The sequence below is a fragment of the Sinorhizobium sp. NFACC03 genome, assembly GCF_900103435.1.
Classification (GTDB): domain Bacteria; phylum Pseudomonadota; class Alphaproteobacteria; order Rhizobiales; family Rhizobiaceae; genus Ensifer.
The window spans coordinates 1-195,827 of sequence record NZ_FMXF01000007.1 but is presented as its reverse complement, the minus strand read 5'-3'; the positions used below and the strand labels follow the sequence as shown (position 1 = coordinate 195,827).

Here is a 195,827-nt window from a genome sequence, read left to right as displayed (position 1 = left end):
GACGGAGATCGTCTGGCTGTCGCTGGTCGTGTCCCCGTCGGCGTCGGTGGCCGACAGCGCGAAGGTGACGTTGACGCCACCGGCGTTGTTGAGGTTGCTGGCCGCAGCAAACGACCAGGTCTTGTCGGCGTTGACCGTCAGTGTGCCTTCGGCAAGCGCGAACACCACCGACTGACCTGCCGTCAGCGCCAGCGTCTGCGTGGTGTTGCCGACCGTCACGTCCACGGTGCTGACACCGTCAGCGCCGGCCGAAAGCGTCCAGTTGCCGGCAAGTGCCTGGCCCTCGACCACATTGGACGAGGCCGGATCGGTGATGCCGATCGAGGGAACGTCGTCGACGATATCCACGCGCAGCGTCGCCGTACCGGTCGCGCCGTCAACGTCGGTGACCGTCAGATTGAAGGTATCCCGGTCCTGCTCGACATTTGCGCCCGGGCCGGAGCCAGTAACGGGGCTCGTCAGTGCATAGGTATACTGCGCCGCGCCAGTGGCGGGGTTGTACGCGGTGATGGTCAGAACGCCGAACAGGCCCGCGACCGATTGGCCGACGAGTCCGCCGATTGCGAAAGTCTGGCCGTTGATCGTCAGGCTGGCGACATCGTCCAGGCCGTCCGGATCGGAGATCGTGAAGATGCCGTTGACCGAAGCGCTGCCATCGCCGGCGCGCGATCCGCTGGCGAGGCCAGCTTCGTCGACCTGCCGGTCGCTCACCAGGATGCCGCTGGGATCGCTGATGCCGCCATCGGGGATGATCGACGGGTTGTCATTGGGGTCAAGCGTAAACGGAAGAAGCTCGGTCGCCTCGAGGGTCGGAAATTCCAGAGCGGTCGGCGGCAACAGACCGATGACCGGTCCGGCCTGGCCAATGTCCGCGTTGGCGTCACCAAAACCGCCGCCGCTGCTCTGGTTCGAGACGACGCTGATGCTGCCGTCCGGACCCGCTGCTACGTTAATGCCGTTTTCGCCGAGCACGGCCACCAGGGTTTCGCGCGGGATTTCAGCGTCGCCGATGACGAAGGTCGGAACCTTCAATGCGGCGTTGTGAATGGTGATCGTCGACCCGTCCGGCTGTTCCAAAACGATATCGGTACCGACGACCTTGATTTTCTCGATCGACGCACCTGCGGGCAGGTGCACCACGTTCGAAGCATCGGCGGTGACCGTCGCGGGCATGGGCTGCGTCTGTGGCGCTGTCTCGGCGCCTTTCACCGGCGCTCCGGTTGCCGGGTCGACGAGCTGGGGTTCTCCCTCTGCTCCCGTCGCCGCCTGCGCCACCAGTCGGTCAGCCTTGCCATCCGGCGCGTTGCGGAACTCGATTGCCTCTGCCTGCGTAGCGGCGGCTTCGTTCGAAATTGTGGTGCCTTCGGTTGCCATAAAAATACCCCTCGACCTTTGCGAGCAAGAAAACACCAAGCTTTTTGGAGCGCAATCGGGGGCTGAGGGATTAGCGGAAAACAGCATAATATATTATGCTAATACCCAAAATTGGTGAGCTTAGTACAAATTTAGTATTTCTGGTCATTGGTCCGAAACCATTTTCCGCGCGGGCGCACGGCGACTCGAAAAAGTGGCCCCGAAATCGTGCTCGACGACACCTGAGCCCTTCCATTGAATCGATCTGCGGGCTTATCGCTTAGGGAACTTCAGGAGGATCTGCGAAACAAACGGTCGCGATTTGCAATCCACGCGACATGCCGCCAATGACAATGTTACTGGTGTGTCTATAAGCTGGGTCGGCGACCTGGTCCGAAAGAATACATAAGTATAAAATTTGAATAAAATTTTACATAAAACGTATTGTTCCGGAGCACACTAAATAATACATACCGCTTTACCGGCATTTTTCTTTTCATTCGTACAGTGTCCTCACGAAACCGAGAGACACGGCAATGAACAAGAACAGCTGGAAGCACTGCGGAAAATACCTGAAGACTTCGGTGTTCGCGATCGGCCTGGTGTCGCTATCTGCGACATCATCCGTTCAGGCGGGCCATTCCGGTATGCTCCACGCTGGTCTCTTCCAGCAAATGCTGAGCATGGCAAGCCCGCTGGCAGCCGTCGCCACGGATACGATCAACACCCTGTCGAAGCAGGCTTCCGAGGCTCTGAAGAGCCGGCAGGTGCAGAAGGTGGCGGTGACTGCGCGCCCGAGCCTCGGCGGCCAGGCAGCGGCAGAGTCGGAACCCTCCGCCGTGTTCCATTCGGTCGCCTTCCGCGTCTCTTCAATCCCAGTGGCGCGCAAATGGAAAACCGTCTATCCGGCAGTCGTGGCGGCGGACTTCAACCGCTGCGCACAGGAGAACGGTTGTGCCGCCCGCGGCATTCTCGGCAAGGCGATCGAAAACGCCAACGGTCTTGCATTCCGCCAGAAAATCAGCGGCATCAACCGCACGGTGAACCGGATCGTGCGCTACCAGCCGGACGCGGAGAACTACGGCTCCAAGGACTACTGGGCAACGCCGGATGAAATTCTTACCCGCGGCAAGGGTGACTGCGAAGACTATGCCATCCTGAAGATGGCTGCCCTGAAGGCGGCCGGTCTTCCGTCAGAGGCCATGTCGATCGTTGTACTTCGTGATGTCCGGCGCAACCTCTATCACGCGGTGCTCGCAATCACGACGAGCCAGGGGCACTTCATTCTCGACAACCTGAGTGACGAGGTGAAGCTTGACCGCGCGCTTCCGAGCTATCAGGCGCTCTTTTCGGTCAGCGCTGATCGCTCCTGGATCCATGGCATCAAGACCACCGGCGATAAGGTCGCGTCTGCCGCACCTTTCGCGGATGTCATGCCCGGCGAAGGCGTTGCGGTTCGCTGAACCTCGGCTCCAACGTCGACGTCTTCACTGATCAGACCTATTCATGAACGCCGCCTAAATTTAGCCGTCCTCGCGGCAGGCGGCACCTCCGAGCTCTCAGGCCAGAATGAAGCCGATGATCACATCCTGGTCGGCAAGCGGGGCCAGAGCGGCGTTAAGTTTGCCGCGCGTCACCTGCCCCTGTACGCCGATGGTGAAGCCCGCCGGCTGCGGCTCGCCTGGAGCTGCCTTCAAACGGCGGACAAGATCGACGAACTGAACATCGAAGGCGAGCCTCAAGCCGCGCGCCGGCTGCGGCTGCTGCGACCGCAGAACCCGCGACTGGACAAAGGAGAGGAACGCGGGGTTGAAGGCGACGATGTTCTTGTTTCCCGTGAGCGCAAAGGCAGGCGTTGGGCTGGCGCGCACCTGACCGGCGACGATCGCCAGATTGCTGCGTTGCCTGGCACCGATAAGCTCGTCGCGCATGTAGCGCGTGGCGACATAGCGCAGTCGCGCCGTCAAATTCCCCTCGCCTTCAAGCTCTCTTTCACAAGCTGCAACGATATCCGCAAGTCTTCGTCCCTGCCGCGCGGCAAGCTCGCCAAGACACTGCCAATAGATTTCCTCGAGCTTGATCCCGCGCCGCTGACCGCCGACAGTGACGACGCGGAACCGCAGCGCGCTCAGGTCCTCATCGGACGGTGGAGGCTGCGTTTCGTTCATTCATCAGCGCTCCCGCAGGGCTTCCTCACGCGCCTTGTTGATCGGCTTCATCAGATAGGCAAGGATCGTCTTCTTGCCCGTCATGATATCGACCGAAGCGATCATGCCCGGCATGATGGCATATTCCCGCCCGTCCTTCACCAGCGCAGCCGTGTCGGTTTTAACGCGCACGAGATAATAGGTCTCGCCATTGTTCTGGTCGACGAGACTGTCGGCGCTGACGGTTTCGACGATGCCGCCGAGGCCGCCATAAATCGAGAAGTCATAGGCGGAGACCTTGATCAAGGCCGGTTGGCCCGGACGCACGAAGGCGACGTCGCGCGGCGAAAGCCGCGCCTCGACGAGCAACGTCTCCGATGTCGGCACGACGCCGCCGATCACTGCGCCCGGCGTCACATAGGCGCCGACCGTGTTGACATCCAACGTATTGATGATGCCGTCGACCGGAGAACGGATATCGGTGTTGGCGACCCGGCTGGTCGCCCCGCGGATCGTTTCGTCGATCACCGAAAGCTGCGAGAGGGCCTCCGTTTTTTCGGCCAGGGCCTCCTGCTTCAGTTGCAGGGAGAGTTCGGTGACCTGCAGCGACGCCTCCTCGAGCGCCGCCTCCAGCTTGCCGACCGATTGCTTCCACAGGGCGAGCTGTCCCCGGGTGTCGGTCAATTCCTTTTCGACCCGCAGTAGCTCTGTTTGAGCGATGAGCTTGCGTTTGGCCATCGGCTCGATGAGCCCCTGTTCCCGTTCCGTGACCTGCAGGCTCTCGGTCAGCCGGGTGATGTTGGCTTGCGCCTCCGCCAGTTCCTTCTGACGCTGACCCTCGCGCGCCTGCATGACCGACAGCTTGTTGTTGAAGTTTCCAGCCTTCGCCTGGAGCAGTTGCTCCTCGTTGGCACAGATAGCCGGTGCGACCTTGGCGATATTCTCGGGGCAATTGTACTTGGCGTCGTAGGCCCCACTCTCTTCGAGTTCCAGGCGCGCTATCTGCGCGCGCAGCGACCGTGCCTTGGCTTCGAGCTCGCCAAGCGAGGAGCCGCTTGCCGTATCGTCGAGCCGCAGAATCAGGTCGCCGCGGCGGACGACCTGCCCAAGCTGCACGGCGATCTCGCGCACGATGCCGGGCTCGCTCGACTGGATGATCTGCGTCTTCGAGACGGGAATGACCTTGCCTTCGCCACGTGCGATTTCGTCCACTTCGGCAATCGCCGCCCAGGTAACGAAACAGCTGATCAGCAGGCCGATGACCAGCAGCCCAGCGCGCGCGGCAAGCGGCGGTTTCTCAGTCATGCTGCCCCCTCCCGCCACTTGCGGACCGGCATTGATTCGTCGAGAGCGTGGATCATAGCCCCGCCCCCTCGGCCGGTCCGGCAGGACCGGAGCGTCGTTGCAACTGTTCGATGACCGCGGCCTTCGGGCCATCGGCGACAAGGCGACCGCGGTCGAGTACAAGCAGGCGATCGACAAGGCTCAGCATGCTGTGACGGTGCGTGGAGATTAGAAGGGTGACATCGCTGCTGAAGACATTGGAGAGCTTGTTGATCAGCTCGCGCTCGCTGGCGAGGTCCATGGCCCCGGAAGGCTCATCCAGGAACACCACCTTCGGCTTGCGCAACAACAGCCGGGCAATGGCGACCGCCTGGCGCTGCCCGCCCGAAAGCTGGGAACCGCGCTCACCGACCGGCATGTCATAGCCACGCGGATGATGGGAGACGAAGTCGTCGACGCCGGCAAGCCGGGCTGCCGCGACCACTTCTTCATCGCTGGCGGTGGGGTTCGCCATCAGCAGGTTTTCCTTGATGGTGCCGGAAAACAGGTCGGAATTCTGCGACACGAAGGAGACGGCCGAGCGGACGACGGAGGGATGCAACTGCCGGATATCGACGCCATCGAGCAGAATACGGCCGGCGCTGGGCGCGTAGAGACCTGCGAGAAGCCTGCCGAGCGTGGTCTTGCCCGAACCGATGCGGCCTATGATGCCAACACGCTCGCCCGCCTTTATCGTAACGTTCATGCCGCTGACCACTTTGTAATCGGTCCCCGGATAGGCGAAATCGAGATTGGTGAAAGTGATGCTGCCGTTGCGGATCTCACGGTTGACGAAACCGATCGTGTCCGGCCGATCCTCCGGCTGCTCCATCACCGCATTCAGGATGCGCAGCGACAAAATCGCCTGACGCAGCCGTGCCAGCGTCATCGCGATCTGCCCCAGCGGTGCGACGGCACGGCCGGAAAGCATGCTGGCAGCTATGATCGCGCCCGAGGAGATGTTGCCTTCAGTGAATTCGTAGGCGCCTGCGACAACAATGCAGACCGTCACCAATTGCTGCACGAACTGTGTCGCGTGCGAGGCCCAGGAGGAGATCTCCTTGATCTGCTCGGCCGTGTTCGAAGAGTGCTTAGCCAGTTCGTTCCAGCGGCGCAAAAGCTGCTTTTCCGAATGCAGCGTCTTCACCGTCTCGATGGCGCTGATCGTCTCTACCAACAGCGCCTGACGCTGGGCAGATTCGTTCGAGGCGGCGGCGACGCGGTTGCCGATCTTGTACTGCGCGACATAGCCGATCAAGACGCTCAAGAGGAACGCGACCGCCGGGATGAGCGCGATCCAGCCTGCGACCGCGTAGACCGCTGCGACGAAAACGAAGACGAAAAGGCTGTCGATGAGGGTGCTGAGCGTATTCGAGGTGAAGAACTCGCGAACGAATTCATACTGCATCGCTCGGTTGGCGTATTCGCCCGTCGAAGATGGGCGCGATGCCATCGTCGCATGCAGTATCTTCTCGAACAGCATGTAGGAGAGCTTCAGGTCGGCCTTCCGTCCGGCAAAGTCGATCAGCGCGGCACGAACCGTCTTGAGCAGGAAGTCGAACAGAATGGCGGTGCTGATGCCAAGTGCCAGCACCCAAAGCGTCGCCATCGCCTTGTTCGGCAGAATCCGATCATAGACGTTCATCGTAAAGAGCGGCGCGGCCAGCGCCAGCACGTTGATGAAAAAGGCCGCGATCGCCACCTGCACATAGGCTTGCCAGAATGGCTTGACCGTGGCCGTCAGCCAATGCCGGCGGTCGATGTTACGGGCCTCACCGACGCCGCGGCCGGACGCCGTATTGAGATAGGTGGCTGAGAAGGACAAGGCATAGGCGAGACCGCCGAGCTGCAACTCAGACAGTTTCACCGCCGCTTCGCCGGGGGCAACAGCTCTGTTCGAAAGGTTCAACGTGCCGTCAGGCGCCTCTTCCAAAAGCGCCATGGCGCTGCCGTCACGAAAGACGAGCAGCAGCGGGTACACGAAATCACGATTGCCGATCGCGCGCCCGGAAACGATTTCCGTTTCCAGGCCGACCCGCTCCGCAATACGTGAGACGTCCTCGGCGCTCGGCAACCGCGCGTCAAAAGGAACGTCGGAATAAAGCACGCTGTCGGACGAGGGGCGGTTCAAGAAGATACAGATCTCCTTGAACGCCTCGGAAAAGCCAGTCAAAGACGGGCCGATCTGCACATGCCTGTCAATGCTTTGCACTACCACCGATTGTGTCCACCTTGACGAGGACTATCATTTCTGCCGGATCGGCGCCAACAAATCGAGCGGCAAGTCGTTCGTCTGGCGCGAAGGAACACGGCGATAGGTTTCCGTGGGCGGCGTATCCGGAACATTGAACTCGTTGCGGGCATAGGCTTCGGCCTGGGCCGGCGCCTTGATCTGCATCGTCGACAGGAGCTGGCCGGTCGCCGCAAGCAGGCGGTACTCGGCAAACAGAGCGGCGTACTGCGAGGTTTTCGCGAGAACGCTGACATTGAAACGCGAATTCTGCGCGCCGAGCACGTCAAGCAGCGAACGCTGCCCGACCTTGAGCTGTTCGCGATAGGACTCGACGAGCTGTACGTTCATCTGAGCCTGCGCGCTCAGCGTGCGGGAGATCTCGTACTGGCTGTTGCGGCGTTCCCAGGAAATGCGAACGGCTTCCTCGACCTCGCGATGTGCCTGGTGGAAGACCAGCCGCTGTTCGCTTGCGCGGCGCATCTGCTCCTGCTCGTTGGCGATATCAATGCCGCCACGATAGAGGTTCCACTTCGCCACGATCCGCGCCTGGGCATCCCAAGTGTTGCCGGTCGCGCCGTCGATATCGTTGCCGGTGCGCACACGCCCTTCGGCGAAGACTTCCGGAAGCATGTTCGAGCGTGCCGCTTTGACCTGCGAATCCGCAGCGCTGATGTCGGAATCGGCGGCCTTGATGCGCGGATTGCTGCCGCGGGCGATACCGATTGCCGTCTCCAACGTCTTTGGCAGAACGCCGGCCACCGACTTCGGCATGGACGGCTTCGTGAGCGGCTGGCCAACCAGGCGGTTGAAGCTGATCTTGACGGTTTCGAGCGATTCCTCTGCTTCCTGCAGACGGGCCTTGGCCGACAACAGGCGTTCACTCGCCTGCTGGCGATCCGCATCGGTCAGGGCGCCACCTGAAATCAGCGAGCTGATATCCGACAGGATCGACTGGTGCACGCCGACGTTCTTGCGCGCTTCGGCAACGATCTGCTGCTGGAGAATATACTCGAAGTATTCGCGGACGATCTGCAGCCCGATCGTCTCGGACCGTTCGAGGACGCGGAAGGAGGCGCTGTCGACGCGCGCCGCCTGACGCTCCAGTTCGGCGCGACGACCACCGCCATCGAAGAGCTTCTGCGTAATGGTCAGCCCGACGTCGGAAGGATAGAGCGGATCGTTCTCAATAGAACCAAGGCGACGGGCTTCGTCCTCAAGATGTTGAACGCCCGTCGAAGCTTCCATGTCGACACTCGGCAGATAGAGACCGCGCGCCTGCCGCAGTTCGAACTCGATTGCCTCGCGGTTCTCAATCGACTGCCCGATTTCCGGGTTCGATTCCATCGCGATCTGAAGCGCTTCCCTCAGCGTCATCGCTTCGGCTGCGCCACCTGCAAATACGGTTGACGCGAGCAGAATGGAAAAAAGCCCGCCCTTAAAAGTTTTCCCCACTTTCAATATTATCCCCCTCGCAATCAGTACGTCATGCTGGCGAATCCGAGCGTGCGTTACAACTGCCGAAATTTACCGATAGATAATACAGAGGTAATATAACGCGGCCACCAATTTTGGGGTGGTTCTATGGCGCCCCAAGCTTTCGCACGGCTATGTTGCAAAAATGGAACATTCGTGTGGCGACGAGAGTAACCGTTAACCTATTGAAATAAAATAAATCAGCCGCGGTTGCCCAAAGTGGCAAGGCGCTTCGGCCCACTGCAACGTCGCCGTCAACGCAACGGCAGCGCGAATTCCTTACCAGGGCCTCAGCCGCTGCGAGCGGTGGTTACCTGTTTTCCCGGCACTGGCGCCGGCACCCAGTAAATCACGCTGAAGGCAGCCGGACGAAATCGACGGTTTGCGTTCCCTCGCTGGCCACCAATACCGTTTCGGATGCTGCCGCACGGCGCAACCGTTCGAGATCTACGCTGCCGTCGAACAATGCGCCGCCGACGCTGAGTGCCAGATCGACCTTGCTGCCGTCTGCCGAGAAGTGTGCCGAAGCCAATGCCCTCGTCAGGCGGACGGAAACCTGCTCGGCATCAGATTCGCTCGCGCCGACCAAAAGAACGTCGAAGCTTGCCGGGCCGGTTCGAGCGACGATGTCATCGCGCCGCACCGAGGTGCTGATCGTGGAGGCGACGAACTGGAGCAGTTCTTCGCTCCAGGCCGGACCGAAAGCGGCACCAACATCGTCGAGGTTGTTGATCCTGAGATGAATGAGTGCTCCGTGAAGTTCTTCGCCGGCGCGTTGCCGGCGACGCTCTAGGCCGTTGACTTGTTGGACCAGCCCGCGGCCGGTCACGCAGCCCGTCGTGGCATCGTGGGCGACGACATGGTTGATCTGGTTGCGAAGGCGCTGGGCCCGCCGAAACTGCGTCGCCGCGAGAACGATCAGCGGCACGCCCATCAACAGGGAGATCAACGCGGCGCCAACCACGGCGGCCGCATAGGGCCGATCGACGAGAGCGACCAGGCTGAGATAGACCAAAACCTGGGCGAGTACGGCGAAACCAATAATGCCACCGATGACATATCGCGCGATTCGCCAGTCCCTCTGCCCGTTGAACTGTACTTCTCTTCGCATCCACCGCTCCCGATTCACCAATGTCGATCGGTTTAGCGCGAGTTTATGGATATTCCATTTCCAGGGTACCTACAACTTTATGCAGTACGCAGGCTTTCCAAGAAAAATGCTCCAAAACGGGATATCCGGTTCGCCGAAAGCAGCTTCCCGGTCCCTCCCGCGGGCTTGAACGCTACGTCAAACGCTAGCGGCGTAGAGAAGCGATTCGATGCCGGATGCCACCTTACCGACCGGGCTCACACACAGCAACGCTGCCCAAAGCAGTCGCTGGCTGTCGTCGATCGCTTTGTTCTCAGTACGCGAGTGCACCGCCGAAAGCCGACGAACCGCGCCTTGTCTTCAGCGCTTGATAGGGCCCATGCGGCCGTTCAACTGCGGCAGGGTCGGGAACCCTCCCCGTCTTTCGGCGTTCCTATTCCGCCGGGCGCCCTCGCCCGATGCTGAAGCGCCACGAAAGGAACCGATGATGTACGACAGGGAGCGTTGGCCAGAACAAAGGGCATCAACCGGATTGCCGGTCGGGATCATGCTCCTTTCAGCCCTCGCCATTACCGCCTATCTCGCCGTCGGCGGCGCATTTTCGGACGGTGGTGATCGGGCTGTCGTCTACATCCCGCAGACAATTGGAAAGTAACCCACGCGGCGCGGCAGTGCGCGGCGGCTTTGACCGAAGCTGGCGGGCATTCGACATGTCGCATGCGTGAGACGGGGCGGCTCCTCCTCCGTCCCGTAATTCACGACAGGCCCAAAAATGTCTCTACAAACAATGCCGTGAGTGACCGGCAATAAATCCGGCGAGCAACACGGGACCGCCCGTCCGGTGGCCATTCACGAGCTACAACTTGACAGCGACGGCCTTTAAAGGCAACGAATCAAACGGGTGGCGAACTCCTCAATTTGGGCTAGGCGGTGCTGACCTCAGCGTCGTATTTTGCCTGTTGCTCAACTGCGCGCGAGCGCCCGCTCGCCGTCCTTGAGACGATGGAGTGCCGACTGTCCGGGGCCCTTTCTCATCCGAAACGATCAGATCTAGCCGAGACGCATGTGGAACTTTCGAACGCGCCCCAGCGCGCGCCACTCGCCCAAACCAATCAGGAGAAATCATGGAAACCGTCGAGATCAGCGACCGCAGCGACTTTGCACTTTGGGCAATCCAGCGCGCCCAGGAAATCGTCACGGCCGAGGGCGCCGCCTTCGCTTTGGCCGCTCGCGACATGAATGAGGAAGCGCTGGGCGAAACTGCAGCCGCGCTCGGCAAAGCCATCAGCGATGCCATGCTCGAAGTTTTTGACGGTCTGACCGCGGAGTGACCTGAGCCGTCGGGGTGCACGCCGGTCTCACGACAAGGGCGAGCGCCGGATATCCAAATGGAGGGTGGCGGGTAGCGATCAGCCGCACATCTGGCTTGTGGTTCGCGGTCGGAGGGCTCGCCGTTCGTCTGTAACCAGCCTGAATGCAATGGCGCGCGCCTGTCCTTCATCAACGCATCCAGTTCTTGGGAGGGTTCACTTCCGCCGTACGTCGAGGCCCAATGCCTCGGCTATGGTGATGGTTTGGTCGATCGTGATGACCGCGTCCTTAAGGTGCACGTTTTCCGGTTCGATCGCACTGAGGTCGCTGCCCCTGAGATCACAGGCTGTGAAATCGATGCCGTGCAGCCACGCGCCGGAGAGATCGACGTCTCTCAGCGAGCCACCCTTGCAGGAGGCACCGGTAAGGTCTGCCTCCCGCAAGCGGGTTTCCTTAAAGGATGCGCGGCCGAGACCGGCGCCGGGCAAGCCGACGAAGGACCAGTCCCCGCCTGAGACCTGCATCTGGTCGAAGTCGCATGTATCGAACATGCTGCCGACGAACTTGCACTCTGTGAACCGGCTGTCGAAGAATTTGCAGGAAACGAAAGTGCAGTTCATGAAGGCACCCGCCTGATGCGACGAGGCATTGAAGCGCGCACGCCGGAAGGTGCATTCTTGGAAGACGATACCAACTGTCTGTGCCTCAGTCAGGTCGAGATCGACGAACAGAGTGTTCTGATGACGCTCGCGATCGATCTGCCGGCCATACCAGTCCGCACCGGCAATCGTGATATCTACCTTCGGCGGCGCTTCGCCATATCGTCGTTCAGCCATCGTCATCCATCCATTGCGCGCGGTTAGACGGCGAACGCCTGCCGTTCCGTCATCCTTTTCGACCGGGCAACAATTGAGTGCACCGGCAACGACCTCGCTTCACGCGAGCGTCTACAGGCTGTTTAAGCTGACTAGCAGAGTCGACAGAATCAAGTAACCGGCAAGTGCCGGAGACCAGCCCGGCCGCGCGTCAGTCGTCGATCCGAAAACCGACCTTCATGACCACCTGGTAGTGCGCCACTTCGCCATCCTTGATGTGGCCCCGGATCTGATCGACCTCGAACCACTCGAGATTTCTCATAGTTTTCGACGCCCGCGCGATCGCCGTTTCGATCGCCTCCGTAACGGAAGACTTCGAACTGCCGACAAGTTCTACCTTCTTGTAGACATGGTCACTCATGACACCCTCCCGGTTGCCTCTAGAAGCGACAACAAGCCTACAGGCAAATCACGAATACAGCACCTGCCCCACGCATCGAGCGCGACGCGTTGCGTGAAGGCATCGCACGGCTTGCTTCGTCTGTCCGCCAGCCAGGAAGGAAAGCGGATCATGCCCCTGCCATCGCAAGCGCGTGATTTGCACAAGGAACGTGCAGTTTGCCTGGCACTGGCCAGTTTTTCCCGCAAATCGGGCGCGCGGTCGAGCAAATCCAACACCGTTTCAGGTGGCCCAACTCTTGCTTCACTCTGTCTGAACATCCAACCAAGGGATTGTCGGATGATGTGGAGTGGGTTGCTGCTGTCGCTGCTGCTGAGCGTTTCAATGGCCTTCAGCCTGACGGAGTTGAGTTTCGTGCGCAATGGCCGCGGCCAGCAATCGCGCGGCGATGCGGTGCGAACAACGCTCGCGATGTCCGCTGGATTGACCGCTTTGGGATTGGCTTTCAGTCATCAGGGGCCATCATTGGGGGTAATGGCAGTCATCGCGGGAATAGCGCTCTCATGGCTGGCGGCGCGGTTCGCCTCACGAACCGTTGCGCTCGCCGTCGCTATCCTGTCGCTCGGCTTCTATCTGCAGTTCGCGGAACTCGCACCCTTGCGCCCTTGACCGACGGTGCATGAAAGCGTTCGCCCTTCGGTCACGATCGCATCCATCGCGATGTCGTGCCATTGTGGCCTGATGCTCTCCATTCTCTGCTGTTCGAAGCCAATGCCGATCACGAATGGGTTCGGTTGAAGCACGGCGAGTGTACGATCGTAATAGCCCCCACCATAGCCCAAGCGATAACCGCTCTCGTCGAAACCGACGACCGGTGCGATGACGATGGTCGGCTGAACATCCCGCCCCTCGGTCGGAATTGGGATCCCCCAAACACCCCTCTCGAGCGCCTCGCCAGCGCGCCAGGATCGAAAGCCGAGAGGTTTTGCCTTGGCGAGCACCACCGGTAATGCGCAGTTGGCGCCGCGGGCAATGAGCGTGTTCATCCAAGAGCGCAGATCCGGTTCACCACGGAACGGCCAATACAGCGAAATCGTTTCGCCTCGAACGTTGGGCAGAAGTTGGTCGAGCGCAGAAACGATCGCGTCTGTCCGTGCGGTCCGTTCTGCAATCGGAATGCCCTGTCGCGCGGATATCAGCCTTTTTCTCTCCTGCTCCCGCCATTGCACAATCGAGATCGCCTCTGGAGACTCCATGCCCATATAGGCCGGATCCACCTCGTGCATCAGGCAAGGCGGTGATGAAAAGCGCGGCGGAAGATCGTCCTCATCAGGCGTGCACATGGTCGATGCCCTTTCTCCGTTTCCGGGAATGTTTCGAACGCAGTTTCACGAGATCACCTTGATTATCATTTCCCATTCGAGAACAATAAAGCAGCTTCATTCCCTTCGTAGATAAAATGGACTTCACGACCCTTAAGATTTTCCTGCTGGTAGCCGAGCGCACCAGCGTGAGCCGTGCCGCCACCGAGATTGGCCGTGCGCCATCCAACGTCACCAACCGTATTCGCGCACTCGAGGAAGAATTGGGCGTCGGCCTGTTTAGCCGCGACGGCAAGAAGATGACGCTGACGCGGGAGGGGCGTCTTTTTCGCTCCTACGCCACACGGCTGGTGGCGCTCGGTGACGAGGCGCGCAACGCGCTGAAGCCGACGATGATGCCGGACGTCTTGCGGCTGGGCAGCATGGAGAGTACCGCTGCCAGCCGCCTGCCGCCGGTTCTGCAGTCGATCAACCGAACGCACCCGGATTTGGCGCTGAGGCTCACCATGGGCTCGACGGAGGAACTGACCCGAGCCGTGCTCGCTGAAGAAATCGACTGTGCGCTGATCGCACGTTTGCCAAGCGATATCGCGATGCCGAGACCTGACTTGCTCGAGGACCTCGATGGCGATCCGATCTACCGCGAAGACGTATTGATCGTCTTGCCCGCGTCGCATCCTCCGATCAAAACCGCCCTGGACGTGCGCGTGAACTGGTTGGCGGCGCTCGAACCCGGATGCACGTACCGCCGTGTCGCGGAACAATGGGCGCGTCCGTCGCCGACGATTGCGACCAAGGAGGTTTCCTCCTATCACGCCATCCTGGCGAGCGTTGCAGCCGGTGACGCGATCGGTGTAGTGCCACGATCCGTATTCGAACTGATGGACTGGCCAGGCGAGGCTCGAACCCATTCATTGCGTGAAATTCAGACACTGCTCATCTATCGTAGGGAGGCCAGCTCCCCTGCGATCGAAATCCTGCGCCGCGCATTGCATACAGACGCTGGCTCCCACTGAAATATTCAACCTACGCGCTGCTATTTACAGGTGACTGCATGACCAATTCGCCCAACCAGACGCCCTCGCAACCGCTGGGCCGTCGTTTCTTCGCGCCGATCCTGGCGGGAGCGACGTTGAGGGAGCGCCTGATTGCGTGTCTCGGAGCGCTGGTTGGTATCCTCCTGACCGGAATGATCAGCGGCAGTATCTTTGGTGGCGGTGCCAGCCTTCCGTTGATCGTGGCGCCGATGGGCGCATCCGCAGTTCTGCTGTTTGCTGTTCCCGCAAGCCCGCTTGCCCAGCCGTGGTCAATCGTCGGCGGCAACACGATCTCCGCCTTCGTGGGTGTTCTGTCAGCGATGTTCGTGCCGGATCCGCTGATCGCAACAGGTATTGCCGTGGGGATCGCGATCGCGGCGATGTCGTTTACGCGCTGCCTGCATCCGCCCGGCGGCGCCGCTGCGTTGACGGCAGTGCTTGGCGGCCCTGTCGTGGCGAGCTGGGGTCTCCTGTTCCCGCTGGTGCCCGTCGCGCTCAACTCGTGTCTGCTGGTGGCTCTCGGGATCCTGTTTCACAAGCTGGCCAGACGCAACTACCCGCACGTCGTCGCTCCGCCCGCAAATACGCACGCGACCATTGATCCGCCCGCCAGTCGCCGGGTCGGCTTTACCGGCGCCGATGTCGATGCCGCGCTCGAGGCGCTGGATGAAACGTTTGACATCAGCCGGGAAGATCTTGATCGGGTGCTGCGCCAGGTGGAATTACAGGCGGCAATTCGGGCGACACCCCACATCCTGTGCCGGGATATCATGTCGAGGGACGTCATCTGCGTTCATCAAGACGACAGCAGCGAGGCGGCGCGCTCGTTGCTTCTCAAACACAATATCCGGACCATACCCGTAAAGGATGGAAACGAGCGACTTGTCGGTACAGTCGGACTGAGGGAACTGACCGAGCCCGGCGCCACCGTCGGCAGCAACGTTGCAACGCCAGTGGTCGCGCGCCAGGACGACCGGGCGATGAGCTTGCTTCCGGCGCTCACCAGCGGAACAATTCACGCGGTCATCATCGTGGATGACGACCATCATGTGCTGGGACTGATTTCACAAACGGATCTGCTGGCGGCAGCAGCGCGGACGTTATTCGACCACAACTCAGGTCGCGAACAGGCTGCATAGGATTTGCCTTCGGTTGTCCACCCGGATCAATCCACTGTGCCCGTCGTCAGATTGGCGAGATCAGCAGGCTCAGTGCAGCGAAATCTGTCGCGTCGGTTGCCTCACGTGATGCACGAGCGGTGTTTCGCTCGATATCAGTCGCGCAACCAGACGCCCTGACGCCGTAACCACATCGATGACTGCGTCGCAATAGTCGTCGTCCTTGGTCAATTCATCGACAATCCTTTGACCATAGGCAACTGCGGGTCCATCCGATGGGTATTTCCGGCCAACTTCGTCGCGGCTGACGACGCCTGCTGCATAGATATTGAACAGATAGCGGCGCATGATATTCCACTCCATACGGGATGCCGCTTCGGCGTTGGCCATGCTGAAGGAACCGAAAGCGCTATGAGCGGCATTGCAGGGTTTGAAATGACCCTGCAACCTATCGCGACATCGTGTCCTTGTCGCGTGACCCGAGCGTGACATTTACTCTACGTTAAGCATCGTCAGCTTCACCGTGCTCGACGGACAAGCTGGGATCGGCGTGTCGACCTCGCGGATGCGTGTGACGCTTTCCTGACTCGGGACATATTACCGGTCAAAAAACGGCTCGCTGTCGAAGTCGATTCCTGGGCGGACGACGCCCCGTACCTAAGAGGAACGGGTAGGTCAACGACGAGACGTACGCGCGTTTCTGGCGTTTGCGCAGGCACAAAGACGAAGATCCTCACCTCGCGTAGCCAAGGATGCTCTCTGCGCCGCACGGCAGCCCGGAAGTCCCCGGCGCCGGAGGGGCCGATACACATTGCCTCAACCCCAGACGGCTTCGATGCGTCCGATACGTCCAAGCGTTGCTCCGAATCCGTCTGCAAGCATCCAACAAGGAACAGATGATGACCGATCTCAGCCTCGAAAGCACAATCGCAACCATCGCAGCCGAATTGCCGGGGGCCGCGGAACTCTTTCGCCGTTACGGCATCAGCTTCTGTTGCGGCGGCAAGATGTTGTTGTCGGAAGCTGCGCTCAAGGCCGGTATCGCCCCTTCGGTATTGCTTACAGAACTGGAAACGCTCAAGCGTTCCTCAAGTCGAGATGCCCCGGAGGAGACCGCCGATCTCATCGCTCACCTCCTCCACAGGTACCACCAAACGCACCGTGCTGAGCTCGCATGGTTGATTCCGCTTGCTCAGAAGGTGGAACGGGTACACGGCGGCCATCCGTCGGCGCCTGTCGGGCTTTCCCAAGCCCTGGAGGCGCTGCGCGACGAGCTCGAAAGCCACATGATGAAGGAAGAGCTCGTGCTGTTTCCGATGATGCAGCGCGGTGATGGCGCGACGATTTCCTATCCGATCGCGCAGATGCGGCGCGAGCACGACGACGAGGTGGAGCATCTGCGAACGATCGAGCATGTCACCCACGGGCTTACCTTGCCGGACGGCGCCTGCGGTTCGTGGACAGCACTCTATACCGGGTTGCGTAAGCTCACCGACGACCTCGTCACGCACATGCATCTCGAAAATGCCGTGCTGTTTCCGCGCTTCGAGGCCGGCCTCCAGACGATTTGATGATCGCGGCGCCAAAGGCGTGGACATCGATCTGGCAGGCGCCGCACCGACCCCTGTTCTTTCTGGCGGGTCTATGGGCGTTTGTCGCGCCTGCGGTCTGGCTTCTGCCCGAGGGTCTTGGACCGGACAAAGCCGCCTGGCATAGCCATGAGCTTCTCTTCGGCATGGCCGGTGCGGCGGCAGGGGGCTACCTGCTGACCGCCCTGCCCGCCTGGACAAAGAAGGGTTCGGTCTCGCGTAACGTCACCGTGTTCGCGACCATTCTCTGGTGCGTGGCCCGCCTGACGATGGCTTTTTCGGCGCACCTCCCGGTCGTTGCTGCCGCAGGCGGGATGTTAGCCTACTTCGTCTTTCTTGCGGTCGTTCTCGCCCAGCGGGTTGTATCGAGCAGAGCGGGACGCCGCTTCTGGGCACCGTTCGCCATGGCGCTGATTGGCATGCTCAGCTCGGTATGGCTTGACGGAGAGGCAAGCTATCTCGTCGCAGAGGCAGTGCCGCGGATCTTCCTCGCTCTGGTCACCCTGATCGGCGGGCGTGCCGTGCCCGCTTTCACACGCTCCTGGCTCGGACGAACTGGTGAGGCAGGTCTCCTTCGGGACCGGCCCGGGCTTTCCTACCTGGCGATCGGCGGCATAGTTGCGGCCGCCTGGCTCAACGCTTCCGAACAATCGAATGCAGCGGGTCTCGCCCTCGTACTGTCCGGCTTGGCGCTCGTACTCCAAATGAGCGGTTGGCAATGCCACAGGGCCTGGCGCTACCCGGCGCTCTTCATTCTGCATCTTGCTTTTTCCTGGACGCCGGCGGCTCTCCTGCTCATCGGCTTCGCCACCATGTTTCCCGACCAGATGTCACCCGCGACCGCCGTGCATGCAGCGACCATGGGGGCAATGGGAACAATGATGGCGGCTCTTATGATGCGCGCGGCGATGGCCCGCGACGGAGGCGTGCTCGTGCTCAACGGGAAGATGGCATGCGCTTTCGCTCTTATCTGCCTCGCAACAATGATCCGCATTCTGGCCGAATGCGTCGGCAGCGCGTATTGCGATCCCATCGTCGCCGCGGCCGCATGCTGGATGTTGGCATGGGGGCTGTTCCTTCTTGCCTATCTACCGGCGCTAAGAGGACCTGTTCCGAGACCCGTCCTGAGCGCTGACAGGGCGCTAGCACCGCTGACCGAACCCGAATGATGGGCTTTGCGCGGTCCTTTCGGACCCGCCATGTGCACCGCCGCGAGAGCGAGTTCTGTTGCCGGAAACACCTGTCGGCCGTCCAATTGCACATTGCATCATGAACATTGTCACGTCACAAGGTCGCGCTATCTTCGGGAAGATCCTTTTAGCGGTAGCCGATGCCACGCCCTCCCCAGACCTCGACCCAGATTGCCAACACCTCCAGCAAGGGTGCCGATCGCCCGGAAAGCTCGGAATCGACTGTCGAGCATGTCGTGCTCCAGACGGGCGCTTCAAACCCATCCGACGGGCCGGATCAATCCACGCAAGCACCCCCCTCCCCGACACTCTTCGGCCAAAGCGGACAGGCAGCTCGCCATCTGTTGGTTGCGCTCTGCCACGATTTGAAGGTGGGTGCAATCTTGGTCCGCGCGAAGACCAAGCATGCGGCTTCCTACCTGAAAACGAAATTCAGCCCTTCGAATGCAGACGAAGCCGCATCAACTGCCGACGATCCCCGTGGGTGGTTCGTGGCTGCTCTGGCGAAGGTCGGGAACCGGCTGGGTGCGCTGCGTAAGAAGCCCTCCGAAGATCGCGCGCGCACCTTCGTCAGGCCAAGCTGGTGGAAGGTTGCCATCGGCTTGACCCTCCTCGCCTGCCTCCTTCTTCCCGGTACTGTACTCGTGTGGGCGCTGAAGGATGTTCCCTGGAGCGAGATCAGGGACGGAACTTTGAAGCCTGTCGTGGTGCTGGAAACGGCGGACGGAGGACCGCTGGTCAGACAAGGCCCTTATCAGGGACCCTACGCACAGTACGACCAATTCCCGCCGCAGCTGATCGATGCCGTGCTGTCAATCGAGGACCGCCGGTTCATGGACCATTTCGGCATCGATCTCAGAGGGATCGGACGGGCACTCGTGCGGAACTTCGAAGCTGGCTCGGTGGTCGAGGGCGGCAGCACCATCACCCAACAGCTCATCAAGCTGCAATATCTCGACAGCGACCGAACAATGAAACGAAAGATCCAGGAGTTCGTGATCGCCCTGTGGCTGGAGTGGAAGCTCGGCAAACAGGAAATTCTGACGCGTTACCTCAACAGCGCCTATCTCGGCGCCGGCGCGACCGGCATGCCCGCAGCGGCGCGGATCTATTTCAACAAGGACATCGGCGCACTCAACTTGCCGGAATCGGCGATGCTGGCTGGATTGTTGCGGGCGCCGAGCCAGAGGAACCCGATCGACAATTTTGACGGTGCGCGGCAACGCACATCGGTCGTCCTCGACACGATGGTGGCCAATGGCAAGATCACCGCACCCGAAGCTGCACACGTCAAGGCGAGCTTCGCCACGCTCCACCCGACGACGCCGACGCCACGCTCCGGAAGCTGGTTCGCCGACTGGATCTCGCCGCAGGCGAGCGAAATCGCCGGCGCATCGCCGGGTTCGACCACGGTGCGCACGACACTGTCCCCACAGCTGCAACGGATCGCCGAAAGGGTTCTGGCAAACGCGCTAGATACGGAAGGAAAGGCGGCCGGAGTATCCCAGGCCGCGTTGGTTGCGATGACGCCCGACGGAGCGGTCGTCGCCATGGTCGGCGGTCGCGACTATAAGCAAAGCCAATTCAATCGCGCCGTGACCGCCATGCGGCAACCGGGTTCCACCTTCAAGCTGTTCGTCTACTATGCGGCCCTGAAAGCCGGGTTCACTCTCTCCGACCAGGTCCTGGATGCGCCGATCGACATCAACGGCTGGTCGCCCGAGAATTCCGGTGGCCGCTATCGCGGCTGGGTCACGCTTGCCGAGGCCTTTGCCCGCTCGCTGAATGCGCCAACGGTGGCGCTTGCCCAGGAGGTCGGGCTCGACAATGTGATCGCCGCTGCGCGCGAGCTCGGCATAAACGCGCCGCTGGCCAATACTCCTTCCTTGGCCCTCGGCACTTCCGAGGTCAGCTTGCTTGACCTGACCAGCGCCTATGCCTCCGTCCATCTCGGAAAGGCGCCCGTAGAACCCTGGGGCATCATCGCCTTTCAGGCGGCCGGGCAGCCGGAGGCCTTCCGTGTCGGCTCACAGGTCGCGCCGACCATTGATCTCTCGGCGTACCAGCCGGATCTCGTTGGCCTTTTGCAGTTGGTGGTCGAGCGCGGAACCGGACGCGGGGCCGCTCCCGGCGCGTTCGCGGCCGGCAAGACCGGCACCAGCCAAAACAATCGCGATGCCTGGTTCGTCGGCTTCACGGAGCCACTCGTCGCCGGCGTATGGGTTGGCAATGACGACGATACGCCGATGAAGGGGGTCACGGGTGGCGCCTTGCCAGCGCATATTTGGCGCGACTTCATGCGGGAAGTGATGGCGGCGCCTGCGGCAGGAGCGCTTGTCGAAAGCCCGGCCGCGCCGCAGTCCTGCAACATCACGGCCTGCTCCCGCAGCTATCGTTCCTTCAGGCCGTCGGACTGCACCTATCAGCCCTATTATGGCGGACGGCGGCTCTGTGAAAAATGAGCCTCGCTTGGGCACGATGCCAACTGACTGGAGCACGGCCTTTGACGTTGGACGGCGGCGATCAATCCAGTTCTTCAGGAATAAAGCCGCCGGTCTGTCGCTTCCAAAGACGGGCATAGAGCCCGTCTCGCTCCAAGAGCACATCCGGTGTGCCTTCCTCGATGATCCGGCCGCGATCCAGAACGATGATCCTGTCCATCCTCGCAATCGTCGAAAGGCGGTGGGCAATGGCAATCACTGTCTTGCCGTCCATCAGCAGGTTGAGCTTTTCCTGGATCGCCGCCTCGGCCTCGCTGTCCAGTGCGGACGTCGCTTCGTCGAGGATCAGGATTGGCGCATTCTTCAGCAGCACCCGCGCGATCGAAACACGCTGTCGCTGACCTCCCGATAGCTTGATGCCGCGATCGCCGACAAAAGCTTCGTAACCCCTTCGGCCATCGCCGTCTGCCAATTCGGCGATAAAGGCATCGGCTTGCGCGGCCCTTGCGGCCTGCTCAACCTCCGCCCGGCTTGCTTCAGGGCGACCATACCGGATGTTGTCGCCGACCGACCGGTGCAAGAGCGCAACATCCTGGGCGATGACACCAATGTTTCGCCGCAGGCTCGTCTGGTTCACGGCTCGAATGTCCTGTCCGTCTACGTGGATGGTGCCCCCCTGGATGTCGTAAAAACGCAGTAGCAGGCTGACCAGCGTCGTCTTGCCCGCACCGGACAGGCCGACCAAACCCACCTTCTCGCCCGGGCGAACCGTCAGCGACAGATCATCGATGACCGGGCGATCCGCCTTGTAGGCGAAGCGAACGTTCTCAAAACGAATTTCGCCACGCGGAACGGTGAGCTTCGTTGCGCCAGGTCGATCGGTCACAGTCGGCGGCGTGGTCATGACCGGCATGGCATCCTTAATTGTGCCCAGCGCCTTGAAGATCTGCTGCCCCATCTGCAGGAAGGTGAAGGAGCTCGCCGAAAGCCGTTGGAGGATATAGACGGTCGCAACGAAATCGCCGACCGTCAGAAAGCTGTCGAACAGCCCCCAAAAGCCGATGCCCAGCATGACGAGCCAGAGCAGCATGTTGAGGCTGATGACGACGAGTTCCGTCGTCCGGTAGATGCGCTGCTCGTGGTGCAGCGTACCGACCGCCTTTGACATGATCTTCCGCAGCGCACCCGCCTCGCTGTCTTCGGCAGCGAACTGCTTGACCATCTGGATGTTGCCGTAGATGTCGGTCATCGCACCGGAAACCAGGCTATTCTGCTTTGCCGAGCGCCGTGCGCGCTCCGTGAAGTCCGGCACGACCTTGATGGTGAAGAGCACATTGACGACCACCCAGATGACGACGGGCAACGCCAACTGCCAGGAGAGCGCGAACAGGAGCAGAACCGAGCCGACGATCTGAAGCAGGAAGCGCGGCGCCGTCTGAAAGGCAATCAGGATCTGTTGCTGAACGGCATTGGCGACCTGGCCGAGACGCGATGCCACCTGCCCGGCAAAAAGGTCATGGAAGAAGGCGAGATCCTGCCCTTCGATGGCCTTGTGCCCCTGCCACTGTATGGCGATCGGCAGACTGATGCCGATCGTATGCGAGTTCAGAATGTTGGTGATGTAGAAGAAGATCGGCATCACCGGAAAGATTAGAAAGGCCAGGAACGCCAACAGCCAGGACCGGTTCTCGACGAAGAGCGCGACGCCCTGTGTCGCCACGCCATCGACGATCACCGATAGCCCCCAGATGATCGTCAGGTTGATGGCTTCCACGGCCATAGACGTCAGCGCCATAGCAATGACGACGCCACGAAACATCCGGATGAAGTGCAGGAGGACCGCGACGGGTCCGCTTGTGGGAAGTGGTTGGTATGGGATGTCGAGCGGTCGGATCAGCGTTTCGAAGGGGCGGTAGATCGCATCTGAAATCGACATAAGCCGCTCGGTTTGATCGTCGGGAGAGGAGGACCTGGCTACACGCGACGCATTGCACCATCATCGCGCCGCAATCTCAACTAGAAAAACTGCCTGGCTACGTGGATGGCGGTGATCTGGCTCGCGACGCGGGCGCCCACCTCCACGGTATCGGGAGCCTGGACATTGCCCAAGGCATGGACAATGACGGGCACGTCCTGAAGCGCGGACGGTCGTCCTAAGCGAGGCAAAGCCCGCAAATGGTGATGCGGCCAACTCCAGACATGGTGGCACCGTGTCCGTCGAAACGGCCACTGTCACCTGAGCCCGACGGCGGCCACACAGAGAAAACCCACGGCGAGGATCGCGATACTTGATCGACTGGCCATCAGCGCCTCCGCGATCCTTGATAAGCTCCGGAGGTCTGCCTCAAGGGGGGCTGTGACGTTGGAGCCAGAGGACGGTAGCCGCACAGCCAGCGTGGTCCGTTTGCGGGTTAACGCACATGCAGCGGATCCCTGCTGATCTGCTCGGCCAATTGGGGCGACGGCAGCTCATTCTGGAAAAGAGCGCGTGTCGTGCCAACGCTTCCGAGATTGGGCCCGAACCTGGCCGCTTCAATGGCGCAACACGCTGAAAAACAATTAAAAATTGTTCATGTTTAGAGATCTACACGCGGTCGCGCTTGGCGGCAGCTCCAGCCGCACGAGACGAGTGATGGTCGGGTTTTAGAAAACCTGGCCAAGTGCTTGATCCATTCACTGTTTTGGCGGTGGAACTGTAGTGCCAACTGGTTGCAAGGAATGCAGCAATCGAGCAGAGCACGTCGGCGATGTGGCGCACCACGCCCGAGCTTGCGTGGGTTGGTAGGAGCGCATCATCCTCGTCGCGCCTGGATCGGCCCTTCCTGCCAGCCAAACTTCTTCGTCCAAATTGCACTCCAGTCCTGCGGCGATTGCAGAGCCCTTTGATAACTGCGTTCCGCCGCTTTCTGCGCCAGGATGGCGTCGGCTAGCGTATCGTCCTTGGCGCCCATCACTCAATCATCGACCAGGACGATGGGCGGTGCTGCCGGTACGGCCGCCCCAAGGATGGAAATCAGGCCGGGATTTCTACCGCAAGCCAAGCCACGCATTATCAGTCTCCTTCGATCACTACAGGCGGAGAGCGTGGCGGCGCTGTGTTGCGGGGACATTGCGGCCCGGGATCGGATTGGGCTCGGACGGCTCTGGTAGCGGACGGGTAGAGGTCGGTGTGGGGCAGCGACACCCGCGCGGGTGCGTCGATCGAGACGGCGCACTGCGTGGATTCGCAGTCGGCGCGAAGCTTGCTGTTGCATCGATGCCTGGGCAATGCTTGCAGCTCGATGGATTGACAGCGCGCATTTCACCGGCGAGATGATCGAGGCGAATACGATCGCGCCGAACCTGCGATCGCTCTCTGCTGAAGGCAGCGCATAACAACAAGACCGCCGAACCGATGATGCACAGCAATCGCTCGATCTTCGAACGCCCCTTCTATCTGGTCGTCCTTTGGTGTCTGCTCCTGCTTGTCGGTGGAGGCATGCTGGCGGTCTGGGAACGCCAGGCGCTGGTTGCCGAACTTGAGCAAGAGAGCACGCTTCTCCATAGCCTGGCCTCCCAGCGGGCCGATCAGCACGATGCGCACCTGACCGCGCTGTCAGCCGTTGCCGTCGCCTCCGAAGGGCGTAGGCACGACCTGTTCCTGGAGGTCGCCCGCACGATTGCGCGCTTTTATCCGCGGATCGACGAGGTTCAGCTCGTTCCCCTGGATCCAACCGCGGAGACCGTCGGGACCGATCCATTCGACGCCAAGGCCACAGAGGTCATCCGGTCAGCTGCCAGAGCTTCGGACGGGCGCATTGCTCTCCTGCCCCATCCGCAACGCTCAGGCCACTACATCATGGTAAAGCGGAGCCCAAACAGCGACGAGGCGCGCTATGGATTGATGCTCGGTATCGACGCAGCGAAGTTGATCGGAGACGGCGGGCCATTCTGGTCACGCCCGGGGGTCGCGGTGCGGTTATCTTTGCCGGACGGAAACCTCCTGCTCCAGCCGGCCGCCCTGCCCGAGGCAATCCGCTTTTCGAAGGCGCTGAGCAGCGTATCGCAGCCGTTGGTGCTGGAAACAGGCATGGAGATCGGGTTCGCGGACATGTTCCCGCCCGTACAGACCGGCTTGACGTTTCTGGTAGTGAGCCTTGCCTACCTCGCAGGATTGGCTGCATTGCGCCAGCGTGCGCGCACGCGCGCCGCAGAACAGCAGGCAACACTCAGCGCGCTCGAATCGCGCCTCACGCACGCCTCACGCGTCAACGCGCTTGGCGAAATGGCGAGCGGCATGGCGCATGAACTGACCCAGCCCCTGACTGCAATCCTTGCGCAGGCGCAGGCCGGGCGCCGGCTGCTCAGCCAAGGACAGGACGCAGCGCTTGCTCCGGTAATGGAGGATACAGTGAGCCAAGCGCGCCGGGCATCCGCCATATTGGAACGGTTCCGCAACTGGTCGCAGCCCCATGCGGTGCCGGTTGCTGCCTTCGATCTGCGTCAGGCGCTCGCAAATGTTGAAGCGCTACTTGAACCGGACGCGCTACCACGCGGAATTCAGCTTGATTTTCAGGTGCCAGAAATATCGGTTTCGGTCGTTGCCGATCCGGTCGAGATCGAGCAGGTCGCATTCAATCTGGTCCGCAACGCCTTTGAGGCATTGGCTCAACAGCCGCACGATACAGGACGCGTGACCGTTACCTTGAGCGCGGACGATACCACGGTGGTCTTCGAGGTCGCCGACAACGGCCCCGGCGTTCCGGAAACACTTCGCCCGCGGCTGTTCACGCCGTTCGTGACGACCCGCGCCGGCGGCACCGGGCTTGGGCTGGCGCTGAGCCAGCGGCTGGTGGAACGCGCCGGCGGCGAAATCGCCCTGGTCGAGAGTGACCACGGTGCCACCTTCAGGGTGACGCTGCCCCGTGCGCGCCGAACCGAGGAGCCGATGCGATGACCCTCCCCGTCTATCTCGTTGACGATGACGATGCGGTGCGTCGCGCGCTCAGCCTGTTGCTCTCGACGGTCGGCATCAAGGTCACGGGTTTTTCTGATCCGCAAGCCTTTCTGACGCAGGTTTCGCGCCTCGAGCCCGGCTGCCTGGTACTCGATATCCGCATGCCCGCCATCTCCGGGCTGAAGCTGCAGGAGAGACTGGTGGAACACGGGATAGACTGGCCGACAATCGTTATTTCCGGTCACGGCGATATCGAAGCCTGCCGCCGTGCCTTCCACAATGGCGCGATCGATTTTCTCTCGAAGCCGGTGGACGAGCAGGACTTGATCGATGCGATCCACAAAGGCCACGAGCTGCTGGAGCGTACATTGCGCGTGCATGCCGAGAAGGCAGAGACGCTCGCTTTGCTGGCGATGCTCACGCAACGTGAGCGCGAAGTTCTTGACCGTATCGCTGCGGGTTTCACCACCCGCCAAATCGCCGAAGGTCTCGGCCTTTCGCCGCGTACCGTCGAAAGCCATCGGGCCGCAATCGGTGCCAAGCTCGGCAGCACGTCGCAGGCGGAGATGACGCGCATCTGGCTCGACGGAACGAAAACTCCGTAGAACTACGGATGCTCGCGCAAGGTCTACGAATACCGGCGACAGCCGAGGCGGGATAACCTTTCCACATCAACAGGAAAGGAACCTATGATGATCCGCAATATCGTGCTCGCAGCTGCGCTTCTCGCTCCCGTCGCCGCCACGGCGCAGGAACTCCCGACCGCGGCCTACCTGCCGCTCGACATGGCCGTCAAGGCTGCCGAAGCCGCAGTGAAGGCTTGCGCCGCGGAAGGCCACAATGTCAGCGTTGCCGTGGTTGGTCGCGATGGCGCAACCAAGGTAGTGCTGAAGGCCGACAATTCCGGTCCGCACACTGGTAACAGCGCGCAGGGCAAGGCCTTTACGTCCGCTGCCATGGGCCGCGACACGGCTGGCCTCGGCGAGTTCATCGCCTCCAAGCCGGCGAATGAAGGTCTTCGCGACATGGACGCCCGGATGGTGATCCAGGCTGGCGGCGTGCCGATTAAGTTCGGCAAGGCCCTGGTTGGCGGCATCGGCGTAGGCGGTGCGCCGTCGGGCGATATCGACGCGAACTGCGCCACGGCCGGCCTTCAGGCAATCGGCGCCAAGTAATCCGCTGGACATCAGAAGTGGCCCTCCCAAGAGGGCCACTTTCCGTTGGAGGTTCTGCGTTTCGGAACCGATCCAAAGGAAACCTTCGCAGGGGTCGAAACGCCTGCATGCACTGGCCGTCAGTCCTGCGTGGGCTTTATGTTGCCGACGGATGTCGTGCCGGATCTCACGCCTCGGGCAAGGTCTTTGCGGACCCTCGGTCCCAAATGCTCCGCTGCGCCGGCCATCATCTGAACCCCACTCGAAACCGGCCCCGCACTGGTCCCTTGAAATTGCGGCCGCCCACTCCATTTAAGGGGCATCACCCGTTTCGAGAGCCTATCATCAGCGATGCTATCAGCATTCAATGACGGCACTCCGGGTCCGAACAGGGCGCTCCCCGGAACACGGGTCGAGCGCCCTGTTTCGTTGAACTCGGGCGAGCGGAATACTGTCGTAGATGAGCGGCATCGGCCGTCCCAGCCGGAACCGAGCATTCCCGGTGCGCTCAGTCTGCTTTGATCCGCTGGCGATAGACGAGATACGCACCTGCGGCGCTCATCGTCGCGAGTGCGAACCACGTCAGCGCATAGACCAGATGGCTGTTGCGAAAGCGGACAATCGTGAGGCCGCCGATCGGCAATCCATCGGGATTGGGTGTTGCATCCGCATCGATAAAGTAAGGCGCGACATTGTGCAGGCCCTTCGCCGCGGCGATCGCGGCGACGTCTCGCGAAAACCACCGATCGCTTGCCGGTTCATTGGACCGCAGGAAGGCGCCGCCGGGTTCGGTGATGCGCAGAAGCCCGGTTACCGCAGCGGTTCCGTCGATCTCACCCTCACCGCGTGCGGCAGCATCGCGGCGATCTGCCGGCACGAAGCCACGGTTGATCAGCACGCTTGAGCCATCCTCAAGCCGCATCGGCGTCAAGACCCAAAATCCAGCGCCAAGCTCCGTCACAGCCTGTACCAGCGCAGTTTGGTCGTGACTGAAGGTACCGGTCGCGCGGACGCGGCGGTATTCGTCCTTTTCCCGGTTGACGGCGCCCCAATCGGAGTGTGCTGGCGCCGACACCGAGGGCGCCCCGACACGCGCCTCGACACGGGCAATGAGATCAAGCTTCCAGAAGAGCCGCTGGACCTGCCAGGTACCGAGCGCCAGGAACACCGCAACGAGGAAGAGCAAGGCACCCGTCATCATCAGGCGGGCGCGGGAGGATAGACGGACCCTCCCCGTCGCCTTGTCGTCGGTGATCATCGTCTTATCCGCCTGCCCCGTCCCGCGCTCAGGGCATGTTCTTCATCATCTCGTGGGTCATCGGCATCATGTTGGTGTTGAGATGATGCATGACCCAGAGCGAACCTGCGAGCGCGATGCCGACGATGACGATCGTGAAGATCAGCGCCATCAGCGTCCAGCCCCCTTCGGAACGGGCGTTCATGTGCAGGAAGTAGATGACGTGCACGACGATCTGGACGACGCCGATGCCCATGACGATGACGGCGGTCAAAAGCTTGCTGTCCAGCACGCCGCCCATGACCAGCCAGAACGGGATAGCCGTCAGGATCACCGACAGGATGAAGCCCGTCATGTAGCTCTTGAACGAACCGTGACCGGCGGCATCGCCGTGATGGCTGTGCGCGTGGTGAGGTTCGAACGCGCTTTCGTGGTCGGAATGTGCGCTCATCCGAGAGCTCCCAGGAGATAGACGAAGGAGAATACGCCGATCCAGATGACGTCGAGGAAGTGCCAGAACATCGACAGGCACATCAAACGGCGACGGTTTTCCGGGATCAGCCCATGTTTGCTGACCTGCACCATCAGCGTGATCAGCCAGATGATGCCGAAGGTGACGTGCAGGCCGTGCGTGCCGACCAGCGTGAAGAACGACGACAGGAAGGCCGAACGTGTCGGGCCGGCGCCCTCATGAAGCAGGTGATAGAACTCATAGAGCTCCACAGCCAGGAAGGTTGCGCCGAACACGCCGGTGACGGCGAGCCAGAAGAGCGTTTCCATCTTGGCGTTGCGCTCCATCTGGAGCATGGCAAAGCCATAGGTGATCGACGACAGAAGCAGCATCGCTGTGTTGAAGGCAACGAGGCTAAGGTCGAACAGGTCGGCCGGTGACGGTCCCGCCGCGTAGTTGCGGCCGACGACGCCGTGCGTGGCAAACAGTACGGCGAAGATCAGGCAGTCGCTCATCAGGTAGAGCCAGAAGCCCAGCATGGTGCTGTGTTCCGGGTGATGTTCTTCCGTGATGTAGAACTGCGGCTTCTCGTTTTCTTGGACTTGGGTTTCGCTCATCGTCTCAGGTCCGTTCCGCGAGCAGCTTGGAGCGTGCATCTTCAGTCGCCGCTACAGTCTCTGCGGGGATGAAGAAATCTCGCTGATAGTTGAAGGTATGGCCGATTGCGACGGCGAGCAGGGCAATGAAGGACACGGCCACCAGCCACCAGATGTACCAGATCAGCGCCAAACCAAGCACGACGCTGATGCAGGCGAGAATGACGCCCGTTCCGGTGTTCTTCGGCATATGGATCGGTTTGAAACCGGTGAGCGGACGCTCATAGCCGCGGTTCTTCATATCGTACCAGCTGTCGTGATCATGCACGACCGGGGTGAAGGCGAAGTTGTAGTCCGGCGGCGGCGACGAGGTCGACCATTCAAGCGTTCTGGCATCCCAGGCGTCACCGGACGTCTCGCGCAGTTGCTCGCGGCGGAGAAAGCTGACGATCAGCTGCATGATGAAGGAAGCGATGCCGATCGCGATCAGGACGGCGCCGAAAGCAGCGATGATGAACCAGATCTGCAGCGACGGATCTTCGAACTGGCTGACACGGCGGGTCACCCCCATCAGGCCAAGCACATAGAGCGGCATGAAGGCGAAGAAGAAGCCGATCTGCCAGAACCAGAAGCTCATCTTGCCCCAGAACGGATCGAGCTTGTAGCCGAAGGCCTTCGGCCACCAGTAGACGAGCCCGGCCATCAGCCCAAACAGCACGCCGCCGATGATGACGTTGTGGAAGTGGGCGATGAGGAACAGCGAGTTGTGCAGCACGAAGTCGGCTGGCGGGATCGCCAGCATGACGCCGGTCATGCCGCCGATGACGAAAGTGACCATGAAACCGATGGTCCACAGCATCGGCAGTTCGTAGCGGATGCGGCCGCGATACATGGTGAAGAGCCAATTGAACATCTTGGCACCCGTCGGGATCGAGATGATCATCGTGGTGATGCCGAAGAAGGCGTTGACCGACGCGCCAGACCCCATCGTGAAGAAGTGGTGCAGCCACACCAGGTACGACAGGATCATGATCACGCAGGTGGCGTAGACCATCGAGGTGTAGCCGAAGAGACGCTTGCCGCTGAAGGTCGCAACAACCTCGGAGAAGATCCCGAAGGCCGGCAGGACGAGGATGTAGACCTCCGGGTGGCCCCAGATCCAGATGAGGTTGATGTACATCATCGGATTGCCACCAAGGTCATTGGTGAAGAAGTTCATGCCGAGGTAGCGGTCGAGCGACAGGAGGGCCAGCGTCGCCGTCAGGATCGGGAAGGTCGCGACGATCAGGATGTTGGTGCAGAGCGAGGTCCAGGTGAAGACCGGCATCTTCATGAAGGTCATGCCCGGGGCGCGCATCTTCACGATGGTCGCAATCAGGTTGATGCCCGATAACGTCGTGCCGACGCCCGCCACCTGTAGCCCCCAGATGTAATAGTCGACCCCGACGCCGGGACTGTAGTCGGCGCCCGAGAGTGGCGGATAGGCAAGCCAGCCGGTGCGCGCGAACTCGCCGACGAACAGCGACATCATGATGATGACGGCGCCGCCGGCGGTCATCCAGAACGAGAAATTGTTGAGGAACGGGAACGAGACGTCGCGTGCGCCGATCTGCAGCGGCACGACATAGTTCATGAAGCCGGTGACGAAGGGCATCGCCACGAAGAAGATCATGATCACGCCGTGGGCGGTGAAGATCTGGTCGTAGTGATGCGGGTTGAGGTAGCCCTCATTGCCGTTGAAGGCGATCGCCTGCTGCAGGCGCATCATCAGCGCATCGGCAAAGCCGCGCAAAAGCATGATGATCGCCAGGATAATATACATGATGCCGATCTTCTTGTGATCGACGCTCGTGAACCACTCGTGCCAGAGATAGCCCCAGAGCTTGTATTTCGTGATCAGGCCGAGGATCGCAAGGCCCACCACCGCCACGACCGCGAAGGTCACGACGAGGATGGGTTCATGATAGGGAATTGCTTCCCAGGTAAGCCGCCCGAAGATGAATTGCGTGAGGCTGGTGTCACCAAACATGGGTCGTCCAATTTATCTCTGTATACGGCCCGAGGGCCTGGGCGCTCGCCGGATGGCTGGCGAACGCGCGAAAATCCTACTGCGTCTTGTGCATATCGTGGTTCATTGGTGCAGGCTGCTCTTCCTTGACGCCCTCGGCCGGTTCCTCGCTTCTGGCGGGATTGCCGGTTTCAGGGAAGGTCGCGGCAGGCGCGGAGGCTTCCGCCGCGGAGCCGGCATGACGGTTGTCATGCTCGAGCTTGGCGCGGTTCTCATGGCTTTCGACGCCGGCGCCGCCCATCATGTCGATGTGCATCATGTCCTTCATGCACATTTGCCCTTCCCGCACGCACATGTTGAGCACTGCCTCATAGAGGCCGTCGTCAACGGAGGCGTAGTAGCGCACCGGCTCCTTGATGCTCGGCTTTTCGAGCTTCAGGTAGGCGTCGCGGTTGAGCATCGTGCCATTCTGCTTCGCCCGGGCGACCCATTGGTCAAAGCCCGCCTTGTCCACACCGTGGAACTTGAAGCGCATATGCGAGAAGCCGTCACCGCTATAGTTGGATGAGAGCCCTTCGTATTCGCCCGCCTTGTTGATGACGGCGTGCAACTTGGTCTCCATGCCGGGCATGGCATAGATCATGCCGGCGAGCGCCGGAACATAAAAGGAGTTCATCACCGAGGAGGCTGTGATCTTGAAGTTGATCGGCACGTCCACGGGTGCTGCCATTTCGTTGACTGTCGCGATGCCATAGTCCGGATAGAAGAACAGCCATTTCCAGTCGAGAGCTACGACCTCGACCGTGATCGGCTTCATCTCTTCCGTCACCGGGCGTGCCGCATCGATGCGGTCGAGCGGCCGGTAGGGATCGAGCTTGTGTGTGCTCACCCAGGTGATCGCACCGAGCGCGATGATGATCGCCAGCGGCGCCGACCAGATGATGACTTCGAGACCGGTGGAATGGTGCCATTCCGGATCATATTTGGCGGCCGTGTTCGACTGGCGATAGCGCCAGGCGAAGAAAAGCGTCAGGAAAATGACGGGTACGATGATCAGCAGCATCAGGACCGTCGAAATGACGATCAGATCCCTCTGCTGTGCGGCAATATCGCCGGATGGCGACATCACAACCATGTTGCATCCCGTGAGTGTCGAGAGCAACAGGACGGATATCATCGATCGTCCGGCTAAACTGAATGGCTTCGGCATTGCGGCCTCAACTTGCGTTTTGTCTAGTCGGCATTACTCGGGCATGATCGCGCATGGAAGTGAGGTCCATCGTCGCAGCGCAGCATTTTGCCGCAGTGCAGTGACAGCCTTATCGCTCTATGCGCGTTTGTACGGGCGCAAAGTCTCATTGTCGGTCCGATGCCAGCTGTTCCAGCGAACGTTAGGCACGAACTCAAATGAGACATGTGCGCATGTACGTGCGCGGCATTCTTGATATCAGACGCCAATTGGTCAACACTCTAACGACAAGACGTTCGTTCGTCGGAGAAATTCATGGTTTCGGTCTCTCACCCCACATCGTCTGGTCTCGAGCGGGATGCACGTCGCATTCATGAAGACGACAAGCCTCTGTCGCCGGGTAGCATCGCCATTGGGGTGGTCATCGGGCGAACCTCCGAATTCTTCGATTTCTTCGTCTACGGGCTCGGCTCGATCCTTGTCTTCCCGAAGTTGATCTTTCCGTTCGCGTCCAATGCGGTGACCGCGACGCTGATGTCCTTCGCGCTGTTCCCCCTCGCCTTCCTCGCGCGCCCCGTCGGTTCCTTCGTCTTCATGTGGGTCGACCGGAACTACGGACGCGGCACGAAACTCACCATCGCGCTCGTCATCCTCGGCGGCTCAACGGCATCGATCGCCTTCCTGCCCGGCTACGATACGATCGGCTACTGGGCTGTGGCCCTCTTGGCGTTGTTCCGCCTTGGACAGGGTTTTGCCCTTGGCGGCGCCTGGGACGGTCTCGCCTCACTGTTGAACCTCAACGCGCCGCAGAATCACCGCGGCTGGTACGCGATGATCCCGCAGCTCGGCGCGCCGATCGGCTTTGCGCTGGCGAGCATTCTTTTCGGCTATTTCGTCAGCAACCTTTCCGAGGCGGACTTCCTCGCCTGGGGTTGGCGCTATCCTTTCTTTGTCGCCTTCGCGATCAACGTTGTGGCGCTCTTTGCGCGTCTGCGCATCGTTGCCAGCAAAGAGTTCGGCGCGGCGATGGAGGCCAAGGAGCTTGAGGCCAGGCCGATCTTTGAGATGCTGAGCAAGCACAGCATCGATGTCGTGCTCGGCGCCTTCGTGCCGCTTGCGAGCTTCGCGATGTTCCACCTCGTGACAATCTTCCCCTTGAGCTGGATAACGCTCAATGGCGGTCAGTCGGCAGCCGAATTCCTGTGGGTCCAGGTTGCAGGTGCCGCTCTCGGCGCCATCGGCATCGTGCTGTCGGGGGTGATCGCCGACCGGGTCGGCCGGCGAAACCAGCTGATGATCGGCGCAATCCTGATCGCGATTTTCAGCTTCTCCGCGCCGTTCCTGCTCGATGCCGGCGGCAAGGGCCAGGACGCGTATATCCTGATCGGCTTCGCCATCCTCGGCCTTTCTTTCGGCCAGTCGTCCGGAGCCGTTTCGTCGCGTTTCACGCAGTACTATCGCTACACCGGTGCGGCGCTGACATCCGACCTCGCCTGGCTCGTTGGCGCGGCCTTTGCGCCGCTCGTCGCGCTCGGCCTTGCCAGCAGCTTCGGCATCATCTTCATCGGCGGATATCTGATTTCAGGTGCGATCTGCACGATCGCCGCGCTCAGCCTGACCCGCGCGCTCGATCAGCAGTAAGGGCATCTCGGGGCGGCGACGCCCAGCTTGACAATCGTCAGAGACGAACTTCGACATGAAAGCCCCGGTCCATCCCCGGGGCCGGCGAAGCGATCAGCAGTCGTCCGTGCATTTGTTCCACCAGTCGCTGCACGATCGCAAGGCCGAGGCCGGAGCCGGAAGCTTCCGTCGGCCCGCGATTGAAACGCTTGGTCAGGCCATTCAAGGTATCCGCGTCGATGACGACACTGTCGTTGGTGACGCGCACGCCTTGCGCATCGACGTCGATCCTGACCGGGCTGCCGGAAGGACTATGGATAAGCGCATTCTCCAGGAGATTGCGCAGGACGATCGCAAAGGCATCGGGGGGAATCGGACGCATGAGTTCGGCGCCTTCGACGACATGAACCTTGAGGCGGCTTGCGCCGAGCGCCGACCGCTCCATGTCCTCGAGGACAACAGCCAGCACCGGCAACAGGTCCGTGCCTTCATCCGAGATGGCGATCCCGGCTTCGGCCCGCGACATCTGCAACAGCTTTTCCGCCAGTCGACCGAGGTGAAGCAACGCGCGTTCGATCTGGCTGGTTCGTTGCCGAAAAGCCGGAGGCACTTCGCTCGCAAGCCGCTGTGTCTGCGCGAGTGCACCGGCGATCGGGGTCCTCAGTTCATGGGCGCTGTTCGAGGTGAACTCCCGCTCTGCGTCGAGCGCGGCCTTGAGTCTCGTCAGCAGAAGGTTCACCGAACGGGCAATTGCCCGCAGTTCTTTCGGCAGCGCCGCTTCGTCGAGCGGGGCCATGTTGCCGCTGTCCTTGGTAAGGATTTCTTCGCGCAACCGTTCGACCGGCGCAAGCGCGCGTCGCGCGACAAGGATGATGGCGATGATGCTGGTCGGAATCAGGGCCAGCACCGGCAAGAGAAGCGCCGTGCCGCCTTCGAAGAGGGCTTCGGTGCGATGCTCGAAGGCGTCAGCCACCTGGACGAAGAGGGAGCCGTCGGCTGTTCCGGCGGTGTAGATCCGCTGCGTTGCCGTTTCCGAGAAACCGACCTCAAGCGGAACGGCGAAGGGCTCCGGCGCGCCGTCGTCAAACAACACCCTGCCGCTGCGATCGCGGACTTGATAGGCTAGATATTGTGAATTCGGCGCTGGCGCGATCAGGCCTGCGGCGGGTGTGCCGTCGGCACGGTCGCGGGCGATGTCGTCGACTACGATTTGCAGCAGCCGTTCGGCCGTCTCCTGAACACCACTGTCGAAAATCTCGGTGAATTCGTCCTGCATGACATAAACGCCAAGGCCGAGCGCGACGAACCAGAAGATGGCGACGACGCTCGTCAGCGCGATGGTCAGCCTGCGGGTCATGCTTGCAACGCGCGACATCCGGTCACCTGATGCTGTAGCCGAGGCCCCGCACAGTCTCGATCCGGTCGGAGCCGATCTTCTTGCGCAGGCGGCTGATATAGACCTCGACCGTATTGCTTTCGATTTCAGCGCCAAAGGCATAGAGCGCGTCGTGGAGTTGCTCTTTCGACACCAGCGCGCCGGGGTGGGCGACGAGTTTGTCGAGCACGGCCCATTCCCTTGCACTGAGGCTCTGGCTTTCACCTTCGACCAGCACCTTGCGATGGACCTGATCGATCTCGATGCCGGGAAGCCGGACCGTTGGCGCCGCCTTGCCGACATACCGCCTGGAAACGGCCAGCATGCGGGCACTCAACTCACCGAGGTCGAACGGCTTGACCAAATAGTCGTCGGCCCCGCTGTTCAATCCTTCGATGCGATCGGAGATCTGGTCGTGTGCCGTCAGGATGATAACGGGCGTGCCGTCGCCCCGCATCCGCAGCGAGCGCAGGAGCGATAGCCCCGAACCGTCAGGCAATCGAAGGTCGAGCAGTATCAGACCATAGAGAACCGTCTCCGTCGCTGCCGTGGCATCGGCAGTGCGCGTAAACCAATCGACGGCGTGGCCGGCCGCCGCGACATGGTCGCGCAGCGCCTCCCCCAGAACCTGATCGTCTTCGACTAGTAGGACTCTCAAGATATCACCGAACACTTGTTCGTCCTTGCCTATGTTCGATGGGGGATGGGCGTCAAGCCCCTGAAGCATTGCGCATCACTTTGCGGCAGCGGCGCCGCCGAGGTAGGGGTGGTCGCGATCGTGGAGCAATGGGCTCTGGCGGATCGCTAGGATGCGGCCCGTTCGCGAAACGCGCCCCGTCGCTTCAAATAGCTGATGATCGCCGTGCCGATGGCAACAAGCGCCATCAGAACGCCAAGCGCCGTGAGTGCACCGGTATTGTGTTCAACGGGCGCATTGCTCGCGAACTTGTACATCTCGCTCGCGAGGATTGCGATCATCGCGGCCGAGACGGTCGAGTAGTCCTTGCCGATAACGCGCTTGACGTTGAACGACATTCCTTCGGTAGACTGCGCAAAGTTCCTCATTCGCAATGCCCATCGCGGCACGTCGCGGCAATAGGCCTGGTAGGCTTCGCCGAACGTTTTGTCGAGGAAGGCTTCTTCGGCATAAACGATGCACTGGTACATGAAGGCAAAGAGCCCGATGCCGAAGACAACGAGAAGCGGATTGCCGTGCAGTAGGAAGACGCCTGAATAAAGCAGCATGTTTCCAACGTAGAGCGGGTTGCGACAGACGCCGAACATGCCTTCCGTAACGAGATCCTTGGCGTAGACCTTTTTCTTCAGGCCGCCGCGCTGAATGTATTTGTACCCGACCACGGTCGCACGCAGGATGAGGCCGGCCAGTATGATCAGTACGGCAGCGAGGTCCTTGGCAAGCGTTAGCGCTGGGCTATCCAGCACCAGGGCCGGCGGCGGCGCCAGCAGAAACAGAACAATGATGATGGCCGGAAACAGTTGGTTCCGGAAACGGAAGAGAAAATTGCCGATAGCGATCATTGCCGATCTTTCTTACTTGATGGCGATGATGCCGCAGAAATTGTACCAGCGGAAAAAGACCTCGACGCTGCGGAAGCCCACTTCCTTCAGGAGTTGGAGATTTTCATCCAATCGATAGGGAATGAGCACGTTCTCGAGCGCTTCGCGCTTCTTGGTGATCTCGATGTCGGAGTAACCGTTGCGGCGCTTGAAATCGTAATAGTGCTCGATGAACAGGCGGTTGAACGTCGAGTTCTCGCTGGTGAGCTTTTCGACGAGAATAAGCGCACCGCGTTCATTCAGCCCGTTGTAGATCGTGTGCATTACCCGCTCGCGATAGAGCGGGCGCACGAATTGCAGCGTCAGGAGCATCATGACGACGCTCGCATTGTGAATGTCCGCCCCGTAATGCAGGTCGCTGACCCTCAGGTCGATCGCCCGACTGGTGTTGGCCTGGACGATCTTCTCCCGCGCCTTCTCGATCATGTCGGGAGCGTTGTCGATGCCGACGAAGCGCACCGCCGGATCGACCAGGGCATCGAGGCCGAGGAGCGTCGTGGCCGTCGAACAACCGATGTCATAGAGGTTGGTATCGGCCTCGGCGAAATCTCCGGCGAGTTCACAGACCATCCGCTGAATCTCGCCATAGTAGGGAACCGATCGGCTGACCATGTCGTCGAAGACGGCCGCTACCGTCGCATTGAACGCAAAATCGCCAACCGCCGTGTCCGCTGCGGCAAAAACCTCGTCTCTCCGGTTGTTGTTCTCGTGCACGTGAAGGTGCGGTGCCTTGCCAACCATTCGCACAGTCCTTTGTCCTTCCGACGCACTTCGAACATCCAGGCACCTCGCCCGTGTTTCTGAAATGGTCGATCCGCCGGCAGAAGGCCATCCAAACCTGACATGAACCTGAAAGGTGTTCTGCAAAAACGCCTGCGCTCAAGCAAGATCCGCGTCACTCTTTGTTTCGATGGATTCGCGAGGTAAGCGCGTTGAGCGGCTCGGTGTCACCTGTCGGCCGCAACCGCCGGCGGTGCGGAGCGCTGGTCCTGCGCGGCAGAAGCATCAGCAAATCGGCAAGCAGTGTTTCCCGGCAAGCAGGGCCACAAAAAGCGGTCTCGTCCGGGTTGGCGGCACGCCATTTTTCATGGACGCCTTGATCGCGCCGATGATCGCAGAGTTCCAGGCACAAAACCCCGACGTCAGGATCGACCAGAGCTACGGCTACATGGCCGACCTGCGCGCCGCCCTGAAGGGTGATCAGATCGATCTTGCTATCTGCCCGCTCGATATTCTTGAGGAGGGATCAGGGCTTGCGTTCCAGAAGGTGCTACCCGGCCGCAACGTCGGCGCCTGCCGGGTCACCCATCCGCTCCTGATGAAGAGGCGGCCGCAGCCGTCGCAACTTCTCGAATATCCCTGGGTGGCGCCGCCGCCGGGAAGCCCGCTGCTCGCGGACCTTCATAGCCTGCTGCTCTCCTTCGGGGCGACCGAGATTAAGATACGCTACACAGGCGGCTCGCTGATGAGCCTCGTCAACTATCTGAAGGGTATCGATGCGCTGACGGTGCTGCCGCACAGCGTCGTCTTCGCGCTGCGCAACGATAAATCGATCACGGCGCTGCCCGTTTCAGTCCCGCACCCGGAATGGGCGCTCGGGCTTCTCCGGCGCACGACCGCGGCGCAAACACCGGCCATCGAGAATTTCTCACAGCACATCCGCCAAAGCTTCGAGCGGCTGCAACTTCTGATCCACCGGCACGAGCAACCCGTGGTGTGGGGCGTCTAGCGAGGAAGGCAGCATCGCTCATTTCGGCTCAGTGATCGCGGATGCTCTTCGTCAGCGACCGCGTTAACGGGTTGATCATGTATTGCAGGAACGTTTGCTGGCGGTTGAGGATCATGACCTCTACCGGCATGCCGGGCATGAGCCGCGCATCTTCGAGCTCGTCAAGAGCCGCGAGGATCGACCTCCACCTAAGTGTAAATTTGTCGCGCTAAGTTGGTGAATCATCAAACCATAATCATAATGCTAAACAGTTAGTTCTTTGTACGTAGCACGGAAGGGTAGCTTGAATAAAACCCCGAATTGTAGCTTCGTAAAGATGCCGCCGCTATCTTCCCCAGCGTACCGCAAGTGTTGTGGGGGGCTGGGTGTTCTCCTAACCGAGACAGATCGCTGATTACCGAGAGAGATGGCTGACGACCTAATCTGAGAGAGGGTGCCTTACGCGGACACGCGTGAAGGTAATTCAGCGATGTTCATCACGAGATGGTCACTAGCAGATTGTTTCAATCGCCGCAGTGACTTGTTCTCTGGTCTGCAGATCGTTCTGCGACCGGGAGCCATCTGCGTGCGCGATTCTAGCCGGCGGCCTGCCGTAAGAAGTTCCCCTCGACAAACACGACAGCAGGCGCGCCAAGGCCACTCCGGCAATCCAGCAGGAGGGCTGAAACGCCACCGACCGATTAGGCCGGTTCCGTGAGGGAGAAAAACAATGGCAATCACGATCACACCGACTGGCGCATTTGTCGTTCTCGATGAAACCGACGGTTTGCAGAACGAGGCTGCCACACCGACACCTGCGGGCGACGCCGACGATAATGATATTTCGAGCGGCAGCCTACCGACGGCATTTTCGGGCCGGCTAAGCTTCTACACCCTGGCAGTGGATGAGGCGGCGCTGAGCGGTTATAACGGCACCACCAGCAGTAACATCATCACCGTCACCGGCGCCACCGCGTCCAGCGACTTCGCGCTCACCGGCGAGAATGGAGTCGCCTTCACGGCTTACGTGTCAGGCGCGACGTCCACCTTCAACAGCGGTTTGTCCGCGGTTGCTGACGACGGGACGATCACGGAAATCTTTCTTTTCACCGATCCGACCAACAACAACATCGTCTACGGCGTGGCTGGGGACAGCGGCGACGATCCCATCGCGTTCGCGATCTATCTTGAGGAGGTCAAGACATCCGGCATCACCACCGGCGCAAAGATGTGGACCGTGATCGCGGACGGCTACACAATCGCACACGACGTGGACGGCAGCACGGTTGCTGATCATGACGACTTCCTCGACCTGACGGACAAGCTGTTCGTCTCCGCCATCGGCGAGAACAACTTCTCCTTCGCAAACGCGCCTTCGGGCCAGAACCTCTTCATGATGTTCGGAGACACATCGCTGGCGATCCTTATCACCGGCGAGGATCCGGCCAACCAGTCGGCCGGCCAGCACGTGTCAAATGACGGCGACACCGTCAGTTCAAGCCAGGGGGGCGGTCCCACCACACTCGGCACCGAAGGTCAACATATCAAGGCCCAAAAGGCGTTGGTGGTCACCTTTGTGACGGGGGCCAACGCGGATTATATCGCCGGGCCCAACCCCGGCAATAACCCGGGGCAACCTCTCAGCCCAACCGAGGCAAACGTCGAGGCTAACATTGCATTTAGCGGCTATGCCCAAGACGTTCTGGGTGCCGGACTCACGATCTCGCAGATGAATCCGGGCAGTTCTAACACGACCGCAACCGTGGAGCTCGAGGCCTATCTCACGGCAGACGGAACGGGGACCAACTATATCAACAACAATGACCCGCTCGTGACCGGCGACACCCAGATCAATATCGCGTCGGTGCAAGTTATCCGCGGAGGGATCGACGTCACCAACACCTTGACCATCACGCTCTCGGGCCTCGGCGCCACAATCACCGGCGTGAGGGACAACGATGTCATCCTGTACACCACGGATAGCGCCCACAACCGCGTGCTTATCCGGAATGACCAGCCGTCAGGCAGCAACGTGTCCTTCGATCTTGGCGGCTTCAAAATTACTCAAGTTGCGAGCGACGTTGAGGAAATCGGCTCGAAGGTCAGGTTCGAGGATGACGGGCCGGCGATCGACCTGACCTCGCTGGCGCCGACGATTGCCGTCGACGAGTCGGTCGGCACTGGCGGCTCGGCGAAGGACGAGCCTGGCAATGCAGCGCCCAATGACGAGACCACCGCCGGGGCGCCGGCGGGCGCGATCGGCTACAAGGTCACGGCCGCGGCGGCGCTGTTCTCCGAGACCGTTGATGCGGGCGAGGATGGCCAGGACGACAAGGTCTATTCGCTCGTGCTCACTGCCGGCCCGACGGGTCTTACCGACACCGCCAGCGGCCAGGCCGTGGTGCTCTCGCTCGTTAGCGGGGTCGTACAGGGCCGCACTGCAACCGGCGACGACCTGGTGTTCACCATTGAGGTCGCCAGCGCAACCGGCAACGTCACGACGACGCTCTTCCGGGCGCTCGACCACGGCGCGGACGCGAACAATCATGACAGCGCCGTGAGCATGGCTTCCGGTTTGGTCGAATTGCAGGCAACGCTGACCGACGGCGATGGTGACACCGCCTCGGACAAGATCGAGCTCGGCAGCCTGATCGACTTCGAGGACGACGGGCCGGCGATCGACCTGACCTCGCTGGCGCCGACGATCGCGGTTGACGAGTCGGTCGGCACTGGCGGCTCGGCGAAGGACGAGCCCGGCAATGCAGCGCCCAACGACGAGACCACCGCCGGGGCGCCGGCGGGCGCGATCGGCTACAAGGTCACGGCCGCGGCAACGCTGTTCTCCGAAACCGCCGATGCGGGCTCCGACGGCCAAGACAGCAAGGTCTATTCGCTGGTGCTCACTGCCGGCCCGACGGGTCTTACCGACACCGCCAGCGGCCAGGCCGTGGTGCTCTCGCTCGTTAGCGGGGTCGTACAGGGCCGCACCGCAACCGGCGGCGACCTGGTGTTCACCATTGAGGTCGCCAGCGCAACCGGCAACGTTACGACGACGCTCTTCCGGGCGCTCGACCACGGCGCGGACGCGAACAACCATGACAGCGCCGTGAGCATGGCTTCCGGTCTGGTCGAACTGCAGGCAATGCTGACCGATGGCGATACCGATACCGGCTCGGACAAGATCGAGCTCGGCAGCCTGATCGACTTCGAAGACGACGGGCCGGCGATCGACCTGACCTCGCTCGTGCCGACCATCGCGGTTGACGAGTCGGTCGGCACTGGCGGCTCGGCGAAGGACGAGCCCGGCAATGCAGCGCCCAACGACGAGACCACCGCTGGGGCGCCGGCGGGCGCGATCGGTTACGCGGTCACGACCGCGGCGACGCTGTTCTCCGAAACCGTCGATGCGGGCTCTGACGGCCAGGACGGCAAGGCCTATTCGCTGGTGCTCACTGCCGGCGCGACGGGTCTTACCGACACCGCCACAGGCTCGGCCGTGGTGCTCTCGCTCGTCGGCGGGGTCGTACAGGGCCGCACTGCAACCGGCAACCATCTAGTGTTCACGATCGCGGTCGCCAGCGCCACCGGCGACGTCACGACGACGCTCTTCCGGGCGCTCGACCACGGCGCGGACTTGAACGACCATGACAGCGCGGTAAACATGGCCTCCGGTCTGGTCGAACTGCAGGCAACGCTGACCGATGGCGATACCGATACCGGCTCGGACAAGATCGAGCTCGGCAGCCTGATCGACTTCGAGGACGACGGGCCGGTCGTCACGGTCAATAACACCAGCGGGACATACGCCGCGGGTGCCCAAGGGACCTGGTCCGACGACGATCCCGGCAGCGACGGGTTCGCGTCGCTGAGCGTGACCTTTGACGGCTACGAGATCGACGCCAACGGTGCCCAACCCGGCAGCGCTCTCACGCAGACGGGCCTGGCCTTCGACGGATCCATCACGGACGACTTCAACGGCGACGGGATCGACGAGACCGTGGAGTTCACGCTGACCTTCAATCGGGCGGCCAACACCTACGACCTCGCGGTGACGACTCCGCCTACGACCATTATCACCTTCGACACCTCGCAGGGGTCGCTGAAGGCCGGCGGTCCCGACGCAGTGCAGACTCTGTTGTTCGGCGGCAGCGAGGCGGGAGCGGACGACATCGTGTTCTTCGGCGTGGTCGCAACCGCGCCGTTCGAAAACGGGACCCCACCCCCCGCCACTAACGACATCGAGGATCTCGTTGTTGTTGGAGCCACCGACCTGACGGAGGGGCAGATCGAGGCGCTGCTCCCGCTCCCAGGCCTGATCACCCCAGGGACGCAGATGAACGTGTCGACCTCGGGCATCGGCGTCAACAACAACAATCTCAACGGCGCGGATCAGGGCGCCGGGACTGGAGCGTTTGCAGGCACCACGATCACCTCGGGCGACGAGAGCTTCGTCGTCAACCCGGAGAAGGTGGTGGACAAGGTGACGGTGTTCATCGACAACTCCGTCGGCAGCTATAATCCGGCCACCGAGGATCTGTATTTCACCGTCTATTTTACCGACGGGTCCGTCCAGGCGCCGGTGAAGGTCACGGCCGGCATGCTGACCCCGGTCACCTCAGGCGTGGCGTCGGGCGGCTTTTCCTTCGAGATCGATGGGGGGGCCAAGCAAATCGACGCGGTCCAACTTACCATGGGGAAGGGAACCATCAAGGTCCCAGTGATCGCGTTCTCCGTCGAGCAGGCATTCGAACCGGAACCGCTGAGCATGGACTTCACCGCGACGTTGTTCGACGGTGATGGCGACAGCAGTTCGGACTCGTTCACGATCGATCTTGCCGAGACGGTCGTCTGACACGGTGGCGAGCCCGCCCGGAGGGCGGGCTCGCACCCTTCCCAGCAGAGTATTCAGTCACGGAAGGTCATTGAATGCTACCTCATACAAGCACCACCCGTCTCGCGGAGGTCATGGCCGCTGTACGCCGGGAGGTACCCCTACTGGTTGTGCTGAGCTTCCTTCTCAATCTTCTGCTCCTCGTCGCCAGCATTTACATGCTGCAGGTCTATGACCGGGTGCTGTCAAGCGGATCTCTGGACACGCTCCTGTGGCTGACGCTGATCGCGATCTTTGCCATCGTGATCTACGGTGCGCTCGAGCAGGCAAGGCGCGTGGTCCTCAGCCGCGCCGCCGCCTGGCTCGACTGCGAACTCAACGTGCCGATGCTGAGGCGCGCCATGGAAGTGCGGCTCGCCGGAAAAGAGGGTCGCGCCGGCACCCGCGACGTGGCAGATCTGCGGAACTTCTATGCGGGCGATGCTGTCCTCGCCTTTCTCGACATGCCCTGGAGCGTAATCTTCCTCGCTTTCATCTGGGCTCTGCACCCGGCACTGGGCGTCGTCGCCACGGCCGGGGCGGTCGTCCTGATGGGGCTCGCCTTGGCAAACGACGCGTTGACGCGGGACCGGCAGAAGCGCGTCGCAGCCGTCACCAAAAGTCACCAGGAAAACGCCATGCGCTATGTCGATGCCGGCGAGACGATCGCGCCTCTCGGAATGGCACAGGCAGTCTTCGACCGCTGGCGCCGCCGTCAGGCCGAAGTGGTGGCCGAGCAGCAGGTCTTGGCTGATCGGACGACCACGATCCTTTCGATTTCGCGGAGCCTCCGACTGATCCTGCAAATTGCCATCCTGGCTGTCGGCGCCTATTTCGTCCTTCTCGGCGAGATAACCGCAGGCGCCATGATTGCAGGCTCAATCGTCATGGGCCGGGCGCTCGCCCCGATCGAACGGGCGACCGGCGCCTGGCGTGCCTTCGTCGCAGCGAGGGGCGCGCATGCAAACCTGAAGGAACTCTTCGCCGGCAGGTCAGGCGATCCGGGCGACCGCGTATCCCTCCCTCGCCCCAAGGGCTGGCTCGCTTTCGAGAACGTGGTCTATCTCCCTCCTGGTAGTCAGGAGCCGATCCTCAATGCCGTCAGCTTCGCGATTCAGCCAGGCGAGAACTGTGCCGTGGTCGGACCATCCGGCGCTGGCAAATCCACCCTCTGCCGCCTCGCTGTCGGCGCCTGGAAGCCGATAAAGGGGCACGTCCGGCTCGACGCGGCGGACGTTTTCGACTGGGATCCGGAGGATCTCGGTCCGCATATCGGCTATTTGCCGCAGCAGGTCGAACTCCTGCCGGGCACCGTGGCGCAGAACATCGCACGGTTCGGTGAAGTGGACAGCAGCGCGCTGATCCGGGCGGCGCAGATCGCCGGCGTGCATGAACTGATCCTCTCATTGCCGGACGGCTACGAAACCGAGATCACGCTGCACTCGCAGCGGATCTCATTGGGCCAACGGCAGCGTCTCGGCCTTGCGCGTGCCTTGTATGGCGATCCGGCCTTCGTCGTCCTGGATGAGCCGAATGCGAACATGGACGAGGCCGGAGACCGAGCTCTGATCGAAGTGTTGACGACACTCAAACAGGGCCGAACGACCGTCCTGATCGTCACCCACCGGGCTTCGGTGCTGAAGTGCGCGGATAAGGTCCTGGCACTTCACAACGGCATTGTTGCAGGCTTCGGCCCACGCGAGCAGATGGTGCGGCAGGTACAGCCGGCCGGATCGACGGCAGCGAGGCCCTTGCAGGCTCTTCGTCCCGAGGAGCCATCGCAGGTCCTTGGCGGTGAGAACCGTCTTTCTGCGGGGGAATGAAGCATGTCTGATAAGCTGGATCTATTCAGCGTTGTTGTTAGCAACGTCCAAATGCAACTCTCCCACGCCAGTGACCAGATTCTTGCCGGTTATGCCGCGATGATCGCCGCAATCCGTGACCAGTTGTCGCTTGCTGGCATCGCATTGAGCGAAACAGCCATTGGCCTCATCGTTTTAGCTATTGCAGCAATCACTGTTTTCGCCCTCGCGTGGATGCTGCGCTTTGGCATGCGCCGCAGCGCCGCAAAGTCGTCAGACGCGCTCGCGGCTGCCACCAGGATGCCGCGACGTCTGGCGCTCCTGACGATAACGCTGTTCCTTCTGGTGTTGGGTGGATGGTCGGTGCTCGCCCCTCTGGCGAGCTCGGCCCTCGCCCCGGGCGTCGTCAGCCCCGACGGCTACCGCAAGACCATTCAGCATCTCGAAGGCGGGATCATTCGCTCGATCCACGTCCGCGAGGGTGACGTGGTCAGGGCTGGAGATCCGCTGATTACGCTCGATGGCACGAAGGCGAGGTCCCTCGAGGCGGAAGTCCGGGAGCGACTTGTGCACGTTCTTGCGACCGAGGCCCGACTTGAGGCCGAGCGAACCAACGCCGCCGAAATCAGCTTCCCCGACCTTCTCATCAGCAACAGTTCCACAGGCCTGCAGCGATTGATCGAGGGGCAGCGGCAATTGTTCGTCAGCCGGCGTGCAGCGCATCAGGGACGCATCCAGATCTTGGAGGCGCGCATTCGCCAACTCGAGGAGCAGAACGCTGGCCTGCGGGAGGTGATCGCCGCTGAAGCCGAGCAGATCACATTGGTTAACGAAGAAATATCGGCCTCGCAGAAACTTCTCGAACAGAACCTGGAGCGCAAACCGCGACTACTGGCTCTCAAGCGTCATCGTGCCGATATCGTGGCCGCGAAGGCAGCCAACCGCGCCAAGATCGCCGAGAATGCACAAGCTGTTGGAGAAACCAAGCTACAGCTGCTTACCATAACCGAAGAGCGCCAGGAAAAGATCGGAGCGGAGCTCGCCGAGATGCGCCGGATCCTGGCGGAGCTCAAGAGCCAGCTGCCGTCGCGCGAGGACATACTCAGGCGCACTGTTATTCGCGCTCCGCTTGCCGGCACGGTGATGAACCTCCACGTCACGACGGAGAGCGGCGTCATAGAGCCAGGACAGCGGCTGCTCGACCTCGTTCCGAATGACAGTGGAATGGTGATAGACGCCCGGGTTCGACCGACCGACATCGAGCGCGTCAGACCCGGCATGTCCGCCCGCGTCATCCTCACGGCTTATCGGCAGCGGAGCCTGCCGCTCATTCATGGCAAGCTGCGCTCGATCTCAGCGGATGCGATAGCGGATGAGCGAACGGGCGTGACCTATTTCCTGGCGAAAGTGGCGGTCGCTCCGGCAGACCTCGCAAAGCTCAAGGACGTGCACCTTATTCCCGGCATGCCGGCCGAGGTCATGCTTATGGACGGTGAACAGAGCCTTTTCGCATACCTTCTTGCCCCGATACTCGACAGCAGCCGGCGAAGTCTTCGCGAGAACTGAAACTGGGCTGTTGGTCCTTGATGAAAACACCGTGAATGCGGAAATTCACCCGAGATGCTCATGGGAGGTAATTCGAAATCTAAAGAATTTTCTGCAAGAGATTGTAAATAAAGTAGAATATCAACATTCTTAGGCGTTTCCCCAACCCGGCCACAATACTGTCGATGCACGAGCAGAGCAAAAGAATCGATCGAATGTTCGCCGTCATTCGAGATTTGCGGCGTCGCCTTCGAAGCTCACCGTGCAGCGATGCCCGGCCGGTATGTGGTTGTTGGGGTTGGGAAGCTCTATTCGCAAGCCGAATGTACCGCTCGCTGCATCGAAGACCTGATCAACCACCTTGATCTTACCGGTAAAGCGGCCCTGGATCGGAGCATTCGGGACGACCTGCGCATCCATTCCCACATGTAACTTGCCGAACTCGCTGACCGGGATGAAGGCCTCGACAAAGAGCGGGTCAAGCTTGGCAATTGTCGCCAGCTTGCCGTCCTGATCCAGGTATTCTCCGTTGAAGAGTGAACGCTCGAGCACGACGCCGCTGATCGGACTGCGGATCGTCCTTTGCTCAAGCACCGTCTGCGCCCTTTGCAGTTCCAGCTCAGCGCTGCGCTTGCGGGTTTCGGCGGTCGCAAGCTCCTTCTGGATGACCTCCATTTCGGCAACGGCCTCTTCGAGCTTGTCGGTCGAGGTGACATTGCGCGCAAGCAGCGCCTCCGCCCGTTTCATGCGGTTGCGAGCAAGATCGAGCCGCGCCTTCTGCGCCTCGATCTCGGAGGTACTCGCGGCCTGCTCGGACATCAGCTCCACGGTCGCCTGCTCCGCATCGGAATGGAGCCTGGCGATAATCTGGTTTTCGTTCACCTGATCACCGCGAGCGATCAGAACCTGTTTCAAAAGGCCGGGAACCGGACTGCCGATGCGTACGACGACAGAAGGGTCGATGACGCAATCGAAAGCTTGTGCCGAAGCCGGCGCGATGGAGCAAAGCGGAAAGAGAACGGCGAGCATCTGCCGCGCCTTCGCGCGCCTGTCCGCCAGGGGTTTTACCATTCCGTCTTCTGACATTGCGTCACTTGTCATCGGGTCACTCCGGCAAGCCTGAAAAGGCCAGCAATGTGCCCAGGCGTCGATCCTGGGCCAGAAGGTTCTTTCGGTCCTTGGCATGCGTTCGTTCCGCCCGCTGCTGGGCCAGATCGAAAAGCAATAACCGGGCACGCTTTCCGCATCGACCGAGCAGACGCAGCGGCTGCCAGGGAATGAGATCAAGCAGCGGGTCTTCCAGAGACAGGATCGCTTCCGTGCTTCCCGGGTCTCCCTTGCGGGCGGTTCGTCCCTCCATCTGCCTGTCGATGCGCCCCGCGTCATGTCGTTCGCTAAGCAAAACGTGAAGGCCACCCAGCGCGAGAGCCTGCGCGACCACGGCGATGTCGACGCCGCGTCCCGCCATGTTCGTGGCGACCGTCACCCGACCGACGCCGCCGGCCTGCGCAATGATGTCGGCCTCCTCCGAACTCTGTTCCGCATTGAGCACCCGGTGCTCGATCCCTTGCCCCTGCAGTACGACACTCACTGCCTCGGAGGCAGAGACCGAGCGCGTCGCAATCAGGACCGGGCGGCCGGCGGCTTGCAGTTCCTGGACCCGTCGCACGATCGTAAGCCATTTGTCGTCAAGCGTGGGGCAAATCGTCGTCGGCAGTTTCGTGCGCCGCGAGGGCGCGTTCGGGGGAATGCGCATCACCTGTAACCCGTAGACATGCCGGAGTTCTTCGGTAATTTCGCGTGCGGTTCCCGTCATTCCCGCCAGGTGGAGGTAGCGGCGGAAAAACCGCTGATAGGTCATCCTCGCCATTGTCAGCTTGCGGCTGGTGATCACGCAGCCTTCCTTTCCTTCGACCAGTTGGTGCAGGCCGTCGCTCCAGGAGCGATCGGGCATCACACGGCCGGTATACTCGTCGATGATCTGCACCTTGCCGTCGCTGATAAGATAGTGCTCGCCCTTCCTGAAGAGCTGCAGCGCGACAAGCGCCTGGCTGGCAGCCTCCTCACGCCGTATGCGATTGCGCCAGATGCCGCCGATCGCCTCGGCACGTTCTGCAAGCTTGGCCTTTCCGGCTTCAGTCAATTCCAGCCTGCGCTCGTCGAGCAGCAGCAAATAATGGATCGGCTCCTTGAAGCCGTCGATCAGCGCGAAGGTCTGTTCCACCCATTGCCGCTCGCCGTCCGCGTCCGTTTCCTGGGAAATGATGAGCGGCGTTCTCGCCTCGTCCACCAGTACGCTGTCGGCTTCGTCGACGATGGCGAAATGCAGTCCACGCATGACAAAAGGTGGCTCTTTGCCCCGCCGCTCGTCCAGCATGCGGTTCACCTTCGCGTGAACGGGCCGTGGCTGGCCGCCGAAAGTGATGCGGTCGCGCAGATAGTCGAAGGCGATTTCCTTGTTGCTGGCATAGACGATATCGCACGCGTAGGCGGCCGGCCGATCCGGTCTTGGCACAGTACTGTTGACGAGACCAGTCGTCAGCCCAAGAAAATCGTAGATTGGGCGAAGTATATCGCGATCGCGCGCCGCCAAGTAATCATTGACGGTGATGACGTGGACTGGAAGCCCGGCAAGCGCCGCGATCGACGCCGGCAGGCCGGCGGTCAAGGTCTTGCCCTCGCCCGTGTCCATCTCCGCCACGCGCCCCTTCAGCATGGCAAGGCCGGCAAGTATCTGCACGTCGAGGTGGCGCAATCCGATGGTACGCTGAGACACTTCGCGCACGATCGCAAAGCCGAGACAAATATTGGCATCGGTGAGGCCATGGCACCGCAGGGCCGCACGGACTTCGCTGATGCGCGCAGCGAGCCCCTGCCCGGTTTCGTCGCCCAGGGCTGCTCCCGCCGCATTGATCTTCTGGACAAGTTCCCTCAGATGGCGCCGGTGCAAACGACCGGCAACCATCTGCGGAACGCTGGTTACCATCTTCTCGATGCCGTCAAGCCAGTGCTCGGGTCGGTCTTGGCGTTCGGGATAGACGACCAGTGGAGGCGGCGACCAGCTCGGGACGAGAATGTTCATGGTCGCTTGCCCAATCCGCCTTAGGCGCTCGCTTCCTCGACGGGCGCATCATGGCCATTCCGGTGGCTCTTCGGCTGCTTCGGTATGGCGGGCGGAGCGTCGCCCTTACCGGCAGCATCCACGGCTTCGGGCATGCGCTCCAACATGCTCGCGAAATGCCTGAGCGAGTGAAGATGCAGGTACGTGCATTCCAGCTCGTCATTGGTGAACATGGCCTGCAGGTCTTCGCTTGCCAACGCTTTCAGCTTTTCGCGGTTGACCGTCATGAATCCGGAAAGCGATCGGCGTTCGCCGCTGTTGAGGTTGAACTGGGCCTGCATCGGCTGCAGCAGCCCCAGTGATTTCAACCGCTCACAATACTGGCGGGTACGCTGGTGTCTTGCCTGATAGTCCTGCAGGAAGCCGAGCACGCTCTTCAGGTATTGGGTTTGCTGTCCCTCGCTGTCGAACAGGCGCTCGCCGCGGCCTTCGCGATTGAAGCCGTCGAAACTTTCGTCGATGTGAAGGATGAACGTCTTGCCGCTGCGGTCCGTTGAGAACACGAACGGATAGCGGCGCACGAACGCCGGCACATATTTGCCGAGCCAGGCACCGTCGTCGCCGACGAAGAGGTTTTGCGTCTGCTGGGCGCCGAGAACCACCGCAGGTGTCACCGTGTCGTCCGTGCCGGCAAAGACGATCGGATATTCGGCGGCGGCCTGAGCAAATTCGATAGCCGTCACCGGAACCGAGTTCACTTCTTTTGCGAACTTGTATGAAGTTCCGCTTTTAATTGACACATCCTTATGGCGATCGGCCGAGACAGGATGCACGTCTTGATAGAAAAGAAGTTGCGCTGTCATGGTGGTTTCCCTCTAGTATCTTGTAAGTGCCACTCAGGTATTCTAAAAGACAATCGCCAGATTTTTACTCAGGCTAATTTGATCGAACACTTTATTAGACTTCATGTCCAGTCAAACTTTAAATAAACGCAGGAATATCTGCCGCGTTGAACGATAAATTCTACTGGCGACGGGGGAAGACCCGTGAGAGAACCTCACAAAGACACGTCCACCTATTCGAGGTACGGTCGGGCTCTCGGTCAGCATCAGGTCGAGATGCAAAAGATTGGCAAGCACCCGCCGCTGTGACGTGTCGCGGGGGTCGAGCGCAATGGCGCCGCCGCCGGCGGTGCTGAGCGCCGCATTGGGCAATGTGTCGGTTAGCGCCGGAACCTCGCGGACAACAACCGCCCTGTAGATCTTCGAAAAATCCTCGACGAAGCGCAGACTTACGTCCCGTGTTTGCGAACGGACAAGGTCGGCGTCCTCCTCCGGGACGATGACCCGAATGGTTGGCTTGTCGAAGTGCGCAACGTAGGCGATCACCTTGCCACGTTGCACGAACTTGCCGGGCAGGTCGCGATCGTCGGGCAGGATCAGCGTGCCGCTTGATGGTGCTCGGACGAGCAAATTCTCCTGCCTTTGCCGTGCCAAGTCGAGATCGGCACGCGCAAGCCGCAGTTCCTCTTTGACCATGCTCGCATGGGCAAGATCCGACAGATCCTGCTTGGTAAGACGCCGTTGGAGCTCGGAGACACGCAGTTGCAGCAGATCGACGCGCGCCGCCAGCAGCGGATCCTCCTGCCGGATCAGTGGATCGCCAGCCTTGACCTTGGCGGCGGGTGCGGCGGCGATTTCATCGACCGTACCATCGGTCTGAACATGGACGATCGCATCGCCTGGCAACCATACGATCCCCTGCACGACAGTCGCGTGCGGAATGGGCAGCACGAAGACTACCAGCGCGACTGCGGCGAGGACAGAGCCGACCACCGCGAATGCGCGGCCCCGGCTTCGCCGCAGGAGCGGGCTCGTCAGCAGGAACCAGAAAGCCTTTGCCAGCGGCACTGCAAACATCAGAATGAGCGCCCAGATGGCGAGCAAGGTACCGACGATGAAAAACTTCTGACTGACGAGCGCGATGATCGCACCAGTGACCACAAGACGGTAGAAGAACGCCGAGACGCCGTAGAGAACGAACCAGAACTCCTCCCCAGGCGCCGTCGCCGGCGAGTTGACCGAGCCGATCTTGAAGGCGTAGCGCTGAACGAGATAGGCGAGATATTTATTGGCCCGGCTCGCGAGGTTGGGTATCTCCAGAAGATCGCTCAGGACGTAGTAACCGTCGAAGCGCAGAAGCGGGTTGCCGTTGAAGAGCACGGTTGACACGCCGCCGATCAGCATGACGTTGAAGGCGAAGGCCCGCACGAGCCCCTCCTCCGCATTGACCCACACGATGAGGGCGACCGCGGCAAGCGTCATTTCCACGAAAATGCCGGCGGCACCGACGAGGGCGCGTTGCCACTTGCTGGCAAAAGCCAGGCTGTCGGATGCATCGACATATGGGACCGGCATGAAGACCAGCATCATCGCACCGACCTCGTGGACGTCGCCGCCCCATCGCTTGACTGCGTAGGCGTGCCCTAGCTCATGCAGGGTCTTGATGAGCGGATAGGCGATCAGCATCAGGAAGAGGTTCGACGTTGACAGAACGCGGTCGGTCACATTGGCGGTCAGCGCGTTCCAATTCATGCCGGCAAGAACGGCTGCATAGGCGACAAGACAGATGAAGACGAGCGCGCCGAACCATGAGAACAGCACCCGGCCGACAATGGCGGTGGCGTTCAGAAACTCGTTCGGATCGAGAAGGCCGAAGCGAATGGCGAGGGGATTGCCGAAACTCATCAAGAGCTTGCGATTGCGCGCCTTCTTGCCTCGCTCGGCGATTTCATTGATGTCGGGCGGGACATTGCCGAACAGGACGTCCGCCGCGTGCAACTGCCCGAGAAGCTGGATGACTTCATCCTGGGTCACGACCTTGTCGGTGAGCTTGTCGCAGGCGATGTCCCAGATCGCCTGCATCGTCCGGTGGCCATCCATCAGGCTGATGATGAGATAGGTCTCGGGCGTGAAGCGGTGGAAACGCCCGGATGTCCGGTCCTGCAGCACGTACCAGAGCTGATCACGAAAGACCGTGCGATGGATGCGTACATGGCCGCGCAGCTTCAGCTTCAGTTGCGCGACGCGGTACCAGGATGAGCTGAAGTAGGACCGTTCCATGTCCGCGCCCTCACGGCATCCAGCGCCACGCGGCGAGATAGGCCCATTGCACCATCTTGTCGGTGTAAACGCGGATCAGGAGCCGTTCGTCGACGGCGGTCTTGGCAATGCCCTCCATGCCAGGCCGAAGCCGATCGCTCAGATGATCCAGAGCTGCTTCGACCTTGAAGAAATTGTGCCCCTCCTTCTGGGTGGAAATCGCGGTGATCTGCTCGATCCGATAGGTGAGCGGCTCCTGCGGAAGCGCGGAAACTCGCAGGACTCCCTGGCGGCCGATCTCGACATCGTCAATGTCGCTTTCATCGACTTCGAGGATGACGCGATAGGACTTGAGCGGTGCGACCGTAAAGAGCTCCTGCCCGCGCTCGACCGCAGCGCCGATCGACTGGCTGAGGTCGCCGTTGACGACATAGCCGTCAAAGGGAGCGAGCAGCCGGGTGCGCTTGAGCTGTTCGTCGATCAAAGCGAGTTGGGCGTCGGCCTGATCGATCTGCGACTTGACGATGAGCGCCTCGGCCCGTTCGTGCTGCATCAGCGCACGGTCATATTCGGTTGTCTTCTGCTGTCGGGTGGTCGTCAGCCGAAGCCGTTCCAGTGTCAGATCCTGGTCGTCGAGCTGCGCCAGGATCTGCCCCTGTTTGACCACTTCGCCGGCCCTTGCCGACTGGCTGGATACATAGCCGTTGAATGGCGCCACGACGGTTCGCTGGATTGTACCGCGAACGACGGCCGAAGACGTGACGGAGTATTCCGTCGTGGCCACGCTGAAATAGGCGGCCAGGATGACGGCAATCAGCGTCGCGAGCTTGCGGCCGAAATAGCCTGGGCCCAGCAGGCGCCGCAACTGGTTGCCGGCGGCCTCCCAAAGCTTCACCAAGACGTTCCTGTCGTTGCGGCGTTTTTCCTCAAGTACCGGTCCGATGACCGCTGCCACTGCATCGCACAGGTCGACGGTCGTCTCGTCGAAGGCACTGCCGCGTGGGCGCTGCAGCGTCAGGGCGCCCACGATCTGATGCCCAGATTGCAGGGGGATCGTCAGCACGCCTCCGCACTTGTGCGTCTCGACCAGCTCTTCGTGCGCCCGGAGGACACGATACTCCCAGTGCTCCTGCGGCGGGTAGAGAACGATGGCGCGCTGATCGACAGCCTCGTCCATCGCCGCGCCGATGTCGCGAATGATGTTTACCTTGTTGCCGAAGCCTGCCGCATGCGAGACCGTCGCGACACGACATCGCCGTCCGCGGACGAAACCGACGCTGACGGGGTCGCAGGCAAGCCGCATGGCGAGTTCCGTCACGAGCGCGGTGGCGGCTTCGGTGAAACCTTTTGCCTCGATCACCGCGGCAAGCATGTCGAAGGCCAGCCTGTTGCGTTCGCTGACTTCTTCGTTTTCGACTTGGAGCTGGCGCCTGAGCAGGACCTCGACCCAGCCGGAGGCCCATTGCACCTTGCGCATCACCGCGTTGATGGCAGCAGGCTCGACGGAAAGCGAAAGAGCGCAGGCGCCATACAAGCGCTCGTTGACGATCAAGGGTGAAGCGATCAGTTGCACCATACGGCTACCGGTCGTTCCGGTGGAGATGCCCTGGCGTTGGCTCAGCGCCCTCTCTGCGGCGGCCGTCAATCCCTCGTCGGCGGCCCTTTCCGGCCAGAAGGCGATCGGCGTGTAGGGACCGGTGTCCGGTTCCCCGAGCATGACCATGCCGCTGGCCACGCCAGAGATCTGCCGGCACAGTATGGCCAGCCACGTCTCCATGAATTCGTCTGGCTGGGTCGCATTGCGGAATTTTTGCCAGAGTGCTTGATCCAAAATAGCATACTTCACCGCCCCCGGGCCTTCGACCGGGGGCGGTGGTGCATATTCCCTGGCAATGTGATCAGTCATGCCGGCACGCGGTGGCCAGACATTTTACTCGCACGCTAGCGCCCTCCAAAGAGACTGACCAGTCGAGAAAGCAGTCCCTTTCGGGCCTCCCACTCGATTATGCCGTTCAACACTTCTTGCTCACTCGCATCCGCATCATTCTCACCGGCGCCTGACGTCTTGGCGGCATGATCTTGGACCTGTGTCCAAGCCGTTGGGTCGACAAACGTGCCGGTTGCCTCGTCGAAGACCCATGACTTCTCGTCGCTACTGCCGAAGCGCGCTATGCCATCGCCCCCGCCCGTTGCCGGTTGCCACGCGGCCGCCAGAGCGCTTCTGCCGCTTCCGGCCCAGCCGGATGCCGCGGCTGTCTCGTTCGCCTCGCTAACCCCTGGGATATGGAGATCCGAGGCGCTGATGCCGGCAAGTTTCATCAGCCGTCGCTCAGTCGGGGTTACGAACAGACCCAGCTCCTCATCGAACACCTGGGCGTCGTTTCGCGTTTCGGACTGGGATGCCGACAGCGGCAACCGGCGCTCGCCGACCTCAAGCGTTTCGGCCATGACGCCGCCGACAGCATCGTCGGAAGAGTGGACCAATCCGGCCTCGTGACCCATTTCATGGAGCAGGACCGAGAGCAGATCGAAGCGTCCCGCGGCTGGGCCGCCACCGATCGCCTGCCACTTACCGTCGACAAGGCTGTACTCCTCGTTATCCTGCGGCGTGAGATCGACGAACCAGCCCCGTCCCGCGGCGTTGCGGTCGATCCTGATTGCGCCGAACACGGCCTCGGCCAGTCGGTCGCCTTCGAGATCGACGATCTGCAGATCGATCGTGCCGAGGCGCGCCAAGGTTGATGCATCGAGCAGTCCCGATTTCGCCCAGAGGGCGACGGCATCGTCGAGCACCGAGAGTGCCTGTCCCCTCGTGATCTCACCACCGGCAACGGTCGTGCCGCCGGTCGCCGCCAGCAGATTGGTCGACGTGTTGAAGGCGGAATCGTTGGTACGGATCAGGAAGCGATCGAACGAGCTTGATCCGACATGTGACATCGTGCCGAAGCCGCCATCGACCAGTGCAGCATTGAAGCCATAGGTGCCGAGGAGGCCGCCGTTCACCTGAATGCTGACCGCCGCCCCCTTGAAGATCAACTTCAAAGTATAGTCGACGCCGACATCAAGGACGCGACTGAAGGACTGATCGATCTTGTAGCCGCCCTTGGCACTGACGTGGCCGACAAGGACCTTGTCGTTGACCGCATCGAGGGCGACGAACTTGTAGTCGTTCGGACCATAGCTGTCGAAGACGATACCGCCCGTGCCTGCCGTCAGTAGCTTGGCCTCGAGTTCGAGGTAGGAGTCCGCCCGGAGCTTGGTGCCAAGGTTGAACGTGCTGATGGAAGCGCCGGCAGCGCCAACGAAGCGACCACCTGCGACGGTCCAGCCCGTGGCCGCCGTACCGCTCATCGGGAACCGGCTGGTTGCGTCGAAGTTGTCGGTATAATCAAGCGACAGGTTTGGCGGCAGGATCTGAACCGAGAAGTTGTCCACCTTCGACTTGGAGCCATCGTTGCCGGCGCCGACCAGGCCGCGGTTGAGGCCCACGGGCACGCCTTCCTCGATCCTCGGCGCGAAGGTGTAGCCGAACCAGTTCACACCCGCGACCGTCACCGTAACGTTCGTGCCGTTGACAGCGACAAGCACGTCATAGGCTATGCCAGCCTTCAACTGGACGGGCTTGTTTGACTGGGCGACCTGGTGCCAGCCGCTGGCGTCGCGGTAGCCCATTTCGATCTTGTCATTCGAGATGTTGATACCAGCCCATTTGAAGTCGGTCGGCGAGTGGTAATCGAAGATGACATAGGAGTTGGCCTTCCAGCCCGCCAAAGGCTTCTGAGCGGTGATCTTGGCCGAGATCTCGAAATAGACCGGCAGGTACTGGTCGGCATAGAAGACCGCCGCTGCCTGCCCCCACGATGTCTCGGATTCGACCGACATCATGCCGCTCGAGACTGAGAACTTGCCCTGGTCGGCGGCGAACACGTCGAGCGTGCCGTCGTTGAAATCGGCCGTGCGCAGAACGTCGCGTCGACCACCAGGGATATTGCCTGGTTGCGGATCGGTCGGCCCGCCGGTCTGATCCTGCCAGATGCCGTGATCCTTCTGCGTCACCAGTCCGATTTCGCCTTCAACCCCGCCCTGGAACTGCGACACATGGCTGTACTGGTCACTGCCATTGACGCTTCCGGTATCGGCAGTGCGGGTGATGTCGACACCATCGCTGAAGGCTTGCGCGTAAAGGAAGTCGAAGAGCTGCGGCGGCACCTGACGGCTGACCGTCGCGATGCCGAACGGAGCGAAAGGCACGAGATAGCTGTTGAACTCGCCGACCCAATCGATCAGGCGGTCACCGCCGGTGTTGCCGATCAGGATGTCGAGCCCGGCGCCACCAAAGACGCGGTCCTCGTAAACCGGGTGCGTTTCCGGCTGATCGTTGAGCCAACCGTTAGTGCTGAGCACGTCGTCGGCATTCATGAGGTCGTTGCCCCAACCGCCATAGATGTGGTCTCGGCCCGTCCCGCCGACGATCCAGTCGTTGCCAAGGTCGCCGAAGATGGCGTCGCTGCCGTCCGTATTGCGGTCGGCGAAGGTGATCGGCGTGCCGTTGGGCGAGAACGCGATCGCGCCGTTGACCAACGGTCCTTCGTTGTCGACCAGGTTGAGGAAATACTGGAACTGGGTCGGCGCAGCACCCGACTTCCAGACGGTTCCGTCAGCATTGAACAGAATCGTCCGACGCGGATCGTATTCGTCATAGAGGAAGAATTCGCCGAGCTTACTCTGAACCGGCTTCGGTGCGTTCCACGGATCGGTATCGGCACCAAAGCGCAGGATGTCTCCCGGGTTCCAGGGCCGTGTGAAATCGGTGCGCACCAGCCCGACCACGACGCCGTTTTCGAAGCGCTGGGTGTAGCTGAGCGGCAGGGCTTCGCCGCCGCCGACGGCATCGTCGCCGGCGCCGCCATGGATGAAGTCGTCGCCGAGACCACCGAAGATGATGTCGTCGACGACATTGCCGTCGAACAGCGGATCATCCGCGCCCTGGGCATTCGGCTTCAGGTTATAGGGCGTGAGGTCGACGGATTTCTTCATCTGGCCGCCGATATTGATCGTCTCGGTCTGCACCTGCCCGGGCGTGTAGATGAATTCGTTGAGCACATCGCCCTGGCTGGTGCGGGTATCCGGGTCGGTGGCAAGGAGGGCCAGGACGCCGTAAAGCGGCTCGGCATAGGTGGCGCTGTTGCGGCTCGTGAAGATCCGTCCGTCATCGCCGAGGATGCCGTCCTGGCCGGTACCGCCAGAGATCCAGTCATTGCCCCAACCGCCGATCAGATCGTCATTCTCGGCATCGCCGAACATGCGGTCGTGGCCGCCGCCGCCGTAGGCGATGTCGTCGCCGGTTTCGCCGTGGAATTCGTCATGGCCGCCGATGTCATTCTTCGCCCACAGACCGAATTCGTTGCGATAGGCCGCGTCGTTCGGGTTCGTCTTCGAGAACAGGTCAGGACGGAAATCCGGGCCGCCCGGTGTGTAGTCGAGAAGGTGCACGCCGCGGACGACGATGCGTTCGGCGCCGGCGCGGGCCGGATCGTTCACATCGTAATTGTACCGGACGTAGAGCTGTTGGTTTGCCAGCCCGTTCGGGTTGATATCGACGCCATTGATCCCGACAATACGGACGATATTACCGTTGTCGCCGACCATGGTGTCGGCATCGCGGGCATAACGCGCAGCCGCAAGGGTGCCGTCGCCCGGAAGGTCGAGGTCGTTCCGGTCGATTTCGGCGCCGGTACCGCCGAAGATGTAGTCGTCGCCGTCAGGCCGTGCATTTGCATCGGTCAGGCTGAAGAACGAGGACGAGCCGCCGACCAGATCGTCCTGGCCGAGGCCGCCGAACAATTGGTCATCACCACCACCGCCTTCGATGTAGTCCTGGCCGTCGCTCGCAGCAGCAAAGGATGCGATCACCGTCAACGGGCCGATCGGATCGGCAACACCACCCGACGTCCGGGATGCACCGACATGCGACGTGCCGGCGAAGGCAAGTTCGATACCGCCGTCGCCCTGGATGACGTCATTACCCAGTTGGCCGAAGATTTCGTCATGACCTTCGCTGCCGGCAATGTAGTCGTTGCCGAAACTGCCAACGCCGGCAGCGCCCTGGTCGAAGGCGAAGGTGTGAAGCGTCGCATAGTCGACATCATACTCGCTCCACCACGGCGCGCCGTCCGGGTCGCGGTAACGGCGTGCGATACCGTCGACCAAGAGGAGACCGCTGTTGTCGCCAGTGACGGTGCCGAAGCCAGCCGGGATAGGCCGATCCGTACGGCTGTAGAGCAGCGCGCCGGCCAAGGTCTGGAAGCGCTTGCTGAATGTGTCGTCCAGCAAGTTGCCGTCCGCGCCGCCCTGGCGGGTGAGGTAGACGTTGTCGCCGAAGATGCGATCGTCCTGCTGGTCGCCGTCCAGCATGTCATGGCCGGCACCGCCGACGATCACGTCGCGGTCAAGCCCGCCGAACACGATATCGTCGGCGCCGTTCTGCAGCTCGGCCGACTTGATCGCCGTCACGAGCACGAGCTCGGTCGTCTGGATTCGCTGTTTGAGACCGGACGGCAGGTTCGGATCGTCCACGAACATCTCGATGATGCCATGGTCGGCGAAGATGATGTCGTCGAAGTCGCCGAGCACACCGGCTGCGGCAACGGCACTCGGGCCGTAGCCGAGATGGGATGCTCCATCACCGAAGATCAGGTCACGGCCGGCCTGCATGAGGTCGCGGACCGACGATTTTACCGGCTTGATCGTGGTGCCGTTGGTGTCGGTGTTTGGGTTGGCGGAAGGCAGCGGGCTGTTGTCGACCGTGTCGATGAAGAGCTGACGGGTGAAGATGTTCACGTTCACGCCGCTGTCGCCATAGATGTGGTCGACGCCGCGGTTGCCGATGATCAGGTCGTCGCCGGAACCACCGGCCAGATGATCGCCGGCCTGGCTGCCATAGATCGTGTCGTTGCCCGCGCCGCCATAGATCGTCAGGCCGACGCTGGGCAGACTCCCTCCTGCAACGCCCGCAAACAGTGCGCTGGCGTCGATGACGTCGTTGCCAGCGAGCTTGTAGGGATTGGCGAGCGGGAAGACCCATTCATCGTCTTCGTTCTCGCCATCCTGCAGTTGCGGGAAGGGATCGAACGGCTTTTCACCGAATTCCATGCCGAGCACGTTGTGCGGCTGGCCGGAATACCAGATTCCATCCTGGCTGGTGTCGCCATAGATGACGAGCGGCGAGTTCGGACCTGCGCCGCCATTGACCTTGATGTAGTCGCCACCGACGCGCTTGCCGCCATCGAGCGTGGTGTCATAGCCGAAGACGGTCAGTTGGACGCCCGTTGCCGGTGTCAACGCCACGTTCTGCAACGTCATCACCGCGGCGGTCAGCGCCTGGATCGTGAACGGTCCGGCATAGCCGCTGACATAGACCTTCTGGCCGACATAGAAGCCGTCTGCTTGCCAGCTCCCGGCGCTGCGCGTCAGGCTGTTGGTGGCAACGTTCATCGCGCCGGAAGCGGTGATCGTGCGTGCTTCGGCGACATGCAGAGAGCGTTCGGCGTAGCTGTTGAACGCATCGGCCGCCAGCGAGACGCCGGCCCCCTGTCCGATGTGGGTGTTCGGCGCGCTCAATACCAGGGCGCTGAGATCGCCCCAGGTCAGGGCCGAGTTCGGCGGCGGCGGAAGGGTCGCGTCGACGATGGCAAGGATCGTCCGGGTGTAGGTCTCGCCCTCAAGCTGGATGACCTGGCCGACCTGGTACCGGTCTTCGGACCAGTCGCGCCCATCGAGGCGGGTCACGACGATCGAGCCACCGCCGGCACTGGCAATGTTCATCTTGCCGGCGCTTTCGAGGTACATGTTGCCGCCACCGTGGACGAGCGTCAGGCCGCCATGCGCACCCTGCACATAGAAGCTCTTGACCGCATCGTTCTGCGTGGCGAGCAGCGCGCCTTCTAGCTTCAGCGAGAAACCGTCATCGGAGATCTCGATAATGCGGAAGTCGCGCTTGCCGTTTTCATCGACCATGGTGATGAGGTGACCGGCAAGATAACCCTCGTCCGCCCACTTGATGCCGTCCTGACGGGTGACGATGCCACCGGTATAGATCGGATCGATACTGACATCGGTGACCACAGTTTGCAGAATCGCGTTGGTGACCGGGTTGATGCGGTTGATGGTCCGGGGCGCGTCGCTGACGAGCGCGAGTTGACCGCCGGTGACGCGCATCGTCGAGCCGACAATCGAGACGATCTGGTATTCACCCTTCGCGAAGTCCTCGTCGATAGTGATGAAATCGCCGACCGCAAAGCCGGTCCATGAGCCTCCATCGGTACGCACGATGATCCCGCCGGCAATCGTCTGGGCGACGTCGACGGACTTGTTGACGGTGATCACGTCCTTGTCGATCGCGGTGATGGTCAGTGCGCCGCTGGCAACGCCAGCGAGCGATGGGCCGCTGAGAACCAGGATCGAATTGTCGTTCGGGTCGGCGCCTTCTTCCGGATGCAGCGGATCGATGAGGGCGTCGTTGATCGCGACGACGGTCCAGGTGCCCACCTGCCCCGCAATCTTCACGGTCTGGCCGATGAGGAAGCCCATGGCCTTCCAATCGAAGCCCGCGCGCACGATCGTGCCGCCGTTGCTGCCGTTCGGCGTCACCGTGAAATTATTGGTGACCTGAACGGAGGGCGCCGGATCGAGCGTGCCCTGGATGACGAGGCCGTCATTGCCCTCGCCGAGCATCAGATTGACGACCTCGATGGTGCTTTGCGTCGCATTGGTGCCGAACTGGCCGTCAGAACCGACGCTGATCTTGCCGAAGCTGATGCCGCCCGGGAAGAAGCCCGATTCGCCGAAGGTCGGATCGCCGGTGACCCCGAGGCCGAGGCTCAGATCATCGGCCATGTTGAAGCCGGTGAGCGTCGTCTGCGTCATGACGCCGTCGACATCTTCCTTGCTGGTGTCGTTGAAGATGTTGAGGACATCGATCTGTTGCGATTCCGGCGGCTGGGCGCCGATGGCGATCAGGAAGTCGTCCGCTTCACCCGGCAGTTTCAGGCCGTTTTCCAGCGAACGGTCAGCGCCCGTCGGGCCGCCTTCAACAGCCAGCGGTCCGCGCAGCTTCGAGAGATAATGTCCCGAAGCCGGGAAGACCTTCACGCCTTCGCGCGTGACGGGGATGTCGTAGTTGTCGTCCGCCTGCAGGACGACCGTCTGCTGGATATAGTAGTTCCCCGGATTGAACGTCGCGACCGCCGCGGTGCGCAGCACCTTGACGCCCGCAAGCGTGCTGCCGACCGGCAGCAGTCCAGCGTTCTCCGAGGTGATCTGGATCGTGGCATCCTTGGTGTCGTTCTCGCCGCGAATGATCGCGATCTTGAAGTTGCCGATAACGTTGTCGGCGGCGTCGAAGACACGGATCCACTGGCCTTCCAGGAATCCATAGGCGAGCCAGCCGTCCGCATCGTCGGCAAGGCCGGCGATCGTCATCCGATAGGTGGGCATGCCGTCCTCGATGACCGTATGGAACTGGATATTGCCCGTGAAGGCGCCATCGCTGGCGAGGTCCGAGAGGATGACATCGGCAAGCTGGCCGCCGGTACCGAACGTCCGGTCGACCTTGATGAACTTGCCGTCGACCGTGTCGATCGCGGTGATGTAGTAGTCACCGCTGTTGCCGCCGGCGTTGCCGACGCGGATCTGCTGGCCGACGAAGAAGCCTTCATCGACGAAGCTGCCGAGATCGGCGCCTGTGCCGCGGGTAATCTTGCCGTTGAGGCCGTCATTGCTGAAGATAAGGTTGCCGTCGAAAATCTGCGTCGGCCGGAGCCCGCCGATGACCGTATAGCCCGAACCGGGTGTGACGGCGACGCCGTTGACGCTGACGACATCCGCCAGTCCATCGGTGACGATCGCGACCTGTACGGTGGTGCTGGGCGCCTTCGTCAGCCGGATCGTGTAGTCGTCCGTGTCGCTGCCATCGGCATTGAGCAGCGTCGTGCCGCCGCTTTCGAGCACGACGGCGCCGGCCGTGTCGTTGTCAATGACTTCGATGTCGACATAGCCGGGGCCGGAGCGCAGATTCGGGAAGACATAGTCGTGGTCGGCGTCAGTCGTCAGAACGTCGTCGCGCTGGAAGTAGATGACCGCCGTATGCGGATCTTCGCGCGGGATATCGTCACGCGCCTGAACGCCGATGCGAACCGGGTCATCCCAGTTGGTATGGTCGAAGGTTAGCCGCCAGTAGCCGTCGGCATGTTTGTACATGCGGTCGCCGACCGAGTTGAAGATGTTCGTCGGATCGTCGACATCGAAGATCTGGACATCCTCGTCGCTCGCCTCGTTGAGGAAGAGCTCGACGACGATGATGTCGCCTACCTCCGGCGCCGTCTGAAGCTGAACGAGGATCTCGTCCGTCAACTGGGACGTCGGGCTGCCTTCGATGACCAGCGACCGGCCGTCTTCGATGTTCGTGCCAGGCGCCACCTCGGTGACATAGATCCCGGGTGTGTCGTTGTCCCTGACCAGCACTTCGACGTTGCGGACGTCAGCCGCGTCAAAGGGGTCTCCATCGGGATATTCGGCATCGATGTCGATGACATTGGTGTCGACGCCGCTCAGATCGGAAATCACGCTGTGCTGGATAACGACCACGCGGTCGCCTTCTGCCCGCGGGTCGTCCGGCGCATAGACGTAGACCATCTGCGGATTCATCCAGTTGCTGCTGTCGAACCGCAGCACGACCGCGCGATCCTTGATGATCTGCGGTACGCCGTTGACCATGACAACATGCTGGAAGTCGCTGTCGGTGACGGTTCCGCCGGGGTTGACGGTGGACAGCCAGATCGTGTCGCCGAGGCCGTTCGGCAAGGGCGCTGGGTTCAACAGTGTGCCGTCTTCCTCCTCTTGCGGCGAGCGTGCCGCAGACACGGTGACATAGACCACCTGGCCGGCGAGCGGAGCGATTGCCAGCTTCACCGTGTAGCTGTCCACATTGACCGGGCCGCCTTCGCGCACGGCAGTAAAGCCGCCGGTTTCGTCGATGCGGATGATGCCCTCTTCTCCGGAAGCGACGTTGTAGTCGAAACCGTCGACCAGCACACCGTCGTAGAGCGCGTCGCCGGACGTGACGAGATGATCGACAGCACCGGAGGCCCCTTCGAGCTCGCGGGTCACGATGTCTTCGGTCACGTCGCCGGTGACGTTGATCGTATCGGATCCCAGGCCGCCAATGACGCGATAGGCAACGCCGAAGGCCGTCGACTGGACAAAGAATTCGTCGTCACCTTCGAGACCATCGACTTCGACCACTTCGATCGTGGTGTAGCGCACATTAAGGCCGGCGCCGAAAATGCCACGTTCGGTAATCGCAAAGTCGTCGGCGAACTCCGTGCCGAGGATGACGAGCTTGTCGAAGCCCGTGCCGCCGTCGACGGAAACCGGAGCATTGACGTTGTACTGGACCTCGTCCTCACCACCACCGGCGCGGATGTCGGGCGCCCGCGCAACAGAGAATCCGAGCCCGATGATCGGCATCGCAACGCCCTGGTCGTCGCGCACGATCACGTCGTCGGTGTAGTCGTCGGGCGTGGAATCGGCATCGGCAAAGTTAATGACGCCGTCGCCATTGGTGTCGAGCGTGACAGCCGGCAGGTCGTCCTGGTCGATCGTGCCGTCGCCATTCCAATCCTGGTTGGCAACAGCGGCGATCGCAAAGGCGCGCACGATGAACAGGTCGTTGTTGTCGTCGCCTTCGAGCCTCAGTTCAGCCTGGTTCGAATAGACACGGAACTCGTCGTTGCCGGTTCCGCCCTGCGCGACCAGCGGCGCACTGATGCCGGGGCTCAGCCAGCCGCGTGTTGTAGCAACCATGTCCGGGAAGACGTCCTGGGCGAGCAGGCCGCCGCCGAAGAACGGCGTGACGCCATTTTCCGGATCGTCGGTGCGCTTGTTGCCGAAGATCTGCCCGATCTGGAAGGAGTCGTCCCCCGCTCCGCCCTGAAGCGACACGATCGCCGTCGTATCGTCGGAATAGAAGTTGTCGTTACCGCCGAGGCCTTCGACGGTGACGCGACCATTGAGGGCCGTGTCGTAGTTGATGCGTGCGCTCTCGTTCGACGGTTCGTTGTCTTCGATCGTGTCCGCATAGGTGGTCGGCTGGCCATAGACCATCGCGACATAGGCCGGGCGATCAGCCGTTTCGTTCGGCAGATAGTTCGCGCCGCGCAGCAGGAAGATGTCGTCGATCGGCTTGTTGCCGTCGCCGTCCTTGCCGTTGAGTGCCGAGTTGTAGCCATAGATGTTCAGAGCATCGACGCCGTCGTTGGAGCGCCCGCTGTCGAGCACGTTGATGACGTAGTTGCGGTTGAAGTCCGTACCGGCATTACCGAGGCCCGGATTGTTCGAGCCGAGCGTGTAGACCTCATAGAGATCGCTGCCGGAGACACCGTCGAGCGTCAGCGTGTGCTCGGCGGCTGTCGTCATGTTTGGCGAGGTTTCGGTCGCCGTGTCCTGCAGGTAGTAGACGGTGAAGCGATCTTCGCCGTCGGCGTTGGTCGGGTCGAGGTTCTGGCTGCCATAGGCCCGCGTCTTCGAGCCGAGGAAGATATAGCCGGGGCTGCCCTGGGTATTGGTGCCGCCGGCGCCAGAGGGATCGCCGAACTGGATGGTATCGACATCGGTATTGCCGAAGATCCAGGTCAGATTCGTGGGGTGCGGTGCCGTCGTCTTCGGCACGGCTGTCCCGACCGGCGTCCCGTTGGTCTTGTTGCCGGGGGTCACCGCGGCGTTGGCGATGATGCGCCCACGCAGCAGCATGACCGAACCGAAGCCGATATCGGCATTGGCAAGCAGGGTGATGGCCTCGTCGAAGGCGGTGACGTCACCGTAGATGTCGATCCGCTTGGCCGCCAGGATCTCGCTGTTCGAATCGAGTGTGACGTTGTCGCCGACGCGCAACTGCACATTGCCCTTCTCGGCGAAGATCTGGCCATGCGGGATGAGACGCTCGGCATCAGCCTGGAAGGTCGGGAAGGTGAGGCCGTCCTCGGAGAAGCGTGCGTTGCCGCTGTGCAGCAGGTCGAGGTTCTCGCCCTGTGCCGCCGTCTCGCGAACGGTGATGCGAATGTCGCCGTCATAGGTATGGGCGAGCACGAGCCTGAGGTTGCCGGCGCTCTCGCCGGGATTAACGGGTGCTTCCGCCAGATAGATGTTGTTGTCGGCTTCCAGCGCGACGTCGTCGTTCGACGAGCCGCGTGAGGAATCGATCTCCAGATCATTGTTGAAGGCGCCGATGGAGCCGCCGCCATTGGCGTCGAGATCGATGCTCTGGCCGAGCAGGTCAGCGAAATCGTCGCCAGCGCCGTTGTTGCGCGCATCGAGGATCGAGCCCGAGACGGTGCGCAGCGAGATGTCACGCGTCGTATGGACCGTGTGGACGAGCAGATCACCGACGACTTCATCGAGGAAGATGCCGAGCGTGCTGTCTGCGGTCGTATCGAATGCCCTGAGGACACCGAGGCCACCAAGGCCGTTGCGGATGTCGACGTTGATCTCGAGGAAATCGGTCGGCAGGCCGATACCGCCAAGCGGTGAATTGATGTCGAGCAGCGTCGGGTTGAGAACCTGCGCAGCGACCTGTGCATGGTTCGGGTTGAAGAGACCGACGCCGGCGGCCATGGTTATGTTGCGGCCGGCGACATCGGCTTCGACATCGCCTTCCGTGAGGCCCCGCGCATCGATGATGCGCCGCGGCGAATAGAGCAGAACGTCCGACGCGGTCGACTTGATCCGCTCGACGCGCATGTCGCCGGTCTTTTCGCTCAAGGCGATATAGCCGTTGGTCACCACATCGATATCGCCGTTTCCGGTGATTTCGGTAATTCCGAGGACATTGATCGTCGTTGCGCCGGGATCGGGATTTGCTGCAGCGACGATGATATCGCCACCGCTGGTGACCGCTCCGGCCTGGAGGCCGGGCAGAGTCCGATTGCCGGTAGCCGGATCGATGCCACGGAAGTCGTAGGTGGAAGCGATCGGCGTGTTGCCGGTTCCGAAAACGCCGCGGCTCAGCTCTTCAGGAAGGCCGCTGTCCGGCCGGAAGTAGTTGTAATGGGTGATCCCGGCTGCCTGGCTCGGCGCCTTGACGAGCACGCCGCCCGAGGCGCCTGCGCCGCTCTGCTCGAGGCTCGCCTGTAGCAGCACATTGGCGCTATCGCCGGCGCTTATCCGGTCGATTTCGACAATGTAGTAGCCGCCGCCGAGGTCTTCGCGCAACAGGGCCTTGAGGTCGAGGTTGATGTTCTGGACGGCATCGACGGTAAATGTCTCCGCCGCAATCAGGCTGTGCTGGTTGGTGAGCGGCCCGCTCGGCGAAAGATTGATCGCGACACCGGCGAGGGAATTCGCCAGCGTGCTTGCCAGCCTGACGCTCAGGCCGTCGGAGGAAGCGATGACATAGTAGTAGCCGCCATCGACGAGCCCACCGATCGCCGTGCTGACCGCGTCGTAACGTACGAGCTGGCCGGTGTAGAAGCGGTTCTCGTGCCCGAGGAAGATCTGCTCCGTCAGGCCGCTGACGCGGCCGGTATCGAAGCTGATCAATTGCGGCAGGCCGGCGCTATCGACGATGTCGACATTGACGCGGTTTCCTGTCGTTCCAACATTTTCCTCGGCGCGGATATTGAGGATGTGCGTGCGGATCAGGGATTCCCGGCCGTCGCTGCCGAGCACACCGCGATCGTTGGTCGCGAAAACGGATCCGTCGGTATTGACGATCGAGGTGGTCCCGATCGGGTTTTCGATGGTGCCGTTGATATAGATATCCGACCGGCCGCCCGTGTCGGTGATCTCAATCAGCGTCGGCGCCACCTCGCGCTCGATGTTGAACGTCAGGGTCACTGTCTTCGACGGGTTCAACCAGGCAAGCGGCTGCTCGTCGGTGACGACATCGATGTTGTTGATGACGATGTCCTTGTCGGACTCGTTGCGGATCGTAACGCGCTGCAGCGTGTCGCGGAACGTCCAAGTGCCGCCGGAACCGACCATCGTGTCGGAATCGAAGACGACGTCGCCCGGGCCGGGATTGACGATGTCGTTGACGACGATGTCGGCGCTCTGGATCGTATCGCCCTCTCCTTCGCTGCTGCCACCACCGCTGGCGCTATCGTTGACGGTCACCTCGACCGCAACGTCGACCTGGCCGTCAGCACCGATGACGAGCTGTTTGACAACCAGTTCTGGCGAGCGCCCGGAGAGAATGAGGACATCCGAATTGAAATCGATCTGTTGCGGCCGGTCGTCGGGGCTGCTGCCATCGGAGCCGCCGGCGGCAAGCGAACGCTTGCTGTGGTCGGCGTCATCCGTCTGCGAGATCGAGCCGTTGACGGTGGAAGCATAGAGCGCCAGGTGTTCGCTCGATGCCGCGGGCTCCTGCGGGTAATCCGGATGGCCGAGAACACCATCCGCATTGTCGCGCGGGCCGGCCGTGACCAGAGCGCCGGCGGCGCCGAATATCTTCGACGCCACGTCGGTGTCGTTGTGCGCATCGGAATCGACGAAGCCGAAAAGGCCTGTGGCACGGGCATAGGACTTAGCATGCGTCTTGACGTTGTCGTAGCGGGTGACGAGGTCGACGCCCTCCCAGCCGGTCAGTTCGGCGTCGGCATTGATGTGCACTTCCGCCTTCGGCCGAGCCGTTATGGTGCTTTCGGCCTGGCCTTCGCCATAGAAGCCGGCGCCGCGGCCGTCGCTGCCGGCGAAGACGTCGAAGCGCCCGACTTTCGCGCTGGCAACGGCCCGCTTGGCGCTCAGAACAGCCCGGTCGCCGAGCGTTGCGATCGTGTCGGCCTGATCCAGATCGGGGTTCGGATCCGCAACACCGATATAGACATGCGTGACGGCATCGCCATCACCGCCGAAGCCGACGCCCGAACCGGTCGACTTGGCGGAAACGCCGGCTTCGGAATAGGCCGTCAGCCGTGCCAGTTCGCCGGCGACGACGATCGCGTCGGCGCCGATTGTCGCGGCACTGTTGTACTCGATCCAGACTACGGTCGTCGGCGAGGCCAAGCCAACGGCACCGCCGGCGCTTGCATGCGACGAGGCTCCAGTATTCACATTGGTGCTGGAAGCTACGGTGACGTTCTTGCCCGCAACGATGCGGGTGCCGTCGCCGACGGAGGCGACGCTGTCGACGTCCTGGTAGCTGTTGGCATCCGCGTCGCCGACGGCGACGAAGCCGCCGGTGCCGTTGACCGCGTGCGCCGTCGTATTGGTGGTGGCTGACGTGGTGATCGAGACATCGCCGCTCGTCGTTACAAGCGTCGCCGATATCGTGGCGGTCACGTTCGGATTGCTGGTGATATTGGCGTCATTGCCGTTGACGCCAACAAAGGCGCCGCCGGAACCCTTTGAATAGGCCGAGGATACGCCGTCGCCTGACTGCGGCGCGATTTCGCTGAGCGAGACCTCGCCCGGGCCGAACAGGAACTGGCCGCCAGCTACCGACGTCACTGCATCGTCGATGTCGATCCGAAGCTGTTGCTCGCTCGTGCTGTCGTTCGATATGTCAACGGCCAGCGCGCCAATGCGATGGTTGGCGTAGGGGCCGGAAAGTCCGGTTGGCGTCAACGTCATCTGCGTGCCGCCGGAAGGCGCGTCCCACAGTTCGAAAGTATCGTCACCGGGGCCGCTGACGCCACGGACATAATAGGTCTTGCCGTCTTCCAGCCCGCCGATTGGCAGATTCTTGGCGTTGATCAGCGAATGGATGTCGTCGGCGGTCTTCGCCTTGTTGGGCGTGAGCGTGATGATCGACTGATCGAAGGTCTTGGTGAGCGTCGTTTCAGTGACGCTGTTGACGACCGACAGGATCAGCGTGCTGCCGCTGACGCCGGTAACGGTGTAGGTACCGCTGTTGGCACCGGCGCCGCTGATGAACAGAGTACCAGTTCCAAAACCGAAATCGGCCCAGTTCTCGCCATCGGTACGGATGATCCGGTCGCCGGCCCCATTGCGGACGAACTGAACCTGTTCGGTGACCACGTCATTGCGTTTCAGTTGGATCGTCGTCGAATTGACGACGTGGACACGGTAGGTCTGGCCATCAGACAGCCCCCCGATCGGCGTTCCGGGCGCTCCCGTTTCCGTTTCGACGTTGTAGACGACGTGCTCGCCCTCGCTGAACCCATGGTTCAGCGCGTTGCCGTTGTCGTCAAAGAAGCGAATGTTGTTCTGCGTGCCGTCGTCAATCGGCGAACCATCGGGATTGAGCGCCGTCGGATGGACATCGACCTGCCGGCTGACGAAAGTCTTGGGATCGGGCGCGTCATAGGTGACGGCCATGCCGTTGGTGAACCCATGACCGGAGATCGTGATCTGACTGCCAGCGATATCGTCCGGCTGGAAGCTTTTGAAATAGTTCTGCGGATTGACCGCCTTGTCATGCGTATTGACCAGTTTGATATGGGACTCGTCGATAACCAGAACGTAGTAGAGATTGCCTTCTGTCAGGCCGAAGCTGTTCACCGTTTCGTCGGGCCCGGCGTAGTAACGCACGGCATCGCCGCTGATGAAGTTATGCGCACCCTGGAAAGTAATAATCTCGGTTTCGGAATCGATGCTTGCGGCATTGAAAGTCGAGCCGAAGTATAGCTTGTTCGGGTCGACATTGCCGCCATCGACGACATTGATGACATTGTACTGCCGATTGACTGCCGGATCCTGCGGATCGGGCCAGTTAAGACCGGGGATTACCGCGCCGCCGCTGCCGGCGTCGTATTCGACGGTATCGCCCGTCACGAGGCCGTGGTTGTTGACGGTGATCGTGTTGGCGACGCCGTCAGCATCGACGACCGCATAATCGGGCTGCGTTCCTGGAATGGGCGCTGCAATCGCCTCGACCGAAACCGTGCCGGTCGCATTGATGACGCTGCCAGTGCCAATGGTACTGGAGACGGTCGGGCTGACATTGGTCGTGGCATCGGAATCGCCGGCGCCGAAAACGCCGCCGATCGTCACACCGACGACCTTCGAATCCCCTTCCGTGTTGGCGAGTGCCTTCAGCCGGATATGGCGTGCAGACTGAACGGACGTATTGTTGCCGATGGTCGCCGCAACGGAGGACGGGCTTGCGGTTGCCGTGGCGCTGTTGAGCGTCAGCGCCCCGAGGACGCCGCCGCCTGTCGCTTCCGCAACGGCGAGCGCGCCGTTGACCGCAAGCGCGTCGACCCCGATGTCGCGAACCGAAACGATATTGGCATTCATCCCCGCGTTCGACTGGCCGTTGGCGGTCGCTTCGGCATCGGTTGCACCGACAGCGGCCGCACCGAAGGAATTCGCCTCGGTGTTGGCGACGGCGTAGTTGCGCAGGCGCGACTTGATATCGATGTCGTTAGTAATGGTCAGGCTGCCGCCCGCGCCGATCGTGGCGTTGACGATGGCGTTGGCCTTGGCGGTGGGCACCGCGCCCTGGCCGCTGAACAGGCCTCCGCCCGAGGCTTCGGCAAAGGCCTTGGCGCCACGATCCGTCGCTGTTTCGCCGACGAAATTATGGGAGGCGAGCATGACGATGCCGCCGGCTGTAATAGTCGAATTGCCACCAATCAGCGCACTTGTCGTCGGTACGACATTCACCGTCACGAAGCTCGTGCCGACCGCGCCGAGACCGATGGTGAGCGCGAAAACATCGCCCTTGGCATTGTGGCTCGAAAGCGCTTCCAGCGTCACGGTGCCGGTGGCATCGATGTTTGCGCCGCCAAGGATCGATGCTTCGATGTTGGTCTCGACATCGATGAGCGCAAAATTGAACGAGAGGCCGAGCGCACCGCCGGCGAGCGCAAAGGTCTCCGCCTTGGCGTCGACGGTCGAGTCCGCATGCACAGTGATCGCACCGACCGTGTCGGTCTGGCCGATCTGGCTGCCAGCTCCGATGGTCGCCAGAGACTCGATCGTGCTGTCGTCCGTGTCGCCGATATTGAGGTCGACATAGGAGGCGCCGGCCGCCACTGCGCCGACCTGTATGCCTGTCGTCGTGACGTCGAAGTCCTGCGTGTTCGAAGCGTTGACCGACAACAGGGCGGCATTATCCACCACGGTTCCATCGAGCAGGCGGGCCTGCACGCGGCTGGTATCGTTGATGACGATGACCGATGCGCCGAGGCCGACGAACCCGCCCTGGAAGGCGACGGTCGTCACATCGACCTCTTCGTCAAGCTCAGCCTCGACCTTGATCTGGTTGCCGGCGCTGAGGTTGCCGCCGGCCTTTGCCTTGACCTGTCCGGAGACGTTGAGCACGGTCACGGCTGCGCCGGCGCCGACGAGGCCCGCGGCAGCGTTGCCGATCAGAAGATCGACCTTCATGTTCTGGCGCGAGACAATCAGAATGTCATGGCCGGCCTCGACATCCGCACCGGCTTCGATCGTGGCGGTAGTACCGTGCTCCTCATTCGTCGGGATCAACGCGGCATCGAGGTCCGCGCCCGAGAAGAACGACGGGTCGTTCAGCCGGTCCGACGCACCCTGCATGTTGTCCCTGACACGGGAGTCCGCGGTGCGGGAGTTTCCGTCGCCGCTGAAACCGGTCATCTGGCCGGTCAGTTCGCCGACGCCGCCATCGGTCTTTTCGCCCGCATCGGCGGCCGCATTGTCGCCGCCGCCCGTGGTGGCATCGCCGGACGTGCCTTCCTTCTCGTTGGCGTAATCGTCCTTGAAATCCTGTCCGATCGACCAGACCGAGACCGACGCACCGAGGCCAACAACGCCGCCGACGCCGCTGAACGCGAAGCCCTTGAGGACCTGAATCGAGTCTGCACTGACAGCGACATCGTTGCGGGCCAGGATGTCAGCATTCGCGCCGATCGAGGCTGTGGTGTCGTTCTTGATGCTGCCGAAATCGATGCCACCACCGATGCCGACGAAGCCGACGGCAGCCGAGCCGGCAAAGGACGTGATGCGGACATCATTGGCGGCGTTGACATGAACGCCCTGCCCGAGGCCGACATTGCCCGGATGCAACTGATAGTCTGCAAAGCCCTGGTTGATCGCGGCACCCGCGCCGATGGCGGCCAAAGTGTCGGAATCGATGATTGTCACACTGACCGCACCGGCAATGCCGACATAGAGCCCGCCGGCGCCGGCAACGGCGATATGCGTAACGATTTCCGACGATTGCGCCTGGACGATCACGCCGTGCGCCTCACCGGAAAGCGTGGAGAAACCGGTTGGATCGCCGCCGCTGGTCGTGATCTGGCCGTCGAGCACGTTCGAGATACCCGCGCCGTTGGCGCGCGCGTCGATCGTCGCGTTTTCGCCGATCGTTGCCTCGGTATCCTTGGTGACGTTGACGACGCCAACGGAGCCAGCGGCACCACCGCCGGCGAGACCGATGGCGACCGCACCGGAAACGATGGTGAACTGCGAGTCGTCCGTGGCCATGACGGCGACATCGCCGCCGGCCTCAACCGTCGAATCCCCGATGCGCGCGAACGTATCGGCATCGAGCGATACAACCGAGACGCCGCCGGCGAGGCTGACGGCGCCGCTTACCGCAAGCCCGGCGGAGACGACGAGTACCTTTTCCTTCGCAGTAGCGATGACCGCTACATCATTGTTCGCGTCTACGAGCGTGTCGTCGCCAATAGTCGCCTTCGTTTTCGTCGTAATGACCGACACGTCGACTGCCGGAGCGGCCGCACCTGACCCACCGAAGGCCGCACCGGCGCCAACGCCGAGGTGGCTGAAGTCGCTGGCCGCAGCGACGAGGACAGACTGCGCTCCGTTGCCGCCACCGCTCATGTCCTGATTGATGCGGGCGCCTTCCCCGATCAGCGCGGTCGTCGTCGTGTTGAGTACGTTGACCGCCGCACCGACGGCGACACCGACGGACCCGCCGCCGCCAACGCTGATGGCCGCCGTTTCGATATCGTCCTTGGTGCTTGCCGAAACCGCCACGCCACGGAAGCCGCCATCAACGGCGGCCGTCGCCGTCCGCTGCTGGGTCAAGCCCGGATCGGTTGGGGTACCGTCATCGCTCTCATCCTGGTCGAGGTCATTAAACTGGCCGAGGCCGCCGCCGCCTTGCTTGACCGGCACGCCCGCTTCGAGACTGTCCTTACTGACCTGGCCATCGGTCTGCGGGTCATAGCCATCGCCCATGCTTTGCGATCCGGCAAAGCTGATGTCGAACCGGCCGGTGCGTGCAGCCACGCTGTGCTGGCCCTCGCCGGTCACGCGCGCGTCTTCACCGATGAACGATTCCGTCGTCTTGGTGACGACGGCCACACCGGCTGCGACACCGACGCCGGCGCTGCCGCCGACGGCAACGCCGCCGACGATCAGATCGAGCTCCGTTTCATCGACCGCCTGCACCAGCACGCTGCCAAGGGCGCGAACGTCGGTCAGGCCCGCATTGCCAATGCCGTCGATCGGATCGTCACCGATGAAGGCGCGAGTCTTCACGTCGAAGATGAACACATCCGCCGAGACCGTGATCGCGGCTGAGGAGGCCCCGCCGGCTGCGACCGAGAAGGAGCCGACGTCCTCGTTGCTGGTCGCTTCGACCTTGATGTTGCCATCGGCATCCATATCCATGCCGGAATCGATCGATGCCTGCGTGGTCTTGATCAATGTCGCGACATTGACGCCGGCGCCGACAGCGGCGCTGCCGCCGGAGGCGGCAAGCGATCCCGCAACCGTCAGGAGATCGGTCTCGCCATAGGCATAGACCGCAACACCCGGATCATTGGCGCCGGATTGAGCGGTGACTGCCGTGTTCGAGCCGATGCGTGCGATCGTCGTTTCCGTCAGCACCGTGACAGCGACAGAACCAGCCACGGCCGCGCTGCTGGTCGAAACGCCGCCAGCGGCTGCTATGGTGGTCACGTCCTCGGTCGAAATGGCCGAGACGTCGAGGCCTGCCGGGCCGCCGGTTTCAACGTCGGCGTGGCCGCGGATCTCGGCCTTCACATCGTCGATGTGAACGAAGACCGTGCCGCCGATGCCGATGCCGGCCCCCTGCCCGAAGGCGATGCCGCCGGCGAGCGCAAAGATCTTGGCGTCACCGGTTGCCTTGACGGAGACATTTCCGCCGGCATGAAGCTCGGATTTGTCGAGTGCTGTTCCCGTCTCGACATAGGCTTCAGTCGAGGTGTCGAGCACGACGACACCGACGGACGCGGCGACGCCCGAGCCGCTGAGGCTCAATCCGAAGGTGGCTGCAATCGAGGTGATGGTGTCGAATGAATCGGCGTTGACGAGGATATTGCCGGCAATGGCACCGAGATCCGCAGTTCCGCCGACCCAGGCGCTGGTATTGCGGATGATGACATTCACGTCGAGGCCGATGCCGACACCGGCATTGCTGCCGCCGGACAGTCCGATGCCGCCAGCACCACTGACCATAGTCAAGATGTCGGTCGCTTCGACGGTCACCCCGCCATTGCCGTCGAAGTCGGAGCCGTCATTGATGAAGGCATGCGTCTCCATGAAGACGACGTTGACGCTTGAGGAACCGCCCACCGCCGTTCCGTTGCTTGCCGCAACGCCAGCAGCAAAGCTGGTCACCGCCAGATTTCCGATGACAGGAATGCTCTCCGTAATCGGCAGCAGTTCGGCGTGGGCCGTGACACCAATCGCGCCGCTCGCCTCGGCATCGACGCCGGTCCCGACGTCGGCCTTGGTGTTGAGATCGTTGACGATATTGATGGAAACCGCGACGCCGACACCGGTGCCACCATTGAGGCTCAGCGCCGCGCCGCCGGCGATGCTCTGCATCTCGTTGACGCTGACCGCATTGATAGCGATCCCACCGGCGTTGGCGTCCAGATCGGCATTGTTGCCGATGATGGCACTCGAATTGACGTCGAGATAGTTGATCGCGACGGAGCCGCCGACGGCGGTGTTCTTCGAGACGGCGCCTGCCAGTGCCCGCGCCTGGAAGGTATTCCTTTCACCATTGGCCGTGACTGCCCGTACCTTGATTGAGCCGGCGGTAAGATCGGCGCCGGAATTGACCTGCGCGGTATTGTCGAGCAAGGCGATATTGAGGCCGACAGCGGCGGCAACGCCGGTATTGGCGCTCGTGTTGGTCGCCGTCGCCGTGCCGAGCGCACGCGCATCGGTGGTCATCGTCGCTTCGATTTCCATCGCGCCCGAAGACCCGATCACGACATTGCTTGCGATCGTCGTGGTGTTGTCGGCGTCGAGGAAGTTGACGGCGATTGTTGCGGCGACGCTGGTCCCGCCCTGTGTCGATTTACCCGTCTCATTCGTGCTCTTGCTATCGGCGGTGCCGAGACTGCTGCTGCCAGATTGGGTCGGCGCCTTCGAGCCGCCACTCTGGTTCTGCGCCATGTTCGTCTGGTTGCTGCTCTCCTGGTCGGAATTCGCCTTCGAGGTATCATTGCCCTTGGCGCTCGCCTTGGACTCTGCCTTCGTGTCGAAAGTCGACGTGGCGGTGACACTGACATTGTTGGCGCCGGAGAAGTTCCTGCCGACAAAGGCATCGTTGGTCACTTCGGCGATGTTTAAAGCGAGCGAAACGCCGACGCCGACATTGCTGCCGGCCGCTTCGCCGTCGCCGAGCGTGTGGATCGTGCTGGCATGGCTCGCCTGCGTGGCGAGATTGCCGGTCAGCGTGATCGCACCGCCAGCACCCGAACCGATATGTGCATCCGTGTCATTATCCACGTAGGCGACTGCAATTGCGCCACCGACGGCAGTGTTACCGGCTGCGCCCGCCTTTGCCGTGGTGGTGACCGTATCGTTCGAGGTGGCAAGTGACTGGAAGTTGCCGGTGTTGCCGCTGATCGTTTCGCCGTTTTCGATCCCGGCGAAGGTCGTGTTGAGCGAAATACCAAGCGCTATCGATGCGCCGACGCCAGTGCTTCCTGAGCCGCTGCCGGCACCATGGGCCGTCGCTTCTGTCGTCGATTTGGTTGTGTTGGTTGCCTGCAGGCTGACGTTGCCGCCAGTGAGCGCCACAGACGTCGTGGCGCCGCCGCCGTGATCGAGCCCAATCGTGCCGAGCGTATTGGTGGTTGCAACACTCAACGCAAACGAACCCGCCACACCGGTGTCGCCGCCGCTCGCACCTGACGTGGATTTCGCACCGAAATTGTGCTCGGCGTTGCCTCCGACCGTCTTCATCGTCGCCGAAGCGGTGAGGCCGTCGGCCGTGATGTGCGCGCCGGCGCCGACCGAAGCTTCGTTGCGCATGGTCGCGACGTTGATGGCAACGGCGACACCGACGCCGGTGCCACTGCTCGTGGTCGTCGCCTTGCCGTCGCCCGTGGCACTGGCATTCATGTTGTTGGAGGACTGGAGCTGAAGCGCTCCGGTGCCCGCACCTTGCCCCGCAATGATCGTGACACCATCACCGATCGAGGCGACGGCAAGCGACGAGGAGACGTTGAGGGCGAGCGCTGCGGCGACGCTTACCTGGCCCCCGCCGGTACCGCCCTGGCTCGTTGCGGATTTGTCACCCGTATTCGTCTTGCCCGATTTCTCGTTGGCAAGTTGCTTTTGTTTATTCTTCTGATCGTCAGTGGTGGTGTTGCCGCTGTCGCTTTCCTTATCCTTGTCCGCACCCGCGGCACTGGCTGTAGCCTCGGCCTTGCTCGCGCCATCGCCATGGGCTGAGAAGCTGACATTGCCATCCGCAGTGATGTTGCGGGCGGTGCTCGCAGTCGCGCTGTCATCGACGAACGCAAGCGCAATAGCGGCGCCGACCGCCGTATTCCCGGCGATTGCGTCGCCGAGTGCGGAAGTCGCGCTATCGCCATGGTGGGTCGCGGTCGCGGCGAAGGCGCCGTCAAGGTCGATAAGGCCTCCGGTGCCGAGCTTTGCCTCCGTCACATTGTCGGCAACAGTGATCGCGATGGCGCCGCCAACACCGGTACCATCTTCGGCTGTCGCGCCGGATTCCGCCGTCGTGGTGGTCTTGTGGCTACCGGTGGCGCTGAGCGTCAGGTCGTTGAGACCGGTGAGGACCACGGAATTTTCGACCTTGGCCGATGCCGTGTTGTCGGCTGCGTTGATGGCGAAGGAGGCTCCAACGCCGGTGCTGGCACTCTCGGCATCCGCCTCGGCAACCGCACTGCTTTCCGAAGTATTGGAGACCGTCAGCGAAGCGTCGTCGCTGCTGAGCGCGACGTTGGCGGAAGGCCGGATCGCCGATTCTGCGGTGGCATCCGACACGTTGAGCGCAAACGATCCGGCAACGCCGGTGTCGCCGCCGCTGGCGCCGGAGGTCGAATGCGCTTCGAAGACGTTCTTCTGGTCGCCGCCGACATTCTTCATGGTGGCAGACAGGATGACGCCACCGTCGGCGTTGACGACCGCACCGTTGCCGATGATCGCCCTGTTGCTCATGTCCACGACGTTGATCGCCACGGCGGCGCCGACCGCCGTGCCCGAGGTTTCGCTTTCGAGCGTCGCGCTGCCATCGGCGATGGCCGAGGCATCCATGTTGTTTTTCGCCTGCAGGCTCACACCGCCGGTTCCGGCGCCGTCGCCAGCCGTAACGGTGCGGCCAATGGCGATGCTGGCCAGCGCTTCGCTGTCGGAGATGTTGATCGCAAGGGCGGCCGCGACGCCGACATCGCCACCGCTGCCACCGCCGGTATTGGCGGTCTGGCTCGTGTTGTCGGCATCGCCGGATTTGCTGTTGGCGAAGTCTACCTCCTTCTGCTTCTGCTGATCGGCCTTGGTGTTGCCATCAGCGGATTCGTCGTTCTTGTCGGCGCCTTTGGCGCTGGCTTTCGCTTCCGCCTTGCTGGAACCATCGCCGAGCGCCGACAGGCTGACCGAACCGTCGGCGCGCAGATTCCGGTTCGTGGTCGAAATCGCGCGGTTGTCGACGAAGGCGAGCGCAATCGCGGCGCCGACCGCGGTCGAACCGATCGCCGTGCCGTCAGCCGTGGTCGTGCTCAGCCCATGATGGGTTGCCGTTGCCGAGAAATCACCGGTTATGTCGAGCTCGACATCGTCCGTCCCGAGCGAGGCGCGGGTGGTGTTGTCGATCACGTCGATCGCCACTGCGCCACCGATGCCGGTGCTGCCGCCGGTGCCGCCGGCTTCCGCCGTCGTCTCGGATTCATGGCTGCCGGTTGCCGAAAGCGTCACGTCGTCTGCGGCCGTGATCGTCGCACCGTTTTCGAGCTCCGCGATGGAATTGTTGTCGATGACGACAAGAGCCACCGAGCCGCCGATGCCGGTCTCGCCGGCTTCACCGAGATCATCGCCATTGGGGGTGGCGGCCGTCTCGGCGTGAGTGGTCGACGAGGCCGTGAGGCTGAGATCCGCGCCATTGAGATCGACCGTCGCACCGGCCTCGATCACGGCTTCGACGTCGGTCATGATGATGTTGATCGCGAGAGCCCCGGCGACATTGGTTTCGGCGCCGCCCGCACCGGCTTCCGCCGTCACGACAAAGCTGTCGCCGGCATTCAGCGTGGCATTGAGGTTGACGGCGCTCGCCGTCAGATCCGACGTTCCAGCGACATAAGCACGGGTGGTTACATCGGCGATGCCAAGCGCGACAGCCACGCCGACGCCGGTCCCGGCGCTGCCGGTAGCCGAACCGTCGGCGGCTGCCGTGACGCTCTCGGTGGAGGTCGCAGTCAAGGCAAGTGTGCTTGCGGAGACGAGGGTGGAACTATCGAGATAGGCTTCCGTCGTTGTCCGGTAATCGGAAACCGTGACGGCACCTGCAAAGGTGATGTCGCCGCCGCTGGTCGCCGCCTTGTCCGAGGTATTGCTGTCCTGGTTCGGGTCGGCGAGCCGCTTTTCGGATTCGCTCGTGCCATCGCCCTGGTTCGAACCACCGGCGCTGGAGATCGCGGTGGTGCTGACATTGCTGGTCAAAGTCGCGCTGAAGGCGGCGGAATCGGGCAAGTTACCGCCATTGGCGTTGAGCGACGAGTTGCCAGCCATATAGGCGCGCGTCGTCGCGTTCACTTCCGAAACGGCAACGCTCGCGCCCTTGGAGCCCGAGCCGCCATCCGCGGTTGTCGTCAGTGCCAGCTGGGTGTCGGCGGTCAGCGAAACGGCGCCGGATATGTTGAGGGCGCTGCCGCCCAGCACTTCTGTGATTGAATCGCTGAGAACAACCGTCACGGAAACCGCAGCATCCTTGGTCGTGTCGTTCTCGCTTGCATCGCCTTCGTCTGCCGCGGTCAGCGAAACGCTGACCGAACTGCCGGCCGTCAGGCTCGCGGCCGTCAACGTGCTGTTGTCAAATCTGATCCTCGCCTCCGGCAGAACGGTGACGATGACGCCTTCGAGCGGCCCTACCTCCGCGGTCGAAGCCGAAACGGTCGCATCCGCCGTCGCCGAGATCTGCACGGCGCCAGAGGCGGTGATGGTCGCGCCGCTGAGGTCGATGATCGCCTCGGGTGTCGCGAAATAGGCGCCGCCGGTGATTTTGCCGTCGTCTTCGGCGAGCGCCACAAGGGTGACCGTCGTCGCCGAAACACCACCTGAAACCGTGATCTTTTCGGCATGAAGCGCCAAGGCGCCGAATGTGTTCGTCCCCTCGATGAAGACTTCGTCCTTGCCGTCATCGCCAGCCGTATCGGCAGCGTTCTCGCCAAAAACAGTAAAGCTTGCAGCCCCTAGATTGACACCGGTAACCGTTAGGACATCCTTCGACAGCAGCGGGATCCCGAGGTCGGCGCCAAGTTTGATTGTCAGGCTGTTGGTGGGCTTGGCGAAGGTGACCTTCTCGAAGGTCGGGACAAGCGACAGCGACTCGAGCGTCAGAGTGCCGTCACCGTTATCCTTCAGCCTTGCTTCGTCGTCGAAATCGCTGGTCGCGATAATACGATCGGCGACGACCGTATTATCTGTGATCGGCTCCAGGCCATCGTAGCGCAGAACCTGACCATCGCGGGTGATCGTGCCGGACGCGGGACCGGTCGCAACGTAGGTGACGGAATGGAAGAAGCCGCCATCGAGAACGAGACTGTCGAAGCCGCCGGCACCACCGTCCATGACGCCGGTCAGACCGCCGCCAGCTGAAACGAAGAAGGTGTCCTTGTTGTCGGCAGAACCTCTGAGATTCTCAACCTCGACGAAGGACACCCCTGAAACGTTGCCGGAATTCAATCCGGTTATGTTCCAGTCGGTATCTTCCGGCGGTCCGATCACTGCGTCGCTGCCGGCCCCACCGCTCAGCAGGACCTTGCCCGAAACGGCGTTGTCGAAACCATTATGTACGAAGGTGTCGTCGCCGGCGCCGGTGTCGATCGTCAGCTTCAGATTGGGCGAAGCGAAGGTGTAGGACACCAGCGCGCCGCCATTGATGCTGTCAAGCGTCGAGAACCCGTCTCCCCGCGTGCCGGCATCGCTGAGACGCAGGGTCTGCCCCTCTCCCGTCATGTCGGCAAAGATCCGCTCCTGCGCGGTTGTCGCATCGGTCACGGTCGAAACGCCACCGATACCGATCCGATGGCTAATCTCGCCGTCTACGGCGGTAAACACACCGGAGCCTGCACCATCGACCGCGAACTCGACGAGATCGAACACGCCGCCGGTCAGCGAGAGCCTGTCGTCGCCGTCGCCGCCTTGAAAATCGATATCGAGCGCCTGAAGGAAATCCGTGCCAAAATCGATTGTCAGCGTGTCGTTCGCAGCAGTACCGGTCACCCGGATATAGTCGATTTCCGCGGCATTCCGCTGCGCAACGAGGAGGCTCGACCTGTTGTCGTAAACCTGGACCGCCTGGATCAGGTTGTCATAGCGCAGGCTGTAGTCAGCGCCGCTATCACCGACCATGTCCACCGCAAAGGGCATGATATCGGCAGACAACAGATAACGGGGCTCAAGCGTCTCGAGCGCGAGCCCGGTTAGATGGCTGGTTTCCGAGCGCGGTGTGAAGCTTCGTGCCTTCCTGCCACCGAACCACCGGAAAAGGCGTTCGATCATCGCCGTTTCCTGGGGAGGTGGCCCATCCTGTGCGGCTGACTTTCGGCGGAGGTGTCGGGAATTCTTGGAATCAAGCATCGACGACAGCGGCATGCCACCCTCCCGCGTTCAAAGCTGTAATGAAACCCCTATATTCGAATGTTAACAAACTCTAATGCGGAAAGACAAGCCGTAATCTTTCGTAGTCAATAAATCTTCATAATCCGCTAGATTTTTACTTAAACCGGAAAGCATATGACAACTGCGTTACAGAAATTTCATAATAGATCTGTCGCCATTAACGGATTGGTTTGACTGGATTTTATAGCTCCTACGAGCTAATTCGGCCGCCTCTTTTTGATGACCCAAAGTGATCAGAGGCCCGATCTGCTCAGCGCCGGTTCGCACGCCACATGACCGCCATTCGGGCGTCGATTAATCGCATAGCGTTTAACTGGCGATAATATTGCAATTAGTAATTGCATACAGATAGTCTACGATCGTTGCGATGCCTTGCCTGCCTCCGGGAACTCCGATCTGAAAACGAGCGGAACCAGACAGGGCGGACGGCGGCCGCTGTCGAGATCACGCGATTTTGCAAGCAGGCCGCCTCCCAAGAAGCCATGTTTGGCCGATAATCGAGCGATCGGAAACCGGAGGACGAGCTATGCGCCCTGGCTTCGCAGGTACGTTGCTGACCTTTTCGTTGCTCCTGTCGGAGCCGACTGCTCCCCATGCAGCCGACGTTACGCGTTCGGGCCAGCCTGTGTTTGACCGCGTCGTCGAACTGGTGGATGAGGAATTCTACGACACAACGGCTCTGGCCCGCTTCAACGCTGCTGCCCGGGCACAAATCGACGGGACGATGCACTCGATCGCGGCCGCGAGTTCGCCCAGCGACGTCGACGACGCGATCACATCGGTTCTTTCCAGCCTTCGGGTCTCGCATACCGGACGCTACAAGCCCGATACGATCGACTATTTCGAACTCTCCGACATATTCCGTTTCGCAATCCGGAATGACCTGCGCCGCCTCTTTCCGCCGGATGGCGAGGTCCGCTATCCCGGCATCGGCATGGTGACGGCCGTTGACGGTGATCGTCGCTTCGTTGCCGATGTCTACGATGGATCGGCGGCCGAGAAGGCCGGCCTGCTCGTTGGTGACGAGATCCTGTCGGTGGACGGGCTCCCCTACCGGGAAATCGGCTCTTTCGCCGATAAGGTAGGTCGAAGCGTCGAGATCCGGCTTCGACGCCATCGGGATGCCGCACCGATTTCGGCGAAAGTCCAGGTGGAGCGCTTGCGGCCGCTGCCGATGTTCGAGCGGGCGATCGACGAAAGCCTTGCACTCAGCGAACACGATGGCCACAAGATCGGTTACGTGCGGATGTGGACGCTCTCAACGCGCAATGGCCTCAATATTGTCGCGGAAGCCCTTGCGACCGGCCGCCTCAAGAACGCCGAGGGTGTTGTCGTTGACTTGCGCGGGCGCTGGGGTGGTGGCCCTGCCGATGCGGCGGAGCTTTTCGTTGGCGACACGCCGTCCTTCCGGTTGGTGCCGCGCCGCGGGCATGCGACACTCGCAAACTTCCGTTGGCGAAAGCCGGCGATCGCGCTGATCGACAAAGGCACGCGCAGCGGCCTGGAGCTCTTCGCCTACGCCCTCAGGCAGAATGCCACCCCGCTGGTCGGTGAACGGACGGCAGGCGCCCTGCTCGCAGGCCGCGCCTATGTGCTGCCAGACGACAGCCTCCTCGAACTTGCGGTTTCTGACGCCGTGATCGACCACGATCTGCGGCTTGAGGGGATCGGCATCAAGCCTGACCGGGTGGTGCCGTTTCCACTTGCCTATGCGGCGGGCAAGGATCCCCAACGCGAAGCGGCGATAGGCGAGATGGTTCGAATGCTCGAAGCAGGAACAATCGGGCACGCCGCGCCACCGCAAGAGCCTGCCGCGACCCGGTGAAGTTTGTGGCCACGCGTAAACATGGCCTCAATCGGTGGTGCCGCCCGCGAAAATCTCCTGCCCCAGCCTAACAACCTCCTCCAGAAAGAGATCCAGGTCCTTACGTTGCATTCGATGATTGTTGATTGCCACACGCAGGCAATGCTCACCGTGCACTGTCGTGTCGGAGATAACAGCAGTCCCCTCGTCTTGGAGCCGGAGCATAATTTCAGTGTTCAGCGCCTTCAGCTGTTCGGCCGCGGTCTCGATTGTGCGGAAACGGAAGCAGACGATAGTGTTGTTGGTCGGCGCCACGAGATCGAGTTGTGGCTGCGTTACATACCGCGAGAGTATGGCCTTAGACAAACGGGGATCTTAATTCGCTTTAAACGATACTGATATTGTTCGTAAATTACGAACAAATTGGATATTCTATAAAGTCATAATTGCAAATACTTTAGAAAAGCGCTATTTTGTACGTCATGAACGAGCAAAGAGCCAGCCGGTTAAAGAGCCTTCTCGCCTCGGTGCCTCCGGGCTTCTATGTGGACAGTAAATGGTTGTCAGCCCAGGGTATACGCCGATCGTCCGTCGCCGACTATGTAGGCGCCGGATGGCTGCGTCATGTCGCCCACGGCCTCTATCAGCGCCCTGGCACCGGGCCTATTGGCGAGCGGGACTGGCGCGTCCTCGCTCTCTCTGTGCAGACGTTGATGGGGCATCCGGTACATGTCGGGGGCATGACGGCTCTTCAGCAAATGGGCTATCGGCACTATCTGTCCTTCGGCGCGGCGGAGCAAGTCTATCTCTATGCGCCCCGCTTTCCTTCATGGCTCGATCAAGCACTGCTCGATGCCCCGCTCCACCTGCGCAAGACAAGTTTGTTCGCCGATGCCGGCCACGGTCTTGACGGCGTCGGCGACAAAGGCTCGGCCGGTGACGCGCCGCGTGAATGGTGGGACTGGACGCTGCGCCTGTCGTCGCCGGAGCGTGCGATCCTCGAAGCCCTCGATGAACTGCCGGATGGAGAAAGCTTTCATTCCATCGACATGGTCTTCCAGAGCCTCGTCTCCCTGCGGCCCCGCCGCCTGATGATGCTGCTCACCGCCTGCCGCTCCGTGAAGGTCAAACGCCTGTTCTTCGTTTATGCGGACCGGCACCGCCATGCCTGGTTCAAGCATTTGGATCGCGACAGCCTAGACCTTGGCGCCGGTGACCGCTCACTGGTCAAAGGCGGGCGGCTCCACCCTACCTATCGCATAACGCTGCCCCAGGACCTCATGACCGACAACGAAGGATCTACCCATGGCAGCTGACATCTACGAACAACAGGTGCAATTGCTCGTAAACGCACTGCCGTTCATCGCCGAGGAACGCTGCTGGAAGTTTCCCCTCGAGCTGTGGCCCTAAGGCAGTTCGCGTGTGCCGACAACGACCGTTGCGGTGGAGCGCAATTCGACTTTCCCCGCCCGGATCGACTGCCGGGCAAGATCCAGAACCTCAGCCTTGATACGCTCCCGTGTTGCAATATCCGCCTGGCCCAACCCCGCGACCACGGGTGCGGCGATTTCGGTCATGAAGGTCCAATAGTCTTCGGGCGTGTCGTGAACCATCGTGGTCGTGACCTCTTCCTCGCGGACGTCTCGCAGGCCCGCGTCAGTAAAGACGGCAGTCATCAGGCCCTCGGGCGCACAGCGGAACAGGCCGGGGGCTCCCGCCGGTGGTTTCGGCATTTCCACGTGGCGCGCAATGGTCGACATGATCGTCGTTGCCCAGATGTTCTTGTCAGGCGAGGCCCAGACGGCGGCACAAACACGTGCACCCGGTTTCGCGACCCGCTTCAATTGTTCGGCTGCTGCCGCAACATCAGGGAAAAACATGAAGCCAAACCGGCAAAGAACAGCGTCGAACGTCGCGTCCGCGAAAGGCAATGCGCCGGCGTCGCAGATCCTGGTTTCAAAATTCGTCAGACCGCGGTTCCTGGCGTTTTCGCTCGCCACCTGAAGCATGCGCTCGGATAGATCCGTGACGGTGACGCGCCCGTTCGGGATCGAGGCGGCGACGGTCAGTCCCGGCTCGCCTGTCCCGGCAGCGACGTCAAGCACCTGATCGCCGTCTTTGATCGCTGCTTGGCGGATCATCGCCTGGCCGAAGGGGGCCAGCCAGCCGAGAACGAGAGCGTCCCATTTCTTCCAGCCGGCGGAAAAGCGGTCCCAGGTTTCTCTTTGCTGATCGCGGATTTGATCGAGATGCGCGGACATACAGGTTCCTCCCTTGGCGCCGTTTTTCGACGTCGTCTGGCGAAACTATGAACCCGCTTTCGAATGGTACAAATCAATTTTGCGCCGGGATACGAGGGCCTTTGTGACCGCGGTTACATGTGAGCTTAGACAATCCGCTCTAGGGTGAGAGCGTAAGGCACGCTATATTCCAATTAAAGATACCGGGAAGGAGAGATTCGCACCGATGTCGAACCGGACGAACGTCAAGAATAGCGGCCGGATAGAGCCCAGCGACGAACAATCCCTCGGTGATCAATTGCGGATGATGCATCGGGCTTTCATGGCCTCGCCGCTACGCAACAAGATCATTTGGCTCAGCATAACCATCGTCGTTGTTATCGTTGTGACAGCCTTCGGCCAGATCATCCTCAATCGATGGTACAAACCGTTCTACGACACGCTCGAGCGACGCGACCTGCCCGCCTTTCTTCATCAGTTGGTCGTCTTCGCCCAGATCGCTGGCGTGCTTCTCGTCCTCAACGTCCTGCAAACCTGGCTCGGACAGGTCATCAAGCTGCGGCTGCGCGAGGGCTTGACGGACGATCTCATAACCGAATGGATGCGCCCCTCGCGCGCGTTTCGTCTGGCGAACGCCGGCGCAATCGGCATCAACCCGGATCAACGTATCCATGAGGATGCACGCCACCTGACCGATCTGTCAGCCGGGCTTTCAATCGGCCTTTTCCAATCGGGTATTTTGCTGGTGAGCTTCATCGGCGTGTTGTGGTCGCTGTCCGACGGCTTCGTCTTTCATGTCTCTGGCTACGCCTTCGCCATTCCCGGCTATATGGTCTGGGCCGCCATTCTCTATGCAGGCACGGCCTCGTGGCTAAGCTGGCTGGTCGGCCGTCCGCTGGTGGCGCTGAACGGTGAACACTATGCCCGCGAGGCGGCGCTGCGCTTCTCGCTGATGCGCGTTAACGAGCATATCGAGGCGGTGTCTCTGTCTTCAGGCGAGGCCAATGAAAAGAAGCGCTTGCAGCGCGATCTCGCCTCGGTGCTCGAGATCAGCTACGGCCTGTTGCGCGCGGTGACACGCCTGACCTGGGTGACGGGCGGTTATGGCTGGATCACGGTCGTTGCCCCGATCGTCATTGCGGCGCCGGTTTACTTTGCCGGCGACCTGAGCTTCGGCGGGCTGATGATGGCGGTTGGGGCCTTCAACCAGGTGCATGCGTCATTGCGCTGGTTCGTCGACAACATCGGCGCGATCGCCGACTGGCGTGCCACGCTGCTACGCGTTGCCGCCTTCCGTTCCGCATTGCTGATGACCGACGAAAGGCACGAGGGCGACAAACGTATCGAATTCAAGACGTCGGAAACGTCGCAGATGAGCTTCGACAATATCGAAATCGTCTCGCCGACGGGCTGCATCACGCTGCGGGAGCAGAGCGTGACAATCGATCCGGGCGAACGGGTGCTTGTCACCGGTGCGCCCGAGGTGGAGAAGGCGCCGTTCTTCCGGGCGATTGCTGGCCTTTGGCCCTGGGGTCACGGCCGCATTGCACTGCCGGTCGATGATGGCCTCGCCTTCGTTCCGAAGTCACCTTACTTCCCGCCCGGGACCCTGGGCGAAGTTCTCGCCTACCCCGGTCCAACTGATAGCTACAGCAAGGGTGAACTTGCAGCGGTACTCTCCAAGGTCGGGCTTGGTCGCCTCAGCGGCCGCCTTGACCAGGATGCGCGAAAGCAGATGAACCTTAGCGAAGCGGAACAGCGCCTTTTGGCGATTGCCCGGCTCAGCCTACACAAGCCGCGGTGGCTGATCATAGACGAGGCGCTCGACACGCTTGAGGACGACGCCTACCAGCGCGTTCTGAAGTTCATGGATGAAGAGCTCAAAGGTGTCGCCATCGTCAATATCGGACGCACCGAACGCGGCAACGACTTCTTCACCCGCGTGCTGCACCTCGACAAGAACCCGGCAGGCAATATGCTACGGCGACTGCAGCCAAGGAGCCTTCAGCCCGCCGATCCGCAATTGGTGGATTGAAGCAAGCGAGCCATTCGCAAGCGCCAGTAACACATTGAGGAAAATAGAAAACAGCGCATTCGTCGAATGCGCGGTTTGACCTTATCTTGCGTAAGTTTCCTTAGCGCGCCCGCAGCTTCATATGGCGGTTCACGTCCTTGTAGAGCAGATAGCGGAACTTGCCCGGACCACCAGCGTAGCAGGCCTGCGGGCAGAAGGCGCGAAGCCACATGTAGTCGCCGGCCTCGACCTCGACCCAATCCTGATTGAGCCGGTAGACCGCCTTGCCTTCGAGCACGTAAAGGCCATGCTCCATGACGTGTGTCTCGGCGAAGGGAATGATCGCGCCGGGCTCGAACGTGACGATTGTCATGTGCATGTCGTGGCGCAGGTCCGCCGGATCGACGAAGCGCGTCGTCGCCCACTTGCCGTCGGTGCCAGGCATCGGCGACGGGGTGATTTCGGCTTCATTGGTGAAGATGGCTTCAGGCACAGGCAAGCCATCGACATACTCATAGGCCTTGCGCACCCAATGGAAGCGAACCGGCGCTTCGCTTCCATTGCGAACGGTCCAGTTGCTCGCCGGCGGAATGAAGGCGAAGCCGCCCGGCTGCATCTTGTGCGCCTTGCCGTCGAGCGTAACGGTCAGTTCGCCTTCGACGACGAAGATCGCGCCCTCGGCTCCCTCGTCCAGTTCGGGCTTGTCGCTGCCACCGCCCGGAGCGATTTCCATGATATATTGTGAAAATGTTTCAGCAAAACCGGAGAGCGGTCGCGACAATATCCACAGCCGGGTCTTGTCCCAGAACGGCAGATAGCTGGTGACGATATCCATCATCGTCCCCTTTGGAATCACGGCATAGGCTTCGGTGAAGACCGCGCGATCCGAAAGGAGTTGGGTTTGCGGCGGGTTGCCGCCATGCGGCGCATAGTAACTACGGTTGGTCATATCTTCCTTCAGTCTGCTGGCAGGCACCGCCTCCTCTTATCAGCGGTGCAATTGGTTCGTTTGAGCGTCAAAGCAAGGCGGTGCGAAGATCGCGGGGCTGATCCTTCTCCTCGTCCAGATCCAGTTCCGCTTCCACATGGTTCAGGTGTTCGGCCATTCCCTTGATCGCGCTCGCGACATCGCGCGCTGCGATGTGTTCGACTACGGCCAGATGTTCGTCCGGCCCGCAATTGTGAAGGTGGTTCGAACGGTACATCGCGGTGATCAAGGATGTACGGGAGACAAGGTCGCGCAGAATGCCGAAGAGAAAGGCCGAGCCCGAGAGTTCCGCGAGCAAAAGGTGAAAACCGCCCGAAAGCCGAACGATATCAGAGAGATTGCCGGATCGGCCGGCGATGCGCTCTTCCTCGATATGGCCTCGCAACCGGACGATATCCTTGGGGTTGGCGCGTTCACACAAGCGCTCGACGACGCGCTGCTCGATGGCCCGGCGGGCAACGAAGACATCGCGCGCCTCATCGACGGAGGGCTCGGAGACGAAGGCACCCCGGTTCGGCATGATCGTCACCAGGCCATCGCGCTCCAGCGCGGTCAGTGCCTGTCGGATGCGGGCTCTGCTGACGGAGAATATCTCGGCAAGTTGCTCTTCTTTCAGCCGCGTTCCCGGCCGTAACCGCCGCTCTGCAATCGCAAGCCAGATCTTCTCGCAAATGATCGCCGTCGGAGCACCGGCGGCTTCGTCCGCGTTGTACATGAAATCTCCCTTAGCCGTTCGCTTACTCTCGCCGTGCGGCGCTCAAAGTCAATTCCATCAGCTGCAGTTAGATATTGACTACAAAATTGTAGACAATATTGTGTACCGCAACTTGATGTGCAATGGCAACTGCTTAAACACGACCGCGCAACCGGCCCGAAGCCGGGGCGTGGTGCCACTTGAGAGCCCCGATGGACCTTAATTTCACTGAACTGCCGGACCAGGAGAGGGGCGTGATGCGCACTCTGGACATCACGGCCGACGCCTGCCTCGCAACCGTCCTCCGGAAAACGAGCTGATCCATGCGTCTCCTGCTCATCAACCCGAATTCCACTCGCTCCATGACCGAACAGGCGCATCGCAGTGCGGAGCGCGTCGCAGCACCTCATACCTTACTGGAGTCCATTAACCCTACGTCAAGCCCGGCCAGCATTGAAGGGCATGCCGACGAAGCCATGGCCGTACCGGCGATGCTCGCAGAGGTTCGTAAGGGTGAGATGCGCGGCATCGACGCCTATGTCATCGCCTGCTTCGATGACCCGGGCCTTGGTGCTGCGCGTGAGATCGCCCGTGGTCCCGTCATCGGCATCTGTCAGGCGGCCGTGCAAGTGGCGATGAACATCGCGACCCGCTTTACGATCATCACCACCCTTCCCCGTTCCGTGCCAATCATCGAGGATCTGGCTGACGCCTATGGTGCCGGGCATTGCTGCCGCAAGGTCCGTTCGGTGGACATGCCGGTGCTGGCGCTGGAAGAGGACCTCGCCCATACCGAGGAGATGCTGGTGCAGGAGATCCTCAAGGCGCGGCAGGAAGATGGTGCTGAAGCAATCATTCTCGGCTGCGCTGGCATGTCAGAGCTCTGCGACCGCCTGAAGGCGCGCACCGGCATGCCTGTCATCGACGGCGTGACCGCTGCGGTGAAGCTCGCCGAAGCCCTGGTCGGCGGCGGCTACGCCACCTCAAAGGTCGGCGCCTATGACTATCCCCGTGCCAAGGAAAACCCGGCCTGCAGGCTGGCTGACGTCGCCGGCTAAATTTCGAGCCTTAACGGACCACCGGAAGGCGGCACCCCGTCCGGTAGCTCTCGCGCTGGTGCCGATTGGCTAGATCAGCGCATCAAGGCGTCAAGCTGCTCCTGCAGCGTCGCCACCTTCTGCTCGAGCGCTTCCAGTCGTTCCTCGAGGGCGGATAGCGCCGAGCCACTCGGAGCCGAAGACATCGCCACCCTCTCAGCAGCCGGCTGCTCGACTTCACCGCACAGCAGATGCGCGAAGCGGTCTTCGCGCTGGCCGGCGCCTCGGTTCAATTGAACGATCAGTGGCGGCCGGCGGCCCATCATCAGATCGAGATTGTCCTTCAGCTCCTCGATCGAGGAGAACCGCGCCATGCGCTCGCTGCGTGCCCAGAGCTCGTAAGCGGTCTGCGGACCGCGAAGAAGCAGAAGACCCAGCATGACGATCTGCGGCGAGGTCAGCGAGAAGCGGTTGGCTACCAGATGCTCGTAGCGCTCGACCCTGGACGCAAACGCCTGGCGGACCAACCCCTTCTGCGCCAGCGACGAGAGCGCGCGGTGGACATCCACCTGTTCGATCGCCATGACGGGATCGCGGGCCGTCTTCTGGTTGGCGGCCGCATGTGCCGAATTGAGCGTCAGCGGGTAGACGTCGGGCGTCGTTTCCTTCTTTTCGATCAGGCAGCCGAGAATGCGGGCTTCAACGGCATTAAGGACGGGGAAATCGGTGTCGGAGGTCGTGTTCATAAGCCAACTCTTCAAATCAACGCATTCGGTCCCAACCGAGCCCCCAAAACGGAGTACTGCCCGGCTTTCGGCCCCTACCCTAACGTGAGTGTCGAAGCCCGGAAATGGTCATCGGTCTATTTCGTTGAATTCCGGTTAGCACCGTAGCATTCGCCTGACGACAGGGATGCGAAACGCGTTCGTTCGCAATACGGTTTGCCTGAACATCGGCCCAAAAAAAGAGGCTCCGCGACTGGCACGACACGGAGCCCAAGGCTTCAGGGAACTAGATGTGTCAGGCCGCGTGGGTCGCCTTCGCCGTCTCTTCGATGCGGTGGCAGGCGGCACGCGAACCGTCGGCGAAATTGCGCATTTCCGGCCGCTCACTCTTGCAGCGCTGGTCCGCAAAGGGGCAGCGTGGATGGAACGTGCAGCCGGACGGCGGATTGAGCGGGCTCGGCACCTCGCTGGCAGCGATGCTTCGTCCACGCTTCGGATGTGTGATGTCCGGGATCGTCTCCAGCAGCAGTTGCGTGTAGGGATGCCGTGGATTGGCAAAGAGCGTCTCCGTGTCCGCCTCTTCGACGATGCGCCCGAGATACATCACCGCGATACGGTCCGACATGTGGCGCACCACGCTCATGTCGTGGCTGATGAAGAGATAGGTCAGCCCCATCTCGTCCTGCAGCTTGCGCATGAGGTTCAGGATCTGGGCCTGGACCGACACGTCGAGTGCAGAGGTCGGCTCATCGCAAACGAGGAACTCCGGCTCGCCGGCAAGCGCCCGCGCAATCGATATGCGCTGGCGCTGCCCACCGGAGAATTCGTGCGGAAACTTGGTTCCGTCCGAAGGCGCGAGGCCGACGATCGTCAGCAGTTCGCCGACACGCTCCATGATCTCCGCTTCCGAATTGCGAAGCTTCAGCTCGCGTAGCGGCTCGGCGATGATGTTGCGCACGCGCCAGCGCGGGTTGAGGCTGGCATAGGGATCCTGGAAGATCATCTGCGCCGCAAGCGGTTGCCCGTTCTTGCCGGGCGCAAACCGTACCTCGCCTTGGCTCGCCCGGTAGAGACCGGTGACAAGCCGCGCGACCGTCGACTTGCCGCAGCCGGATTCACCGACGAGGCTCAGACAGCCGCCCATCGGCACGCTGAAACTGATGTCGTCCACCGCCCGCACGAACTGCTGCGGCTTGCGCTCGATCACCCGGTTGAGCCAGGGCGCGGAAACATCGAAATTGCAGGTCAGGTCGTTGACCGTCAGGGCATCACTCATAGAACTCCTCCTGCATTGAGCCAGCATGCGGCGACGCCGGAGCCGACCGGGGCCGGCTCGGGACGATCCTTGCGGCAGCGCGGCCCCGCCTCCGGGCAACGCGGATTGAAGGCGCAGCCGGTCGGGATTGCGTTCAGCCGCGGCATCGAACCGTCGATCTGGTTCAGGCGCTCGACGCGACGGCCGAGTGCCGGGATCGAGCCCATCAGACCGCGGGTATAGGGATGACGCGCATTCTTCAGCACGTCGCCGACCGGACCGATCTCAACCAGCCGTCCGGCATACATGACCGCGACACGGTCGGCGGTCTCTGCGATGACGCCCATGTCGTGGGTGACCAGCATGACCGCGGTTCCATGATCGTCGCAAAGCCGGCGGAGCAGCGAGGTGATCTGCGCCTGGATCGAGACGTCGAGTGCCGTCGTTGGCTCGTCTGCAATGATCAGCTTCGGCTCGGCGGCGAGCGCGAGCGCAATGACGACGCGCTGGCGCATGCCGCCCGAGAACTGATGCGGGTAATGATCATAGCGCGCTTCAGGCGCCGGAATGCCGACCTCCTTCAGAAGCTGGATGGCGCGCGCCTTGGCGTCGGCCTTGGAGAGCTTCAGGTGGAGGCGGATTGTTTCGACGAGCTGCGCGCCAATGGTGAAGAGCGGGTTGAGCGAGGTCAGTGGATCCTGGAAGATCGCGCCGATCTGGCGGCCACGCACGTTCTGCATCTCCTTGTCGCCGAGCTGGTCGATGCGGCGGCCGGCGAGCCAGACCTCTCCGCCGGAGATACGGCCGGGCGGCTCCAGCAGTCCCTGGACCGCAAGGCCGGTCATCGACTTGCCGGCGCCGGATTCGCCGACGACGCCGAGGATCTCGCCCGGGCGAATGCTGAGCGAAACGTCTGACAGTGCCGAAACCGTGCCATGGCGGCCGGGGAATTCGACACAGAGGCCGCGAACGTCAAGCACGGCCGATGAAGCAGTTTCCGTCATCGCGGGACCTCCAGAGGGTAGCTCGGCGGGAAGATCTCGCTGACCGGCGGGTGACCGAAGCTTCTTTCGGGATATTTGGCGATCAGACCATCGAACTGCGCCTGCGCCTTTTCGCGCGCCTCGTTCATATCGAAGCCTGCCACTTCGCCGTCACGCATCGACAGACGGCCATCGACGAAGACCGCCTTGGTGACGCGTCCCGAACCGCCGACCACCAGCGTGGTGATCGGATCGACCGCCGGTGCCATGTGGTGGTCCATGAGATCGAAGACGGCGATGTCGGCGCGAGCACCCGCTTCCAGGCGGCCGAGATCCGACCGGCCGAGGGACTTGGCGCCGCCAAGTGTCGCGGCGTCGAAGAGATCGGCACAGCTGACGGCGCCCGGATCGTTTTCGACCACGCGGCAGGTGATCAGGCCGACCAGAAGGTTCATCAGCATGTCCGGCGGTGTCGTGTCGGTGCCCATGGCGATGTTGACGCCGCGGGCCTTGACGGAGCGGAACGAGTTCAGCGTGCTGCCGCCGCGAGCCGAAACCAGCGGGCAATGGACGATGCTGACGCCGTTTTCGGCATAAAGACGCAGATCGTTATCGGTCGCCTGAGTAGCATGCGGCGCAATCAGCCGGTCGCTGAGGAAGCCGAAGCTTGCCAACCACTCCGGCGCCGTCTTGTCGTGCAAGCGGCGAACGGTATCGACTTCCATGGTGCCCTGTGCGGCATGCAGGCGGATCGGACAATCAAGGTCGCGCGCCGCGTCGGCAGTGCGGATCAGAAGCTTCTCGGTGCAGGTTTCCACCCGGTCCGGAGCCAGCAAACCCTTGACCAGGCCACCGTGGCGCCCTTCATGCTCACGGATGAAGCCGATGGCATCCTCGAGGCCCCTCAGGCCCCTTGCTTCGTCGAAGATCGCTTCTAGCTGGCCAGGCGCCGTCACCATCATGCCGCCGGCGCGATAGGCCGGGCTCAGATAGACGCGCAGACCCAGATCGCCGGCCGCGTCGGAAGCGGCGGCGAACTCCGCGACGGTCTCGCCCCACTCGCGGTAGAAAAGCGAGGCGATCGGGGCTGCCGTGGTGATGCCGTTCAGGAGAAGCTGGGCGAAGGCAAAGCGCTTCTGGAACGCCAGTTCCTCCTGCGTGTACATCTCATAGGGCCCGCGCTCGATATAGGAGCGCGGCCAGACGCGACCCTTGGCCCAACCGGGCTGATGGTCGATCGAAAGGATCGTCGTGTCGAGATCCGAGAGCGCATCGAGGTCGATCAGGCCGGGGCTGATCATCGCCGCCCCGAGATCGACCCGCCGGGCTACCTCGCCTTCGAAGCGTGGCCCGACATAGAGCAGCGTGCCGCCTTCGATGACGACCTCACCGTTCGGGATCAGCCGGTGCGAACCGTCCCGGTGACCGAGCACCCATTGCGCCGTCAAAAGCGTGCGTCCCTCGGGACGTTGGCCAAGTGTCAGATCCTTGATGGTGTTCATGGGATTGCTACCTCCGCAATGCCGTTTCGAGCGACGACACGTCCGCGCTTGACGACCAGCGGCCGCGGCGCAACGTCGACGACGGCATGGGCCAGCGTCTCGCCGGTGAGCAGGGTGAAATCGGCGTCGCAGCCGACATCCAGGCCGTATCCCCTAATGTCCATGACCTCGGCGCCCCCCTTGGAGCAGACATGCAGCGCATGTTCGAGATCGACGTCACGGCGCAGGCCATTCTTCATGCCAAGGATGCGGGCGCGATCCATCATGTCGGGTTGCCCCCACGGACCCCAGGTGTCGCGGATGCCGTCGCAGCCGGCCGCGACCTTAACGCCGGCGTCCTTCAAACGGAGGATCGACGGCACGGTCGAAGACGGTGAGCCGGTCGTGACGATGCGGATATCGAGCTCGGCAATCTGTTCGATCAGGCCGGCGACGCGCAGGTAATCCGGTGCTCCGAGCGCGAAGGCGTGACTGATCGCCACCTTGCCCTGCATGCCGAGCGCGCGGATGCGCTCGAACATCATCTCCATGCTGAAGGCACCGAGTTCGCCCTGCTCGTGCAGGTGAATATCGATCGGCTTGGCATGTTTGTCGGCAAGGCCGAAGATCGCGTCAAGGTGTCCCTTCGGGTCCCGGTCGATGCCGCAGGGATCAATGCCACCAAGGACTTCGGCGCCCTTGCTCAGAGCCTGGTCGAGGAGCTCGACCGTGCCCGGACGGGTAAGGAGGCCCGACTGCGGGAAGGCAACGATCTCGATGTCTATGATGCCTTCAAGCGCCTTGCGGGTCTCGACGATGCCTTCCATCAGCCTGAGGCCATGGGTCGTGTCGATGTCGACGTGGCTGCGGATGTGGCTTGCGCCGTTGGCCGCGAGCATGATTGCCTGGCGCATGGACTGGCGGTGCGGCTCGATGCCGATTTCAAGCCGCTGCTCGCGCTCGAAGTCGATGCGTTCGCGCAGCGTCGCAGACTTGGCATTGACATGCCAGGGCATGCCCCAGACCGACTTGTCGAGATGCGTATGGGCTTCGACGAGACCAGAGATCACGATATGGCCGTTGCCGTCCTCGGTTGCTACGCCTTCAGCGGAAAGTCCTTTGCCGAAGGCCGCGATCTTGCCGTCGCGCACGAGGATGTCGTTCGCTTCGCCGGCGTTGGGCCTGACGTTACGGATCAGGAGATTGGACATCATTCACCTCAATTTCGGATTGAGCGCATCGCGCAGCCAGTCACCGAGCAGGTTGACGGAGACCACGAGAAGGCAAAGCTGGACGACGGGGAAGAGCACGACCCACCATACGCCCGAAAACAGGAACTGGTTGCCGAGGCGGATGAGCGTTCCAAGGCTCGGCTGGCTCGGCGGCATGCCGATACCGAGGAAGGAAAGCGTCGCCTCCGTCAGGATCGCCATGCCGAAGTTCAAGGTCGCCGCGACCAGGATCGGTGTCAGCGTGTTCGGCAGGATGTGCTTCAGCATGATGCGCCGCGCCGGCGTTTTCAAAAGGCGCGCGGCCTGGACATACTCCTTGCCGCGCTCGACGATCGTCTGGGCACGGACGGTACGGGCATATTGCACCCAGGCGCTGAGCGTAATCGCCAGTACCAGCACGGCAGCAGAACCGACGTCCCTGAGTTCCGGCGGTAGCATCTGACGGGCGACAGCACTGACGAGGATCGCGATCAGGATCGTCGGGATCGACAGGAGCACGTCGCCGATGCGCATCAGCAGATTGTCGATGAAGCGCCCGAAGTAGCCCGCGACGAGGCCTAGGCTCAAACCCACGGCCAATGAAAGGACGACCGAGGCGACGCCGATCAGGATCGAGATGCGCGAGCCATAGAGAATGGCCGAAAGCATGTCGCGGCCTTGGGTGTCGGTGCCGAGCACGTAAGGCCATTGGCCGTCGGCCTCCCAGATCGGCGGCAGCTCGGAATTCCAGAGCTCAAGCTGGGCCGGATCGAAGGGATTTTGCGGCGCAATCAGCGGCGCGGAAAAGGCGGTTACGATCAGGAAGGTGAGGATGACCGCGCCGATGATCGCCGACGGCTTGTGGATGAAGGACCACCACAGGTCGCTCTGGCGCCAGCGGGCAAGCCGCGAGGGCCGGCGTGGCGGTGTGGTTTGCTGGACGTGATCTGTCATGGCAGCGACCTCAGCGTGTGGCGTCGCGCAACCGCGGATCGATGACCGCATAGGCGATATCGACGAGCGTATTGAGCGTGACGAAGATGAAGGAGACGATGCAGAGATACCCCGCCATGACAGGCATATCGAGGAAGGTCACCGCCTGGATGAACAGCATGCCCATGCCCGGCCACTGGAAGACGGTCTCGGTAATCAGCGCGAAGGCGATCAGCGAGCCGAAGTTCATCGCCGTCATGGTGACGACGGGCATCAGACAGTTGCGGAGTGCATGGCGGAAATAGATCCGCCAGCGCGGCACGCCGCGGGCACGTGCGAATTTGACGAAGTCCGAGCGCAGCACTTCCATCATCTCGGCGCGGACGAGACGCATGACCAGTGTGATCTGGTAAAGCGCGAGCGCGAGGGAGGGCAACAGCAGCGAAGCCCGACCCGAGGCTGTCAGCAAACCGGTGCTCCACCAGCCAAGCTGCACCACGTCGCCGCGGCCGAAGGCGGGCACGAGGCCAAGCGTTACGGCAAAGACGAGGATCAAGAGGATGCCGACGACGAAGCTCGGCAACGAGACGCCGATGATACTGACGAATTGAAGCCCCTCCGAGTACCATCGGCCTCGGTGGATCGCGGTGATGACGCCAAGCGGAATACCGATCAAGAGCGACAGGACGGTTGCGACCAGCGCTAGCTCCATCGTCGCCGGGAAGCGTTCGGCAATGAGCTTCATCACGTCCTGGCCGTTGCGGTAGCTGATTCCGAAATCGCCCTGTGCAGCGTTGACGACGAACCGTCCGAACTGGGTCACGAACGAATCGTTGAGCCCGAGCTTTTCGCGCAGCTCGATGCGGTCGGCCTGCGACATCTGCTCGTTGGCCATCAATTCAACCGGATCGCCGGCGAAGCGGAAGATCAGGAAGGCAAGCAGCGCAACGGCGAGCATGACCAGCACGGCATTGGCCAGTCGCTTGATGAGAAAGACAATCATTGGGTTTCTCGCTGAATGAGAAAGCCCGGCAGAGCGAACTCTGCCGGGGCAAGGAAACTCAATCGCCGATGCGCGTCAGCCAGTGGCGCGGCTTGTTGTCGGCGCGAATGGTGACGTCCGTGACGTTCTTGGACATCGCCCAGGCCATCGGCTGCTGGTGCAGCGGGATCATGATGACCTCGTCCTTGGCGAACTTCAGCGCGTCGGTTTCGATCGCCAGACGCTTGTCGTGATCCATCTCGACCGCGGCTTTCTTCACCATGGCGTCGAGTTCCGGATAGGACCAGCCGCCGTAGTTGGCGACGCCGGCGGCACCTTCGCGGGTCGAGAGAACCTGAACCAGGATCGAATAAGCATCGAGGGTTGGCTCGTTGGCCCAGCCGATCATGTAGGCGTCGGACTTGCCGCCGGCGCGCTTCGGCGCCTGAACCGCACGCGGGCCGATGTCGAGGGTCGGCTTGAGACCGACGCGCGACAGCATCGAAACCAGGGCGCTGCAGACGTCTTCCTCGTTGACGCTCTCGTCGTTCATGCAGACGAACGTGAACTCCTTGCCGACGGCGCCCGCTTCTTCGAGCAGCTTCTTGGAGAGTTCCGGATCGTAAGCGGTCGGCACGTCGAGCTCGGCGCTGTAGCCGGGGATTTCAGGCGCGACCATAGTGCCGGCGACATGCGACTTGCCGCGCATCACGCGCTTGAAGATGAGCTGGCGGTCGATCGCATGGTCGATCGCCTGGCGTACCTTGATGTTGTTGAAGAAGTTTTCGCGACCGTCGGCGAAGGTGTCGTGGCGGTTGAAGACCATGTGCACGGTGCGCAGGTCGGTGCGCTCGACGAGCTTGATGTCCGGCGAACTCTTCAAGCGCTCGAGATCCTGCACGGGCGCGCCGTCTGTCAGGTCGATTTCTCCCGAAAGCAGCGCTGCGACGCGGGTGGCGGCCGAGGTGATCGGCATGAATTCGATGCGGTCGAGATTGTGCTTGGGCGTATCCCACCAGCCGTCGTTCTTGATGAGAACCGTCTTGCTGTCTGGAACGCGGGATTCGACCTTGAACGGGCCGGTACCGTTGGTGTTGTAGGTGGCGTAGCCTTCGACCTTGGCGCCGACGTCGGTCGGCAGCTCGTACTTGTTGTCGACCAGCCAGTCCTTGTCGAACATGAAGATGTTGGTCATGTCGTTGAGGAACAGCGGGTTCGGCGAATTCACTTCGATGTCGACCGTGTAGTCGTCGACCTTGGTGGTCGAGACATAGGCCGGAATGTTGCCACGCAGCGGCGAGGTCGGGTGGCTGACGCGGGCCATGGAGGCAACGACGTCGTCAGCGGTGAAATCGGCACCGTTCTGGAACTTCACGCCCTTACGCAGATGGAAGCGCCAGACCTTGTCCTTCACCATCTCCCAGCTGGTAGCCAGCGCCGGCTCGACCTTGAACTCCGGCGTATAGCGCGTCAGGCCCTCATAGACGTGGTTGAGGAAGGCCAGGTTCGAGGTGCTGCCGTAGGAATAGGGGTCGAGCGAGAAAATATCCCGCGGGCTTCCCCAGCGCAGCGTTTCGGCGGATGCCGAGGATGCGAGGACGGTAAATGCCAACCCCGCGAGGAGATGCTTTCTCAGTTTCATGTCGTTCCCTCTGTTTTCTCGTCAGTCGCCCTGTGCCGGCGCTCTCGCCCACTCGTGAGCAAGCCACCCTAGATTTGAAGCTGTTGGCGACAATGTCAACTATTTTGTCGACAATTTTGTATGCATAAATGTTTAAAGTGGCATACAGTGTAAAAAGTGGGGATCGGTTCCCCGAACAAACTGGCTGAAAGACAGTGGTCGAACAGCAACTAAGAGGCGAATAAAATCCGTCGAAACGCCTGAAACGGCACGCCCGCCGATATCTTTCGACACCGACGGGCGAATGCGATTTGTCAGATTGCTCGGTGCTTGGGCGCGTCAGCTCTCGCGGAACGCGCGGTTGACCTGATCCATCAGCGGCTTGACGAAATAGGAGGCAACGCTGCGCGCACCGGTGGTAATGAATGTCTCGACCGGCATGCCTGGCATCAGCGACACATTGCCGAGCCTTTGGATCTCCTCGGGCGAGATCGCGACGCGCGCGACGTAATAGCTCGCACCAGTCCGCTGGTCGACGGTGACGTCGGCGGAGACACGCTCCACAGCACCATTGATCTCCGGCGTCGTCTTCTGGCTGAAGGCGGAAAAGCGCAGGATGGCGCGCTGGCCGGAATAGATCTGGTCGATATCCTGCGGCGCGACCTTGGCCTCCACCACCAACTTACCGATGTCAGGAACGATCATCATGATCTGTTCGCCGGGCGCGACGACGCCACCCACCGTGTGGACCGAGAGCTGATGCACAATCCCGTTCTGGGGCGCCACGATGTCGACCCGTTTCAACTGGTCTTCGGCCGCCACCTTGCGCTCGACGTACTCGCCGATACGGGCATCCATTTCGCGGAGATCACTGCCGACCTCTTCCGCCCATTGCTCGTCGACCTGGATGATCTGCAGGGCCGTCTCGGCGATCTTTTCATGCACGCCGGCGATCCCGGCGGTGAGGCGGCCAATCTCACCGTCGATGTCGGTTGCCTGGCGTTCCAGCGTGCTGACGCGGCTTTTCTCCAATAGGCCCATGTCATGCAGGAAGACGTAGCGCTCGAGTTCGTCCTTGATCAGCACCCGCTCCCGCTCGCTTGCCGCGCGCTCCGCCTCCATGCCGCGGATTTCGTCGTTCAGCTGCTGCACGCGCCGTTCGAGCTGGCGCTTCTTGCTGTCGCGCACGTCGCGCCGGTTTTGATAGAGCAGTTCCTCCGCGTGCATCATAGCTGCGATCTCCGGCTCACTGCCGCGTGCAAGCAGGGTCTCGGGAAAAGCCACGCGCTCACGACGGTCGCGCTCGCCTTCGAGCCTTGCCTTTCGCGCCGAGAACTGGTCGAGGCTCTTCAAGATGATCGCAAGATTGGCTTTCGTCATCGTCGCATCGAGACGCATGACCACGTCGCCGGCTCGGACCCGATCGCCGTCACGAACCATGAGCTCGCTGACGACGCCGCCCATCGGGTGCTGTACCTTCTTCAGGCTGCTTTCGACAACAACCGAACCCTGCGCAATCACGGCGCCAACGATTTCAGTTCCGATGGCCCAGCCGCCGAAAAGCCCAACGAGCGTGGCAAAGCCGAGCGCCCCGACGATCAAATGCGTGCGGATCGAGCGCCGCAGTGTCTGCCAATCGTCCATGTCCATCATGCCTTTGCTGCTTCTACTGTTTGCACGACCTTGAGCGCACCAGGATTGCCCGGCGCCTGCCTCAAGACCTTCGAGAGAACCTCATCCTTCGGCCCGAAGGCCTGCTGTTTGCCGGCGGCCAGCATCAGCACCTTGTCGACCGCAATCAGCGCGCTCGGGCGATGGGCGATGACGATGGCGATGCCGCCGCGCTCCCGGATACCGAGGATTGCCGCGGTCAGCGCCTCCTCCCCTTCGGAATCGAGATTGGAGTTCGGCTCGTCGAGAATGACAAGGAACGGATCGCGATAGAGCGCCCGCGCCAGTGCGATGCGCTGTTTCTGGCCGGCGGAAAGCGCGCGGCCATTTTCGCCGACTTCCGTCGAATAACCATCCGGCAGGCTGACGATCAGGTCGTGAACCCGCGCCGCACGCGCTGCTGCGATCACATCCTCGGCTTGAGCGTCGGGCTCGAAGGAAGCAATGTTCTCGGCGATCGTGCCGTCAAGCAGCTCGATCGCCTGCGGCATGTAGCCGATATGGCGGGCAAGGGCAGCGACCGGCCATTGATCGGGCGTGGCGCCATCGAGCCGGATGGCGCCACGCGCCGGCTTCCAGATGCCGACCAGAATGCGCGCCAGCGAACTCTTGCCCGAACCACTGGCGCCGATAACACCGAGGCCGGTTCCGGCTTCCAGCGAGAACACGATGTCCTGAAGTACGGTTTCACTGGTTTCCGGGGGAACCGCCGTGATGCGCTCGACGGAAAGCATCGCCTTCGGCGCTGGCAGGTCCATGCGGCCCGCCGTTTCCGGCAGCAATGACAGCGTCTTCTGCAGACGCACCCGGCTCTGGCGAGCAGCGATGAAGCCTTTCCAGTTGGCGATAGCGAGATCGACCGGGGCAAGGGCGCGCGCCGAGAGTATCGAGCCGGCGATGATGATGCCGGGCGTCGCCTGTTGGTTGATCACCAGCCAGGCGCCGACGGCGAGAATGCCGGACTGCAGCAGCATGCGCAGCACCTTGCTGAAAACGCTGAAACCGGAGGCGATATCGCTTGCTCGGCGTTGCTCGCGGGTAAAGGCGCGGTTTTCGTCCTGCCAGCGGCGACGCAGATGCGGCGCCATCCCGAGAACCGAGATCACGTCCGCGTTCCGCCGCGCACTTTCGGCCATGCGGCTGCGCTTGGAAGAATGCTTGGCGGCTTCCTCGACGGGTCGTTTGGAGACAAGCTCGGTCAGCAGCGTGATGGCTGCAAGCACGATTGCCCCGCCGAGTGCCGTGACTCCGAGCCAGAAATGGAAGGCGAAGCAGATGGCAATGTAGAACGGCAGCCAGGGCAGATCGAAGAGCGCCGTCGGGCCGCTGCCGGAGAGAAAAGAGCGGATGGTGTCGAGATCGCGCAACGGCTGGGCATATCGTGCGATCATCGGCGCTTGAAGCTGCAGGCCGAGGATCGCATCGTAGACGCGTGGCGAAATTGCCAGATCGAGACGATCGGCAATGCGCACCAGGAGACGCCCGCGCAGGGCATCGAAGAGCCCTTGGAAGGCATAGAGGACCGCGACGATGGCAAGCAGAGCCGCAAGCGTCGGCAGGCTTCGGCTCGGCAGCACCCGGTCATAGACCTCCATCATGAACAGAGAGCCCGTGAGATAGAGGATGTTGACGACGGCGCTGAGCAGGCCGATGCCGACGAAGGCGTGCATGCATCCGGCAAAGACACCTTTGAATTGATTGGCATTTCGGGTCGAAGAAAGGTTGTGCATGGTCCGTGGTCCGTTGAGATCGCGGCGGTAGCAGTCAGCCATCACAGGGAAATGACAGGGATGTGGGTGAGAGGGGCGAGCACGGTGCCCGCCCCTCGTCTTTCATCAGGCGAAGCGGAAATCGTCGATGACGAAGTTCTCCGTCTTGACGCCGTTGAAGGTGATAGACGAGCCGTCGTTAAGCGCGATGTGTGCGCCGTTCTCACCGTCGGTGACGGCGCCCGAGGACATCAGTGCCTGGTAGTCGGCAAAGAGGTCCTTGGAGAGCACGACCACGTCGCCGCCTTGAGCACCGGCATCAAAGTCGAGCACGACATCGCGGCCATCGCCAGCAGCGAAGACGAAGGTGTCGTTGCCCGCACCGCCCGTCAGCACGTCATTACCCGTGCCGCCGTTGAGGGTATCGTTGCCGGTACCGCCGTTCAGCTGGTCATTGCCGGCGCTGCCGTTCAGCGCATCGTTGCCGGCGCCGCCCATCAGCACGTCGTTTCCGGCGCCCCCCTCGACGACGTCATTGCCGTCACCCGCCACAACCCGGTCGTTGCCAGCACCGGCGTCGACCATGTCGTTACCTTCACCGGCAAGCACCGTGTCGTTGCCGTTGCCGGCCTCGATCATGTCCTTGCGGTCGGTGGCGACCAGTGTGTCGTTGCCATCGGAGCCTTCGACGACATTGTACTCGGTGTAGCCATCGACCCGGATCGTCGCCGTACCGGACGACTCTCCCCCTTGAGCGTCACGCACGGTGTAGGTGACGGTGACGAGCGCGTTCTGCTCGTCTTCGAGAGCCACGAAGGCCGAGGACGGGTCGGCGACCAGCTTGCCGTCAACGATGGAGAAGGCAGCAGCGGCTTGAGCGTTCGTCAGAGCGATGCCGGCAACCGCCGTGACCGCGAACCCGACGAGCGTCAGGCGATCGCCCTCGATGTCGGTGTCGTTGGCAACGAGATCGAAGCTCCCGGTCTCGTTTTCGGCGACCACTCCGGTATCGACAACAGCAACCGGTGCGTCATTGACCGGCTTCACCGTGACGCTGACCGTGCTCTCGGTGCTGCCGCCCTTGCCGTCGGACACGACGACCGTGAAGCTGTCGGAACCGTTGACATTGGCGTTCGGACGATAAGTCCAGGTACCGGTTGCGACGTCGAGCTGCACCTGGCCGTTGGCAGGCCCGGCACCAGCCTTGACCGCATAGCTCAACGCATCGCCGTCCACATCCGCAGCGACGATCTGGCCGTTGACCGGCATGTCCTCATTGGTCTCGACCGCGACCGGCGATGCCGTCGGGGCATCGTTGACCGGCTTGACCGTGAAGGACGCACCCGCCTCGCTCGAACCACCGCGACCGTCGGAGATCTGGTAGCGGAACGAAGCCTCGCCGTTGAAGTTGCCGGCAGGCGTGAAGCGGATGCCCCCCTCAACGAGGACGGCCGTACCGCCAGCGACCGAGGTGACGCCGGTCACCGTCAGGCTGTCGAGATCCGCATCGGTGTCGTTGCCGATAAGGCTCGAGAACGGGACGAGGAACGATGCCGCATCCTCGTCAACGGGAGCCAGCGTGTCGGCCAAAGCGACCGGGCCGCGGTTGACAAGGCCATTAGCGATCGCCGCACGGTTCAAGACCGTGCCGTCGGCAAAGGTCACGAGCTCGACGCCACCGCCTGCAAGCTGGCCCTTCAGGGTCAGCTTTTCGCCATTGGCGAACTCGACCTCGACGGCTTCACCGTATTTGTGCAGCACGGCTTCGCCGCGGGCGATGTCGTGCAGGACGAGAACGTCCCGATCGCCTGGCATCGTCGCCGTTTCCACAATTTCGTCCGAGCCTTCACCGCGTCCGTAAACATAGGTGTCGGAACCGTCGCCGCCGATCAGCACGTCGTTGCCGGCTCCACCTTCGATGACGTCGTCGCCGAGACCACCGGCGATCATGTCGGCGTCGTCGCCGCCCATCAGGACGTCGGAACCCTTGCCGCCGACGAGCGCGTCACGCCCGGCGCCGCCAAGCAGCGTATCGTCGCCATCGCCACCGTCGAGACGGTCGTTGCCACCATTGCCGAGCAGCGTGTCGTTGCCGCCGAGACCATAGATCGTCTCATCAGCATCGGTACCGGCGAGCACGTCACGGGCATTGGTGCCGTTGACGATCTGGCCGCCTTCGAGACCCGACTTCAGATCGACGACCGTGAGGTTGTCGAAGGTAAGACCGGCATTGCCCCAGGAATAAAGGCCGAAGGTGCCGGCATCGAGGCCGCGGTCGCCGACCGGATAGGCAAACAGCGCCTCGTCATTGAGGAACGCGGTGATTTTGTCACCGACGACTTCGACCCGAAGCTTCATCGCTTGGCCCGGTTCGTACTTGCCCGGAACCTGTGCGAGGATTTCCTCAACTCCGTTCTTCATCCGAATGAGGTTGAAGATGCTGCCGGCGCCGTTGCCCGGGTTGCGGTCAAGAATGCCGTCAGCATCGAGTTCGAGTTTGTAGTAGTTTTTGTTGTCCTTGTAGCGGAACAGGAAGCCGAGGCCGTCCTTGTCCGGCGTCTGGATCGTCGCCTCGACCGCATAGTCGGTCCAGGCAAGGGCCGCAGGATCCTTGAACAGCGCATAGGTGCCGAGACGCAGCACGTTGACGCCGTCGCCGAGCGGGCTCCAGCCGCGCTTCCAGTAGTCGGCAGCGGTGGCACCCGACCAGGTGAGCTCACGGCTCTGCAGGTCGGTCGTCTGAATGAGCTTGCCATTGTTCACCAGCCATTCCGACGACTTGCCGTTCGGGCCGATGCCGCCGAACTCACCCTCATCGATGATGTTGAAGCGAGAGAGAGCGTTAGCGTTCGAGAAGTCCTCGGAAACGAGGATCTTCGTGCGGTCGACGACGGTGACGTCGATGCGGTCGGTCGAGACCGAACCATCCACAGCAGTCACCTTGAGCAGGAGCTTGTTGACACCCGCGTCGAGATTGACGTTGGCCGTCTTGCCGGTGGCGACAACATTGCCGGCGAGGTCGGTCCAGACATAGTCGGCGAGCTGCTTCGGACCGAAGGAGCCGGAAGCGTCGAGCACGACCGAAGCCTTGCCGTCGCCGTCGATGTCATAGGTCCGCTGGTCGATGCCGGCCTTGGCGGTGGTGTCGGCCTTAGTGACGACGATATCGTCGAAGACGGAGGTGCGCTGGCCACTGGAATAGAGACCGACGGTGCCGCCCTGCAGCGGCTGGGTCGCATCGACGACTGGACCGGCGAAGACGTTCCTGTCGCCGAGGAAGACGTTGATCGCATTGCCGGTCACGCCAACGGTCAGCGGGATTTCCATATTGTAGGGCGAGCCCTCGTTGACAGAGGCGATGATCGTCTCGACGCCGTTTGCGACCTTCACCAACTGGCGGCGGTTGGTTTCGCCGTCGAGGGTGAAGCGGTAGTGGTTGTTGGTGTCCTTATAGTAGAAGAGAACGCCGATCGTGTCGTTGTCGAGCTGCGTCAGCGACGCCTCGAAAACGTAGTCCTTCCAGCTGGCCGAGCCTTCGCCGATGAAGACGAACTTGTTGCGGGCCGCATCGCTCTGGTCGAAGAGCGCTGCCTCCGGGGCGGCGAGGCCTGCCGTGCCAGTCGGCCGGGAGAAGACGGTGCCCTTCAGGAGAAAGTTGCCGGTGTTGCCGTTGGCAGCACCGATCTCGGTCGCCCAGCCATTGGCATTGCCGTCGTTGAAGGTTTCGACCAGAAGCGTCCGGTCGCCGCGCACAATTACGTCAACCGTGTCACTGGTCTTGACGCCATTGACGTCGGTGGTGGTCAGCGTCAGCTTGTGCTTGCCAAGCGCAAGATCGGCCTTGGCTTCCTTGCCTTCGGCGACGACGTCGCCGTTTTCATCCGTCCAGACCCAGCTCTTGACGTTCGCCGGCAGCAGCGACTTCGCGCCGGACAGCGAAACGTTCGCCGAGGATGCGCCGGTTGCGGCATCAGCGAGGATGTCGTCGCCCGCTTCCGCCATTGCGCGCGCCTTGCCGCCGCTGACGTCGATGTTTTCGAAGACTTCCTGATGGCCCCGGTAATAGCCGGTCAGGCCGTCGCGATCGAGTTCCGGCTTGGAGCGGAAACCGTCAAGATAGTCGTCGAAGCCGGTGAAGTAGGTCTCGGTCGAGACGCGGTTGTTGTCCGGGTCGATGGTGATCAGGCGGATCGCGCCGTTGCCGCCATTGTTTCCCTTCGCCTCATTGCCGTTGCCGGTGATCTCGCGCGAGACGCCGTTCTGGTAGTTGACCAGGAACTGGAAGACCGGCTCGCCATACTGGTTGTAGCTGATGTCGGTTTCAGCGCCATCGCCGAAGATGTGACCGGAGAAGGTCATCACGATGTTGGGGTAACGGGAAAGCAGTTCGCGCGAAACATACTCGCCGTCGTTGGCGCCGCGCTGGTCGGTGCGCATGCCGTAGTCGTAGCCGGCACCTTCGTCGTAGAGCGGCAGGGCCAGATTGTCCTGGCGGCCTGCATAGCTCGTCAGCGAATGGGTCGCGAGCATCACGCGGTAGTCGGGATGGGCCTCGATCACATCTCCGGCCCAGCGGATCACGTCGTCGCGCGGGCCGAATTCGAGCGAGATCGACAGCCACTTGGTGCCGTCCGGGGCAGTGAAGGTACTGTAGGTGTTGCGGGCGCTCATCAGCTCCTGGTCATAGGCGCCGCCGAACGTTCCTGGGTTGGTGGCCTTCTGCTTGTCCGGCGAGAAGCGCTGGTCGAGATAGATCGACGTATGGTCGGCAGCGCTGCCGCCGTTCGCCTGGTCGTGATTGCCCGGCAGAAGCGCATAGGGGATCTTGCCATCGAGCTTGCGAAGCGCTGCCTCGGCGATATCCCACTGACCCGAGAGGTTGTTCTGGGTGATGTCGCCGACATGCGTCATGAAGACGATGTTGTGGCCCTGGCGGTTGTCGACTAGCCATTGGGTCATGTCGCCGAAGAAATGCTTGAGCCCGTCGTTCGAGGTGTAGTCCTGGGTGTCCGGGAAAACCGCGATCGTATAGGCGTTCGCACCGGCGACGCGGACGCGGAAGTCGTCGATCACCGCGTTGCCGGCAGCATCGGTCGCGGTGACGCGGATGTCGGAATGGCCGAGGGCGGCGAAGTCGAGCACCAGCTTGTTGCCGTCGACGAGAACCGCCTTCAGCACTTCGCCCTTGGTGTTCTGCACAGTGTAAGTCAGGTTTTCACCGGAGAAATGCTGCGACAGATCGATCGTCACGTCGCCGGCGTCCGGTGTCACCATCATGTCCTTGATGGCGAGGGTCTTGGTGACCGAACCCGGGTTCGGCGTCGTCGTATCCTGGCCGACAGCCGGGATGCCGGCAGTTGCCGGGGTCGTGGTGGTCACCGTGGTGCCCTTGCCGCTGAGGCTGCCCTGGCCGAAGGTCGGCGTCGTCGAGCCTTCACCAAAACGGAATTCCGTGCCGTTCGACAGCAACGCGTCGGGCTTCAATGCGTCCGGAACGATGCCTTCGGGCTTGGCCTTGCCGAGGGCGGAGAGCTCGTCACCGCTCAAGACCTTTTCGATGAACAGGAAGTTGCTGAGATAGCCCGAGGAGGTTTCGCCGTCGTCGTCGGCAAAGATCAGGAAGCCCTTGGCCTTGTCGATGGTGAAGCGGGCGGCGAGCGAGCCGGTCATCTTCTGTTCGGCCGCGAACTCGCCATTGATATACTTCTTCATCGAGACGCCGCCGCTGGCGTCCTTTTCGATCGTCAGGCCGATGCGGTTCCAGGCATCGAGCTTGGCAGCGCCGCGATAGTCGCTGTTGATGCCGAGGCCGAAGCTGTCCCCGCCGACCTTGCCGAAGATGTCGCCGTCCGATGCGTTGGTCGCATCGGTCTGCAGGAAGGGGATCCAGCCGCTGGAACCTGCGGATGGGAAGTAGACGTCATAGACGAGGCTATAGGACGAGACCGTGCCGGTGCCGCCCGGCGATACCAGGATACCCTGCTGTTGCGACAGGCGCGGGATGTTCAGAAGCCAATCGGAAGACGATTGGATTGGCGTTGCAAGCGAGTTGGGGGAGGAAGTCATGTCGGCTTTCTCTCTAAGGTGAACGGGATCGGCTCTGGGCCGTGCGTCACCGTTAGCGAGGTCGCTTACCGGCCAGATGACAGTTGCTTAACAAAGCGTAAAACGGCCATAGCGTTTTCCCATGCCTGCCATCGGTTTTGTCCGTGGGCCATCCTGATCAGCGTGCAAAACATGAGCGGATGTCACGTGACTGTCAGCTTTGCCGACAATGATGTGCGGCGCCGCCAGGTGGCGGCAATCACAGGCGGCAGAACGGACCATATGTCGATCACTCAGTTGAGAGCCTTTCATATCGTCGCGCAATCCGGCGGGTTTTCTCAGGCCGCGCGCGACATGGCGATCAGCCAGTCCACCCTCTCGTCCCATGTCCGCGAACTCGAGGCCCATTGCGGTCTCAACCTCTTTGAGCGGAAGCCACGCGGTGTCAGCCTCAGTGCCGACGGCGAGCGCCTGTTCGAAATCACCTCGCGCCTGTTCACGGCCGAGAAGGAGGCGAATGCATTCCTTCGCGGCGAAGCGGGCTCGAATGGCGGGCATTTGCGCGTCGCGGCCGACGGCCCGATCCTGGCTTTGCCGATCCTGTCGCGGCTAAAAGTCGACCGGCCGAAACTGACCTTCTCGCTCGCGGTCGACAATTCCGCCCGCGTCATCGACCAGATCCTCGACTACCGGGCCGATGTTGCGATCACCGCGCAGACTCCTGACGATCCGCGCCTTTATGGTGTTCATTTCCTCAGCATGCGGATCGGGCTATGCGTACCCGTCGGCCATCCGCTTGCCGAGCGCGACGGCGTGAAGATGAGGGAGCTGGAGGGCATGTCCTTCGTCATGCGTGAAAGGGGGTCACGCACACGCGAGATCTTCGAAAGGAACCTCGCCGAACACGGCACCACCGTGCAGCAGATCGTCGAGATCTCGTCGCGCGAAGGGGTGCGCGAAGCGATCGCCAACGGTGTCGGCTGCGGCGTCGTCGCCGACCTCGAATTCGGCCACGATGCCCGTCTCGCCTACGTGCCGATCGACGACGCCCGCGAACTCATCGACGAATATGCCATCTGCCTTGCCGAGCGCCGGCACCTGCCGCTGATCCGCGGATTTATCGATGAAGCGGGCCGATTGCGGCCGGACGACAGCGAGGCGGTCTTCGCGACGCCGCTGCCGGGCGCTTTTCCCGACACGCGCGATCGCAAAACGACCCGGCCGACCACACAATAGTGACGGTCAGCGCACTTGGATCGCGCGATTTCCCGGAATTGCTCGAGCGCTATGCCGCCCCGCCAAAGCCGGTGAGGAAGGACGTCAAGTTGTCCGACAACGCATCGCAGAGATAACCGCCTTCCTGCACGATCGCGGTCGGAAGGCCGAGGCCCGCGATCGCCTCACCAATCCGGGCAAAGCCCGGCGTAGAGACCGAGAGACCCCCGAAAGGATCGCCTTCGAAGGCATCCAGGCCGAGCGCGACAACCAGCGCGTCCGGCGCGTAAGCGCGGATGCGGCGGAAGGCGACGTCGAGCGCGGCGAGAAACTCTGCATCGCCGGATTTGCGTTCGAGCGGCAGGTTGAGGTTGTAGCCAAGGCCCGGCCCCTCGCCGCGCTCGTCCGCATGGCCCCAGAAGAACGGGTAGAAACGTACCGGGTCTGCATGGATCGAGATCGTGAGCACATCGGCGCGCTGGTAGAAGATGCCTTGCGTGCCGTTGCCATGGTGCAGATCGATGTCGAGGATCACCACGCGGGCGGAACTTGAAAGGAAGCGCTGCGCGGCGACCGCCGAATTGTTGACGAAGCAGAAGCCGCCGGCGACGTCGGCAAAGGCATGGTGGCCCGGCGGCCGGCAGAGCGCATAGGCCGCCCGGTCGCCCGCCATGACCGCATCGGCGGCATCAACAGCGCTCCAGGCGCTCCAGCACACGCTCTCCCAGGTTTCGCCCGAGATCGGACACGCGGTATCGGCCATGTGGTAGCCGGCCTGGCCAACGGCGGACGCCGGGTAGCGACCGTTACGAACTAGCGGATGAATGTTCGGGATAACCTCCTCCGAAGCCTCGGCAATGCGCTGCCAGCGCGCATAGATATGCTCGAGGAAGTCGAGATATTCTGGCGTGTGCACCGCGGCGATCGGGCCGAGCCCTTGGTCGCGCGGGCGCAGGATTTCGCAGCCGGCGGCTCGGGCACCGGTGAGCAGGCGCTCGACCCGTTCCGGCTGCTCCGGATTGGGCTGCGGTGCGCCACTCGACAGAAAGGCCTTTGGGTTGTGGCGCTTCTGTTCGGCTGCATAGAAGGCTTTCATCTCGTCTCCGTCCTCAATCGTTTTCGTCGGCAAGCGCCCGGAAGGCGTCGCCATAGGCGGCATGTTCGCGATCTGCTTTCTGCCAGGTGATGCCGAGCCGTTCGTAGAAACGCTGGGCGGCTAAATTTTCGGCGTCGACTGCGAGGCGCAGATAGTCGCCGCCCCTTGCCTTCGACCAGCTTGCTGCTTCGCGCAGCAGCCGCTCGCCGACGCCCTGCCCGCGCAGGCGTTCGTCGACATAGAGGTCCTGGACGAAAACGCCGGGCCGGCCGCGCCAGGTGGAAAAGATCGGAAAATAGAGGCAAAGGCCGACCAATTCTCCGCCGACTTCCGCGACGAAGCTGCCGAAGGCGGCCTCAGACCCGAAACCGCATCGGCGAAAATCCTCGGCCGTGCTCGTGATCTTGGTTTCCATGCCAAGTCCGCGCCCCATGGCAAGGATCGCCCGATGCATCGCCTCGGCTTCCTCCGGCCGTCCGGCGCGGATCGTCACATCCAAGGCATCATCCACTTTCGTCATCGCGTATCTTCCCTCATTCCATGGCTCGCGCTGTGGCGCCCTGAGTGCCACTAGAACGCGACGTTGTTTCCACCCTTCAGTCCCAGAAGGTCGCGTGCCTCGGCTGGCGTGGCAACCTCAAGCGACAATGCCTCCAGAACCGTGCGAATGCGATGAACCTGCTCGGCATTGCTTACCGCAAGCGTCCCGCGCCCGTTGTAGAGGCTGTCTTCGAGACCAACGCGGACGTTTCCGCCCATGGCGGCGGCCATGGTGATCATCGGCATCTGATGGCGGCCGGCGGCCAGTACCGAGAAGCTGTAGTCGTCACCGAAGAGCTTGTCGGCGATGCGTTTCATGTGCGTCAGGTTCTCAGGGTCGGCGCCAATGCCTCCAAGCACGCCGAAGACGAACTGGATGAAGAGGTGCCCGGACACCAGGCCGCGATCGCGGAAATGCGCCAGCGAATAGAGGTGGCCGACATCATAACACTCGAACTCGAAGCGCGTGCCGCAGCCCTGGCCGAGCCGTGTCAGGATGAGTTCCATGTCGGCGAAGGTGTTCTTGAAAATCGAACTGCGTGTTGCTTCCAGAAGCTGCGGTTCCCATTCGTGCTTCCACTCCGTCGGCTTGTCGAGGGCCGGAAACAAAGCGAAGTTCATCGAGCCCATGTTCAGCGAACACATTTCCGGTTCGGCTTGCAGCGAAGCCGCAAGCCGATCTTCCAGCGCCATCAGCGACGAACCGCCGGTGGAGATGTTTATTACCGCATCGGTCGACTGCTTGATGCGTGGCAGGAACTGCATGAACAGCGCCGGATCGGCCGACGGGCGGCCATCCTCAGGGTTTCGCGCATGCAGATGCAGGATTGAGGCACCGGCTTCGGCCGCCGCGATCGCCTCAGAGGCGATCTGGTCAGGCGTGATCGGCAGGTAAGGCGACATGGTCGGCGTATGCACCGATCCCGTCACCGCGCAGGTGATGATCACTCTGCGCGATGTTTTGGACTTCGTCATGGTCAAGCCCTCAGCGGTTGACGGGAAGGTTGAGTTCTTCGGCGAGCACTTCGAGTACGTCGCCAAGGATGGCGACGATCTCGCCGATCTGCTCACGGGTGATGATCATCGGCGGGCAGACGAGGAAATGGTCGCCCTCCACACCGCCGCGCGTACGCCGTGAATAGATGATCAGGCCGCGCTCATAGGCGAGATCGACCATGCGCTGGTGCGCGTTGAGTTCCTTCGGCAACGGTTTCATGGTTTCGCGATCGGAGACGAACTCGGCCGCCAGCAGCAGTCCCTTGCCGCGCACGTCGCCAATGAAGGGGAAGCGGTTGGAAAGCGCCAAGAGTTCAGCCTTCAGCGCCTCGCCCATGACGGCGGCATTATCGATCAGGCCAAGCCGATCGATTTCGTCGAGAACGGCGAGACCAGCGGCACAGGCGAGCGGATTTCCTGCATAGGTGAAGCCGTGCTGAAACCCACCGGCGTCGAGCACCGGCTGAACGATCCGCGACGGTGCGGCCATGGCGCCAAGGGGGCAGTAGCCCGAAGCAAAGCCCTTCGACAGGGCGATCAGATCCGGGCGGCAATTCCAGTGGTCGCCGCCGAGGAATTTTCCGGTGCGGCCAGCACCACTCATCACCTCGTCATGGATCAGTAGGATGCCGTACTTGTCGCAGATCTCGCGAATGCGCGGATAGTAACTGTCGGGTGCCACGAGCGCGCCGGTGGAAGCGCCGCCGATCGGCTCCATGATGAAAGCGAGCACGCTCTGCGGGCCTTCCGCCTGGATCTGCTCCTCCAGCATGTCGGCATATTTGATGCCGCGCTGCTCCATCGTCAGGTTGTCCCGATCGAGATAGGCGGTCGGCGCCGGCACCTTCGGCATTTCGCGCATCATTGGCGAGAAAGGTTCGGAAAGCGCGGCGTAACCGGTCACCGCCAGGGCGCCGAGTGTGCCGCCATGGTAGGACGGAAAGCGCGAGATCACCTTCCAGCGGTCCTTCTGACCGGTGGCAACCGCCCATTGCCGCGCGAGCTTGAGGCAGGATTCGACTGCTTCCGAGCCACCGGAAACGAAGAAGATCTTGTCCATGCCCTCGGGCAGCTTTTCCGCCGCGCGGCGGGCCAGATCTTCGGCCGGCTCGTTTTCGAAGTGCAGCCGATAGGCGAAGGTGACGCGGTCCATCTGGCTCTTCATGGCATCGAGCACATTGCGGTTGCCGTGACCGATATTGACCACCATGGCGCCGCTTGAGCCGTCGATTACCCGGCGTCCGTCCTGGTCCCAGAGATAGATGCCTTCGGCCCGATCGACCAGCGGCCGACGCAGGCGCGACTGGTAGAAGAGATGCGAGGCATGTCGTTCGTTGGAAGCTGTCGTCTTGAGCATGGCAAATCTCTGTCAGCGAGTGAGATAGTGATTGAGAACATTGGCGGTGACGCGCTCGACCATCGCATCACCGCGCTTGAGGGCCGCCACCCATTCGCAGCTGCCGGCGTGGAACACCTCGCCCTTGCCGCGCGGGAAGTTTATGATCATGCCGCAGCCGCGCTTGACGCGTTCGACGGCCGCAGGGGCAGTGTCGCCGATCAGCGTTTCGGCGACGAATTTCGCGTCGGCATCCGAAAGGAATTGGTCGTCTGCGGGGATGTCGGCGCTTTCTTCCTTCAGCGACGACATGCCGAGCGCGAGGATTTCGAGCCCGTCCGGCGCGCCGCTGTCCTCCGTCGGCTCCGGCAGGCCGTTACGGATAATATAGTCGAGGCCATCAACCTCGTAACCAAACGCATGGCCTTCCGCGCCGAGGATATCACCGTAGTAGATACCCGTTCCGGAGAAGGCCCAATGCTCCGGCCGATAGACCGGAAAGCCACGTGCGCCACGCGGAGCGCAGCCGCCCCAACCGACATAAAGACCACGCGTGGCATTGAGCCCGAATGTCGCCGCCCCCGGCCGACCGATCTCGGCTGCTTCCCAGGAGCCGCTGGTTCGCGTCGGATCTGCCGAGCGATAGGCGGGGTCTTCTGCTCGTGATCGGTACTTGTAGCAAACCTGCCGCTTGCCGCCGTCTTCCAGCCGCGTCTGCCACATGAAGTTGCCGGCAAAGCGCGCCGCCTTTCCGCCGCGTTCGACATAGTTGTCGACCGCATCGCGCATTTCCCAGGTCCAGTATTCGTCATGGCCGACGAAGACGACGCAATCGTAGCCGTCGAGGATCTCCGGGTTGAAATGAAGCTCGTGCTGGCTGGCGAGATCGACGGCATAACCTTGACGTTCCGCCCAGCGGAAGAAGTGGCTGTCATAGCTCGCCCAGCCGGACGAGGCATATTTCTTGGAATAGCCGTTGGCATAGGCCCATTCCATGTGCGGATAGCGCGGGGCAACCGCCATCGGCGCATAGATTTCCAAGGGCACCCGTGGAGCATCCGGGGGCAGCACGACGAAGCCACGGCAGAACGGACGTTCGATGCTGACGGTCGTCGCATACTGATCGCGGTTGGGGCCGGTGATCCCCTGGTAGTGGTTCGACCCGCCCCAGGTGTTATACGAGGTCCAGGAGCCGGTGGCCGCCACCTGCAGCACCCGGCCCGGCTTGCGGCCAGCGAGCGGCCGAACAATGAACAGATGGTGGCAATGGATCGGCGCGCCGTCCCTGCCCTCGGCCCTCAAGGTGATGCGATAGGCGCCGGACGGCCAGTCTTCGGCAATCTTGAATTCGAAGCTTGTTTCCCAGCCACAGCCGATGACCGAACATTGGTCCGGCGTTTCCTGCAAGCGCGCATCGAGCGCGTCGCGCTTGAAAACCGTCGTCTCCATCGCTCCATCGCGCGTAATTTCAAGCGAGAACCGTGAAGCTGTCGAACTCACTTGTAGCCGCGCGGTGGCACCGGACGGATAGGCATAGCGGTCGGTGTAGCACCAGATCTCGCCGCGCTCACCGTCCATGCCGGGATATTCGTAATAGTGACCGAGCACCGCCTCGCGGCGCTGTTCCGGCGTCAGGCCGAAGTCGGGATACTGATTGCTTTTGTCCATCGTGGCACCCATCACGCTGCCAGGTATTTCTTGAGGAACGCCCGGGTGCGCTCCTGCGTCGGCTGGCGGAAGATTTCGCTGGGCGCCCCTTGCTCGATGACGACACCGCCGTCCATGAAGAGCACGCGATCGGCGACCTCGCCGGCAAAGCGCATCTCGTGGGTGACGATCAGCATGGTCATGTGCTCGGCAGCGAGCTGTTTCATGACGGCGTTCACCTCGTCGACCAGTTCCGGGTCGAGCGCCGAGGTGGCCTCGTCGAAGAGCATCACCTTGGGCTGCATGGCGAGCGCCCGGGCAATCGCGACGCGCTGCTTCTGACCACCGGAAAGCCGCGACGGAAAGGCGTCGACCTTGTCCTTGAGCCCCACCTTCGACAAAAGCTCGATGGCGAGTTCACGCGCCGCAGCCTTGCCCATGCCCTTCAGGATGATCGGGCCCATGGTGATGTTCTGTAGCACTGTCAGATGTGGGAACAGATTGAAGTGCTGGAACACCATGCCCATTTGCTGGCGCACGGCATTGATGTGCCGTTCGAAGGATTGGCCTTTCAGGTTCTGGTCGACCTTTACGCCATCGAGCCAGACCTCGCCGCCATTCAGCGTCTCCAGGTGGTTGATCGATCTCAAGAGCGTGCTCTTGCCCGACCCGCTCGGGCCGATGATCGCGACGATCTGTCCCCGGGCAACGGAGAGGTCGATGCCCTTCAGGACCTCCAGCGCGCCGTAATTTTTGCGGGCGCCCTTGACTTCGACCATGGGTTTCTGAGCGGTCATCGGGAGACCTCCACGTTCTTTTCGACCTGGCGCAGACCCGCTTCGAGGACGAGATTGATGATGTAATAGAGGGCGGCAACCGTGATGTAGAATTCGAACGGCCGGAATGTCTCGCTGATCGCGAGCTGTGCTGCGTGCACCAGTTCGGCAATGCCGATGATCGAGACGAGCGAGGATTCCTTCAGGAGCACGATCAGGTTGTTGCCCATGGCAGGTATGGTGTTGCGGATCGCCTGCGGCACGATGAAGTAGCGCAACGTCTGCATGCGGCCGAAGCCGAGGCTGCGCGCACCTTCCGTCTGGCCGGCGTCGACGGCCACGATGCCTGCACGAAGGATATCGGCATTGTAGACGGCAAAGTGCAGACCGAGGCCGATGATGCCGGCGATCAAGGCGGGGATCTTGAGGCCCAGTTGCCCGAGCCCGTAATAGATCAGGAACAGCTGCAGGAGCAGCGGCGTGCCCATGAACAGCCACATGAAACCGCGCACCGGCAGGGCGACCGATTTCGGCGCGTAGAGCACGACGAGGGCGAAAACGATGCCGAAGACGAAGCTGATCGCGGCGGCGGAAATGGTCAGAACGACCGTCCACCAGACACCGATCCAGAGGATATCGGCATAGGGTGGAACGACGCTGAAATCGAGACCTTGCATATGGCGTGTCCCCCTCAGGCTATGGCGTAGCGTCGATCAAGCAGATCGACGATCCGCGCGACGACATAGACGATGAGCATGTAGAGCACGGCGGCCACGCCGAAGATCTCGAACGGCTTGTAGGTCGAACCGATATAGCGCTGCGCCGTGTAGGTGAGTTCGACCACGGAGATCGTCGAGACCAGCGCCGATCCCTTGACGAGCGCCACTGCATTGACGCCGAGCGGGCGGATCATGAGACGCGCTGCTTGCGGTAGCACGACCTTGCGCATGGTCTGGAACCGGCTGAAGCCGATCGAACGGGCGGCTTCCGTCTGGCCGCGGTCTACCGACAGGATGGCGCCGCGGATGGATTCTGCCATGTAGGCGCCGATATTGAGACCGAGGCCGATGACGCCGGCAGCGAAGGGCTCCAGATTGATACCGATCTGCGGGCCACCGAAGTAGAGCACGAAAAGCTGGATGAGGCAGGGCGTGCCGCGAAACAGGCTGACATAGGCGGTGCCGAAGGCGCGCAAAAGGAACGAGCGCGACATCTTTGCGGTCGATATCAGGAACGCAACGACGAGGCCGAGCGCAAGCGCAAGTACCGAGATCTCGATCGTGATCCACGCCGCTTCCACGAAAAACGGGAAGACGCGCTGCACCAGCGAAACGTCCATGGGGAAACTCCGGAAGGCAAACTCATGATCTCCGGCCGCAGCTCGTGCGGCGGCCGGAGAGACGGAAGCGTAGGGGATCAGCGGATGTCGCTGCCGACCCATTGCATCGCGATCTTCTCGTAGGAGCCGTCTGCCAGCATGTCCTCAAGTGCCTTCTGCATCGCCGCCTTCAGTTCCGGATTGTTCTTGCGGATGGCGATACCGATCGCGACGCTGCCGCCTTCGATATCAGGCGTTTCGAGACGGCGGACCTTCTCGCCGGTCTCCTTGACGGCAACCATCACCGGGATGTTGTCGACGACGATCGCATCGACGCGGCCGCTCTTCAGTTCCATCAGCAGTTCCGGCAGACCCTTGTAGGTGCGGACATCCCAACCGCCCTGCTCGCGCGCCCATTTCTCATGGGTTTCGCCGAGCGTTACGCCAAGCGTCTTGCCCTTGAGTTCGTCGAGTTTCTGGACACCAGATGCTTCGCTGACGAAGACGGCGCGGCCGGCATGGTAATAGGGGCCGACGAAGTCGACGACCTTCTCCCGCTCCGGGGTAATCGTCATCGAGCCGACGATGGTGTCGTATTTGTTGGCAAGCAGGCCGGCGATGATGCCGTCCCAGGCGGTCGTTACCAGCGTGCCCTTGACGCCGACGCGCTCGGCAATCGCCTGACCGATCGAGGCATCAAAGCCGACGACCTGGTTCTCTTCATTGACGAAATTGAAGGGCGGGTACTGGCCCGACATGGCGATCTTCAGTTCGCCAGCAGACTTGACGTTCTCAAGGTCGTCAGCACGAGCCGATACGGCGGAAAAAGTCGCAGCAATGGTGAGCGTCGCGGCCAGGAGGCCGGAGAATAGGGTCTTCATGAAATGTTCCTTGTTCCTCTGGATTGGGGCGCGCCTTCTTGTGCGCTTGGGATTGGCAAGGGGCGCCTTCCGAATTTCATGATTGCTTCTGCTTCAGCATTGCGCAAATAGATAATGGAAATAGAAGGCATAGATTTCAGGAATGGCATCACCGCGATTGGAACGGCTCGTCTGGGAGCTCGACTGGAACCTTCTGCGCACCTTCGTGGTGATTGCCGAGGTGAAGAGCATCACGCGCGCGGCCGAGCGGCTGAACCTCAAGCAACCGAGCGTCAGCAACGCGCTTCGACGGCTGGAAGACCGCGTTGGACGCCGCCTCGTCGAACGTGACGCGACGCGTTTCGATCTCACAGAAGTCGGACAGTTGCTTTATGAGCAGAGCGTGGAAGTCTTCGGCACGATCTCGCAGCTGCCGCAACTCGTGCGCGGCGTCAGTGACGACGTCACCGGCCATGTCACGATCGCGGTCGCAAGCCACGTGGTCTCACCGATCTTCGACCGCGCGCTGATGGAGTTTCACCGCAGCTATCCGCGGGCGACGCTGACGATCAACGTCGGCCCAAGCGGCGAGGTGACGCGCCAGGTCCGGGAGAAGCGTGCCTCCTTCGGTCTTTGCCTCGTCAGCGTGCGGGATCCGGCGCTCGACTATCTGATGGTCTTCCGGGAGTTTTTCGGCTTTTTCTGCGGCCCACACCACCGGCTGTTCGGTCGGGACGGATTGAAGCTTGCCGACCTCAAAGGCGAGACGTCAGTTTCCTTCCATACCGACCATATCGCCGACGCGCTTCGGCCTGTGGCGCTGCTTCGCAGCGAAGCCAAGCTCAACGCCAATGTCGTCGGCGTTTCGTCAAGTCTCGAAGAGGTACGCCGGATGACGCTCGCCGGTCTCGGCGTCGGCTCGCTGCCGCTGCATGTCGCCCGCCGCGATGTGGCGGACGGGCTCCTGTGGCGCCTGCCACCCTATGACAATCCGCCCGCCATCGACATCTTCATGCTGACGAACCCGGAGAAAGCGATCAACCGGGCCGAGAAGGCGCTGATCGCCGGTTTGCAGACGCTGATCGCAGAAACGCCGGTTGAAGAACGCGTCTATGCCTGATCTGCGCGTGCAGGCTCGTTGCTCGACAAGAGCGCCTCGGCGCGCGCCCGCGCGTCTGGCTCTAACGCAATTGCCGCGCGTCCCTCAAGATCGAAGCGTACGGTCGTGGTCCTGCTGACCGCATGCACGACGCCGTCGAGCGTACCGGACATGATCTGCTCGAAGGTAACCGACGAGCGGCCGAGCTTGATGACGCGCGACCGGATGGTGATCAGCGTGCCAGCCTTTGTTTCGTGTTTGTACTCGACCTCGGAGCGCACGTCCGCCCACCCCCTGCCCGATTCCGTCTCCACGCCGGCGATGTGGCCGAGAAGCTGGAAGCTCGCATCGTCGAACATTGCGGCGTAGTGGCGCACATTCATGTGTCCCATCGTGTCGCACATCCAGGGGTGAGCGACGCCGACATAGGTTGTCAAAGCTTGGATGGACATGGGTGCCTCGATCGTTGCGTAGGATCGGTTGCCAGACATAGCGGACGCCCGGCGCTTCTGTCCATGGTGATCCGGAACAACGTCACATCGGCGGCCGCGTCTACATTGGTTTGAGAAAAGGTGAGAAAAATCCGTGGGTAAGCGCGCTTGTTTTGGTCGGCAGCTAGGCGCGGCTGCGTCGCTCTCCTAGATTGGCCGCTTGCGACGTGAGGAGGAATGAGCGTGAAAGTCTATCTCGCTGGCCCGGAAGTTTTTCTGTCCAATGCGGTCGAGATCCAGAAGGAGAAGGCGGCGCTGGCACGCGCGGCCGGCTTCACGCCTCTGGTGCCAGGCGATCTCGAAATCCCTCCGGCCCCCACCAAGCATGAACGTGGCCTTGCGATCTATGCGGTGGACGAGGGCATGATGCTCGCCTCGGATATGATCATCGCCAACCTGACGCCGTTTCGCGGCATCAGCGCCGACGTCGGCACGGTGTTCGAGCTCGGCTTCATGTGCGGCCGTGGCAAGCATGTCTATGCCTATACCAACACTTCGCGCAGCTACTACGAACGTATCCTGAATGATCATTACAAAGGCAAAGCTGCCCTGCGCCCCGACGGACGCATGGCAGGTGCCGACGGCCTCAGCATCGAAGATTTCGACATGGCCGACAACCTGATGCTGGATGGTGGCATCCTTCGCCGCGAGGGGGCGCTGATCAAACGCGAAGTGCCTGAGGCCGATCGCTTTACCGACCTCGAGGCTTTCAAGGAATGCCTGGCCATCGCCGCAAAGCGGCACCTGGCGTAGAGTTACGGTTGGTCCTGTCGTCCGGCGAGGGCCTGCCGAATTCGAAGAAATCATCGACCGTGACGGCCGGGTCGCCGAAACTTATATCTCTGATCTCGTTGCGGCCGGCCGCTCTCGCAAATTGTATGTCTGAAGCAGTTCTCGCTTCTTTTAAGGAGGCGATCGCGCCGATTTCTTTGCTTGACATGAAACCGGACTCGATCGCCAGAAGCGCCGCTCAACCGCATCGATCGATTGGCAGCGCCGAGCCAACCTTCTATAGAGTTTACCGATCGGGAAATTATCTGCGGGAGACATCATGGGCCGCGTTAATTTTCCCGTTCGGGAAAATTAATCTCGACAGAGCACCCAAAATGCTGCGATTTTCCCGATCGGGAAAATAGTGATGGCAAAACGGGTTAAAACTCCATCTGATATCGGCGCCCTGGTCCGAAGCGCACGCAAGGAGCAAAACTTGCGGCAGGACGAACTCGCCGGCGTTGCTGGCGTCGGGCTCCGGTTCATTGTCGATCTCGAGGCCGGCAAGCCGACAGCACAGATAGGAAAAGTGTTGCAGGTTCTGCAAACGCTCGGCTGTTCGATCGACATTCTGTTTCCTGGTGAACGCAGACAATGATGACAAGGGTTCTCAACGTCTGGTGGGACAGTCGAATTGTCGGGCAATTCACCCAGGATCGGCACGGCGATATCGGCTTCGCCTACGCTGAAGCTTGGCTTGATGATGAAAGCTTACTTCCGCTTTCAGCCTCCCTCCCGAAGCGCCCGGAGCATTTTCCCGTCGTGAATGCAGACCATTTTTTGGCGGCCTGCTGCCCGAAGAAAGCCAGCGTCTGGTTGCAGCGCAAGCATTAGGCGTCTGTCTTCCACGTAGGTCGGGCACAAATCATAAGCCACAACTTTCCAGAAGCCAGATCGAGATGCAGTGGCTCGTTTTCAGGTGTGCCGCTTTCGTCGCGGACCCGGTCGATTTCGCGAAGCACGCGCGGGGCGGAGTCGCGAAACTGCCGTCCCGCCGTCATCGCTAAGAGCTTTCGCCGAAGTTCAGGTCGAACGCACCCCGCGAGTGTTCTGAGGGCAGCGAAAGTCCTAATCGGAGGCGCAGGGCCAGCCTGTCGGCGTGCTCAGACCTGCCGGCAATTTGGTCGAACTGTCGCCGCAAGTCATATCCACCTGCTCCTGTTCCAGTCCTGTTGCCTCGGACAAGTTGACGCCCTCGATCCGCGTCAGAAACATGAAAGCACCATTGAAGTCGATCGGCCCGGTGAAGCTCGTATTGGTGAAATCGGCACGGGAAAGATTGGCGTGCGAGAAGCGGGTCCCCGTCAGTTCCGCCTTATCGAAATTGGCGCGTCCGAGTTCGGCCTTCTCAAAGCTGGTGCCTGTCAACTGCGCGCCGCTGAAGTTGGCGCGCTGCAGTTCGGAATTGACGAAGGAAGCCTTCTCGGCCGAGACGCCTGCAAAGTTGCAGCGATAGGCCTCTATTTTCGCGAAATTCGCACCATTTGCAGTGGCTCCCGCCACGGATGAACGCACAAGCGTTGCCTTCTCGAGGTTGGCGTCCGTTAAGTTCGCGCCCCGCAGATCCGTCAACGTGAAATCAGTGTTGACCAGATTGGCACCCTGAAGATCGCTGCCGCCAAGCATGAGCGCTTTCTTGTTGCAGTCGGTCCAATCCGCGCCGGGTGCTGCCGAGTCTTTGCAATTCGCGGCGTGGCCGACCGCCGGCGCCGCCAGGGCGACAAAGCAAGCCGTGATTGCCGGCGCCAGCAAATTTTTCACCGTGCGAGCCGTCCCCTTCAGCGCTTTCCGGCGCAGCGCCGTGGACTGGCGCATCGCGCCGCACCCGTGGTCGAGATCGGTTTTGAGGATAGTCATGGCGCCGCTCCGGGACCCGCGGGGTCGAATGGTTTGCATTTCAGATGGCATACACATCCTTTGGATGATCGGCATCACCGGTTGTGCGTGCTTCGCTGGTAAACGTATGACGTTGTTGCCCTTTATGCAAATAACAGAATTGAAAACGCTTCGTTTCAGATAGCGGCTTCCAACAGCCAGTCACGCAGTTTGGCGTGGGGGCTCTCCTCGATAATGGCTGCTGGTGCGAGCAGTTGGTAGACCGTTCCGTCCTCGATAAATCCCGCGGGTGCGGCGAGAATGCCGCTATCGATGTCATCACGTACAAGTTGCCAAGGACCGATCGCGACACCGATTCCGGCGACTGCGGCCTGAAGGCTTATGTAGAAATGCTCGAAACTCTGTGAGCGCCGCCCGAGCGTGCGGCAATCGGCGAGCCTTGCCCAGGTTTCCCACGCGTCCGGGCGGCTACGCGACTGGAGGAGTACCGCATCGGCGCGCAGTTCCGGCAGGCGGTGTGCGTCAAGCGGGTCAAAAAAAGATGCAACCTTGTCGACACGGCAGACCGGGCCGGTGCGTTCACGAAACAGCGGGGTCGCATGGACCGCGCCCGTCTGCACGAAATCGTTTCGCCGGATAGCGAGATCGATGCCGCGCCCCAGTGTTACCGGACCACCCCCGGCAACGAGATGTACAGGGACATCCGGGTGCCGCCCTTGAAAATCCGGCAATCGCGGGATGAGCCAGCGCATCAGAAGCGTCGGCTCGCAGGAAACTACGAGGGCAGGCACCCTCGCCTCTTCTCTGATCTCCCGGACGGCCGCCTCGACGAGAGCAAAACCCTCGCGCACGGCAGTTGCGAGCTTGCGGCCGGCGTCCGTCAGGAAGACGCGCCGGCTCCGCCTTTCAAACAGCGCCACGTCCAACTCGTCCTCCACGAGACGGACTGCCCGGCTGATCGCGCCATGGGTTAGATGCAACGCCTCCGCAGCGCGGCTGAAGCTTTCGAGCCTCGCCGCCGCCTCGAAGCAGCGAAGCGCTGCCATGGGCGGCAGGCGAAAGGCGTTAATCTGTGAGCTAGGCTCACCAATATCGTCAGGATTCATCGTTAGTCGCCGCACCGTTTGTCGCTTATTGCTTCTGCAACATCGACGGAACAAGCGAGATATGCAATGACGGAACTGTTAGCCGTAGTCACCATTACGATCTTGGCTGTCATCAGCCCCGGCCCCGATTTCGCGATGGTCACGCGCAACAGTCTTTTGCTGTCCCGACGGGCCGGCGTTTTGACTGCGCTCGGGATCGGCGCAGGTGTCTGCGTCCATGTCGCCTATACCATCCTGGGTGTCGGGCTTGTAATCCGGCAATCGATCCTTCTCTTCAGCATCTTGAAGCTTGGCGGTGCCGCCTACCTGATCTGGCTCGGTTTCAAGATGTTACGCGCCAAGCCTGCGGGCCCGCTGGAAAAGCTCGACGTTCCGGCGCTTTCCGATCTCGGTACCCTGCGCACCGGGTTTTTCACCAATGCGCTCAATCCAAAATCGACGGTCTTTATCGTCAGCCTCTTCATGCAGGCCGTCGAACCGACGACCCCGCTGCTTTTGCAAGTCGGCTATGGCGGCTTCATCGCAGCCGCCCATATCGTCTGGTTCGCCTTGGTGGCCTTGTTCTTTTCGTTCGGTGTCGTGCGTGTTCGCCTTCTTCGACTGCGGCATTGGATCGATCGCGTCTTCGGCGCCTTGTTGGTGAGTTTCGGCCTTCTCTTGGCAACCACGAGTGTCACCAGACCCTAGCTGCGGCGAACCTCTGACAGGCGCCTATCTCCTGTCATTATCGGCCGCATGCCTTGCCTGGGACGCGGAAGCATGCAATATCCATACAATTATCAAGGCCGGATATTGTAGCGATGAACGACGAACGCTTGCAGATTTCGTGGAGCCCCACCATTCGCAAGGCTGATGGACCTCTCTATCTCGCGATCGCGGATGCGATTGCCGCGGATATTGCCGATGGACGGCTTGCGGACGGGATGCGACTGCCGCCCCAGCGCGTGCTGGCAGACGCGCTGGGGATCGACTTCACCACCGTTAGCCGTGCTTACAACGAAGCGAGGCACCGTGGCCACGTGGAAGGCCGCGTCGGCCAGGGCACCTATGTTAAGGCACGGCGGGCCAATATCGCCCGTCCGGCGACCGGTGGCATTGTCGACATGAGCATGAATCTGCCACCGTTGTTTGACGATCACGCGCTTTCTGCGCGGCTTTGGGATGACATGGCAGCACTTCAGGCTGAGCACGGGCTCGACCTTCTGATGCGCTACCAGGCGCCCGCCGGCACACTGCACAACAGAGCCGCCGGCGCCGCCTGGCTGAGACCGCGCCTCGGCGAGGTGCCAGTCGGGCGCATGCTGGTCTGCCCCGGCGCGCAAGGCGCGCTGCTTGCCGCGCTCAGCAGTTTGGCCAAGGCGGGCGACACCATATGCGCCGAGGCGATTGCTTACCCGGGTCTTCGGGCGCTCGCCGCCCATCTCGGCATCACGCTGCTGGGGGTCGCCATCGACGACAAAGGCCTTATTCCGCAAGCCTTTGAGGAGCTTTGCTCGACGCATACATTAAAGGCCCTCTACTGCAATCCGACGCTTCACAACCCGACGACCGTCACGCTCTCGCTGGAGCGCCGAGACGCAATCGTCACCATCGCCAGACGACACGGCGTCCCAATCATTGAAGATGACGCTTATGGCGCCCTCCCGGTGGCACCGCCGCCCGCGCTTGCTGCGCTGGCGCCGGATCTTGTCTACTATATCGGGGGCCTGGCAAAATGCCTCTCGCCGGCGCTCCGCATCGCTTATCTCGTCGTGCCGGATAGCCGCAGCTCGGTCCGGATTGAGGGCGTCATCCGGGCAACCGCCGGCCTGGCTTCGCCCCTCACAGCCGCGATCGCGACCCGCTGGATCGAGGATGGAACGGCAGATGCCGTCCTTCGCGCCATCCGCACCGAAACAGCCGCTCGGCAAAAGATAGCCGAAAACGTTCTTCCCAAAGGTACGGCCGTGAGCGACCCTCATGCCTTTCATGTCTGGTTGCGCCTGCCGCGGCCCTGGACCCGCGGCGAGTTCAGCGGGCGGCTGCAGGCGGCGGGTATTGCGGTCGTTCCGAGTGACGCCTTTGCCGTCGGCCCGGCCCCGGAAGCCGTACGCCTGGGGCTGGGCGCGGCAGCCACACAAGAAGAACTGCGCCGCAGCCTGTTGACCATCGCTGACCTCCTCGGCCAATCCCCCGCCGCATCCAGCCTCGTGGTCTAAGGGAAACGGCGCTGCTGGCGGGCGAAATTGTCGCAGTAATGTATGCATACAATAATTTGACAATGTATGCTTTCGAGCGCTTAATCCTCTGGACCTGAGGCGGCGCCTAGGAATGGCCGGCCGCATACCAGGCAACATCGGCGCAACATCAGCATGGGCCGAACAAGACGCCTGAAAGGAACAACTATGTCTTCGGATCACGAATGGCCACCCATCCCACCCATGCAGACGGGGCTGCGCGGCCGTTGCCCGCGCTGCGGACAAGGACACCTCTTCCAGGGGTTCCTGAAGATGCGCAAGGAGTGCGAAGTCTGCGGTCTCGACTATTCGTTCGCAGACCCAGCGGACGGCCCCGCCTTCTTCGTCATCTGCTTTGCCTGTGTGCCAAGCGTGCTTCTTGGCGTCTGGCTCGAGGTTCAGTATAGCGCGCCGCTCTGGGTGCATCTGCTGGTCACCGGCCCGTTCATGCTTTTGACATGTATTCCACCGCTTCGACCCTTGAAGGGATGGCTCGTCTCAAGCCAGTTCTTCTACAAGGCCGAGGAGGGCAAGGTCGTCAGGCGCAGTGCGGATCCGCCGGTCGCGACAACGCAGTAGTGCCGCCGAGACCGCGCCTCACTGCGAGAACATGGATACCGGTCGCCGATAGCGCGGCGACCATCTTCAGGTGGCGGCGCGCCTTGTCAGGCGACAGATACCGTCCGCCCGCATCGCCGGGAAGGCCGATCATTTGCTCGATACAGCGCGGCACTGGTCGAACAGAACCTTCTCCTTGGCATCCGCTTCGGGGCCTAGCCAAGTCAACGCGCCGAACTCGTCCCCAATCCGCCAACGGTAACTGCCTCCGTCACCGTGCGCAGACACATACATCTCCTCGGAGCGGTCGGTGAGGCGCCACATTCGGACGGTTTTGTCCGCAAGTTCCGCCAGCACGGACTCCTCACCGCTCTTCTTCTTCGCATAGGCAATGGTAACCGGACCTTGTTCGCAAGAATAAGCAATGACCGTTACTGCTGTGGTCGCCTTTGCTGCGAAAGATGAAGATGCATCCGAGAGCGACATGACTGCCGCGGCGATGAGGAATGCACATCGATTCATGCCGATATCTCCGATCGGATCGTGCAGGCCGGCTCACCTTGCGGGCCTGAGCCCTCGGAGAAGGTACAATCATTGGTTTTATTTCGTCAAGCAAGTCGCGACCATCTGGAGCGCGCCGGAGCGTCAGCGCAGCGTTCCCTTCAAAGCCGCTTTTAGAGGCGTTGCGTGTGGGTCGCTGCGGCACTGATCGCGAACGGTCGGTCGCCTCCCAGACCCGCATCTCCGTTCAGTACGAAGACAAGGACAATGCCGACGAGCAGGTCAAGGGCTTCGTCCGTCTGCAGCGCAACTTCTAATCCGACCACCATCGGATGCAATGGCCCGCAACCTCTGCCGAGGTTGCGGGCTTTCTTATTGCCAGCGAAATACGTCAGCCGCCGAATCCGGCGCTGATCAATTGGCTGGGGTTGGCTCGCCCAGCGAAAGCATCAGACGGTTCGCCCAGTTGAAGAACGCGGCGCCGTGGATCACATCGGCGATTTCCAATTCATCAAGGCCGGCCGCAACCAAGCGTGCGACATGCTCGTCGCCGAAGGCGGGCGGTGTCGCAGTCAGCGCGACGGAGGCGGCAATGATCGCATTCCATCGCTCGCCAAGGTCGGCACCGACACCCTCATCCAACAGCTTTTGCACATCGTCGCCTCGTTTCGAATGATGAGACGCGAAGCGCGCGTGGACCGATGCGCAGAAGATGCAGCCGTTTGACCGCGAGGCGGCCGTAGCCGCGAGTTCGCGCTCCGCGCGTGGCAAGCCCGTGCTTGTATTGTAGAAGATGTCCTTGTCCGTCTTCGTACGTGCCTCCAGTACCTCCGGATCGCGTACCAGCAGACGAAAATAGGGAGACTTTGCGCGCGCCGCTTCGACAAGCCCGCGAAGGTGTCGATCGGTCAGATCGTCCTCCGCCAAGGGCTGGAGCCACGGCGTCCAGCCGATTTCGGCCTGGGTGAAGGCTACAGGAGGATTTTCTACGCCCGGTGTGATGGCAAGTTCAGTCATTGTCGCGGTTCCTCTCGATGTCTTATGCGGCGGCACGTTTCGATGCGGCGGAAAGCAGGCTGAGCCCGGCGATCACCCGGATCTGGAACGCGACAAACGAGACGAGTTGCGACAGCGTGACGATACCATCTGTCGTCCAGCCGGCGTCGAGCAGCGCCTGCAGCGCTTGCGGGCTGGCCTCGCGCGGGCGGAAGACGAGCAGATGGGCATGTTCCAACGCGGCTGAGAGCCTTTCGCCGAGCACGTCGCGGTTTGTGTCCGAGACGCGATAAAGCAGACCCACCTTGTTCTCGACGCTCAAGGGCCCCTCGGGGTAATCGCCGTAGGGACCCGTCGCCTGCCCTGCCCCAATCTCCGCCTTCAATACCTCGACAAGCCAGCGATCCGTACCGCTTTCCTCCAGGGGATTGGCATAGAATTCATAGATATCCGGTTGACGGTGAAGTCCGGCGATGAAGCTCGCAATCGTCTGCCGCTCCGCCAGGGAGACATCGCCAAATACCTTGGGTCGAAATAGCGCGAGATAGCTTTGCTGCGCCTGCTCTCGCGTTTCCGGTCTTTGGGCGCGTATCCGGTCGAGGCTCGATCCCGGCGTGATGCCGGCGAGCAGATCGATGATGTCTGGTGACACTTGGGGCATGGCTTTGTCTCCTCTACTGGGGGAAATCGGCGCTCAGTCTCAACCGACGGCACCAAACCGGCGCGCGTGGAACTTCTCCTGCGGCGACCAGCCGAGCGCTGGCGCAACCTTGGTCGCGATCAATTCGATCGAACGCAGGATCGAAGGGTGCGGCGGATCGACGGAGTGAACCTGGAACACGAGGTCGGTCACGCGCTCCAGGGTCTCGTCGCCGCTGAGGCTTTCGATGACGTCATCTACCGAGCCGACATGGACGTCGAATGCGGCGATCAGATCGGCAAGGGAGTTGCCGGCAACCTTGTGGCCGGCGGCGATCAAGCGTTCTGCACCGCGGTTCAGCCCGATCTCCGCGAGGCGCAGCGCTTCAGCACGGCTATCGGCGACAAAAAGGCTGCGGGACCCGAGGATGCGCGGCGCGCGACCGGAGGGAAGCGCATGCAGGTATGCGTCGATGATCGGGTTCTGTAGTTCCGCCAACGAGGCGTTCGGTTTGTCCTGCGGCCGCGGCTGCGTGCGCGACAGCATCAGGCCGTCGCCAGCACGACCGGCGCGCTCGCCGCCGGCGGCCGAGAAGGTCGCCTGCCAGATGCGATCGAGCAGTTGCGGCGCTGCGGGATAGAGATGATCCCCGCCGGCAAGCGCTCGGCCGGCCCAGGCATCAAGCACGGTTTGGAGATGCCGACCGAAGACCACACCACGCTCCGCGCTTTCAAGGCCGAAGGCGGTAAAGGACGACGGCGTTCCGCCTGTGCCGAATCCGACCTCTAGGCGACCCCCGGAAAGCAAATCGAAAACCGCTGCATCTTCCGCCACCCGGATCGGGTTTTCGAGCGGCAAGGTAATGACGCCCGTGCCGAGGCGGATGCGCGTCGTCTCGGCCGCTACATGAGCGAGGAAAACAAGGGGGGCGGGCAGGCCGCCTTCATCAGCATGGAAGTGATGCTGCGCCACCCAGGCGGTATCGAAGCCGAAGCGCTCGGCGGTCACGATCTGCTCCTTGGCGTAGTAATAGCGGGTGCCGGCGGGAACCTCGTCGAGCACGCGTGTGAAAAAGCCAAGGCGCTTGCGTGGGGTGGTCTGTGTCATGGTCAGTCCTTGTTCGTAATTCCCGCCGCATCAGGCAGCGGCCCGGGGGCTTTGCCCGGGAATGGCGTTGATCAGCTCGCGGGTGTAGTTGCTGCCGGGATGTTCGAAGACCTCAGAAACCACCCCACCATCGACGAGGCGCCCATCCTTGAGGACGGAAACGGTGTCAGCGATCTGGCGCACAACAGCGAGGTCGTGGGACACGAAGAGGTAGGTCAGGCCGAGATCGCTCTGCAGTTCCTGGAGCAGGGCGAGAATGCGCGCCTGGACGCTCACATCCAGAGCGGATACCGCCTCGTCCAGCACCAGAACCTGAGGATCGAGCACAAGTGCCCTGGCGATCGCGACCCTCTGGCGCTGGCCACCGGACAGCGCGTGCGGTCGTCGCGAAAACGCGTCTTCGGGCAGCCCTACCCGGGAGAGGATCGCCCTGGCCTTCTCCTCGCGATCGCTGCGCTTGAGCCGGCTGAAATTGAGCAGCGGCTCTGCCACGATTTGCAGGATGCTTTGGCGTGGGTCGAGCGATCCGTAGGGGTTCTGGTAGACGAGCTGGATCTTGCGCCGGAACTGCCGGAGATCCTCCCCGACAAGACGGGAGAGATCTGTTCCGTCGATTTCGATCCGCCCAGCGGTCGGTTTGTCGAAGCCAACGATACTTCTGATGGTCGTCGTCTTTCCCGAACCGGACTCACCAACGATCGCGTGGGTCGACCCGCGACGGACACGAAAGCTCAGATCGTCGACCGCGCGAAACCGCCTTTTGGCCTCGCCCGCAAATTCGCGAACAAGACCGTCGACGACGACAATATCGTCGTGAGCGCCTGATGCTGCCGAACTGGCCGCCGGCCTGGACACGGGGCTTGCGAAAGACGGTGCAGCCGCGAGCAGTTGCCGCGTGTACGGGCTACGCGGGGCGGCGAGAACGACGCTGGCTGCGCCTTGTTCCTGAATTCGCCCGTCCTTGAGAACGACGATCCGGTCAGCGCGGTCGGCTGCAACGCCGAGGTCGTGGGTCACGAGAAGTACGGCGGTACCGTACTCTGCTCGCAGTTCATCGATGAGATCGAGAATGCGTTTCTGCACCGTAACGTCGAGCGCACTCGTCGGCTCATCGGCGATGATCAACTGCGGTTTCAGGGCGATGGCGATCGCGATCAACACGCGCTGGCGCATGCCGCCAGAAAGCTCGTGTGGATACTGCAGCGCCCGCAATGCCGGCTCGCTCAGGCCCACACGGGCAAGCAGGGTAATGACGCGATCGTCGATCTCGTCAGGGCGCAGCGCACCGTGGATCCGGAAGATCTCGCCCACCTGCGCGCCGATGGTCTTGACCGGATTGAGAGAGTTTCCCGGATCCTGCGGCACGAGGCTGATCCTGGCGCCACGTACCGTTTCCAGTTGCCGATCGGTCCATCGGGCAATGTCGGTTCCGTTGAGCTTGATGCCACCGCGTTCGACGCGACCATTCTGAGCGAGCAGACCGATGATCGACTGCGCCGTGGTGGTCTTGCCGGAGCCGGATTCGCCAACAAGGGCAACGACTTCGCCAGGATTGATGCTGAAGGAAACATCGTGGACGGCGCGTCGTTCCGCAGTTCCATCACCATAGGCTATGCATAGTCCCTCGACTTCGAGAACGGAAGGCACCTGTTTGGGGATCACGGTCATGCTGAGGCCTTTCCGAAGGATTGGCTGACCCGGTTGGCGGCCAATACGACGAGAACGACCACGACGCCGGGAGCCGTCGTCAGCCACCAGGCCGTCGAGATGTAGTTGCGGCCTTCTGCGATCAGCAGGCCCCATTCGGGCGTCGGCGGCGGCGCGCCATAGCCGAGAAATCCGAGTGTCGAAATTTGCAGGACCGCCGAGCCGAACTGCAGCGATGTGAAGGCGAGAACCGACGTCAGCGAATTCGGCAGGATGTGCCGCCAAAGCACCGATGCAAACGTGCCGCCGCTGCCGAAGGCCGCCTCGACATAGTCGCTGCGGCGTACACGCACGACTTCGGCTCGGGCCAGTCTGGCGAAGCCCGCGACCGAGGTGACGCCGACGGCAATAGCCGCATTCACCGTGCCGAAGCCGAGCAGGATGATGATGCTGAGCGAAAGCAACAATGGCGGGATCGACAGGAAAACATCGACAAGCCGCATGATCGCGTCATCAAAGCGACGCCGGACGGAGCCGGCGACGACGCCGAGCCCGGTGCCCACGATAAGACCGAGGCCAACGGCGACAAAGGCACCCGTCAGCGAATGCACGGCACCGTGGACGATGCGCGCGTAGAGGTCGCGTCCGAGAGCATCGGTCCCGAGCAGATGTTCTGCGCTGGGGCGCTTCAACTGCGCGCCACCCACGCCCTCGAGCGGGTTGTAGCCTGTGAAGAGCGAGGGGGCGACTGCCCAGAGGAAAACCGTCGCCAGGATGAACCAGGACAAGGCCAGTCCCGGAGGCACGCGGCGTAACGTCGAGGCCACGCGAGAGCGCCGTCCTTGGGTCTGCCGCATTGCATCCGCAGCGATGTCGTCGTGAATCGTATCGAAGGTGGTCATGCGGCAACTCCGACTTTTGTCCTGAGGCGCGGATCGAGCACGGGATAGAGCAGGTCCACGACAAGATTGATGATCACGAATGCGAGCGCTGAGAGCACGACGATGGCCTGGAGGACGGCAGCATCCTGGCTGCCGACGGCCCGTTCGGTAAGGCCGCCGATGCCGTTGAGCCCGAAGACGGTTTCCGTCACCACGGCCCCGGCGATCAGTTCACCGAAGAGCACGCCCGCAATGGTCAGTGTCGGGAGGAGCGCATTCTTCGCCACATGCCGCCAGAGAATCCAGTGACGGTTCGCGCCTTTGGCACGGGCGACGCCGACGAAAGGCCGCGTCAACACGTCGTCGATGTTGCGCACAAGCACCTGGGCGAGCGGTGCAGAAATCGGCACCGCGAGCGTGAAGACGGGCAGGATCAGTTCCTGCCAGGGGCCGGGATTGATGACCGGAACGAGCTTCAAGCGGAAGGAAAAGATCTGGATCAACATGATCCCAAGCCAAAAGGTGGGGATCGAGATGAAGAGCGAAGGAACGGATTGCAGCACTCCGCGCAGCCAGGTGAACGGCGTCAGACTGGAGAGGAAGGCGATGAGGATCGCCAGCACGGAGGCAAGGAGGAAGCCAAGCGTGGCGAGTTTCAACGTTGCCGGCAGATGGACTGCGAGCAAGCTGCTGACCGGAACGCCCGCCTGAACGGAGTAGCCGAAATCGCCGGTCAGGAATTTGCCGATCGTCTGCATGTATTGAACGAGAACGGGGCTGTCGGCGGCATAGGACGCACGAATTTCGGCGACCTGTTGCGCGGTCAGTCCAAGATCGGGGTTCTGGAACTTGATGAGGATCGCATCGCCGGGCATCGCCTGCAGCAGCACGAAGGAGATCGTGAATGCGGCCCACAGGACGAAGAGCGCCTGTCCGACGCGATTAAGCAAATAGGCGGACATGATCCAATCCTCTGCACGCGAATTTCGGGGAGTGGCGGCCACCGCAAGCGCAGTGGCCGCGGGTCGATCAATGCTCGGCGAGCCAGGTGCTGTAGAAGCTCGGGCGACCGACTGCCTCGAAGGCGATGCCCTGGACGTAAGGGGCGCCGGCGTAGGCCTGCGGTTCCTCGAAGATCGGGATCGCATAGGCCTGATCCACGACGTAGTCCTGGATCTCGCCGGCGATCGCGAGGCGCTTTACACGGTCCGGCTCGGAGGCCAGTGCGTCGAGCAGGCCGTTCAGCTTGTCGTCGGCGAAGCTTTGGACCTTGTCGCTGAGGCCACCCTTCTGACGCAGCACGTCGCGGTTCTTCGGGTAGTACTGGCTCTTGATCACGTCGGGGTCGGCGCGACCGACCATCGCCGGTGAGACGGGCGTCTTCAGCGGATCGAGATCGTCGACCGTCCTGCTGCCACTATCGCCGGCAAGAACGTTAAGCTTCACGCCAACCTTGCCCCATTGCTGGGCGACCAGTTGCAGCGTCTCCTTGTTCTGCGGTTGCGGCAGAGATTCGTAAGCGGTCAGCACAAGTTCCTTGCCGTCCTTCTGGCGCAGGCCGTTGGATCCGACCGACCAGCCGGCCTCGTCGAGCAGCGCCTTGGCTTTCTGCGGATCAAAAGCGAGCTTTGCCGAGATATCCTTGTAGCCGAGCGCGGAGGACGCGATGATAGAGGTCGCCTGCGAATAGTTTGCGGAGAACAGCGTCGTGACGATTTCCTTGGCATCGGTCGCGTGCAGCAGCGCCTGGCGCACCTTGATGTCGGCCACGAGCGGATTGTCCGGCCGGAAAACGACGCTGTTGTTCACGCCGCGTGTCGATGGTGCGTAGATCTGGTAGTCCTGTGCCTCGACTTGGCTCTCGTCATAGGCCTGGACCTGGCGGATGAAATCTGCCTGGCCCGCAAGCAGCGCACCGATGCGCACGCTGTCTTCGCCGGTGATGATGTATGTGATGCCATCGAGATAGGCGCGGCCCTGGTGCTCGAGCTTCGCGGGACCCCAAACATACTCTTCGCGCGCCTTGAGGTTCAGCTCCTTGCCAATCGTCTCGCTCTCGACCACGAAGGGACCGGAGCCGATGATCTTGGTCGCATCGCCAAGCTCTTCGAAGGGAAGCGAAAGGGTGCTGGCGGCGACAAGCCCGGAGCCGATAACGGATGTTCCCTGCAGGAAACCCGGCGAAGGTCGCTTGAAATAGAATTTGACGGTCAGCGGGTCGACGACTTCGCTGCGCTCATAGTTGTTGATGACTTCGGAAACGGGGTGCTTCAGCGCTTTGTTGCCGAGACCGAAAACGTCGTAATTCTTGGCGACGGCCGCCGCGTCGAGTGGCGTGCCGTCGGAAAAAGTGACGCCCGGGCGGATCTTGAACGTATATTCGGTCGCATCCGCATTGACCGTCCAGGATTCGGCGATCCACGGTTCGATCTCAAGCGTCTTCGGGTTCTGATAGGTCAGCTTGTCGGTGATCTGATTGAGGATACCGCCGTTCGGATAGAAGCCGCCTGCCGGGGGATAGAGATTGGTATGGGCCTGCTGTTCCAGATAGATCAGCGTCCCGCCTTTTACCGGCTCCGTGCCTTCGGCGTGGGCACCCACGTGGGTCAGGCCGGTCGCCGCGAGCGTCGCGAGGGTGAGCGCAAGCCGTTTCAGTTTCGTCGTCATGAGAGCCTTCCTTCGAAAATCCGAAGGCTATGGTACGACTGTCGGCGTCATTATCAATTAAATCTAGTAAATTAATATGCTATATGTTTCGACGGATGGGAAAGAAGCATCCCGCTCGCAGGCAAGGCTGAGATAATTGTCCCCGGCGTGCAAATTCACGTCGATCTCGACATGCTCCGAGCATCTCGTCTTTGTGGAAAAGCCGCCCCTGTGCCCACCCGCCACACACGCGACATGGACACGTGCTTGATTGCGGCCGGCATTGACAAGCCTGTCATTATCCGTTGAAAAAACTCGGCAATTCCTTTGAACCTCCCAGGGATCGAAAAGCATCATGGAAAGCAACAAAGTCCTCGTCGTCGGCGGTGCCGGCTATATCGGCTCGCACACCTGCCTCGAACTTGCCAACAAGGGGTTCGAACCCGTCGTCTATGACAACCTGTCGAACGGTCACGAGGAATTCGTGAAATGGGGCGTGCTCGAAAAAGGCGATATCCGTGACCGCCAGCGGCTCGACGAGGTACTCGCCCGCCACAAGCCGCGCGCCATCCTGCATTTTGCCGCGATGATCGAGGTCGGTGAATCAGTCAAGGATCCGGTCTCCTTCTACGACAACAACGTCATCGGCACCCTCACCCTGCTTTCGGCAGCACTTGCCGCCGGTGTCGAGGCCTTCGTCTTCTCATCGACCTGCGCCACCTACGGCCTGCCGGAAAGCGTGCCGATCGACGAGCAGCACCGCCAGGCGCCGATAAACCCCTACGGCCGGACGAAATGGGTATGTGAGCAGGCGCTGAAGGACTATGGCCAGTACAAGGGCCTTCGTTCGGTGATCCTGCGCTACTTCAACGCCGCGGGCGCCGATCCGGAAGGCCGCATCGGCGAGTGGCACGAGCCCGAAACGCACGCGATCCCGCTTGCGATCGACGCTGCCCTTGGCCGCCGGCAAAGCTTCAAGATCTTCGGCACGGACTACGACACGCGCGACGGCACCTGCGTGCGCGACTATATCCATGTGCTTGATCTGGCCGACGCGCATGTGCGCGCTGTCGAATATCTGCTTGCCGGCGGCGACAGCGTCGAGCTCAATCTCGGCACGGGTACGGGCACGACCGTCAAGGAGCTCTTGACGGCGATTGCCGACGTCTCCGGCCGCGAGTTCAATATCGACCGGGTCGAACGTCGCGAGGGCGATTCCACCACGCTCGTCGCCAACAACGACAAGGCACGCGACATTCTCGGCTGGGTCCCGCAATACGATCTGTCGGATATCACCCGCACCGCCTGGAACTGGCATTCGCGTCGCAACCAGGGCGCCTGATGAATTGCTGAACCGGTGCGGCGTTTCAGGCGCCGCACCGAAAAGACTTAAGCTACGCCGCCTGCCGCAATGGCTTCGGTACGATCCGCGAGCGCAAACGTCGCGTCAGCGGCTTTTCGAGAAGCAGATAGGCGGCGACGCCCAAGGCCGTTCCCGATACGACGGCAAGGAACGCCGATAGAGCGAGGTCGACACCCGCCCTGGCACAGACCTTCACCACAACCGATATGGCAAAGGTGTGCCAGAGATAGATGGAATAGGACGCATCGCCGAGAAGCATCGGCAATCCACGCGGGCGAAACCAGCCACGACTTTCGAGCGCCAAGGTTCCGACGACAAGCATGACGGCCAAGGGCCCGAGCACGAATTCGTCGAAAGGCAAACGAAACACGGCCAGCGCCGAAAAACCTGCAATCGCGATTGCAACGAGCGCCATGCCGGCATTGCTTCCCGGTACCCTGCCCCGCAGCCACAGTTCGGCAATGATCATACCGGCCACGAATTCGAGAATGATCGGCCGCGTATAGGTGGCGATCAGCACATTGTCGCTGTCGATGGCAAAACCCAAGCCGACCAGCAGCAGGAAGCATGCGGTGATCGCCAGCAGTCGACGCGACCGCGGCAGCAAGAGGGTCAAGGCGAAGATGGCGTAGAAGAACATCTCGTAGTTCAGCGTCCAGCCCTGTACCAGAACCGGCCACACCTCGCCGGTGCTTGGAGAGGCCATTGGGACGAACAAAAGCGATGCCACCACGTGGGTGGGGCTAAGAACGAGATTGGGGAAAAGCCCGGCAAGGCCGCCAAGAACCATGACGGCTATTGCCAGCCAATAGACCGGCGCGATCCTTTGAACGCGGTCACGCAGGAAAGAGATCGGCGACATTGGCTTGCGCTCGCTGATCACCCACATGATGAAACCACTGATGACAAAGAAGATGTCGACGCCGGCAGCGCCGATCGCGAAATGATGCCCTGTGCGCTCGGCCGCATGAAAGACGACGACGCCGAGCGCCGCAACGGCACGCAGGTACTGGATCCCGTAGATTGTGGTCATCGCGCCCCCGTTGGTCCGGTTCATCAGTACCTCAGCTGCGGCATGCCCTGCGGCACGATCCGCGCTCTGCGAACCTCAGCCGAGCGCGCATCCGGTCGGGGTTGCGGCAAGGTCAGCTTGCCGGCGGCGAAATAGAGCAGGAACGACCCGACATGGTAGGGGTTCATGATGTCGATCTCGACGAAAGAGCGCACCAGCAGCAACATCGCGATACCGAAGAGCACCGAGGACTGGGTATCGTGGTCCTCCGTCAAGAGGCGCTTGATATGGCCGAGAACGGTCGTCAGCAGAATGCCCGATAGCAGGACAAGCCCGATTGCACCTGTTTCCACGATCGCCTCGATGAAGGTGTTGTGGAAATGGAAGCCCGAGCGCGTCGAGATGAAGAATTCTTCCCAGAGGCGTTCGGCCTCAGAGAAGCCCTGAACCCAATAGGCCTGGTAGCCGACGCCGACCACCGGCGATGCCATGGCAGCTTCGATGCCCTGCTGCCACAGATAGGTGCGCCCGGTCAGCGTCGAATCCTTGCCGAAGAGACCAAGCACCAGATCGACGCCGCCGCCATAGATGCCCGCGACAGCAACCAACGCCCCACAGATGACAGCTGCAAGAAACAGACCCTTGCGGTGGCCGGGCGAGAGCAGGCCGACGACGCGCATGCCAAGCCAGAGCCCGATGATCACGGCGGTGGTCAATACGGACGTGGCCGATTGCGAAGCGAGCAGCGAATAGGCCGCAAGCAGCCCGAGCGCGCCGGATGCCAGCAGCCACAAGCGTCGCTCCCCAAGAGCGACAGGCGCAATGAAGGCGAAGTAGATGCCGAGCGAGGCGTAGAAACCCAGCTGGTTCTTCGAGGCAAATGCGCCGACGAAGCTGTATGTGCCGTCCAGCGGATCGAGATGGTAGACACCAAAGAGCAAGGAATAGACGAGCACGATCCCGATGCCCGCGATCGCACTGCGCGTCAGCGTTCTGATATCGATGAGCCTCATGGCGATCAGGGCGCAAACGACATGCGACAGATATTGGATCCCGGTGCGGGCCGTCATCGAGGGTGCCGCCGACCAGAAGACCGACAGACAGGCAAAGACGGCAAAGCCGAGGATCCACAGACGCCTGCCGTAGTTGCCGAGCACGCGACGGTAATCGACAAGCACCAGCGGCAGCCACAGTCCGTAGTAAAGCAGGATCGACGCCTGCCCGAAGCGAGACGAATAGGCGAAGACGAAGAACGACAGCGCAATCGCAATGGTGCCATAGGCACCATTGCGATCAGGCGATATCAAGCTCGACTTCGCAATTCTCACGGTCGATCCTACTGCGTCGCGAGGTTGGCTTGAACCTTGATCACGTCGCCCGGCAACACCGGCGTGTTTTCATCGGCAGCGATCTCGGTCGGCTTGCCGTCACGCTCGCGGATGATCGAATAGGCGATGACGGCGTCTGCCGTATTGTCCTTCGATTGTGCCGCTTCCGCCGATTGCAGCAGGGCTTCGGCCATCAGGTCGCGGCTGGTGCCGAGCTTGATCTGCAGCGTGTCGAGTTCCGCTTCGGTGTTCTGGAGATCCTGCGCCAGCTGCGCATCCCAATCGTTGCGAAGATTGGTTTCGTCCTGCGCCGCCTTGCTGACATCCTGCTTTGCCTTGAGCGAGGCCGTGTCGATGTCGAGCAACGCAGATTGCAGTTCGGCGACCCGTTGCTCCAGCGAGAGCTTGCGCTGGCTGAGCGCCAGCCCTTTTTCGGCCAGGCTCTCGACCTTCTCGCGGTCTTCCGCCGCGAGTTCCATCTGGCGGTTCTGCGTTTCCGCTTTCTTTGCCAGCGACTGGATTTCGCTTTCCAGCAATGCCTTCAAGTCGGCGAGCGACTTCAGTTGCAGCTTCTGCCTCCTGTCGCGCGAGCTCATCAGGGCCGTCTCGTTTGCAAGAAGCTTGTCGATGCCGGGTACGCCCTGAAGGTCCTTCGGCAATTCGATGCCCTGCTTGTCGGCAATCTCGGCCTGAAGCCTGGCTCGCCGGATCAGCAGCCGGTTGCGCTCGGCCGTCTGCACGCTCGAATCGCCGTGAGCGTTGATATAGTCGCGGGCGAAACGTTGACCGCTTTCGGAGCGACGCAATCCGCCGCCGAGGCTTATCGCTTTCAGCACCGTCAGATTAGGTGCGAAGGGATATTCGCCAGGCTTTTCGACTTCGCCCGAAAGATAAAGCGGGCGGTATTGTGCAAGTTCGACGGAGGCGGACGGGCGATCGCGCAGACCGAACAGGGTCTGCATCTTCTCGCCGATCGCTTCTCCGACCTCGGTGGTCGTCTTGCCGGCCGCCGGCAGATCGCCGATGAACGGCAACGACAGCGCGCCGGACGGCCCGATGGTATATTCGCCAGTGACAACCGACCAATCACGCACGGCGCCTTCGGCGGTTTGCCACTCGGCGACGCGAATCTTGAGCTTGTCCATGGTGCCAAGCTGATATTCCTCGGCGCCGGCTTGAGTGGCGCCGAGGACCACCGCGGCAACCAGGACCGTGTGGTGAAGGAAACGAGACACCTTGCGGGAAATCCAGGACTTCCCTGACGGAGCGTGTTTGTTCATATGAGGTTCCCGTTAAAAGACGCCGATCCCGCGGTCGACCTATTGGTCGCGCGGGTGCGAAGGCGCTGATCCGTCAGTAGCTGCCGCGCGAGAAGCAAACGGCTGGAATCGTCTTCACGACGATGGAGAAGTCGCTCAGCAAGGACCAGTTCTGGACATAATGAGTATCGAACGCGACGCGTGCCGCGTAGGAAACATCGTTGCGTCCGCTGATCTGCCACAGGCCGGTAAGACCGGGGCGCGATTGCAGGTAGTAGACAGCAGCCTGGTCGTAGAGCTCCAACTCATCCAGCACCACCGGCCGCGGGCCGACGATGCTCATTTCACCGCGGACGATGTTGATGAGCTGCGGGAGCTCGTCGAGGCTCAGCTTGCGCAAAACGCTGCCGACGACGGTGACCCTGGGGTCATCCTGCAGCTTGCGCGTCGCGCGCCACTCCTCATAGGCCGCAGGATTGCTTCTAAGATACTCTTGCAGAATCCGATCACCGTCCGGCCGCATTGTGCGGAACTTCAGGCAACGGAAAGACTTCCCGTTATGACCGATACGGCGATGGCCATAAAAGATGCTGCCGCCGTCGGAGAACTTGACGAGCGCAACCAGCATCAAAAAGAGCGGGCTCAGAAAGACGAGCGCCAGTGAAGCGGCAAAGATATCGAAGCCTCGCTTCGAAATGCCACCCACGGGCGGGAGCGCTGCAGTCTCTGCGGCACTGAAAAACGGCGAACTGGCCGATCGGGTCGCAGACTTCATAGAGATAACTCCATTTAGGTTGGCGATTGGTCGGTCCCTCGAAAGGGAGCGCGCTTATTCAAGAAAGAGTGTGTGGTGAGAATTTGTCTTTTGAGGGCGAAATAGTGGCGGGTACCCGGTAGGCGCCCAAATGACGAATATCACTGATTTCTGATATGTAATATTTCTATCCAGCCAGCCGATATATTATGAGACGATAAAGTCTTACGTTCGGAGCTTTCGTGTATTGTATTGTTGGCGCGCAACTACGTTTCCGAAAAGCGAATATATCTTTGTATCTGTTATGTTTGCGTTCACCTGCAAGCACGTGTCTTGGCGCCGATAAAAATTGGCAGGCGTCAGTCTTTCCGATGAAATGCTGCAATGCGGCAAGATTTTGCGCCGCACGCGCGGCGGGACACCAAAAGTTAATTTCGTAACAAAAGGTGATCGCAATCGTTGCCCAAACAGCAACCAGCGGGCGGTGCGGTCACGACAAGACGCCGGATGGTGGAGGAATTGCCTTTGGATTGCCATGGAGTCGCAACGGTCGAACCGATGCGACATCGAAAAACGGCCAAATTGATTCGAATGCTCTAAACGCGACATAAAGACTTTGGAGGCACAGTGGCAGCAGGGTGCGGGCTTTTGGCGGTTGAAGCGAAAGGGCGCTGCCAATATATTGGAATCCTGAGGAGGAAAGGCCGAACTCCGATGACGACATCGACGACAGAACCGAGCGCGAGGTAGCGCTATGTACGCACCGCGCGTTCTTGTGAGCATGCTCGGCGCCTTGGCCGTGTTTGCGATCGTTACCTATTTCCTAAACGGCTCGCTGGCGTCGACGCTTATCCAGACCATTATATGCGCCGTCCTGATGCAGGTCGGCTATTTCTTCGCCGTGCTTTACCTGGTGTGGAAGAAGGCGCGGGAGAAGGAAAGACAGGCCGCCGAGATGGCGCAGTTGGCCGGCGACGACAAGTCGGCCGCCAAGACCGCGCCGCGCCGCCTCCATCGACCCGGCCATTTTAATCGCTGATCAAGGCTGGTCTCCGCGCTCGGCGGGACACACGGCGGTACTCGAGAAAATCTCAGATTTGACGCGTTTGCGACACGATCGCCCTGCATGGTTCGGCCGTTGCCACCCTGGCGACGTCGCGTGGCTGCGGCTAACCCACGAAGCGGAGCCGCGCTGAAACCGAAATACCGCAGCGCTCGCCAGGACAAGCGCTGCCCGTTAGACACGATGCTGGAGGCCCTCATGACCACAGACGTCTGCGTCATCATCGCCGCAAAGAATGCCGAAGCAACTATTGCCCGAGCCGTTGCATCGGCCCTGGCTGAACCGGAAAGCGCCGAGGTGGTGGTGATCGACGATGGCTCGACCGATGACACCGAGGCGGCAGCGCGCTCTGCCGACGATCTGAGCGGGCGCCTGACGATCGTCCGCTTCGAAAGCAATCGTGGGCCTTCGGCCGCCCGCAACCATGCCATTTCGATCAGCCGTTCACCGGTGCTTGCAATCCTCGACGCGGACGATTTCTTCCTGCCGGGTCGTCTCGGTCGGCTGCTTGCGCAAGACGATTGGGACTTTATCGCCGACAACATCGCCTTCATCGACGAGGCCGCAGCGACCGACGTCGCCCAGAAGATCGATGAGTTCCAACCGCAGCCCCGCCTACTCAGCCTGATCGACTTCGTTGAAGGCAACATCTCCCGGCGCGGCGTGAAGCGCGGCGAGATCGGGTTTTTAAAGCCGCTGATGCGCCGCCGCTTCCTGGAGGGCCACGCCATCCGCTACCGGGAAACGCTTCGATTAGGCGAGGATTACGATCTTTATCTTCGCGCGCTGGCAAAGGGCGCGCGCTACAAGGTTATCCGCAGTTGTGGTTATGCGGCCACCGTCCGCAGCAATTCATTGAGCGGCAGCCACCGCACCGAGGATCTCAAGCGCCTCTACGAGGCGGACCGGATTATCCTGGCCGCAAACACATTGGAGAGCGAGGCTGCGGCCGCCATCCGAAGGCATGAGCGGCATATCAAGGACCGTTATCAGCACCGGCACTTTCTCGATCTGAAGAGAGAACGCGGCGCGGCGGCCGCGATAGGCTACCTCCTGCGCCAACCCGATGCCGTTCCTGCGGTCACGGTCGGCATCATTGCCGACAAGACCGAGCGCTTCAAACAGCCTCACTCGGATGCTCCGGCCGCGCTCGGTGGTTCCGGAGGGTTGCGTTACCTGCTTTCCCCCGTTGCGGACGGTCGCCAATAGTCATTGAGGCCACGGCACTTTCTGGGTGCCGTGGCCGTATCGTCAGAAGTACGCGCGATGCACGGCGGCAAGAGCCTCCAGAAAACGGTCCTTGCGCTCGGCAAGTCGGCCGTCGCTGCTCAATTGCGGCGCCGCCCGGATTGCCTGCCAAAGTGCAAGCGTCGAAGGGGCGGCGAGAACCTGCTTGGCAGCGCTGCGCAAAAAGGTCTGTCTCGGCTCAGCCGCCGCCACCATCACGTTGTGATCGACGGGGCGCAGGTTCGGCACATCAGCCAGCGGCTGTGCCTCGAAGCCCATACCCCAGAAGCGCTCGCCCTTGATCATGGCTTCGGCACGGCTCGAGACCGGCACGTGGCGGGGCTGGTAGTGAACGCCGACGGTGCTTGCCCAGTCGTTCCACTTGAAGCTGTTGATGCTCTCGGACGTGGTGACGGCTACCCATGGCACGCGAAAGGCGTCTGCGAGAATGGCGCCATGCATCGATTCGGCGATGATGAGTTCGGATTGGGCAATCTCGCGGATCACGCTTTTGGCTTCACCCCGCGGGTCGATATAATGCAGGCCAACGGTACCGCAGGTAACCGGCCACATGCCGGCAATGGCGCTTTCCCAATGCGGAACGAAACTGCGTTTGTGGAGCTTCGGCAGGTTCTGAAACTCAGGCATCTCCGCGACCATCACGGCGGGATCGACGATGCCCAGTTCGGGCGCGATGCCAATCTTCCCGGCGGTCAGCGGACCTCGAACACAGCGGATATCCCATTCCTTCGGATCGCGCATGTCTGGCATGGTGCCGTAGCCGAAACCGCTGCCGATAACGAGCTTTCTGACACCGTCAGGCAAAAGTGCCCGGTTGAGCACGGTGCCGACCCCCACCAGCAGGATTTCCTCGTGAACGTCGCGGAACCCAGGCAACAGGAAATCCCAAAGCCAAAGATTTAGGTCGTCGCCAAAATTACCGTGCTGAGATTCCCAGTAATAGGGCTTCATGGGCAGTCCCTTCTTTCAAAATGCTGAATATGTCCGGATGCCGCGCCAGGCGGTCTTGTTCTTCCTCCTCGAAGGAGTGCGTCGTTCAATGCGCGCGAGAAAACTTGCCGACAGCGAGTTCCAGCGCGCTTTGCAAGAGCCTCGGATCACGCAGGACCCAACGCGCCAACAGGCGGAATTGCGGTGACTTGCGTCGCTTGAGCCGACGCGCCTGGCTCCACAGCGCCTGCCGTCGTGCCGTATGTTGATAGGACCGGATCGAGGCGATTGCCGCAGGCTTGCGTGAGAACCGGCCCTCGAGCGTTTCCAGAGCAACGAATGTGTTGAACTGCTGCTGCAGGAACTGCGGCGAATCGTTGTCGATCGAGTGAAAGATGTTGATGCCCTCGCCGCGCTCGGCGCCAGCTTCATCACAAAGCACGACGCGTTTGGCGGCAAGAATGCAGTCGCAGAAGAACAGGACGTCCTCCGCTGCCAGTCTCAGCGCCGCATCGAAGCGGACCGTCTCGAAAAGGCTGCGCCCGATTACCATGCAGGAGAGATGCAGGAAGCTCCAGTTTCTGAGCATCACATTGGTAAGGTCAGGAATTTCGACGACCAGCGGCGCTTCCTGCAGTCTGACGACGCTGTGGCTTTCCGTCAGCTGGGCTACATCAAAATGGTAATAGAACGCCTCGCCGCCGGTGATCGACGCCCAATAGCAGTCGGCGCCGAAGCGGCTCATGCTTTCATAGGCATTCTTCAAATGATCCGGGGTCCATTCATCGTCGGAATCGAGGAACGCCACGAACTCGGAATCGTCTGGAACATGGTCCAGTCCGGTGTTGCGTGCGCCGCCAGGTCCCTTGTTGGGTTGGCTTATCACGGTCAACCGCGCTCGTTCCTGCTCGCTTAACGGCTCCAACTCCTCATCTATCGAATAGGGGGAGCAATCGTCTATCACCAGAACGTGGAAGTCCTGAAACGTCTGGGCAAAGACGGAGGCAAGCGCCCGTCGAAGAATACCCGGTTCCTTCTGGTAGTACGGAATAATAACAGTCAGCTTCGCCATCTTTTTGCCCCTGCGGTTTCTCTAAAAGAGTCTTGCGTGGTCTCCTCCCACCGGGTCGCGGCCTTTCATCTAGCCCTAGTCCTTTGTCGGAAATCCTTCAAAGGCATCATAGGATGCTCGCTATGCCCTCAACCGTAAATGCCAAGTCCGTGACACGGAATGTCGGCTGGAGCGTTCTTTCAAAGACAGGTACTTTCGGGCTGAAATTTGTCACCGTGCCGATTCTTGCGCGTATCCTTACGCCGGAAGAGTTCGGGACGGTGGCCGTTGCGCTCACTGTCGTCCAGTTTCTGGCGATGATCGGCGGTGCTGGTCTCGCCTCCGCGCTCATCATTCAGCGCGACGAAGACATGGAGCTCATCCACTCCGCTTTCTGGGCAAATCTCGCGGTCGCGCTGCTGATGGCGCTTGCGCTTTTCGTCTTCGCCGATCCATTGGCAAGCCTGCTCGGGGCACCCGAAGCGGGGTACCTGCTTCGGATCATGAGCGTGCTGATCCCGCTGCAGCTTGGCGGAGACGTCGCCTACTCTCTCCTCGCCAGGCGGATGAATTTCAGCAAGGACGCGGTCTGGACCATGGTCTCCGAGACCGTCGGGGCGCTTGTTGCCGTCGGCGCAGCACTGCTTGGCTTCGGCGTTTGGTCGCTGCTGGCGCAGCTTTTCGTCTCCGCATTCATCCGCCTTGCCGGCCTCTATGCCGTATCCGGCTATGTGCCGCGGCTGTTTTTTTCCCCACGCCGCGTTCTGACGCTCAGCCGGTTCAGTTTCGGCATGATGGGGTCGGAGATTGCCAATTTCGTCACTTTCCAATCGCCGATGGTGGTGATCAGCCGGTATCTCGGCCTTTCGGACGCCGGTGCCTATTCGGCGGCAAACCGTTTCTCCAGCATTCCCAACCAGATCGTGCTTTCCGCGGTCATGGGCGTGCTCTTTCCCGCCTTCAGCCATATGGGCGAGGATCGCCAGCGGCGGTCGCAAGCGCTGATGTTGAGCACGCAGGTCACCACCGTGCTGTTGGCACCGATGATGTTTGGCCTTTGGGCTCTTGCCGAGCCGGCGATGCTCGTGCTTTTCGGCCAGCAATGGGCGGCAGCCTGGCCGGTCCTTGGTTTGCTTGCGCTGTCAAAGGGACTTTTGACGCCCTGCAGCACCTACGTCCCCTACCTGAAAGGCATCGGCCAGGGGACAGTCCTCTTCTGGTGGGCGGTCATCCGCGCTGTCGTGACGACCGCGGCTGTCGCCTACGGGGCAATGGGTGGCTCACTTGTTGAAGCGATGATTGCGCTCTGCATCGTCAACCTGGCAACGCTGCTCGGCTATTCCTGGGTCGTGTTCCGGGCCGATCGCCTGCCCTTCTTGCGCGGCTTCCTGATCTCGATCAGACCGATGATCGCGGCTTTCGCGATGGCGGTTGCCGTCAGGCTGTTGCTGGACTTCTATGGCGCGCTCATACCGAGCGCGGTTCTCCAGGTGCTGATTGGCACGGCAATCGGTGGCTTGATCTATCTCGCGCTGATGTTGCTCGTCGAGCGCCCGTTGTTGGCGAAACTCTACGGCATGATCCGCAAGCGCAACGCTTCGCCGAGCGTGCCCGCGGCGGCTGAATAACCGATTTCAGGCGCCGGAAACTGCCTCATCCTCGCCGCATTTCGGCTCGGCTCGGGGCCGTATTGGCCGTTTGTCGCGTGACAAGAGAGAAAAACAGCACAATTTTACCGCGACTTGATACACCAAACACTAGTAGAAGCATCAGCAAATAAGCGGTTGATAATATTCCGTAAATGCCCCAAGCATAGGCTTTTTTCCCGACGCCGGCGCGAAAATGGGTAAATCTTCCTAGAAATTATTGAACACCGGATGCTGCATTGCAACAAAGTGCGACCGATTCGTTTGTTGCAGCGCCATATTTTCATCCGTGCCCAGGCCTAGCCTTTAGCACAATGAATGCGGGCTCTGGTCTGCTCTGTTGAAACGGTCGTCTGGAAAATGGCGCTGGCAGATAGGGGTGACGGACATCGTGGATGTGAACGCGAACATCTCGTCGCGGATCAATCTGATGCGCATCGTGCTGATCTCCGGCATCGTCTTCGTGCATGTGCCGCATGATCCGGCGACGAGCCCGTATGTCGGCACCTATGGTGTGCTCGATTGGCTGCGCGTCTTTCTTGGCGACAGCCTTTTTCGTGTCGGCGTCCCGTGCCTCAGCGCGATCTCCGGCTATCTTCTGTTCCGGCGTGGCCTCGACAGTTTCGACTATGGCAAAACGCTCAAGACCAAGGCCAGAACCGTCCTGTTGCCCTTCCTGATTTGGAACATTGCTTTTCTCGCACTGGCCTTCGTTGCGCAAAGCAAGGGTATCAGCTTCGGCTATCTGCCCGATGTCGTGGGCGCAAGCGCACGGGAATGGTTGAACCTCGCCGTGGCGCTCCAGGATCTGCCGATCAACGTGCCGCTCTACTTCCTGCGGGATCTGCTGCTTTGCATCGTGCTGTCGCCGGTACTGGCTTGGCTGATCAAGCGTTATCCGATGCAGACGCTCGCCCTGTTGCTCGCCTATGCCGTGCTACCGCTGCCAAACGGGATTTTCCTGAAGAAGTCGATCCTCTTTGGCTTCAGCGCCGGCATATACATGAGCCTGCATCGCGTTGACGTGCGCAGTCTCGATCGCTTTTCCTGGCCGATTACCATCGCCGTCCTTGGCGCTTCGGTGCTGCTTTCGCTCGTGCTCTTTCAGTACGGACCCGACTTTCCGGTCTGGGTCGATATGCTGCGCAGTCTGACCGCCCTCTCCGGCATTCTCGGCTCCTGGGCGGTTTCCGAGTTGCTGGTCCGCACGAACGTTGGGGCATCTCTGGCGCGCGGCGGCGGGCTCAGCTTCTGGATCTTCTGTACGCACTATCCGCTGCTGGTTCTTTTCTGGATGATCTGGAACCGCGCCGGCTTCGGATATTACCCGGCCTTCTATTACACGGTTCCGTTCATCACGATCGCAATCCTTGTCGCCGCCTACGGCCTCGCCGGGCGCTGGCTTCCGAACCTGACCGCAATCCTGACCGGAAGCCGAGCGGGCGCCGCCCGGGGCGCGAAGGCGCGGCCGGCGGAACAGCGCGCCGAACTTTCACCACAGCAAAGGACCTGACCATGAGATCTTCTGGACCTCACCGCCTCGCCCTGTTGAGCCTTGTCGCCGTCGGCCTTGCCGGCCCGGCAAACGCCGGGGACACGGCAGAGGCAAAGTCCTTCATCGACGACTTCGATACCCTCGACACCGGCATCTGGTATGTCTCAGACGGCTGGAACAATGGCGCCCACCAGAACTGCACCTGGTCCAAGAAGCAGGTGAAGGTCGAGAACGGCATCGCGGAACTCTCCTTCACCGAAGGAAAGCTTGGCGAGCGCAACTACGCCTGCGGCGAGATCCAGACACGCAAGCGCTTCAGCTACGGGACCTATGAGGCCCGCATCAAGACGGCCGATGGTTCCGGGCTGAACTCGGCGTTCTTCACCTATATCGGCCCGGCCGACAAGAAGCCGCACGACGAGATCGATTTCGAAGTCCTCGGCAAGAACCCCGCAAAGGTTCAGATCAACCAGTATGTCTCTGCCAAGGGCGGCAACGAAAAGCTTGTCGACGTGCCCGGCGGCGCCAACCAGGGCTTCAACGACTACGCCTTCGTCTGGGAGAAGGAACGTATCCGCTACTACGTCAACGGCGAACTCGTCCACGAAGTGACCGATCCCGCGAAGATCCCCGCCAACCCGCAGAAGATCTTCTTCAGCCTTTGGGGAACCGACACGCTTTCGGATTGGATGGGCGCCTTCTCCTACAAGGGACCGTCGACCATGCAGGTCGACCGGATCGCGTTCACCGCGCCGGGAGACGAATGCCAGTTTGCCGAATCGGTCGCCTGCCGAACGAACTAAGCGGCGGCCAGGAACCGCATTCCTAATCGACGCGTTCAAACCGCGACGCCCAACGTTTCAAACGATGCTCAGCGACGGCCGAGCAGAGAACCGGATATTCGATATTCATGCTGCAGGTACTTTATTTCGCACAGGATCTTGCCGACCCCGCCGTTCGCCGGCGTGTCCTGATGCTCCTTGCCGGGGGTGCAAGGGTCAAGCTTGCGGGGTTCAGGCGCGACGCCAACCCGCTGGCGGCGATCGAGGGCATCGAGCCCATTGAGCTCGGGACAACGCATGACGGGCGTTTCGTTCAACGGATCGGCGCGATTGCCAAGGGCTGCCTTTCACTCAGGCAGGCGCTGCGCAATGTCGAACGCCCGGACTTGATCATCGCGCGCAATCTCGACATGCTGGCGATCGCCAGGAAGGCCGTCAGTGTGTTCGGCGGTGACGTGCCAATCGTCTACGAATGTCTCGACATTCACCGCCTGCTTCTGCGCCCCGACATCGCCGGCAAGACGTTGCGGGCGAGTGAAGCGTTCCTCGGACGTGATGCCCGGCTCCTGATCACCAGTTCTCCGGCCTTCGTCGAGCACTATTTCCGCCCACTTTCCGGCATCTCGGCGCCGACCATGATGCTGGAAAACAAAGTGCTCGAGCTCAACGAGACCATGGTGCGACCATTGGTTCCGGCAGCGTCGCCGCCAAAGGATGGGCCGTGGCGTATCGGGTGGTTCGGCGCATTGCGCTGCCGCAAATCGCTGGCGCTGCTGTCGGCCTTTTCCCGCAAAATGGAAGGACGCTTCGAGATCGTGCTGCGCGGTCGGCCGGCCTATTCGCAGTTCGATGACTTCGAGGGCTTCGTGCGCAACGAACCCTTCATGCAGTTCCACGGGCCTTACCGCAGTCCGGAAGAACTGAGCGACATCTATTCCGACGTGCACTTCACCTGGGCGATCGATTTCTTCGAGGAAGGCCAGAACTCGAAATGGTTGTTGCCGAACCGGCTCTACGAGGGCTGCCGCTTCGGCCGTGTGCCAATTGCGCTGCGCGGTACCGAGACGGCACGGTTCCTGGCCATCCGCGGCCTCGGCATGCTGCTCGACAAAGCGGAGCCGGAGGCGCTCGCCGCCCTGCTCGGCTCGATCGACCCCGAGCGCTACATTGAGGCATCCGGCCGGATCGCGACTTGCGCGGCTGATACCTGGATTTTCAGCCGCAGTGACTGCGAAAGCCTGGTCCGGCGGCTTTCGGCGGTCACGTCGGCGGCTCCGCCGCGGATCGCGCCTAACCTTTCCCCAACTCCTCAGAACGAAGGCGGATTGTCATGAGCAACAACACGCTGGCTTCGACACGAACCCTTATCGTCATTCCCTGCCTCAACGAGGCTGAGCACATCGAAGGCCTGGTTGAGGGACTGCGACCGGCAGCGGCGCGTCTCAACGGCGCCATTCTGATTGTCGACGGCGGCAGCACGGATGGCACGCGCGAGATTGCTGCGCGCCTTGCCAAGGCGCATGCCTCGGTGCTTGCTCTCGACAATCCGAAGCGCATCCAGAGCGCGGCGATCAATCTTGCCGTCGCCGAATACGGAGCGTCCTACGATTACCTGATCCGCATCGATGCTCACGGGACCTATCCAGACGATTACTGCGAGCGTCTTGTCGAAGAGGCGCTTGAGACCGGTGCGGACTCCGTCGTCGTCGCAATGCAGACGGTCGGCTTCACGCCTTTCCAGAAGGCGACGGCCTACGCCCAGAATTCCAAGCTCGGCAATGGCGGCGCCAAGCATCGGCTCGGCGCCACGAGCCACTGGGCCGATCACGGCCACCATGCGCTGATGCGGATCTCCGCCTTTCAGGCAATCGGCGGCTATGACGAAATCTTCAGCCACAACGAAGATGCGGAGTTCGACTACCGCTTCCGTCAAGCGGGCTATCGCATCTGGATGACCGACCGGACGAGCATGGTCTACTATCCGCGCGCCAAGGTCGGCCCGCTCTTTCGCCAATACTTCGCCTATGGACGGGGGCGCGCACGCAATGTCCTGAAGCACCGCGCCTGGCCGAACCTGCGGCAGCTTCTGCCGCTCGCCGTGGCACCCGTCGCCATTGGCGCTCTGCTGGCCGTCATCAACTGGCTCGCCGTCGTGCCGGTGGCACTGTGGGCCGCCGCCTGCATCGGCTACGGCATGTGGATGGCGCTCGGCCAGCGGAACCCCTATGGCCCGCTTGCAGCCCTTTCAGCCATGGTGATGCATTTCGCCTGGTCGGCCGGCTTCTGGCGCGAGCTTCTTACCGCGCGAAACCGAAAGGTGGCGCCATGACCGATCTTACCAGAAAACGGATCGATATTGCGGTCTGCACCTTCCGCCGTCCGGAACTAGCGGAAACGCTGCATTCGTTGGCGCTTATCACGGTGCCCGCCGATGTCGACATCCGCGTCATCGTTGCCGACAACGACACGACGCCGAGTGCCGAGGCGCTGGTCAACCAGATGCGCCCGACCATGCCCTTCGAGATCCTCTACGTGCATTGCCCGGCCTCGAACATCTCGATCGCCCGCAATGCCTGTCTCGACAATAGCGCCGGTCACTATCTCGCTTTCGTTGATGACGACGAGACCGTATCGAGGGCGTGGCTCCTGCAATTGCTCGACACGGCCGCTACGACCGGGGCCGATGTCGTGCTTGGCCCGGTTCGCGCCGAATACGCGTTGTCCGCGCCGAACTGGATGCGCCGCGGCGACTTTCATTCGACCCGCCCCGTATGGGTCGATGGCGAGATCCGCACAGGCTACACCTGCAACGTCCTGCTCGATCTCACCCGGCCGGTCCTTTTCGACAGACGGTTCAACCTGGCGCTCGGGCGGACTGGTGGTGAGGACACAGAATTTTTTCGCCATATGCATGCGGCCGGCGGACGTCTCGCCTATGCCCCGGAAGCATTGGTCTTCGAACCGGTTCCGGAAAAGCGCGCGCGCCTTGCCTGGCTTGCCAAGCGCCGCTTCCGTTCGGGCCAGACCCACGGGCGCCTGTTAAGCGAGCCGGGCCAACCCGGCAGGCAGTTTGTGGAAATCGCCCGAGCGATGGCCAAATCCGGCTATTGCGCTGCAGCGAGCCTGCTTCTTCTCGGATCGCCGGTCGCCCGTTCGCGCTACGCCCTGCGCGCCGTCATGCATGCGGGTGTCGTCAGTGGGCTTCTCGGCGTACGTGAACTCCAGCAGTATGGGGCCGCGACCGCCGGATGACGCTCCCAGCACCAGACGTCAGTTTTGTCGTCGCGGCCTATAACGCCGCCGACACCATCCACCGCGCCATTGAGAGCGCGCTCGCACAGGAAGAGGTCGACCTGGAAGTGATCGTCGTCGACGATTGCTCCACCGACGACACCTGTGCCGTGGTCGAAGAGATCGCGGATCCACGGGTGCGGCTGTTGCGGCTTGCGAAAAACCGTGGGCCTGGCGGAGCGCGCAATGCCGGGCTTGAAGCGGCGCGCGGCAATTGGATCGCCATTCTCGACGCGGACGATACGATCAGCCCCCGACGGCTCTCCCGCATGATCGCGCTGGCGTCGACGGCGAGCGCCCAGATTGCCGTCGACAACATCGACGTCGCGAACCTCGACGGGCGCGTCGAGCGCATGTTTCCCGAAGCCTTGCTCGAACACCACCGGGTGCTGACGCTTGCAGCCTTCATTCAATCCAATGTGCTTTTCCGCTCGACCTATAATTTTGGCTATATGAAGCCGATTTTCGAGCGCCGTTTCCTGAACGAGCATGGCCTTCGCTTCAAACAGTCCATCCGGATCGGTGAAGACTACATCCTGCTCGCATCTGCGCTCGCCCATGGCGGACGCTGCATCGTCGATCCCTCAGCCGGTTATTGCTACCACATTCGCGAAGGCTCGATCTCCCGGGTGCTCGAACTTCGCCATATCGAGGCGATGATTGCAGCCGACAAGGATTTCCTCGCAAACCACTCGATCGATGCCGAAGCGATGACAATGCAGCGTCGTCGCGACAGGAGCCTGCGCGAGGCGCATGCCTTCCTGCGCCTCGTCGATCATCTGAAATCCAGATCGTTGGTTGGGGCCGCCCAGGTGGCCTTGTCCGACCCCCGAGCGCTTCGGCACCTCAGAATGCCGATCGCCGTGCGGCTGCGCCGTTTGCTTGCGCCGCTCGCACGATTGAAGTCCGCCACACCGACGGTGGCGGCTGAACGATCCACCTCGGGCAATAGCCCTCACGTACGTAAAGGATAAAGCCATGGACCGTATCAGGACCGTCAGGAAAGCTGTGATCCCGGTCGCCGGCAATGGAACGCGGTTCCTCCCCGCGACAAAGGCGATACCCAAGGAGATGCTGACGATCGTCGATCGTCCTGTCGTGCAATATGCGGTCGATGAAGCCCGCCAGGCGGGCATCGAGCACGTCGTTTTCGTTACTAGCCGCAACAAGCAGGCAATCGAGGACCACTTCGACGACACGCCGGAACTCATCTCGTCGCTGACCCGTTCCGGCAAAAACGCCCAGATTTCCGAACTGGAGGAGATGCTGCCGCGTGCCGGCTCGGTCAGCTTTACGCGGCAGCAGGCGCCGCTCGGCCTTGGCCATGCAGTCTGGTGCGCGCGCGACGTGATCGGCGACGAGCCTTTCGCGCTGCTCCTGCCGGATATGCTGTGTCACGGCGCACGCGGCTGCATGGCCGGCCTCGTCGATCTCTATCGCCAGACCGGCGGCAACGTGGTCGGGGTCGAGCAATGCGCTCCGGAAGATGCGTCGAAATATGGCATCGTCGGCAAGGGTGACACCATTCCCCACGGTTTCGAAGTCACGAAAATGGTCGAAAAGCCGCGTGCCGGCGAAGCACCGTCGAATTTTTACCTGAACGGCCGCTACATCCTTCAGCCCGAGATTTTCGACATTCTCGCGCACCAACAACGGGGTGCCGGCAACGAAATCCAGTTGACCGACGGGATGCTGAAACTCTCGCAAAATCAAGCGTTTCACGCCCATCCCTATGAAGGGCGCACCTTCGACTGCGGTTCCAAGGAAGGCTTCATCGCCGCCAATGTCGCCTTCGCGCTCGCGCGCTCTGACCTCGGCGACGTGGTCTATGCCGCGGTCAAGGACATGGTTCTGTCTCATGAAGGCCGCATCCGCGCGGCATAAGGCTGGTTTGGCGCCTCTTATCGAGGCGCCAGCCTTCGGACCAAAAGGGAAACGGACAGAGCGACCCAATGAACCAAAGAAGTCTCCCCTTCAATAGCGTTGTGCCGAGGGAAATGGAGGAACCCGATAGGTTCATCGACCTTGACCAGCTCTTCTCGGTCATCGTTCGCCGCGCCAGGCTGGTTGGCGCGTTCGTCGTGCTGTTCATGGCACTTGGCGCGGTCTACCTCGTTTTCGCGACGTCGTTCTATACGTCGATGACGCAAATCCTGCTCGACGAGAACCTCTCGAAATACGCCGAGGAGCAAGCAACGCCACAAAACAGCCAGCTGCTCGACACCCAGATGGCAAGCGCCGTCGAGATCCTGAAGTCTGGCGAGCTCGCCTTGCGGGTCGTCGACAAGATGAAACTCGACGACAACGACACGGTCCTCAATCCGCCACGCTCGCCCCTCGGCGCCGTCAAGGACTGGCTGAGATCCGTGATCGGCGTTTTTTCGTTTGGATCCGATATTTCCGAAGAGGCGGCCCGCAATGGCCGACGTCAGAAGGCAGCCGCGCTCATCCAGCAGGGGCTGGCCGTCGAGCGCGTAAACCGAAGCTCCGTTGTTGCGCTTGCTTACCGTTCCAGCGATCCGCAGCTCGCCGCCGCTATCGTGCGCGGCTATGCGGATGCTTATCTCAACGATCAATTGAACGCTAATTTCGATGCGACGGAGCGCGCCTCCGTCTGGCTGCAGGAACGTCTTGCCGACCTCAGGCAACGCTCGCAGGTGGCTTCGCTCGAGGTGGAGAAATACCGCAGCGAGAACGGCCTGACGCTCGCTCGCGGTGAGCTGATGTCCGAACAGCAACTGGCAGATCTCAACAGCCAGCTCATCATCGCTCAAGCCGACACGGCAAGCGCGTCCGCACGGTTCAAGCAGTTCCAGGCGATCGTCGACCAAGGGCCTGAAACCGCGGTCAAGAACGCAACGATTTCCGCCAAGGAGGGCGACAACTCTGTCATCCGCGAACTGCGTACCCGTTACCTGGCCGTCAGCAAACGCGAACAGGAAGTGACGCAAAGCTTCAGCGCCGACCATCCCCAGGCAGTATCGCTGCGCAAGGAAAAGTCCGATGTCGGCCGCCAGATCTTCCAGGAACTGGAGCAACTCACCGCAAGTTACCGCAACGAATATGAGGTCGCCCGCTCGCGCGAGGCTTCGCTCAGGGAAAACATCGAAGGCACAACGGGCCGCAACTCCGATGCGAACCTGTCGCTCGTGCATCTGCGCGAACTCGAGCAGAAGTCGGCAGCGTTGAAGACCCTCTACGAGACCTACCTGAACCGGTATGAGCAGGCCTCGCAGCAGCGCTCCTTCCCGATCGCCAAGGCCCGAGTGATTTCCACGGCTGGTGTTCCGACCTCGCCCTCAAGTCCGAAGAAGACCTTGGTTCTGGCACTTTCGGCGGTGCTCGGCATGATGGCAGGCGGTGCGTTCGCAGCTTTCCAGGAGTTCCGCGAGCGGACCTTCCGGCTCGAAAGCGACGTGCGTTCAATCCTCGGACACAGGTCTTTCGGCTATGTTCCGCTGATCGGCCCGCGTCAACTGACCACGACCGACCGGGTTCGCGCGCGGTTGATGAAGGGCAGGACGCCCCAGCCGACGACACAGGCCGCAGAGCCGTTGCCGTTCGAACGGGTCAGTCGCATCGTGCTCGACGCGCCGCGATCGTCTTTCGCCGAGACCTTCCGCAACGCCAAGCTCGCCTGTGACCGGATGTTGCACGGCAACGGTTCGCGGGTGATCGGCATCGTTTCTGCCGTTCCGGACGAGGGCAAGTCGATCATCGCGGCGAACTTTGCCGCACTGCTCGCAGCGAGCGGCAAGAAGACGCTGTTGATCGACGCCGACATCCGCAAGCCGGGGCTGAGCAAGATGATCAATCCGCCGCCAAAGACCGGCCTCGTCGAGGCGCTGATCGGCGAATCTTCCTGGCCCGCCGGCATCAAGATCGACCAGAAGACAAAACTGGCAATCTTCCCGGTTGGCGGGGAAGCCGGGGCAAAGAGCGAGCCCTATGACAGCCACGAGTTGCTCGCCTCCCCGGCGATGGCCGACCTTATCGACAATGCCCGCAAATCGTTCGACTATGTGATTGTCGATCTTGCAGCACTTGCTCCGGTGGTCGATGGCAAGGCGTTTTCGCCGCTCGCCGATGGCTTCATCTACGTTGCAGAGTGGGGCCGCACGCCGTCGCGTCTCGTGCGTGATCTGCTCAACTCCGAACCGCAGATCAACGGCAAGATCCTTGGCGTGATCCTCAACAAGACGGACATGAACGAGCTGGCGAAGTACAGCGACTTCGGCGGCGCTGAGCACTATCGCCATCGTTTCGAGAAGTACTACGTCGAGAACGCCGGGACCTACCGCAAGACTGAGGCGGCCTGACCGCCCTCCCTTGCGCGTCGAGACACGAAGCCTCGGACCGGAAACGCTCCGAGGCCTCTCACTGTGGGTGGTCGCAGGCTAACAGGGCTGAGAATGCCATCCACTGTCGAGCGAAAGCCCGAAAAAGATGATTGCAGCGCCAGCGGAAAGCTATTCGGCGGACGGGTGTGGTAGCGAGGGCGATCCCAGCAACCTCAACCGTGCAAGATGGGGCGAAGACGTGGATGCAAGCAATCTGGGATCACGCACACGTTTCACGAAAGCGATTACGCCTACGCTCAGTTGAATAACGTTTGAGGCGAATTATGATTCCAGACGAAATTACCGCGGCGGCGTGGACCATTTCAGCCAGACATCTCGCACGCGGACAACGCGACCCTACGATGATGATTGCCGAGGCGATTGCGTTGGAGCGGCAACGCTGTTTGGCCATTGCCACCGAATGCTGCGGAGAAAACAGCGGCGTGGCCAGAGAAATACGAAACGCCGGCAGTTAGGTGACGTGTTTCAATCTACTCCGTTGTAGGTGGCCGGCGCCAACTGATGGTGCTTGCCGTACTCACGCGTTGATGATGCCTGCGGCGATCGCGAAAAGTGCGCTATCAATCGACTGGTACCATCCGCGGAGCTCAATCCCTCCAGAAGAGCGGGGTCAGGATGACCAGCACCGTCAGGATTTCGAGCCGGCCAAACAGCATCATCACCGACAGAAGGTATAGGGCTGGCTCCGACAAGGTCGAGAAGTTACCAGCCGGTCCGATGATCGGCCCGAGCCCGGCGCCGACATTGGAGAGCGCTGTGGCAACGGCGGAGGCAGCAGTGACGAGATCATAGCCCATCGCGCCCATCGCCAGGCTGCCGAACGCCCAGATGAACATATAGGCGGTAAAGAACATGAAGACTGTGCGCTGGACATCGATATCGATGAGGCCCTTGCCGTAGCGCACCGTGTGGACCGCATTCGGATAGATCAGCTTGAAGAGGCCCGCCCGAATGGAATTGAAAATGATGATGAAACGGTAGGCTTTCATGCCGCCGGCCGTCGAGCCGGAGCACCCGCCCATGAAGGTTGCAGCGAAAGCAAGGGCGACGATGAACTCCCCCCACAGCATGTAGTCGTCGCTGGCAAAGCCGGTCGTCGACAGGATTGACGAGACCGTGAAGAACCCATGTGCAAGCGCATCGCTCGCTGTGACGTCATTGGCAAGGCGCTGATAAAGACTTGCGGCAAGCGCAAGTATGGTCAGATAGGACAGGAAGACGATGATTTGCGGATCCTTCAGCGTATCGAGCCGACCGCGAACGATGAAGAGAATAAGCACCGAAAACGGCAGGCTGCTCAAGGCCATGAAGAACGTTGCGACCCACAGGATCGGCAGGCTCTTGAAGTAGCCGAGCGAGGCGTCGTGGGTGGCGAAGCCTCCGGTCGCGATCGTCGACATCGCATGGTTCAGGGCGTCGAAGCGGCTCATGCCGAGATAGGCATAGATAATCGCGCAGGTGACCGTCAGCACCACGTAGATGAGGATGAAGGCACGGGTGAAGGTGACGATCCTTGCGAACGGCTTCTCGGTCGTATCCGAGGATTCCATCTTGAAGAAGGACATGCCGCCGACACGCAGGTAGGGCATGACGAAGAGCCCGAGCGCCACGATCCCGATGCCGCCCAACCAATGCAGCAGTGAGCGCCAGAGCAAAATGCCCGGGGGAGCGAAATCGAGACCGGTGATCACCGTTGAGCCAGTTGTGGTGATGCCAGAAACGGATTCGAACAGGGCCTTGGCGAAATCGAGTTTCAGCGACGAGAACCAGAAAGGCACCGCGCCTACGAGCGAGATGACGAGCCAGAGCAAGTTGACGACGAGGAAGCCCATCTTGCGGCTGAAGGGCGGAGGGCCGCCCTGCGTCGCGGCCATCGTCAGAAGTGAGACGCCCCCGGTAATGAAGGCCGACACGGCAAATATCCGCCAATCCGGATGCCCATAGAACAGGTCCACCGCCGCCGGAAGAAGCATCGCAAGCGACAGGTAGAAGGCTGCCTTCGCGGCGATGTTGATCGCGGATTGGTAGAGAGATGCATGCAATGGTCGACGGCCCCAGCGCAGTTGTCCGAAAGCCCGAATCGGCTGTTGGGATCGGCCGCCATTCAATCTGAAAGTCGCGCGATTCGCACCCGCCGCTGCCGGCAAGTCCATCGGACGCAGGCCGAAAGCCCGCTTTCTATCTCACATTCCGCGCGTTTTATCACTGCCGGCGGGACGAGCAGCAGCGGCAAACGCCGTTACGCTGCGGTTTCCACAGCCGTTCTGCGGCATTTTGCCCATTCAACTCTAACTCACGAAAAGATCAGGCCTTTCGGGCGCGACAAGTCATCACCTTGACTTATTTCAGCGTGTAAAGCCTGCTGCATCCATTCCACATGCAACCTTGAGCACAACCGATGACACCCGCCCGTTTCACCCAATGCCTTCTCGTTCTTCGTTGGACGCCGATCAATCTGGCGAGCGCCCTGCATTGCAACCTGGCGTGGATCGAGGCGATGGAGACCGGCGAAGAAAAGGTTCCTGACGAGCTCGCGACCTGGCTGGAGACGCTGGCACGCACCCACGAGGAACTCGGCTTCCCCGTCACCTATCGCGGCAAAGGCTTGGAGCCCGCATCGAGCCGCGCTGCGCGCCGTTGACTGACGCAGCCGGGCGCTGATCCAAGCGGAACTCTGCGCAGGGAGGGTCAATTGTTCTCCGGGGCGATTGCCAAGGCACCGGCAGGGCTGAGCGTACCACAGCGCCAGAGCCGATAAGATTGCTGCGTATCCCAGTCATAGTAGTAGGCCGCATCCAGTCGCTTCGCCTTGGCGAAGTCGGAAAAGACAGCGCGCATGGCGGCAATCGCGCCCTCGCGCTGGCTGTCGTCGATAGGACACGTGCGGGCCGTGTTGGCGATCCCCCACTCCGTCACCCAGCATGGCCTGCCGCTATCCGATGGCTCGCAGAAATCGAGCAGCTTGGTGACGACGGATCTGATCGCTTTTGGATCCTTTCGGGCGGGGTAGATGTGGATGCCAAAGGCATCGACAAGCTGGTCCATTCCCCGGTCTCGCAGAAGCGTTATCACCTCAGCCGGATCGAGCCGCTCCATGCCTTGCCGGTCCGCCTCCTTGGCGCCCATGTCGGAGAGCCCGGCAGAGACGATGGCGGCGCCGCTGCTCTCGGAGCTTTTGCGCACCTCGTCCCGGGTGATCCTTAGCACCTCTATGTAGCGGTCGAGGCCCTCTTCGAAACCTACGCGATCCTTGAGATCGGCGACCGTTCGCGGCGTCGGCTGACCGGGTTTCTGATAGACGGCAAGATCGCCATTGTAGCCGGCAAGGTTGATCTCGTTTCCAGGCTCCACCGCGTCGAGGCGAACACCGAGCGCGTCCAGCCGCGTGAGTGCTTCGCGAAGACGAAGGCGGTATCGGTCGAGATCCAGCTCGGACAGGCGGTTGATGTCCCAGATGCGCCCCTGGCCACTGCGGGGCCGTACCGCATCCGCATAGTAGCTTTTGTTCGCAAGCTGAATTTCGAGCAGGATACGCAATCCGAGCCGGCTGGCTATGCCGACAGCCTCGATGCTCTTTTCGACCGGCCGAGACAGGGAGAGCCGCACGTGCGTGGCGCCGCTATCGGCGATCTCTTTGAGCACGCGCTCCTGCTCGGCACGGTCGAGCCAGGCGAGATTGAGCCGATTGACCCCGTAGCGCGCGAAAGCCGCGCCCTCGGCCAACGCCGGCAGGGCGTCAGCGATCGCCGCCAGGGAAAGCTGGGCAGCAAGGAGCAGCGCCCATGGCGCTGCTCTCGCGAAGGGCCGATTAGATCCCAACCTGTTTGAGCGCACTTTGGAAGTTCGCCTCGCAAGCCGAGTACCGCTCGGTGACGGCCTGTGCATCGATCTTTGACAGGAAGTTGGCGAGATGGGCGCGCTTGTCGTTTTCGCGGTTCCACACGCCCGCCTCGATATAGGGGAAGCCGATGAATTCGAGCATCTCCCGCATGCGGTCGTCGACGGCGATCATGAGCGACGGCGTACCCGCCTGCATGCCGATGACGCAGCCATGGAACCGCCGGCCGATGCAGAGGTCTCTCGACGACGACCAGGCGCGCCACTGGTTGGTGTCGAAGAACACCATGAGCTCGTTCTCTCTCTGCCACTTCTCCTGGTGTTTGTATTCGGTCTTGCCGGTGATGCGTCCGCTCGAGCGGTCGTAGACGGGGGCGTTGTCGTCGACGGGAAGCGTAAGGTTATAGGCGACGACCTCGTCCTGGATGACGTAGCTTGCGACGCTATCGGGCTTCAGCAGCGCATGGGCATCGACGATCGTGTCGGCGACGCTACCGAGATAACCGCCGAGCGCCAGCTTCTGGGCCGATGCCAGATCCGCATTGGCAAGAGACGTCAACGAGCGTCGCATCTCGTTCGGTGCGAAGAAGAGCGAAGGGCAGCCGGTCGGCTTGACGAACTTCATGCCCTCTGCCCTGAGGAACTCCGCGGTGAAATAGCCCCGGGTCAAGAAGAAGCTCTCCTTCTGCTTTAACACTTCGAGGAACCGCAAAGTACCGGCAGGCAGGTTCTCCTTGAGCCCTTCCCGCTTCTGGATGCCGATGCCCATCACCAGCACGGGCATCTTCAGTTTCTCGAAGACATCGGCTTCGAGATCGGCGGAATATCCCGGGCGCAACAGGTTCGCCGAGGCGAACACGCACATGTCGAATTCCTTGTTCAGGGCATCATAGACATCGTTGGCGCCGCGGCTGTTGACCAGGTGCCAGAAGGGCACATAGGTCACGTCATGTCCGCGCAAGGCGTAAGCTGCACCCTCGCCGATCAGGTAGTTACCGGTGTTGGCGATCTTCTTGACCTGGTCGATCAGTTCCTTCTTGCTTCGGATGTCGTCGAAGTAGGGCTTGTGATGGACCGTCGCACCGGAAACACGCGAGACGGTACGCTGGAGATATGAGGGGATTCCGGTGAGCAGGATACGCATCGATACACCTGAGTTATGGGCTGACCCACAGAGTTGACGTAGAGCGGGATGAGGAGATGTGTGTGGGGTCTTCCTTATCCCGCCCGAACATTATGAAATCGATCGCATTCGTGCCTCGGGTAGAACGCACCCGAGGCGTCAGCGATTTATTGGCCGATGCCGATTTCGCGCAGCACCGTTCGGAAGTTGCGTTCGCGATCGGAGTAGCGGTCGACGAGTTCGGATGCGTTGAGCCCGGCCAGATGGCTGGCGACGAATTCCGCGCGGTTTTCGGCTTTTTCGAGTTCCTGCACCTCGACCGACGGAAGGCCGGTAAAGCCCAGCATTTCGCGCATCCGGTCGTCAACTGCCACCATTAGGCTCGGCACGCCTGCCTGCATGGCGATGATCGAGCCGTGGAACCGCCGGCCGAAGTTGAAGTCCATATGCGAGGCCCAGGCGCGCCACTGATTGGTATCGAAGAAGGTGCGCAAGTCGAACGGCACCTTCAGACGATCCGTACCCGGATAGGCGATATCGCCGAGCATCTTTCCGGAGCAGGAGTCAAAAACTCTGCCATCGGCATCCGGCTCGACCTTCATGTCGAAGTGCAGGAACTCATCCTGGATAACATATTGCGGCTTGGCTCCCTCGGGGTTCAGCGCAATCGCATCGACGATGCAATCGTGATTGGCGCCGAGATAACCCGAAAAGATCGTCTTTGCCTGGCCGATCTTGACGCTCGGCAGCTTCTTCATAGACGCGCGCATGTTGTTCGGTGCGAAGTAGACCGAGGGGCAGCCGGTCGGTCGAACGTACTTGAAGCCCTGGTCCTTCAGATAGCCAGCCGTCTCATAGCCACGGGTCAGGAAATAGTGTTCACGGTCCTTGAGCACGTCGAGCAGCCGCTTCGTTCCCTCCGGCAGGCCTGTTTCCAGGTCCTTGCGGTTCTGATGGCCGATGCCGAGCATGACGATCGGCATCTTGAGCTTGCTCAACACATCGGCTTCGGCATCCGCCGACAGCCCCTTGCGCAGGAGATTTGCGCAGGTGAAGACGCAGATGTCGAAGTTGTTGTTGAACTCGTCGAACCCGCTGCCGTTCTTGTGGCAGTTGTAGAGATGCCAGAACGGGATCTGCTTGGCATGCGGCGCGATGGCACGCAGAGCTCCCTCACCGATCAGATAGTTGCCGGTGTTGCTGATGTTGCGAAGCTCCTGAAGAAACTCGTCCTTGGATTCGGGCTGTTTCTGCCGTTCCGAATAGGAAACCGACAGGCCATTCGCGCCATTGGCGAGGCGCGTGTAATGGCCAGGAATGCCCGTCAGGAGGATTCTTGGACGCATGCGTAAGTCCCTTCTAGTTAAAAAGTCGCCCGGCGCGCTCAAACTGCTGCTGCAACGCCGGTATTGGATGTCTCACGCGCACGGATAACCTTGGCGCGCGAAAGAGATGAATTGTTCACGGAGCCGTCACACCAGCCAAGGAACTCCGCGAAAGAGTTTGGCCAGGCACGGCGCGCCGCCGTTCTGAGGCAGCCTTCCATGATGGGGGCAAGCAGGTTGCGGTCATGAGCAACCTCAGTGATCGCCTTCACCATGTCTCGTACCACTTGCGGGTCGGAGGGAGCGTCGATCAGGATGCCGTCCTCACGATCAACGATCAGCTCGTCGACGGCCCCGACGGCAGTCGCGATCGGGACGCAGCCAAGCTGCTGCGCTTCAGCGATCATCAAGGGCGCACCTTCCCAGCGCGACGGCATGACCAGCACGTCGGCCCAGCCGAGCGCCTTGATCAGATCCCGGCTTGCAAAGACGGGCGGGCGCACCTCGACGCCAAGCTCTTTCAGCCGGTCGGTCCAGGAGAAGCTGGCATCAGCCAGGATCTCGCCGCCGATCGCCCGGGCGTCGAACGGCACACGCGCCGCGCGCAGCTCCGAAATCGTCGCGGCGAGCCGGTCGATGCCTTTCTGCTGGTCGAGGCGGCCCATGTAGAGAAGCCTCAACCGATCGTCCTTACGTTCGATCCGCCGCACCTGCAGCACCTCCGCAAGCACCTTCGGCGGGACCGAGAAGCTCGCGCCGTTCGGAACCGCGAATATCTTTTCAAGCGGTACGCCGAAGCTATGCAGATAAAACTTGAGCTGTTCCGAGCAGGTCAGGAAGGCGTCGTAGCAATGCTCGTGCGCGATCGCTGCGAAAGGCTGGCCGGCCGGACGCTTGAACGGCGTGTTGTCAACGACGTGCAGATAGCAGGCCGTGCGCGTGCCTTCGGAACGCAGCCGGGCGATCAGCGGGTGCATCGCCATGACGTGGTTGTTGATGACGAGATCGAATCCCGAAAGCTGGCCCTTCAACGCGCCCCAATCGACCTCATGATGTTCGGCGATGAAGTCGTGTCCGAGGAACGAGCCGGAGCCGCCCCAGGCCGGAATGCCCTGATCCCAGAAATGAACGTAATCGAAGCTCGCATCGAACTCGTCGATCACGTCCATTCGGCTGGTGCCAAGCACGAACAGATGCGTCTCATAGCCGGCGGCGCGCAATTCCCGGGACGCAGCATAGATCACCTTCTCGGCGCCACCGAAGGAGGCGTTGGGCACGAGCAACGCTGCCGTTTTCTTTCCGGCCTCGCTGTGACCGAGCGGCAGCACCGGCGAACCGCCGATTTCCGTGCGTAAGGCTTTATGCAGATCGGAATAGGGCATGAGCCGTGGCGGGCGCCAGGTCCAGCGGCGGCCGGCGGTGCGGCGCAGCGGGCTCGTGGCAATGGCGTTGACGCAGTTGATCATGACCTGTTGCGGCGTGATGAGCGTGCGGCGCGGCAGGGCCCTCGGGAATGGGAACCGCACTTTGAGGACCGCCGATGTCGGCCAGACCTGCTGGCTGCCGATCGAGGCGAACCAGTCGAGCGCGTTGTTGCGGATGACATCGCGCAAAAGCGCCGTCGAAATGAAGATGAGATCCGGCTGGCCGAGGTGCTCGGATCCGGCATCGAGGAAAGTCGGCTCGATCTTGCGCTGTGTGGCGTCGTTGCCGAGGTGGACGAACACGACGTTCGCCTTCTCGCTCAGCCGCTCCAGGTGGCAAAGAACGTTCGGCAACATGCGCGAGCGCAAGAGCAGATCGAACGTCGCCCCGCTGCCGGCCATCACGAATGGCGGAAAGTGCACGTTGTCCGGCTCGCCGGTATTTGCCCAGAAGGCCGGGATGATATCGTCGAGGCGCAGCCTCTTCGGCTGCTTGGTCGGGTCGGTGAAGAACGAGATCGCCGCGTCTTCAGTGCGTGCGAAGAGATAGCGGGGGCATTCCTCGTGTTCAAAGTCGACGAGCATCGGCCTTTGGAACAGCGCTCTGTGGCGCTTCCTGAGGAAGCTTACGGACGTCGCACGGTCGCGGTTGGCTTCCTTGAACCGGCTTTCCGCCCGCAAGCGGTATTCGAAGGTCGTCTCGTGGCAAGGCGTGCCGACGAAACCGTGTTCCACGCAGGAAAGCCAGAATTCCCAGTCCTCGAAACCGTTCTGCCGGTCGTCGTTGAAACGAACGCCCTCCCGGAAGACATCGATGGAGATCATCGAGCCCGTGTCGCAGATGTTGTCGGTGATGCAGTGAACCAGCCTGGAATAGTGGTTGCCGTAGTGCGCTCGCCAGCTCACCGAGAAGGTATCGATATTGGTATAGACCCAGCCGGCGCCGCTCTCACGTAGTTGGCGGTAAAGGGTTTCGATCGTGCCCGGCAGAACGCGATTGTCGGCGTCGAGAAAATAGACAGCCTTCGCTTCGGACAGGTTTTCGAGCACATAGTCGATGGCCCGGTTGCGCGCGCCGCCCGGCCCTGCATTCCGGCCGAAGACCACGTGGATGTCGGGATGAGCCGCAGAAAACAAGAGCAATTGATCGAAGGTTTCGTGCCGCGGGTCACCATCGACCGAGACGACGATGGCGATCCGGCAATCTGAAAGCGCCGAAGCTAATGCGGACTCGATTGCCTCGAGTGCTAGCGCCGCGTGCCCGTAGAGCGGCATGGCAATCGCTATCAGATCGCGTGGATCGCTATTGCTTGACATGAGATGCACCACCCGACTGCTTTACCATCCGGAAGCCCGACACCTTGAGCCAGGAAAAATCGACGGAGTCGGTGACCGCGCGGCTGAGGATCACCAGATCCATGGGATGGCGCACCGGCTCGTCCAATTGAAAATTGATATTGATCGGTTGCTGGTTCGTGACCTCGCGCCAGCCGCTGAAGAAAGCCGAAGGCTTAACCGAGCCCTTGCGGGCGAGTTCAGCGACTTCCGAGCGCGCATTCGAAGTCGCAGGTGCCAGCAAGAAGCTGACCGCAGCCGGCGCCCCCTTCGGATGATCGACGATGGCGCTTGCCGAAAAGGATATGGTGCCCGGTTCGACCGCCCGACCGATGGCGCCGGCCGACACACCGCTCGCCAGCGGATGGCAGACTACTGCGTTGTCGTGCTCAAGGTAGCGCACAGTCTGGAACTCCGGAACCACCGGCGTGACGGAAACGTCGACGATCTGGCTCAAGAGATCCACCGACAGCCGGTAATCCTCGATGAAGTGACCGTCGAGCAGCGCTGTTGGCGCGATCATGTTGGGCATGCGTGTCGGCTTGACGCCGGGAAGGCCCGTATAGATGCGGAACGCGAGCGGACGCAGATCGAGGTCGGCGTGACGCGTTTCGGAGCGTGCGGTGTAATGCTCGCTGGCAATGGGGTAACCGAGCGAAAGACCGATGGTTTCCGAGCCCGTCGTTGACACCCTCAACCGCAACGTTCTTGCGCCGCCTCCGCAGGTGCGCGGCAAGGCGAAGAAGTTCCACGTAGGCACCAGCTGTGAAAACGGCACGGACCATTCGGCCACGCCTTCGCCGCTTTCGATATAACTCAGGACGACGACCAGTTCGCCACCGTCTCTCGGAACCGAATTGAAGTGGAGCGCGATGCCTGCCACGCCATGGCTGGACACCGGCAGGAGTTGCTCGACGAAAGCATTGGCAATCAGATGGCCGATGCCTTCGTCCTTCGGGTCGACATAGGGATCGTGCGCAAAGACCTCGGTGACCGGCTCCCAATTGCGCGCCTGGAAGGCGTCTTCGAGCGCACGATAATTTTCGAGCAGCGTTTCGCGCTCGCGGCGCAACAGCGCGAGTTCCGACGTGATCGCACTCGAAAACCGCGCAAGACGCCCGACACCACCGTCGACCAACGCCTGAATGATTACGGCACTTTCCGCCGCCGTGTGTGCGCTCAACCGCTTGACCGGGAAATCCGGTACGGTGCCAAGCGCACGCAAGGACACGAGCCGTTCCGCAAGGTCTTCCTCCCCCTCTTTTGAGAAGGCAAGCCCGATCAGCGGGAATACGTTTTCGAGAGTGGTCTGGGCCCGATCGCCCTTGGGAAGGAAATGAACCAGGTGCTCGATGCCGCTACCTTCGACACTCGCCCTGTCATGATCAGATGCCACCACCAGCTTTCGCTTCGCCTGCGAATACCTCACGCCAGAAGACATCAACTCTTGCACGCGCCACCTTCAATATGAACAAGTTCCCTCTGAAGTTGAATTCGCCGAAACGAAATACATCGGCGAATTCAAGCTCATACGAGAAGCATATCAAGGTTATTTGCACTGCACAATAAGTGATATTTGTGTTTTTCGTGAAATAATACTTCGGATTTTGAAGTATTATGCAGATGAAACCAGTGAGATATTAGAGGTAGAAGCACTGCTTGTTGCCTTGTCCAGCAACATCATCTGCCGCGCGATGCAATCACCCAGCCGGAACCGCTGCTCGATCGTCCGGCGCGCGGCCGCACGCATGTCCGTATACTTTTCCGGATGACGCAACGCTTCGGAAACGACACCGGCGAGCGCGTCCGTATCAAAGAATGGCACAAGCATGCCGTTGCGGCCGGAACTCACGACTTCCTGCATCGGGGCGGTATCCGACCCGATGACAAGTGCGCCGCAGGCCATGGCCTCCAGCACCGACCAGGAAAGCACGAAGGGATAGGTCAGGTAGATATGCGCCGCCGAGATCTGGAAGAGCTGTCGCAACACGGCATGTGGCACGACGCCCGGAAACAGGAACCTGTCCGCCGGCACATCCAGGGACTGAAGCAGGTGATCCCTCCAGGAGCCTCCGCCCGGCGGCGGAGCGCCGTAGCTGACGCCATCGCCCCCGACGAACACGAAGAGCGCATTGGGATGTTCCCGCGCGACTTTCGCCGCCGCCGCAAGCGCCTGTGGAAAGCCGCGATAGGGTTCCAGGTCGCGGGCCACGAAAGTGACGATCGGCGGATCGCCGGCCTTCAGCACCCGCCCATCCGGAAGCTTGAGGGAGGCCGATGCATCCGGACGGAAGACGCGCGTATCGACGCCCTCATGGCAGACGGCGATGCGTCCGCGGTGCTCGGCCGGATAGAGGCTCCTTTGCCAATGGGTCGGACTGATGCCGCCATCCATTGCCTCCAGCGACAGAAGCTGCGCCATATTGCGCAGACGCAACCGCTTTCGCGTGTCCGAATCGGGTTGGTCGTCAGGGGCAAAACCAATGTCCGCCCCTTCAGCGCGATAGAAGAATTCGCAATAGCCGAGCGCTGGTACGTTCGGCAGCACGTCCTTGACGAACATCATGCTGCCCCAGCCCGTGTGCCCAACGATGACATCGGGCACCTGGCCTTGCTTTGCCATCGCGTCGAAGGTCTCTGCGACCCGGTGACCTATGCGGACGTGATGGTCCGGGACGCCCAAATGCCTTGCCATTTGCGCATTGGCCTGCGGTCCCGGTTCCGCCCTGTGGCGGATGACCCGCGTTGACGGAATCCGCTGATCGACGGTTTCCGTCACGAGAGTTACTTCATTTCCCGTCTGCGCCAAATGGGCCGCGAGAGCGGCGAATTGGCAGAAGCCGCGCCGGTGTACAAATGCTACGTGCATGTTCCTAGCCTTTTACCGATGAAAGGACAGCGTTCGCGCCGCGGCTCAGATGCCGTAGCGCGTCGCATTCCCCCAAACCAGCTCAAGCCGGTGCAGCGTTTGAAATGCGGTTTCGAGATTGCGCCGGTCCTGCTCGCCGTGGCTGAGCACCCGTTCATAGGCACCGGCAGCTTTCCTGAGCGAATCGCAGAGCTGCCTGCCCTTTTCCGAAAGCCGAATGCGAGCCGAGCGCCGGTCGCGCTGCGATGCAGCCCGGTCGATATATTCCCCATCGCCGAGTTGCTTCAGATAGTAGGACACATTGGAACCGACATAATGGCCGCGATCCAAAAGCTCAGCCACGGACACCTCGGCATCGCCGATCGCGAGCAAGACCATGGCTTGCGCCGGGCCAATGTCGTCGACGCCAAGCTTTGTCAGCTCGGCGCGCAACAGGCCGGTAAACCGTCTGCTTGCTCGCTCCATCATCCGCGCCAACTCGAAATACGAGACCACGGAGGCTTCGCTCTCCTGGCCAATATCTTCGTGTTCAGCGGCACTACCAACTGCGTCATCCCCGGGGCGGATGGCAACAGCGCCGCCGAAATCTGCGAACGGATAGAGAATCTTTTGATTCATCCCTCTCTCCAACTAAGCATTACTACGATATTCAAAAATTACTTCAAATTTTGAAGCAATTTTTCGCCCCCTTTACTCCCCCCGAATATGATTATCTTGAGCATTCCACCATTATTGTGTCACACTTATCACGGCAACACTGTGATTTAAGTGATAACAAACAAAATAGCTTCCTCAAGACCCCAACGAACTTATCCAGAAATTCGCCACGCGTGACAGCAAACGAGGCAATATGATTAGCAAGAACCAAATTGGGCCAAAGACGGCGCAAAATGGAGCAAACGATCCACGGCTGCTTATTTTGAAGGCGCGCCGCGTGTTCGTTTTGGCACTTATTTATGCAGCGCTGCTGAGCGCTTGCATCGGCATCTTGCAGCTCTCCACGCCGCTTTACATGATGCAGGTCCACGACCGCGTCCTGAACAGCCAGAGCATGGATACGCTTACCATGCTGACGATTCTGGTGATCGGCGCGCTCATTATCTATGGCGTGCTCGAATACATCCGGGCGCTGACGTTCCAGGCGATGGGAAGCGCGGTCGTGCGTTGGCTGAACCTGCCAGTGTTGACCGCGGCAGTGCAGGCGGCGGCCGATCAAGGGCTGACCCGCGCGACCCAGTCGCTAAGGGACCTGGCTGAGTTGCGCAGCTTTCTCACGACCTCCGCCGTCAGTGCACCGCTCGATGCCGCTTGGTCGCCAATCTTCCTCGGCGTGCTCTTTGCGCTGCACCCGATGTTCGGCCTTCTTGGCGCCATTTCCATTGCCCTGCTCGTGTGTTGTGGATTGCTGACTGATTTGCTGACTCGCCGGCTGATGAAAGAGGCCAATCAAGCCAATATCGAGGCCGTCTCGAAAATTGGTGCGAGCTTGCGCCACGCCGAGGCGATTGAGGCAATGGGAATGCTCCCCGCACTCGCCCGCCGCTGGCGCGCGGCGCAACTTCATGCGCTGGATGCGCTCGAAGTCAGCGGCAGCCGAAGCAAGGCGATGGCCTCCATCACCCGCTCGCTGCGCTTCATGATCCAGGCGGCAGCGCTGGCGACGGGCTCTATCCTCGTGATGAAGCAGGAGATCTCGCCCGGCGCGATGATGGCCACGACCATTCTGGTCGGACGCCTTCTCGCCCCATTTGATTCGATGATCGAAAACTGGCGCCAATGGGTGCTGGCCATCGCCAGTTGGCGACGGATCGAGGCGGCACTCAAGGAAGATCTCGCCGTACGCCAGACGATGCCGCAGCCGCGCACACAAGGCGATCTCGTCGTCGACAAGCTGGTCTATGCCGCCCCCGGTCTCGATGTGCCTATCATCAAGGGCATCGGATTTTCGCTTTCGCCGGGCGAGGTGCTCGGCATCGTCGGGCCGTCGGCTGCGGGAAAGTCGACGCTTGCCCGCCTCCTTGTCGGCATTTTGAAGCCGACCACGGGCGGCGTTTTCCTCGACGGCAACAACGTTTATCTTTGGGAGCGCGCTTCGTTCGGGCAGATGACCGGCTACCTGCCGCAATCGGTCTCGCTGCTCGAGGGTACCATCCGTGATAACATTTCGCGCATGGAGGAAGGTGAGCCTCAAAAGGTGCTCGACGCCGCCCGCCTTGCCGACGTGCACGACATGATCGGCCGGCTGCCACTTGGTTACGATACGCCGGTCGGTGATGGCCATTTGACGCTTTCCGGTGGCCAGCGGCAACGCATCGCACTTGCCCGCTGCCTCTATGACCGCCCCCGCCTGATCGTCCTCGACGAGCCGAACGCCAACCTCGACGCGATCGGCGAGCGGGCATTGATCCGTGCGATCGAGCGCGCCCGCAACGACGGCGCGATCGTCATCATGATCGCCCACCGGCCAACCATCATGCAGGCGGCAGACAAGCTGCTCGTCCTCGAAAACGGCCGAATCACCCAGTTCGGACCGCGCACCGACGTCGTCGCATCCATGACCCCGGGAGAACCGAGACGGGAAGGCGTTTCCGCATGACAAAGAAACCCAATTTACCGATAGCGCGCGATGCAAAGAACGCGGTGACATCGCGTGGCGGTGAGAACCTGCCAGCCATCATCGACCGGCCTCATCCGCTGCATGGGCTGGACTCCGATGCCGAAGGCAGCGCTTCCGCCCCGCTGCGCGGCGTGGTCCTTGCCGGTCTCACGACCATCCTCGTCGCTTTTGGCGGCTTTTTCGGCTGGGCCTTCTCGACAGAACTCAGCAGCGCCTCGGTCGCAAGCGGCACGATAGTAGTCGATTCGAAACGCAAGACCGTCAGCCACTTCGAGGGCGGCATTCTCAAGCGCCTGCTCGTCCAGGAGGGGGATCGTGTTGCGGCCGGGCAACCACTCGTCAAGCTCGAAGATACCCGCGCGCGCTCCGACCTGCAGGCGCTGCAAAGCCGTCGCCTCGGTCTGATTGCGAAGCTTGCCCGCCTGAGGGCGGAACAGACGGATTCACAAGAAATCACATTCCCTGATGATCTGAAGGGCGCGCCGGATCCGGCAGCCGATGATGCGGTGAAAGCCGAAACGAACTTTTTCGAGCGCCGGCGCGAAGCAAAAGCCGGTCGCCTCGATGTTCAGGGCAAGACCATCGAAGAATTTTCGGAGAAAGCCAAATCGCTCGCCGAGCAGATCCGCGCGACCGATCGACAGATCGAACTGATTACCGAGCAGCGAACCGCGATCGCCACTCTCGTCGCGAAGGAGTTCGCGCAGCGCTCGAAGCTTATCGAGATCGATGCCAAGCTCAGCGAACTGGCGGCAACCCGTGGCGAACTCGCCGGCAATAAGGCCCAGGCCGAAAAGGCGGAAGCCGGAGCAGAACTCGGGTTGACCGGTATCGAGAATGAGTTCCAGTCCGAGATTGCCGGCGAAATCACCACGGCCCGCCTTGAGCTTTCCGATGTCGAAGAACGATTGGTGTCCGCCAAGGACATCCTGACCCGCCTCGACATCCGCTCACCACAGGCCGGGATCGTCACCAACATTCAGCTGCGCACGGCAGGCAGCGCCGTCTCGGCGGGGCAACCGCTCCTCGATATTGTGCCCGAGGACGAGCCACTGCTCGTAGAAATGCATGTCGGCACCCGTGACATCGACAGCATCGACATCGGCTCGAAGACGCAGATCCGGCTGACGGCCTACAACCAACGCACGCACCTGCCTCTTGACGGCGAGATCAGCTATGTTGCGGCCGACCAGTCGGTCGATGAGAAATCGAATGTCTCATACTACGTGGCGCGTGCCCGCATTGCGGCTGCGTCGCTCAGTGCCAACCCCGACATTCGGCTCTATCCCGGCATGCCTGCCGAGGTCCTGATCGTCCACAAGCCACGTTCAGCGATTGATTACATGGTCTCACCGATTGCGGATAGCCTGAACCGCGCCTTCCGCGAAGACTGAACTAGAACTTAACCACCTTTCGAAGCCGGCGAAATTCAATTTCGCCGGCAATTTATTTCTAAATTTGAATTGAATTCCAAGTAATACCAAAGATACCTACCCCTTATATTCCAGGGATAAACATCAAACCGACACATAATATACATCAGAGGTAGCAGATAACAGCACAGTACATCTGTATTTATTTTGTTTTTGCTGTTGCCATATGTTTTTTTGCAGTGCAATGTCCCGGCGCTCATCCAAGGTTTTTTTGAGAGCCGGAGATGGGCGTAAGCAACAACTAAGAGGAGTAGCATATGGCCACGTTGGAAGGCGGCGCGTATGATGACGCCCTTTTTGGCTCACGCTTCGACGACTTCATCCACGCTCGTGCTGGCGATGACTTCGTGAACGGAGGCAATGGCGACGACACCATCTTCGGTGACGAAGGTGATGACCTGCTGTTCGGCGGCAACGGTAGCGATACCCTGTTTGGCGGTTGGGGCAGCGATATTCTCCATGGCGAGAACGGGAACGATGTCCTGTTTGGCGGCCAGGGTGATGACCTGCTTAATGGCGACAATGGGAACGACATTCTCATTGGCGGCGGCGGCAGCGACCTGCTTATGGGTGGCCGCGGCAGCGACATCCTGTTCGGTGGTGCTGACAACGACGTCATCAACGGCGGCCAGGGCGACGACGTCATGACCGGCGGCGACGGCAGCGATGTCTTCGTATTCGACGGCGGTGGCGGCAACGACGTCATCCTCGACTTCACGCCCGGCGAAGACCTGCTGCAGATTTCGAAGGACATCAACGGCCTCGACATCTCTTCTCCGGAAGATCTGGCATCGCGCGTTACACAGGTTGGTGGCAACGTCGTGATCGACTTCGGCCATGGCGACACGCTGACGCTTGTCAATGCCGATGCCGACGACATCCAGGCAAACCCGAACCACTATTTCACGATCCATTGAGATTGACCGGCGCGCCCCGCTTCCTCCCGGTGGGGCGCCCTCCTTTTTCGTCCTTCAGGAGTAGCGCGTGACGGCAGACGACCGTATCAGGAGCCTCAGCCAGGAGTTCGCAACTGCTGTGGCATTCAGGCTCAGCCTTGATGTTGCTGTGCTGATCTGGGACGCACCCGCAGACCTGCCGGCGAAAACCAAATACGCGCTTTCTGCATCGCGATCCCTCGTTCCTCTTGTCAGCATGACCCTCCCGCGCGCCGACGGCGGGCAACGCGTCTTTTGGGCAATGCGTCCCGGAGACGAGCGCGAGCTTGCGGAAATTGCCGTCGATCACGATGTCCTTCAGACCGTCGTCCTCGAACCGGCTGGCCGGCTTTCGTTCCTCGATATGGCGGCGCAGTTCGCCAGCCTCATGCCGGAGGGGCGCTTCAAGTTTCTCAACACCCTGCTCACCGTTTGGCGCAGCGCATTCCGGCTTTCCCGCGACGAGTTTTTTACCGGTCTGGTCGACGACACGATCCATGCCCTGAACCTTGGCCAGCGCCCCGCGACGATCGCGTGCCGGCTTGCCCATGGCCGTTACCTGGCGGAAACGACCGTCAACGCCGAATTCGGCGAGATCAGTGCGATCTATGCGCTGAGCGCCGACGCAGTCCTGCCGTTGCCACAGCAGTTCGCCATCACCGGTCGGGCGGAGCGCGGCTGGCGCCGTTGCCACTTCGTGCTCGAAACGCCACGCGCGCCGCAGGCACTTTCTCTCATGATCATGGGCAAGCGTGGCATTGCCATCCGCGAGGTCGCCCATAGCAGTTCGCGCCATCCGAGCGTCCAGGAATGGTGGCCCGAAAACGGCGCCGCGCCAGGCCTCAGGGAATTCGTCGTTCGTTGCCTCTCTGCGATCCCTGAAAGCGGGACGGCGCTCGCAACCGACCTGCAGCTTCGTTCGCCCTTGCCGGCACGCCAGGCCGGAAAATCCCCACTCCACCCCTGTGCGGAGATCGATCTGGCGCTCGCACTACCCGATGGGCTGCTGGTCGGCGGCTGGACGCGTGACCCGTCCGGCGTGCTCTCGGGCATTGACTATCTTCAGGAAGACGGCACTGCCCTGCCACTTGACGGCAACTGGTATGAATTCCCCGGTTGGGCTCGTGGTGCGGAAGAAGGCTCGAAGACCGATGTAACGGGCTTTGTCAGCTGGCTACCGTTGCGCGAACCGCTCGGCGCCCTTCTTCAGCCCCGTTTCCAGATGCGGCTTGCCTCCGGCGCCGTCAAATCGCTTGTGCCGAAGCCGCAGCCCTTCGATCCTGCGACACAACGCAACCGCATTTTGCGGGCTGTTCCGCCACAGCACGCCATCGATGCGGCATTCCGCACGATCCTCGCGCCCGCGCTTAAGGACGTGGAGCAAAGACTGGGAAAGACGATCAGGGTCGATCTGACGAAGGACTTCGGTCCGATGCTGGAGGCGCCTCTGGTCTCGATCGTCGTGCCACTCTACCGCGTCCTCGACTTCCTGCGCTTCCAGCTCTCTGGTCTTGCCACCGACCCCTTTGTCGCCGCCAATGCCGAGATCATCTATGTGCTGGATTCCCCTGAAATCCACGACGAGACAGAGCACCTGCTCGGCGGCTTTCACCTCTTGCATGGACTTTCAATGAAGCTCGTGGTGATGAACCGCAACGGTGGCTATGCGCGTGCATGCAATGCAGGCGCGCGCTATGCCCGCGGTTCCGTCGTCGTCATGCTCAACTCGGATGTCGTGCCCTGCGGGCCGGGGTGGCTCGAGACGCTTGCACTCCCCGTGCTCAGAGAGAAGTCGCTCGGCGCGATCGGCCCGAAGCTTCTCTTCGAGGACGGTTCGCTGCAGCACGCGGGTCTCTACTTTGCCCGCAACAAGCAGGACATCTGGCTGAACCACCATTTCTACAAGGGCATGCCCGGTGCCTATGCGCCCGCGCAAAAGACGCGCGTCGTGCCTGGGGTCACCGGTGCCTGCCAGGTCATGCGCCGGGAGGTCTGGGAACTCGTCGGCGGCTATGCCGAGGACTTCGTGATCGGCGACTACGAAGACAGCGATCTCTGCCTCAAGATCCGGCAGGCCGGCTTCGACATCGTCTATGAGCCGGCTGCCTGCCTTTACCATCTGGAGCGGCGGTCGATCAGCCGAAGCCAGGATTACACGCGCGGTGTTGCGAGCCAGTACAATGCATGGCTGCACACCGAACGCTGGAACGACGACATCAGCGCGCTGATGCCAGCCTACCTCGGCGCCGAAGAGGCGGCAGCGCCGAGCGGTCACAGGACTGCCGCCAGGAGCGCCGCATGAACCAACCCGCACTTCGCCACGCAGACAGCCTGCAAACGGCCTGGCAGCCGAACGAGGACCGCATCGACGGGATGCTTCAAACGGTTCTCAACAATCGTTTCCTGCCACAGCCCGACAGCAACAGCGTGTTCGTCGGAGACGGCAACTACCGGGCGGTTGGCGCCGAGTTTCTCGGCCATTTCATCCGCATGGGCGGATTGCAGCCGGAAAGCAGCGTGCTCGACATCGGTAGCGGCATCGGCCGGATGGCAGTTCCGCTCACACAGTATCTCGACGTCGATCGCGCCCGCTACGTCGGCGTCGATCCAGTGGAAGGCGGTGTCGCCTGGTGCCGCAAGTCCGTGACGCCGGTCTACCCAAATTTCACTTTCGAGCATGTGGACATTGCCCACGAGCTCTACAATCCCATGGGCAAGATCAACGGAAAGGCGCTGAAGCTCCCCTATCCGGATCGAACGTTCGATTTCGCGATCATGACGTCCATCGTCACCCACCTCCCGCCGGACGAGGTGCTTGTCTACTTCAGCGAAATCAGCCGCATGCTGAAGCCCGGTGGCCGGCTTTTCGTGACGGCGTTCGTGGTCGATCGCATGGCGGCGAACAACGAAAACGGCAGGCGGGATCCGCGCCTTGGCTTCAATCGCAGTGGTGATGGTCCCTGCTGGTTCGTGCCGGGCCTGCCGCCGCTTGCCGCTGTCGGTTTCGATGACGGCTTTCTCGATCGGGCGCTCGAACGGGCGGGGTTTTCAACCATCCTGAAATCACTCGGCCATTGGCGTGGGCAGGATGCCGGTCACTACCAGGATGTCTTCGTTGCCGAACGCCGGGGTGCAAACGGATGAAGAAGCGCATTCTGGTCGCGGCGCACAATCATCCCGCACTCCATCCGGGCGGCACGGAGATTTTCGCGCACGACCTCTTCCGCGCCTATCAGCGCGCCGGCCATGAGGTACTCTTCCTCGGCGCCACCAACCAGACCCATCGGCAGGTGCGCCCAGGCACGAGCTTCCAGGCGATTGGCTCTGAGGGCGACGAGGTGCTTTTGTGGTCCGGTCATTTCGACCGTTTCTTCATGAGCCAGATTGACCTCTATGGCGTCGTGCCTGATCTGACCGAGCTTTTGCGCGATTTCCAACCGGACGTGCTCCACATTCACCACCTGCTGCTGCTCGGCGCCGAGTTTCCGCACATCGTGCGCCGGACCTTGCCGGAGTGTCGCATCGTCATGACGCTGCACGACTACTATCCGCTTTGCCACCATGACGGACTGATGGTGCGAACCAGCGGCAAGGAGCTTTGCCACAAGTCGACGCCCGACCGCTGCCACGCCTGCTTCAAGGATATCCCGCTCGACCGCTTCGTGCTTCGCGAGCAGCATCTTAAAGCCCTGTTGCGCACGGTGGATCGTTTCGTATCGCCGAGCCAGTTCCTGAGACAACGATACATCGACTGGGGGCTCGACGGGGAGCAGATCGATGTCATCGCGAATGGCTTGCCACGGCGGGACCTTCCGACGCGGAAGGATCGGCAGGAAAACGACCGGCCGATCTTCGGTTATTTCGGCAACCTCAATCCCTGGAAGGGCACCACCGTGCTGCTTGAGGCCGCGCGGCAACTGATCGACGAGGGCCTGCGCTTCGAGCTCAGGGTACACGGCGGCGCGCCGTTCCAGAGCGATAGCTTCAAGGACGAGATCGCCCGCCTGTTCAAAAAGACCGCCCCCACCGTCCAGCAGCGCGGCGCCTACCGCCGCGACGACATTGCCGAACTCATCGCCGCGGTCGATTGCACCATCGTGCCGTCGATCTGGTGGGAGAATGCGCCGCTCGTCATTGGCGAGGCGCAATCCCAGCGCAAGCCCGTGATCGCGAGCAATATCGGCGGCATGTCCGAAATGGTTCAGGACGGCGTGAGCGGCCTGACCGTTACGCCCAACGACCCGCGGGCGCTTGCCGCCGCCATGCGCCGCATCGCGGAAAACCCCGATCTCAGGCGCCGCCTTTCGGCGAACGCCCGCAAACCCGATGATATCGACGCCACTGCCCGCCGCTATCTCACGCTCATCGACACGATAGAGCCGGCACGAACCGCCGCGGCCTAGAGGAATGACCATGTCTGTAGCAGCCGACAAACCGGATGTCGCACCGGAACAAAACAATGCAAAGCCCCTCAAGGGCCGGGTGGACGCGATTGACCAGGGCCGCGTTTTCGGTTGGGCATTCGATCCTGAGACGCCAGAGAAACGGCTCGCCATTCGCGTGCTCCTGGATGGCAAGGTGATCGCCGAGGCACTGGCCGATCGCAACCGATCCGACCTCAAGCGAAACGGGATCGGCGACGGTAACCACGCCTTCGAAATCGCGTTGCCTGACATGGCCAGCGCCCGTACCGGCGAACTGGTTGTCATGGCGTCTACGGAAAAAGGCGGCGAGTTGCCGCTTCGCGTTCCCAAACCCGACGAACAGGCGGCCGAGGCCTTGATCGCCGCTCCGCTGGCAAAAGTGCTCGACAAGCTCGATGTGCTGATGGCGGCACAACGTCAACTCCAGGTCTCTCAGCGCTCAGCCATCCGCCAGAAGCTCGACGACGGCGAGGAAGGCGAAGCGGCGGGACTTGCCGCTGTCAGCGACGACGTTGCTAGCCTGCGTACAGAAATCACCCAACGATTGACCGATCTCGACGTGCACCTGATGCGTCTCGATGGGGTTGTGGCTGGTATGGAAAAGAGCCTCAATGCCTTAAAGCAACGCTCGAACGGAGACTTGAAGCCAGCATTTCTGCTTCTCTTCGTGCTTGCGGGCTTTACCGCAGGTGCGATCCTGACGCTTCTCCTGCGGACCTGAGGGGCGCATCATGCCCAATCAGGAGCTTTCCCTTTCGCCGAGCCCGGCACCGCTTGCCCGGATCATGCGCAGCGGACGGATCGTGGTGTGCCCGATCGACGAAGCCTTGCTGCTGGTGATCGGCGCCGGCGGCCCGATGGCCGATCAGTTGCCGGTCGAGATCGACGGAGATCCCGCGACCCAGGCGATCGCCTCCATCATCGGCTGGCGGCTTTCCGCGCCACAGGCGTCCGCCACCCATGGTTTCGCCGCGCTTATCCCTGTCGACCGCACCCGTGGCATGCCGGCAACGCTGCGCTTCGGAAGGGAAGGCAGCGGCAAACGCTACATCGTTGCGCCCCGCACCGTGTCGACAGGCGATGTCGCCGCGATGCTGAAGGAGCTCGCCGGCCCGCAGGTCGTTCACGTGCTTGGCCGCCTGGTGGACGTGTTGATGAAGCCGCCGCTCGATCCGCGGAAGCTGACAGCGATCACAGCCCTCCTCAAGGCGGGAACCGCGAAAGACGGCTACATAGAACTACTCGGTGAGAGCCACGATGATGCGATCGCGCTCAAGGGCTGGGCGAATGACATTGCGGCCGGCGTTAGCCGGGTCATCATCCGGGCCGAAAACGCATCGGTCGCCGAGTGCAGCATCGCGGTTTTCCCGCGCAACGACGCACCGGAAGATGCGGTCGGCTTCCTGGGCCTCCTGTCTGCGGATGATCTGCCGCGGGCGCGTGACATCCAGGGCATTTTCTATCGTGGGCGTGGCGCCTGGCGCTATGCACCGGTCCACGAGCGAAAGTTCGTTGCTGGCCCCCTTGAAACGCCAGGTCATCTTCGCGCGATGCTGCTCCAAAGCCAGAGCTCGCCGCAGGTGCTGTTGCGCCTGCGCGAAGCAGCCAACGGCTTTGACGGTACAGAAACGATCTCAAGTCTCCCCGTTCCGGTCCGGCTCGGTGTCGACGCACTCTATCAGGGCGATGAAGGCGCCTTCCTGATCTCGGGCTGGATGCTTGATCCGGACGATCATGTGCAAAGCGTTCGGCTGCGTCGGGGGCGCACTGAAGCGCGTCTTGATGGCGGCTGGACCCGCACGGAGCGGCTGGACGTCGAAGATGCCTTCGTGGACCGCCCGGAATTCAAGGGCGCGATATCCGGACATCGCCGTTCGCACGGTTTCATCGCTTTCGCGGATGGCCTCGTCGGCGATCCGGCAGCACCCCTTCACCTCGAAATCACCCTTCGCGATTCTCGTCGCGCCTATATGCCGCTTCACCCGACACGGCTGTCGGCAAGACACTCGACGCTGCGGCTGCTGAATGCTATCGATCCGACCAGTTGGGCCTTGCCCGATATCGTCGATCGCCAGATCGTTCCGTTCCTCGATGCTGCTCGCGCGGGCGCACCAACCATCGAGACCGTCATAGACATTGGCCGCTTCGGTGAGGCTGTGGGGGCGGCAATCCTTGTCGCCGTGGGAGAGGCCGAGGAGGATTTTGCCGCCCTGTTGGGCCTTCTGGCACTCGATCCGCATACGCGGCAGGCACCGATCGTACTCGTCCTGCAATCGGAACAGTTTCGCCGGCGCGCCGCCGGCATCCGGCGGCTTGCGGAATTCTATCGCTTACCGCTGCGCCTTTTGTCCGTCGAAGGTTCAGGCGATGCCAGCGACCTGGCGCGGACTGCGGCGCGGGCCATCGACAATGAGACCGTCATCCTGCTGTCTGCTTCCCTTACGCCGGCCAATCCCGGTTGGTACCAGACGCTCGTTGCGAACTATGAGGCAAAAAGCGGAAGCATCATCTCGCCGACCCTTGCCTATGAGGATCATTCGATCCGCTGGGCCGGCAGTTCGTCGCTCGATCGCGCGGATCATCTGCAGTCGAGCCGCTATGCCGGCTATCCCGTCGGCGCTGTGAACCGCCTGAAGCTGACCCGGGTGGCGACCGCGTCGCTCGAGTGCTGCATCATGCCCCGCAAGGCGCTTCTCGACGATACCGGCCCTTCGCCGGCCTATCTCGGTGCGTCTTTCAATGGGCTGGATCTTGCCTTGAGGCTGAGCCGTAGGGGCTACGAATCCTATTGGCTGCCCGCCTTGCAGATGCTCGGGTCGGATGAGGCGTCTGGTGCCGTTTCGGCAGCCACGGCCAGGTACGTGGAGCGTGTCGATCAGACGCTCTTCCGTGGCCGCTGGATCCAGACCGTCGAGCCAGACACCACGACCCACAATGAGGTTTCGGCATGAGTGAGAAACTCCGCGTGCTGGTCGTCTCGCACGGCCACCCGACCCATTCATTGGGTGGCGCCGAGATCGCCTCCCATGGCTTGCACAAGGCATTGAACGGCCTGCCGGGTATTGAATCGATCTACCTTGCCCGCGTCGGCAATCCCGTGCCGCGCCACGGCGCGTCGGCGCTGATGAGCCTTCGCCTGGCGATGGACGAAGTGCTCTATCATGCCGAGGACTTTGATCATTTCTTCCTGTCCAACGGCGATACCGACGCGATCCGCCGCGACCTCTTGCGCTTTGTGGGAGACATCAAGCCGGACATCGTCCACTTCCACCACATCATCGGCTTCGGGCTGGAAGCGCTTTATGCGGTGCGTGACGCCCTGCCGAAAGCACGCATCGTCGTGACCTTCCACGAGTACCTGCCGATCTGTCACAACCACGGACAAATGGTGAAGCGGCCCTCGGGTCAGCTTTGCAACGGCGCTTCGCCAATCAGCTGCCATACGTGCTTTCCCGAAATCCCGGTTTCGCGTTTCGTACGGCGTGAGCAGTTCGTGCGGGGCATGCTGAACCTTGCCGACGCCTTCATCGCCCCAAGTGCTTTTCTTGCCAATCGCTATGTCGAGTGGGGCATCGCTGCCGAGAAGATCTTCGTGATCGAAAACGGCATCGTCCTGGGTGAAAAGACGCCCGCGCGTGAATTGCCTGCGCCGACGGCACGTCGCAATCGTTTTGCCTATTTCGGGCAGATGACGCCCTTCAAGGGCGTTCACGTGCTGATCGACGCGGTATCGCGTGTGCCCGACGATATCTGGGGCGACGATTCAACGCTGATGATCTTCGGCGCCAACCTCGAGCGTCAGCCGACCGAGTATCAGGACCGGGTCGCGAAACTGTTCGAGGACGCCGGCCGTCGCGTCCGCTTTTACGGCTCCTACCAGAACCAGGACATGCCGAGGCTGATGCGATCGGTCGATTGGGTTGTGATGCCCTCGGTCTGGTGGGAAAACTCACCGATCGTGATCCAGGAGGCGCTTCACCATGGCAGGCCGATCATTTGCTCCGACATCGGCGGCATGGCCGAGAAGGTCCGCGATCGGCTGGACGGCTATCATTTCCGGACCGGCAGCGCACAGGACCTTGCGGATCGACTGATCGACGTTCTGAGCACACCAGGGTCATGGGACAACCTTAGGGCAACGCTCAGGCGCCCGATGAGCCATGTCGACTGCGGCCGCGAACATGTCGCGCTTTATCGGAAACTGCTCAAGGAGGAGCAGCCGGTTCACCCCAGCGCCGCGGTGGCCTGAACCGAAACGAGCGACCGGCACCCGCATCTGCAGGCGACGGACTTCCCGCCTCAGGTCATTCCATTGCCTTTAAACAATCGAATGACCTGCCTTTTTAGACGTGAACTTGGACGGCCGAGCCGGCGCACGGCTCCGCAGCGCCATCAATCGCCGCTAGGGCTCCACCACTGGTGGAAGTGGTGAACCGGTCCCCGGCCCTGCCCGATCTTGAGCGCCGATGCAGCAACAAGCGCCTCATGCAGATAGGTCTTGGCGGCGATGACCGCGTCTTGAAGCGTCTGCCGACGGGCAAGACCGGCGGCGATTGCGGCAGACAATGTGCAGCCGGTGCCATGATCGTTTGTCGTCTCAACCCGCGGGCGCGACAGGCGCAAGGAAGTGTCCCCGTTAAAGAGGATATCAGCCGCTTCATCGGCCTTGGCATGCCCGCCTTTCATCAGCACGGCGCGCGCACCAAGCTTCAGGAGCATCTCCGCCTGCCGGGCCATTTCCGTCTCGTTCTCGGCAATCGCGCGGCCCGTCAACAGAGCCGCTTCGGGCAGGTTGGGCGTCACGATAAGCCCAAGCGGCAGCAATTCCTCTTTGAGCGTCGCGATCGCATCCGGACGTAACAAAATGTCCCCTGAAGTGGCGACCATCACCGGATCGATGACTGCTAAATGCCCGTATCGCTTCAGGCCGGTCGCGATCGCAGCAATGGTCTCCTGGCGGGACACCATTCCGACCTTCGCAGCGCCAACCGCGAGATCCGAAAACACAGCATCGATCTGAGCTGTAACGACAGCCGGAGAGATATCCTCAACGGCCGTAACACATCTGGTGTTTTGCGCGGTGACGGCCGTGATCACACTGGCACCATAGACGCCGAGCGCCGAAAACGTCTTCAGATCCGCCTGGATGCCGGCCCCCCCACCGGAATCCGAACCAGCAATAGTAACGGCGATGGAGGTCATGCCTGGCTCCGCTGAAATGTGGAAGCGGGTCCAAATATGGCAAACGCGCTCTCAAGCCACAGGCTCAAGCACGCGCAAACTGAGGTGGGTCTTCCATGCAACCTCGAAGAATCCGACAGATTGAGCCGATGGGTCGGTCGTCCCGCCCCCCGGAATTCTTCGTCGCCATATTCTAAACTATGTGCAGGCACCAACGATCTCCCAAACCAAAATCATGGAGACCCGGATGAACGGCGGAGACGCGGCGGGTGTGCCAGAGTGGCCCTTGCCGTTCCTACGCCGGTATGATCCGGATCAGGTTCAAGGGTCTGGCTCACCACCATCTCAGCACCGTCAGGTGCGCCCCTCGGCAGGCTTGAATGCTATGGGAGCGTGGCAGGGGCTGTCAATTGCTCGAGTTCAGCGTGCGCGATCGTCGGCTCGATGCGGAAGTCGGTGGCATTCAAGGTGCTCAACAGCGAAAAAGGCCCCTTTTGCCTTGAGAGCGCAAGGAGCCTTCTGTCTGAGCGTTCGACTTCACAGACGTCGAGACTTTACTTTTCTTGTCCGGCAACGCAAGGGCCAATCGAAAGGGCACCCTCCAAGACAACGGAAATTTCGCGTATTGTGCCGGCGTGCCGTGTGCACCTTTAGGAAGAACGGGTATGGCGCCTTCAACGTGCGGCTATCTCAAGCATTCGAGATGGTCTGGTGCTTAAGCTGGGCGAGCACTTCGACCTCCTTGCTCCTCCGGGCTCCTTGCCAAGCTCGCGGTCACCTGCACCTTCTGCCGCTACGTCCTTGGCTTACTGACCCGCCCGCTTGGTGCACTGGTTCTGCTGCTTGATGCAGGCGATCTCGGCCGTCGAGCATTCGGCAACGCCGTTCACGACAGCGCAGTGCGAGCATTGATCGGTGAACTCCAGGCAGTCCGGATTGGCCTTGATGAAGTCCTGCAGGCTGGCATCCTGGGTCTGCTGCGGTGTGGCAGTAGCATCAGCACCGGGCATATCCGCCGCGTGAGTGACTGTCATCCCCGCCATGGCAAGCGCCAGGCAAAGCGCGACGCGATAGGTGGCATGCCTCATCCCCTGCTCCTCCTCAGCGCAAATCCGGACGCGGCGCAACACGGCTCTCCGTTCGGGACTGCACAATTTCAGAGAGTGCCGTTTCAGAGAATGCCGTTTCAGAGAGTGCCGTCACAACGGCCGTCGCGCAAGCGACCGTCCGCCGGCCTCACCCCAGTTCGTTGCGGATCGCCCGCATGAAGACCTTGGCGCCGATGCCGATCAGGCCATCCGGAAAGTCGTAGTCCGGATTGTGCAGCCGCGCATGGTTTTCGCCGGCGCCCAGGAAAAACATCGCTGAAGGCGCCACCTGCCCGAAAAGCCCGAAATCCTCCGACCCCTTCATCGGCAGCACGCCCTCGCCCTGATCATGGCTGATGCCCTCCTCGTCCATGGCGCGTTCGAGCGCAGTCACGGCCACTTCCGCATTGCTGCATTGATGGAACACGTCCTCGTAGACGATGGTAACCTTGAGCCCCGCGACACCTGCCTCCGTGGCGGCCAGCGCCTCCGCACGGGCGACGAGGTCGGCCATCCGCTCGTCGGTCAGTGTCCTGAGCGTCGCCCAGATCTCACCGTAGCCGGGACTGATGCCGAAGGCCGCCTCGCCGAGCCGTGCATGCGTCACCGTCACCATCGTATAGTTTTCGTCGAGCGGCCCGTTATTGCCGAGCGCCGTCAGACCGGAAAGCAGCGCGGCCATCGCAAAGGTCGGGGCAATGCCGTCCTCCGGTGTGGAGGCATGCGCCGTCTTGCCGGAAAGCGAAATACGCATGCCGCGCGAGGCGCAATTGACCGGCCCGGTGCGCAGGGCGGCATGGCCGAAGCCGATTCCGGGGAAATTGTGCAGCGAGAAGACGAGATCCGGCTTGATCTCCGCAAATTTCGGATCGGCGAGGACGGCCGCGGCACCCGCTCCGTTTTCCTCCGCCGGCTGGAACATCAGGATCGCCCGCCCTTTGGTCGGTCGCTGACGCCCGAGCCCCTTGGCAAGCGCGATCAGGATCGTCATGTGTCCGTCATGGCCGCAGAGATGGCCGTTGCCCTTGATCTGAGAGCGATGCGCGATCTCGGAGATCTCCTCGATCGGCAACCCGTCGAGCTCGGCGCGCACCATCACCGTTGGTCCCGGTTCGCGCCCCTCATAGATCGCCGCCACACCGTGTCCGCCGAGGCCGGTGAGAACGGCATCCGGCTTCGTCTCACCGAGCGCCGTCACGATCGTTTCCGCAGTCTCCCGCTCCTCGTCCGAAATCTCCGGCCGCCGATGCAGGTCGCGCCGAAATGCGCTGAGCGCCTCGAGGTCACGGTCGATTAGAAACATCACGCCCTCCATGAACAAAAATCCGCGATCTCGCTATGACATCCTCCGGCACCATGGCTATGGGCATAACGGGCCGCACCCTGGAGGGCCGCGGCAAGCCCACGTTAGACCATCTCGGCTCTCCGATGAAAAGTCCAAAGCGGTAGCCGATGGCAACCATGTGACTGCCGCATCTCTGAAGGACATGGTATCGCGGGCTTGGGTGTTCCTCTCTGCACAACCCAACCGATCCCCACGGCTCGCCGAACCAGCGGCGGCAATGGCTGAATGCCGGTACGACCACTTGCCTCCAATCGCTTCCATCCGGCCGGGGCGAAGACGATGTCCAAGTCTTCCGTGCTAGGCGACCACTGGCATCGCTGAATCGTGCTGGCTTCGTTATTTGAGAGAAAACCCCTGGCTTCTGGTTTGACGTAGCGTCTCCGCTTGCTTCAGTGCAACGGACACCCGCTCATGGGCGGCAACTTGTTGTATCGTCCGCAAGAAACTCCAAGCCGCCCGCAAATCTGCCTTTTGAATTGCGGTCATCCCAGAAGCCACGTTGTCGAAAACCTCTCCGTTGACATCGCTCGCCGCGATACCGAGAAAGGTGCGCTCCCCAAACCGCTCGGTTACGGCCTTAAAACCGATCAAGCTCTGCCCCCACCTGGCTGTCGGCATGCGCGACTTGGAGAGCAGTTTGTGCATCACTCCGGCCAATCGCGTCCTGTGCTTGCTTGAGAGCCTGCTTTGCGTGTGACGAGAGCACCGGAATGTCGATGGCGAGCTTCGTTCGCAGAGTCCGCTCCTCTGCCTGATATTTGCGTTCCGTCTCGCGACGGAGCCGGAGATAGCGCTCGAGGTTCCTTGAAAGTGCGGGTGCGTTAGCAAGCGCGCGTTCGCGATCCTGTTTGTCAGCGCGCCACGCGAGCATTCCGCTCTTCCCGTTGAGCGCACCGAAAGTCTCAGGGTTACCGGCAATTTTAGCTAAAGTAGCATCGGCGACGTCTTTGTCCTTGAGCATGGTGTCGACATCGATCGCCTTGAACGCCGTTTGCGGATCGGCGTATACGATCTGGAAGCGGAAGGATACTTCCTCCCATTGACTTTTCAGACCTGGATCGGCCGCAAGCCTTTCATCAACAGCCCGCTCAAAAGAGTTGGCGAAGCTTTTGATGCCGGTCACCATCGGTCTTTTCTCCTCGGCAACATTAGCCTGACTCATGTCCGTGAACGGGCCGGTGAGCCTGATGCGATGGCCGATGGTCGCCAGCCTCTGAACGACATCGCGGAGCCGCTGCTTCTGTCTGACAGTCCATTCAAGGCGATCGCGAACGAGTGTCCGTGCCACAGCCATCAGATGCAGGCCGCGAACTTCGGCGAAACGAAGGGCCTGCCGGTAGAGCGAGGTGTCTTTGTAGTCGAGTGTCGACTCCTTTGCATTTGAGCGCGACAATATCGAAACCAGTCCGCCAGCTTTTTCGAAGGAACGTTGACCATAGTAGATTGCTAGGCTTTCGCGGTGCCGTGTCATGCCCACGTAGGCGAGATGTCGATCGAGTGACAGCGAAGCCAGCATCTTCACGTCATCGACCGTAGTACCCTGGCTCTTGTGGATTGTGATAGCGTAGCCAAGATCAACGTTAGGGTAGGAGCGGCTGTCGACTGTGACAGGACGGCGGCGCCCACTCTCCCCGACCTCGGCAACGATCCGGTTGAGACTCGCCTCAAGCACGCGACCGATCATGCCGTTCTTGACGCCGAGTGTCCCGTCGTTCTTCAAAAAAACGATCTGGTCGCCAGGAGCGAAGTGGCGCATTCCCTCCTCGGTGGTAAAGGGAGATCCCTCGCCAACAATGCCTCGCTCGACCAGTTTCGCACGGGCCTTCTCGTTCAACATCCGAACGTCACGACGCAAATGCGCGAGGATTAACGTCTCCCTCGTCGGCTCGTAGCCACGGCTCCAATCGGCAATCAGGCGTTCTACAGCGCCGGCTTTCAGTTCCGAACTAATGAGCGCTTTGTGAGCGCCATAGGCACCCAGTGCTTCTCCCACTTGACCGCGCGCGAAGGCGAGCGAGGCGGATCGCATCCAGTCCTCGCGCTGGCGATGGATCGTCTCAAGTTCCGTGTAGCCAATCCGCTCGGTTATGGTGCGGAATGCCGCGCCCGCTTCGATCGGCTGGAGTCGATCTGGGTCGCCGACGAGGACGAGCTTCGCTCCCGTCCTGGTCACCGCCTCGACGAAGAGCGCCATCTGCCGCGACGAGACCATGCCGGCCTCATCCAAAACGAACACCGTCTTATCGTCGAGGGCGTTTCGTCCTTCTGACCATTGTCAGTGGCCGCAGGATCTCACGGCCGCGGCGACTAAAGTGACAACTCAACGTGGCCCTGGCCAACAACGCGGCGTCAGTTAGGCATCGGCGGATCCACAGATCAAAGTGTAGGGTATGCCATTACATTTCGCATCACCCAACTAGCGACAAGCCACCAATGGGGTTAGGAAAGTTGATCGCACGTAAGCTGCCGTTCGATGACACAGTAGTGCGACCTGTCGCAAGGCTCGATGTTCAGGTAACAGGCACGCCGACTTTGCTTAAATCTCTGTCACTTTTAAACCGTAAACGCTCCGCAACCGAAGACGGAGAGTTCATGTTTTTCGAGCCAACGTTCATACCGGACATTATGCGCGGCCTGCCCAACCGTTGGGCGACGGCAGGAAAAGTGCGATCAAACTCCATTTCCGATCCATCAGGTCGCTTGCATAACGGCTCTCTCGTCGGGCATAGTCCCTTCGGGTGAAATCAGTCAAACTGATCGCGATCTCCGTTCGTCCTAAAGACAACCGGAATTACAACCAGCTGATTTCACTCGGCTCTTTTTGGTCAGGGTCTCAGGAGGTCAGTCGTAGGTTTATGATCGAAGATATGAATGCCGTTTGGTATAAAGCGTTTGTTGAAGTCGCGGCACGTCAATGGGAAGCGTTTCCTGAGATAACGGAAGACGGCATTATACTAGTAGACCTAACTCACGATTGGATAGAGTATTTATTATATTCCCTTCTCATAGCAAAAGGCGTACAACTTGAAAAAAAATGCAATATAGTTGGATTTTGCTTAAATACTTCCGTTGCCGCACAATCATGCCCGAGATTGAACATCAATGCAATTAGGGAAATTGCTAGGGCACACGGCGTCTACGAGGTCATCCATCTCTCCAAAGACGATTTTGGGCACGAATTCCATAATATTCTTCGAAGTTCATTTCCAATCATAGGAGACATGCTACAAAACTATGACGGATTCTTAAACTTCAGAAATGACAGCGACAAATCTAGAGCGCATATCCTCACATGTGCGTATGAAAGTGCCTTGCGGGCCGGTCTCGTTCCTTCTTGCGAAGGGTTCGGCCGCGAGATTTTTGAAGCAACCTTAGAAGCTAAATACGTTGATGAGTATTTATCTACGTTCTTCAATACCAAAAATGTTGTCGCAGTTGTTACCGGCCACCTGGATTACAATCCTTGGAGGCTTATATGTCATCATGCCACGTTGAGATCGATCCCGATCTATAATTTCTTCACTGGCCGCAGTGTTTCCGTCTGGCGTTTGACGCCTTCCGCCGATGAACCTTTTGGGTCAGCCAAAGCGCGCGCGAACGCAGCATCGTTTGAAGCGTCGAAAGACGCGCTAAAGAACAGTCCTTGGGCATACGGGCACTCAACACTTGTTGTACCGACCAAAGGATCGAGCACTGTTCCGTTGGCACTATCGGCCGCCAGCGCCAGACCTCTCCTAAAACGCCACTTTGCGGACAGATACCCTTGGCGTGACGGGAAGCCAATCGCCTCTGTCTTTACGCACACATTTTCCGATATTCCCTGCTCTGACATTCAGATTTTCCGTGATCATTCGGAGTGGCTGAAAGAGACCTTGTCTTTTGCAGCAAGCGATGATTCTAAGAACTGGATAATCCGCCCACATCCTCTTGACAAAGCTTATGATCGTACCGCGCTAATTGACCGCCTACGCGCCCAGTATGCTGGGACAGGCAACATACACTTTGCTGATGCCAGCCAGAGTGTCGTGGAATGTCTCACCGTGTCCGACCTGATAATTACTGTTCGGGGCACGATTGGCATTGAAGCTACGGCAGCCGGAATCCCGTGCATACTCGCAGGTGCGGCCCCTTATTCGAGTTGCGGATTTTCTCGGCTTTGTCGCACACGAGGGGAGTATTTCTCCCTTCTTGCCGGCTCGCAGATTCCGATTGTGAACGAGCGCGAACGGTGGCTTGCGCAGGCATATCTCCTTTTTGAATCCACGCTGGCGGATGTTCAATCCGAAGCGCTCCCAGCGATTTGTAGCTCTTGGGTTGATGAGACGGCCTATTTCCAAGAGGCTTCTGCGCGCCTTAGCCGCTACTCTATTGAACGCGACCCCTTCATGCATGCGCTACAGGTGCTTAGTACGGCGGGAGAGGGAAGGTCCGTTTGGCCCATTTGTCTGTCAAAACCAAGCGAGCGATCGGCGCTGACTTCGATCGATGGCTTCCCGATCTACTTCACGCCCTGGCGTTCGGGGCTGAGAGCGATTATTGACGGGTTTCATGCTCCGGATGAGACCGGCTCCTGGTCGAACAAGGTCAAAGCCTCCATTCTTCTGCCGGTTGCACGCGAGAACGTAAGGCGGTTGTCCTTAACTGGCAGAAAGCTGGTCGATCGGCAAAAGGTGAGCGTGAGAACGCTATCGGGTGCGTTGCTCACTGTGGATTGGACTGATATGGACTTCCAAACGGTCGATCTTGACGTGTCTGGACAGCTTGACGGGGAGGATAACTTCACCGTCGTTGAGTTTGAGATTTCGGAAGTGTTGTGTCCGGCAGTAATTGGCATGAATGGGGACACTCGCGTTCTCGGATTCTGTCTCCGCTCTCTTGGGATATCGTATGATTAACGGAAACAAGAGCGTCGTTGCGATCATTCCAGCGAAAGGCGTCTCCCGACGAGTGCCCGCGAAGAATTTGCGTACGGTGGGTGGAATGTCGCTCATCGAAAGAAAGATAAAGCAACTCTCAAGTTGTAGTTTGATAGACCGAGTCGTTGTCGGGAGTGATTCCGATGAGATTCGTCAAATTGCCGAGCGTAACGGAACTGAATATCTCAATCGTGAACCCTATTTTTGCGATGAGTCCCGTTGCTCCGCGAATGAAATGATTGAAGACCTCGTATCGCGCGTTTCGGGAGACATTGTGCTTTGGGCGCATTGCACCAACCCGTTTGTGGAGGCGTCAGACTACGCCCTTGCTTTGTCGATGTTCTCGACGGCGGCTGCCGACGGGTACGATTCGCTGATGTCTGTTACGCGGCTCCAAAGCCACATTTGGACGGGCGATAAGAAGCCATTTAACTTCGAACCATTGAGAAGACCTCACCAACTTGCGTCCACGTTGGAGCCTATTTTTTTTCAGGATGGCGCCATCTTTATTCAGCCTCGCCCGAACATGGTCGAGAATAGCTATTTTTATGGACTTAATCCTTATTTCTTTGAGCTTTCGCAATTATCATCTCTTGATGTTAATACAATGGATGATCTTGTTCTAGCCGATTGCATCATGGAAAAGCGGCAGCGCTCTGAGTGATATTCTCCCGTTCCGTTTTTGAATAGGAAGGTGAGGAAAATCCCATCATCGCCGTCGAAGTGTTCGGAGGCGTGAGACGTGTTTCGTTCTGCGCCAAGCAGAGGAAAGAAAGTCGATCGAGGAGGCTTCTAGACAGCTTTGTCGACGACGAAGAGCTCGTCGCACGCATCAAGGCGAAATCTCTGCGGTAACAATCGGCCGGTTACCCAGCGTCAGGATCAGATTGAGAATCCACATGCGGAAGCGGACGACACGTTCGACGAGCCTTTTCATCGACAGCCCCCAGGTGTTTCGCCAGGATCTCGGCGAGCACAGCCCAAAACGAGCGCTTCGCTACCGGCGCTGGCGCCGGAGCAGCACCCGGAACCGGCGGCACCCGTGCGGCCGCCAGCACCCTCTGAAGCATCGCCTCGACGCGCTCTGGCTTCACCAGCGCTTTGTTGAGGCCGTCGCCGGCGTAGCTCTGTCCGCGATCGAGCGATCGAGCGATCGAGCGATCGAGCAGGCGATGCGCCCCCTGGCGAGCGGAGAGAACCGCGCAGGGTAGCTCGCCCATTCCTGCGACAGCGCCTTGCCGAAGGCGACGATCGACATCTCGCCGGCAACGAACTTCTCGTAACCGCGGCGCAGCAGCAGGCAGCAGGTAGTAGCCGAGCCGCTGCTGCAAATCCTATCGAACAGCACGTCGCCACGTAGCGACGGGATCGCTTCGGCGATGCCGATCCACGATCCACGTATCGCGCATGAATTGCGGCCCGCCGGCGGCGCTTGACCCTCAACGCCTCGTCCAGCCTTTCTGGGCGTTGATCACTTCGCCCAACGTCATCGTCGTGAGCCGCTGCGGCAACTTGTCCTGGTTGTTGCCGTAGATCGTGTCAACGCCGCGCGGCGCCTCGATGCCTACGATGAAATCGAGCAGCATCAATGCCGACATGGGAACGAGATCGGGAAGCGTCTTGCGCATGAAAGGGCTCCAGCATGGTCGATGCTGAAGTCTAAGACGCAGGGGCCGCGTCAATTGCGGATGGGGAGGTTGTCGCTGGACTATTATGCACGGATGTGCTGTAGAACTCATCCACAAGTGGTTTCCCAGAAACGACATCCCCAAGTAGAGTACATGCCGTGATCGAAAAGATTTCTCGCTTTCTTCCCTTTTCCAGCCACCGCAAAAGCAAGAACGTATCGGTTGCAGACCTTCCAGCCTCTGCGGACACCATCGAGTTTCTTTTTCAGGCCTTGCTAAACCGCCCCGTCGGGAACGATGAATTCAAAAATGGCATGGATAGGAAGGAAACTGTCCGCTGGTGGATCGACAGCATGATCCACAGTGACGAGTTCAGGCACCTCTTTGCACAGCGTCACGGTTTTGCTCCAAAACTTCCAGAGCCGGCGCAGTCCCTTTCCGCTTCGGCGGCTCCTCCCCGGTTGCTGTTGCTGGGCACATGTGGTGTTGGACCTCTTGTGCAGATCGGAAACAGGCTTGGCTTGCATCTGCAACATCAACTGGCCACTTCGCACCGGTACGACGGGCTGCCCGATCTTACCACGGACGGGTTCGATGCTGCTGTATTCTTCCTGACCCTCAGGCACTTGCTGGCCGATGCGACGGGCTTGCCCTTAAATGCCGCCGACATGGCGGTGGCGCGCCTCAGTAACGATCAGGAGCTAGACGCCTTGGTCCAAAGCTGTGGCGAACTTATTTCAAACAAGCTATCGAGCCTGTCCTCTATCAGCCAACGCATCCCTTTATTCATACCTGATTTTTTTGAACCCTCGTTCGATTACACGGGGATGGTCCTGCCTGGTGATCGCGTCTCTTACAAAGAGTTCATCAGGAAACTAAATGACACATTGAGTAAATTGATGAGGTCACACGACAATCTCATCTATGTCGACACCAACGAAATCGTAAATTTCATTGGCAGGATGCATTTCCAGGATGACATTTCAACTCACGCTACGCATAACGCCTTTATTGCCGACGCCGAGGGTTTTCACCGCGTAGCTGATGATGAGAGGGTAGCCCCTTCTCGGCTCCCCTCGGAAGTTTGGCAGATCGACGCTTTCCGCGGACTCTACGGGAAAACATTCCTCAACAAGATCAAGACAGACTTGGCGATCCTACGCGCAGAAAAGCCCATTAAGCTTATTATTGTCGATCTGGATGACACGCTTTGGCGTGGCGTCGCAGCCGAGGAAGATCGACCGCTTTGGGAACGTACAGAAGGCTGGCCCGTCGGCTTCGTCGAGGCGCTATTGTACTTCAAGTCTCGGGGCGGATTGCTCGCCGTAGCAAGCAAGAATGATCGCGACCCAACGCTAGAGCGGCTGAAGATGATTTGGCAGGGAGCCATCACCGCAGAAGACTTCGCGTCGATGAAGATCAATTGGAATTCGAAGTCGGAGAACATTGCCGAAATATTACGGGAGACCAACATCCTCCCACAGAACGCTCTGTTTATTGACGACAACCCGCGTGAAATCGACGAGGTGCGGGCGCGCTTCCCGGACATGCGTTTCCTGAACGAAAATCACTATGACTGGCGCCGGATTGTTCTGCAGGCGCCTGAAACACGGGTCGCCCGAATCACTGAGGAGTCCGCACGGCGCACTGAGATGGTTCAAGCCCGCGTCGAGCGTCTCGATATGGAGCGCCAGATGTCTCGCGAGGACTGGCTCCGCTCTCTTCAGCTGGAGCAACAGCTGTTCATCATGGACATCGACGACAAGCCGCGGTTCGAGCGCGGCTTCGAACTCATCAACAAGACCAACCAGTTCAACACTACGGGCAAGAGATGGGAGTTATCCGAATTCAAGGACTTCCTCGCGGCTGGCGGTGTTTGCCTGTTGTCCTCCCTCAGGGACAAGACAGGCGACAACGGAATCACCGGCGCGGCCTTGGTGAAAGACGGGGAGATCGTCCAGGCAGTACTCTCTTGTCGCGTGTTCGGCCTCGGTGCGGAAGTAGCGATGGGATCAGCCGCCACGAAGATCGCGCTGAGCCAGGCGGACAGGGCCACGGGCATGATCATCGACACAGGCAAGAACCTCACCTGCCACGGCTGGTTCAAATCCCTTGGTTTCACTGATGCCGACGGTCATTTCGAGACCGTCGAGGCCTGTGAAACGCCTGAGTGGATCAAGGTTTCCTAGCCGCCTGAACTGTGGCTAGAGACCTGCCGCCGTCTCTCCTATGCAGATTCCGAGGCAAGCCGCCCCCTCATTCCGAAATCATTCCGCCCCCCAATTCCGAGAATTAAGCGCCCCTTGTTCCGAGATGATGCCGCCCCCTGATTGGGCTGTTTGTCGGGGTGTCCTGCTGGTGAGACGTTCGTCCTTTCGGTTGCCTGATATGAGAGGAAGGAACGCGATGCCAGCGGAGAGACTGAAGATGCGTGTCCGCGAGATTCGTAAGCGGTTAGCTGACGGCGTCTGACCTGAAGTTCCAGGGCATGAGGGCTTCGATTTCGGATGCTGGCCAGCCTTGAGCAATGCGGGTCAAGGTCTGGGAGAGCCAGTCGAAGGGGATCGACGTTGTTCATCTTGGCGGTTTGCAAGAGGGTGGCCACCGTCGCCCAGGTCCTTCCACCGCCCTCGCTGCCGGCGAATAGACTATTCTTTCTCGTAATTGTTTGGGGCCGGATCGCCCGTTCGACGATGTTGGAGTCTATCTCGATGCGACCGTCCGTCAGAAAGCGTTCCAGCGCCTCGCGCCGGGTGAGCGCGTAGCGGATCGCCTCGGCGGTTTTGGATTTTCCCGAGACTTTGCCCAGCTCTTTTTCCCAGAGCTCGAAGAGGCTGGCGACGATGGCCGTGAGCGCGACGAACAGCCCACTGCTTTGGGCGTTGACGGAACGGCAACAGCGATTTTTCTCAGAACTTCTGCTTTGCCCGCTTCGGCATAAAATAGGTTCGGATATTGACGAGTGCTTCGGCGACCTCAGCAGCA

At 61.3% G+C, this 195,827-nt stretch carries 134 protein-coding genes, 6 pseudogenes and 1 riboswitch; of the genes and pseudogenes, 54 read left to right on the top strand and 86 right to left on the bottom strand.

What is annotated here, in order from left to right:
- Positions 1–1,374: hypothetical protein (locus BLU35_RS12855; protein ID WP_210185130.1), on the bottom strand; the 1,374-nt coding region annotated here is incomplete at its 3' end.
- 515 nt (positions 1,375–1,889) lie between these two features.
- Between BLU35_RS12855 and BLU35_RS12850 the strand changes: the two genes are divergently transcribed.
- On the top strand, positions 1,890–2,816 hold the full coding sequence (locus BLU35_RS12850; RefSeq protein WP_286161515.1) for a transglutaminase-like cysteine peptidase: 927 nt from the start codon (positions 1,890–1,892) through the stop codon (positions 2,814–2,816).
- Between the two features lie 96 nt (positions 2,817–2,912).
- Here BLU35_RS12850 and BLU35_RS12845 read toward each other — a convergent pair whose 3' ends face one another.
- The 5 genes from BLU35_RS12845 to BLU35_RS12825 all read right to left on the bottom strand — a co-directional run bounded on the left by BLU35_RS12845 (position 2,913) and on the right by BLU35_RS12825 (position 9,640).
- Entirely contained in the window at positions 2,913–3,521 is a 609-nt protein-coding gene (locus tag BLU35_RS12845; protein WP_093233288.1) for a ribbon-helix-helix domain-containing protein, read from the bottom strand.
- 3 nt (positions 3,522–3,524) lie between these two features.
- The gene (locus BLU35_RS12840) at positions 3,525–4,805 is read right to left on the bottom strand and encodes an HlyD family type I secretion periplasmic adaptor subunit (RefSeq protein ID WP_093233287.1); all 1,281 of its coding nucleotides are present in this window, start codon (positions 4,803–4,805) and stop codon (positions 3,525–3,527) included.
- A gap of 52 nt (positions 4,806–4,857) precedes the next feature.
- A complete protein-coding gene (locus tag BLU35_RS12835; protein ID WP_093233286.1) occupies positions 4,858–7,035 on the bottom strand; it encodes a type I secretion system permease/ATPase in 2,178 nt (725 codons plus the stop codon).
- Between the two features lie 33 nt (positions 7,036–7,068).
- On the bottom strand, positions 7,069–8,517 hold the full coding sequence (locus BLU35_RS12830) for a TolC family outer membrane protein (RefSeq protein ID WP_502688152.1): 1,449 nt from the start codon (positions 8,515–8,517) through the stop codon (positions 7,069–7,071).
- Positions 8,518–8,878: 361 nt separating this feature from the next.
- Complete coding sequence (locus BLU35_RS12825) at positions 8,879–9,640, bottom strand: GGDEF domain-containing protein (protein ID WP_093233284.1); 762 nt, start codon at positions 9,638–9,640, stop codon at positions 8,879–8,881.
- 1,103 nt (positions 9,641–10,743) lie between these two features.
- Between BLU35_RS12825 and BLU35_RS12820 the strand changes: the two genes are divergently transcribed.
- Positions 10,744–10,950, top strand: coding sequence for a hypothetical protein (locus BLU35_RS12820; protein ID WP_093233283.1), 207 nt, complete (start codon positions 10,744–10,746; stop codon positions 10,948–10,950).
- A 195-nt stretch (positions 10,951–11,145) separates the two neighbouring features.
- Here BLU35_RS12820 and BLU35_RS12815 read toward each other — a convergent pair whose 3' ends face one another.
- Both BLU35_RS12815 and BLU35_RS12810 read right to left on the bottom strand, forming a co-directional pair.
- On the bottom strand, positions 11,146–11,766 hold the full coding sequence (locus BLU35_RS12815; protein ID WP_093233282.1) for a pentapeptide repeat-containing protein: 621 nt from the start codon (positions 11,764–11,766) through the stop codon (positions 11,146–11,148).
- A gap of 190 nt (positions 11,767–11,956) precedes the next feature.
- Positions 11,957–12,166: a dodecin gene (locus BLU35_RS12810; RefSeq protein WP_057249612.1), complete on the bottom strand. Its 210-nt coding sequence runs from the start codon at positions 12,164–12,166 to the stop codon at positions 11,957–11,959.
- A 150-nt stretch (positions 12,167–12,316) separates the two neighbouring features.
- On the opposite strand from BLU35_RS12810, the gene BLU35_RS12805 reads away from it, so the two are divergent.
- Positions 12,317–12,814, top strand: coding sequence for a hypothetical protein (locus BLU35_RS12805; RefSeq protein WP_143032922.1), 498 nt, complete (start codon positions 12,317–12,319; stop codon positions 12,812–12,814).
- On the opposite strand, the gene BLU35_RS12800 is transcribed toward BLU35_RS12805, so the two are convergent.
- A complete protein-coding gene (locus BLU35_RS12800) occupies positions 12,775–13,488 on the bottom strand; it encodes a 5-formyltetrahydrofolate cyclo-ligase (RefSeq protein ID WP_093233280.1) in 714 nt (237 codons plus the stop codon). The two genes, BLU35_RS12805 and BLU35_RS12800, sit on opposite strands and share 40 nt — an antisense overlap.
- A gap of 116 nt (positions 13,489–13,604) precedes the next feature.
- Here BLU35_RS12800 and BLU35_RS12795 point away from each other — a divergent pair, with 116 nt between their 5' ends.
- Together BLU35_RS12795 and BLU35_RS12790 are read left to right on the top strand one after the other, a co-directional pair.
- Complete coding sequence (locus BLU35_RS12795; protein ID WP_093233279.1) at positions 13,605–14,483, top strand: LysR family transcriptional regulator; 879 nt, start codon at positions 13,605–13,607, stop codon at positions 14,481–14,483.
- Positions 14,484–14,521: 38 nt separating this feature from the next.
- Entirely contained in the window at positions 14,522–15,643 is a 1,122-nt protein-coding gene (locus tag BLU35_RS12790; protein WP_093233278.1) for an HPP family protein, read from the top strand.
- A 69-nt stretch (positions 15,644–15,712) separates the two neighbouring features.
- On the opposite strand, the gene BLU35_RS12785 is transcribed toward BLU35_RS12790, so the two are convergent.
- Positions 15,713–16,012: a DUF6894 family protein gene (locus BLU35_RS12785; protein ID WP_143032921.1), complete on the bottom strand. Its 300-nt coding sequence runs from the start codon at positions 16,010–16,012 to the stop codon at positions 15,713–15,715.
- Between the two features lie 509 nt (positions 16,013–16,521).
- Between BLU35_RS12785 and ric the strand changes: the two genes are divergently transcribed.
- The 3 genes from ric (at position 16,522) to BLU35_RS12770 (ending at position 20,863) form a co-directional block, all read left to right on the top strand.
- A complete protein-coding gene (gene ric, locus BLU35_RS12780; RefSeq protein ID WP_093233276.1) occupies positions 16,522–17,193 on the top strand; it encodes an iron-sulfur cluster repair di-iron protein in 672 nt (223 codons plus the stop codon).
- The gene (locus BLU35_RS12775; protein ID WP_093233275.1) at positions 17,193–18,380 is read left to right on the top strand and encodes an NnrS family protein; all 1,188 of its coding nucleotides are present in this window, start codon (positions 17,193–17,195) and stop codon (positions 18,378–18,380) included. The genes ric and BLU35_RS12775 overlap by 1 nt, the downstream gene beginning before the upstream one ends.
- Positions 18,381–18,541: 161 nt before the next feature.
- Positions 18,542–20,863: a PBP1A family penicillin-binding protein gene (locus tag BLU35_RS12770; protein ID WP_093233274.1), complete on the top strand. Its 2,322-nt coding sequence runs from the start codon at positions 18,542–18,544 to the stop codon at positions 20,861–20,863.
- A gap of 61 nt (positions 20,864–20,924) precedes the next feature.
- Here the strand turns inward: BLU35_RS12770 and BLU35_RS12765 are convergent, their stop codons facing one another.
- On the bottom strand, positions 20,925–22,778 hold the full coding sequence (locus BLU35_RS12765) for an ABC transporter ATP-binding protein (RefSeq protein ID WP_093233273.1): 1,854 nt from the start codon (positions 22,776–22,778) through the stop codon (positions 20,925–20,927).
- An 856-nt stretch (positions 22,779–23,634) separates the two neighbouring features.
- Complete coding sequence (locus BLU35_RS35610; protein WP_176907235.1) at positions 23,635–23,793, bottom strand: hypothetical protein; 159 nt, start codon at positions 23,791–23,793, stop codon at positions 23,635–23,637.
- Positions 23,794–24,320: 527 nt separating this feature from the next.
- Between BLU35_RS35610 and BLU35_RS12760 the strand changes: the two genes are divergently transcribed.
- From BLU35_RS12760 to BLU35_RS12750, 3 genes are all read left to right on the top strand, one after another.
- Positions 24,321–25,778 carry a sensor histidine kinase gene (locus tag BLU35_RS12760; RefSeq protein ID WP_286161513.1) on the top strand — a complete coding sequence of 486 codons (1,458 nt, stop codon included), beginning with the start codon at positions 24,321–24,323 and terminating at the stop codon, positions 25,776–25,778.
- Entirely contained in the window at positions 25,775–26,383 is a 609-nt protein-coding gene (locus BLU35_RS12755; protein WP_093233271.1) for a response regulator transcription factor, read from the top strand. The genes BLU35_RS12760 and BLU35_RS12755 overlap by 4 nt, the downstream gene beginning before the upstream one ends.
- An 87-nt stretch (positions 26,384–26,470) precedes the next feature.
- Complete coding sequence (locus tag BLU35_RS12750; protein ID WP_093233302.1) at positions 26,471–26,953, top strand: GlcG/HbpS family heme-binding protein; 483 nt, start codon at positions 26,471–26,473, stop codon at positions 26,951–26,953.
- Between the two features lie 487 nt (positions 26,954–27,440).
- On the opposite strand, the gene BLU35_RS12745 is transcribed toward BLU35_RS12750, so the two are convergent.
- The 5 genes from BLU35_RS12745 to cyoA all read right to left on the bottom strand — a co-directional run bounded on the left by BLU35_RS12745 (position 27,441) and on the right by cyoA (position 32,401).
- Positions 27,441–28,190 carry an SURF1 family protein gene (locus tag BLU35_RS12745; RefSeq protein ID WP_093233270.1) on the bottom strand — a complete coding sequence of 250 codons (750 nt, stop codon included), beginning with the start codon at positions 28,188–28,190 and terminating at the stop codon, positions 27,441–27,443.
- A gap of 28 nt (positions 28,191–28,218) precedes the next feature.
- Positions 28,219–28,620 (bottom strand): cytochrome o ubiquinol oxidase subunit IV, encoded by a 402-nt coding sequence (gene cyoD, locus BLU35_RS12740; RefSeq protein WP_057249586.1) that lies wholly within the window; start codon positions 28,618–28,620, stop codon positions 28,219–28,221.
- Positions 28,617–29,237 (bottom strand): cytochrome o ubiquinol oxidase subunit III, encoded by a 621-nt coding sequence (gene cyoC, locus BLU35_RS12735; protein WP_093233269.1) that lies wholly within the window; start codon positions 29,235–29,237, stop codon positions 28,617–28,619. The genes cyoD and cyoC overlap by 4 nt, the downstream gene beginning before the upstream one ends.
- 4 nt (positions 29,238–29,241) lie before the next feature.
- The gene (gene cyoB / locus BLU35_RS12730; protein ID WP_093233268.1) at positions 29,242–31,245 is read right to left on the bottom strand and encodes a cytochrome o ubiquinol oxidase subunit I; all 2,004 of its coding nucleotides are present in this window, start codon (positions 31,243–31,245) and stop codon (positions 29,242–29,244) included.
- Between the two features lie 76 nt (positions 31,246–31,321).
- A complete protein-coding gene (gene cyoA, locus BLU35_RS12725; RefSeq protein WP_093233267.1) occupies positions 31,322–32,401 on the bottom strand; it encodes a ubiquinol oxidase subunit II in 1,080 nt (359 codons plus the stop codon).
- A 327-nt stretch (positions 32,402–32,728) separates the two neighbouring features.
- On the opposite strand from cyoA, the gene BLU35_RS12720 reads away from it, so the two are divergent.
- Positions 32,729–34,054 (top strand): MFS transporter, encoded by a 1,326-nt coding sequence (locus BLU35_RS12720; RefSeq protein ID WP_093233266.1) that lies wholly within the window; start codon positions 32,729–32,731, stop codon positions 34,052–34,054.
- A 37-nt stretch (positions 34,055–34,091) separates the two neighbouring features.
- Here the strand turns inward: BLU35_RS12720 and BLU35_RS12715 are convergent, their stop codons facing one another.
- The 4 genes from BLU35_RS12715 to cmoA all read right to left on the bottom strand — a co-directional run bounded on the left by BLU35_RS12715 (position 34,092) and on the right by cmoA (position 37,727).
- Complete coding sequence (locus BLU35_RS12715) at positions 34,092–35,408, bottom strand: ATP-binding protein (RefSeq protein WP_093233265.1); 1,317 nt, start codon at positions 35,406–35,408, stop codon at positions 34,092–34,094.
- A 4-nt stretch (positions 35,409–35,412) separates the two neighbouring features.
- Entirely contained in the window at positions 35,413–36,066 is a 654-nt protein-coding gene (locus BLU35_RS12710) for a response regulator (protein ID WP_093233301.1), read from the bottom strand.
- Positions 36,067–36,212: 146 nt separating this feature from the next.
- Positions 36,213–36,947 (bottom strand): methyltransferase family protein, encoded by a 735-nt coding sequence (locus BLU35_RS12705; RefSeq protein ID WP_093233264.1) that lies wholly within the window; start codon positions 36,945–36,947, stop codon positions 36,213–36,215.
- Positions 36,948–36,959: 12 nt separating this feature from the next.
- Positions 36,960–37,727, bottom strand: a complete 768-nt coding sequence (gene cmoA / locus BLU35_RS12700) for a carboxy-S-adenosyl-L-methionine synthase CmoA (RefSeq protein WP_093233263.1) — start codon at positions 37,725–37,727, stop codon at positions 36,960–36,962.
- A 298-nt stretch (positions 37,728–38,025) separates the two neighbouring features.
- Between cmoA and BLU35_RS12695 the strand changes: the two are divergent.
- The 4 genes and pseudogenes from BLU35_RS12695 to BLU35_RS12680 all read left to right on the top strand — a co-directional run.
- Positions 38,026–38,715, top strand: a pseudogene (locus tag BLU35_RS12695) (substrate-binding domain-containing protein); the annotation flags it as partial.
- Positions 38,716–39,424: 709 nt separating this feature from the next.
- Positions 39,425–43,546, top strand: a complete 4,122-nt coding sequence (locus BLU35_RS12690) for a DUF5801 repeats-in-toxin domain-containing protein (RefSeq protein WP_093233261.1) — start codon at positions 39,425–39,427, stop codon at positions 43,544–43,546.
- A 74-nt stretch (positions 43,547–43,620) separates the two neighbouring features.
- Complete coding sequence (locus BLU35_RS12685) at positions 43,621–45,387, top strand: type I secretion system permease/ATPase (RefSeq protein ID WP_093233260.1); 1,767 nt, start codon at positions 43,621–43,623, stop codon at positions 45,385–45,387.
- A 3-nt stretch (positions 45,388–45,390) separates the two neighbouring features.
- Positions 45,391–46,932: an HlyD family type I secretion periplasmic adaptor subunit gene (locus BLU35_RS12680; protein ID WP_093233259.1), complete on the top strand. Its 1,542-nt coding sequence runs from the start codon at positions 45,391–45,393 to the stop codon at positions 46,930–46,932.
- Between the two features lie 204 nt (positions 46,933–47,136).
- Here the strand turns inward: BLU35_RS12680 and BLU35_RS12675 are convergent, their stop codons facing one another.
- The 6 genes from BLU35_RS12675 to BLU35_RS12650 form a co-directional block, all read right to left on the bottom strand.
- The gene (locus BLU35_RS12675) at positions 47,137–47,982 is read right to left on the bottom strand and encodes an efflux RND transporter periplasmic adaptor subunit (RefSeq protein WP_176907233.1); all 846 of its coding nucleotides are present in this window, start codon (positions 47,980–47,982) and stop codon (positions 47,137–47,139) included.
- Between the two features lie 34 nt (positions 47,983–48,016).
- Positions 48,017–49,993, bottom strand: coding sequence for a preprotein translocase subunit SecA (locus BLU35_RS12670; protein WP_286161512.1), 1,977 nt, complete (start codon positions 49,991–49,993; stop codon positions 48,017–48,019).
- A gap of 20 nt (positions 49,994–50,013) precedes the next feature.
- Positions 50,014–50,835, bottom strand: a complete 822-nt coding sequence (locus BLU35_RS12665; RefSeq protein ID WP_093233257.1) for a SapC family protein — start codon at positions 50,833–50,835, stop codon at positions 50,014–50,016.
- Between the two features lie 111 nt (positions 50,836–50,946).
- Positions 50,947–53,094: an efflux RND transporter periplasmic adaptor subunit gene (locus BLU35_RS12660; protein ID WP_093233256.1), complete on the bottom strand. Its 2,148-nt coding sequence runs from the start codon at positions 53,092–53,094 to the stop codon at positions 50,947–50,949.
- A gap of 10 nt (positions 53,095–53,104) precedes the next feature.
- The gene (locus tag BLU35_RS12655; protein ID WP_176907230.1) at positions 53,105–54,850 is read right to left on the bottom strand and encodes a GAF domain-containing protein; all 1,746 of its coding nucleotides are present in this window, start codon (positions 54,848–54,850) and stop codon (positions 53,105–53,107) included.
- 164 nt (positions 54,851–55,014) lie between these two features.
- Positions 55,015–81,987 (bottom strand): LEPR-XLL domain-containing protein, encoded by a 26,973-nt coding sequence (locus BLU35_RS12650; protein WP_176907228.1) that lies wholly within the window; start codon positions 81,985–81,987, stop codon positions 55,015–55,017.
- Between the two features lie 646 nt (positions 81,988–82,633).
- On the opposite strand from BLU35_RS12650, the gene BLU35_RS12645 reads away from it, so the two are divergent.
- Positions 82,634–83,932: a S41 family peptidase gene (locus BLU35_RS12645; RefSeq protein WP_093233253.1), complete on the top strand. Its 1,299-nt coding sequence runs from the start codon at positions 82,634–82,636 to the stop codon at positions 83,930–83,932.
- A 27-nt stretch (positions 83,933–83,959) separates the two neighbouring features.
- Here BLU35_RS12645 and BLU35_RS12640 read toward each other — a convergent pair whose 3' ends face one another.
- Positions 83,960–84,277, bottom strand: a complete 318-nt coding sequence (locus BLU35_RS12640; protein ID WP_093233252.1) for a hypothetical protein — start codon at positions 84,275–84,277, stop codon at positions 83,960–83,962.
- A gap of 116 nt (positions 84,278–84,393) precedes the next feature.
- Between BLU35_RS12640 and BLU35_RS12635 the strand changes: the two genes are divergently transcribed.
- Positions 84,394–85,227 carry a type IV toxin-antitoxin system AbiEi family antitoxin gene (locus BLU35_RS12635; protein ID WP_093233251.1) on the top strand — a complete coding sequence of 278 codons (834 nt, stop codon included), beginning with the start codon at positions 84,394–84,396 and terminating at the stop codon, positions 85,225–85,227.
- A gap of 90 nt (positions 85,228–85,317) precedes the next feature.
- Here the strand turns inward: BLU35_RS12635 and BLU35_RS12630 are convergent, their stop codons facing one another.
- Complete coding sequence (locus tag BLU35_RS12630) at positions 85,318–86,172, bottom strand: class I SAM-dependent methyltransferase (RefSeq protein WP_093233250.1); 855 nt, start codon at positions 86,170–86,172, stop codon at positions 85,318–85,320.
- A gap of 205 nt (positions 86,173–86,377) precedes the next feature.
- Here BLU35_RS12630 and BLU35_RS12625 point away from each other — a divergent pair, with 205 nt between their 5' ends.
- On the top strand, positions 86,378–88,186 hold the full coding sequence (locus BLU35_RS12625) for an ABC transporter ATP-binding protein/permease (protein ID WP_093233249.1): 1,809 nt from the start codon (positions 86,378–86,380) through the stop codon (positions 88,184–88,186).
- A gap of 100 nt (positions 88,187–88,286) precedes the next feature.
- On the opposite strand, the gene BLU35_RS12620 is transcribed toward BLU35_RS12625, so the two are convergent.
- Together BLU35_RS12620 and BLU35_RS12615 are read right to left on the bottom strand one after the other, a co-directional pair.
- Entirely contained in the window at positions 88,287–89,114 is an 828-nt protein-coding gene (locus BLU35_RS12620; protein WP_093233248.1) for a bifunctional allantoicase/(S)-ureidoglycine aminohydrolase, read from the bottom strand.
- 67 nt (positions 89,115–89,181) lie between these two features.
- Positions 89,182–89,868 carry a GntR family transcriptional regulator gene (locus BLU35_RS12615; protein ID WP_093233247.1) on the bottom strand — a complete coding sequence of 229 codons (687 nt, stop codon included), beginning with the start codon at positions 89,866–89,868 and terminating at the stop codon, positions 89,182–89,184.
- A 302-nt stretch (positions 89,869–90,170) separates the two neighbouring features.
- Between BLU35_RS12615 and BLU35_RS12610 the strand changes: the two genes are divergently transcribed.
- Positions 90,171–90,905: an aspartate/glutamate racemase family protein gene (locus tag BLU35_RS12610; protein ID WP_093233246.1), complete on the top strand. Its 735-nt coding sequence runs from the start codon at positions 90,171–90,173 to the stop codon at positions 90,903–90,905.
- Positions 90,906–90,979: 74 nt separating this feature from the next.
- Here the strand turns inward: BLU35_RS12610 and BLU35_RS12605 are convergent, their stop codons facing one another.
- From BLU35_RS12605 to BLU35_RS12555, 11 genes are all read right to left on the bottom strand, one after another.
- Positions 90,980–91,630 carry a YceH family protein gene (locus tag BLU35_RS12605; RefSeq protein WP_093233245.1) on the bottom strand — a complete coding sequence of 217 codons (651 nt, stop codon included), beginning with the start codon at positions 91,628–91,630 and terminating at the stop codon, positions 90,980–90,982.
- Between the two features lie 274 nt (positions 91,631–91,904).
- Complete coding sequence (locus BLU35_RS12600; RefSeq protein WP_286161511.1) at positions 91,905–92,885, bottom strand: ABC transporter ATP-binding protein; 981 nt, start codon at positions 92,883–92,885, stop codon at positions 91,905–91,907.
- On the bottom strand, positions 92,882–93,868 hold the full coding sequence (locus tag BLU35_RS12595) for an ABC transporter ATP-binding protein (RefSeq protein ID WP_058320910.1): 987 nt from the start codon (positions 93,866–93,868) through the stop codon (positions 92,882–92,884). Before BLU35_RS12595 ends, BLU35_RS12600 begins: the two co-directional genes overlap by 4 nt.
- Complete coding sequence (locus BLU35_RS12590; protein ID WP_093233243.1) at positions 93,865–95,349, bottom strand: amidohydrolase family protein; 1,485 nt, start codon at positions 95,347–95,349, stop codon at positions 93,865–93,867. Before BLU35_RS12590 ends, BLU35_RS12595 begins: the two co-directional genes overlap by 4 nt.
- On the bottom strand, positions 95,346–96,539 hold the full coding sequence (locus BLU35_RS12585) for an amidohydrolase family protein (protein ID WP_093233299.1): 1,194 nt from the start codon (positions 96,537–96,539) through the stop codon (positions 95,346–95,348). The genes BLU35_RS12590 and BLU35_RS12585 overlap by 4 nt, the downstream gene beginning before the upstream one ends.
- Before the next feature lie 3 nt (positions 96,540–96,542).
- The gene (locus tag BLU35_RS12580) at positions 96,543–97,493 is read right to left on the bottom strand and encodes an ABC transporter permease (protein WP_093233242.1); all 951 of its coding nucleotides are present in this window, start codon (positions 97,491–97,493) and stop codon (positions 96,543–96,545) included.
- 10 nt (positions 97,494–97,503) lie between these two features.
- Positions 97,504–98,475, bottom strand: coding sequence for an ABC transporter permease (locus BLU35_RS12575; protein WP_057249543.1), 972 nt, complete (start codon positions 98,473–98,475; stop codon positions 97,504–97,506).
- 58 nt (positions 98,476–98,533) lie between these two features.
- Positions 98,534–100,096, bottom strand: coding sequence for an ABC transporter substrate-binding protein (locus BLU35_RS12570; protein WP_093233241.1), 1,563 nt, complete (start codon positions 100,094–100,096; stop codon positions 98,534–98,536).
- A gap of 318 nt (positions 100,097–100,414) precedes the next feature.
- Positions 100,415–101,719 carry an HlyD family type I secretion periplasmic adaptor subunit gene (locus BLU35_RS12565; protein ID WP_093233298.1) on the bottom strand — a complete coding sequence of 435 codons (1,305 nt, stop codon included), beginning with the start codon at positions 101,717–101,719 and terminating at the stop codon, positions 100,415–100,417.
- Between the two features lie 5 nt (positions 101,720–101,724).
- The gene (locus BLU35_RS12560; RefSeq protein ID WP_093233240.1) at positions 101,725–103,476 is read right to left on the bottom strand and encodes a type I secretion system permease/ATPase; all 1,752 of its coding nucleotides are present in this window, start codon (positions 103,474–103,476) and stop codon (positions 101,725–101,727) included.
- A gap of 105 nt (positions 103,477–103,581) precedes the next feature.
- On the bottom strand, positions 103,582–109,521 hold the full coding sequence (locus BLU35_RS12555) for an Ig-like domain-containing protein (RefSeq protein WP_093233239.1): 5,940 nt from the start codon (positions 109,519–109,521) through the stop codon (positions 103,582–103,584).
- Between the two features lie 186 nt (positions 109,522–109,707).
- Here BLU35_RS12555 and BLU35_RS12550 point away from each other — a divergent pair, with 186 nt between their 5' ends.
- Positions 109,708–110,736, top strand: a complete 1,029-nt coding sequence (locus BLU35_RS12550; RefSeq protein WP_286161510.1) for a LysR substrate-binding domain-containing protein — start codon at positions 109,708–109,710, stop codon at positions 110,734–110,736.
- A 49-nt stretch (positions 110,737–110,785) separates the two neighbouring features.
- Here BLU35_RS12550 and BLU35_RS12545 read toward each other — a convergent pair whose 3' ends face one another.
- From BLU35_RS12545 to BLU35_RS12505, 9 genes are all read right to left on the bottom strand, one after another.
- Positions 110,786–111,811 (bottom strand): histone deacetylase family protein, encoded by a 1,026-nt coding sequence (locus BLU35_RS12545; protein ID WP_093233238.1) that lies wholly within the window; start codon positions 111,809–111,811, stop codon positions 110,786–110,788.
- Between the two features lie 13 nt (positions 111,812–111,824).
- On the bottom strand, positions 111,825–112,331 hold the full coding sequence (locus tag BLU35_RS12540; protein ID WP_286161509.1) for a GNAT family N-acetyltransferase: 507 nt from the start codon (positions 112,329–112,331) through the stop codon (positions 111,825–111,827).
- Positions 112,332–112,381: 50 nt separating this feature from the next.
- Positions 112,382–113,326 (bottom strand): 3,5-dioxohexanoate:acetyl-CoA acetone transferase, encoded by a 945-nt coding sequence (kce, locus tag BLU35_RS12535; protein WP_093233237.1) that lies wholly within the window; start codon positions 113,324–113,326, stop codon positions 112,382–112,384.
- Positions 113,327–113,336: 10 nt separating this feature from the next.
- Positions 113,337–114,704, bottom strand: coding sequence for an aminotransferase family protein (locus BLU35_RS12530; protein WP_093233236.1), 1,368 nt, complete (start codon positions 114,702–114,704; stop codon positions 113,337–113,339).
- 12 nt (positions 114,705–114,716) lie between these two features.
- Positions 114,717–116,351 (bottom strand): N,N-dimethylformamidase beta subunit family domain-containing protein, encoded by a 1,635-nt coding sequence (locus tag BLU35_RS12525; RefSeq protein ID WP_093233295.1) that lies wholly within the window; start codon positions 116,349–116,351, stop codon positions 114,717–114,719.
- 11 nt (positions 116,352–116,362) lie between these two features.
- Complete coding sequence (locus tag BLU35_RS12520; protein WP_093233235.1) at positions 116,363–117,127, bottom strand: amino acid ABC transporter ATP-binding protein; 765 nt, start codon at positions 117,125–117,127, stop codon at positions 116,363–116,365.
- Entirely contained in the window at positions 117,124–117,783 is a 660-nt protein-coding gene (locus BLU35_RS12515) for an amino acid ABC transporter permease (protein ID WP_093233234.1), read from the bottom strand. Before BLU35_RS12515 ends, BLU35_RS12520 begins: the two co-directional genes overlap by 4 nt.
- A gap of 14 nt (positions 117,784–117,797) precedes the next feature.
- Positions 117,798–118,445 (bottom strand): amino acid ABC transporter permease, encoded by a 648-nt coding sequence (locus tag BLU35_RS12510; protein ID WP_093233233.1) that lies wholly within the window; start codon positions 118,443–118,445, stop codon positions 117,798–117,800.
- A gap of 77 nt (positions 118,446–118,522) precedes the next feature.
- Positions 118,523–119,305, bottom strand: a complete 783-nt coding sequence (locus BLU35_RS12505) for an ABC transporter substrate-binding protein (RefSeq protein ID WP_057249525.1) — start codon at positions 119,303–119,305, stop codon at positions 118,523–118,525.
- Between the two features lie 142 nt (positions 119,306–119,447).
- On the opposite strand from BLU35_RS12505, the gene BLU35_RS12500 reads away from it, so the two are divergent.
- Positions 119,448–120,404, top strand: a complete 957-nt coding sequence (locus BLU35_RS12500; RefSeq protein ID WP_093233232.1) for a LysR family transcriptional regulator — start codon at positions 119,448–119,450, stop codon at positions 120,402–120,404.
- Here BLU35_RS12500 and BLU35_RS12495 read toward each other — a convergent pair.
- Complete coding sequence (locus BLU35_RS12495; RefSeq protein WP_093233294.1) at positions 120,395–120,835, bottom strand: acyl-CoA thioesterase; 441 nt, start codon at positions 120,833–120,835, stop codon at positions 120,395–120,397. The genes BLU35_RS12500 and BLU35_RS12495 overlap by 10 nt on opposite strands.
- Before the next feature lie 216 nt (positions 120,836–121,051).
- On the opposite strand from BLU35_RS12495, the gene BLU35_RS12490 reads away from it, so the two are divergent.
- From BLU35_RS12490 to BLU35_RS12480, 3 genes and pseudogenes are all read left to right on the top strand, one after another.
- Positions 121,052–121,627 carry a nucleoside 2-deoxyribosyltransferase gene (locus BLU35_RS12490; protein WP_093233231.1) on the top strand — a complete coding sequence of 192 codons (576 nt, stop codon included), beginning with the start codon at positions 121,052–121,054 and terminating at the stop codon, positions 121,625–121,627.
- A gap of 385 nt (positions 121,628–122,012) precedes the next feature.
- A complete protein-coding gene (locus BLU35_RS12485) occupies positions 122,013–122,243 on the top strand; it encodes a helix-turn-helix transcriptional regulator (RefSeq protein WP_093233230.1) in 231 nt (76 codons plus the stop codon).
- A pseudogene (locus tag BLU35_RS12480) lies at positions 122,240–122,484 on the top strand (HipA N-terminal domain-containing protein); the annotation flags it as partial. The gene BLU35_RS12485 and the pseudogene BLU35_RS12480, both read left to right, overlap by 4 nt.
- Here BLU35_RS12480 and BLU35_RS36835 read toward each other — a convergent pair.
- The 3 genes from BLU35_RS36835 to BLU35_RS12470 form a co-directional block, all read right to left on the bottom strand.
- Positions 122,476–122,718 (bottom strand): hypothetical protein, encoded by a 243-nt coding sequence (locus tag BLU35_RS36835; protein WP_502688151.1) that lies wholly within the window; start codon positions 122,716–122,718, stop codon positions 122,476–122,478. The pseudogene BLU35_RS12480 and the gene BLU35_RS36835 sit on opposite strands and share 9 nt — an antisense overlap.
- A complete protein-coding gene (locus tag BLU35_RS12475; RefSeq protein WP_093233293.1) occupies positions 122,714–123,460 on the bottom strand; it encodes a pentapeptide repeat-containing protein in 747 nt (248 codons plus the stop codon). Before BLU35_RS12475 ends, BLU35_RS36835 begins: the two co-directional genes overlap by 5 nt.
- Before the next feature lie 197 nt (positions 123,461–123,657).
- On the bottom strand, positions 123,658–124,527 hold the full coding sequence (locus BLU35_RS12470; protein WP_286161517.1) for a LysR family transcriptional regulator: 870 nt from the start codon (positions 124,525–124,527) through the stop codon (positions 123,658–123,660).
- A gap of 126 nt (positions 124,528–124,653) precedes the next feature.
- On the opposite strand from BLU35_RS12470, the gene BLU35_RS12465 reads away from it, so the two are divergent.
- The 3 genes from BLU35_RS12465 (at position 124,654) to BLU35_RS12455 (ending at position 127,382) form a co-directional block, all read left to right on the top strand.
- Positions 124,654–125,274, top strand: a complete 621-nt coding sequence (locus BLU35_RS12465; RefSeq protein ID WP_093233228.1) for a LysE family translocator — start codon at positions 124,654–124,656, stop codon at positions 125,272–125,274.
- A gap of 113 nt (positions 125,275–125,387) precedes the next feature.
- Positions 125,388–126,785: an aminotransferase-like domain-containing protein gene (locus tag BLU35_RS12460; RefSeq protein WP_093233227.1), complete on the top strand. Its 1,398-nt coding sequence runs from the start codon at positions 125,388–125,390 to the stop codon at positions 126,783–126,785.
- A 186-nt stretch (positions 126,786–126,971) separates the two neighbouring features.
- A complete protein-coding gene (locus BLU35_RS12455) occupies positions 126,972–127,382 on the top strand; it encodes a DUF983 domain-containing protein (protein ID WP_057249508.1) in 411 nt (136 codons plus the stop codon).
- Positions 127,383–127,511: 129 nt separating this feature from the next.
- Here BLU35_RS12455 and BLU35_RS12450 read toward each other — a convergent pair whose 3' ends face one another.
- Entirely contained in the window at positions 127,512–127,883 is a 372-nt protein-coding gene (locus BLU35_RS12450) for a hypothetical protein (protein WP_093233226.1), read from the bottom strand.
- A gap of 167 nt (positions 127,884–128,050) precedes the next feature.
- Here BLU35_RS12450 and BLU35_RS36115 point away from each other — a divergent pair, with 167 nt between their 5' ends.
- Complete coding sequence (locus BLU35_RS36115; protein WP_286161508.1) at positions 128,051–128,179, top strand: hypothetical protein; 129 nt, start codon at positions 128,051–128,053, stop codon at positions 128,177–128,179.
- Between the two features lie 97 nt (positions 128,180–128,276).
- On the opposite strand, the gene BLU35_RS12445 is transcribed toward BLU35_RS36115, so the two are convergent.
- From BLU35_RS12445 to BLU35_RS12415, 7 genes are all read right to left on the bottom strand, one after another.
- Positions 128,277–128,879: an alkylhydroperoxidase domain protein gene (locus BLU35_RS12445; RefSeq protein WP_093233225.1), complete on the bottom strand. Its 603-nt coding sequence runs from the start codon at positions 128,877–128,879 to the stop codon at positions 128,277–128,279.
- A 22-nt stretch (positions 128,880–128,901) separates the two neighbouring features.
- Positions 128,902–129,519 carry a CMD domain protein gene (locus BLU35_RS12440; protein ID WP_093233224.1) on the bottom strand — a complete coding sequence of 206 codons (618 nt, stop codon included), beginning with the start codon at positions 129,517–129,519 and terminating at the stop codon, positions 128,902–128,904.
- A gap of 39 nt (positions 129,520–129,558) precedes the next feature.
- Positions 129,559–130,605, bottom strand: a complete 1,047-nt coding sequence (locus tag BLU35_RS12435) for a putative FMN-dependent luciferase-like monooxygenase (protein ID WP_093233223.1) — start codon at positions 130,603–130,605, stop codon at positions 129,559–129,561.
- Positions 130,606–130,635: 30 nt separating this feature from the next.
- Positions 130,636–132,273, bottom strand: a complete 1,638-nt coding sequence (locus BLU35_RS12430) for a dipeptide ABC transporter ATP-binding protein (protein WP_093233222.1) — start codon at positions 132,271–132,273, stop codon at positions 130,636–130,638.
- Positions 132,270–133,154 carry an ABC transporter permease gene (locus BLU35_RS12425; protein ID WP_093233221.1) on the bottom strand — a complete coding sequence of 295 codons (885 nt, stop codon included), beginning with the start codon at positions 133,152–133,154 and terminating at the stop codon, positions 132,270–132,272. The genes BLU35_RS12430 and BLU35_RS12425 overlap by 4 nt, the downstream gene beginning before the upstream one ends.
- On the bottom strand, positions 133,151–134,095 hold the full coding sequence (locus tag BLU35_RS12420) for an ABC transporter permease (RefSeq protein WP_093233220.1): 945 nt from the start codon (positions 134,093–134,095) through the stop codon (positions 133,151–133,153). Before BLU35_RS12420 ends, BLU35_RS12425 begins: the two co-directional genes overlap by 4 nt.
- Positions 134,096–134,162: 67 nt before the next feature.
- Positions 134,163–135,800, bottom strand: a complete 1,638-nt coding sequence (locus BLU35_RS12415) for a TIGR04028 family ABC transporter substrate-binding protein (RefSeq protein WP_093233219.1) — start codon at positions 135,798–135,800, stop codon at positions 134,163–134,165.
- 334 nt (positions 135,801–136,134) lie between these two features.
- Between BLU35_RS12415 and galE the strand changes: the two genes are divergently transcribed.
- Positions 136,135–137,121: a UDP-glucose 4-epimerase GalE gene (gene galE / locus BLU35_RS12410; protein ID WP_057249491.1), complete on the top strand. Its 987-nt coding sequence runs from the start codon at positions 136,135–136,137 to the stop codon at positions 137,119–137,121.
- 52 nt (positions 137,122–137,173) lie between these two features.
- Here galE and BLU35_RS12405 read toward each other — a convergent pair whose 3' ends face one another.
- The 4 genes from BLU35_RS12405 to BLU35_RS12390 all read right to left on the bottom strand — a co-directional run bounded on the left by BLU35_RS12405 (position 137,174) and on the right by BLU35_RS12390 (position 141,516).
- The gene (locus BLU35_RS12405) at positions 137,174–138,175 is read right to left on the bottom strand and encodes an acyltransferase family protein (protein ID WP_093233292.1); all 1,002 of its coding nucleotides are present in this window, start codon (positions 138,173–138,175) and stop codon (positions 137,174–137,176) included.
- A gap of 23 nt (positions 138,176–138,198) precedes the next feature.
- Entirely contained in the window at positions 138,199–139,482 is a 1,284-nt protein-coding gene (locus tag BLU35_RS12400) for an O-antigen ligase family protein (protein ID WP_093233218.1), read from the bottom strand.
- An 8-nt stretch (positions 139,483–139,490) separates the two neighbouring features.
- Positions 139,491–140,762 (bottom strand): polysaccharide biosynthesis/export family protein, encoded by a 1,272-nt coding sequence (locus BLU35_RS12395; RefSeq protein ID WP_093233217.1) that lies wholly within the window; start codon positions 140,760–140,762, stop codon positions 139,491–139,493.
- A gap of 73 nt (positions 140,763–140,835) precedes the next feature.
- On the bottom strand, positions 140,836–141,516 hold the full coding sequence (locus tag BLU35_RS12390; protein ID WP_093233216.1) for a sugar transferase: 681 nt from the start codon (positions 141,514–141,516) through the stop codon (positions 140,836–140,838).
- A 733-nt stretch (positions 141,517–142,249) separates the two neighbouring features.
- Between BLU35_RS12390 and BLU35_RS12385 the strand changes: the two genes are divergently transcribed.
- Together BLU35_RS12385 and BLU35_RS12380 are read left to right on the top strand one after the other, a co-directional pair.
- Positions 142,250–142,534, top strand: coding sequence for an exopolysaccharide production repressor protein (locus BLU35_RS12385; protein WP_093233215.1), 285 nt, complete (start codon positions 142,250–142,252; stop codon positions 142,532–142,534).
- Positions 142,535–142,756: 222 nt separating this feature from the next.
- A complete protein-coding gene (locus tag BLU35_RS12380) occupies positions 142,757–143,767 on the top strand; it encodes a glycosyltransferase family 2 protein (protein WP_286161507.1) in 1,011 nt (336 codons plus the stop codon).
- A 42-nt stretch (positions 143,768–143,809) separates the two neighbouring features.
- Here the strand turns inward: BLU35_RS12380 and BLU35_RS12375 are convergent, their stop codons facing one another.
- Both BLU35_RS12375 and BLU35_RS12370 read right to left on the bottom strand, forming a co-directional pair.
- Entirely contained in the window at positions 143,810–144,757 is a 948-nt protein-coding gene (locus BLU35_RS12375; protein ID WP_093233213.1) for a polysaccharide pyruvyl transferase family protein, read from the bottom strand.
- 85 nt (positions 144,758–144,842) lie between these two features.
- Positions 144,843–145,808 carry a glycosyltransferase family 2 protein gene (locus BLU35_RS12370; protein ID WP_093233212.1) on the bottom strand — a complete coding sequence of 322 codons (966 nt, stop codon included), beginning with the start codon at positions 145,806–145,808 and terminating at the stop codon, positions 144,843–144,845.
- Between the two features lie 122 nt (positions 145,809–145,930).
- Between BLU35_RS12370 and BLU35_RS12365 the strand changes: the two genes are divergently transcribed.
- The 9 genes from BLU35_RS12365 (at position 145,931) to BLU35_RS12325 (ending at position 157,320) form a co-directional block, all read left to right on the top strand.
- Complete coding sequence (locus BLU35_RS12365) at positions 145,931–147,415, top strand: lipopolysaccharide biosynthesis protein (RefSeq protein WP_093233211.1); 1,485 nt, start codon at positions 145,931–145,933, stop codon at positions 147,413–147,415.
- 448 nt (positions 147,416–147,863) lie between these two features.
- Positions 147,864–148,946, top strand: a complete 1,083-nt coding sequence (locus BLU35_RS12360) for an acyltransferase family protein (protein WP_502688150.1) — start codon at positions 147,864–147,866, stop codon at positions 148,944–148,946.
- Positions 148,947–148,948: 2 nt separating this feature from the next.
- On the top strand, positions 148,949–149,731 hold the full coding sequence (gene exoK / locus BLU35_RS12355) for an endo-1,3-1,4-beta-glycanase ExoK (RefSeq protein ID WP_065372862.1): 783 nt from the start codon (positions 148,949–148,951) through the stop codon (positions 149,729–149,731).
- Positions 149,732–149,838: 107 nt separating this feature from the next.
- Positions 149,839–151,044 carry a glycosyltransferase family protein gene (locus tag BLU35_RS12350; protein WP_093233210.1) on the top strand — a complete coding sequence of 402 codons (1,206 nt, stop codon included), beginning with the start codon at positions 149,839–149,841 and terminating at the stop codon, positions 151,042–151,044.
- Entirely contained in the window at positions 151,041–152,039 is a 999-nt protein-coding gene (locus BLU35_RS12345) for a glycosyltransferase family 2 protein (RefSeq protein ID WP_093233209.1), read from the top strand. Before BLU35_RS12350 ends, BLU35_RS12345 begins: the two co-directional genes overlap by 4 nt.
- Entirely contained in the window at positions 152,036–152,962 is a 927-nt protein-coding gene (locus tag BLU35_RS12340; protein ID WP_093233208.1) for a glycosyltransferase family 2 protein, read from the top strand. The genes BLU35_RS12345 and BLU35_RS12340 overlap by 4 nt, the downstream gene beginning before the upstream one ends.
- On the top strand, positions 152,959–153,975 hold the full coding sequence (locus BLU35_RS12335) for a glycosyltransferase family 2 protein (protein ID WP_093233207.1): 1,017 nt from the start codon (positions 152,959–152,961) through the stop codon (positions 153,973–153,975). The genes BLU35_RS12340 and BLU35_RS12335 overlap by 4 nt, the downstream gene beginning before the upstream one ends.
- Positions 153,976–153,979: 4 nt before the next feature.
- Entirely contained in the window at positions 153,980–154,885 is a 906-nt protein-coding gene (locus BLU35_RS12330) for a UTP--glucose-1-phosphate uridylyltransferase (RefSeq protein ID WP_093233206.1), read from the top strand.
- Positions 154,886–154,998: 113 nt separating this feature from the next.
- Positions 154,999–157,320: a polysaccharide biosynthesis tyrosine autokinase gene (locus BLU35_RS12325; RefSeq protein ID WP_286161505.1), complete on the top strand. Its 2,322-nt coding sequence runs from the start codon at positions 154,999–155,001 to the stop codon at positions 157,318–157,320.
- A 629-nt stretch (positions 157,321–157,949) separates the two neighbouring features.
- Here BLU35_RS12325 and BLU35_RS12320 read toward each other — a convergent pair.
- Positions 157,950–159,404 (bottom strand): TrkH family potassium uptake protein, encoded by a 1,455-nt coding sequence (locus tag BLU35_RS12320; protein WP_093233204.1) that lies wholly within the window; start codon positions 159,402–159,404, stop codon positions 157,950–157,952.
- 356 nt (positions 159,405–159,760) lie between these two features.
- Here BLU35_RS12320 and BLU35_RS12315 point away from each other — a divergent pair, with 356 nt between their 5' ends.
- On the top strand, positions 159,761–160,003 hold the full coding sequence (locus BLU35_RS12315) for a hypothetical protein (RefSeq protein ID WP_093233203.1): 243 nt from the start codon (positions 159,761–159,763) through the stop codon (positions 160,001–160,003).
- A 47-nt stretch (positions 160,004–160,050) separates the two neighbouring features.
- Here BLU35_RS12315 and BLU35_RS12310 read toward each other — a convergent pair whose 3' ends face one another.
- The 7 genes from BLU35_RS12310 to BLU35_RS12280 form a co-directional block, all read right to left on the bottom strand.
- The gene (locus BLU35_RS12310) at positions 160,051–161,139 is read right to left on the bottom strand and encodes a glycoside hydrolase (RefSeq protein ID WP_093233290.1); all 1,089 of its coding nucleotides are present in this window, start codon (positions 161,137–161,139) and stop codon (positions 160,051–160,053) included.
- 31 nt (positions 161,140–161,170) lie between these two features.
- On the bottom strand, positions 161,171–162,343 hold the full coding sequence (locus BLU35_RS12305; RefSeq protein WP_093233202.1) for a polysaccharide pyruvyl transferase family protein: 1,173 nt from the start codon (positions 162,341–162,343) through the stop codon (positions 161,171–161,173).
- A gap of 146 nt (positions 162,344–162,489) precedes the next feature.
- Positions 162,490–163,668: a polysaccharide pyruvyl transferase family protein gene (locus BLU35_RS12300; protein WP_093233201.1), complete on the bottom strand. Its 1,179-nt coding sequence runs from the start codon at positions 163,666–163,668 to the stop codon at positions 162,490–162,492.
- Positions 163,669–163,706: 38 nt separating this feature from the next.
- Entirely contained in the window at positions 163,707–166,388 is a 2,682-nt protein-coding gene (locus BLU35_RS12295) for a glycosyltransferase (RefSeq protein WP_093233200.1), read from the bottom strand.
- Complete coding sequence (locus BLU35_RS12290) at positions 166,375–167,847, bottom strand: DUF6212 domain-containing protein (protein WP_093233199.1); 1,473 nt, start codon at positions 167,845–167,847, stop codon at positions 166,375–166,377. Before BLU35_RS12290 ends, BLU35_RS12295 begins: the two co-directional genes overlap by 14 nt.
- 174 nt (positions 167,848–168,021) lie before the next feature.
- Positions 168,022–169,275: a glycosyltransferase family 4 protein gene (locus tag BLU35_RS12285; RefSeq protein ID WP_093233198.1), complete on the bottom strand. Its 1,254-nt coding sequence runs from the start codon at positions 169,273–169,275 to the stop codon at positions 168,022–168,024.
- A 45-nt stretch (positions 169,276–169,320) separates the two neighbouring features.
- Complete coding sequence (locus BLU35_RS12280; protein ID WP_057249450.1) at positions 169,321–169,893, bottom strand: MarR family transcriptional regulator; 573 nt, start codon at positions 169,891–169,893, stop codon at positions 169,321–169,323.
- Positions 169,894–170,125: 232 nt separating this feature from the next.
- On the opposite strand from BLU35_RS12280, the gene BLU35_RS12275 reads away from it, so the two are divergent.
- The 9 genes from BLU35_RS12275 to BLU35_RS12235 all read left to right on the top strand — a co-directional run bounded on the left by BLU35_RS12275 (position 170,126) and on the right by BLU35_RS12235 (position 182,933).
- The gene (locus BLU35_RS12275) at positions 170,126–171,871 is read left to right on the top strand and encodes a type I secretion system permease/ATPase (RefSeq protein ID WP_057249448.1); all 1,746 of its coding nucleotides are present in this window, start codon (positions 170,126–170,128) and stop codon (positions 171,869–171,871) included.
- Complete coding sequence (locus tag BLU35_RS12270; RefSeq protein ID WP_093233197.1) at positions 171,868–173,286, top strand: HlyD family type I secretion periplasmic adaptor subunit; 1,419 nt, start codon at positions 171,868–171,870, stop codon at positions 173,284–173,286. Before BLU35_RS12275 ends, BLU35_RS12270 begins: the two co-directional genes overlap by 4 nt.
- A 296-nt stretch (positions 173,287–173,582) precedes the next feature.
- Positions 173,583–174,242 carry a calcium-binding protein gene (locus BLU35_RS12265; protein WP_093233196.1) on the top strand — a complete coding sequence of 220 codons (660 nt, stop codon included), beginning with the start codon at positions 173,583–173,585 and terminating at the stop codon, positions 174,240–174,242.
- Positions 174,243–174,309: 67 nt separating this feature from the next.
- Positions 174,310–176,562, top strand: coding sequence for a glycosyltransferase family 2 protein (locus tag BLU35_RS12260; RefSeq protein WP_093233195.1), 2,253 nt, complete (start codon positions 174,310–174,312; stop codon positions 176,560–176,562).
- Positions 176,559–177,404, top strand: a complete 846-nt coding sequence (locus tag BLU35_RS12255; protein WP_093233194.1) for a class I SAM-dependent methyltransferase — start codon at positions 176,559–176,561, stop codon at positions 177,402–177,404. The genes BLU35_RS12260 and BLU35_RS12255 overlap by 4 nt, the downstream gene beginning before the upstream one ends.
- On the top strand, positions 177,401–178,663 hold the full coding sequence (locus BLU35_RS12250) for a glycosyltransferase family 4 protein (RefSeq protein ID WP_093233193.1): 1,263 nt from the start codon (positions 177,401–177,403) through the stop codon (positions 178,661–178,663). Before BLU35_RS12255 ends, BLU35_RS12250 begins: the two co-directional genes overlap by 4 nt.
- Before the next feature lie 10 nt (positions 178,664–178,673).
- A complete protein-coding gene (locus tag BLU35_RS12245; protein ID WP_058329264.1) occupies positions 178,674–179,405 on the top strand; it encodes a hypothetical protein in 732 nt (243 codons plus the stop codon).
- Between the two features lie 10 nt (positions 179,406–179,415).
- Positions 179,416–181,635, top strand: a complete 2,220-nt coding sequence (locus BLU35_RS12240; RefSeq protein ID WP_093233192.1) for a hypothetical protein — start codon at positions 179,416–179,418, stop codon at positions 181,633–181,635.
- The gene (locus tag BLU35_RS12235) at positions 181,632–182,933 is read left to right on the top strand and encodes a glycosyltransferase family 4 protein (protein ID WP_093233191.1); all 1,302 of its coding nucleotides are present in this window, start codon (positions 181,632–181,634) and stop codon (positions 182,931–182,933) included. Before BLU35_RS12240 ends, BLU35_RS12235 begins: the two co-directional genes overlap by 4 nt.
- Before the next feature lie 143 nt (positions 182,934–183,076).
- Here the strand turns inward: BLU35_RS12235 and thiD are convergent, their stop codons facing one another.
- From thiD to BLU35_RS34960, 5 genes and pseudogenes are all read right to left on the bottom strand, one after another.
- Entirely contained in the window at positions 183,077–183,886 is an 810-nt protein-coding gene (gene thiD / locus BLU35_RS12230; protein ID WP_093233190.1) for a bifunctional hydroxymethylpyrimidine kinase/phosphomethylpyrimidine kinase, read from the bottom strand.
- A 254-nt stretch (positions 183,887–184,140) separates the two neighbouring features.
- Positions 184,141–184,243: riboswitch (TPP riboswitch) on the bottom strand.
- Positions 184,244–184,671: 428 nt separating this feature from the next.
- Positions 184,672–184,953, bottom strand: a complete 282-nt coding sequence (locus tag BLU35_RS12225; protein WP_093233189.1) for a hypothetical protein — start codon at positions 184,951–184,953, stop codon at positions 184,672–184,674.
- A 148-nt stretch (positions 184,954–185,101) separates the two neighbouring features.
- Positions 185,102–186,256 (bottom strand): amidohydrolase, encoded by a 1,155-nt coding sequence (locus tag BLU35_RS12220; protein WP_093233289.1) that lies wholly within the window; start codon positions 186,254–186,256, stop codon positions 185,102–185,104.
- Positions 186,257–186,634: 378 nt separating this feature from the next.
- A pseudogene (locus BLU35_RS12215) lies at positions 186,635–188,573 on the bottom strand (BID domain-containing protein); the annotation flags it as partial.
- Positions 188,574–188,925: 352 nt separating this feature from the next.
- A pseudogene (locus tag BLU35_RS34960) lies at positions 188,926–189,056 on the bottom strand (transposase); the annotation flags it as partial.
- A gap of 97 nt (positions 189,057–189,153) precedes the next feature.
- On the opposite strand from BLU35_RS34960, the gene BLU35_RS34955 reads away from it, so the two are divergent.
- Positions 189,154–191,193 (top strand): capsular polysaccharide export protein, LipB/KpsS family, encoded by a 2,040-nt coding sequence (locus tag BLU35_RS34955; RefSeq protein WP_143032920.1) that lies wholly within the window; start codon positions 189,154–189,156, stop codon positions 191,191–191,193.
- Positions 191,135–191,878 carry an acylneuraminate cytidylyltransferase family protein gene (locus BLU35_RS12205; RefSeq protein ID WP_093233187.1) on the top strand — a complete coding sequence of 248 codons (744 nt, stop codon included), beginning with the start codon at positions 191,135–191,137 and terminating at the stop codon, positions 191,876–191,878. The genes BLU35_RS34955 and BLU35_RS12205 overlap by 59 nt, the downstream gene beginning before the upstream one ends.
- Before the next feature lie 426 nt (positions 191,879–192,304).
- Here BLU35_RS12205 and BLU35_RS12200 read toward each other — a convergent pair whose 3' ends face one another.
- On the bottom strand, positions 192,305–192,562 hold the full coding sequence (locus tag BLU35_RS12200) for a hypothetical protein (protein ID WP_093233186.1): 258 nt from the start codon (positions 192,560–192,562) through the stop codon (positions 192,305–192,307).
- A gap of 91 nt (positions 192,563–192,653) precedes the next feature.
- On the bottom strand, positions 192,654–192,842 hold the full coding sequence (locus BLU35_RS12195; protein WP_093233185.1) for a hypothetical protein: 189 nt from the start codon (positions 192,840–192,842) through the stop codon (positions 192,654–192,656).
- Between the two features lie 158 nt (positions 192,843–193,000).
- On the opposite strand from BLU35_RS12195, the gene BLU35_RS12190 reads away from it, so the two are divergent.
- Positions 193,001–195,031: an HAD-IIIC family phosphatase gene (locus BLU35_RS12190; RefSeq protein WP_093233184.1), complete on the top strand. Its 2,031-nt coding sequence runs from the start codon at positions 193,001–193,003 to the stop codon at positions 195,029–195,031.
- Between the two features lie 265 nt (positions 195,032–195,296).
- On the opposite strand, the pseudogene BLU35_RS12185 reads toward BLU35_RS12190, so the two are convergent.
- Positions 195,297–195,687, bottom strand: a pseudogene (locus BLU35_RS12185) (IS66 family transposase); the annotation flags it as partial.
- 64 nt (positions 195,688–195,751) lie between these two features.
- A pseudogene (locus BLU35_RS34950) lies at positions 195,752–195,827 on the bottom strand (UPF0149 family protein); the annotation flags it as partial.

Bases quoted from the DNA above. Each gene is read 5' to 3' on its own strand.
- BLU35_RS12850 (WP_286161515.1), top strand. From the start codon at position 1,890: ATGAACAAGAACAGCTGGAAGCACTGCGGAAAATACCTGAAGACTTCG.
- BLU35_RS12845 (WP_093233288.1), bottom strand. From the start codon at position 3,521: ATGAACGAAACGCAGCCTCCACCGTCCGATGAGGACCTGAGCGCGCTG.
- BLU35_RS12840 (WP_093233287.1), bottom strand. From the start codon at position 4,805: ATGACTGAGAAACCGCCGCTTGCCGCGCGCGCTGGGCTGCTGGTCATC.
- BLU35_RS12825 (WP_093233284.1), bottom strand. From the start codon at position 9,640: ATGCGAAGAGAAGTACAGTTCAACGGGCAGAGGGACTGGCGAATCGCG.
- BLU35_RS12820 (WP_093233283.1), top strand. From the start codon at position 10,744: ATGGAAACCGTCGAGATCAGCGACCGCAGCGACTTTGCACTTTGGGCA.
- BLU35_RS12815 (WP_093233282.1), bottom strand. From the start codon at position 11,766: ATGGCTGAACGACGATATGGCGAAGCGCCGCCGAAGGTAGATATCACG.
- BLU35_RS12810 (WP_057249612.1), bottom strand. From the start codon at position 12,166: ATGAGTGACCATGTCTACAAGAAGGTAGAACTTGTCGGCAGTTCGAAG.
- BLU35_RS12805 (WP_143032922.1), top strand. From the start codon at position 12,317: ATGCCCCTGCCATCGCAAGCGCGTGATTTGCACAAGGAACGTGCAGTT.
- BLU35_RS12800 (WP_093233280.1), bottom strand. From the start codon at position 13,488: ATGTGCACGCCTGATGAGGACGATCTTCCGCCGCGCTTTTCATCACCG.
- BLU35_RS12795 (WP_093233279.1), top strand. From the start codon at position 13,605: ATGGACTTCACGACCCTTAAGATTTTCCTGCTGGTAGCCGAGCGCACC.
- BLU35_RS12790 (WP_093233278.1), top strand. From the start codon at position 14,522: ATGACCAATTCGCCCAACCAGACGCCCTCGCAACCGCTGGGCCGTCGT.
- BLU35_RS12785 (WP_143032921.1), bottom strand. From the start codon at position 16,012: ATGGCCAACGCCGAAGCGGCATCCCGTATGGAGTGGAATATCATGCGC.
- ric (WP_093233276.1), top strand. From the start codon at position 16,522: ATGACCGATCTCAGCCTCGAAAGCACAATCGCAACCATCGCAGCCGAA.
- BLU35_RS12775 (WP_093233275.1), top strand. From the start codon at position 17,193: ATGATCGCGGCGCCAAAGGCGTGGACATCGATCTGGCAGGCGCCGCAC.
- BLU35_RS12770 (WP_093233274.1), top strand. From the start codon at position 18,542: ATGCCACGCCCTCCCCAGACCTCGACCCAGATTGCCAACACCTCCAGC.
- BLU35_RS12765 (WP_093233273.1), bottom strand. From the start codon at position 22,778: ATGTCGATTTCAGATGCGATCTACCGCCCCTTCGAAACGCTGATCCGA.
- BLU35_RS35610 (WP_176907235.1), bottom strand. From the start codon at position 23,793: ATGGGCGCCAAGGACGATACGCTAGCCGACGCCATCCTGGCGCAGAAA.
- BLU35_RS12760 (WP_286161513.1), top strand. From the start codon at position 24,321: ATGCTGGCGGTCTGGGAACGCCAGGCGCTGGTTGCCGAACTTGAGCAA.
- BLU35_RS12755 (WP_093233271.1), top strand. From the start codon at position 25,775: ATGACCCTCCCCGTCTATCTCGTTGACGATGACGATGCGGTGCGTCGC.
- BLU35_RS12750 (WP_093233302.1), top strand. From the start codon at position 26,471: ATGATCCGCAATATCGTGCTCGCAGCTGCGCTTCTCGCTCCCGTCGCC.
- BLU35_RS12745 (WP_093233270.1), bottom strand. From the start codon at position 28,190: ATGATCACCGACGACAAGGCGACGGGGAGGGTCCGTCTATCCTCCCGC.
- cyoD (WP_057249586.1), bottom strand. From the start codon at position 28,620: ATGAGCGCACATTCCGACCACGAAAGCGCGTTCGAACCTCACCACGCG.
- cyoC (WP_093233269.1), bottom strand. From the start codon at position 29,237: ATGAGCGAAACCCAAGTCCAAGAAAACGAGAAGCCGCAGTTCTACATC.
- cyoB (WP_093233268.1), bottom strand. From the start codon at position 31,245: ATGTTTGGTGACACCAGCCTCACGCAATTCATCTTCGGGCGGCTTACC.
- cyoA (WP_093233267.1), bottom strand. From the start codon at position 32,401: ATGATATCCGTCCTGTTGCTCTCGACACTCACGGGATGCAACATGGTT.
- BLU35_RS12720 (WP_093233266.1), top strand. From the start codon at position 32,729: ATGGTTTCGGTCTCTCACCCCACATCGTCTGGTCTCGAGCGGGATGCA.
- BLU35_RS12715 (WP_093233265.1), bottom strand. From the start codon at position 35,408: ATGTCGCGCGTTGCAAGCATGACCCGCAGGCTGACCATCGCGCTGACG.
- BLU35_RS12705 (WP_093233264.1), bottom strand. From the start codon at position 36,947: ATGATCGCTATCGGCAATTTTCTCTTCCGTTTCCGGAACCAACTGTTT.
- cmoA (WP_093233263.1), bottom strand. From the start codon at position 37,727: ATGGTTGGCAAGGCACCGCACCTTCACGTGCACGAGAACAACAACCGG.
- BLU35_RS12690 (WP_093233261.1), top strand. From the start codon at position 39,425: ATGGCAATCACGATCACACCGACTGGCGCATTTGTCGTTCTCGATGAA.
- BLU35_RS12685 (WP_093233260.1), top strand. From the start codon at position 43,621: ATGCTACCTCATACAAGCACCACCCGTCTCGCGGAGGTCATGGCCGCT.
- BLU35_RS12680 (WP_093233259.1), top strand. From the start codon at position 45,391: ATGTCTGATAAGCTGGATCTATTCAGCGTTGTTGTTAGCAACGTCCAA.
- BLU35_RS12675 (WP_176907233.1), bottom strand. From the start codon at position 47,982: ATGGTAAAACCCCTGGCGGACAGGCGCGCGAAGGCGCGGCAGATGCTC.
- BLU35_RS12670 (WP_286161512.1), bottom strand. From the start codon at position 49,993: ATGAACATTCTCGTCCCGAGCTGGTCGCCGCCTCCACTGGTCGTCTAT.
- BLU35_RS12665 (WP_093233257.1), bottom strand. From the start codon at position 50,835: ATGACAGCGCAACTTCTTTTCTATCAAGACGTGCATCCTGTCTCGGCC.
- BLU35_RS12660 (WP_093233256.1), bottom strand. From the start codon at position 53,094: ATGGAACGGTCCTACTTCAGCTCATCCTGGTACCGCGTCGCGCAACTG.
- BLU35_RS12655 (WP_176907230.1), bottom strand. From the start codon at position 54,850: ATGGAGACGTGGCTGGCCATACTGTGCCGGCAGATCTCTGGCGTGGCC.
- BLU35_RS12650 (WP_176907228.1), bottom strand. From the start codon at position 81,987: ATGATCGAACGCCTTTTCCGGTGGTTCGGTGGCAGGAAGGCACGAAGC.
- BLU35_RS12645 (WP_093233253.1), top strand. From the start codon at position 82,634: ATGCGCCCTGGCTTCGCAGGTACGTTGCTGACCTTTTCGTTGCTCCTG.
- BLU35_RS12635 (WP_093233251.1), top strand. From the start codon at position 84,394: ATGAACGAGCAAAGAGCCAGCCGGTTAAAGAGCCTTCTCGCCTCGGTG.
- BLU35_RS12630 (WP_093233250.1), bottom strand. From the start codon at position 86,172: ATGTCCGCGCATCTCGATCAAATCCGCGATCAGCAAAGAGAAACCTGG.
- BLU35_RS12625 (WP_093233249.1), top strand. From the start codon at position 86,378: ATGTCGAACCGGACGAACGTCAAGAATAGCGGCCGGATAGAGCCCAGC.
- BLU35_RS12620 (WP_093233248.1), bottom strand. From the start codon at position 89,114: ATGACCAACCGTAGTTACTATGCGCCGCATGGCGGCAACCCGCCGCAA.
- BLU35_RS12615 (WP_093233247.1), bottom strand. From the start codon at position 89,868: ATGTACAACGCGGACGAAGCCGCCGGTGCTCCGACGGCGATCATTTGC.
- BLU35_RS12610 (WP_093233246.1), top strand. From the start codon at position 90,171: ATGCGTCTCCTGCTCATCAACCCGAATTCCACTCGCTCCATGACCGAA.
- BLU35_RS12605 (WP_093233245.1), bottom strand. From the start codon at position 91,630: ATGAACACGACCTCCGACACCGATTTCCCCGTCCTTAATGCCGTTGAA.
- BLU35_RS12600 (WP_286161511.1), bottom strand. From the start codon at position 92,885: ATGAGTGATGCCCTGACGGTCAACGACCTGACCTGCAATTTCGATGTT.
- BLU35_RS12595 (WP_058320910.1), bottom strand. From the start codon at position 93,868: ATGACGGAAACTGCTTCATCGGCCGTGCTTGACGTTCGCGGCCTCTGT.
- BLU35_RS12590 (WP_093233243.1), bottom strand. From the start codon at position 95,349: ATGAACACCATCAAGGATCTGACACTTGGCCAACGTCCCGAGGGACGC.
- BLU35_RS12585 (WP_093233299.1), bottom strand. From the start codon at position 96,539: ATGTCCAATCTCCTGATCCGTAACGTCAGGCCCAACGCCGGCGAAGCG.
- BLU35_RS12580 (WP_093233242.1), bottom strand. From the start codon at position 97,493: ATGACAGATCACGTCCAGCAAACCACACCGCCACGCCGGCCCTCGCGG.
- BLU35_RS12575 (WP_057249543.1), bottom strand. From the start codon at position 98,475: ATGATTGTCTTTCTCATCAAGCGACTGGCCAATGCCGTGCTGGTCATG.
- BLU35_RS12570 (WP_093233241.1), bottom strand. From the start codon at position 100,096: ATGAAACTGAGAAAGCATCTCCTCGCGGGGTTGGCATTTACCGTCCTC.
- BLU35_RS12565 (WP_093233298.1), bottom strand. From the start codon at position 101,719: ATGGACGATTGGCAGACACTGCGGCGCTCGATCCGCACGCATTTGATC.
- BLU35_RS12560 (WP_093233240.1), bottom strand. From the start codon at position 103,476: ATGCACAACCTTTCTTCGACCCGAAATGCCAATCAATTCAAAGGTGTC.
- BLU35_RS12555 (WP_093233239.1), bottom strand. From the start codon at position 109,521: ATGACTTCCTCCCCCAACTCGCTTGCAACGCCAATCCAATCGTCTTCC.
- BLU35_RS12545 (WP_093233238.1), bottom strand. From the start codon at position 111,811: ATGAAAGCCTTCTATGCAGCCGAACAGAAGCGCCACAACCCAAAGGCC.
- BLU35_RS12540 (WP_286161509.1), bottom strand. From the start codon at position 112,331: ATGACGAAAGTGGATGATGCCTTGGATGTGACGATCCGCGCCGGACGG.
- kce (WP_093233237.1), bottom strand. From the start codon at position 113,326: ATGACGAAGTCCAAAACATCGCGCAGAGTGATCATCACCTGCGCGGTG.
- BLU35_RS12530 (WP_093233236.1), bottom strand. From the start codon at position 114,704: ATGCTCAAGACGACAGCTTCCAACGAACGACATGCCTCGCATCTCTTC.
- BLU35_RS12525 (WP_093233295.1), bottom strand. From the start codon at position 116,351: ATGGACAAAAGCAATCAGTATCCCGACTTCGGCCTGACGCCGGAACAG.
- BLU35_RS12520 (WP_093233235.1), bottom strand. From the start codon at position 117,127: ATGACCGCTCAGAAACCCATGGTCGAAGTCAAGGGCGCCCGCAAAAAT.
- BLU35_RS12515 (WP_093233234.1), bottom strand. From the start codon at position 117,783: ATGCAAGGTCTCGATTTCAGCGTCGTTCCACCCTATGCCGATATCCTC.
- BLU35_RS12510 (WP_093233233.1), bottom strand. From the start codon at position 118,445: ATGGACGTTTCGCTGGTGCAGCGCGTCTTCCCGTTTTTCGTGGAAGCG.
- BLU35_RS12505 (WP_057249525.1), bottom strand. From the start codon at position 119,305: ATGAAGACCCTATTCTCCGGCCTCCTGGCCGCGACGCTCACCATTGCT.
- BLU35_RS12500 (WP_093233232.1), top strand. From the start codon at position 119,448: ATGGCATCACCGCGATTGGAACGGCTCGTCTGGGAGCTCGACTGGAAC.
- BLU35_RS12495 (WP_093233294.1), bottom strand. From the start codon at position 120,835: ATGTCCATCCAAGCTTTGACAACCTATGTCGGCGTCGCTCACCCCTGG.
- BLU35_RS12490 (WP_093233231.1), top strand. From the start codon at position 121,052: ATGAGCGTGAAAGTCTATCTCGCTGGCCCGGAAGTTTTTCTGTCCAAT.
- BLU35_RS12485 (WP_093233230.1), top strand. From the start codon at position 122,013: ATGGCAAAACGGGTTAAAACTCCATCTGATATCGGCGCCCTGGTCCGA.
- BLU35_RS12475 (WP_093233293.1), bottom strand. From the start codon at position 123,460: ATGCGCCAGTCCACGGCGCTGCGCCGGAAAGCGCTGAAGGGGACGGCT.
- BLU35_RS12470 (WP_286161517.1), bottom strand. From the start codon at position 124,527: ATGGCAGCGCTTCGCTGCTTCGAGGCGGCGGCGAGGCTCGAAAGCTTC.
- BLU35_RS12465 (WP_093233228.1), top strand. From the start codon at position 124,654: ATGACGGAACTGTTAGCCGTAGTCACCATTACGATCTTGGCTGTCATC.
- BLU35_RS12460 (WP_093233227.1), top strand. From the start codon at position 125,388: ATGAACGACGAACGCTTGCAGATTTCGTGGAGCCCCACCATTCGCAAG.
- BLU35_RS12455 (WP_057249508.1), top strand. From the start codon at position 126,972: ATGTCTTCGGATCACGAATGGCCACCCATCCCACCCATGCAGACGGGG.
- BLU35_RS12450 (WP_093233226.1), bottom strand. From the start codon at position 127,883: ATGAATCGATGTGCATTCCTCATCGCCGCGGCAGTCATGTCGCTCTCG.
- BLU35_RS12445 (WP_093233225.1), bottom strand. From the start codon at position 128,879: ATGACTGAACTTGCCATCACACCGGGCGTAGAAAATCCTCCTGTAGCC.
- BLU35_RS12440 (WP_093233224.1), bottom strand. From the start codon at position 129,519: ATGCCCCAAGTGTCACCAGACATCATCGATCTGCTCGCCGGCATCACG.
- BLU35_RS12435 (WP_093233223.1), bottom strand. From the start codon at position 130,605: ATGACACAGACCACCCCACGCAAGCGCCTTGGCTTTTTCACACGCGTG.
- BLU35_RS12430 (WP_093233222.1), bottom strand. From the start codon at position 132,273: ATGACCGTGATCCCCAAACAGGTGCCTTCCGTTCTCGAAGTCGAGGGA.
- BLU35_RS12425 (WP_093233221.1), bottom strand. From the start codon at position 133,154: ATGACCACCTTCGATACGATTCACGACGACATCGCTGCGGATGCAATG.
- BLU35_RS12420 (WP_093233220.1), bottom strand. From the start codon at position 134,095: ATGTCCGCCTATTTGCTTAATCGCGTCGGACAGGCGCTCTTCGTCCTG.
- BLU35_RS12415 (WP_093233219.1), bottom strand. From the start codon at position 135,800: ATGACGACGAAACTGAAACGGCTTGCGCTCACCCTCGCGACGCTCGCG.
- galE (WP_057249491.1), top strand. From the start codon at position 136,135: ATGGAAAGCAACAAAGTCCTCGTCGTCGGCGGTGCCGGCTATATCGGC.
- BLU35_RS12405 (WP_093233292.1), bottom strand. From the start codon at position 138,175: ATGACCACAATCTACGGGATCCAGTACCTGCGTGCCGTTGCGGCGCTC.
- BLU35_RS12395 (WP_093233217.1), bottom strand. From the start codon at position 140,762: ATGAACAAACACGCTCCGTCAGGGAAGTCCTGGATTTCCCGCAAGGTG.
- BLU35_RS12390 (WP_093233216.1), bottom strand. From the start codon at position 141,516: ATGAAGTCTGCGACCCGATCGGCCAGTTCGCCGTTTTTCAGTGCCGCA.
- BLU35_RS12385 (WP_093233215.1), top strand. From the start codon at position 142,250: ATGTACGCACCGCGCGTTCTTGTGAGCATGCTCGGCGCCTTGGCCGTG.
- BLU35_RS12380 (WP_286161507.1), top strand. From the start codon at position 142,757: ATGACCACAGACGTCTGCGTCATCATCGCCGCAAAGAATGCCGAAGCA.
- BLU35_RS12375 (WP_093233213.1), bottom strand. From the start codon at position 144,757: ATGAAGCCCTATTACTGGGAATCTCAGCACGGTAATTTTGGCGACGAC.
- BLU35_RS12370 (WP_093233212.1), bottom strand. From the start codon at position 145,808: ATGGCGAAGCTGACTGTTATTATTCCGTACTACCAGAAGGAACCGGGT.
- BLU35_RS12365 (WP_093233211.1), top strand. From the start codon at position 145,931: ATGCCCTCAACCGTAAATGCCAAGTCCGTGACACGGAATGTCGGCTGG.
- BLU35_RS12360 (WP_502688150.1), top strand. From the start codon at position 147,864: ATGCGCATCGTGCTGATCTCCGGCATCGTCTTCGTGCATGTGCCGCAT.
- exoK (WP_065372862.1), top strand. From the start codon at position 148,949: ATGAGATCTTCTGGACCTCACCGCCTCGCCCTGTTGAGCCTTGTCGCC.
- BLU35_RS12350 (WP_093233210.1), top strand. From the start codon at position 149,839: ATGCTGCAGGTACTTTATTTCGCACAGGATCTTGCCGACCCCGCCGTT.
- BLU35_RS12345 (WP_093233209.1), top strand. From the start codon at position 151,041: ATGAGCAACAACACGCTGGCTTCGACACGAACCCTTATCGTCATTCCC.
- BLU35_RS12340 (WP_093233208.1), top strand. From the start codon at position 152,036: ATGACCGATCTTACCAGAAAACGGATCGATATTGCGGTCTGCACCTTC.
- BLU35_RS12335 (WP_093233207.1), top strand. From the start codon at position 152,959: ATGACGCTCCCAGCACCAGACGTCAGTTTTGTCGTCGCGGCCTATAAC.
- BLU35_RS12330 (WP_093233206.1), top strand. From the start codon at position 153,980: ATGGACCGTATCAGGACCGTCAGGAAAGCTGTGATCCCGGTCGCCGGC.
- BLU35_RS12325 (WP_286161505.1), top strand. From the start codon at position 154,999: ATGGAGGAACCCGATAGGTTCATCGACCTTGACCAGCTCTTCTCGGTC.
- BLU35_RS12315 (WP_093233203.1), top strand. From the start codon at position 159,761: ATGACACCCGCCCGTTTCACCCAATGCCTTCTCGTTCTTCGTTGGACG.
- BLU35_RS12305 (WP_093233202.1), bottom strand. From the start codon at position 162,343: ATGCGTATCCTGCTCACCGGAATCCCCTCATATCTCCAGCGTACCGTC.
- BLU35_RS12300 (WP_093233201.1), bottom strand. From the start codon at position 163,668: ATGCGTCCAAGAATCCTCCTGACGGGCATTCCTGGCCATTACACGCGC.
- BLU35_RS12295 (WP_093233200.1), bottom strand. From the start codon at position 166,388: ATGTCAAGCAATAGCGATCCACGCGATCTGATAGCGATTGCCATGCCG.
- BLU35_RS12290 (WP_093233199.1), bottom strand. From the start codon at position 167,847: ATGTCTTCTGGCGTGAGGTATTCGCAGGCGAAGCGAAAGCTGGTGGTG.
- BLU35_RS12285 (WP_093233198.1), bottom strand. From the start codon at position 169,275: ATGCACGTAGCATTTGTACACCGGCGCGGCTTCTGCCAATTCGCCGCT.
- BLU35_RS12280 (WP_057249450.1), bottom strand. From the start codon at position 169,893: ATGAATCAAAAGATTCTCTATCCGTTCGCAGATTTCGGCGGCGCTGTT.
- BLU35_RS12275 (WP_057249448.1), top strand. From the start codon at position 170,126: ATGATTAGCAAGAACCAAATTGGGCCAAAGACGGCGCAAAATGGAGCA.
- BLU35_RS12270 (WP_093233197.1), top strand. From the start codon at position 171,868: ATGACAAAGAAACCCAATTTACCGATAGCGCGCGATGCAAAGAACGCG.
- BLU35_RS12265 (WP_093233196.1), top strand. From the start codon at position 173,583: ATGGCCACGTTGGAAGGCGGCGCGTATGATGACGCCCTTTTTGGCTCA.
- BLU35_RS12255 (WP_093233194.1), top strand. From the start codon at position 176,559: ATGAACCAACCCGCACTTCGCCACGCAGACAGCCTGCAAACGGCCTGG.
- BLU35_RS12250 (WP_093233193.1), top strand. From the start codon at position 177,401: ATGAAGAAGCGCATTCTGGTCGCGGCGCACAATCATCCCGCACTCCAT.
- BLU35_RS12245 (WP_058329264.1), top strand. From the start codon at position 178,674: ATGTCTGTAGCAGCCGACAAACCGGATGTCGCACCGGAACAAAACAAT.
- BLU35_RS12240 (WP_093233192.1), top strand. From the start codon at position 179,416: ATGCCCAATCAGGAGCTTTCCCTTTCGCCGAGCCCGGCACCGCTTGCC.
- BLU35_RS12235 (WP_093233191.1), top strand. From the start codon at position 181,632: ATGAGTGAGAAACTCCGCGTGCTGGTCGTCTCGCACGGCCACCCGACC.
- thiD (WP_093233190.1), bottom strand. From the start codon at position 183,886: ATGACCTCCATCGCCGTTACTATTGCTGGTTCGGATTCCGGTGGGGGG.
- BLU35_RS12225 (WP_093233189.1), bottom strand. From the start codon at position 184,953: ATGAGGCATGCCACCTATCGCGTCGCGCTTTGCCTGGCGCTTGCCATG.
- BLU35_RS12220 (WP_093233289.1), bottom strand. From the start codon at position 186,256: ATGTTTCTAATCGACCGTGACCTCGAGGCGCTCAGCGCATTTCGGCGC.
- BLU35_RS34955 (WP_143032920.1), top strand. From the start codon at position 189,154: ATGATCGAAGATATGAATGCCGTTTGGTATAAAGCGTTTGTTGAAGTC.
- BLU35_RS12205 (WP_093233187.1), top strand. From the start codon at position 191,135: ATGGGGACACTCGCGTTCTCGGATTCTGTCTCCGCTCTCTTGGGATAT.
- BLU35_RS12195 (WP_093233185.1), bottom strand. From the start codon at position 192,842: ATGCGCAAGACGCTTCCCGATCTCGTTCCCATGTCGGCATTGATGCTG.